Source organism: Bacteroides helcogenes P 36-108, assembly GCF_000186225.1.
Taxonomy (GTDB): Bacteria; Bacteroidota; Bacteroidia; order Bacteroidales; family Bacteroidaceae; genus Bacteroides; species Bacteroides helcogenes.
The window spans coordinates 807,399-1,038,084 of the sequence record NC_014933.1 but is presented as its reverse complement, the minus strand read 5'-3'; the positions used below and the strand labels follow the sequence as shown (position 1 = coordinate 1,038,084).

The following is a 230,686-nucleotide window of genomic DNA, read 5'->3' as shown; positions in this document are numbered from 1 at the left end:
TTCTTGCCGGCCTCTGTTTTGCCAGTGACGACGAATGCAGTTGCTGCACCGAACTGCAACGAAAAGAGGCCGCCTTGCTGGGAGCCCAGTTCATCAGCTATCTGCCCGAAATGCGCCGCATACTTGCCACAGATGTGGAAGCTGCCTATAACGGTGATCCCGCCGCCCATTCGTTCGGTGAAGTGATCAGTTGCTACCCCGCCATCCGAGCCATCAGCAACTACCGCATCGCCCATGAACTGCTGACATTGGGCGTTCCCCTTATTCCACGCATCATCACCGAAATGGCACATAGTGAAACGGGCATAGACATCCATCCGGGCGCACAAATCGGCAGCCACTTCACCATCGACCACGGCACGGGCGTGGTAATCGGCGAAACCTGCATTATCGGCAATCACGTCAAACTATACCAGGGAGTCACCCTCGGAGCCAAAAGCTTCCCGTTGGATGAAGCCGGAAAGCCCATCAAAGGCATTCCCCGCCATCCGATTCTGGAAGACAATGTCATCGTTTACTCCAATGCCACCATCCTCGGAAGAATCATTATAGGAAAGGACGCAACGGTGGGAGGCAATATCTGGGTAACCGAAGATGTACCGGCAGGAGCAAGGATAGTACAGACAAAGGCGAAGAAATGATTAAAACAATTATATAAATTACAGATAAATAGATGAGCGAACAATCTTTTGAAATGATTGCCAAAACCTTCCAAGGACTGGAAGAAGTGCTGGCGAAAGAACTTACTTCACTGGGAGCCAACGACATTGAAATCGGCCGTCGCATGGTGTCTTTCAGTGGCGACAAAGAAATGATGTACAAAGCAAACTTCTGCCTGCGTACAGCCATTCGCATCCTGAAACCAATCAAGCACTTCACCGCCAAGGACGCTGACGAAGTTTACGAACAGATCAAAGCCATACATTGGGAAGACTACCTTGACACCGACCGTACCTTTGCCGTAGAACCGACAATCTTCAGCGAGGAGTTCCGCCACTCAAAGTTCGTGGCATACAAAGTGAAAGACGCCATTGTGGACTACTTCCGGGAAAAGACAGGAAATCGCCCCGGTGTACGTGTAAACAAGCCGGACGTACTGCTGAACATCCATATCGCCGAAACCAAATGTACGCTCTCTCTCGACTCCAGCGGAGAATCCCTGCACCGTCGCGGTTATCGCCAAGAAGCCGTAGAAGCCCCTCTGAACGAAGTGCTGGCCGCCGGAATGATACTGATGACCGGCTGGAACGGCGAATGTGACCTGATAGACCCGATGTGCGGTTCAGGAACCATTCCCATCGAAGCTGCCCTGATAGCACGCAACATCGCTCCGGGTATTTTCCGCAAAGAATTTGCTTTCGAGAAGTGGAACGACTTCGACCAGAATTTGTTCGATACCATCTACAACGACGACAGCCAAGAGCGCGAGTTTACCCATAAGATATATGGCTACGACAATAGCCCGAAGGCCAACGAGATAGCCACACACAACATAAAAGCTGCGGGCGTGAGCAAAGACATAGTGCTGAAACTGCAACCTTTCCAGCAGTTCGAGCAGCCCGCGGAAAAATCCGTCATCATCACTAATCCACCCTATGGAGAACGTATCTCTACAAACGATTTGTTAGGACTGTACTCCATGATAGGCGAACGGCTGAAACATGCCTTTGCCGGAAACAACGCATGGATTCTGTCCTACCGTGAAGAATGCTTCGACCAGATAGGTCTGAAACCCACTCGGAAGATACCTTTGTTTAACGGCGCGCTGGATTGTGAATTCCGCCAGTACGAAATCTTTGACGGGAAATACAAAGAATTCCGTGAAGGCGGCGAGGGGCTGAGCAAGGAACTTAAACTGGCATCGGGAGAAAGAAGGGAAATCAAATCTACCCCAAGAGAAAGGCGCGAATTCCGACCGAGGGAAAGACGCGAGTTCAGAGACGGAGAGAAGCGTGAGTTTAACGGAGAGAGACGCAGGTTTGATGGAGAACATACACCAAGAAACTTCAGAGACGGAGAAAGACGTGAGTTCAAGCCGCGTGAAAGACGCGAATACAAAGATGGGGAAAACCATGAATTCAAGCCGCGCGGAAGAAAAGATTTCGGTGAAACCCGCACACCAAGATCGGGAGAGTCTTATCCGGAACGGAAAAAACGGGAAGAAAGAGAGAAAGCCTGATAGATAAAAGTGCTCAGTTCGATGATAAAGACAATGAATACGAAGATCATGAATAAAGGCATACTGGCATTGCTGATTGCAATGCCAGCCCTATTTGCAACAAATGTTATGGCGCAAAAAACAAATGCCGGCATACAAGCATTGAAGAAGCCGACTTTAGAAGACCTGATTCCCGGAGGAGAAACCTACCGCTATGCCGAAAACCTGTATGGCCTGCAATGGTGGGGAGACGTGTGCATCAAACCGGACATTGATGAGCTGAAAGCCATCGATCCCAAGACGGGAAAAGAAACGGTGCTCATCACACGCAAAGCGGTAAACCAAGCCCTGAAAGCTGCCGGAATAAAAGAAATCGCCCATCTATACAACGTGCAATTGCCTTGGCCGGAGAAGACCGAAATACTACTTCCCAGGTCCCAGCGTTATGCCATATATAACTGGAAGACGGGACAACTCACCGGACGAGACGACCTGCCCAAAGAACCTGCCGAAAACTTTGACTATGACACGGCCAGCCGAAACCTTGCCTACACCGTGCGCGGCAATCTCTACGTCAACGGACGGCGCATCACCGACGAACCGGAAGGTATCGTCTGCGGACAAAGCGTGCATCGCAATGAGTTCGGCATCAGCAAAGGAACCTTTTGGAGTCCCGAAGGACATTTACTCGCATTCTACCGGATGGACGAAAGCATGGTGACACAATATCCGCTGGTGGACATCACCGCACGCACAGGCGAAGTGAATCTCATCCGCTATCCCATGGCGGGGATGACCAGCCACAAAGTATATGTAGGGATCTATAACCCTCAAAGCGGAAAAACCGTTTATCTGAATACGGGTGACCCTACCGACCGCTACTTCACCAATATCTCGTGGGCGCCTGACGGCAAAAGCCTTTATCTGACAGAACTGAACCGGGACCAGAACCACGCCAAACTCTGCCAATACAATGCCGAAAACGGAGAATTGACAGGCGAGATTTATGAGGAAAACCATCCTAAGTATGTGGAGCCTCAGAGCCCCATCATCTTCCTGCCTTGGGATGACACGAAGTTCATCTGCCAAAGCCAGCGTGACGGATATAACCACCTGTACTTGGCAGACATCAAAAATGGGATGAAACAACTGACACAAGGCGACTGGCTGGTACAAGAGGTGCTCGGCTTCAATGAAAAGAAGAAAGAAATTATCATCGCGGCCACCAAAGAGTCACCGCTGCAAAGCAATATATATAAGGTAAGTATAAACAGTGGAAAGATTACCCCCCTGGACAACGGTAAAGGCGTGCATCACGCCATCCTTTCCGCATCGGGCAACTACCTGATTGACAACCATACCGCCCCGGACGTTCCCCGCAACATCAGCCTCGTCAATGTACAGAACGGGAAAAGCTTCAACCTGTTGACTGCAAAGAACCCATACGAAGGTTTCACGATGCCCGACATAGAGACCGGCACTCTCAAAGCCGCCGACGGAAAGACCGACTTGCACTACCGCATCATCAGACCCGCCGATTTCGATCCCCGGAAAAAATATCCCGCCATAGTCTATGTATATGGTGGTCCGCACGCCCAACTGGTAACAAACGGATGGATGAACGGTGCACGCGGATGGGACATCTACATGGCAAACAAAGGTTACATTATGTTCACCCTTGACAACCGTGGAAGCAGCAACCGCGGTCTGGAATTCGAGAACGCCACCTTCCGCCGCCTTGGCATTGAGGAAGGCAAAGATCAGGTGAAAGGTGTGGAATATCTGAAGAGCCTGCCTTATGTGGATGCCGACCGCATCGGCGTACACGGCTGGAGCTTCGGAGGGCACATGACCACTGCACTGATGCTTCGCTACCCGGAGATTTTCAAAGCAGGTGTTGCCGGAGGCCCTGTCATCGACTGGAGCTATTACGAAATCATGTACGGCGAACGCTACATGGATACCCCGCAAAGCAATCCGGAAGGGTATGAGATGTGCAACCTGAAAAAGCTTGCCGGCAACCTGAAAGGCCATCTGCTCATCATACACGATGACCACGATGACACCTGCGTCCCGCAACACACCCTTTCGTTCATGAAAGCCTGTGTGGATGCCCGCACTTATCCCGACTTGTTCATCTATCCCACTCATAAGCACAACGTGATGGGGCGCGACCGTGTACACCTGTACGAGAAGATAACGAGATATTTTGAAGACTATCTTGCCCCTCGCTCCATTGAAGTAGAAGGGAAAAGTAAATAATTCCAGAATAAAAAGAAGAATCATGAAAGTATTACTATTAGGCTCAGGCGGCCGCGAGCATGCTCTGGCATGGAAGATTGCCCAAAGTCCCAAAATCGAGAAGTTATACATCGCCCCAGGCAATGCCGGAACAAGCGCGGCAGGCGAGAATGTGAATATAAAAGCTACCGACTTCCCTGCACTCAAGGCCTTCGCTCTCGAAAATAAAGTCGATATGATAGTGGTAGGGCCCGAAGACCCACTGGTACAGGGCATCTTCGATAAATTCAAGGAAGATGATTCCACCCGCCATATAGCCATCATAGGCCCCACCGCCAAAGGCGCGCAATTGGAAGGCAGCAAAGAATTCGCAAAAGAGTTCATGCAACGCCACAACATACCCACCGCCCGCTATAAAAGCGTCACGGCACAAACTCTTGACGAAGGTCTGGCTTTCCTCGAAACCCTCGAAGCACCGTATGTGCTGAAAGCCGACGGACTGTGCGCCGGTAAGGGCGTATTGATTCTGCCCAGTCTGGAAGAAGCCCGAAAGGAACTGAAGGAAATGCTTGGAGGCATGTTCGGCAATGCCAGCGCCACAGTTGTCATCGAAGAATTCCTTAGTGGAATAGAATGCTCCGTATTCGTGCTTTCGGACAGCCGTCATTATAAAATCCTCCCCGTCGCCAAGGACTACAAACGTATCGGCGAAGGTGACAGAGGTCTTAATACCGGCGGCATGGGAAGCGTCACCCCCGTACCCTTTGCCAACGACGAATTCATGGAAAAGGTACGTACACGCATCATCGAGCCTACCATCAACGGACTGCTTGAGGAGAATATCCTTTACAAAGGATTCATCTTCCTCGGCCTGATCAACGTGAAAGGCGAGCCGATGGTGATAGAGTACAACGTGCGCATGGGCGATCCCGAAACCGAAAGCGTCATGCTGCGTATCAAGAGTGACATCGTAGAACTCTTTGAAGGTGTACATCAGGTAAATCTCGACACCAAAACTCTGGAGCTCGATCCCCGCACCGCAGCCTGCGTCATGCTGGTAAGCGGCGGCTACCCCGAAGCTTACGAGAAAGGCAAGGTAATGACCGGCTTCGGACAAGCCGCCTGCACAGACAGCATCCTGTTTCATGCAGGCACGGCCATGAAGGACGGTGACATCGTGACCAACGGCGGGCGGGTCATCGCTGTCTGTTCTTATGGCGACACCAAGGAAGAAGCCCTTGCCAAAAGCTACACTGTGGCAGACATGATAGACTTCGACAAGAAATATTTCCGACGCGACATCGGGTTCGACCTGTAATTTTCCATGTTACGTACCAAACGATTCCAGAACCGGATTACGGCGGGCCACCTCACACTGCCCGCCGCCATCCTGATTTCAGTGGCCTGCTGGATACTGACGGCCATCCTGCTGCCCGAAATGGAGGTGAAGAGGGACAACTCCCCCCTTTGGGAAGTGTTTGGCAACTTTTCCGTTCCCGCCTGGGCTTGCCGTTTCCTCAGTTTCATCTTATACAGCATCATCGGCTACTTCCTGATAGAACTGAACAACGCATTCGGGCTCATCCGCATGAGGGCATCCGTACAGACAGCCATCTATTTCCTGTTGGTATCCATTTGCCCCGGCATACATATACTGTATGCCGGTGATTTGGCAGCCGCCGCAGTTTTAGTTGCCCTGTTCTTCCTTTTCAAGAGTTACCAGCAGGCGCGTCCCGCAAGCTACCTTTTCCATGCGTTCGTATTCATCGGTGTGGGCAGCCTGCTGTTCCCGCAACTCATACTTTTCGTACCTGTGTTCTGGATGGGCGCCTACAATTTCCAGTCTCTGCAACTCAAAAGTTTTTTTGCCTCCCTGACGGGCTGGAGCGTGCCCTTCTGGTTTCTGTTGGGGCACGCCTACTGGCACGGACAGATGGACCTGTTCTACCGTCCCTTCCGGGAACTGGCGGCTTTCACGCCAGTCCGGTTCGATTTCCAGCCGTGGGAACTGGCAAGCATCGGATACCTGCTCGTCCTGTTCATCGTCAGTTCCACACATTGCCTTGTAGCCGGCTACGAAGACAAGATACGCACCCGCAGCTACCTGCATTTCCTCATATTCCTTAACCTCTGCATCTTCATATATATCGGTCTGCAACCGTCACCGGGCATCCATCTGCTCTCGTTCCTGCTGATCGGAGTAAGTATTTTAGCAGGACACTTCTTCGCACTGACAAGCAGCCGCAGTTCCAATGCCTTCTTCATCTGCGCACTTGCAGGATTGTTCATCTTATTCGGATTTAATATATGGACGCTTTTATAGATACACTCACCGGGCTGCTCATAGACTGGGGTTACCTCGGACTATTCATCTCCGCCCTGTTAGCGGGAAGCATCCTGCCTTTCAGCTCCGAACTGGTCATGGTGGCATTGGTCAAGGTAGGGCTGAGTCCCGCACTCTGCGTACTTGCCGCCACACTGGGCAATACCATAGGAGGAATGACCTGTTACTATATGGGACGCCTCGGAAAGACAGACTGGATAGAGAAATACTTCAAGGTAAAGAAGGAAAAGACAGACAAGATGCAACGCTTCCTGCAAGGGAGGGGATCACTGATGGCGTTTTTCGCCTTTCTGCCCTTCGTAGGAGAAGCCATTGCCATTGCACTGGGCTTTATGAGGAGTAACGTTTATCTGACCACAGCATCCATGTTTGCGGGAAAGCTGATGCGCTACGTTGCCATGCTGCTAGCGCTGCAGGGAGCGCTGACCGTGATAAACGGCTGACAAGCCGGGAATATTCCTGACAAAAAGGAGGAAAAAGGCAAAGCGGCATCCCCCGGTTGCTGCATATATAGATGCACCGACCGGCATATATAGATGCAGCACGCTCGATATATAGATGCAGCACGGCGAAACTATATACGCAGCAAACGTCTGATATACAGGGAATAGACAAAAAGTAAAAAAGTAAGACTCAAAAGATGAAACGGATCATAGAACAAACCGAAGACGGAAGCGCAACCCTGTTTGTGCCCGAACTGAACGAGCATTATCATTCGGTAAAGGGAGCACTTACAGAATCCCGGCATATCTTTATCGACATGGGGCTGAAAGCCTCATCTGCCACCCGGCCGCATATTCTTGAAATAGGTTTCGGAACCGGACTGAACGCACTGCTCACCCTCGAAGCGGCAGAAGCGGAAAGACGGCACATATACTACACCGGCATCGAACTCTACCCTCTTGCCTGGGAAGAAGTGGAGATACTGCGATACAGCGGCAACCCGCTGTTCAAAGCCCTGCATGAAGCTCCCTGGGAGGAGGATGCTGACATCACGCCCCACTTCACCCTGCACAAGATGCAGGCAGACGCAAGAGAGTTGAAAGTTGAAAGAGGAGAGTTGAAGGTTGCCATGCAGCAAGACAGTGCAGTCAACTTTCAAGTATCGACTGTCAACTCTCAACTGTCAACTCTCAACTTTCCCCCCTCCTTTGATGTTATTTATTTCGATGCCTTTGCCCCCGAAAAGCAGCCCGAAATGTGGGACGAACAGATTTTCCGCGCCCTGTACGCAAGCATGAACCGGAACGGAGTGCTGACCACATACTGCGCCAAAGGCTCTGTACGCCGGATGCTGCAAGCCGTAGGCTTCAAGGTGGAACGGCTGCCCGGTCCTCCCGGCGGAAAGCGGGAAATACTGCGCGCCTCAAAAACGGGAAGCTGAAAAAATGCGGAAGACATTAATCATAAAAATTTAAACAAAGCAACCAATGAGAAAGATATACCTACTGTTCCTTACGTCCATCCTGCTGATATCCTGCAAACAAGGAAACAACCATGCCGGAAAGGATGATGCCAAGCCCGTCATCACCGTCACCATCGAGCCTTTGCGATACTTTACCGAAGCCATCGCAGGAGACTGCTTCGAGGTAGTCAGCATGGTTCCCAAAGGAACCAGCCCCGAAACCTACGATCCCACTCCCAAGCAACTCATGGATCTGTCCAGAAGCAAGGCTTATTTCCGCATCGGCTACATCGGATTCGAGCAAAGCTGGGCCGGCCGCCTGGCAGACAACGCGCCGCATCTGCAATTCTTCGACACTTCCCAAGGCATCGAACTCATCTACGACAGCACCCATCACCATCATGGAACGAATATGGAAAAAACAGCCAACTCCGACGGGCATGCCCATCCCCAAGGCGTGGAACCACATGTATGGAACTCTGCCGTCAATGCCCAAATCATTGCAACAAATATACTGAATGCCCTTTGCACCATCGACAAAGCCAATAAAGACGCTTATACGAAACGCTACAACGCCCTCCGCCGGGAGATAGCGCAGACAGACAGCCTCATCCGGCAGACACTTTCCACCTCCGGAGCCGACCATGCCTTCATGATCTATCATCCGGCACTCTCGTACTTTGCCCGCGACTACGGCTTGCACCAGATTCCCATCGAGGCCGGCGGAAAAGAGCCCTCACCCGCACACCTGAAAAACCTGATAAATATCTGCGAAAAAGAAAAAGTACATGTCATCTTCGTGCAACCGGAGTTCGACCGCCGTAACGCCGAAATCATCGCCCGGCAAACCGGAACAGAAATCACGGACATCAATCCCCTCTCTTACGACTGGAAAACGGAGATGCTGAAAACGGCACGAAGCCTGAACGGGAAGGAGTGACAAAAACTTTTTCTACAACCTCAAACGCCATTTTATATCACATAAACATCTATCCCGCATCTTCAAGCAGATTCAGCCATCTTTGCCTTTTGTCCGCACTACATATATACATTACTTTTGCCTAAATCTTTAAACAATGTATATATGAAACAGTTCTTTTCATGCACCGCAGCTATCAAGCTCAGTGCAACGTTCTTTGGGATGGCAGCATTCAGCCTCTGCACTCTGTCAGCCTGCAGCAGTGACGACGAAGGCACAGACACGCCCGAAATTGTATCGGAAACCATACCGGCAGCAGGATGGCAGGGTACGGCCGAAAACGGAGTCTGCACCTATCTCGCTTCCAACTCAAGCGACGAGGACTACAAGGCTTACTATGCCTTCTCCTTCAAAGAAGGTATTTGCGAAGAAGCCGTGTACAACGTTGTGTTCGACGATGAAGCATCAGCCTCTTATATTTGCAATGCCTTGAAAGACGGCAGTTGGGCCGATGGAAGTGACGACGACACATACTCCATGGGCAGCACTACCGCCCGCCGCACCGCCGCCCGTGTGGGTCACAGCATAAGCCGTGCACTGCTGAAAAGCATCCCCGCACCGACCCGGTCCGCTTCGCTGCTCGGCATAGACTGCTCTCAGAAAGGGAAAATAGTCTTCATCAAAATAGAGCAACTGAAAGGGAAAACAAACACGGATGTGCAGTATGCCATGAAAGTATGGAGTATGGACACCACCTCCATGCCCGACAAATGCCTGTTCGGAACCTACGAAGGCAGCAAAGGCAATGCTTCCGGCAAGTACAGTTGCAACAACATCTATGGCCTGAACGCCACCAAGTACGAGGTCAGCGTCACCTTCAACTCAAGCAATAACCTGAAAACTTACACCACCACCCTGACGCTGCCCAACGAAGACTGGGCCGCACTGCTGCAAGAATCCCTGCAAGAAGATGCCGACGACTATATGGAGCTGCTCGGCGTGGCTCCGACAGTGAGCCGCCAAGGAAATGTCATAACCGTTGATGCCGTGGTAATAAACACCGTAAGCTATGATGAGACATTGCAGTTCATCATTGCACAGGACTATCTGCTCAATACCCCATATCTTGCAAGCATATTTGGTTAACAAGAAGAATTCCAACGGAAGATTAAGATAATTGCAAGATTATCCCTTATATTTGTAACTCCATTCCGGTGCTGTATCTGCGCGGAATGGAGTTACTGTTTTTTAGACGAATTACTCATGCAACATTCCATCATCGAGATAAAGAACCTCTCTGCCGGATATGATAACCTCACCGTCCTGCATGACGTAAACCTGACGGTTTACGAGCATGACTTCCTCGGCATCATCGGCCCCAACGGCGGAGGAAAAACTACTCTGATAAAGTGTATTCTCGGCTTGCTGAAGCCAGCCGGAGGTGAAATAATCTTCCATCCCCGCCGAAGAACAGACATTGATAACGACTCATCGCCAACAGCCAACCGACAGTTGACAATGGGTTACCTGCCACAATACAATAGCATAGACCGCAAATTCCCCATCACGGTCGAAGAAACCATCCTTTCCGGATTGAGCAGCAAGAAGCCGCTTGCCTCCCGCTTTACCTCCGCACATCACGAAAAGGCGCGTACCGTCATTGCCCGCATGGGATTGGAAGGCATGGAAGAACGCGCCATCGGCGCTTTGAGTGGCGGGCAGTTGCAACGCGCCCTTTTGGGACGCGCCATCATTTCCGATCCGGAAGTCATCATTCTCGACGAACCCAGCACCTACATTGACAAGCGCTTTGAAGCCCGATTGTACGAACTGCTGGCAGAGATCAACAAAGATTGCGCCATCATCCTTGTCAGCCATGACATCGGCACGGTGCTGCAACAAGTAAAGTCCATCGCCTGCGTCAATGAGACGCTGGATTATCATCCCGATACAGGAGTGACGGAAGAATGGCTGGAACGGAACTTCCAGTGCCCGATAGAGTTATTGGGACACGGAACGATACCTCACAGAATACTGGGGGAACATCACCACGACAAGCATTGATGGCAAGGAATGTGTGCGGAACTAAAACGAACACTTTGAAAAGTTACAGACTGCAACAGATAAACATGAAAAGAGCCGTATCAACTCTACTTTTTGAGTAATGATACGGCTCTTTTTATTACCGATGAAGGATGCCGGGTTTCAGATTAAGAGAAAGAAAACTCCTCCTCCTCCGTTACTTTGAATTAAGATACAGACTGATATTCTTTATATCCTTCTGCAACGAGGTGCTGTTTATACGCTCATGAGCAAACGGCTGCAGCAGCTTGCGGATAGCACGCTCATGCTTGGTGTCCGCCTTCAATACTTGTATCTTCTCGAACATCTGTATGCCCTCAATCAGTTTCTCAAAACGGGCTGAAGACTCATTCTTCGGATAAACCAGATACGTGTCACCTGCTGCCCAAGCACTGAAACGGCTATCTTGGCCGGGAGATTCCACCCAACTGTTGTATGCCCAACGCAAATATCCGTCCAGTCCACGTTCGGCTGCCACCAGCCCCAAAGCAGATGCTTCGACAGGCTGCGAAAAGGTAAACGTATTCGGATAGACTTCGGTGCAGCAAGTATAGAAGGTAGTAATCTTTCCCTTCTCCCTGCGTCCTTCCACCACTCCGTCCGGATACTTGTCATTGTAGCCTATGCAGTAATCAAACAGTTCGCCATTCCATTCTTCATGGTAGTTACCCGCAAGGGAGATCTTATACATCGGATCGGCTTTGCGAATCACCCGCAAAGCGGCTTCCATACTTTCTTTGGGACGTTCGTCCATCGCTATTATGGTCTGTTCAAACCATCCCTTCTCCTTCAGATGGGAAGCGAATGCCTTCAGCTTGGCTACCCAATACCCGTCAAACTCCTGATCGGACACCTCCATCTTGCGGTCAACCATCCGGTTGGTAGCCTGATCATAATAACGGAAAGTCAGCTTCCATGGAATCACCGAATAGCAATAGATATAAGGACGGACACCGCAGGAACGCATGAATTCCACCCAACGGTCAAACACCGTATAATCGTATATCCACGTGCCGTCCGCACGCTTGATCTCGGTAATCATATTCTCAAAATAGTCATAGGTCTGTCCGTTCCAAGGCTTATGCGTAATGGAAGCGGTGATGCCGCGCTGACCGGCTTTGGCCAAACGCTCCATCAAAGGCCGCATTGCCTCGAAATGCTCCTTGCTCCAAAGCGGCACACCGGCCATACGTGCCACGGCAAAAGGATTCTGCCATAGGTCAAGATGGAACTTCTGTTCGCCCGGCAGGGGCAATGTACGGTCAATCACGCGAATAGAATAAGGAAGAATGCGACATACCGTATCTCCATATTTCACAGTGACACTTCCCTTATAAAGACCGGGAGCCGCATCATGCGGAACATCAAATGTTATCCAAACAGGCTGAACAGTCTTGGCTTCGTAACGCATGGAGCGTATCGGCTCTATACGGTCGGCAACCAGAGAGGAGTCAAACTGCGTCTTGTCCGGACGATAGCCGCATCCCCCTTTTCCATCTTTATTCAATTCGTCGGTCATCACATACCGCATGAAGCCGGTAGTGCTTTCATCCACCCAACGGGCATTCTCCGGTTGTTCGATGGTGAAACTGACTTCACCTTCCCTGTCGGACGACCAAATCAGAGCCTTGGCATGCAATCGCTCTCCGCGCCAGGCCACAAACTGCTGCCGGCCGGGGCAATCGACTGTAAATGGATACTCCGACCTGTCCGCCAGATAATCGGTGGTTGCCCAAGACACCCGTAAGGGCGGCTCTCCTGCCACGGCTTCCATACAGAAAGACAGGAAAAGGAATACAAAAAAAGAAGAATAATTTCTCATAGGATATCATGTATTTAATTAATAAGTGGTTTCAATCTGAAACAATCAATATCTGGCGTCCAGCAGTAAGGACTGCCCATACGGACTGTATTATTTCCCGCCTTCAGCCGCACCCTTACCGTGACAGAAGCCATCTTCTCTCCTTTCGTTCCGGGCAGTTCTTCAGGCAAGAGAGCCTTTTCACCATTGACTTTGATCTCCAGTTTACGGTTGTTTGCCGGCACATAGCATACCGTCATTTCGTAGATGCCGCCCTGCTTGCTGTACACATTGTTCCATTCGGCATAATTTTCATCGCTTCCTCCCACAAAAGAAACCTTCATACCACCGGAGGCTTCCCCCATCGGAGCGTATAAAACCGCTTTCGAGGACTTTCCCAAATCGTTGAAACACGGCAGATAAGCCCATTCAGCCTCATACAAGGATGGCTCTATGCGTTCTTCGGCTTCCATACGCAATATCAACACGCTATGAGGCGGCAGCAGATGTTCCAGCACATCCCGCACCACAGGAAGCGACTTCTGCCTCACCAAATCACGAACCTTCACTTTCCCTTTCAGTTCGAGCGTCTCCATTGGCACGGAAAAGCGGCAGGCACTGTCCGACGGATTGTACAACGCCACTGCCCGTACCTTTCCACGCATCTGTTCAATATCTTTGGCTAATACATAGCCTGCATTGTCATGCTGCACAACGCAGGCTTGCAACCCAAGCGGATCTTGGTTCAAAGCTATAAGCTCCTTATTCTTCAGCAGGCGCAGCGAAGCTTCCGGAATCGTAGTCAGATCACATCCTATCAGCAACGGAGAACTCATCATGCACCACATCCCGAAATGAACCTCTTCTTCTTCCGGCTTCAGCCCCCTGCCTATCTCCAGCATATCCATATCATTATAATGCCCGCCGCCGGCATAGGCAGAAAGGTACAGGTTTTTGCCGATGATGTATTTCACAGAATTCCATTCCGGGCGGATGTCCGGACTGATACGCCAGGAACGGGCTATCTTCGCGGCCCATGTACCCGGAAACGCCCAACGACAGATATTGACGGAAACATGGCTTCCTGCAACTTTTTCAATGGCACGGCAAACTTCCGAATACCGCTTTTCTTCTTCCAGATCCAATTCCTGCCCGGCTCCACAATAGTCTATTTTGATAAAGTCAAATCCCCATTCATTGAAATAAAGATCGGCATCCTGATGCTCATGCCCGTACAATCCGGCGCCTATGCCATTTGCGTCATTGTCCCAGATGGAGCCGCATGTATTGCTTCCGGCATCCGAATAAATGCCGGCTTTCAGACCTAAAGAATGGATGCGGTCCACCACCCCTTTCAGTCCATCCGGAAAGCGGTCGGGGTGAGCGTGCATGGTTCCTTTCCTGTCACGCCGGCCGAAAAAGCCGTCGTCAACATTGACGTAAGTATAACCTGCATCTTTCAAACCTTTCCTAACCATAGCTTCGGCTTGCCTGACAATCAATGTATCACTGATGTTCACCCTATAAGTGTTCCACGAGCTCCACCCCATCACGGGAGGCTCCACGGGAGTAATGTTTCCGGCAGATACGACAGAAAACAGACCGGAGAATAATGTATATAAAAGTATGTTTTTCATGGGTTTCTTCATCTCTTGATCACTGAATTATTGAGGTATAATAAAGAACGTGAGCAAAATTAGCCTTTTTTTATACATGTTCATAGAATCTTGACCCGGAAAAATCTGCCAAATATGGAAAATCACTTATCTTTACGCCATATATTACTTCACTCGCAAATACGTAAATCAAATTATGGCAATAGGAAAAACGGCAAAGGATTAAAAAAGATAAACAGGAAAGGGCAAGGCTCCGAAGAATATGCTTTTATCAACGGAATTGTTTTAGATGAAGATAACAAAGTTATGACAAAGACAATCTGATCCGTTATGACATGTCCATATATTACAAGGAAGGAGAAAGCTATGACGGTAAAGCTCATCATGCCATCATATCGAAACAAGACGGAAGCATCTCCCAAGAGATTCATATTCCTTACGATGTGGTAAAAGCACCGTTCGTACAGAAAGGAGAAGCGATTGCCGTAGCTACAGTACGCCCGATAATTCCATACCAAGAAAAATGGTTGCTTGTAGAAACTTCTTCCGACACAGTGTACAGCTATACACCCGGAGAAAACAAGCTATGCCCGTTTCTCGTGAAAAAGCCCTCTGTCGATCCGGAAAGACTCCTTACCATGGGAGTTGTCACTGAGCGCTATTATTTTATGCAGACCATAGGGAAAGTATTTAATTTTGAAAAAGGAAGAGGATTTCCAACCGTAGATCTGATGTACGACAAGCAGGAAGACGCTGTATATAAAGCCGCCGTACTGAACGAGGAGTCCAATCCGGTGATCATGTTGATGAAACGCAAGAAGTAACAGGTTCTATCGAAACTGCCAATCGTCCGCGCTTTTCCCTTCAAAAAATAAATCCGAATGCACGAAATCATTCATCTCAGCTTTGTCATTTTGACACTTTGCATTTTCTGCTGCACGAGAATCCCGTATTTCCAGCCCATTGCTCTCACGGAAAGAAATACGAGAGCAAAAACGCATAAGATGCAGTTTATGAGATATATGCAAGAATACATACTCCGCTAATAAATCAAAATGGAACTTTCTGGGACCTTGAAACAAGGAAAAAGGAATATTCAAAGAATCTTTTACTAAAACTTTCCCGGACTTTTAGTAAAAATCCGGGAAGGTTTTAGTAAAAAAAGCAAGGTGTTTCCCGTAAATACCACACTTATTTCTGCATAAAACAATAAAAAAGAGGCTATATATGCAACAAATATCGCATATACATAGGACAATTATTCATAATATATTCCAGAACCGGTTTTTCAATGTACAGCACATGATACAAAAACAAACAAATACCGTTCTTTTTGACAGGACAATCAGGATTAATGCAACATTTACAGAATACACATTCCCTTAACCTATCCTAATAATCAGCCTTATTGTCATTCATTTAGGATTGAATTCATTATATTTGCGCCCACGATTGAAAATATAACAAATAACGAATTTCATCCGAATGAAACAGTACAGAACCGTAAACAACCTCGTGGGTTGGATTACTTTCCTCATTGCGGCAACGGTTTACTGCATGACCATCGAGCCGACTGCAAGTTTTTGGGACTGCCCGGAGTTCATCACTACCGGCTATAAGCTGGAAGTAGGACACCCGCCCGGCGCACCGTTTTTCATGTTAGTGGCCAACCTTTTCTCACAATTTGCCTCTGATGCCACCACCGTAGCCAAAATGGTGAACTATATGAGCGCACTGATGAGTGGCGCCTGCATCTTGTTTCTATTCTGGAGCATCACCCACTTGGTGCGTAAACTGGTAGTGACAGACGAAAACAACATAACCCGCGGACAACTGATCACCATCATGGGTAGCGGTCTGGTGGGAGCACTTGCCTATACATTCAGCGATACATTCTGGTTCAGTGCCGTGGAAGGTGAAGTTTACGCTTTTTCTTCCCTGTTCACCGCCATCGTATTCTGGCTGATACTGAAGTGGGAGGACGTGGCCGACGAACCACACAGCGACCGTTGGCTGATTCTCATCGCCTACCTGACAGGACTTTCCATCGGCGTGCATTTGTTGAACTTACTCTGCCTGCCCGCCATCGTACTGGTATATTATTACAAACGCGTACCCCATGCCACAGCCAAAGGTTCACTTCTGGCTCTGCTCGCATCAATGGTGCTGGTGGCCGCCGTACTTTACGGCATCGTACCGGGCATTGTGAAAGTGGGCGGATGGTTTGAACTGCTCTTTGTCAACTCATTGGGGATGTCCTTCAACAGCGGTGTTATCGTCTATATCATACTGTTAGCTGCATGCCTCATCTGGGGTATATACGAAAGCTACACGGAAAATAGCAAGACACGTATGGCGCTTTCGTTCATACTGACCATAGCCATGCTGGGAATCCCATTCTACGGGCACGGCAAGAGTGCGGTTGCCATCGGCATTATCGTCATAGCCTTGCTGTGGTTCTATCTCAGCCCCAAAATGCAGGCACGGATAAACGAGAAGTTCCGCATATCGGCACGCGCGCTGAACACGTCGCTGCTCTGTACCATGATGATTGTCATCGGATATTCCTCATACGCACTGATCGTGATACGTTCCACCGCCAATACACCGATGGACCAGAATTCACCGGAGGACATCTTCACTCTGGGTGAATACTTAGGACGTGAACAATACGGCACACGCCCCTTGTTCTACGGACCCGCTTTCACCTCACAGGTAGCCCTTGACGTAAAAGACGGTTACTGCGAACCGCGCATCTCCTACAACGGAACCAAGTTCATCCGCAAGGAAAAAGCGACTCCCGACGAAAAGGACAGCTATGTTGAGATTCCCGGACGCATCGAATACGAATATGCGCAGAACATGCTCTTCCCACGCATGTACAGTAGCGCACACACCGGTGAATACCACGCTTGGCAAGACATCAAGGGATATGATGTACCCTATGACAAATGCGGTGAAATGGTGATGGTAAACATGCCTACACAGTGGGAAAACATCAAATTCTTCTTCTCTTACCAACTCAACTGGATGTACTGGCGCTACTTCATGTGGAACTTTGCCGGACGACAGAATGACTTGCAGGGAAGCGGGGAAATAGAACACGGCAACTGGATTACAGGCATCTCGTTCATCGACAACCTGTTGCTTGGCAACCAAAGCCTGCTGCCTCAGGAACTGAAAGCAAACAAAGGACACAACGTATTCTACTGCCTGCCGTTGTTGCTCGGCATCATTGGCTTGCTGTGGCAGGCCTACCGTGGGCCAAAGGGCATACAGCAATTCTGGGTGGTGTTCTTCCTGTTCTTCATGACCGGCATCGCCATCGTGCTCTACCTGAACCAGACTCCGAGCCAGCCCCGCGAGCGCGACTACGCATACGCAGGCTCATTCTACGCCTTTGCCATCTGGATAGGCATGGGCGTGGCAGGCATCGTGCGCCTGCTCCGTCACTACGCCAAGCTGAAAGAACTTCCGGCAGCAGTCGCAGTTTCGGCAGCCTGCCTTCTGGTTCCCATCCAAATGGCAAGTCAGACCTGGGACGACCACGACCGTAGCGGACGCTACATGACGCGCGACTTCGGACAGAACTACCTGATGTCCTTGCAGGAAAGCGGAAACCCGATTATATATACCAACGGTGACAATGACACTTTCCCCTTATGGTACAATCAGGAAACGGAAGGCTGCCGAACCGATGCACGCACCTGCAACCTCTCGTACCTGCAGACCGACTGGTACATTGATCAGATGAAGCGTCCCGCCTATGACAGCCCGTCACTACCCATCACCTGGGAGCGCATGGAATACGTGGAAGGAACCAATGAATACATCCCCATCCGTCCGGATTACAAGAAAAGTATCGACGCCCTTTATGCGGAAGCCGAAAAACAGGCTTTGAACGGAAATCCGGAAGCTCTGGTCAACGTGAAAAAAGAATTCGGTGACAACCCGTACGAGCTCAAAAATATCTTGAAATACTGGGTACGCAACAAAAACCAGGATTTGAAGGTTATCCCTACCGACAGTATTGTCATCAAAGTGGACAAGGAAGCCGTGCGCCGCAGCGGTATGATGATTCCGGGAGACAGCATCCCCGAATATATGAGTATCAAGCTCCGTACCAAAACCAACCGGGGTGACTACGCACCCAAACGTGCCCTCTACAAAAGCGAGCTGATGATGCTCGAAATGCTGAGTGAAGCCAATTGGGAACGTCCTATCTACATCGCAGTCAGCGTGGGACAGGATAACCAGCTCGGCATGGACAACCACTTCATACAGGAAGGTCTTGCCTACCGTTTCACTCCGTTCGACACCAACAAGACGGGTGTGACCATAGACTCGGAAAAGATGTACGACAATTTGATGAACAAGTTCAAGTATGGCGGTATTGACAAACCGGGCATCTACATTGATGAGAATGCCATGCGCATGTGCCACTCACACCGCCGCATCTTCTCGCAACTTATACAGCAGTTGATGCGTGAAGGCAAGAGAGACAAGGCCAAAGCCGCCTTGGACTATGCAGAAAAGATGATTCCTGCTTTCAATGTACCTTACGATTGGCAAAACGGATCAGCCCAGATGGCAGAAGCTTATTACCAATTGGGCGAAACAGCCAAAGCGGACGGAATAATGAGAGTTCTTGCCGACAAGGCTGTGGAATACACCACTTATTACCTGAGCTTGGACAACGGACGCTTTGCCATCTCAACCCGTGAGTTCGAGTGGCATTGGGCTGTGCTCGACGCAGAAGTAAAGGTAATGAAGAAGTACAAATCCAAACTTGCCGGGATTTATGAACCTAAAGTAGAGGAACTGTACAACATGTACGTTGACCGAATGAAACAGTAGCCGCCGGAGAGCTACCGATTGTTTAATAAAAACATCCCCTCCCGGAGAGTGTGTCAAAACTCCGAATGACAGAGAGCCTTTGCTTTTCGACACACTCTCCGGAGGTTTTCTAACAATATGCTTATAGAACAACCTCCCAAGTTTTTTCGCAAACTGTATCCCGGTGCAATCTGGAGGATGAACCCCGATGAAAAAGCCGTTTATCTGACTTTTGACGACGGTCCCATTCCCGAAGTAACTCCCTGGGTACTCGACTTACTGGACAAACACTGCATCAAAGCCACCTTCTTCATGGTAGGAGACAATATACGAAAGCACCCTGAAGAGTTCAGGCTGGTGGTAGAACGGGGACACCGCATCGGCAACCATACATTCAACCACATCCGGGGATTTGAATATACTGCTAAAAGCTACTTAGAAAATACGGAACAAGCGCGTATCTTTATGGAAATGGGCGGAGACATTAACTGTAATGTGGAAAAGGTTTTATACCCGCTATTGTTTCGCCCGCCCCACGGACATATGTTTGCCGGACAATACCTGAAACTGAAAAGCCATTATAAGATAGTGATGTGGGACTTGGTTACCCGTGATTACAGCAAGAAACTGCGCGGACCGCAAGTACTTGCCAATGTCATGAGATATGCACGCAACGGTTCTATCATCACTTTCCACGACTCTTTGAAATCATGGTGCAACGGAAACCTGCAATATGCTCTACCACGCGCTATTGACTTTCTGAAGGAAGAAGGCTACGAGTTCAAACTGCTGTAAAATCTTATCTCCCAATCCATTTCCGAAAGACGGATGAGAAAAGAGAGCCTCCTTGATAGAAATAAAAAAAGCAGAACGGCTTCAGCCACATAATAAGTAGGCCTAAAGTCGTTCTGCTTATATATAATAAACAACTCATTTTACTTGACAGTCACCGTCAACGGACTGCGTACCTTCCTGGCAAAATCTGCCATATAACGATTCCAGCCATCAGCGGTCTTGATATCTGCCTTACTCCAGGCAAATCCCCAGTAATATATGTAGTCGGAACCCGGTTCATAATCGCTTACAGCCAATACATGTCCGTCTGCATTGTTGCGTTGTTTCTTTTCTGTTTCCGAAAAGAGAACGGTCTTGATCTCTTTTACCGCAACCGGAAAGGCAGCACCCATAAAAATCTTGCCGTTATCCGGTCCGGTAGTAGGATCCACATAAGTCATGTAGCCATTGGCGGCATCAGCCACCACAGCACCATCGGGCTCGTGCAAGACGATACCGGTAACAACCGGAAAAGTCTCTTTCAGGTTAGTGAAAGAAACGGCGGTCTTATTCAAATGAGAACCTACGTCCAATGTAATGATGCGTGTTTCTACTACTGTAGTGTCACCTTTTACGCTCAACGGATTGAATACCAGTTTCACGGTGAAACGTAGCGGACCGTTATCCAAAATTTCCTGAGTCTTATAGCACCAGGGATAAACAATCGTATCGTTCACCATCAAAGCAGCCACACCAGCACCCAAAGTAGGTCCTACGGCATAGCAGTCCATACCGTAACCATGGTCTATATGATAGGAAACATGCGCATCCTTGTCCAGCTCTTTTGCATACATTGATTCCAAAACTGGTTCTGTGGTGTTATATTTCGTAAACAAGTCATAACCAAACCCACGTTCTCCCCTTGCCTGCAATGCAGGCCCGTAAGCACGGAACGCGACCAGGTCATTTTCCCAAGCCATGTCATCCATACGCTCAGGATAACTCTTACCACAAGACTTCACCTCAACCTCTCCGGGAATGCCGGGCTGAATGGTATAAACGGCAACAGCATTAGCACCCACGGCAGCCGGAAAAATCAGTTTCTCATCATAAGTAATCTGATAGGGAACTTGCCTGCCCTCACCATCCAGCACTATAACCTGTGCTGTGTCAGCCAGATTCAGACGGTTGGATATCTCAGCCATGGATAACTCCAACATTTCACCAGAGCGTTCCATACCCAACGGATTGGTCACCGTTACGGTCACTGTTTTGCTTTCGCCACAGGCAAAGCAAAACAGAACCGTCATACATAATAAAAGAAGCTTTTTCATTTAGGTTGCTTTCCTATATAAGCCAAGATACCACCATCTACATAAAGAATATGTCCGTTCACCGCATTAGAAGCCTCAGAAGCCAAGAATACTGCCGGCCCCGTAAGTTCCTGCGGATCCAGCCAACGGCCGGCCGGTGTCTTGGCGCAGATAAACGAATCAAACGGATGACGGCTGCCATCGGCTTGTTTTTCGCGCAACGGTGCGGTCTGCGGAGTGGCAATATACCCCGGACCGATGCCATTACACTGAATGTTGTATTCACCATATTCAGAGCAGATGTTGCGGGTCAGCATCTTCAAACCTCCCTTGGCAGCAGCATAAGCCGATACAGTTTCACGTCCCAACTCGGACATCATAGAGCAGATGTTGATGATTTTGCCATGTCCTTTCTTCATCATTGCGGGCAGAACAGCCTTGGATACAATGAACGGAGCATTAAGGTCAATATCAATGACGCGGCGGAAATCGGCAGCCTCCATTTCATGCATAGGAACACGGCGGATGATTCCGGCATTGTTTACAAGGATATCAATAGACCCCACTTCTTTTTCAATGGTAGCTACTAAAGCCTGAACAGCAGGTTCGTCTGTTACGTCACATACGTAACCGTGTGCTTTAATTCCCTTTTCAGCATAAGACTTCAGACCTTTATCAACCAGTTCCTGATTGATGTCGTTAAAACAAACAGTAGCGCCTTGCTCTGCAAAAGCAGAAGCGATTGCGAAACCAATGCCATAAGAAGCGCCTGTAACAAGGGCCACTTTACCTTCCAAAGAAAAATTCAAATACGGATTCATAATATTACTTATTTTAATTAGAAAAATTATTGTATTTACGTTTATACCATTATAAAAATACGGTTGGGAAACCTTCTTCTACCATAACTTCTTACATCTTCGGAATAGGGAGGATAGCAAAATTATAGTTCGTCTTCATGATAACAATGCATCTTATTAATTACGAATTCAAGTATTAAAAGCGCACCGTTTGCGCACACGATGCAAATGTAGCAAAAGAAAACGGAGTAACCGTGCAAATTCGTGTCAATTATATAACATTATTGTTCAAAACAAGTCAACTTTCACTAAAGAACAAATCCCTCAAATTCTATGTCAAGGCTGATAATATCCCTGCATATTCATTTCAAGGGCAGAAAAATAATTGTATTTCCCCTCCTCGACAGGATAATCCCAGCATCCCAACTGATGATAGATCTCTCCGCCAAAACCATGCTTGAACTTATACAAGCCATACATCGGGTGAGACGGCTCCGCACAAGGAGAAATGCCGAACATGTCATATTCGCTGCAATCATTATCCTTCGCTATTTGCATCGCCTTCCATTGCAGGGCATAAGTAGGCATCATGTTGCGCAGTCTTGACGATGAAGCACCATAAAGATAAGTGGCACGATGGGCAGACAGTACCAAGAACATGGCTGCCAATGGAATATTATCAAAATAAGCAATCAACAGCTTTACGTTCAGTGCCTTATCCTGGCATTCCATCTTGGAAGCAAAAACCGAACGGAAATAACTGATATCGTTCAGATGCAATCCGTTTCGGAAAGCAGTCTCAGTATAGAGGTCATACCAGACATTCAATCCTTCCATACCGGTGGATCTCACTTCCACTCCTTTTTTAAGAGAAAGCTTGATGTTATATCTTGTTTTGGGCTTCATCATACCTAAAATGCATTCTTCGTCCCTACTCAAGTCCAGCACAATCGTATTGGCCGGAAGGATGTTAGTATTCGCTTTCCGCAAGTTCCGGTTGCAAGTTCCATAGTTCAGCTTAATTTCCTGAAACTCTTTTTGGGGAAGGCCGATCCAGTTTCCATCTGCATCAAAATCTTCATCCCTACACCAATGTGACTTCCAGTTCAAATCATAACGCAAAGCAATGCAATGTTTGGGAAGATAAGATTTCAAGGATTCGGACAATTCTTCCAAAAACTCTCCCTGATTTTCTTCCGACGGTTCTATTTCAGGACCGTAAGGAAGATAGGCTATGTAATCCTCTTTGTTGAGATACTGGAAAAACATGATAAAGTCTGCATTCGTATGTGAAAATCCACCTACATTAGAATAGATTTCACTATTGCGGACAGAAAATTCAAAGGCACTGGAGTTCATTCCCAAACGTTCTTTCACCTTAGACCAAAAAGAGGTTTGCTGAACGATGGGAGTGCTATAAGCATCCTGAACATCCTTAGGTTCTATTTTCAGATTCATGGAAATTGTAAATATAAAACTGCAAAGGTAGGCAATAAAAGTATAAAAGGAAGTTTTATCTGTGTTATCTTTTCTACAGATACGGGTAGGATACAGCAAAAAGCCCACTAAAATTTGCGATTTTAGTGGGCTTTTGACTTATATAAGCCGTTGGAATGTTGGACTACCAGGACTCGAACCTGGTCAAACAGAACCAAAACCTGTTGTGCTACCATTACACCATAGTCCAAACTTATGTGCTTTCTGTTAAAAAGCGGTGCAAAGATAGAAGTATGCCCCGAAATATCCAAATATTTCGGGGCATTTTTTCATTTTCACCGTTAAATCGGTTCTTATTTGGCAATAACCAAGTAATAATTCTTCTTTCCACGTTGTACCAGGAGGTACTTCTCATCCAAAAGGTCAGCAGAGGTAATCACCCGGTCAAAAGCTTCCAGTTTCTCTTTGTTTAAAGAAACACCGCCACCTTGTACCAACTTGCGCATCTCACCTTTCGAAGCAAAAACCGCTGCATCTTCCACAAACAAATCAACGGCTTTCACTCCGGCAGACAGCGCTTCGCGAGAAACTTCAAATTGAGGAACTCCTTCGAACACGGCCAGGAGCGTATCCTCATCCAGCTTTCTCAACGCCTCGGAAGTTGCATTTCCAAACAAAATACCGGAAGCGTCAACTGCGGCATTATAATCTTCTTCGGAGTGCACCATAATAGTCACTTCCTTGGCCAAACGCTTTTGCAAAACTCGCAAATGCGGCGCAGCCTCATGTTCTGAAATCAGAGCTTCAATCTCTTCTTTGCTCAATGCGGTGAATATCTTAATATAACGCGCCGCGTCTGCATCACTCACATTCAACCAGAATTGATAGAACTTATAAGGAGAGGTATAACGGGGATCCAACCAAATGTTTCCGGACTCAGTTTTACCAAATTTACCGCCATCAGCCTTCGTTATCAGCGGACTGGTCAATGCAAACACCTCACCGCCATTGGTACGGCGAATCAATTCAGCTCCTGTGGTGATATTGCCCCATTGGTCAGAACCACCCATCTGCAACCTGCAACCTTTGGTTTCATACAGATGCAGAAAGTCATAGCCTTGCAGTAACTGATAGGTGAATTCCGTAAAAGACAATCCGTCACGCGCCTCGCCGTTCAGCCGTTTCTTCACAGAATCCTTTGCCATCATATAGTTCACAGTGATATGCTTACCTACTTCCCGGGCAAAATCAAGGAAGGAAAAATTCTTCATCCAATCATAATTATTCACCAGTTCGGCACGGTTTGGAGCATCTGACTCAAAGTCAAGAAATTTAGCGAGCTGTTTCTTCATTCCCTCCATATTGTGGTGCAAAATTTCCTCTGTAAGCAGATTGCGTTCAGCCGACTTACCCGAAGGATCACCAATCATACCTGTAGCACCACCGATCAACGCCAACGGTTTGTGTCCGCAACGCTGGAAATGACGTAAAATCATCACACTGCAAAGGTGTCCGATGTGCAAAGAGTCCGCCGTAGGGTCAAAACCAATGTATGCGGTTACCTGTTCTTTAGCCAGAAGTTCTTCCGTACCCGGCATCATATCGTGGAGCATGCCACGCCATCTTAATTCTTCTACAAAATTCATCGAATGATTAATTATTATTATTTAAACGATTATATTTCCACAATTGGACAGCTATGTTTCCACAACTGCGCAAAAATACGACTCTTTGCCCGAAGAAACAAACTCTTATCGTTTAAAAAAGACTCTGCTGATATTTCCCTTTATTGTTTCCTTCAGTTCATCCGAAGAAACTCCACGTATCGCGGCAGCCCGTTCATACAGTTCTTCTACCGGAACCATACTTTCGTCTGTTTCAATAAACAAGCGATCGGAAGGAACTCTGCGGAGGGTATCTTCCCTATATTTCTCACCAAACGAAAGATAAAAGCCGTGCCGAAGATACTCAGCCGCCAAAGGCTCCTTGCCACGAAAGCCATGAATAATCCACGGATTCGAAGGATAGAGTTCACGTTTTATCCTCAGCAGTTCCTCCACGGCTTTCACCAAATGAATAATCAAAGGTTTACCCACCTCCATTGCCAAACAAGCCTGAAGACGAAATATTTCCGTCTGCACAGACATAGGGGCATCTGCCAGTTTATCCAGTCCGGCTTCACCCATAGCAAGCACTTGAGGATGGCAAAGCAACCGGGAGAGGTTATCCATCACTCCGTCTTTAATATCAGATGAAGCAACACGCCACGGATGAATTCCTACCGAATACCAACCACCTTCCTGCGGAACAAACGCCTCCGGACAGCAGTTCACGATTGCCTCTCCGGAAAGCTGAGGCAAACGGTGCGTATGTATGTCAACAGGAAGTTTCATGGAACAGGATCATAACCGGAACCTCCCCAGGGATGGCAGCGCAAAATACGCCTTATGGCCAAACAAAGCCCCTTGAAAGGTCCATGTTTCTTAATGGCTTCCACTGCATACTGCGAGCATGTAGGAGTAAAACGGCACGAAGGCCCCAGCATAGGTGAAATGCACTTCTGGTAAAAATAAACGGGAAGCAGCAGCAGATATGAGAACAGCCGTTTCATAGATTCTCGGCAATACGGGCCAAAGCGGTCTTTATTCTTTCTTCGACAAGAGATGATGCTACCAACTGGTCTGAGAGGTAAATAAAAGCAATTGCCAGACGGCACTGCTTTTCTTCCAGTACATGTAGCAGTTCGTGTTTGTTCATGCGATAGGCTTCACGTATCTGGCGTTTCACGCGATTGCGTTTCACAGCACGCTTAAAACGCCGCTTCGAGACACTGATAAGAATGGAAGCAGGTGCTTCCATTTCCTCGACCGGCAAATACACCACACGTAACGGAAAGACCGAAAACGAACGTGAACCGCCCGAAAACATCTTCTCTATTACTTTCTTCTTATCAAGCCTCTCGGACTTGTGCAAAGTATTTGCCATAATCTAATATTTTTTGAGACTCATCCCAGTACCGACAAAACACAAATTACACAAATCACGCGATAAACATATAGAAAAGAAAAGACCGCATGATTTATGTAATTGCACTTAGAAACAGCAAGAATCCAGTCTCACTTTCCTTTATTATTCTCCTTGATAAACATATCAAGTGCAGCCGTCATAGAAGGAGCTTGTACGCTGGGAGCCTCCAAATCCAAACGAAGTCCGGCATCGCGGACAGCCTGTGCGGTCGTAGAGCCGAATGTTCCGATTTTTATCTCTTTTTGCTCAAAATCCGGAAAATTCTTCTTTAAAGAAGAGACCCCCGCAGGGCTGAAGAATATCAGCATATCATAATCAAACTTCTCATCCGTACCGAAGTCATTGCTGACAGTCCGATACATGACAACCTCAGTATGCTGAACCTTACTTTTGTCCAGCAGGCTTTTTATCTCATCCGTATGCACATCAGACATAGGAACCAGGTATTTCTCAGTCTTATGCTTTACGATGGAAGGCAATAAGTCATCAAACTTCCCGGTGCTTCCGAAGAAAATCTTACGCTTGCGGTATTGCACGTATTTTTGAATGTACAAGGCAATGGCTTCCGACACGCAGAAATACTTCATGGTTTCAGGTATCGTCACACGCAGTTCTGTACAAAGATGGAAAAAGTGGTCAATAGCATGACGCGATGTGAAAACAACAGCCGTATAATCCAATATGGATACCTTCTGTTGTCTGAATTCTTTCGATGAAAGACTCTCCACTTTGATGAACGGGCGAAAATCTATTTTCACACCATACTTTTCGGCGATGTCGTAGTAAGGAGATTTCTCTGATGCCGGTTTCGGCTGCGACACAAGTACTTTCTTAATTTTCAACGTCCTAAAATTTTATTATCAAAAAATCATTTAGTTGAGTCATTCCCTGATATAATGCAAAACAAGGGATGATTTCAAGGGCACAAAAGTACAAAATTAAAAGCAAACTGCCATATAAATCGTCACAAAAAAGCTTTAGCCACTTATAGAACATCAAAATTTTAGCAAAGAAGGCTAAAACCAGTCCGATTATCACTGTCAGATTCAAGCTTAAATCAAAATAGACAATGAACAACACGAATGGGAAAAGGGCAAATCCAAGATAATAAAGCAATGTAGAATATGATTCCAGCCAAAGCGACGTTGTACTTTCGTCAAAAAAAATCCAACCCAGAAAGGAATAAACCATCCACTTCAGGAACAGATAAAGAAGACATATTGCTATATAAATACTCAACAGAAGGAAAGGGGGAACATGGCGTACCAGCTCGGGCTGCGTATCACTGAAATAGCTAAAGGCAGCAACTCCGGCAAGCACACACGTCTGTAAAATCAGCAACAGCAAGTAGCGCATGTCAGTAGCGGTGGAAGTAGCGAATATGCTGGTGCGCTCACGGTGCAGAAGAAAGTCCTTCACCAGTTGCAGCAAGAACTTACGGCTGCGGGACAAGACATAGGATGACAAGAAGAAACAACACAGAAGGATGATGGTAACGCCATCGTCCATTCTCGGAGAATAAGGGATGGGGATTCCTTCGACCCCTGCTGCCGTCCAAGCTGTCAACAGGCTTATCATATAGCAGCAAACTTACGGATGGAAACATCCCACAGAGGAGTGGTGCGTACCAGTCGGACAGCCTCTTGTGCCGTTTGAGCCACCTGCCAAATATCACCGTGCTGCCGACGCATGAAGTTTTCGTCCATTGCCCTCCGGAACATATCAAGCAATGGATCGAAATAACCTTTGACATTCAGCACGACCACAGGATTCAGGTAGAGCCCCAATTGCTTCCAAGTGATGACTTCAAGCAACTCTTCCAAAGTACCGCAGCCACCGGGCAAGGCTATAACGGCATCGCTCAAGTCGGCCATCAACCGCTTGCGCTCATGCATGCTTTCCACCACACGGAGGTCGGTCAGCCCCGTGTGATGCCAACCCTGCTCCACCATAAAACGCGGTATCACCCCTGTCACTTCCCCTCCCACATCCAGCGCCGCATCGGCTACGGCAGACATCAAGCCCATGTTGCCCGCCCCGTTAACCAAGCGGATGTGTTCTTGTCCCAGCAGAGTGCCCAACTCATGGGCGACATCAAAATACACCGGATCTATCTTCGTGCTCGACGCACTGTAAACGCATACAGAACTTATCTTATTCATCATCTTATCCATTGAAGTACCACATTTTAATACGACCGCAAAGATACGAAGTTTCCCGCAACCAATTCCAAAACATTCCTTGAAAACCATACGGACGAGACATTATTTGTATTTGCACAATGCACAAAGAACCGAAAAGTTGTTTATTTTACCCATAACACATAAAATATCTCACCATATGTTATACTTATTACAAATGTAATCAGTAACTTTGCAGCATCAAACAAAACTATATTTCATAAATAAGATGAAAAGCAAACTTGTATTTTCTGCATTACTGGCCCTCGCATCGCTAAGCGGATGTATGAAACAGGAAATCTATCAAGGCTCCAAGGAAGAAACCAAAGAATACAATGACTTTGATTTCTCCACCGTAGCCCAGCCCACCTCACTCAACGTGAGCTACCTCAACACCGGCGTACAAACCAATGTGTATTTCGAGCTCTATGACGAGATGCCCGTCACCGTAGGCGAGTACAGCTACTCTAAACGGGACGACGTCACCCCGCTTTTCTCTGCCTATACAGATGACAAAGGCATCTATACAGGAACGGTAGAGCTTCCTTCTTATTTAAAGAAAGTCTATATCTATTCACCCGCCTTCTATGCACAGACACTGATAGAGGCAGAAGTGACCGGCAGCAGCATCAAAGCCACAGATGCTACCACAGTGACAACCCGAACCGTAGCCAGCACCAACGCAGACTTTCACAGCTATATGGACAACGGATGGAATCCCCAATGGGGCAGCAGAGCCAGTGCCTACAATGATGGTAATTGGAAAACGTGGTTGGGCGGCTATAACAGTAAAAAGAACGGAGAGGTACAATATAAATATACCGGCGCGGAAATGACTATTACCGACAATTCGCTCTACTCCATACACAGTGCGGTAATCAACGTAAGCCAGAATTGCCCCGAAAAATTCCGCAGCTCCAAAGACATGCTTGTCAGCGAAGACGCAGAAGCCGCCGTCACCTTCCTGGGACAAAACACTTGCTGGAACTGTTCTTTGGGATATTACTATTACACCGACGGAAACGCTCCCAAATCTTTGAATGACGTGAATGTCATTATGTTATTCCCCAATACACAAGACGGACACTGGAGCAACGACCTCAAAGCTTCCGCCCCAAAAGCCGGAATTGACAGGGGAACGGCCGTACAATTAATGTACTACCCCCACAAAGACAGTAAGGACGGAGCCACCACCGTATTCCCCGCAGGAACAAGAATCGGTTTCGTACTTGCCACCAACGCATGGAGTAACCGTACATCCACTTTCACGGGAAACAAAAAATACCGTGCCGCCACCACTCCGGGGCTGAGTGTAAACGACCAAGGAAAATCTTACGAAACTCCGCGTACCGCCATTTTTAAAACAGGCGGCTACACCCTGGTATCTTTTGAAGATTACACCACCGACCAAAACTTCAGCGATGTAGTAATCACCATGAAATCCAATCCCGTACAAGCAATCACCGACATCCCGGAAGTAGATAATACGCACACCACCACCAGCGAATATCAAGGCATTTACGCCTTTGAAGACCTTTGGCCAAGCCAGGGAGACTATGACATGAACGACGTGATGGTGAGCTACACCTATGGCAAGGAAATAGACCAGCTCAACCTTGTCTATAAGGAGGTGTTCACTTTCAAGACCTTCCAGAACAGAGCCGCCTATGACAACGGAGTGGGCGTGCGCCTGCTCAACGGCGGCACACCTGCCAATATCAAATACGAAATGCGCAAGAAAGGTGAGACTGAATTCACCGAAACCACATCCATCCTATACGAAGAAAGCGAAAAGATTTTCCTCCTGACAGATAACGTGAAGGCATATCCCAATACAGAATACAGAGTCACCCTCACATATAATACGCCAATACACACCGACAACGTTTCTAAAGCGAATGTATTCATCTATCGCAACGAAACAAGCGGAAAACGCTGGGAGATGCATCTGCCGCAAGAAGCGCCTACAAGTAAAGTCAACATGGACTACTTCAGCATAAGTGACGACTGCTCCGCACCAAGCAAAAACATCTACTATGTGCGCAAAGGCAACTATCCGTTTGCCATCTTCCTTGCCGGAGCCACGGAAGCGGATCTGGCCAAGTTACTGGACACCCGGAACGAAACGACCCACATTGACGTTCTATATGACGGATACAACGACTGGGTAAAGAGCAATGGAACCAATAACACCGATTGGTACAAAAAGTAACCGCCCCTTCAGCAATCCACATACACAACTTCATTAATAATTCTTCGAGCCGGATATAATCCGGCTCGGCTGCTTAAGCACTGCCATGTTTACCGACTAAGGCAGCGCTTAGGCATCTTTATTGTTTTTCCTGCCTAAGACTAACGGTTTTACATAGCAAGATTAATTCTTTCCATCATGGTGTTCTTTCCTTTCCACCGTGGTGGAAAGGAAAGAACACCATGACGGAAAGAAAGGTACACCACGGTGGAAAGAATTAATGCCAGGCATTGTCCTCCTTAATCCTTGCGAGGAAAAAGTATAAATCAAGCGATGCAACAGTTTAGCCGCTACTACATTCTTATAGCCTGCCACTGTTTATCAATTAGAGCAGCCGAACAAAAAAAGCTGCCCTTCACGACACCGGAAAAGTCCGGGCGGAAGAGCAGCCTTCTACAATAAATAGCCGTAAAGCTATGCTGATTGCCTTGTAAGATACGGATTCATTGCATCCGGACTTTTACAGGCCGAACGCAGCTTTCACCTTGTCCACATAGTCCAGCTTCTCCCAAGTGAAAAGCTCTACTTCAATATCCTTATCGCCTTCGTAACGCGAATGGAAATGTTTGGTGACAATCTGCGGCTCACGTCCCATGTGGCCATAAGCGGCAGTATCCTGATAAATGGGATTACGCAATTTCAAGCGGTCTTCGATAGCCTTCGGGCGGAGATCGAACAGCGCGTCAATCTTCTTCGCAATCTCACCGTCACTCATCTTCACATGGCTGCGGCCGTAAGTATCGACAAAGATATTGATGGGGCGTGCCACGCCGATGGCATAACTTACCTGCACCAGCATCTCGTCTGCCACGCCGGCAGCCACCAGATTCTTGGCAATGTGGCGGGCAGCGTAAGCAGCGCTGCGATCCACCTTCGAGGGGTCTTTGCCGGAGAAAGCACCACCGCCATGAGCACCCTTTCCGCCGTAGGTATCTACTATAATCTTGCGGCCGGTCAGCCCGGTATCTCCGTGAGGACCGCCAATCACGAACTTTCCCGTGGGGTTCACGTGATATTTGATATCGCTGTTGAACAAAGCCAATACCTTCTCCGCATGAATGGAGGCAATGACACGAGGCATCAGAATCTCAATTACATCTTTGCGAATCTTGGCAAGCATCTCTTCATCGGCCTTCAGTTGGGCAGCCTCACTGTCATCGGCAGGCCGGATAAAGTCATCGTGCTGAGTGGAAACAACTATGGTATCAATACGTACGGGCGTGCCGTTATCGTCATATTCAATAGTCACCTGGCTCTTGGCATCAGGACGGAGGTATGTCATCACCTCACCCTCGCGGCGGATGTCGGCCAGAACTTGCAGAATGCGGTGTGCCAAGTCCAATGAAAGAGGCATATAGTTTTCCGTCTCATTGGTGGCGTAACCAAACATCATTCCCTGGTCGCCGGCGCCTTGTTCCATAGGATCTTGTCGCTCTACACCACGGTTGATGTCGGGGCTTTGTTCGTGAATGGCACTCAACACGCCACACGAATTGCTCTCGAACATATACTCGCCTTTGGTATAGCCGATCTTCTTGATTACTTCGCGCGCAATAAGTTGGAGGTCAACGTACGCTTTGGTTTTCACTTCTCCAGCCAGCACCACCTGTCCGGTGGTAACCAGAGTTTCGCAAGCTACTTTCGAACTGGGGTCGTAAGCCAACAGTTTGTCAAGCACAGCGTCCGATATTTGATCGGCCACTTTGTCGGGGTGTCCTTCAGACACCGATTCGGATGTGAATAAATATCCCATAACTTTGAAATTATGAATTATGAATTATAAATTATGAAAATCTATGCGGAAAAGGGAATGAGTAGGGATTTGCAAGGAAGGAAGAAAGCGTTCCGTATCGCTTTGCGCATCGGCAACCGTCGCCCGGCTGCATGTGTTTTAGCATTTTTTTCCGTGGTTGCAAGCTACTCAAATCTCTCCACCTGTTGTTTTCGGGCGCAAAGTTAGCCGTTTTTCCAATATATGATTATATTTGCAAATAGTATTAACATTATATAGCTAAACATGAACCGCCTCGCCGCCTATTTTCATCAGAGAGACTGGAAGCAAATAGCTGCCTACTCCGTCTCATTCTTGCTTTTCGGCATGCTGCTTGACTTTCTTCTGGGCTTGAATGACACTTTCAGCATCCGGAAAATAACCGCCGGAATAATCGGCAGTTTTCTCTTCGGGCTGCTGGTCGCACCGGGAAAAAAGAAATAAGCCTCAGCGGAACTCCAGTGTCCTGAATTTCCGAGTCGTCGCGACAATTCGCCGCAGAGGGATTGATAATATTGAATCTGAATGGTCTGCATACACATTTCTTATCTTAATTCTACACATCGTCATGAAAAAACTGATCTTACTATGCCTGCTTCTGTTAGCATCCACCCTGGGCCGAAGCCAGGAAAAGAATGAATTCACCGTACTGCAATGGAACATCTGGCAAGAAGGGACAAAAGTGCCCGGAGGATATGATGCCATTGTAAATGAGATCGTACGCCTGAAGCCGGATTTCGTGACTTTCAGCGAAGTAAGGAATTACAGAAATACCCGTTTCTGCGACCGCATCGTGCAGTCATTGAAGTCAAAAGGAGAAAACTATTATTCCTTTTACAGCTACGACACCGGGCTGCTGAGCCGCCATCCCATCACCGACTCCCTAACGGTTTTTCCCGAAAAAGATGACCACGGAAGCATTTACAAGATGACAAGCCATATCAACGGCCATAAAATAGCTGTCTATACCGCGCATCTGGACTATCTGAACGATGCCTACTATAATGTACGGGGTTACGACGGCTCTACCTGGAAAGAAATTCCTGTTCCGCAAACCGTGCGCGAAGTGCTTGAAGTAAACGACGCCTCACTACGCGACGATGCCATCCGCAAATTCATAGATGCCGCCCGCAAGGATATTGAAGAGGGCACTGTCGTCATTCTGGGAGGAGACTTCAACGAACCTTCCCATCTGGACTGGACGCGCGAAACGAAAGATCTCTACGACCATAACGGGCTGATTGTTCCCTGGACCGTGTCTCTGCTGCTGGACAACAACGGCTTCATAGACACCTACCGCGAATTGCACCCTGACGTGTCGGCTTATCCCGGCTTTACCTTCCCCGCAGACAATCCGCTTGCCAAGGTAGAGAATCTGACCTGGGCTCCAAAGTCTGACGAGCGCGACCGCATAGACTACATATTCTTCTATCCACATCCCGCCATCCGGCTGAAAGATGCCGCAATCTTCGGTCCTCAAGGCAGCATTGTCAAAAGTCAACGTGTAACGGAGAAGACCAAAGACAAATTCGTGTTGCCGGCGGGTGTCTGGCCTACCGATCACAAAGGGCTGTTAGTGACGTTCAAGATAAAACCTTTTTCAGCAACTCACGCATCGTCTCTTTAAATATCGGATGTATAATATCCGGTGCAATCTCCGCCAAAGGCTCCATAACAAAAAGTCGCTCCTGCATCAACGGATGGGGAAGTTTCAGTTCAGAGGTGTTTAATGATACAGGTGTGCCGTCATCGGCAAAACAAAGCAAGAAGTCAATGTCTATCACCCTGTCACCATATACTCCATCCACGGATTTATGGAGCCTCCCCATCTCACGCTCTATCTCTTGTGTGATTTTCAGCACCTCCAAAGGAAGATGCGCCGTCTCCACGCTAAGGGCTGCATTAAGAAAGGTATTCTCTGAAGTAAATCCCCACGGAGCCGTAGCATAAAAAGCGGAAAGGGAAACAATTTTCCCTATCCGCTTTTCTATTTCCTGAACGGCAATACGCAGATTCCGATCCTTATCACCGAGGTTAGTACCAAGACTGAAATAAATGTTCATTTATCTGTCTGTAATCAGCATGGCATCTCCATACGTACCAAAGCGGTACTCTTCTTTCAATGCTATATCATAGGCATTCATCACCTGATCATAACCGCCAAAAGCAGCAACAATCATCAGCAAGGTGGAAAGTGGCATGTGGAAATTGGACACCATGGCATTGGCTACCGTGAAATCGTATGGAGGGAAAATAAATTTATTTGTCCAGCCCACATATTCCTTCAAGTGACCGTCCGTACTGACTGTGCTCTCAATGGCACGTATCACGGTAGTACCTACGGCACAAACCTGACGATTGAAATCTTTCGCACGGTTCACAACCTTTACGGCTTCTGCAGATACAGTCATCTGCTCAGAGTCCGTCTTATGTTTGGTAAGATCTTCCACATCGATGTCACGGAAGTTACCCAATCCGGCATGCAAAGTGACGTATGCAAAATCTATACCTTTGATTTCCATACGCTTCATCAACTCACGGCTGAAGTGAAGACTGGCAGTGGGAGCCGTAACGGCTCCTTCGTTGCGGGCAAAGATGGACTGGAACCGTTCAGCATCTTCCGCCTCTACAGGACGGTTGATAATGCCATGAGGCAACGGTGTCTCACCCAGTGCATAAAGCGCTTTCTTAAATTCGTCATGCGGCCCGTCATAAAGGAAACGGAGCGTACGTCCACGCGATGTGGTATTATCTATTACCTCAGCCACCATAGAGTCATCATCACCAAAATAGAGCTTGTTGCCGATACGGATTTTACGGGCAGGATCCACCAATACGTCCCACAAACGAAGTTCTTCATTCAACTCACGCAACAAGAATACCTCGATACGAGCACCGGTCTTCTCCTTGTTTCCATAAAGCCGGGCCGGGAATACCTTGGTGTCATTAAAGATAAACACATCCTTATCATCGAAATAATCCAGTATGTCCTTGAACATACGGTGTTCGATTTCGCCTGTCTTTCTGTGAAGCACCATCAGGCGCGACTCGTCTCTGTACTTCGTAGGATGCAAAGCTATCTTCTCTTCGGGAAGCTTGAATTTAAATTGCGACAGTTTCATAATTTTAATGTGCTAATGTGCCTGTGCGCCAATATACTGATGCAGATACCACACAAGGCCACGTGTTAATAATCAATCTTCTTCTGTTTCTATCTCTTGCGCATCTATCCACTCCTTGAAAAGGAGAGGATCAAGGCAATCTTCTATACGGACATTGCCGACACGGGTACGTTCCAGAGCTGTGAGATGAGCTCCACTGTTCAAAGCTTCGCCAATATCACGCGCCAAAGCACGGATATAAGTGCCTTTGCTGCAAACCACACGGATCTTAATGTCCGGCAGGCTGCACTCCAACAGTTCTATTTCGTCAATAACCAGCAACTTGGCTTTCAGCTCCACCTCTTCTCCTTTACGGGCAAGATCGTAGGCACGCTTACCATTCACCATACATGCTGAAAAAGCCGGAGGAATCTGTTGTATCTCACCGATAAATTTCTTCAGAGCTTCTTCCACCATCTCGCGGGTGATATGTTCCGTGGGATAGGTAGCATCTACTTCATGCTCCAAATCATAAGAAGGAGTGGTGGCGCCCAACCGAATTGTGGCGACATATTCCTTGGTATGATATTGAAACTCCTCAATGCGCTTGGTGGCCCTGCCGGTACATACAATCATCACTCCCGTGGCAAGAGGATCGAGCGTACCCGCATGACCCACTTTCAGTTTCTTCACTCCCATCCGCCGGCAGATGTGATAACGTGCGTGTCCCACCACTTTAAACGATGTCCAGCCCAGCGGTTTATTGAAGTATAGCACTTCTCCTTGTTTGAAATTCTTCATCACATTATTTCCAACGTGTGACCTGTCAGCAGCAGAATCAGAATTAATCCGCCGACGATAATACGATACCAACCGAATGCCTTAAAGCCATATTTGGTAACAAAACCGATAAAGAACTTAATGGCAAGCAGAGCCACTATAAATGCCACTATATTACCAATGATTAATGCAGGCATATTGTTCACGATAATCTCCATACCACCGTCCGTAAAGAGTTTCAACACCTTAAAAGCCGTAGCGGCAAACATCGTGGGCACGGCAAGGAAGAAAGAAAATTCAGCCGCCTGCCTGCGGGTGAGCTTCTGAGCCATGCCACCCACAATAGTGGCCATGGAGCGCGATACACCCGGTATCATAGCGATGCACTGAAAGAGACCTATGTTGAAAGCCCGCTTCTCCGTCAATACTGTATCATCACTGCCTTTATTGAATATCTTGTCGCAAAACAGCATGAACACACCGCCTATCACCAACATTACAGCTACCACGGCTACGCTTTCCAGCAACTCGTCTATCTTATCGTTGAACAAAAGGCCCAACACGGCTGCCGGAACAAAAGCCACCAACAGTTTCCAGTAGAAGTCGAACTTTTGCAGAAAACGTTTCAGCCAGATACCTAACTTTGCAAAAAACGTCTTTCCGACAGTTGCCTCAGCATCGAATACTTTGATAGGATTCAGGTGGAAAAAGCGTTTCCAATACAACCAGACCACCGAAAGGATAGCTCCAAACTGGATGATTACCGTAAAAGCCTTCACGAATTCCGTACTCTCCACTCCCAGAAGGTTTTGAGTGATAATCATGTGTCCGGTAGAAGAAACCGGCAAGAACTCTGTCAATCCTTCAACTATCGCAATGATGATCACCTCTAATGTACTTAAATCTCCCATGATCAGCCCTCAACCTTCTTCTCCGTTCTCGGCTTGCGCAGTACAGCGTATATCATAAACACAAAGCCCAACAGGCAGACTACCGGTGCTACCTTGATACGTCTCACACTGAAGATATCCGGCTCAAAGTTTGTCGGGGTGGATGCCGGACCGGTCATCAAAAGAAAGCCAATGATCACCACCGCCATGCCAACGGCAAGCAAGATGAAATTGGTCTTGTCAAAAGCGAATTTCTGTTTACTCATTTCGTTTTAATTATGAGTTATAAATTATCATGTCAGTTATCATATATAATACAATGTACCCGCCTTCATCTTCAAGTATTTGTTAATGGAAAACAAGGCACACAACCAAGTGATGAGCACTCCAAATGCAAGAACGGAGGCAGATACCAGCAACATGACATTGGGAGTGATGACGCGTATCAGATCCGGTTCATAAGAAACAAGCCAGTAAGCTCCACCCCACAATATACTGTCGGCCACCACGGCTGACAACACGCCTATCCAAAAGTTACGTCGCAAGAACGGACGCCGGATAAAGCTCCAGCTTGCCCCCACTAACTTCATGGTATGAATAAGGAAACGTTTGGAATAAATAGCAAGGCGGATCGTATTGTTTATCAATGCAAAAGAAATAAATGTCAGTATCACCGCCAATCCCAAAAGCATCAGGCTGATGTTTCGGATATTGTCATTGACGGCATCTATCAAATCCTTCTGATAAAGTACTTCCTGAATATTGGTATTTCTCTTGATCAGCTTTTCTATCTTGGCGATGCTGTCCGAATTGGCATAATCGGAATGCAGTTTGATCTCGATGGACGCAGTGAAAGGATTATAACCCAAAAACTCCTGTGGGTCTGTTCCCATTGCTTCGGTCTGTTCGCGGAGAGCTTGTTTTTTGGAAATATATTCCGTCTCCTTCACAAAAACTTCCTTATCCAGCTTCTTCCGGAGTTTCAATATTTCACTCTCGCTCATGTCATCGCTGACAAGAATGGAAAAGTTGATATTCTCCTTTACATATATAGAAAGATTATGGGCGCCCAACACAAAGAACACGACCAGTCCCAGCAACAGCAACACCAATGTCGTGCTGATGCCGGACGTAATGAATTGCATGTCAAAACAAGATACTGAATTATGTTTACCTTTCACCTTCATCTCGTTATTTTCTTCCTGAATACATATATCATGGAGCTGCTTCGCTCTTTCTTTACCAAGGAACTGAACCATGCCAGCGTACCGACCAGCATACCACGCAAGAAAGTGCAGGAATGCCTCATGTGCTTCTCCGTCAGCATAGACACATAAAAAGCATCAAAGGGCATAGGATGCCGTTCTGCCATGATAAAGCCATGCTTGGAACCGAATTGCTGAATAGTGCCCGGCGTGAAATGCCACAAGTGACGGGGCACATCGTATGCAGCCCAATACGCGCCGTATTTCCGTGCGTCGAACGAGGAACAATTTGGCACTGCAATAATCAACACCCCCTTGTCGGTCAGCAGGGAATTCAAAGTTTCCCAGGTTTCATTCAGATGTTCCAGATGTTCCATAACGTGCCACAAAGTAATCACATCGAAACTGCCGGGAGCAAAATCCTTCAAAACTGTATCGGGCTTCACATCCAAGCTGAAATGTTCCTTTGCGAAGGCACGCGCCTGTACATTCTTTTCCACTGCCTCTACCTGCCAGCCTCGACGCACCATAACATCTGCAAAATAGCCGGTTCCCGTACCCACATCCAGCAAACGGCCCTCCTTGCGATGCGCCTCACGAATGACCAAACGCGCTTTACGTCCCAACATATAACTTCGCACCCAGTGGTAAACGGAATTCATCGCACCTCTCCTGGTATCGGAGTGTGATATATAATCGGGAGTTTCATAATAGCGTCCTATCTCAGCTTCCACAGGGAAGTCTTGTGTGAAAAGAAATCCGCAATCCCCACAACGGCACAAGTGGAACATTTCGCCGGAAGCATAATGGTCAACACAAGTCAGGGCACGCTTAAGATGCGTTCCCCCGCATAGCGGACAAGCTTTTATAGTGAGTTTATTCATCGAATGTTCTGCCAAAAAGGAAATGCAGCCCCGAATAAACAAGGCACACCTATCCCAAATTTGGTGCAAAATAACAAATAAAAAGTGATTCACAAGGCTTCTGTTAAGGAGATTTAAGAATAGAATATGTTATGACACAAACATTTGCCAAACCGTTCGCTATTGAACGGGCAAGTGTTCGGAAACGGACAGCTCAAAGAAAACGAATGGCTCTGATTATAAGCAATTTAGTTTCTTGGCATAGCAATTGATTATAAATTATCGGAAGTGCCCGAAAAAAGTCAATCTTCAGATGCAACTTCTTTCGCCGACACAACGTCTAAATATAAAATAAGAACAGTAACAATTTAAAAATAAAGATTATGAAAACTACAAATTTATTCAAAGCAGTTGCATTCGTAGCAATGATTATCGTAAGTATTATGAATTCAGAAGTAAAAGCACAGGGCAATAAATTCATTACCAATGAAGAAGTAAAAAATGAAATGGTAGTTGCCAAAACTATTTTCAAGCAAGACGGCATTCAACTTTATCGCCATATGCGCTATGAGTTTACTTATGACGACCAAAAACGTCTTGTCAGCAAAGAGGCTTACAAATGGAATGGTGCAAAAGAACAATGGGAACCTTACTTTAAAATGAGTTATGAATACGGCAATGCCGAAATCATAATGTCCTACGCACGTTGGGATGAATCACGCAAGGCTTTTGACAAAGACATGAAAAAGAGCATTTATGAACTGAATAATGAGAATATGCCGATAGCTTGCCTGTAAAGCACCAAGCTTTCTACCTATAAGCTGATTGACAAGAAAGGAAACATTCATGATTTGGACTGGCGTCATGCCGATAATATGAACCGTTTCAAGCAGCAAGTGGAACAGCTCAGTAAGTGAAAGCGAAAATAAATATGGTTTATCCTGAACCAAAACAAATGTCTCAAGATATTTAGAGAATATTGCATATAAGTTGGCATACGTTGACTGTACATTAAACGTTTAGTTACGCATAATAAACTAACTATCAATAATATGTACAACTTTAAACATCAATTTATTAACTTTTTAATTCCGGAAACGGGTGTCTTATGAAAAAGAATCTTGCTTTATTGGTTTTCTCGTTTGTTGCTTTATCGGTTGCGGCTCAGAATAACCTGCCTGTACTGAAGGCAAAGAATAACCCTGTCATATCTTCTGAGGATGGTGTGGAACGGCCGTGGTTTATATCACCGGATGTTCGTCCGGATGTGATGAAGACGAGTGCTAAGAATATTGTTTTCCGCAGCTCTACCGATACGTTGTCATTTAAGTTGGAAGAGGGCAAAGCCTTTGATTTCATTGTTTTGACGAACGAAAACGATTCGGCCTTCACGCGGGTCGAATGGGTTTCGGACAATCCTTTGCAAAATCCGCCAAAGAGATTGCTCGGACTTTCGGCCACAGGAAAGATGTCGCGCGAACAGGCTGTGTTCGATATTGACGCATTGGTTTACAATCTTAGTGAGATTCATCCTGATATGTATGCGCAGTGTGGCATGGGTGAATTTATGCATGCGGTGGCTGAGGTGAAATCCGCATTGCCGGACTCTTTGTCCAAGCTCGAACTCTATGAACATTCCGCGCCGCTGGTGTCGATGCTTGGCGACGGGCACACGATCATGAGATTCCCGTTCAATGATGTTTTCACTTCTGAACTGAAACGCGAACCTTTTCTGTTGAGTATTAATGATAACGATTCAACAGTGTCGGTGCGTAAAAGTGCTTGCCCTGCACTTCCCGATTCTGTGCAGCTTAAAAGCATCAATGGAATTGAGGTGCGTGACATGGTGGCGTGGATGATGAATTATGCAAGTGGAGAACGGCCTTTCTTTAAATTGAGTAGGGTGAACGACCTTTTTCCTGCACTCTTTCAGATGCGCTATGCTGCCGAAAGCTATGATGTGGAATTCATAGCCGATGGAAAGATTAAACAAGCAACAGTTCCTGCAATGACATTTTCCGAGCTGAAAGCAGCTTACAGCTCCTCGAATAAACCGGGTCCAAAGAAATCCGACCTCCCTTACTTCTATGAGATTCCCGATGGAAAAAAGTATGCCATTCTGACTTTTAATGCCTGCGCCGATGAAAAACGAATGGCTGTTTTTGCGGATTCTATGGTTACTGAACTCAATCAGCGCAAAATCAAACACCTTATCATCGATGTTCGTTATAATGGAGGTGGGAACTCAATGGTGGGAGAGGAATTGCTCAAGCGTATTTCCAACGTGCCTTTCAATCAGTTTGGACGCTCATATTGTCGCGTGACACCTACGGTGCAACGCTTGATGAATCAAAAAGCAGATGCCGGCATCTATTGTTTTGCTGAGCCAACTAAAATGATACAGCCCCTTGATGCCGAACACCGCTTTCAGGGCAAAACGATCATGCTCATCAGTCATAAAACATTCTCTTCTGCGGCGGATTTCTCTTGGACATTCAAGTATTTCAATATGGGAGTCGTGGTTGGAGAGGAAACCGGGGGAATGAGTGTCTGTTTCGGTGATTACTTGAACTATCGCCTTCCGGTTTCAGGCCTTTTCACAAGTATCTCTTACAAACGCTTCTGGCAATATGGGGCTGACGAAAAGGATATTCACGGAACTGTGCCTGATTACATTGTGCCTCAAGCTGAAGCACTTGAGTTTGCTAAAAGACTGACTAAAAAGAGAAAATAATTTCTGTAAGGTTTCATTCGGAGCATGATTTTGCAATTGATATAATTTACTGAAGTATTTCGATATGTTCAGTTGGCACGATACCTCAGCCCAAATCAATGTATGGTTTGATGAGAAAGATTACATGAAACAGTCTGATTACAAGAGTAGCACTGTCATCTCGCAGGCTTTACGAATGAGAATGCCAAAACAAATAAAGGGGATGAATGTGTCAAAACTCCTCTTTTATCAAAATCACCCTCGCTACAAATTGAACTGCACTCCTAAAGTTTTGTGTCCAACTTTTGGGGTGCAGTTCAATTTGTAGCGAGGGTGATTTTGATAAAAGAGGAGTTTTGACACATTTACATCTGTATTTTTTCCACGTGTCCGCGATTGCCTATCTCAAATCAGACACTTCTTCTCCTTTCAGTGTCGCCGAACTGGATTCCGTAACTCTGACAGTGACAAAATCACCTATACGGTGCGTACCACGATCAAAGACCACTACGCGATTCTGCTCCGTGCGACCGAACAGTTGGTTACGGCTACGCTTACTGACACCCTCTACCAACACTTCATACATGCGTCCCACGCAACGGGCGTTAGCCTCTGCAGACAGACGGTTCTGAAGGGCAATGATTTCATTCAAACGGCGAATCTTCACTTCTTCGGGAACATCATCCGGCAAATGCTTGGATGCGTATGTGCCCGGACGCTCGGAATATTTGAACATAAAAGCGGCATCATACCCGCATTCTTCCATCAGTGACAGAGAAAGCTGATGATCTTCTTCCGTCTCCGAGTGGAATCCGGAAAAGATGTCTGTGGAAAGTCCGCAATCGGGAATAATCCGGCGGATAGCAGCAACGCGCTCCAAATACCATTCACGGGTATATCGACGGTTCATCAGCTTCAGAATACGGCTGCTTCCACTCTGCACCGGCAAATGGATATGCTTACATACATTAGGCATATCAGCTATGACCTGCAAAGTTTCATCACTCATGTCCTTGGGATGTGAAGTAGTAAATCGAATACGGACACCTTGCGCAGCTTCAGCTACCATACGCAGCAGTATCGGGAATGTGACCACTCCGCCATCCGGTTTTTCAAAGCGGTAGGAGTTGACATTCTGTCCCAAAAGAGTGACTTCCTTATATCCCTTGGCAACCAAGTCGGCTACTTCATTCAGAATACTCTCCACATCACGGCTACGCTCTCTACCACGAGTATAGGGAACGATACAATAAGTGCAAAAATTATTGCAACCACGCATGATGGACACAAAGCCGGAAATATGGTTTCCACAGATACGCGAGGGAATGACGTCACGATAAGTCTCCGTAGTCGAAAGTTCCACATTCATCGCCTTTTCACCTGCTTCTACCGATGCTATCAGTTCGGGCAACGTCAGATAAGCATCCGGGCCTACCACAAGATCAACGTGATGATTCGTAATTAAATCATCCTTTACACGTTCGGCCATACAGCCCAACACACCGACGATAAGATGGCGTTTTTTCTTCTTAAGCGAGTGAAAAAACTCAAGACGATTCAAAATCTTCTGCTCTGCGTTATCACGGATGGAGCAGGTATTCATAAATACCGCATCCGCCTCTTCCAGCGTTTCAGCCACAGAATAGCCTGCCATCTGCATGACTGAAGCAATTACTTCACTATCTGCCACATTCATCTGGCAGCCGTAGGTTTCGATGAACAACTTCTTGTTGTCATCAGCAGTCGCAGATTTAAAGTCTGCTTCCGTTACTTTCTCCATATTTTATTTCTTTATTATATAGGGTAAATTGTCCGCAAAGATACGCCTTCCCTGCCAATTAAGTAATGAAATGAAAGAAAAATAGCATCTCAAGCTGTTAGTCCGAGAATTATGCACTAATTAATGTTAATAAAACAAACATTTTTCAAGTATTGAGTTGGCATTGTTGAAATAAATTTCCACATTTGTGAAATGAAAGAAACATTAGATTTTTTCATAGTTAAGGTTTAGGTTAAAAAATTAAGGGGAGCTGTGAAGCTGCCCTTTTTTAATGTCTAATTCTTGGCGACAATCGGATTAATTATTTACCTTTGCCCCAAAGCAGAAGATAATCAGCGCCTAATCGGTACAAAAAATAAGCACGTTCATTTTGTTCTGTTTTCGGTTTGCATTATCTTTGGGCGAAAAACAAAAAAGATATGGAAGACGCTTTTAAATTTCTATTAGTTGCGGCTGTAATAGTTATCGGACTTATCAGGCAGTTTAAAAAAGAAGCTAAGAAAAATGCCGAAAGCAAGCCTTTTATGCTACCTGATACAGATATGGAAGACGACGTATTCACTCCTTCCTCTGAGCAGGGAAGCACCTACGGAGGCTATATACCCGAAGGCCCTCAAATGACGGAACAAACCACCGAAAAAGCATTCACCCCTTCCGTAAAATCCAAATCAAGAAAGACCTCCGGTTCCTCATATATTCCCATCCAAGAAAAAGATTGTCTCACGGCATCCGACACGCCCGAATCCGATGAAACCTCCGAATACGGCATTCATTCGGCAGAAGAAGCAAAGCGAGCCATCATTTGGTCAGAAATACTTCAAAGGAAATATTAACCAAATTAAAAGTCGGGAATCACAAAAGTTGATATCTGAAAATTAGATGTTTAATCTTAGCGGATCTTTACACGCAAAAAATAACTATACATTATGGCATTCAATTACATTTCGGCAGCAGAAGCTGCAAGCCTGATTAAACATGGCTACAACATCGGTCTAAGTGGATTTACTCCCGCAGGAACAGCCAAAGCCGTTACACATGCATTGGCAGAAATAGCAGAAGCTGAGCACGCCAAAGGAAACCCTTTCCAAGTGGGCATCTTCACAGGTGCTTCTACGGGTGATGCCTGCGACGGCATACTTTCACGTGTCAAAGCCATCCGATACCGCGCTCCATACACCACCAACGCCGACTTCCGCAAGGCGGTGAACAATGGTGAGATTGCCTACAACGACATTCACCTTTCGCAGATGGCCCAGGAAGTGCGTTACGGCTTCATGGGAAAAGTAAACGTTGCCATTATCGAGGCATGCGAAGTGACCGAAGACGGTAAAATCTATCTGACAGCAGCCGGCGGCATCGCTCCTACCGTATGTCGCCTCGCCGACCAAATCATCGTAGAACTGAACGCTGCCCACAGCAAGAATGCCATGGGATTGCACGACGTTTACGAGCCTCTGGACCCTCCCTACCGCCGCGAGATACCCATCTACAAGCCGAGTGACCGCATCGGGAAGCCCTACATTCAAGTTGACCCGAAGAAGATTGCAGGTGTCGTAGAAACCAACTGGCCGGATGAAGCACGTTCTTTTGCTGATGCAGACCCTCTGACCGATAAAATAGGACAGAACGTGGCCGACTTCTTAGCTGCCGACATGAAGCGCGGCATCATTCCTCCCACCTTCCTCCCGCTGCAATCGGGTGTGGGCAACATTGCCAACGCTGTATTGGGCGCATTAGGACGTGACAAGACCATCCCTCCGTTTGAAATGTACACAGAGGTTATCCAGAACTCCGTCATCGGACTGATCCGTGAAGGCCGTGTGAAATTCGGCAGCGCCTGCTCACTGACCGTGACGAACGACTGTCTGGAAGGCATCTACAACGACATGGACTTCTTCCGCGATAAGTTGGTATTGCGCCCGTCGGAAATATCCAACAGCCCGGAAGTGGTACGCCGTCTCGGTGTAATCTCCATCAACACAGCCATCGAAGCCGACCTCTACGGAAACGTGAACTCCACCCACATCGGCGGTACGAAGATGATGAACGGTATCGGCGGAAGCGGTGACTTCACACGCAACGCTTATATCTCCATCTTCACTTGTCCGTCCGTTGCCAAAGAGGGCAAGATCAGCGCCATTGTTCCGATGGTGTCTCATCACGACCATACGGAACACGACGTCAACATCATCATTACCGAACAGGGTGTTGCCGATCTCCGTGGAAAGAGCCCGAAAGAACGCGCGCAGGCCATCATCGAAAACTGCGCCCATCCCGACTACAAGAATATCCTTTGGGATTACCTGAAACTGACCGACGGCAAGGCACAGACTCCACAGGCTGTCCGCGCCGCATTGGGTATGCATGCCGAACTCGCCAAAAGCGGGGACATGAAGAACGTGGACTGGGCACTGTACAAATAGAAACCTTTTCGTGACCGGGAAACAGAGGTCCGGAAGATACTTGCGATGCATCTATATATCCGACGTATGGGATATATAGATGCATCGTGTCGTAAGTACGCCACCTGAATGACAGATACTCTCAAAGTATAAACTAATTATGCACATTTACTTATTCACTGATCAGTAGGAAAAAGGTATAAAAAAGAATGATTATCCGCAATGATAACTCTTAATGATGATTATTTACAAAGCAGGGCTGCTCTGGAATCACTTCCCAAGCAGCCCTTTTTCTTCATCTGAATGATGATGAAGACACAGAGAGAGTATGATGAGGTTTAGTCTTGACCTCCTCCAAGTGCCTGATAGAGATTAATCAGGCTTTGCAGCTCCGTGAAGCGGTTGGACGCCTGTGAGAGCTGCGCACTGAGCAAGCTCTGCCGGGCGGTGAGCACTTCCAGATAGGTGGTAGTGCCATGCTCCATCAACAGGGAGGTGCTGCGCAAGGCCGACTGCAAGGAAGACACCTGTTTCTCCAACAAGGCACTCTTTGCGCGGCTGGTCTGGCAAGCGGTGATAGCGTCGTTCACCTCGCTGCCGGCATTGAGCACGGCTTGCTGAAAGGCAAGTGAGGCCTCTTCCTGCCGGGCTTTGGCTATACGGTACTGCGCCACCACCTGCCCGCGGGCAAAGAGGGGCTGCGTCAGCGAACCTACTGCCGAAGCAAGGAACTTGCCGGGATTGACAATCATGCTTCCGGCGGCATTGGTCCACCCCGCACTGCCACTCAAAGTAATGGAGGGATAAAAGGCCGAACGGGCTGCATTGGTTCCATAGAAAGCGGCTTCCAACGTCCGTTCCGCACTGCGCACATCGGGGCGGGCGGAAAGCAACGATACGGGCACTCCTACGGAATACTCGGAAGACAGACGGCTGTCGGCCAGCGCACCGCGCTCGTAGTGGCGGGGAGTATCGGCCAGCAGCAAGGCAAGCGAGTTCTCCGTCTGGTTGATTTGCTCCTTCAGCGTGAGGACGGAAGCCTGCACGGAATAGAGCGTACCTTCCATCTGCGACACGCCCGCCTCGTTGTATTGTCCCGCCTGCATCAAGGCGCGGGCGGCACGCACCGTCTCCTCCCAGGCCTGTGCGGTCTGTTCGGTCAGGGCAAGCTGTTCGTCCAGCATCAATAAGGTATAATAGGTATTGGCAATGCCGGCAATGAGCTGTGTGCGCACGGCTTGGCGATAGTCCTCGCTTTGGGCAAGGAGTGCCTTAGACTGTTTCCGGGCGTTGCGCAAGCCTCCGAAGAGGTCGAGCTGCCATGAAGCGGTGACGGGCAGGGAATAGGTTTGCGAAGCCTTGCCGCCGTCAAAGCTGCTCACAGTGCCTTGCGGCGCAAGGGCAAACGAAGGCAGGAAGGCCAGCCGGGCAGAGAGCAAGGTGGCTTGTGCCTCTTCCACACGAAGCTGTGCGGAGAGGTAGTCGGTATTGGTCTGCAAACCTTGCTCGATGAGCCGTTGCAGGCAGGGGTCTGTAAAGAGTTCCTGCCAGGGGATGCCGCCTAAGCTGAGGGTATCGGCGGCTTGCACCTCCGTCGTATCCTCTCCGTAGAGGCCGTCGGACACCTCGGTAGCGGGTTTGTATTTGGTGTACACGCCGCAGCTACTGAGCAGCAAACCGGCGGCGGACAATATGATGATATGTTTCTTCATTGTTCCAATCTGTTTTTATTCCGTTTCCTCTGCACAAGCTGTCTGCTTGTGCAGAGGAAATTATTTGTTTCATTAGGGGAAAGTTTTTTGTTCCAAAGCTTGGCACTTTTTGTTCCAAAGCTTGAAACCATCAGTTTCTCGCTGAGAAACCATCAGTTCCAAGCCTTGGCACTCAATCTTTCGCCCGTTCTGCCTCACTCTTTTCCTTTTCGAGCAGCACTTGCGCATCGGCTTCTTCGTGCATGGGCTTGCGTATCTTCTCTTGCAGGAACTCGAAGGCGATGTAGAACACCGGCACTACGAACAGCAATGCCAGAGTACCTACCGCCATACCGCCCACTACGCCTGTGCCCAGTGACGAGTTGCCGTTGGCTCCCGCACCGCTGGAGAACATCAAGGGGAGCATACCGAATATCATCGTCAGCACCGTCATCAGGATGGGGCGCAGACGGGCTTGTGCAGCGGCGTAGGCACTCTCTATGATGCCCATACCCTTGCGGCGGCGCTCCACGGCAAACTCCGTAATCAGGATGGCCGTCTTTGCCAGCAAGCCGATAAGCATGATGACACCCGTTTGCAGGTAGATGTTATTCTCCAGCCCGAAGAGCTTGGCGAAGAGGAACGACCCCATCAGTCCGAACGGTACGGAGAAGATGACGGCAAACGGGATGAGGAAGCTCTCGTAAAGGCAAGCCAAGATGAGGAAGATGAGCACGATGCAGATGCCATAGATGAGCACCGTCTGCATACCGCCGCTGCTTGCTTCCTCACGCGCCATGCCGCCGTATTCGTAGCCGTAGCCCGAAGGCAATGCCTGTGCGGAGACTTCTTCGATGGCCTTCTGCACCTCACCGCTGGAATATCCGGGGGCGGGGTTCACGTTCACGGTGATGGAGCTGTAGAGGTTGAAGCGGTTGGCCGTCTCCGGGCCGAGCACCTTCTTCAAGGTGACGAACTGGCTGACGGGAGCCATCTCCGAACCGTTGCGCACAAACATATTGTCGAGCGCATGTTGGTCGAGGCGGAATTCCGGGGAAGCCTGCATCATCACCCGATATACCTTGCCATACTTATTGTAGTTGGAGATGTAGCCACCGCCGCAATAGCTGCCCAATACATCGAGCACCGTGGCAGGCGAAATGCCCGCACGCTTGCACTTGGCGGCATCCACATCCACCGAAAGCTGCGGGAAGTTCATGGCGTAGGACGTATAGGCCATAGCCACCTCAGGGCGTTGGTTCAGCGCGCCGAGGAACTGCATGGTGTTCTGGTAGAAGACGGACATCTCACCGCCCGTCTTGTCCTGCATGTTCAGCTCGATGGCGTTACCCATGCCGTAGCCGGGAATCATACCCATCTGGAAGCAGAATATCTGTGCCTCCTTGATGCCCTGGAACTGGGCGTTGAGCCGTCCCATCACCGCGTTGGCAGAGTGTTCCTTGCCCTTACGCTCGCTCCAGTCCTTGAGTCGTATCATCAGGATACCGTAAGAAGTGCCTTGTCCGGACAGCATACCGTAACCACTCACCTTGGAGTAGTGGTCCACCTCCGGCGTGTTCTTCACCAAAGCCTCGGCCTTGGCCATCACTTTGGCGGTCTCCTCAAGCGTACTGCCCGGTGCGGTGCTCACGTTGGCCATGATGAAGCCCTGGTCTTCCTGCGGCACAAGTCCCGTCTTGGTGGTGGCCATGAGCCATACCAACAGCACGGTGGCAATGCCCAGTGAAGTCCACGTCATCCAGCGGTGGTGGATGGCGAACATCACACCTTTCTTATATTTGCCCAACAGGGCGTTGTACGAAGCATTGTAGGCAGCCCGCACCCGTCCGTTGATGCTCTTGGCGCTCTTGGTTCCGTCGGAGGGGCGCATCATGATGGCGCACAAGGCGGGGCAGAGTGTCAAGGCCGAAATCATGGAGATACCTACCGCCGTGGCCATTGTCACACCAAACTGGGTGTAGAAGATGCCCGACGTGCCGCCCATGAACGTCACGGGGATAAACACCGCCATGAACACACAGGTACAAGAGACGATGGCCATCGTCACATCGCCCATCGCATCCTTGGTAGCCTGATAGGACGAGGTGTAGCCCGCATCGAACTTGGCCTGCACAGCCTCCACCACCACAATGGCATCGTCCACCACCGTACCGATGGCAAGCACCAAGGCAAACAGGGTAAGGATGTTGATGCTGAAGCCTGCCGCCATCATGCACGCAAAGGTTCCTATCAGTGAAACCACGATGGAGATGGAGGGGATAATCGTACTCTTCAAGTCCTGCAGGAAGAAGTACACCACGAGGATGACGAGGATGATGGCTATAATCAGCGTTTCCACCACATTGTGGATAGAAGCGAAAAGGAAGTCGTTGGAACTCATCAGGGTGATGAACTTCGTGCCTTTGGGCAAGTCCTTGCTCAAGTCGTTCAGCAAGGCCGTGATGTCACTGTTCACCGCCGTGGCATTGGCTCCCGCCACCTGGAAGGCCAGGAAGGTGACACCCGGATGGCCGTCTGTCTCGCCATGAAAGCTATAAGACAAAGAGCCCAACTCCACGTCCGCCACATCCTTGAGGCGAAGCACAGAACCGTCGGCCTGCGCACGGATTACGGTGTTCTGAAACTCCTCCGTGCTCTTCAACCGTCCGCGATACTTCATGGTGAACTGGAAGACGTTCTTCGAGTCGGCGCCCAGCGAACCGGTAGGCGACTCTATGTTCTGCTCGCCCAACACGGAAGTCACGTCCGAGGGTATCAGTCCGTATTGTGCCATGCGCTCAGGCTTCAGCCAGATACGCATACTGTACGTGTCGCCCATCGCCATCACGTCGCCCACACCATCTATACGCTTCACGGCGGGCACGATGTTGATGTCAAGGTAGTTGGCCAGGAAACGCTCGTCGTATGTACCATCGGTGCTCACTAATGTGTTTACCTGCAAGAAGCTGGTCTGGCGCTTCTGCGTAGTGACACCGATTCTGGTCACTTCGGCAGGCAGCAGGCCTTGCGCTTTGGACACACGGTTCTGCACGTTCACGGCCGCCATGTCGGGGTCGGTTCCCTGCTTGAAGTAAACGTTTATGGTAGCCGTTCCGGCATTGGTGGCGGTGGAGGTGATGTACATCATGTTCTCCACGCCGTTGATGCTCTCTTCCAAGGGCATGATGACACTGTTCATCACCGCCTCGGCATCAGCACCGGTATAGGAAGCACTGACCTGCACCGTGGGCGGCGCAATGTCGGGGTACTGCTCCACCGGGAGTGTGAGCAGCGAGATGAGCCCGACAATCAATATCAGCAGCGAGATGGAGATAGCCATCACCGGCCGCTTAATGAATATATTTCCTTTCATATTGTTTCTGCTAATGTTTCATTTAAAAAGACGTCATTTCACCGGAGTTCCTTCACGCACCAGTCCGGCGCCTTCGGATACAATCTCGTCGCCCGGTTTCAAGCCGTCCAACACCACGTATTCGCGGCCGTCGCTCACGGGAGCCACGGTGATGAGCGTAGAAGCGGCCTTGCCGTCCACTACCTTATATACCACCGTCTTGTCCTGAAGCTGCACCGTGGCGCCTTGCGGAATGACAACGCACTGCTTATAGGTACTCGGCATCACCACGCTGCCCGACGCGCCGCTATGCAGCAGTCTGGACTCGTTGGGGAACACGGCACGTGCCGACACCGTACCCGTCTGACGGTCTATCACGCCACTGATGGACTCTATCTTGCCCGGCTGCTCGTACATGCTGCCGTCATTCAGTTGGAGCTGCACGGCAGGCATGGCCTTCAGCGCCTCGTCCATAGAACCATGCTCGCGGGTGAGGGCTAAGAGTTGATTCTCCGTCATGGAGAAGTAAACGTACATATCACGGTTGTCGCTCACGGTGGTGAGGGGTTGCTGTATGTTAGCGCTCACCAATGCACCCACCCGATAAGGCAAAGCACCTACCACACCGTCGGCAGGACTCTTCACTTCGGTATAAGAGAGGTTGTTGCGCGCATTCACCTCCTGTGCCTCAGCTTGGGAGAGCTGTGCTTTGGCGGCGAGGTAAGAGTTCTCCGCCGTCTGCAAGGTGTATTGCGACACCACCTTCTGGGCATATAGTTCCTTGTTGCTGTTGAATGCCAACTGTGCCGACGAGAGCGAAGCACGTGCCGCCTCCACATTGGCAAGCGCCGTCTTCAGGGCCGCCTTATAGGGCACTTGGTCGATAATGAACAACAACTGTCCCTGCTTCACCTTCTGCCCCTCTGCCACGCAGAGACGCTGTATAGTGCCCGACACCTGCGGATAGATGTCGATGTCCTGCCGTCCGCGTATGGTGGCGGAGTAGGAAGAAGTAATCTCTTTGTCCGACGCAGCCACCGTCATGGTAGCATACGAAGGCTTCATCTGGGCATCCGGCGCCTGCTTGCACGATGCCAACCACATGGTACTGCCAATGAGCATCATCAGCCGTATCCCTTTTCCATTTACCTTAATCATATTCTCTATTGATTTAAAAAAATATATGTTCTTTATTCCTTGTTCCTTATTTCTCATCTTAGGCTTCTTGCCTCTCCTCTCTTCCCATTGAAGCAAAACTTCCATACTACTGCTAAAAACGTCGGCAAAGTTAGAGGAATAGAATAACCCGCCCGTTATACATACGCCCGCACTTATGTTCCATTTTCCCTCTTTTGTCTTTTTTAAGAAGCCAAAAATCCACAAATAGGCAACACAGAACACAATATATTACGAATAGAACATTTGATATATCCGATTATTACTGAACTTTGCGCCGTCAAACAAAAAAAGGAAAAAGGAATATGGAAAATAGACCAACCATAAACATCGACTTTGAAGACTTCAAAGCCTACCAAAACGAGATAGAATATATGGACGAGAATGTCTTCTTCACCGAGAAGCGCGATCTGCCCATCCTCTGCAATCAAGACACAAGAAGAATAACGTTCCTCCTTATAGTAGCGTGCATCGACGGGTGCATACAGCTTGCCATCAACGGAAAGCAATACCAGATTCAACCGCACGAAGCCCTTGTATGCCTGCCCAACATGGCGATAAACCAAGTAATGTTCAGCCCCGGCACGCACATCTGCATGATAGGTTTTTCCAGCAACTTCCTTGGCAATGTGCTGAAGCATGAAAAGGGAATGGACAATATGTTCCTCTATCTCAGCAAGAACCCTGTCCACCGCAACAAATGCAACGAGAAGCCACCCCTTGCACAGTATTATGAGCAACTGATTATGGGCAAAATTCAGGAAAAGGATTCCTACTTCAAGAAAGATGCGTTGAAGTACCTCTTCTCCGCCCTCCTTTGTGAAATCATATCGAAAATCTACGAGGAAGCCAACAAGGAAGGAGAACAAACTTCCACCGGCATAGGACGCGGCAACATCCTGTGCCGGCAGTTCATGCTGGAACTGTCGAAAGACAACGGCCGCCACCGCACAGTGAGTTATTATGCCAACCTGCTGTGCTACTCACCCAAGTACGTGTCCGCCGTAGTCAAAGAAACAAGCGGACGCACGGCCATGGATTGGATAAACGAGTATGCCATCGGGCAGATAAAGCAACGGCTCAAACACTCGGACAAGTCCGTCAAGGAGATTGCGGACGAATTCAACTTCTCCAACCAGTCTTTCTTCGGCAAGTATGTGAAGGCACATTTGGGAATGTCGCCCGCACAATACAGAAGGGAACCGGAGAAATAATGAGGGAACAGGCTCAATACAAGGATGAGATTACCGCCTCGCAAACCGCATCCTGAAACGCTCGTGCCTCCCTGCCCGAAAGAGCATTCTGGTTCATGATGGCAAAAGCTATCTCATGCCCGTTATCAGCACGAAGATAGCCTGCAAGACAGTTAATGGCAGTGAATGAACCAGTTTTAGCATGAACATTCTTATAAGAACGCGTACCACGCTGCATCCGATTCTTCAGTGTACCATCTATGCCACCAACGGGCAGTGCTTTATACAGTTTCCGAAAGACATCGGTACGGGAATAAGCATGCCTGAGGAAAGCGACAAGCAAATCGGGAGAAATATAGTTATAATTGGAAAGACCGCAACCATCGGCCAAGTTAAAGCGGTCAGGGTTATAACCTAACTTCTTTATCAGCATACGAACGGCAGAAAGACCGTCTTCGGCAGTGATGTGCTTTTTTCCGGTACTTTGAGCACCAAGGCGACAGAGGGTTGCTTCCGCATTCAAGTTATCACTTTCCTTCATAATCTCGTTCACAACATCTTGCATGGAAGTTTCGTAACAGACCATCTGTACAGAAACGCTATCCTTCTGAAACTCACCGAATGCATAATCAGAAGTACAGCGGATGCCCCGTGCTTGCAAGCGATCCATAAAGGTACGCATAAAGAAATTCTCCGACGAGAAAATATTGACTGTGCCTGCACGACGTCCGTCTACATTGCCCGTGACAATGATATTATTACCATTCGTCAACCAGTCCCGTGATACTTTGAAGCGTCCGGCGGAAGGGGTACGTGTTTGGGTATTATTCGTCAGTGTATAATAGGTAGAGGCGGGAGTACATTTCAAATTTGCCGTTTCTCCACGTTCACCAGGGGAAGCGGTGACCGTTAAAACGCCTTTATTCAGCATCAACGGAGAAAGATAGGGTTGATAAGAAGCAGGGGTATCATCCCATAGCCAACCACTTCCCCAATAAAGGGAGTCCTTCATGGAAACATCTCCATACACTTTGCCTTGTATTACCGAGAAAGGGAAACGGCTCACTGCATTCACCAATGAATCCAGCGCTTCATCGTTGAATTCAGGGTCATAACCACCGATAACGTATATATCTCCTTTCAGAGTATCGCCTTTAATCACTCCTTTATACCACACCTCCGTACGAAATGGCTCATCAGCTTGTGGCTGAGATAATGCAGTAATAGTGGTCAGTAGCTTCATAGTAGAAGCAGGACGAGACAGCTTGTCTGATTGGTAACCATACAAAGGTTTTCCATCCGTCAAGTCGAAAACAGAGATAGCAACGTTGGAGCCTTGGGGAAGTTTATACTTTATCAGCGTATCGATACGCGAAGAAAGAGAGTCCGGTTGCATCGCAATGTCTTGTGCGGATAAAGGCAAAAGACAAATAGACCAAAACAAATATGTTAAAAACCTTTTCATTATTTCTTATTCAAATGATTCTTCATCCATATTCTCCTTCAGCTTTGCCACCGGCTTCTCAAAATGAGCGCCACACTTCTTGCAAACATATTCCCAATGCTCAGTGCCCGGAGGTGTAGCAGTCAACATAGAAAGTATGGCAGCCATGATAGCCCGTATCCGATGTTGTTTTCTTAATACGAATTTGATATCCGAAGCTCCACAGCAAGGGCAGTATTTCAATTGTTCGGGAATCATCTGGTTGCGTTCCAGCAGATCGAGTGCTCTGCCGTAATCATCTTCGTATACCAGTACGTCTACTCCTGTAATATCGCTGGAATATCCACGCATGACAGTGGACATATTTTCATTATGAAGCAAGGAGGCGATGCCTTCATTCTCTAATGCTCCTTGAATGATATGTGCCTGAGCAGCGTCAGGACAAGTAATCAACCTAACTGTTTTCATTCTTGGTTATCAAGTATTGTAATCCTGTTATAACACCTCTTTGAATATCTCCCCCACCGTAGGATGCGGAAATACGATCTTCTTCCACTCTCCCGCCGTCAGTTTCAGTTCAATGGCCATACCTGCTAAGGTGATGATTTCAGAAGCAGGATTACCCAGGACATGAGCACCCAATACTGTATCATCTTCGGCCAACAATACTTTGCAGACACCGTTTACACCTTCGTTTTCGGCTACAAAGCGACCGGAATAGGCCATCGGAAGCTGAACGGCACGATAGGCTATGTTTTTCTTTTGAAGAGACTCTTCCGTCTCACCCACACCGGCTATTTCGGGATTGGTATATACAACACCGGGGATGGCACGATAACTCATAGCATCGTTCTTTCCGAGGATGGTATGCACCGCTACTTCGGCTTCACGAACGGCGGTATGTGCCAATAGAGAGAATCCGGTAAGGTCGCCACAAGCATATACTCCCTCCTCGGAAGTCTGCATTTGCTCGCTGACGATGATGTTTCCTCGCTCCGTCTTAGCCAAGTTGAGGTTTTCGAGGCCAAAGCCTTTCGACACAGGACGACGTCCTACACTCATCAGAAGTTTGTCGGCTACCACAGAACCGGAACCGTCAGCGTTTTCGTAATTCACCTGCACCAGCAGATTGCCGTCTTCCGAAGAAGTCCCGGCCAATGAAACAACTTTGGTACTCAGCATAAATTTAATTCCTCTCTTTGCGTACTCAGCACGAAGCATGGCGGAGAGTTCCTTGTCCATACCACCAAGTATTTCATCGAGCATCTCGATTACCGTTACCTGCACACCGAGGCTATTGAAGAAAGAAGCAAACTCCATGCCGATAACGCCACCACCGATGATGGCAAGCGAAGCGGGAAGTTCTTTATTATCCAACGCGTCGCGATGCGTCCAATAAGGCACTGTATCTACTCCGGAAATAGGAGGAACGAAGGTTTCCGAACCCGTACAAAGTAGCAGGTTCTCGCATTCGTAGGTTTCTTCACCGCATTGCACGTGATTCTTGTCGATTATAGTTGCCGCACCGGTTACGATATTTACGCCATGAGCAGTCAGTTTGCCTTTTACACCGAGCACCAGTTTGCGCACAACCTTCTGTTTACGGGCAATGATCTTAGGCAGATCGAACGAAACTTCGGGTACGTTCACCGCATATTTGGAGGCATGACGTGCTCCGTCGTAAGTCTTAGCCGAATACAATAAAGTCTTAGTAGGAATACAGCCTTCGTTCAGACATACTCCACCAAGACTTTGTTTCTCGAAAAGTACAACACTCAGACCGGCTTTGCCGGCAACTTCGGCAGCAGTATATCCCGCAGGACCTCCACCGATAATGGCAACTTGGTATTTCATGGTTTTTCCACATTATAGATTCAAGTCCGAAAGATAATACTTCTATCTCAAAAAAGCTCTCTCTACTCCTTTCTTTTTGCAAAAAAGGCTATAAAGTGCATACCATATCCATGAAAAAGGCATAACATTAACTTTTTGACGAAATAAATAAGTTCACATTCTATTCTTTCAGAAGTTTTTCTGATAGTGTCAATAAAATTCCACACCTTTATCGCCAACAATAAAAGGGCGCTGCATTTTTTCCATAAAGTTCTTTCCCCTAATAAGAAATAAGCCTTTTCTATCTATTTCCCCAAAATTTATGGTAACCGAATCTTTGGGAAGAGCTTCTGAAATCTTTATCCAATCATTATTCCAATAATATAATTTATATACAGAATTCTCTAATTTTATTTTCCTTTTTACATCATAAAGACCAATATTAATTATCTGTATTGGCTCTTCTTTTATCGTAATATAGCATACCTCTCCAAATCCATTCAGAATAAAAGGATTAGAAGTTGCTACTAATTTCCCATTTTTTTCGTTAAATGGGAAATAGAGAAGCCCACAAGTTATCTGAGAGAAAACTGTTTCTCCATTATGCACAGTTGATTGAGCTATAATGTTAAAATGCCCTCTATTAAATGTCGCCAAATACGTAGCTGGAACTTTTATATCAGTAACATGAAAGTATTGCGATGTTACATTTTCAAGAGTTGGACTCGTTAGGAGTTTATTCCATTGCCTTTGAGGAATATTCATTTGATTATATTCATAATTAACTCGTTGTACCAAAGGTGCTATCCATTTTTTTCTCTCAGGTCTTCTTTCATAAGGGGAAAAATAAGTAAACCGCCCTTTAGAATCAATAAAACTATTGTAAGCATGCCCTCCATTCACTTTTCCATGATAAGGTATAATATCCAAATTAAGTGGAATACCAATAGACCTCATGACCTGTACCGCATTCAAAGCTAAATCAGTACAAGTACCTCCTCCATAATGTTCAATAACATCAACAGACATATTCCCAGAATAACACGACATTTCATGAATATATTTTTTATTGGATAATTTATTTATCCAAAATACAACATCTTCCATTTGCACTTTATGTGCAGCTAAAGAATCTGCTAACTGCCTGTATTGTTTAAAGTACTTACTCCGCCATCTATCCAATGGTTCCTGCCCTATACGATAGGGAAGAACTTTTCTGCAAAATTCAGAAAACGATAACTGCGCGCACCAAGGATACCTTTTGCGAGCCTCAAATGCCAAATCTATATTTTCAATCAAATAATCTGCTGTGATACACTGCACATCAGGTAATGTTTTTTTCTGAACAAAATGTCCTCTCCTTAAATAAGCTTCAAATAGAGACATATCTTTAAATGATAACGTATCTAAAGAAACTTGTCTTTGAAGCGAATCTATAAAAAAGTATTCAATACTACTTTTTTCCATCATATTTTCTATCAAAAATTTAGCAGCCTCCAATTTCAAGCTACTATCTTGATAGTGAATTAAAACTTTTTCTAACTCTAAAGCATTTTCTCCTGCACATTTGAGAACACAATTTATGCGACTATTATTACAATTAGAAAAGAAAAAAAGAAAAAGGAGAAGAAAAATAACATTCATAACATTTCACTAAAAAAGGTAAATACCAATCACATTTGAAGGTGAGCATAAATCAATCTTATATTTCTAACGAAACGCTCTCTTTGATATGCCAATTAAAAATATTTTCTCTCTATCACCTTTAAATACCTTTTCAAATATAGTGGGATTTCTTTCAATGGAATAAATAAATCTTGTACAACTAAATCATGATTCAATAAGCAGAAATAAGGCATATTTTCTGCCTCCAAAATTTTATTTTTATCAGTTCCTTCTTTGACAAAGTACATTGGATAAGATATCTTATGATTCTTTTTGAAAGATAGAAAAGCTCTTTTATTTTCATAACTTCCTATTATTAAAAATCGATCTTTAGGTATATCATTACTCAATTTTATCAATTCCTCAAAGATTGAACTTATGCATGATGAACAGTGGAGATAAGAAAACCTAAATACTAATTTATAATCATCATTAAATAGTTCTGATAATTTCTGTTGACTATCATCTTCATTGACGACTTCAACATCGAATAACTTTGTTTCATTATAGGTATAATGCAACATTATGTTATCAAACAGTAAATCACGTTCCATGCCTACCATTTCAATAACACCTTTATTGCTATCCAGAATACCTTTCAATTTATAATAATTAATTTCTGATACAACAATAACTACGACGATTGCTATATAGACAAGGTATTTACTAATTTTAGCATACATAGATTTCACTTATTCTTTCATGAATATTTTAACAACAACAGGGTTAGAATCTTCTGCTAATTCTTTTATACTCTGCGACAAAGATGGATTTGAAGACTTTCTCTCAATAAGTTGAGAAGGCTCCGCAGTACCATAAATAATGTTTCCTTTAGAATATCGAGGCGAAAAAACAGCTATGCTATCAATATCATTGACGATAGGAAAACCATTCTTTGATGAACATTCTTTATATACTCCCGATTTCGGATAGTAAAATCCATAATAAAGAAATTTATTCATTCGCATAAAAAGTACATTTACCTCATCACAAGCAAAATAAGTAATCAAATGAGGAAACATATCCTCTACAAAAGATTTACTGGCATCATCTGCAGACAACCGTTCTGACTTGGAACGGTCTATATAAGCATTCCTGTTTTTTACATAATGCTCTGCATATTGCAAAACCATCTTTTTCCCAATGCCAGATGATGTAATGTTGTAAATCGTGTCATTCAAGGGAAGATAGAGGTGATTGTTACATAAATTATTTAAAGTTGAAAGATAAGCTCGACAAGATATATCAGAATCAAAAAAAAGAGCAGACTTCACCTTATTTTTTTTCATATCAAGAAAAATAAGGCTTGGATATTGATGATTGGAATATAAACTACGATTAGGAGTATAGTCACAACAAAAAGCCAACTTATCTTCACCAAGACAACAAATTGAATAAGCAGAATATTCAAATGGACAAGAATCTAAAAACGCTCCATTCTCCGCAAATTTCAAAACCTTCTTTGCAGAACTATCCCAAATATAAATCCAATTATGATAGCAGACAACATCCTCAATCACGGTATATTCTCCCTTCCCCATTCCTGCTTCTCCAATTTTTCTCAAGAAACGCCCATCCTTATCATATAGATAAACGGAAGATGATATTTCTTTATCCACTATCAAGAAATTACCATTATCCGTTACTAATATTTTATCAACAGTTCCTATTAAACAGTCTGCATTCGTTTCCAATATGACATAATTTATGGAGTCAGCTACCTCGGAAAGATTCAGTTTATTTTCCTTATTAGCCAATGGAAGCTGAACCGTCATATAATCATTTTCCACATGATTAGGATGCTGAGTACATGCACCTACTATAAATAAGGTAGACATCAAGCAAAATATCGATCTCACCATAATCATCCATTCAGAGTCCAAGCGATACAACCCCTTTACAATCTGTCTGTTCTGCCGGATTACAGCACACACGATTCATAGACTTACATTTTTTGTGTGTTCCTCCATTCCAACAATTGCTGCTACCTAAATATGAATTAGGAACCCATGTAGCAACTCCTCCACATCCTAATGATTCTTCATCTCCCAGAACTTCTATATTAGCTAAATTCGTATCAAAAAACGGTACGCTTTCTTGTGTTTTGGCAATATTATAACCCGCAAAAGAAACACATACGATTAGCAAGGTGATTTTTAGTGTATTTTTCATAAAAGTAAAATTTAATATTTTATATAACAAATATAGAGATAAAATATGACACCCTTACTTCTCGACATAATATATTGACTATATTTAACTCTTTCTATGCCTATAATGCTGATTAAATCCTAATCAGCATTGCTTTGAGAGTTCTTCTTGGGGATATTGTTCTATTACAAGGAACATAGTGATTTGTGTGGCGAGTGAAAAAGGATTTCTGCTTCAGAAAGAATCCGAAATCAATGAACAAGATGAGACAATCACCGTGATATGCAAGCCTCCACCTCCTCCCTGCTCAACGTGGGCGGCTGCCCCTCGGAGAGCTTGCGGCAAACAAGCCGGCCTGCCTTCAATGCTTCTTTTTCCGTAGCAAAAGGCATGCCTCCGCCCACTGCCGGCATATAAGGCTGAAGAATCAGCGTATCACGCCCATGAAGCACCACATATCCGTATCCACCCTGCACCCGCATACCCTCACAGTGCAGCACCGGACGGCGAAGTGTGAAAAAAAGGCATGCCGTCACTACGGACAGCACGCCAATCATAATAAACAAACGCTTATAAAACACTTTAGTTTTCATTTCCATATTTAATTCGCATCCTCTTGTTCATCAGGCAGAAGCTCGTAAACATCATCAAAGTAGCTGGAACTGCTCTGTCCCGTCAGTACAAAGCCACGCTCCCCGTTGGAGAAGGAAACGGCAGCCTCACGCGAGGAAGCGCCCGAAGGATAATTATGCACATTGGTAAGCGGAGTGAAATCGTCGTCGGAATCACCATACCACAAGTCGGCAGCCGGATCGTACATCCAGTAGTTGCTGCTCAGCGTGCCGCTGCGACTTCCGGTGGCCACATAGCCCTTGCCGTTGATGACGAAAGACACGGCCCCCGAACGTGTGATGGCATAGTCATCGTCATAGTCGTTGTCCGAGTCGGTATTTGCAATGTCGCGCAACTGCGTCCAAGTGCTTCCGTCGAACTTCCAAAAATCCACCAAGTCGATACTGTTGTTCTTTCCGCAACAGATATATGCCACATTATTGATGACAAAGGCTGTGGCATAATACCTTTTCTCACCTGCATATCCGCTTACAGCCGTCCATTGCGACCCTTCGGCGGCATCCGGATCAAAGCGGTAGAAGTCCATCTTATAAGCGCTCTCGTTGCCGGTAGCGTCATTGTTGCGCCCCGTGCCCACATAACCATGACCGTTGATGGTGAAAGCCAATGCACCGTCGCGCACACCACCCTTGAAGTTATCCTTCTGTGTCCAGGCATCCGCGGCAGGATCATACTCCCACGTGTCCGCCACACAATAAGACGATCCTCCGTCCTTCACAGAACCGGTAGTGATATAGCCCTTGCCGTTTACGGCAAAGCCTACACCGCCCTTGCGCCCCACGGTAGGCATGTCTGCACACTGCGTCCAAGTGTTGGCGCTCATGTCATATTCCCAAAGGTCATTCAGATAATTCTTGTTGGCTCCATAAAATCCGCAACACAGATAGCCCTTGTCACCGATGGTAAAGCTGGAAGCGTAACCGCGGTATATGCCATTGTAGCTCGCCTTCTTCATCCATTGTCCCTGCGTGTATTCGTCGTCCTCCGTGCAACTGCCGGCCAGGCACAAGGCAACCAGCAGAGCCATCCCTAATAATAGTCTATTCATCTTTTCTTCAGAACTTGTTTTAGATTACTAATTTTTAGCCGCAAAAGTAAACCGCCCGAACCACACCTACAAAAATAACCGACGAACGGCTTGAATTTCCCGTTAAACGGCTTTACCGATAAAAACGGGCAGACTGCCGATTTTAATAGGAAGATAACGAAGTTTCATCTTCCTTTGCGCCCGAATTAAAAAAAAGAAAAGACGATGAAGAAGAAGTTATTATACGGCTTGTTTATGCTCTCCGCCATCTTCTGCTCCTGTCAGGACGAAAATTCGGCGCTCGGACAGAGCTTGGTGGAAAGTTCCTTCTACAATATATATGTAGATACCTGTTCGGTGGACATCAGCACCATTCTGCTGGACTCCATATCCACCAGGGGCGACAGCATCTGTCAGTTGGGACACATCAAGGACAGTTCGTGGGGCGAAGTGACCGCCGCCTACTATGCCGAATATTCCACCAACAGCTTCACCCCCAACGAAGACTACACCTATACCCTCGACTCGCTTGTGCTGCGGATGACACCCTCCGGACACTTTTGGGGAGACACCCTGACGCAGCAGCGCATCTCAGTGTATAAACTGAAGTACCCCATCATACTGGACGATGATGAAGGGCTTTACAGCACAACCAAGCGGCAACTGGAAGACACTCCTCTCTTCAGCTTTACGTTCACTCCCCGCCCCGGCCGGAAAAAGGAAGTGACCATACGCCTGTCCGACTCATGGGGACAGGAACTGCTGAATGACCTTGTGGCACAAGACGAATACTTTGACAGCCAGGACAAGTTCAAGAAGAAATTCCCCGGACTCGCCTTTGTACCCGAAACCGACGGGCAATGCATCACCGGATTCATGGTGAACGATTCTGCCATGAGCCTCAACCTCTATTACAAGGAAGTGGCGGAACAGCGCACCGAACAAGTATTGACCTTCAGCGTCAACACCAACTATGCTTACACAGGCATCACCCACGACCGCACCGACACTCCCCTCGCATCCATAGAAAGCGGGATAGAAAACCTCGTCCACTCCACCGCCACAGGTAACCTTGCCTATATGCAGGGAATGACGGGATTCTACAACCAACTGGAATTTCCCTTTCTGAACGACCTGAAAAGCAAAGGCGAAATAGTCTCCATAGAGAGCGCCACGCTATACCTCTATCCTAAGTTCAAAAGCTACGACAACAATCAGCTTCCCAATGATATACGCCTATACATCACCAACGAAAACAACGTGCTGGAAGACTACGTATATGGCAGCGACGGAGTGACGGTGCAGACCGGAAACCTGACCAAAGACGAGATGTATGGCAAAGAGACCTACTACTCCTTCGACCTCACCGAATTTGCCCGCAACAATTTCGGCACATGGGGAACCAAACGGCAGAAGCTGCTGATGAGCCTCAGCGACGAGGAGAGTACCAACACCTTCAAGCAAGTGATTTTTGCCAACGATCCCACCCAGGAAAGACAATGCCGATTAGATGTAAGATTTAAAATATACAACGAGAAATGAGACACTTCCATTCTATGCCCAAGCTACCGCGCAACTTCTCTGTGGCGATTCTTTCTGCGGCAGCCTTCTCCGCAGCTTCCCTGCCTGTAACTGCCCAAAATGCCACCAGCCTGCCCACTTCCATGTACGGCGTGGGCGAACTCTCCCCCGGAGACGGCGGACGCTATGCCGGCATGGGCAATGTGGGCATCGCCCTGAATCGCATCGGATTTCAGAATACGCTTAATCCGGCAGCCATCACCCGTATGGACAGTACCTGCTTCATATTCGACGTAGGCGCATCTGCCTCCTATGCCCGCTATTCTTTCCTGAGCGAACACAGCACCGCCTTCACCGGAAATCCCAACCGCATCAGCATGGGGTTCCGTGTCCTGCCGCGCTGGTATGCCGTCATAGGGGCAGCACCATACAGCAGCGTGGGCTACGTCATCCAGACCGAGGAAGAAGTAGAGGGCATACCCGGCAACTATACTTATTCGCTGTTTGAGGGAACAGGCGGACTATACCGCTGCTACCTCACCAACGCTTTTGTCCTCAACAGGCATCTGTCCGTCGGAGTGAACTTAGGCATGATTACAGGAACCGTGACACAAAGTGAAACGCAAGAAAACGCCGTGGTGGAATATGAATCCTTCAAAAGAGCTTTCTACGCCGACTTCGGATTGCATTACGAATTCAGCGCCGGAAAGCGGAAGTGGACAGCAGGAGCCGTATTTGCCCCCTCGTTCAAGATTCATCACGATAATACACTTACTTACAGCAACTCCTCCACCAGCGAAAGCGTTGACAAGAATTACCACAGCCGCACGCAATACCTGCCCATGCACCTTGGCGCCGGACTCAGCATGAACACGCAGCGCTGGATACTGACCGCTGACTACAATTATCTGGACTGGAGCCGCAATTCTTCCTCATACACTTCCATGAAGTATGAAAACCAGCACAAAGTGAACCTCGGCGGAAGCTACATCACCAGCCCGCGCCTTCCCCGATCCACGGAACTGATGGGAGGGATAGGTTTCGGAAACTCATATATCAACCTGAAAGGAGGAAAGATGCAATACATGGAAGCCAGCATAGGCGCAAGCTTCCCCATACGCTATTCGTATCTTTCACTGGGCGCCACATGGCGGAAACAAATAAATTCGCAGAGCAACCTGATGCAAGAAAGCCGGTTCAGCCTAAATCTGAATCTAACATTCGGAGAAAGGCTGTCGAGAATGAAACTGAAATGACACTATGACAGGAGGCGGTGCGGTCACAGCACCGCCAGCCTCGACACGTAATGCTTCACCCTTTCACGGTAAGCATCTCCGATAGGCACATCTTTTTTCTCTATCATCACCGAACTGCGACTGATGGCATTGATGCAATCCTTACGGACTATGAAAGAACGGTGTACACGGATAAATTCGTCGGAAGGAAGTTTCTCCTCCATATACTTCATGCTGCATAAGCTCAGAATAGGCTTGGTAACCCCTTTGCAAAACACTTTGACGTAATCTCCCAATCCCTCTATGTAATTGATCTGCTCCAGTTCAAGCCTCATGATGCAACTTTCGGCCCTCACGTAAACCACTCTCTGCGGCTCTTGTCTCTCCGGAAAAGCCCGGCATTGCCCTGTTGCCGAAGCGCCGGGCTCTTGCAGGGCAAACCAGCGTGCCGCTTTGCTGACGGCTTGAAAGAAGGTGGAGAAGTTGGCTTCGCCTGTCAGATAATCCAGAGCATCCAGACGGAAACACTCGGCGGCATGGCACTCCGTACCTGCAATGAACACCACACGGGTGGGCGAAGAAAGCAGCCTGCAAAAATCCATTCCGGTAATCCCGCCTTCTTCTACCGGATATATGCCGACAAAATAAATCTCCACTTTCTCCTCATAATAACCTTTCAGCGCTTCAAGAGGATCACCGAATTTTCCGCGCAAGGTGAGGAAAGGCACTTTACCTATGTATTCTTCTATCTGTCCGGCTACCGCCGCATCCGCATGCAAAATGGCACAATTCAAGTTCATCGTCATTCCTTTGTTTTACAAGATAGACGAAGCCCTTCCCAAAAAACTGCAAAAGAGGGAAGGGCTATTAATATTTCTTAATAATTCCGCATCAAGACTGTTCCTTTTCCCCTTTTCGCCCCTACCTGCTCCGTACCTTCTCCCTGTCTATAGAGAGGGAGAATACAAGGAGCGGATAAGGAGAAGGTAAGGAGTAGGTACGGAGCTGGTACGGAGAAGATAGGGAGAAAGTAAGGAGAAGGAAGAATTGTTCTTTTTGTCGGATTCACAAGACCTATTGCCGACAACGCTCTTGCAACAGCCGCACAAATTCGTCTTCCTTCACCGGGAGCACCACCTCACATTTACCCTCACCATACCTTATGAGCAAATAGCGCATTACGGCAAAACGGCCGAAGCGCATGGATGAGGCACACTCCACACCCGTGACATCTTTCAGCAGTATCTCCCTGCCACGCATGAAGCGGCCGAAAAACAAGAGCAGCCTCCCGTCCGGGGTAACGGTATAGGTGGTATGAATCAACTTCTCGATGCTGACTACCAGCAAGAGCATGAACACGACAGCCATCAAGATATGCTTTTCCCAAAGGGAATAGGCTGTGATGGTTCCTGCCAGACAGATAAACAAATATTGTCCGGCAGCAATACGGGCATGGAAAATTCTATTCATTTTGTCAGGTTTTTGCTGCTAAGGTAGGTATTTTTATGAATTAATACCTGCCGGAAGCACAAGGAATGTACTTATTTTGTAGTTTTGCAACGATTAACACCATATATCTTATGATAAGAAAGTTCGATTTCCTCGTTATCGGCTCCGGACTTGCCGGTATGAGCTTTGCGCTGAAAGTGGCGCATAAAGGGACAGTGGCCCTCATCTGCAAGGCAGGGCTCGAAGAAGCCAATACTTATTTTGCGCAAGGCGGCATCGCTTCGGTCACCAATCTGGCGGTAGATAACTTTGAAAAGCATATTGAAGACACCATGATTGCGGGTGATTGGATCAGTGACCGTGAGGCAGTGGAGAAAGTAGTGCGCAACGCTCCCCAGCAGATTGGCGAACTGGTGAAATGGGGAGTAAACTTCGACAAGAAAGACAACGGGGAATTTGACTTGCACAAGGAAGGCGGCCATTCCGAATTCCGCATCCTGCACCACAAGGACAATACCGGCGCAGAGATACAGATCAGCCTTATCGAAGCCGTGAAGCAGCATCCCAACATCACCGTACTTACCAACCACTATGCGGTGGAAATCATCACGCAGCACCACTTGGGCATTATCGTGACACGCTACACACCCGGCATCAAATGCTATGGCGCATACGTGCTGAACGAAGATACCGGTGAAGTGGACACATTCCTCTCCAAAGCCACCATCATGGCTACGGGTGGCTGTGAGGCCGTTTACCGCCACACCACCAATCCGCTTGTGGCCACGGGTGACGGCATTGCCATGGTGTATCGTGCCAAAGGCGCCGTAAAGGACATGGAGTTCATACAGTTTCACCCCACCGCCCTCTATCATCCGGGCGACCGTCCCGCTTTCCTCATCACCGAGGCCATGCGAGGATATGGCGGCGTGCTCCGCACGAAGGACGGAAAAGAATTCATGCAGAAATACGACTCCCGCCTCTCGCTTGCCCCGCGTGACATCGTGGCACGCGCCATCGACAACGAGATGAAGCAACGCGGTGAAGACCATGTCTTTCTGGACGTGACGCACAAAGACGCGGAGGAAACCAAGAAGCACTTCCCCAACATATATAAGAAATGCCTCAGCATAGGCATTGACATCACGAAAGAGTATATTCCGGTAGCACCTGCCGCCCACTACCTTTGCGGCGGCATCAAGGTGGATTTGGACGGACAATCCAGCATCCGGCGCCTGTATGCCATCGGTGAATGTTCGTGCACAGGGCTGCACGGCGGCAACCGACTGGCCTCCAATTCACTGATTGAAGCCGTGGTCTATGCCGACGCCGCCGCCAAACATGCCTTGAGCGTATTGGAGCGTTACGATTTCAACGAGGATATTCCCGAATGGAACGATGAAGGCACAATTTCCAACGAAGAACGTGTATTAATCACTCAAAGCATGAAGGAAGTGAACCAGATCATGGAAGCCTACGTGGGCATTGTGCGCAGCAATACTCGCCTGACACGTGCCTGGAACCGTCTGGATATCCTTTATGAAGAGACAGAGAAGTTATTTAAAAGCAGTAAAGCCACCCGCGAACTGTGCGAACTGCGCAACATGATCAACGTGGGATATCTGATCACCCGCCAAGCCATGGAACGCAAGGAAAGCCGCGGACTGCACTACACAATAGATTATCCGCACGCCGGAAAATAGAGATACCGTCCCCGTAAAGCAATACCCGCCCTCATGGCAGGTATTGCTTTATTTTTTCGTCCAGCAGGTCTTCTTTCAGCAGCCCCATGTTCCGGCGCATCCGTGAACGGAGCACATTCACACTGCTGCGGTTGATGCCCAGCACCAGAGCTATCTCATCCGTGCTCTGTCCCATACATACAAGCATGGCAAACAATTCTTCGTTGCGTGTCAGCCGAGGGTATTCATTCCTCAGTTTCGGCAAGAAAAAAGGATGCAATATGGCAAAAGATTGCCTGAATACGTTTTCGTCTTCTTTGTTCAGCAGATTGCTTGTGGTAAGCTGACGAACGGATTGCAGATTCAGTTCCGCCTCTAACCTTACAGTCTTATCCGTCAGCCATCTGTTTCGTTCTTCAAGTTCTTGCTGCCGCAAAAGAAGTGACCGTATTTCCTGCCTATTCTGCTTTATCTGCAAGAGGGCCTGGCGTCTCCTGATTGCCACATACAGCATATAAAACGCCAACATCAGTATAGCACCGCCAATGGCACAAAGGTTTTCTAATTGAATTTCTTTTAACATTTTATCGTATTTTCATTCCTTTTCCATTCTCTGTATCCCGCTTCTTTTTTCGATAACCACAAAGCACCCACATACAATATAGACCTCAAAAAAAGACAATATACAAATCCGTTTAATCCTTTTTTTTCACCTTTTGGAATGCTTTTTCTACTTATAGCTGCTGCTTATACCCTCTTAACATATACTACAATAATTTTTCATTCCTTTGTATGTCTCTATGAATAAATAAATTAATTATTGTATATTGTTTTGTATATCACAAATATGCACGAATATATCAATATTTCTGCAACTTTGCAAACACAATAATCAACTAATAGAACTACAAATCTCTTATTTCTTTATTGCATGCAGAGGAAAAAGTGAATATTAATCACTCAAAATACGAACCAATACTACTAATAAATAGTTATGACAAAGAGAAAAGTCAAAGAAGCCGGGCTTCTGATATGCCTGCTTCTTATCGCTATGGGAACAAAGGCACAGGATGTGTCAATCAAAACCAATCTGATTTATGATTTTGGTACACTGACCCCCGACTTGGGAATCGAAGTGGGACTTGCAAAGAAATGGTCATTCGACGGTCTGGTAGCCTATGCCCCTTTCAGCTACGACGGCAACAAGACAAAGAAGCATCTGCTAATCCAGCCGGGTGTCCGCTATTGGCTATGCACACGCGGCAGCGGCTCTTTCTTCGGACTGCACGGACACTGGGGAGCCTTCAACGAAGGCGGCTACAAGCTTCCGTTCGGCCTGTTCTCCTCCATACAAGACAACCGCTACGAGGGCAAGCTATGGGGAGGAGGCATCAGTTACGGTTATCAATACCCCCTGAGCAGGCATTGGGCACTCGAAGGCGAGATAGGCGCAGGCTTCAACCATGCCTGGTATGACATCTACCAATGCCCCACCTGCGGTGACAAAATAGGCGAAGGCAAAAAGAACTTCTTCAGCCCCACGAAAGCGGTAGTCAATATCATTTATCAGTTCTAATTCAATCACAGCAATGAAAATATACCAATTAAGGCTGATGGCCGCAACATGTTCTCTGGCGATAGGCCTGAGTGCCGAAGCACTGGCCCAAAACAGCAATCTGAAGAAATTTGAGATAACTTCATCCGACATCTACCGTCGCGGTGACAACTTGGTGGTATCCACAGGCATCGACCTTACAGACGTGAAGATGGAAGCCGAGCGCACCATGATAATCTATCCCACCATAGAGGATGGCGAAAACCGCAAGGTGATGCCCGAAGTCATAGTGAACGGACGGAACAAACACATCTTGTACCAGCGCAATCCCAACAAGACAGCTTATACCGAAGTGCGCCGCAAGAACGGCACGGTGCAGAGCGTGAGCTACAAGCAGGAAATAGCTTATCAGCCGTGGATGCAGAATGCGCAAATGGTGCTCTACGTGGATATATGCGGCTGCGGAGGCAATCCGGAAGAGAACACTGCCGTATCTGTGGCAAACATGGGCAACCTGCCCCTGAACAATGCTGCCGACTGGCTGCCCACAGTGGCCTACATCGTGCCTAATGCCGAGGCTGTGAAGAACCGTGCGGAAAGCGGAAAGGCTTTTCTGGACTTCCCCGTAAACAAGACCAACATCTTGCCCGACTATCGCAACAACCCGCGCGAGCTACAGTCCATCAAAGAAACCATAGATAAGGTGAAGAACGATGCCAACGTGAAGATTACCCACATCGACATCCACGGATATGCCTCGCCCGAAGGCACTTACGCCAACAACGAACGTCTTGCCAAGGGACGGGCGGAAGCGCTGAAGCTATATGTGCTGAAGCAGTATGACTTTGCCGAAGACATCTTCAGTGTAACATCGACTCCCGAAGACACAGAAGGCATGAGGAACTTCATCGCCACATCCACCGCCGACGAGAAGGAAGAAGCCCTGCAACTGATGGACAACGGAAAGGATGCCGACAGCCAAGAAGCCCTGTTGCGCAAACTGAACAGCGGAAAGCTGTTCCGCACGTTGGTGGACAGTTGTTTTCCGGCTCTGCGCCGTTCGGAATACGAGGTTGCCTACGAAGTGAAACCCTTCAGCGTGGCAGAGGCAAAAGAGGTGCTGAAGAACCGCCCGCAGCAACTCAGCCTGCAAGAGTTCTACGCCATAGCCCAGACCTACGAACCGGGCAGCGACGAATATAACGAAACCTTCGAGACAGCCGTGCGCATGTTCCCCGACGATGCCGCAGCCAACCTGAACGCCGCATCCACAGCCCTACGCAAACGAGACCTGAAGGCGGCGGCCAAATACCTGTCACGCAGCGACGCCAATGCCCCCGAAACTCAAAACAACCGCGCCGTGCTGCACTATCTGGAAGGAAAGATTCAGGATGCCAAAGGAGAGTTTGAGGCAGCCGCAAACCGCGGTTCCGAGGCGGCAGCAAAGAACTTAAAAGAAATTACTATCTCGCTAAATAATCAATAAACAAATCTTATGAAATTGAAGAATTTTGCATTCGCCATTATCGCAATGGCGATGGGAGCTTGTTCCAATGAGGACGAAACTCTGACAAACAACGGTATCGCAGAAGGAGGAGATGCCTTTATCTCTCTGAGCATCGCACTGCCCGACGCAACCAACACAAAAGCCATGGACCCCGGCACAGAGGGTGAAGAAGAAGGTACAACCGACGAGAATACAGTGAAAAGCATTCTTGTATTGCTATATGACAACAGCGGTACTCTAAAAGATTCCAAAGAATTCCCCATAGCCGAACTGACATACAGCGGTGACGTTTATACTACCAAGAAATGGCAGGTAAAAACAGGTGAATATAAGGCCGTTGCCATCGTAAACCCGTTGGCCGCCTATACAGCAACCGGCAATACTATAACAGCAACACTGACCACACTGAACGCCGTTCGCTACGAATCAGCGTCCGGCTTGAAAGACAACGGCTTCATTATGACCAATGCGCTGACAACATCCTCTCCCGCCACGCCCGCCAACAATGGCGACTTCTATGCCGACGGCAGTGTGTATGTCAACGTGAACGGCACATCAATGAATCCTACCGAGCTGACCATCAACGTTGAGCGTAGTTTAGCCAAGGTCATGATTACTACTCCCGCCACAGACATGAGCGTAACAGCCGATGCAAATGCGGCAATAGAATTCATCGCCTTTAAGGAAGTGACCCTCAACAAGTCTTATTTCCCCATCAAGAAGCTGACGGCAAACGGTATCAATACAACCAATGATTACATTGTTGACCCTAACTTCGACAACAACACGCCGAACAATGCAGCCGCCAACTTTAGCAATCTTGACATCCGCAATGGCTACAAGGCTTTCAGTAATGGCACTTTCTACTGTTTGGAGAATACCATGACAGCAGCCCAACAACAATTGGGAAACTCAACCGCCATCTACTTCAAAGCAAGATACTATGCTGACAAGAATGATAAAACAGCAAAGCACTTGTACAAGTATCTGGGCAAGGTATATGACAGCTTCACTGCTTTACGGAGTGCAGGCGTCAATTTGACCGGCATCACCGAAAAGACCTATGTAAAAGGAAGCGCCAACTCCAACTACAGCTATACTGAAGCTCAGACTTTGGCAGAAAAAGGCGTGACGGTATATAACGGCGGTATCTGCTACTATCCCTACAAGATAAGACACGTCAAGAGTTCTGCAAACAACGACATCATGGAGTTCGCCGTAGTGCGCAACAATGTCTATAAGTTGAGCATCAACTCCGTAGCCGGCATTGGCAAGGGTACTTACGAAGACATCACCGCTCCCAAAGATCAAGAAGGGACAGACTCCAGCACAGACCCTAAAGATCCGGACAAGAACACTACCATCGACCCCGACCAACCAATTGACCCGGCTGATCCCAATTTCCCCACTGACCCCAGCGACCCGACTACTCCGGGCTATGACCCTGCGAATCCGGGTAAACCGGGCGTTACTCCCAGCACCGATGCCAACACAGAGATGGATGATACCGACCCTGTTCTGAACGTATCTGTAAGGATATTGAAGTGGACTATCCGCAAGGATGCAATTGATATGTAATTTTGTAAATACTGAGATATGAATTTCTTAAAACGGAAACAATTTACTTGGCTGCTACTGGTGGCTGTGTGTCTATTCACATCCTGTTCTACAGTCTTTGATGACCGGGATGGCTGTCCTGTAGGATGCCATATCCGTTTTAAATATGACTATAACATGAAGTGGGCAGATGCCTTTGCCAACGAAGTGAACCGGGTGACGCTCTACGTATTCGACAGCGACAATCACTATGTGACCTCGCTCACCGAAGAAGGAGCCGCCCTGAAGACCTCTGACTACTACATGTCCCTGCAAGTGAAGCCGGGAAAATATACATTGGTTGCCTACGGAGGACTCGACGGTGAGTCCTTCAAGGCCACCGACCTGCAAACGGGCAAGTCCACACCTGCCGACCTGCAAGTGGCAATGACCGGCAGCAGAGAAACCTCTGCAACGGAACTGCACCCGCTGTGGCACGGCCTCAGCCGTTCGTTCACCGTCACCGGAGGGTATCAGGAGCACCTCATCTCACTGGTGAAAGACACCAACACCCTGAAAGTAATGCTTCAGCAAGTGGAAGGCGGAGAAATGGACGCAAGCAAGTTCACCATGACGATAGAAGACGACAACACCGCATTCGCATGGGACAACTCACTCATCACCCAAGGAAGCAACACTGTGTATAATCCTTACCTCACGGGCAACTATGCAGTGACAGATGCCACGGGAACCGGAAACATCGCTTACGGACAGTTCAGCCTCTCACGCCTGATGGCAGACAGCAAAGCCCGGCTGAAGATAGTGAACAACGAGTCGCTGACCACTGTCATTGACATCCCTCTTGTGGACTATCTGCTCTATACCGGCATGGAAGGCAAACCCATCTCCGCACAAGAGTATCTGGACCGTCAGGACGAATATTCGTTCATCTTCTTCCTCGATCCCGACTATCGTTGGATCAAGGTACAAATCATCATCAACGGATGGACCATCCGCATGGATGACATGGACTATCAATAAACCAAACTAAAGAAAAAAGTATATATGCGTAAGCTGAATACTATCACATCTCTTTTCTTCCTGCTGTGCGCAGCCCTCACAGGCTGCACGCAGCAGGAGGAAAATCCTTCTATACAAAACACCGACTTGGTGAATGTAGCCATCCACTTGGGAAGCAGCACCACCCGAAGCTATACAGACACCGAGGGAACCGTAAAGAAACTCCGTGTACTGGTGTTCAACAAAAAGACGGACAACACCTATGAGTTCGAGAAACAGAAAATGTGGACTGACTTCACAAACGAGAACAATGACGAGAACACCATCCAAATAAGCAGCGGAGCCAAACGCTTCTACTTCTTTGCCAACGACGATATGGCAGACTTCCGGCTCCACTCCACCGGGGCAGCCTACAACTTTGACGACGGAGCCACAGCAACCTATACCGAAGATGAGTTGAAAGACATCGTCATTCATCAATTTGAATATAAGGGAACCCTAACATATACGGCAGCAGACTTATTGCCCATGACTGCCATGACAGAGCAGAGCATCAACCGGATGAACGGGCAATATGTTTACACCACACTGACAATAGCTGTGGCGCAAGTAACGCTGAAGATGAAGCTGAATGCACCACTGACTACCGGGGCTACACTGAAATTGGTCTATGCCCGTATCGGTAACAATCCCACCAATGAATATTTCTTCCCGCAATACGAACCGAAAACCGGCAGCGAAACAACCGGAAAGGTGAAGCTCCCCTCTTACGATGCTTCCGACTATAATAATTCAGCGGTATATACCCCTGCCGACTATGTGGACATCACAACCGCCGAACAGGAAATCGCCAATTTCTACGTACACGAAAATCCGTATGGAAAAGGAGGAACACAAGATGGAAGCACACTGGATGACCACACCACCGGCTATCAAGGTTCCTCCAGCAAACTCAACCTATTTTACGAATATACCATGGGTACTGACCACTTCCAAAAGGGAGTATTGAAAGACCTTCCCTACTTGGTGCGAAATGGAAAATTGGAAATTACGGCTACTGTAACACCGCCAAGCAACACATCCGAAACTTACAGTATCATCGTACAAGTGGAAACCCAATGGATCCAAAAGACAGAAGATGTACCCACATTTGAATAAAGACATTTATGTGAAACTCCATACAGACAATGATGAAAACTAAAATAACGATCCGTATTCTTTGCATGTTTTTTGCCACCCTCTGCCTTGCCTCATGTCAAAGAGAGCTTCTTGACAGCCTTGACGGTGGCAGCATGACCCAAATAAGCATCCGCGTGCCCAACATGACTGAAATCACCTCTACACGCTCACTCAGCGCCACACAGGAAAACAGCATTTACAGCCTTTACTTCTTTATCGTAGAGGGAGATGGAACCATCAGTTCCAAGAAATACGTGAAGCTACCCTCCGCGCAAACATCATACAGCGGTACTTTGGATAATTCTGTCATGACCAGCCAAAGTGTCTATGTAGTGGCAAATGCCGAGTTCAGCGAAAACACATTCAACGCCTCTGATTTGAAGAATCAGATGGACGATGTAACCACTCTTACACAGCTAAAAGATATCTATGCCTCGTACGCTGACGGTGAAGAAAACTATAGCCGCCCACAGGGACACTTGCTGATGAGTGGATATCTGAAAAATCCCAGCAATACCAACAACACAGTCATCCTGAACCATGTGGATGCCAAAGTCATATTCAGCATCACTCTGGCAGACAATACTCCCACAGGTGCGGAGTTCACTCCTACCTCCTATCAGATTTTCAATCTGCCCAAGAAGTCTTACCTGATAAACCGGGAACAAAATGCCACTATCGCAGATAACCTCATAAACACGCTTGAGCCTTATGCCACTCCATGGGATGCAGTCAGTTGCACCGATGGGAATGATTACTTCAACTCCGTGGAAGACGAATACTTCAACAAGTCGTGGGATAGCAACAAAAAGCTGACTTCCACCTTTGAGTTCTACATACTGGAGAACCGCAAGACGGCACTCAAGACTACAGGAATCACTTACCCTGACAACTACGCACAGCGTGACAAGAAAGCAGATGGAAACGGAGCTTTTGAATATGCTCATCCCTACTCCACTTATGTAGTGATAAAGGGTATCTATAAGTTGAGTAACTTTGAGTTGGAACAAGCATTGAAAGATGGTACAAACACTGCTCACAACGGCATGGTGTCCCGCTATGCCAATGTGGAATACATTGTACATTTAGGCGACTTTGGAAACTCCGCCACACCGGGCAACACCGATAACTTCTTTACCGAACGCAATTGTAGTTACACTTACAACGTGACGGTGAAGAATGCAAAGAACATTGCCGTAGAAGCAGTGAAGAATGAAGAAAGCCAACCCAGCGCAGAAGGCGTGGTGAAAGACACCTATCTTGCCTTTGGAGATATGGACGCACACTTTGGAAACATGCTGATAAATATAGAGATACCCCAAGAGGAGGATTTCTATACCAGTCCATCCAAATGTATGCTTGCCTCCACTCCCTATACAGACGGCGCACCGGACTACTCGTGGATACAGTTTGCCGTAAACCCTGTGGCAACCCCCACCACCATGCAGACCTATGCCGAAGCAAAAGGAAAAATGATTGCGGGAGCCAAGTTGGTGGACTTCATCTACATGCTGAAAAACAATCCTACGGAACGGGCGAAATACGAAACAGGTGGAAAAATATATTTCACAGCCTTCATCGATGAGAACTATCCGCAAGACAGACTGCGTGATGCTTATTATAATGACTTCTTTATGGCTGGATACGGCCCTACGGACAAGTCTGTATGCACAGGTATGCAATACAACGGTCAACCCGTGGACAGCAGCGACCCCAACATCAGTTGGAAGAAATACATCGATATGTCCAACCGCGAACTGCGCCTGTTTAACCTGCCCTATGACAGCAACGACGGAAACAGCCATTACAGCATCTCGCAGGTGATGATTACACAGAAGTCCATTCAGACGTACTATGACGTAAACAAAACCACTTCGGCATTGGGAGTGGAACACTTGGATGAAACAGGGATATTGGCACGTGGAACTACCGGTCAAGGGAGCTCTACCGATGGATGGACGAATACATACAATGACCTGAATGGCACTACACACCATGCCGTTGCAAGTCAATGGAACAGCTTTTTAAATCAGACTACTCTAAATAGCAACGTGAAACAACTCACAATAAGTACTGCTGCCGGACACTATGCCGCATTGCAGCGCAACCGCGACCTGAATGCCAACGGAACAATCGAACAGAATGAAATCCGCTGGTATCGCCCCGCAAAGAGTCAACTCATCTCTATGTCCCTCTCCGGACAAGCACTGCGCTCTCCCATTTATAGAGGAGATATGACTCCGACGTCAAATGACCCCGGAAGTAATCCATCAAGCGCAGATTATCGTAATGGCAAGAAAATCCACCACTCTTCGAGTACCAATAACATAATGACATGGACTGAAGAAATAGCGTCAAGCGGTGGAAACTCTGAAGCTACATATAACCCTTGTGTACGCACATTGGGAAGTGAGTATAACACTGTGCCACAAACCTATTATACTTTCGATAAGAGCAGTCGCACTGTTGTTTTCGACTACTACAAGACAAGTGTTCTGCGCACCCCCATTGCCAACGGTGAATTGATTCCTATGACCGAATGGGACACCAGTGACCGTCTGCCACTCTACGGGCTCAAAGTGGCCCAAGCCAATGCAACAGGAGATGTAACAATGAAAGGCTTGGATAATAGCACATCGCCATGTAGCACTTACTCTGAAACAGGCACAAGCTATGATGCCGCCGGAAAATGGCGCGTACCTAATCTGCTGGAGCTTGCCATTATAGAAATGATAATCGGTGACGGGCTCAATCAGACAGCATCAACAAATACTCCTATCATGTGCTGCACTAAATTCAGTTGGGCATATACGGACATGACAACGGGATTGGTTTATTCAAATCCCACAGATGTACCCAACAAATCTTTTTATGCCGGAAACGACCACCACTTCCTCTACTACAATAGTAGCAATATCGGATTGAGCCATAGCAATTATGAAAGCAATACGATTGATTCTGATAATGGTCAGAACCACTACTCTCTAAGAGTCCGCTGCGTGCGCGACATTCAGAAAGGCGAACAATAACAACAATAACTTCTTAATCAGTTTCGTATTCAGTAAAAGCTCTTGTCCTGCAAGTCTTGCAGGCAAGAGCTTTTGTCGTTTATCCCTGCATCAGAAACAAGCATCCGCAAGAGAATATCGCACTGAGTTTGCTGAAACCGGATTTCAGTATAACGATTTATTTTGGCCGGATTGATGAAGAAAAGCACAATGTATTTGGGAAATACAATACAAATAGAGATCTCTCCTACTCTTTCTTCCGGTAATACTTCACCCAGTCAATCTCCATCTGCACCGGCAGGTCATCCGGATTGACTTTCCCTACCCAATTGCCTCCAAGCTGCATATCAAGCAAGAGATAGAAAGGTTCGTCAACAAACGGATACTGGCCTTCGGACTGTGCCTTGGGTATGCGCGGATAGGTAAACGTGTGGCGGTCATTGATAAAGAAAGCAAGACTGTCCGCACTAATCTCTACGGCATACACATTATAGGCATTGCGCTTAATGATGCCCGTGGAATAATGCGCAGGATGGGTATCTTTCTTAAGAACATAAGTATAGTGGCTATGCACCGTCTGATAAGCGATACTGTCGAAGTTGAGGTGCTCCATGATGTCTATCTCTCCTCCATTGGGCCACTTGGCTTTATCGGGAAGCATCCAGAAAGCGGGCCAGCAACCGCCTGCTTCACCTAATTTTGCCCGGATCTCGACACGCCCCGGACCGAAAGTAACTTTATGCTTGGTATAGACTCCCCCGGTGAGGTAAGGGGCGGTGTCATTGGGCAGATGTCGGTTACGAATACCCTTCAAAACAAGTTTGCCTTTACGCATGTCAAAACAGGAGTCATCCATCGACATATAGTTGCACCAGTCGGCATTCCCTCTGGGAATTCTGCTCCACCTGCTACTGTCGAGCTGCCTGCCGCTAAAAGTTTCTTTCCATACAAGTGAGCCTTTATGGGTTGTTCCACAGCCATAAAGCACCACAACCAATACAAAGAAAACAATAGATTGACAGTTTCTTTTCATATATCCTTAAATTCTTAGTTAAACAAAAGAAGTTAGTGTGACAAAGATAGGGATTAATGGTATGTTTGTATGGTTAACTCTCGTTAAAGTTCTGTTTTTAAAGAGTTAGTTATCAGCAATCGTAACGTGGAGGTAACTAACGAAGCCGGAAGTACCTTCTTGCGTAAGGTGGAGAATGGGCCTAACTTTGCCACCATAAACAATGATAATAAGAGTAATAATCCTAAAAACAAAAGTAATTATGAAGAACTATCAGAAAGTAAGCGTTGCTCCCGAAGCACGCGTTGAATTGCACGATTCATTAGGACTGACCGGCGCAGAAGTATCCATCAACAATCTCCCGGCAGGCACAGGAGTACCTTTTATCCATGCCCACAAGCTGAACGAAGAAATTTACGCCGTATTATCGGGACGCGGTACAATGGTGATAGACGGTGAGACAGTGGAACTGCAAGCCGGTGATTGGCTCCGCTTGGCTCCTGCGGCGAAACGTCAGTTGTCTGCCGCTGCGGACAGTGCGATAAGCTTCATCTGCATTCAGGTGAAAGCCGGTTCGCTGGAAGGATTCACGATGACGGATGGCATAGTAATGGAGTGATAAGATACATCATCCGGCAAAGCAATACGAAAAAAAGTTCCACCCTTTTTCATTAAGAGTGGAACTTTTATTTTATAGTGGATAAAAGAGGTAACATCCGTGAATAACCTCCTTTTCCGGCATGGCAATATCTTAATAGTTTTCTTTCTTCACCTCGAAGTAAGCTTGCGGATGGAGACAAGCCGGACAAACCTGGGGAGCTTCCTTGCCTGTATAGATGAATCCGCAGTTACGGCATTGCCATACCACTTCACCTTCTTTGGCAAATACGCTGGCCGTCTCAATATTCTTTACGAAAGCACGATAGCGTTCTTCATGTCCCTTTTCGGCGATGGCAATGTTGCGATACATGGCAGCGATAGCCTGGAAACCTTCCTGTTCGGCCACATCTGCAAAGTGAGGATAATCCAATGACCATTCTTCGTGCTCGCCTTCGGCCGCAGCCTGAAGATTCTCAAGCGTAGTGCCTATGATACCGGCAGGATAAGTAGCGGTGATTTCCACCGGACCGCCTTCGAGACACTTGAACATACGCTTTGCATGTTCTTTTTCCTGATCGGCCGTTTCGGTGAAGATAGCGGCAATTTGTTCATAACCTTCTTTCTTGGCTACGCTTGCAAAGTAAGTGTAACGCATACGAGCTTGTGATTCACCAGCGAATGAAGTCAGCAGATTCTTTTCTGTCTGAGTTCCCTTGATACTTTTAGCCATAATTCTTTTTTTATCAGTTAATATAATTACGTATAAGACGATACTGTCTGTCTTGTTCCTTATTTGATATGACAAAATTACGAATTAAGTTCGACATAAGTGTAATCCTTTCCATCGGATTTATCTATCGCCCGATAAGAATTATCTATCAGCACCTCCGGACGTAAGTCCAAAAAGAACTTCTTAATATATTTTAATGCTGTGCAGCCATCAAGTATAACAAAAAACGATAAATTTGTGTTCAATACATCCATTAAAAAAAACGCCATGAAAAAGCTCATTAGAATTTTGATACTGTTGTCCGTACTATTACCTGTTCTCAGTTCGTGCTTTGCAGAACGTTCTGTGACCGTGAGACAAGCCCAAAATAACAAAGACTATACTGTTCACTATCTCTTTGAGCATAACGGATGTAAAGTGTACCGCTTTTATGATACATGGTCTTCCAGCTATGTGTATTTCACAACACAAGGCGATGTTACCAGCATCCGCGACGACTCCACACACCAAAGAACCGCCACATATAGTGTACTGAACGACACGATCAAAGTAAAAAAGGCAGAATAATTGCAACTGTTTGCTTTATTTTACGTAATTTTGCAGTCTCTTTCAATAAGACAAATAACAATAGGTAAAATAAAGATTTTCAGATTGCAAATGAAAGCGTTCGAATTCAAACCGAAGCTGTACACAGCTCTTAAAAATTACTCGAAAGAATTATTCATGGCTGACCTGATGGCCGGTATCATTGTAGGTATCGTGGCTCTCCCGCTTGCCATAGCGTTTGGTATCGCCTCCGGAGTTTCACCGGAGAAAGGTATCATCACAGCCATTATAGCCGGCTTCATCATCTCCGTGTTAGGAGGAAGCAAGGTACAGATCGGAGGTCCTACCGGCGCATTCATCGTTATCATCTATGGCATTATCCAGCAATATGGAGAATCGGGATTGATTGTGGCCACATTGATGGCAGGCGTTATCCTTATCCTCTTAGGAATATTCAAGCTTGGAGCCGTCATCAAGTTCATACCCTATCCCATCATAGTGGGATTCACAAGTGGTATTGCCGTCACCATCTTTACCACACAGATTGCAGATGTATTCGGGCTGACTTTCGGTGATGAGAAAGTGCCGGGTGACTTTATCGGCAAGTGGATGGTCTATTTCCGCCACTTCGACACAGTGAACTGGTGGAATACAATCGTCAGTATTGTCAGCATCTTCATCATTGCCATCACTCCCCGCTTCTCTAAAAAGATACCCGGATCACTGATAGCCATCATAACAGTTACCGTAGCCGTCTGGCTGATGAAAACATACGGCGGCATCGATTGTATCGACACCATCGGCGACCGCTTCAGCATCAAGGCCGAACTGCCGGATGCCGTGGTTCCCACACTGAACTGGGAAGCCATCAAGAACCTGTTTCCCGTAGCTGTCACCATTGCCGTACTGGGAGCCATCGAATCTCTGTTGTCGGCCACCGTGGCCGATGGCGTGATAGGTGACAAGCACGATTCAAACGCTGAACTGATAGCTCAGGGTGTGGCAAACATGGCAACTCCCTTGTTCGGCGGCATCCCGGCCACAGGAGCCATTGCACGCACCATGGCCAATATTAATAATGGCGGAAAATCGCCCGTGGCAGGTATCATACATGCCGTAGTGCTGTTACTGATACTACTGTTCCTCATGCCTCTGGCACAATACATCCCAATGGGGTGTCTGGCCGGTGTATTGGTCATCGTATCTTATAACATGAGTGGCTGGCGCACCTTCAAAGGGCTGATGAAAAATCCGAAATCAGACGTATCGGTATTGTTGATTACCTTCTTCCTGACAGTGATCTTCGACCTGACCATAGCCATCGAAGTAGGTTTGGTGATTGCCTGTGTACTCTTTATGCGCCGTGTGATGGAAACCACTGAAATATCGGTCATAAAAGATGAGATAGACCCGAATGCAGAGTCGGACATCAACAGCCACGAAGAACATCTGACAATTCCTGAAGGTGTGGAAGTATATGAAATCAACGGTCCTTACTTCTTCGGTATCGCCACCAAGTTTGAGGAAACCATGTCGCAGATGGGCGACCGTCCCAAAGTACGTGTCATCCGTATGCGAAAAGTACCTTTCATCGACTCTACGGGCATCCACAACCTTACTACTCTCTGCCAAATGTCACAGAAGGAGAAAATTACCATTGTGCTCTCCGGTGTCAATGAAAAAGTGCATAAAGTATTGGAGAAATCGGGATTCTACGAATTGCTGGGAGAGGAAAATATCTGCCCCAACATCAATGTGGCATTGGAACGGGCTAAGGAATTGCTGTAAAACAGAAAGATAGTCTTAGAAAGAAATATTAAAAAGCATTTAAACAATGTTTGAACAATGACTAAAAGACGAAAAAAACAATCCTTCAAAGGGGTAATCTGTTTAATAGCATTGATATGCATTGCCTGTCTGAGCTATGAACCCATAGCCAAAGCTCTGCACATCAAAGCTCCCGTCACAGCAAAAGGAGTGACCGAAGAATATCCTCCGGAGTGGGCTTCACTGAAAGGTCATTCCCCAAAAAGCATCCTGCTTCCCGCTCCGCTAAAGAACGTTTCCGAACAGATATTGTACCGCGAAAGCTACACTGCATCTTATAACAAGGACTTGAAACTGCCCAACTGGGTGGCATGGATGCTGACTCCTGAAAAGTTGGTAGAACGTGAAAGCCGCAGCGACAAGTTCCTGCCTGACCCTGAGCTGCCGGAAAATGAGGCTGTAACCACCGACGACTATAAAGGTGCGGGAATGGACCGCGGCCACATGTGTCCTGCCGGTGACAGCCGCTGGCACTGGAAAGCCATGCAAGAGAGTTTTTACATGACAAACATCTGCCCGCAAGACCACAATCTGAACCGGGGAGACTGGAAAGAGCTGGAAGAGTCTTGCCGCTACTGGGCACAGAAAGAGGGGAGAATATACATTGTCTGCGGACCTATTCTTTACGACCGGAAACACCGCACGATAGGCAGACACCATAAAATCACTGTTCCCGAAGCATTCTTCAAAGTAATACTTTGCATCACAAGCAATCCACCCAAAGCCATCGGCTTTATTTATAAAAACACATCGGGCAATCATCCTTTGGACAGCTACGTCAATAGTGTGGATGAAGTAGAACGCATTACGGGCATCGACTTCTTCCCCACTTTGCCAGACAATATTGAGAAGAAAATAGAAGCTACGTATGATTTAAATCTGTGGAAATAATCCGAAATCAAGCCTTTTAAAATGCTTCTTCTAAGTACTCTTAATATATACCTTAATTTAAAAACTCATGAAAAACCTTTCAAGCCATTTTTTATTATGTACCATTATCCTATTATCAACTACACAACAGCCTCTCTACGCTCAACAAACGTATGTCCGACCCATTGAAAAAGACTTTGCCGATACCATCAACATCGAGTTCTTCAGGAACATCCCTATTGTGCCTGTTACGATAAATGGCAAGCAGCTACGTTTTATGTTCGACACAGGAGCTTCTTTCTCCAACATCGATTTCAAACTGTTTCCGGAAGACGTACCGATAGTCCGACGAGACAGTCTTACGGATACAAACAATGTGAAACAAGAAATAAAATTTATTGAGCTTTGTGGTTTATCTATTGGAAAGACTCATTTTCCTTGCTATCAAGCTTTTCTCTATTTGTTTGACGAAAGCCCGATGTTCAGATGTGCGCAAGTGGACGGAATGATTGGAGGAGACCTCTTGCAAAAGCTTGCTGTGAAGATTGACAAGGAAAAGAAACAATTGATTTTGACTGACCGCAAGAAATGGTTTAAGACGAAAAAGAAGAAAGAAACTTCCATAGACATGATGTGGAACAGACCATTCATCAAACTGTCTATCGGAGAAATTACAGAAGAAACTGTTTTATTCGACACCGGAGCAAGTGAACTTTATTATCTTTGCAATGAAGTGTTACAACAATTACAAGCATTTGATTCTGAATTGTGGCAAGGAGAAGTCATCAAAGAGGTTCAAGGGTCTAATATATTCGGTGCATACGGATTTGCTAAAATAAACAATATCTTCTTGGTGAAGTTACAGAAATGGAAATTGGACAATGTTCTTTTTAAAAATATATTTACCACCACAAAACATAACAACCACTCAATCATAGGATCGGAATTACTAAATTACGGGCAAGTCATCTTGGACTATCGTCACAAAAAATTCACTTTTCTTCCTTACAACGATGACGATACTATCAACATTGATAATGATAAAGAAGAAGAATTCTGTATCGGTATTGATGAAGAAGGACATCTTATCATCAGCCTGATATATGAAAATTCAGACTTCTACCATCAGGGCATGCGCAGAGGTGACCGTGTCATAGCCGCCAACGGACAAGAGCTGAACGACGACCTTTGCGCTCTGATGAGAATTCCTAATGACGAAATAAAAGAAATGAAATTGATGGATAAAGATAGGGGTATAAAGACCATAAAATTTCCTATACAAGAATCTAACCATCAGTAGGATACACTCACCGGTATCCCCGCTTCCTTTATCAGTCCGGCAATGCGATCCAGTTCTTCACGAGTAGCCTTCTGCAAGTCGTGATCGGGCGTTTCACGATCAATGGTATAAATCATCACCTGCCGAGGAGCTATCTCCTTGACGGCTTCCAGCCAAGGAAGAACAAATTTATCGGATGTATTATCCATATCCTTCCCTTTATAACCTCCTTTTAGGAACATAGTCTGGATGATACAGTTTCCCCCGAAAGCCTTCATGCCCTCGATGATTTCACGGACGCGATAGCGCCTTGTAGGACGATCGAGATCACGAATATAAGCTTCGTCCACAGTATCGAGTTTCAGTATATTATTATCTATTCTGTTCAGGGCCTCGAAAACGGCTGGCTTATGAATAAAGGTGGAATTGCTAAGTACACTGACCTTTGCCTGCGGAAAATATTTGTCACGCAAGGCAAGTGTATCTTCTATTATCTCAGGAAAATGAGGATGGGCAGTAGGCTCCCCATTACCGGCAAAGGTCAACACATCGGGTGCGGGACCGTTCTGTTGCATATCCTGCAAGCGCACTTCGAGGGCAGCACGCACTTCCTCGCGCGTGGGACGTGCCTGTCGGGGACGGAAATCTTCATTGAAACCACACTCGCAGTAAATGCAGTTGAAAGTACATACTTTACCGTCGGCAGGCATAAGATTAATTCCCAAAGATACTCCCAAACGGCGGGAATGGATGGGACCGAAGATGGGAGAAGGATAAATGACTGTCATATTCATGAAGATTTGAGGATTATACATTATTCGTACAAGTAACAACTTGCAGGGGCAAAGTTAACTAAAACTTAATACGCAACTGCATCTGTAAGTCTGTTTTCTTGTTTCCATGTATCAAGTCGTTGCCCGAACCTATTTCTTCTCTGTCCTGATAAACGGTTTGTCCCAGCTTGACAAGCATCATCAAATCCTTGTTCAAATCATAGCGCACATGGGCGGAATAACGAATACCACGACCATAGAAAGAAGGAGTGTGAAAAGTATAGAGTAACCCCTTTTCCGAAGCATAGATACGTGAATCATAATCGTCTGTATGGAAATAAGTACCTTGTACAGACACAGTTAAAGGCATTTTGGAAAAAGTATAAGCAATGGATTGAGTGCATTGCCATCCTTGCTGCCCCTCAAACTGATGTCCCTTTCCATCTTTCTGCCGAAAGTAATTATAATCCATTGTGGTACGGAAAAGAAAAGCTTCTGGTGTATAATTCAAACGATAACGAAAATAATGATGATAAATGGGCAATGTTACCTTTCCACTCGTTTCCGTCACATCCCTCTCTTTCTGCTTGTAGCGATAATTAAAATATATAGACAAGTTCTTGCGAGGAGAATAAACCGCCTGAAACATACCATCCACTCCCTGCGAAGATTTGCTGATGCGATATTTCCACCATGGAAAAGAGAACAAGTCCAATGAAGCAAAAAAACGCCAATATGATAATGGAGCAGCTTCCATTGCCAGATACCAGCCGTTTTCATTTTGTGGTGTACTGCCCTCACCAAATGCCCTCCCAAACATAGACCAATAATCATAGGAATAATAACGATGAACAATCATCAGTTGATAATCTGTGAACAATTTGTATTTCAACTGATTAATTAGTGCATAACCTTTTGTACCCACAGCCGCCTCCCCTACCCATACAAAGCGTCCGAAACGATATTTATAATCCACACCCACATTATGGAAACGGCTTCCATGCAAGTTATACTTGGCATATTTATTCAAAGAAGGTTCATAAGGATAATTGAAAAAGTAATGGATACCAGTGACCCCTACCCTCAATTTACCTCGCTCGTAAGTAAAATTTCCACCTACAAGCTGCATGGAAAAAGCATCGGTTTTCTCTGCCTCCTTTTGTGTACGGTGCAATCCTGTCTTATAAATAGAAGTGATTTCTCCGTCTTTCGTCACTCCGTCCATGGAACGGTGGGAATAGAAGGCAGAAAATTCCAGTGAAGGAAGCAGTTCAACGGTAGCCGCGACTCCACGGAAATAATTATATTCGTCAGTGGAACTATGCTTACGAATACCGCTACCTCTATGTTCGGCAGTAAAGAGAGAAAATGATTTTCCCAAGCGGAAATCAGTACCCAACACCAGTCCCTGTCCGAAGTTCAGGCGATAATTGCCTAAAGCAAGTATCTTCAGCCTACCCATATTCCGGAAAAAGAGGTACGGGGAGTAATAATCATATCCTTTCCGGTCGTGCAAAGCAAACATCGGCTCTCCTGCATCTTTTTCCGCCGTAATCCCCGCATGCAAATAATCACCATAATGAAAACTGTATCGCAATGAATGATAGAGCGAAGGACCAAGATAATTCTTCTCATATCCTTTGCGGGTATAGAAAGGTACATCCAGACGGGTAAGCACCTCATGCCTGCCATACTTCAAGATACTTTTCAAGGCGGGATATCTCCTACTCTCTTCTATCGCCTGTACACGGACAAAAGGCAGCAGCAGGTCGATGGTACGCTTATCCATCTCCTTCACTTGTTGCAATTCGTAAATGGTCTGCATTTGCCCATGAATATATACATAAGCGAGAATATTTTCTATCTGAAGATCGGTAAGGAAAGGAAATTGTTCCAATTGTTGTTTGGTTGCCGCATTGATATTTACAGGTTCCTGTAAATGCCGGGATAGTTCTTCCAACTCATCTTCCCAGTCATATTCTTCTTCACTCTCCGTAGAGAGTTGTTCCAGAGCCTCTTCTAAAAGAGATATGGCCGTATTTTGAGCTTCAAGTATAGAAGTCGTCAGCAACATACTTACAAAGACTCCTATCTTGATGAGTTTCATTGATAAAAGGTCATTTTAGGATTTAAGGGCAGCGAAGTTACCTTAAATAAGTTAATCTGACAAGGAAAAATCACCGGAATGCAACAACATTCCGCAGAATCATGTACTTTTGCAGCATGAACGCAAGGCTTAACATAGTAATACTCATTATATTTCTACTTTCCGGAAACATAGTGTGCCGTGCCCAGCAGCAATCCAAGCAACCCGGCACACAAAAGAATATTTATTTAGTTCCCATGTGCGTTTACGAAGGAGATACTATCCCCTACTATGCTTTGCCCACTGTTTATATATTCAAGCCACTCAAGTTCAAGAACAAACGGGAAATGGCAAAATACACCAAGCTCATCCGTGATGTGAAGAAAGTGCTGCCACTGTCCAAAGAAATAAACCGTGCCGTCATCGAAACCTATGAGTATATGATGACCCTGCCGGGCGAAAAGGCCCGACAACGCCACATCAAAGCTGTGGAAAAAGGACTGAAAGAACAATACACCCCACAATTGAAGAAGCTCTCCTTCGCCCAAGGAAAACTACTGATCAAATTGGTGGACCGTCAGACCAATTCTACCGGATATGAACTTGTAAAAGCCTTTATGGGGCCTTTCAAAGCAGGTTTTTATCAAACCTTCGCCGCACTGTTCGGAGCCAGCCTGAAGAAACAGTACAATCCTATGGGAGATGATATGCTGACGGAACGGGTAATACTGATGGTGGAAAGCGGTCAGTTGTAATATCAACTTCATTGACATATTTAATCATTTTCTTTCCCGGTATTTAAATATTAATCCTTATTTTTGTCAATCACGAATAGAAATAACATCATGAAGCATACTCTAAAGTTACTTATCTTCATTTGTCTTTGCCTCCATTCTTCCGTGTATGCGCAACACGAAATGACAAAAGATGAGATATTGATTATAAGCTCTTATAATTATGAAAGCAGGTATGCTTTCAACCATATTACATCCTTTGTAAATGCATATCTGCGACTGAACGGAAAATACTCGCCCGTAGTAGAATCTCTTGCTTGCCAAGCTTTGGACGACAGATACAGATGGAAGAATGCCATGAATACAATACTTGACAAACATCCTAACGCCAAGTTTATCATTCTTCTCGGACCGGAAGCCTGGGCATGCTACTTATCGATGACAGATGAGAAATACAGAAAAATTCCCATTGGATGCCTCATGGGACAACGGTATGGAGCCACATTTACAGGTGATGAAATTCCCTGTTTGCAAGTAGAGGATGATGATTACAAAGGAGTTGTCGATTTTCGTAAGATGATGAATCGGTTCAATGTCAAGTTTCTCCGCTATTATGAATATGACATTGATTCAGATTACAGGCTGATACGCCATCTTTTTCCAAAGATAAGAAACATAGCTGTCATCAGCGACAATACTTACCTCGGCCTGAGCGAAATGAGAATCGTAAAAAAAACCTTGGAAAATAACTATCCCGACATGACTCCTATCTATATAGACGGAAGCCAGATGAGCCTGGAAGAAGCTTTGCAAGCCATGAAAAATCTACCCGAAAACACAGCAGCCATCCTGTGTATATGGAGATTTGACAAAAAGAATGTAATCTACATGAACAATTCCGAATATCTTTTCAAGAAAGCCAACAGCAAAGTTCCTGTATTCAGCCTTACAGGAACAGGTATAGGTTATTGGAGTATCGGAGGTTCCATTCCGCAATACTATGAAAATATAGGAGAAAGCCTTGCCGAATATATATACCAATTCTTGGATAAGGCCGAAAAAAACATACCCAAAAATGCGCTTTGCTTCCCAAATGAATACTGCTTTGACATGCAAAAAGTAAAAGAATTCGGACTTTCAGAGGAAATGTTGCCCGAAGAAAGCAAATATGTCAACGATACAACAGAATGGGAAAGAGCGTTTGAAACCTATAAATGGTACTTACTGCTAATATTTCTGGTCATTATATTGCTCACTATCGGATTCATCGTCTCTATTCGTTATTCCTGGCACATACGTCTGTTGAAAAACAATCTGATAGAAGATAAGAAACGTCTCCAGCAGTCCGAACATGAACTGCGTCTGGCAAAGGAAAAGGCAGAAGAAGGAAATCGACTGAAATCTGCTTTCATATCGAACATGAGTCACGAAATACGCACTCCTTTAAATTCCATAGTAGGATTTGCAACCATTCTGGAAGAAGAAACAAGAGGGAATGAGAATTTAAAAGAATACGTAAACATCATTTCTTACAATTCAGACTTATTATTGAAACTGATTAATGACATTCTTGATCTTTCACGACTGGAATCAGGACGGCAGAATTTCAACTTCCAGATATTAGACCTGGTTCCTCATTGTGCAAATATCGTAGCCGGATTTCAAACCAACATTGCCAAAGGGATAAAACTGGGCTTCAAACATTCCACACCTACAATCATTGCCGAAACCGATACTACAAGACTGCAACAAGTCCTCATCAACTTGATAGGTAACGCAGTCAAATTTACCCAAAAAGGCTCCATCATATTGGAGGTAAAGCCGAACAACGTGTCCCAAGAATGGATATTTTCCGTTACTGATACCGGATGCGGAATTCCACCCGAAAAACAGAAAGTCGTATTTGAACGCTTCAACAAACTGGATGAATACGCCCAAGGAACCGGTCTGGGACTTTCAATCTGTCAAATTACCATAGAAAATTTAGGAGGCAGAATATGGATAGATCCTGAATATACCAAAGGAGCACGTTTCATGTTCACACTACCTTATAAACATGAAACGACAGATATAAACAAACCATGATTCTATTAATAATATAGCTGTTGATAACTATGTTACTAACAGAATAAATATATCATTAAAACACTGATAACAAATTATTTACTCTGTTGATAACAGAATAAATAATTGTTTATTTCTCTCTTATTCCGGTTGGAGTTCTCCCTCCATAGGAAGTTCTTTCCAACCCTCACCAAAAGCATCATAAGCATCGGTGACTACTACAAAAGCTTTCGGATCAACTTCTCTGATCTTCTGTTTGATGCCCACCACTTCCTTATAGCTCACCACAAGAAACAACATTTCCTTGTCTTCCTTTGTATAAAGACCGCTACTCTTAATGCACGTTGCAGTACGATCCAAATCCTTAATGATATAATCATGCAGGGCAGTGAGCCTCATATCACTGATAACAAACAGCAATTTATCATTCTTCTCCCCGTTGATCACATAAGCCAATACCCTTGAAGTAACAAAAATAGCAATAAGTGAATAAAAAGACAAGTGCCATGAAGGTTGGGTGGCATCATCCGGATTCCCAATACCAAAGCCGATAACCAACAATCCAAATCCCACCACAATGCCATCTACCAACAATATTGCCTTTGAAAAACGTATGTGACAATACTTCTGCAATATCATCGCAACAATATCCGTACCTCCCGTAGTAGCCCGGCTACGTACCACAATGCCACAACCAATGCCTATAACCACAGCACCGATTATGGAAGTCAACATCAGATGATCTGTCATATTCATGCAGCCTCCCAACAACTGTGCAGGATCTAACTGATGAAGCGCTTCCTTAGAAGGGTAGGAGAGGATAGAAAGCATGTTCATGGCAAGAGGAGTGAAAAGTGCAGCAACAATAGTGCGCGCACCAAGTTTTGCTCCAAGCACCAACACTGATATTATAAGCAGGGGAACGTCGAACATATAACCGAATGTACCTACCTGAACGGAAGGAAACAGATTATGAAGCACAATACTGGCTCCATATACCCCGCCCGGAACCAAGTTGTAGGGATTGATAAAATAAACGAAACCTGCTGCCAAAATGGTACAACCCACAAAAATGCCTATCCACGAAGATATTGTCTTTCTCATATTATATTAACTCAGATTTATATAAATATGCAACAAAAATACAAATAATCATCCTAAATAAACGAATAACCAATACTCTTTTCTTTCCACATATTGTTAATATTATGTTAGAAAGCTTGTTAATACCAATATAATAAACAATATAACATACTTATTTACAGTAAAATAAGTATATTCATATCTATATTAACCATCAGTTAATTATCTTTCTAAGAAAAGTCATATAATCGTTTATCAACAAGTTTGTCAGTCCCTTAGCTTCTTAAACAAATCCCAGATTACAATACCCGCCGTAACAGATACATTCAAAGAATGCTTAGTGCCGTATTGAGGTATCTCAATACATCCATGGGAATGATCAATGACTTCCTGCCGCACACCTTTTACTTCATTTCCCATCACCACAGCATACTTTTTCTCCTTGTCCAACGCCAATTCATCCAGCATAATACTTCCCTCGGCCTGCTCTACAGAATAGACCACATAACCCTCTTTTTTGAGGTTATCAACAGCTTCAACAGAGTTTTCAACATACTTCCAATCTACGGTAAATTCAGCTCCAAGCGCCGTCTTATGCATCTCAGGATGAGGTGGAGTAGCCGTAATACCGCACAAATAAATACATTCTATGCGAAAAGCGTCCGAAGTGCGAAACACGGAACCTATGTTATGAAGGCTGCGGATATTATCCAATACAACCACCAAAGGCAACTTTTCAGCTTCTTTAAATTCTTCTACACTGATACGATTTAGCTCCGTTATCTTCAGTTTACGCATAATACTTCTCAATATAATTGTTATTTAATCAATTGCAAAACAATGCGACAAGGAATCATACCCGTCAAATGAAACAATAACCATTATTTCGCCACAAAGATACTCCTTTCCGTTTATATCCCGGTTAATAACCGTTGAAAACGTGTCAATAGGTAAGGGAAACATTTTCAAAAATAATACTTGCATTATTCATTGAAACATATATTACAGCCCTACTACAAACAAAACAAATAAGTTACCATAAACTTTCAAGGAGCATATAAACACATTTTTCAGTAGTCTTTCAGCAACAAATCCCTCTAAAGTTATTAACTTTGCAGTTTATCAACAAGATGTTAATGAACAAGAAGAACAGGGAAGTAAAAGACTTATTATCAATGATTATTTCTCAATACCGAAAGTTGATAACAAATTAATAATGTATTGCCTTGAACTAACAACTTAATAGACAAGAAAAATTGTATTTACTTGTTCACACTATTAACAGGCTATCATTACTATCAAAAGATTTTTAAAGAAAGAAGAGAAATAAAAAATATAATTATGAATAATCTTATAGAAGCTATCAGACAACTGAAAAAGGAGAAGAATGCAGTAATATTGGGACACTACTATCAGAAAGGCGAGATACAGGACATAGCCGATTTCGTAGGAGACAGTCTGGCACTGGCACAGTGGGCAGCTAAGACAGAGGCTGAGATTATTGTAATGTGCGGCGTTCACTTCATGGGCGAAACGGCAAAAATACTTTGTCCGGACAAGAAAGTGCTTGTTCCCGATATGGAGGCAGGTTGTTCGTTGGCGGACAGTTGTCCGGCTGATAAGTTCGGTCAGTTTGTCAAAGAGCATCCCGGATATACGGTGATATCATACGTCAACACGACAGCGGCCGTCAAGGCGGTGACCGATGTTGTAGTAACTTCCACCAATGCCCGGCAGATTGTGGAAAGCTTCCCCAAAGATGAGAAAATAATATTCGGACCGGACAGGAATTTGGGTAATTATATCAACTCCGTCACCGGAAGGCAGATGTTATTATGGGACGGTGCGTGCCATGTACACGAACAATTCTCGGTTGAAAAGATTGTTGAAATAAAACGTCAATATCCTGATGCCATTGTATTGGCACATCCCGAATGCAAAAGTGCGGTTTTGAAGTTGGCCGATGTAGTAGGATCTACAGCGGCATTGTTGAAGTATGCAGTTACTCATCCTGAAAAGAGTTATATCGTAGCCACTGAATCGGGCATCTTGCACGAAATGCAGAAAAAGTGCCCGCAGACAACATTTATTCCGGCTCCTCCCAACGATAGCACTTGTGCCTGCAACGAATGCAGTTTCATGCGCCTCAATACGCTTGAGAAGCTTTATAACTGCCTGAAGAATGAATTCCCTGAAATTGTTGTAAGTACTGAAGTGTCCGAAAAGGCAGTGCGGCCGATTAAGAAGATGCTGGAAATATCTGCAAAGTTGGGATTATGATGGATCTGTTTGGCTATGAATGGGGTAGAGCAAGTTGTGCTATTTCATCAGAAATTTGCACAACTTGTTAGTTGCCACTGCCCGATGGCTTATTTTATTCTTCAGTTCATTTCCCATCTCCGCAAAAGTCTGTGTGTAACCTTCAGGGACAAATATGGGATCATAGCCGAAGCCGGAAGTGCCTTTTCTGTTTTTAACTATTTCACCTTTAACGGTTCCTTCAAACAAATGTTCCTTTCCGTCAACAATCAGGGCAAAAACAGTACGGAATTGTGCTTTTCGGTTTTCTATCCCTTCCATATCGTGCAACAGTTTCTTCATGTTTGCTTCCGAATTGTGTGTGTCACCTGCATAGCGTGCCGAATATACTCCGGGAGCACCTTCCAATGCTTCGACTTCCAATCCGGTATCGTCTGCAAAGCAGTCGGAATGATAATTTTCAAAGATAAACCGGGCTTTTATTAAAGCATTTCCTTCGAGAGTATCGGCTGTTTCGGGGATATCGGCCTTACAATTTATATCTTTCATGCTGAGGAGTTCTATTTTATCTCCAAGTATTGCCGAAACCTCTTCCAGTTTATGAGTGTTGTTAGTAGCAAATACAATTTTCTTTTTCATATTCATTTTACTTTTAATCTGTCGAATCCTTCTCCATACACGCCGATGACGGAACTTTGGGAGATAAAGGCATTTGGATCTATATCTTTCACCATTCTGAATATTTCGATAGATTGACGCTTGTAAGCCAGCACTACCAGTACTTTTACGTTACGTTTGCTGTACCAGCCTATTCCGTCAAGTACGGTCACTCCGCGGTGAGTTTCCTTGGTTATCCGGTCGGCAATCTTCTCATATTCTTTGGAGAAGATAAAGAACTGTACGGATTGACGTGCACTGTTGACTATATAATCTAATACAAAACCGATTACAAAAAGAGTCACGAAACCGAATATAACTCTTCGCCAGTCATGGAATATGAAGTAGCAAGAACTGATGATAATCACGTCACAGGCCATCACCATGCGTCCCAATGTGACATCATGGTATTTATTGATGATGGCAGCTATAATATCAGTGCCTCCTGTGCTGCCGTTGCAGTTGAATACCACTCCCAAGCCAAGACCACACATTACTGCGCCTATCAGACAGGCCATGAAGTCTTGTCCCGGACCTAAAATCTGTGGTGGTGTTCCGTTGGGGCCGTTTACTATCAACTGGAAGAACCATAGCAGAAAAGTCAGCATGAAGATGGCATAGGTAGTCTTGATGCTGAACTTCGGTCCCAGAATTTTGATGGCGAAGGTCATCAATACAGCATTGATTATAAAATAGGAATACTGGATAGGGAAGCCGGTGGCATAGTAGATTATGGCGCCGATACCCGTAGTTCCTCCTGTTGTAATCTGGTAGGGAAGGAGAAAAGTTGCCCATCCAAGAGAGTAACTGATAAGTCCGAGAGTGATGAAGATATAATCTTTCAATTCTCTCATTACTTCCGATTTGGTTGGTTTTGTAATTTGCATATTTGTTATTTTACAACAATGTTTACAATTTTCTTCGGTACAACGATGACTTTAGCCACCGCTTTACCTTCCATCCATTTGGCAGAGCGTTCGTCGGCCAATACAGTGGTTTGTATTGTGTCTGATGCCGCGTCTGCCGGAAATTCCATATTAAAGCGTGCTTTTCCGTTGAAGGAAATAGTGTAGTTGACGCTGCTTTCCACCAAATATTCTTCGTTGCAGGCAGGCCAGTGTGAGTCACATACACTGCCTTGGTTTCCAAGCATTTCCCACAATTCTTCGCATACGTGGGGAGCAAAAGGAGCCAGCACTATGATGAATTGGTTCAGTATCTCTTTCTTGCTGCATTTCAGTCCTGACAGTTCGTTTACACAAATCATGAAAGCACTGATGCTGGTGTTGTAAGAGAATGTTTCAATGTCCCCCGTCACCTTCTTGATAAGTTTGTGCAGTGATTTCAGTTCTTCTTTGGTAGCCGGTTCATCTGTTACGAGACAGTTATCATTGCGGTCGTAGAACAGGTTCCAGAACTTTTTGATGAAACGGTGTACACCGTCTATGCCGTTTGTATCCCAGGGCTTTGACTGCTCCACCGGACCGAGAAACATTTCGTACATACGGAGTGTGTCCGCACCATATTTCTCGACGATCATGTCAGGATTTACAACGTTGAACATGGATTTGCTCATCTTTTCCACAGCCCAGCCGCATACGTACTTGCCGTCTTCAAGGACGAATTCCGCTGTTTTGTATTCCGGACGCCAAGCCTTGAAGGCTTCAGTGTCCAGAATATCGTTTGATACAATGTTTACGTCCACATGGAGTGGGGTAGTGTCATATTGGTCTTTCAGGTTAAGTGAAACGAAGGTGTTGGTGTCCTTGATTCGGTAAACAAAGTTGCTTCGTCCCTGAATCATACCTTGGTTCACTAATTTTCTGAATGGTTCTTCTACCGTGGAAACACCGAGGTCGTGCAGGAATTTGTTCCAGAAACGTGAATAGATCAGGTGTCCGGTGGCATGTTCGGTTCCGCCGACATAGAGATCTACATTCCGCCAATATTCATCAACCTTTTTGTCCACCAAAGCAGTGTGGTTGTTCGGGTCCATATAGCGCAGATAGTAAGCACTCGATCCTGCAAAGCCAGGCATTGTATTGAGTTCCAACGGGAAGATGGTAATATTGTCTATCTTTCTGTTATCAACAACACATCTGTTCGCTGTGTCCCAAGCCCATTTCAAGGCATGTCCCAATGGAGGTTCACCTGTTTCGGTAGGCAGAAATTTAGCTACTTCGGGTAATTCCAAAGGCAGGCTGCTCTCATCTATCATGTAAGGCATGTTGTCTTTGTAGTAAACCGGAAATGGTTCACCCCAGTAACGTTGGCGGGAGAATATAGCGTCACGCAGGCGGAAGTTCACTTTTACGCGACCCAAGTTGTGTTCTTTCACATATACCTTGGTGGCAGCTATGGCTTCCTTGATAGTCAGTCCGTTCAGTGAAAGGTCACAATAGGGTTTAACGCCTTTGCGTGGAGAATTGCATACGATGCCTTCTTTGGCATCAAAACTTTCTTCGCTTACATCACATCCTTCTACCAAAGGACGTATTTCCAAGCCGAAGTGTTTGGCAAAGGCGTAGTCACGGCTGTCGTGTGCAGGTACGGCCATGATGGCTCCTGTTCCATATCCGGCCAATACGTAGTCACTGATCCAGATGGGCACTGCTTCTCCGGTGAAAGGGTTGATGGCATAGCTTCCTGAAAATACTCCGGTAACACTTCGGTCGGCAATGCGTTCACGTTCCGTACGTTTCTTAGTGCGTTCCAGATAAGCATCCACATCTGCTTTTTGTGTGTCAGTTGTCAACTGAAGTACTAATTCGCTTTCGGGAGCCAACACCATGAACGTTACGCCAAACATGGTATCTGCTCGGGTGGTGAAGATGGTAAATTCCCGGTCACTGTCCTTTACTTTGAACTGCACTTCAGCACCTTCGCTGCGGCCTATCCAGTTTTTTTGAGTCTCTTTCAGAGATTCGGTCCAGTCTATGGTATCAAGCCCGTCAAGCAAACGTTGTGCATAGGCAGATACACGCAGACACCACTGCCTCATCTTTTTCTGGATCACGGGGAAACCGCCGCGTTCACTTACTCCGTCCACCACTTCGTCATTGGCAAGTACGGTTCCTAATTGCGGACACCAGTTTACCATTGTCTCACCCAAATAGGCTATGCGGTAGTTCATTAGAATTTCCTGTTGTTGCTTTTCGCCCATGGCCTTCCATTCTTCGGCAGTGAAACAGAGTTCTTCACTGCAAGCCACGTCCAGTCCTTCTGTCCCTTTTTGTGCAAAGTGTTCCGTCAGAAGGCTGATGGGTTTTGCCGATGCACATGTATTGCAATAAAAGCTGTTGAACATTTTCTGGAAAGCCCATTGTGTCCAGTGATAATATTCCGGGTCACAGGTTCGTATTTCACGGTTCCAATCGAAAGAGAAACCTATCTTGTCCAATTGTTCGCGGTAGCGGTTGATATTGGCTTTGGTGGTAACTTCAGGATGCTGTCCCGTCTGGATGGCGTATTGCTCTGCCGGAAGTCCGTAAGCATCGTATCCCATAGGATTCAGTACATTGAAACCTTGCAGGCGCTTGTATCGGGCGTAAATGTCCGAAGCGATGTAACCCAACGGGTGACCTACGTGCAAGCCCGCACCACTGGGGTAGGGGAACATGTTCAGCACATAGTATTTCTGTTTCGTTTCGTCTTCCGTCACTTGGTAAGTTTTGTTCTCCACCCACCGCTTCTGCCATTTCTTTTCAATCTCCCTGAAATTGTATTCCATAATGGTATTTGTTAGTATATTGTTGAAAACTTTGTTGATTCAATAGTTAAAACCGGTTAGTATCCGGTTTATAAACGGTGCAAAGTTAACTGTTTATTTTCAGATTTGTGTTGTGACTGACTAAAAAACATGCTTATCTTTGTCACCCAAAATAAGAATGGAATGAAGAATCATATTTGGCACATCATCGCTGTCCTCACAGTAGGCATTTGGGGACTGACGTTCATTTCTACAAAAGTGCTGATAGAAAGTGGACTTTCGCCGCAAGAAATCTTTCTGATCCGTTTCCTTGTGGCATATGTAGGGATTTGGTTCATTTCTCCGCACAAGTTCTTTGCCGATAATTGGAAAGATGAGTTCTGGTTGTTGGCAGGTGGCATTACGGGAGGTTCATTCTATTTCCTTACAGAAAATACGGCAATAGGGATTACGTTGGTAAGCAACGTGTCGTTCATTGTTTGTACGGCTCCGCTACTCACTACGATTCTTGCCTTGATGATTTACAAAAAGGAGAAAGCCACACGTTGGTTGGTGGCAGGTTCGCTGATAGCTTTGCTGGGTGTGGCTTTGGTGGTATATAATGGAAATTTTGTATTAAGAATTTCTCCGCTTGGTGATTTGCTGTCTTTGTCCGCTGCTTTGATGTGGGCTTTTTACAGTCTGATAATCAAGAAAATTACCGATCGTTATTCTACGGTGTTTATCACCCGTAAAGTGTTTTTTTATGGGGTATTGACGATCCTTCCGTTCTTTGTCATTCATCCGTGGCAGTTCGATGTAGAGAGGTTGCTTCGGCCTGCTATACTGTTTAATCTTCTTTTTCTGGGCGTGTTGGCTTCACTTATATGCTTTGTAGTGTGGAATATGGTATTGAAGCGTCTGGGCACGATAAAGGCTTCCAATTACATCTATCTTAATCCGGTTTTCACATTGGCAGGTTCTGTCCTGTTACTTGGCGAACATCTCACGCCTGTGGCATTGTCAGGAGCCGTACTTATATTGGGAGGAGTATATTTGGCGGGGAAAAAGTAATTTGTATCTTTGTGCAATGCATTAAGAAAGAGGAGGTATGCCTATGATGCGAAAGATAAACTGTTCTTCTCTCGAACTTCGTTTCTATTTGTTTTTGCTCTTGTTTTTAAACGTACAAGTACTTTTTGCGCAGGAAGACAGTACGCGCTTTGTATATGACACGCTGCTGATAAAGCCGGTGGTCGGAGAGCCTCGTATTTATCAGAGAGATGCTTCTTTCGGAATGCTTTTTCCCTTTTCTGCCGGAAATACATTTTCTTCTGCCTTTCAATCAATGGAAGGATCTGTATTCAGAATTGAACAAAATTCTCTCTGTATGCCCTATCAAATCGACCTTTCTCCGCATTTCCGGGGAGATTACGGTACGGATGGTACAATCATGCAATTTCGTCGAGGAGCTTTGCTTGGTTCGGGCGGACAGAGTAGTATTACGGGTATCGGGCATTTTAATGAAGCTTTGCTGTTCTATCAGCAAGCAATCGGACAGAATCTGAAGTTTCAGATCGGTATGGATGCCATGAAGATAAATATGTCTCACATCACCGGGCAGGCATTTACTGCATCGGGTGCGTTGGCGTACCGGGTTTCCGCTGGAATGGCTTTCAGATTTTTCGGTTCGTATGCCATTGGAAATACTTATGGAATAAACACGCACAGCTATGGAGCCACCATGCTGTTCGATGTTTCCAAGCATTTTAATATGGAAGTTGGTGTGCAGCGTTACTATAACTCTATGCGGGGGCGTTGGGAAACGGTTCCGGTGGTCATTCCTGCCTATGACTTCGACAAATTCAAGTTAGTGATGGATGTGGGAGGAATACTTTTCGAGATTCTTCGTAACGTGGTTTTCAAGGACAAAGGAGGCGGAACGATAGCTCCGACACGCTCTCCGACACTGATGAAATAAGATGAATTATGTTTATGTGGTAGATAAATCTGCTTGTGATATTTTCAATGCCGGGTCTTTTTCTCTCTGTCTTTCAGGATAGCCGCCATGTTCTCCTCTGCCCAGCCCAACAGATGGTCTATGCAGGGCAGCAGCGACAAACCGCGTGGCGTAAGGTTGTACTCCACCCGTGGAGGTACTTCGGCATATACTTTCCGGCAGACAAATCCATCTTCTTCCAATGTGCGCAGAGTGGTGGTCAGCATCTTCTGCGAAATGTCCGGTATCTGGCGTTGAAGGGCATTGAAGCGCATCACGGCAGACTGCTGCAAGGTATAGAGCACCAGAAGAGACCATTTGTCACTGATGCGTGCCAGCACATTGCGGATAGGGCAATCGGGAAAAACCTTTTCTTGGGTAATTATTCTCTCCATAATAATTTGATATACAATATTAGGCTACAAAAGTAACCAACATGCCTTAGATGAGCAAGCATTCTCTGAGGTATGTATATTAAAAGAGCTTATCTCCGACACCGGGGAATGCTGCTTCCGACACCGAGGAACCTCACCTTTCCCGGTGTCGGAGAAAATCCTGCTTCAGAACACTTTTTCTTGCTAATCCATCTCAACTGTACATTGTGAATATTAATTTTAGACTATGAAATATTTTTTAACCTTTCATCTATTAATCTTTTGATAATCAGTTGTTGCTTTTCTTTTATATATACAAATACGTTCTGAAAATATTTATCTTGTATAAAAGTGAGAAAATCATTATTTTTATTGTTATACCTTTGCTTCGTGATCACAAAATAAAAACAAGTTCTTATAGACTGACGAGCTTATAGGAATATGAAACACGGACTTTATTTTATTAATTTTAAAAACTAAAACATTATGACAGTATTATTTCGCAAACACTATCGTTTAAGCAATTTATCAGACAAGACTTCTGTAAAAAGGGTATATCCTACTATCACTTATAAGTACAGCAATCCGGCTAAACTAAAGGAAGTATCGAAAGATATAAGTACTATATCTGGTGTGACTGAAGGAATTTGTTACAGTGTGTTGAAAGATTTTCGTTCCTATCTGAAGAAGACATTGCTGGCTGGGCGCATTGTCAATATTGACGGATTGGGGTATTTCTTTTTAGCAGCCCAGAGTAAGGGTACAGATACAGCGGAAAAGTTTACCAGCAATGACATTACGGCGTTGCGCATTTGCTTCCGTGCAAATAGTGATATTCGCATTGTTACATCAGGTGCTACACGTTCGGACGGACTTGTTCTGAAAGATGTGGATCGCATTAACAGTACCGAAGACATTTCTGATGAAGGAGGAAATGCAGGTGGCAGTTCTGGTGCTGACGAAAATGAGAATCCTTTGGGTTAACAGTCCGAAGTGTATATTGGCTAAGAGCCTCTTTTCTGTACAATATGTAGGAGGGAGGCTCTTATTTTGTTATGCGGTGTTATTTCCATACAGAACTGTCTCTGCCCGAACCGATTTCGAAATGGCATTTCACAATACCCAAATCTATCTTGGACATCACGGCAAGCCCGGCCTTTGCATGCACTTTGCCGCTATCTTCCAATATAAGCCTGAAGGCTTGTTGGTTCATGGCCGTAGGAGCCATAAGCGCTGCTTCAACTCCTTTCCTGAACCATTCGGGCATATCTCCCTTGCAGCGGCTGACGGCTTCTACGGACTTACTTTTTCGGGCAATCCCCTGGTTGGAGCCATATCCCAATGCAATGGCCAGATAAATCTTTTCACCGTCTTGCAGGGAGTATGTGCCTTTCACTTTGCTGTAAGTCAGTCCTACCCAACAACTGTTCAAGCCCAAAGTCTGGGCTTTGAGAACTATGCGTTCGCCATAATATCCGCAAGCTTCGTCCTTGTGTTTTCCACCGATAAGTAGCAGGTAGTTCCGTACGCCGGAAAACTTGCCGTATTTTGCCAGGCGGCAACTGAAAGCTTGCGGTTCTTCCGTAACCAGTTGGATGGATAATCCTCCTTCTTTGTTGCATGCGGCAATTTCTTCTAAAAGAGCCGTTTTGGTTTGGGCATCTATCGGCTTGTCCGTGTATGAACGGACAGAATGGCGCTGGCGGATTGTTTCGATATTCATTGTATGTTTCTTTTATTAAGTCACAAAAATAGCGTATTTCTTTCAATAGTCAATACCTAAGTGATATCAAACTCATCCGGTTTATGGTAATAATGGGGTGAGTTCATCTATTTTAGCATCAAAATTGTGCTATAAACAATGCGAAAGCCAATTAAATAGTTACATTTGCGATTCATTAAAACATATTCTTTTTGAATATGTACCAAACATTTGTGATATAGCATGAAGCAGAAACTACTTTTGTCATTTGTCGTGGCTTTACTTTTACTCTCCGGTGTTTCGCCATTGCGGGCATTTGATTTGAAACACTCGCGCGACAGTTTGGAGGCTCTGTTGCAGAAAGTCCCGGAAGATAATGGCCGCCGCCGTCTCGAACTCTTGAACCACCTCTGCGATATTGATTTGTCATTGGGAGACACCACTTATATTTATCCTTGCTGGCAGGCGGCTGTCCGCATGCACGATGTCAACAGTATGGACGACCTGCTGATTCCCCTCGCGATGAGGGCGATGCGAAGAGGACAGGCGGACTCCGTCAAGGTGTGGCAGGAACGGTGCAGGCAATGCTTCGACGGGCCGTTGAGCGATTGCAACTTGGAGTATCTGCAAATGATGCAGGACTTGCAAGACTGGGAGAACCATGACAAACTGTCCCAACGCATAATCAAAGAGCAGATCAGGCTGGATGCCGGACAAAAGCCCTATCAAGCCATGCGCATCCTTTATACTCTTGGCATTCTCTCCAGTTTCGAGAAGTCGGGCAATGCCAAGACTATGCTGAAACCTTGTGTGGAATATATGGACGAGGCACTTGCCATAAGCCGTAGGCAGCCATTCCGTGAAGCGGCGCACTTTACCCGGCAAATCCTGTTGGGGCTGAGCAGCGAGAGCTTGGAATATGCCCGGCAATATCTGTTATTTGTGAAGCGATTCCTCGAAGAGCCCGATATGCGTGAACGTCCGTTCTACTCTCGCCGTGCGCTTATCATGGCATACGAGCGACTCATTCAGAAAGGAAAGGATTTGTCGCGCCAGGAGCTGGACGGATATTACGGAGAAGTATGCAGCCTGATGGAGAAATATCCCAATGATACACCCGTGCCGTTCGATTTCTATCGTGCGCGTGTGCAGTATTATTACCATGATGCCATTGGCGCGCAGGAAGAGGCATTGGCGTGGTGTGATTCTCTGATTGCGATTGCTCCTCGTTGCCATGTCGCCCCTTACGTTTATTATGGGAATAAGATGCGTCTGCTGGCCGCTCTTCACCGATGGGAGGATGCTTATCATTTTTCCAATTTCTATATGCAGGCCAAGGATTCCGTGCAGAATGCCAATAGCGAGAAGAAACTTTCCGAACTGCAGACGCAGTATGATGTGGATACCCTTCGCCGCAAGGAAGAGGCACGCCGCAACCAGTTGATTCTTGCTTCCATTTGCGGAGTGTTTTTGTTGATGGCTCTTGCCGTGTATATTGTTTATTCCCGCCGCCTTTCTGCCAAGAACAGTGTTTTGCTGGAACAGCTCAAGCAATACGCCCTGCAACTGAAAGCGGAACAGGAAAAGCAGTCCGCCCGGCCGGATAAAAAACCGGAAATCTCTGACAGTAGTCCGGATACTTCGGACAGCCCGGAAGCTTCGGAAAATAATGGTGCTGTGTCGGCTTCTTCCTTGAAACTCTTTGCGCGTATCGACAACTTGATGCGTCAGGAAAAGCTATATCTCAGGTCAGACCTCAGCCGTGCCGACTTGCTGGAACGTTTCGGCATGAATAAGAATAATTTGGCAACGGTTGTTATGGCCGGTTCCGGTATGAATCTGTCGGACTATATCAATGAATTCCGTTTGCGTGACGCTTTGTTTATAATGGAAGAATTTCCAGATGTGGCATTGACGCAGATAGCCGATCAGACAGGGTTCGGCACTTATTCTTCATTTTACCGTGTATTCAATAAGCGGTTTGGAGTGACTCCCAAAGAATACAAGAAATATATCAGTTAAGGCAGATTCTGTTCTGCGCCACAGGTTACACCGACTCACACAGGTTTTATAGTTAAAATTCTGTGTGAGTCGGTGCTTTTTCTTTTCCTCTCAAAAAAAAGCCGCATAAGGGTCTTAAATGTTGCCTGATAGGGGTGACAAATGTCCCATAACCGCTATTTATGACCGATTGCAATAATTCTGTGACTGTTTGCAATCTCTTTTGCCGGGCATCCATCTACTTTTGTCGGCATGAAACGCTATAATATATTTGAGCTAAAGGAAACTCGGATTGAAAGACACCCCTTAACTTTCTGGGTGATGGTGATCAGAGATTTGTCTTTGGAGAAGTATCGTGTAGAATGCTGTATGCATCTACATACGGTATTGAAACGTATATCGGCGTATGATACCTTGTTGTATGTGCGTGCTTTTGCCGACATGCACATTGCGATAGGGCACAAACTGTTCCTTGAGAGCTTGTCTATGCATTCGATGGAACGTTGGATACGGTGTGAGAATCCCGATGAAGAGGATTTGAGTACGGAAATGGAGAAATATAGTATTAACCAAATAAACAAAGAACAATGAATGTAATTAGAAAAATGGCTGTTGCCTTAGTGGTGTTTTCAGCTACGTGCAGCGCCAAGCTGTCGGCACAAGAGTTTGTTAACTTTCAGTCCACCGAGACGGGTATCTGTGTCACTGTGCCCAGCGACATGAACCTCGTGAAGCACGATGAAACCATTCTACACCTGCAATCAGATTTAGTTTCACTGAGCATACATCCCATGCTGACCGAAGGCCTGACCGCCGAAGCGATGACAGAAGGAATGAAGAAGACAGCCGCCGCTGCCGGGTTCGACCTCGGCAAGATGACAGCCGACCAATTTGACCACAAGACACTGGAGATGGTTATTTATAGCGGAAAGAACGAAGACGGCGTGGTTTTCGGAGTGGGCGTCATTCAGCCCAAGGAGAATGACAAGGTAGCTTTCCTCATGACACTGACCTATGCGGACGGTGCAGGCGACATAGCAGCCGGAACTATTATCAACAGCTTGGAATTCAATCCGGATGTCATTGAATAATACAGCCGCCATCGAGGCGACACTGGCCGAAATGGAGCAACGTCGCCGGGCTTCCATTTTCCCCGCCATCTGGCAGGGAGCGGCCATCGGCGTGGGGCTTGGACTGCTTGTAGGTCTCTTTGTGGGGGCGATGGTCATCTGTATGGTCATCTGCGTGCCTTGCGGCATCTGGGCTATGTTCTACTACAAACGCTCGCTGCTGAGCGCCATCTATAAGTCAGAGATAATGCCCCGCCTGGTGGCCACGTTAGGCGAAGGAGTCACCTATTCGCCCGAAGGGGGAATAGGTATCGAGTCTTTCCGCAACTGCCACCTCTTCGATGTGCACAGCTCCGATCGCTGCTCGTCCGAAGACTGTGTCTCCGGTAGGATTGGGAAGACCGCCTTCGTTTTCAGTGAGGCATCCTACTCGTATGTTACGAAGGACTCGGACGACGAGGACCAGATACACACCGAATTCTCGGGGATAGGATACCAAGCCGACTTCAACAAGCATTTCAAGGGAATCACGCTGCTCTGCAGCAAGCGTCCGGGACATCTGTCTAAAAGCGAATACCCGGAAGTGAAGTTGGAAAGCCCCGCTTTCGGGAAACTGTTCTCTGTGTATTCCACCGACGAAGTGGAGGCGCGCTACATCTTGTCGCCCGCCTTGCAGGAACGCTTTGTGAAGCTGACGGAGAGCATCCGCCAAAGCAGTGGAGAGGACAAGGTGAAGATTGCCTTCTACGACAGTTGGATTCTGATACTGATTCAAAGCAGCAAGAACCGCTTTGAGGCCAAAATCCTCAGTCCTCTCAAGCTGGAACGCGTGCAGCAGGACTTGGAGGTGCTGCAGGGATTGGGCAGAATCGTGGAGGAGCTGAACCTGAACACCCGCATCTGGAGCAAACAGTAATGACTGACTCAATTCTTGCGAATGGCGAAAATTGAATAACCTTGAAAAAAAGAAGATTATGATTGCAACTATTATTATCGCGGCAGTACTTGTCATTTATCTCATTGCTGCCTACAATGGTCTGGTGCGCCGCCGCAACCATGCCGACAACGCCTTTGCCACCATCGACGTGATGCTGAAGAAGCGCTATGACCTCATCCCCAACCTGGTGCAGACCGTGAAGCAGTATGCCGAGCACGAAGCGGGCGTACTCTCCGAGGTGGTGAAGCTGCGCAACCGCGCCTACAGCGAACTCACCACGGACGAAAAGGTGAAGATGGACTACGACATACGCAGCGTACAACGTTCGTTCAACGTGATGGTGGAGCAATACCCCGACCTCAAGGCTTCGGCCAACTTCCTGCATCTGCAGGGATCGCTCAACGAGACCGAGGAACAGCTTGCCGCCGCACGCCGCACTTACAACGCCTCCGTCACGGACTACAACAACTCCGTGCAGACTTTCCCCTCCAACCTCATGGCCTCCGCCGCCGGTTTCAAGACACGCCTGCTGCTGGAAACGCCTGCCGAGGAACGGGCGAATGTGAATGTGAAAGACTTGTTCAAATAACCCTTGACACGGAAATGTTATGAGTAGAAAATCTATCAGACAAAGAACGCTCTTCATCGCCCTGCTGATATTGTGTGCCTCCGCCTCCACGGCCTTGGCGCAAGAGCAGGCGCAGCCGGAAGAGCGGGTGCTCCCCGCACAGACTACCGTGTGGGAAGCCTACGGGCTCTCCTTCAACTTGCCCCAGGCCATGCGCGAGACGTTGAGTACAGATACGCACTGGAAGCTGCAAGCCTCGGACATGGATCTTGACGTGGTGGTGCTGGACCGCTACACCTACACCGACGAGGAGTTGGGGAAGGAAGTGGTGGAATGCGTCCTGCGCGGCGGCATGAACTTGGCGGAAGCCCGAATCATCAAGTTTGAGAACGGAGCGCTGCAAGGAGGCGGAATCATAGGGAAGAACGAATACGACTCTGATGTCATCGCCTTGTGCGTGGAGAATATAGACACGGCCTACGCATTCCTCATCCTGATACAGAACGCAGACGGGCAGGAAGCGAAGGGGAAAACCGTGCTCGACTCCATCAAACTGCATCCCCCCGGAAACTTAATAGTAAGATAATAAAGACAGGAGACTTACAAATGAAAACGAATACAATCAGAAAAGGACTGCTGCTGCTCTTCCTGCTGCTGGCTCATTGTGGCGGCGGACTGATGGCGCAGACCTTCTACGAGGTGCAATACACCGACAAGCAGGGCTACGACAATTACGGGCTCATGCTCTATACCGACGAAGAGAACTGCACCCTCTACCTGCGCCGCCACACCACGGATGGCAACGATTTCACTTTCCGCCAGTTGGCCTACGTGTCCGAGAGCAACGACAAGGACGAGGAGGACTACTTAGTGATGGCGTGCGAGGAGGACAACACCCCCATCTTCATCTGGCTGTGGGACAAGGAAGAGAGCGAAGAGCAACAGCTTGTGCCCTACGTCACCTTGGACGAGGACGAAGAGCCGGAAGACTGGCTGCGTGCCAAGAGCTTTGTGGAAGCGGGCTTGCAGGCATTGGCTCCCGAATATCTGGAGCAGTTCATCGACCCGGCGAGCGACCTCTTCAAGCAGATAATCGAGGCGCGCAACGAGGCTATGGAGGGCGAAAAGACGGCCGACACCGAAAGGCAGGCTGCCATTGCCAATTTGGGCGACGGTACGGGCATCCACAACTACATCTTAGCAGCAGCGAATGAAGCAGAGATACAGGAAGCGGAGAAACAGAACCCGCAGACGGGCAATGCAGGGGCGGCAGCCTCCGGCAACAAGCAAAGCGGACAGACGAATGGAGACGTGAAGCAGTCTGCCGCTGGAAGTACCTGCAACGTCAGCGACCGCCCCATGATGCACCTCTTCATCGTGGCCAACACCGAAGTGGCGGACATCGGCCAGGCCTGCCGCGTGGACTACAACAACATCCGCAACGAGATGAAAGGCATTGCCCAGTCCATTGGCATCCGTGTCAAGGAATACGACGTGACGGGCGCGGGCTACTCCAAGGAAGGCCTGCAACAGCAGATATCCTCCCTGCGTCCCTCCGCCAACGACATTGTGGTCTTCCTCTACACGGGACACGGCTTCCGCTTCGACGACCAGAAAGACCCTTATCCCATGATGGCGCTCACTAACAACGACTACCAGCCGTTGGAGGGAAACTACGTGGCTCTGAGTGACGTTTACAACGCCATCTGCAAGAAAGGCGCCCGCCTCAACATCGTGCTGAGCGACTGCTGCAACTCCAAGTTGGGCGAACGCCGTCCGTTAGAGGGCAACACGCTCTTCAGCCGCGGCAACAACAACTTCTCGCGCAAGCGTCTGACGGAACTGTTCTTCAACGCCAAAGGTTCGTTGCTGAGCACTGCCGCCAGCCCCGGCGAGTATTCTTGGTGTGATGCCGCCGGAGGCATGTTCACGCTGAGCTTCATCCAGTCCCTGCGCCGCGAAATCAGCGCCATGAGCACGGGTGCGGTCAGTTGGCAGTCCGTGGTGGACAACACGCTGAAGAACGCCCTGCAACGAAGCAGCAACAATGCCGAGGCGCAGAACGGGCTGAAGAAGGTGGCAGTATCTTTTTGAAGGAGTTGTCTTTTTTAAAGGAGTTATCTTTTTTAAAGGAGTTAGAAGGAGTTAGAGGGAGTTATCGCCCGCAAGCGGGCTGAGGAGTTAGAGGCCGATAGTCTTGGTATCAGTTGATAGATGATAGTTAATAGGTAATAAATCATAAGACTATCGGCTTAACTCCTTAACTCCTTAACTTCTTCACTCCTTAACTCCTTCACTCCTTAACTCCTGAAAACAGGAATTTGCGAAACTTGAACTGAGTAATACCACATTTAATAAAATAACAAAATGAGAACAATGAAACATTTTTCTGTAATGGCACTGTTAGCCACCGCCGCCCTATGCGGCTGCACGGACGAGGCGACAACGCCGGAGAACCCTAACTTCCCGCAAGACGGAGTGATGCGCTTCGCTACTTCGGTGAACGATGTACAAACCCGCTCGGGGTATGACAGCGACAACATCACCACGAGAGACCTCTCCCTGTGGGTCACCCCGACTGTGAGCCCCAAAGCGGACTACACCCGCAAGAGCATCATTCTGCACCACACCACCGATGGCGGCTGGGGAACTTATAGCTACCTAAGTGATGTCGGTTCCTATACCCCCACCACCTTGTTGTGGCAGGACAAGACCACTCCGGTGGAAGTAGTGGCAAGCAACTTTGGAGGAAGCTCTCTGGGGGAATATGACTTACAGACGGGAGCCTACATATCGGTAACATCCGTCCAATATTGGGACAGTCACATGACAAATTCCGACTTCCTTTACTTCCGCGGCATCGTGAACCCCACCCTCACCACGGACGAGAAGGCGAGCGACGGCAGCATTACCACCTACGCCTTGAGCAACGGCAAAGTCCGCCTGCCCCTGCGCCACATCAACTCCAAGCTGAACATCACGCTGACCTTAGGCACGGAGTTCAACGCCTCTGCCGATGGCTTGGGAATGGGCACGGACAATCCCCTCACGGATGTAAAGGTGAACAACGTATATTGCGACCGTCAGTTCAACATGGTTACCGGAACATTCGGAGAGTTCAAGGATTATGAAGATAAAGAGGTTACCCCCGGCAGCATCACCCTCACCAGCGGTAACTCCTCCTCCCTCGGCACTTGGGACAAAGCCGCCACTGCCACCGACAAAGCTGTGGCCACCTACGAGTGCATCCTCATCCCGCAGGAGGCCACATTCAGCGTCTCCTTCACCCTGGGCGGCAAGGCGTACAAGTGGACTTCCGCCAATGCCGTCACCTTCGACAGCGGCAAAGCCTACACCTTGGCTCTCACCGTGGGCAAGGATGCGGCAATTGTGAGCGGCATCAGCGCCAAGGCATGGGAAACCGGTACGCCGGGAAACAATGGAAACCTTGAAACCGAATAAATAGGAAACAGAAACCTCTGACGCTCCCAGCCCTTAGAAAGCCGGAAGCAAGACTCGCTCTTTGACGTATTGGAAGGAATAATTGGGGAGAAGCGCACTCGATAGTATCTTAACCTGCTTAATTCATTGTAGGAGTTAAAGGAGTTATCACTTCGTTAGAAGTAAAGGAGTTAAGCCGATAGTCCTTTTTACCGATGTCAATAGTATTGGCTTTAACTCCTAAGCCAACTTGTTGGCTGATAACTTCTTTAACTTCTCTAACTTCTGCATGTGAATTATGCAGGTTAAAAATAGGGTGCACTCTTGCCGCTTGATTATTAATTCAGTATTTTGTGCTGTAATTGATAATCAGAATTAAGAAAGGAGAACAATATGAGTACAGTAGAACTGAGAGCCGATGTCTTTGAACGTCTCAATGTCCTGATGCACAACGCCAACGACGAAGCTTTGATGCAATTAAGCAGTTACCTGCAACGCTTGCAGAAGAAGCTGAAAGGCGAAGAGGCGAAAGAAGACCTCCGTCCCTACACGATGGAGGAGCTGAATGCACGCATTGACGAGGCAATGGCCGAAGAAGGAGGAACACCCAGTGCAGAAGTCTTTACCGAAATGGAACGCAAATTCCCGGAATTGCGCCAACCGTATTCAGAACAGAAAATCAGTGAACGCGTTGCCCGCTTGGGCGTTGACCTCGGCTTGCCTGCCGACTTCGACGAGAAAGAAGAGTACCGCAAACATCTGGAAGAGAAATACGGCGCAGTCTAAGCCTTTCACACCTACCTCCCCCCCTCCATAAAACAAGAATTATTCCGCCCCGCCCCCTGCCACTATCTTGCGCAGGGAAGCGGGGCGGAGTGTTTCCCATTCCTTCCACATACACATACGTCAAAGAACGAGGCTCAATTGAGTTAAGAAGTTAAGAAGTAAAGAAGTCAAAGGAGTTAAGAAGTAAAGGAGTTAAGCCGATAGCATTGAAACCAGTTTCCTGTAATCACAAGCAGGAGTATTCACAAGCAGAACTATCAGCCTTTAACTCCCTGAACGGAGCGAAGCGGAGTGATAACTTCCTCTAACTCCCTTTAACTCCTTGAACGGAGAGATAACTCCCACAATAAAATAACATAGAAAAAAAAAATAAGACGTATGAAAATTACAAAGCATAACATAAAGAACAGCATCGCCTCCCTGCTACGGAGCACGGGCGTGCTGATGATAGCCGTCGGCATGTTGACCATCGCCACCGGCACACTCACCTCGTGCTCCGAGAGCGAACTCGCCGCAGCCCCCGGCAACGAGGCATGGCAGAACGACCCGACAGCCATGAAAGTGAACGCTACCGTGGGTAGCGGCATCTTTAGCCGCAGCAACCCATTAGGAGCTGACGAAGCCACACAAAAGGCGTTCAACAACGGAGACCAAATCTCGATAGCAGCCGGAACACAGGGCGCAGTAACTTACACGCTCAATAATGGCACATGGACTCCCGAAACAGGTAAATACTTGAAATGGGAGACAAATTCAGATCCCATGGAGATCACCGCTTACTATCCCGTGGCTGAGGGTGCATCGGCACAAGCCTTTACCCTGCCTGCCGACCAAGAAGATGATACAAAAATCGTTGCAGCCGACTATATGACCTACGGGGGAAACCAAAGCAAGCCCACAACCGGTGGTGAGCTGACCATGGAGATGGAGCGCAAGATGGCACGTGTGATTGTGAAAATTGCAGGGTTCAACGATCAATATGACGGTACAGTGCCTACCGTAAACAATGTAAGAATCAAATCGGGAGCGGCAAGCTATGCAGCAGGTGCGGCAGAAGGAGATGCTACAGAAGTAACTCCTTTTGTTCAGAACCTCAATGCAGAAGCCGCACAAGTAGGAACTACCTACACCGCCCTTGTGATACCTACCGATAAAAAAGCCGATGAACAATTCATCACGATGACTGTGGCTGGCACGCCGTTGACTGTGAAAGATATTCCGGCAATGGAAGCAGGCAAGAGCTACACCTACAATCTGACGATTGGTAAGGATGCTCTGACTGTAGGCGAAGTGACTGTAACCAATTGGATTACCGAAACCATTGAAGGCGGAGAAGCCAAGCAGGTTTGTATCAGCTATAATTCAACGAGCAAGGTATTAGAAATCGCAACAGCCTCCGGATTGAATCTGTTCAGATGTATGATGAGCTACACTCCCACAGAAGCGGAACTCAGTGCCGCAAATCTCACTAAGGCGCAATATGATGCCATGAAAACTTCAGCCGCAGCCAGCAACTATAACGCTGTGCTCACAAGCGACATCGATTTGAGTGAGTATGATTCCTGGAAATCTATAAATCCGGGATCTTATGCACCATATAAAGGTGTGTTCGACGGACAGGGACACAGTATTTCAGGATTCAAAAGTGATTATAATACGGACACCAGCAAGAGTTACATCGGCCTCTTCGGTTATGCCGATGCTGCCACTTTCCGTAATCTGACCATCGTTGCACCTACGATGGTGACATTCGAACGGGGTGGTGCTCTGGTGGGCACAGCTAAAGCGTGCACCATTTCTAACTGCACGGCTACGGATGTCAACATCACAGGAAGTCAAAATACCGGTTCCCTGATTGGAGTGATGGAGGGCAATGGCCTTGTAGAAAACTGTTACAGTTCGGGAAAGATAACGGGTGTTGCCCAGCAAAGTGCAGTATTGGGCGGTTTGATAGGTACTGCGACAGGCATCGTTCAGCGTTGTGGCTCCACCGTTGAAATCTCCGCTCCGGAGATGCAGCAGATTGGAGGCCTTGCGGGGCAAGCCTATGCATGCAAGTTGGTTGCCTGCTATGCCAAAGGCAACGTTGAGGGGAAAATGATGGTCGGCGGATTAGTCGGCTCCATGTCCGATGCGGTCAATATTACGGGATGCTATGTCACGGGAAACATTAAGGGAAACAGCTATATAGGTGCGCTTACCGGCAGTTATTACGGCAGTACTGCCAATGTAACGGGATTCTATTACGGTGGTGCTTCCGATGCTATTGATCTTGTAGGACGGGTTTATTCATCCGGCTCCGTGATGAAGATTAAATATTGCGCAAGCAAAAGTCGTGGAGGTCTTTTCGGTAGTAATCCCAACATCGTGGATGAAAAAGACGTGTCTCTTTTCATCGGCAATCAGTTCAAGACCACCCTCACCTTTGCCGAAATCCGTGCCGTTGTTGCATCGGCCGAAGCCCAGAGTGTTTGGGGTGGCGTGGAACCGGATGCCGCTTACGTGGATGTGTCCAACGTCCATTACAATCTTAGCGGTAACGATAGCAATGACAGCTTTTGGCTTGAAGGCACGGATGATTCATTGAAATTCAGGTGGGAGTAATAACCTGCCTTGCCCGGTGAACGAAGTGTCCGGTGCGAAAACATCGGACACTCCGGATAGGGACGCTGAAAAGGCAGTGTCGAGTCGGCGACTTGACACTCCCGAGTCGGCGACTCGAGAACGCCTTTCCGGCAACGCTTCCAAATCGTCTGATTATCAATGATTTGTAAAATGACGAAAGATTGATAATAATATATTACAATAACTCTAAAACAACAATTGACATTATGCCTTTTTGGAAAAAAATGTTCAATAGCAATCAGAAGGTTTACTACCCCCGCGCGATAGTGCAGGGCAAACCTGTGGAAACGGAGACCATCGCCCGCGACTTGGCGAAAATCTCCACAGTAAGCAACTCCGACGTGCAGGCCGTGCTGGGCGACATTGCAGGTGTGATGAACACCCGCATGGCGCAGGGCAAGAGCGTGCACATCAAAGGCCTCGGCTACTTCCGCTACGTGCTGGACACGAAGGGCGTGAAGAAGCTCGAAGACTTTGACTTCGGCAAGCAGACGCAGGCCGTACGCATCGAGTTCGTGCCCGAGCGCACCAAGCTCTCCAACGGCACCTACACCCGTGCCCTGGTGGACAGCGACGAGCTGGAGTGGATTGAGCTTTCGCCCGACACTGCCGACCAAGACCCCGCAGGAGGCGACTTCACCGATGGTCCCAACCCCGACGATAATCCCCTGGGATAATCTCGTCTCCCTTTCATTTTGAGGGAGTTAGAAGGAGTTAGAAGGAGTTATCGCCCTTCGGGCTTAGGAGTTAAAAGCCGATAGCCCTGTTGATGAGCTATACTATCGGCCTCTAACTTCCTTTAACTTCCTCTAACTCCTGCTATAAGTCATTCGTTCCCCACCGCGCACAAGCAGCGCAGTGGGGAACGTTTTGTTTTCAGTCGTTTCCAGTATAAATTCCCGCCCGGGTGTACGATGCGAAAACATCGGGCACTCCGGGCGGGAATCCCTTTCCGAAAATATCTTCAGACAGACTGACTATCACTTTATTCTGTTATCTCTATCAGATTTCCTTCCACGCCTGCAATGCAGCTTTCATAATATCCGTCGCCTGTGGTGCGCGGGCCGCTTAGTACCTCATAACCTGCTTCGGCAAGTGCTTTTGTCAGTGCATCCACCTGTTCCTTTCCACCTACACTGAAAGCCAGGTGTATATATCCTGCCTGATAGGCGAGCTTCTCGGTGAGTGCCGTCACTTCCGGACGGTTCATCAGTTCCAAGCGGCTGCCGTCGGCAAAGGTTAAGAAGTAGCTGCGCAGTCCGGTATGTGGATTGTGATACATCGGATTGCTCTGTGCGGAGAAGAAGCGGATGAAGAACTCCTTCGCCGCTTCCAAATTGTGCACGTACATGGCCGTGTGATCTATTCTTATCATCTTTTTCCTTTTTTGATTAATACATGTTGCTTCAGCCACTCGCGCACCGGTTCGTCATACATCTTCAGGCAGGCGTAGGCAACGGCGATAGAGAGGACAAAGATACCTGCGGCTACGAATACGTGCATTTCTGTCGGTGCGTCGGGATGGTTTCGTGCCCAGGCTATCTGCATATATATCAGTGGAAAGTGCGTGATGTATAGCGGGTAGGATAGCTCGCCGAAGAACTTGCAGAGAGCTACGGAGCGTTTGCCCGTCACGTTGCTGCCTGCCCCCATAACCACTATCAGTGGAAACAGGACGAGTACGCTTGCTGCTTCGTAAGCACCGTTCATCCATTGGCTTGCTTCGCCTCCGATGCGAGGTGTCACGAGGATGACGGTTATTAACAGAGAGCACCAGTAAAATCCTCTTTTTACTTTTATCAACTTACCTATGCGAGACAGTAATAAGCCCGCAAAGAATGGGTAAAGCAGTCGGGAAATGCCTATATAGAGTTGGTCGGGCGTAAGACTCCATCCGCCGATAAGCGTGTGGGCGGCTTCTCCCCGTGTGGAAAGCAGACCGAAGGTGTCTATGTTGAATGTAATGTCCAGTGTGAGGCAGGCGGCAAGTCCGACGAATATGCCAAGTGCCAACTTGGAGAAGCGACGGATGAAGAGGGCGTAAAGGATGTTGGCAAGGTATTCCCACATCAGTGACCAGGCGGGACCGTTCAAGCTGTTGGTTTCGCCCCAGCCGCGAATGTCCCATGAAGTGGGGGTGGGAAACATCAGGCAGCCTAAGAATGCCATCAGTAATACTTTCCACCACAGTGTCTCTATGACTATCGGAAAAGCGGAACAAGCGCTGAAATAGAACAGCGAGGCGCCTATAAGCGTACCCATGATCACCATTGGGTGCAAACGCACCAGGCGGCGCTTGAAGAAGTCCCAAGTTGTCATCCGATCCCAACGGTCATCGTATGCATAGCCGATGACGAAGCCGGAGAGGACGAAAAAGAAATCTACTGCCAGATAACCGTGGTTCAATATTTGCGACATCGGTCCTGCAGAGTAGGTTTCGAAAAGATGAAAAGCCACTACGATGATTGCGGCCACTCCGCGAAGCCCGTCCAATATTTCGTAACGCGGCTTGGATGCTAAGTAAGTTGTTGTCTTCATTAAAATATGTTTGATATTATCAGTTTTGATTCGTGTACAAAGTTATGCTGCAATTGCATGGCACATTTCTATTATTGTATCTTAGAATTGTCTTATATTTGCATATTTGCTTCTTGATAGGAATTATTTTATTCAAAATAGAAATATAGTATAATGTCTCAGTCCGATAAACATTCTTTTTTCTTCAACAGTGTTCATTTGACTCCTGAAGAGCAGATAGGGCAGCACGAACAGTCCACGTGGGAATTGTCTTATATCCTCGTCGGTTCCGGTGTGAGGCTGATAGGCGGTACAAAGGAGCCTTTTCAGAGTGGGGAAGTGGTCTTGATACCGCCCGGAATTCCGCATTGCTGGTGTTTTGGCAATAATGTCACTGATACAAGAGGACGCATTGCCAATATCACAGTAACCTTTGGAACTGATTTTCTGGATAATTGTGCCACCGTTTTTCCCGAATTGTGCGGGCATATTGAGGAGTTGAAAAAGAAATCGGACGCCGTGAAATTCGGCAAGGGGAAAGCCGCAGTCATTGCCGGTATTCTTGAAAATATGCGTGACTTGGACGACTCCGGACGCGTTGCGCCGATGATAAACCTGCTCCTGTTGCTTGCCGGTAATGGAATGGAGAGTGTGGTGGGGAGGCATCAGAAGATAGACAAGGAGAAGAACCGTCTGAACCAGATACAAGTTTATGTTGTCTGCAATGTTAAGCGTGATATTACACTGGACGACGTGGCACGCCATGTGGGAATGAACCGGGCTTCGTTCTGTGTGTTCTTTAAAAAAGTTACCGGAAAGACTTTTGTCACTTATCTCAATGAATACCGGGTAGAGATGGCTTGTAGGCTTTTGAAGCTAAAGAAAATGTCTGTTTCTGAAATATGTTATCAGGTGGGTTTCAACAATGTTCCTTATTTTAATAGGGTGTTCAAGCGGTTGAAAGGCATTTCACCGGGTGAATATGCGGTTTCTTCTTGATGGAATGTGGTGTGTATGGGCAAAAAAAAGGAGTACCGCTGTACTCCAACCTTTGTTAACCTTAAATCTAATACTATGAAAAACACAGTGCAAAGGTACGTCTTTTTCGCTAATTTCCAAATAAAGCAAATAATAAAGCGTGTTTAATAACATGTTTTAGTAAAACTGTCGTCTTTGTTAAGGCTTGCTAAGTATTTAAAGGCTCTCCACATCTGTTTTCTAAAAAAGAATTATCTTTGTCTCAATTAAGTTCCTGAGTTATCTTGACCTGATATGTCTGTGGCATCTTGGCTTTTAAACTTAAAAATTAAAGATCTGTTATGAACGAAGATATTGTCCTGACCCCTATGATGAAGCAGTTTCTTGACTTGAAGGCAAAACATCCTGATGCCGTCATGCTGTTTCGTTGTGGTGACTTTTATGAAACGTATTCTACCGATGCGATCGTGGCTTCGGAAATCTTAGGCATTACTCTGACAAAGCGTGCCAACGGTAAAGGAAAAACCGTGGAGATGGCCGGTTTCCCGCATCATGCACTTGATACCTATCTGCCCAAGTTGATACGTGCCGGCAAGCGTGTAGCCATTTGTGACCAGTTGGAAGACCCTAAACTGACAAAAAAACTTGTGAAGCGTGGTATTACGGAATTAGTAACTCCGGGTGTATCCATCAATGATAATGTGCTCAATTACCGGGAGAATAACTTCCTTGCCGCCGTGCATTTTGGTAAGGGTACTTGCGGGGTGGCTTTTCTGGATATATCTACGGGAGAATTCCTCACTGCAGAAGGTCCCTTTGACTATGTGGACAAGCTACTGAATAATTTTGCTCCCAAGGAAGTGCTCTTTGAGCGTGGTAAGCGTCTGATGTTTGAAGGGAACTTCGGAAATAAATTCTTTACTTTTGAATTGGATGACTGGGTATTTACAGAAACTACTGCCCGTGAAAAGCTGTTGAAACACTTCGAGGTGAAGAACCTCAAAGGTTTCGGTGTGGAGCACTTAAAGAACGGTATCATTGCTTCAGGTGCGATTCTGCAGTATCTCATCATGACACAGCACACGCAGATAGGACATATCACTTCGCTGGCGCGCATTGAAGAAGATAAGTATGTCCGTCTGGATAAGTTTACGGTACGCAGCCTGGAATTGATGGGCAGTATGAATGATGGTGGAAGTAGTCTTCTGAATGTTATCGACAAGACTATCAGTCCGATGGGAGCCCGTTTGTTGAAGCGTTGGCTGGTATTTCCGTTGAAGGATGTGCAGCCGATTAATGAACGCTTGAATGTGGTAGAGTATTTCTTCCGTCAACCTGATTTCAAGGAGCTTATTGAAGAACAGTTACATCTGATAGGTGATTTGGAGCGCATCATCTCCAAAGTGGCGGTAGGGCGTGTTTCTCCCCGTGAGGTGGTGGCCTTGAAAGTGGCTTTGCAAGCTATCGAACCCATCAAGGAGGCTTGCGTGCAGGCCGATAATGCCAGCCTGAATCATATCGGTGAGCAACTGAACATCTGCCGATCCATTCGTGACCGTATTGATAAAGAGATTGACAACGACCCGCCGTTGCTGATCAACAAAGGCGGAGTTATCAAATCCGGAGTAAGTGCTGAGTTGGACGAGTTGCGCCGGATAGCTTATTCGGGTAAGGATTATCTTTTGCAGGTACAGCAGCGTGAGAGCGAGCTTACAGGCATTCCCAGCCTGAAGATCGGTTATAATAATGTTTTCGGTTATTATATCGAAGTGCGCAATGTGCATAAGGAAAAAGTGCCTCAGGAATGGATTCGCAAGCAAACTTTGGTCAATGCAGAGAGATATATCACACAGGAATTGAAAGAGTATGAGGAAAAAATTCTTGGTGCGGAAGATAAGATACTGGTACTGGAGACACAGCTTTATACCGAACTTGTGCAAGCTTTAAGTGAGTTTATCCCTGCCATACAGATTGACGCCAATCAGATAGCCCGTTTGGACTGCTTGCTTTCCTTTGCCACGGCGGCACGCGAGAATAATTATATCCGTCCTGTAATCTCCGATGATGAGGTGCTGGAAATACATCAGGGACGCCATCCGGTCATCGAAAAGCAACTTCCGATAGGCGAGAAGTATATAGCCAACGACGTGATGCTGGATAGCACCACACAGCAGATCATCATCATCACGGGTCCAAATATGGCCGGTAAGTCCGCCTTGCTGCGCCAGACGGCATTGATTACTCTGCTGGCACAGATCGGCAGTTTTGTACCGGCAGAGAGTGCCCACATTGGATTGGTGGATAAGATTTTCACCCGTGTGGGAGCCAGTGATAATATTTCTGTCGGTGAGTCAACGTTCATGGTGGAAATGAATGAAGCCGCGGACATTCTGAATAATCTTTCTCCACGCAGTCTGGTGCTTTTTGACGAATTGGGACGCGGCACTTCCACGTATGACGGTATTTCCATCGCTTGGGCCATTGTCGAGCATATTCACGAACATCCCAAGGCAAAGGCACGTACACTCTTTGCCACGCACTATCACGAGCTCAATGAGATGGAGAAAAGCTTCAAGCGCATTAAAAACTATAACGTGTCGGTGAAGGAAGTCGATAACAAGGTCATCTTCCTCCGCAAATTGGAGCGTGGAGGTAGTGAGCATTCCTTCGGTATTCATGTGGCGAAGTTGGCCGGTATGCCCAAAAGCATTGTGAAGCGTGCCGACGAGATACTGCATCAGCTTGAAGCGGAGAATCGCCAGACGGGTATGGTCAGTGGCAAGACTATCACCGAAGGAGCTTCTTCGGCAGGCGGCATGCAGCTCAGCTTCTTTCAGCTCGACGACCCGGTGCTCTGCCAGATACGCGACGAGATACTGAATCTGGATGTAAACAACCTCACTCCGCTTGAAGCGTTGAACAAGCTGAATGACATCAAAAGAATCGTGAAGGGGAAGTAACAATCTGAAAAGCTATTACAATTGGGTTCTTTCTTAACTTGCCTCGTATAGTGAATGTAGCTCAGTCGTATACTGAACCACATTCACTATACGACTGAATTGCTTTCAGCATACGACTGAAACGTCCTTGCTTGAAACCGCTGATTATCAGCGATTCGCAATCGTGTCTTTCCTTGTGTATAAATTCATACAAGCTGCGTGGCATTTTCTCCTCTCTGCCTGTATCGCAGCATCATTTGCTTCCTTTCAATATACCTGTGTCCGTATCTTCGTTCTGTATGCGCTTGGCGGCTGCCTTGCGTTTGCGGCCGAAGTCCATGCCGTAGGTCAGCTTCACCAACAGCATACGCGAAGTCTCGTTAACGTAGCGGTAACTGGTGTTTCCGGCCCGGAGGTTCCAGTTCTCACTGCCTACGCGGTAGTTGTTCATGAAAGGATTGTTCATGGCAAGGCACAGGCTGAAACGCTTCTTGAAGTAGGTCAGGGCGATGTCGTGCAGGTCTTCGCCCAGGGTCAGCGTTTCACCGTAGAGGGTGGGGCGATGGGTGCGCAGGTTGAAGGTGAGGGCCACGCATTTGTAGGCGGCTTGGGCGTTGACCACGGCGTAGAGGTTGGTGTGCGTGTGGTGGTAGTGGGCGGCGCGACTGTCGAAGTAATCCATGCCCACGGCGGCCCGCAGCGTAATCATGCCGTGCATCAACTGGTAGCGGAATTCGTATTCGGCGTTCCACTTCTGCCAGTTGTCTTGGTTGGCCATTTCGCGTACAAAGAGGTTCTGCTCTTGTCGTGTTTGTTCCATGATGGGGTGGTGGCGGTAGTCGTAGCCCAGGTTGAGGGCGGTGTTCCAGTCGGTGCGGTGGTAGTCCAGAGTCAGCCGGTTGCGGTATTCGGTGGAGGGGGTGAGCAGGGCGTTGCCACGGCGCAGTTGGTAGTAGTCCAGTTGTTGCTCCACGCAGCTCAGCTCGGACAGGGTGGGGGCTATGCTCTCCACGCTGCCCCGGTAGCGCAGGGTGAAGCGGTCCGAAGGGGTGAATCCGACGCGAAGAATGGGGCGCAGCAGCAGGCGGTGGTAGGACTGTCCTTGCTGGCTGGCTTGCAAATAAGTGCCGCCCATGCCTGCGGACAGGTTCCACTTCTCCGTCCGGCGGTTCCATTCGGTGTAGAGGTAGAGTTCGGAGTTGTGCAGGCGGTTCTCCGTGTTCCCAGTGCCGAAGTAGCGGTTGTTGGCGTAGCCGGCGGTGTACTTCAGACCGACGCTCCACTTGTCGGTGGCGGTGGTGGGCTTCTCGTAGAGGGCTTCGGCGATGAGGGCGTACTTCCGGCCGTCCACGTTGTTGCTGAGGTGGCTCAAGGCGACATCCTTCTGGCTTATCAGATAGTCCAGGCGACTGTCCGTGTCGGTGTAGCTGCCGGTGAGGTCGAGGATGAGCGTCTGCTGCCGGGGCAGGTTGTGCTGATAGTAGAGGTCGAGGGCGGTGGTGGCGGAGTGGTCGCGGCTGTGGTCGAATAGCATCAGGGGGTCGGCGGAGAGTTCGGAGTTGTAGAGGCGGCTGTCCAGTTCGGTCTTGGGCGTGTTGAGGTACTTGCCGCGCAGGGCCACGTTCAGCATCCGGCTGTCCGTCTTCAGGTAGTTGTAGTTCAGTGTAATCCAGTGATGGTTGTAGTGCAGGCGGCCGGGGATGCCTTCTTCCTGTTGCAGCACGTGGCGGTTGTCATCAAAGCGGTATTCCTCGCGGTTCTCGTTGTAGAACTCCTTGAAGGCGGCATGCAGCATGTAGTAGTTCACACTCCACTCCGATGCTTTGTAGTTGTATTTGCCCGATGCGCTGTTCACGCCATATACCGTGTTCACGGCTTCCATCAGGTCGGTCATGAATCCACCTCCCTGCTGACTCTGCTTCAGCTTGTAGTTGATGACGACGGCGGCATCCTTGAAGCGTGCGCCGGGGTTGTCGTTGTGCTCCACGCGTGCCACTTCGTCGGGCTTCAGGGCCAGGATGTCCTTCAGTTCCACGGGGCGCCCGTTGATGCAGAAGACGGGCGTGCCGCCACCCGATACCTCTACGGTGTTGAAGAGGCTGTTCACTTGCAGTCCGTTGAGCTGCATCTTCTCCAACAATCCTAATGCGTTGGACGACATTTCTTTCTGTTGTGCGGTGGGGAAGTAGATGCTGCGGTCGCCGCGATGGATGCAGGGCGAGGCCTGCACTACGACTTCTTTGGTTTCTACGTCAATCAGCAGACTGTCCGAATGATAGGTTTCTGTTATTTTCTGTGCGTGGGTGGCAGCAATGGCTGCTGCTAATGCGAGGACGATAAGTACGATTCTTTTGTTCATATCACTTTGCTTGTTAGTTTTTCGTTTGAAATCTGTGGGCAAAGCTATGACGGAATCCCGGCAGGGACAAAAAAGTGGGACAGACGGTGGCTGAAAGTGATGCTTGGTGGCGGTTTGGGACGAATGGAGGGATGGATGGCAGGAGATAAGGGAGTGAGGAGTTAAAGGGAGTGAGGAGTTAAAGGGAGTTAAGGAGTTAAGCCGATACTTTGCAGATGGTTTACAAGACTATCGGCCTTTAACTCCCTGAGAGAGCGGAGCGAACGGTAACTCCCTTTAACTCCCTCTAACTCCTATTGCAAAGTATCGGCTTAACTCCTTAACTTCTTTAACTCCTTAACTCCTCACTCCCTTAACTTCTGTTATGAATTAAGCCGGTTAAATCCGAATGCTCTGATAGACGGCAGCAGCATATTGGCGTGATACGGGCACTTGTTCCTGTATGGAATCCAGTGTCAGCCGGTAGCCCTGTCCGTTGCCCGACACATGCTCCACGTGGGCAATGTTTACGATGTAGGCGCGGTGGCAGCGCATGATGCCTTGCCTTCCGCTGAGCTGCTCTTCCACTTGCTTCAGGGTGCAGCGCACGGCCTTGCGCACCGCTTTCCCGTCGGACAGGTAGTGCACGAGGGCATAGTTGCCGTCGGACTCCACAAAGAGCAGTTGGGCGGACGATTGCAGTTCCACCGTCTCCCGGCTGCTTCCCTCCAGGCGCAGGGGGCTGACGGAGGTATCGGAATGTCCGGCGGACGTGCCGGAGGTATCGCAATATGCGGCGGCTTCTGTTGCACCGAACGTATCGGGCGAGTTGGCGGCGGTTGTAATGCCGGACGTATCAGGAGATGGGGCTGTTCCTGTTGAGCGGGGTGCATCAGAGGAACTTCCTTGCGATAGCCCTGACGGTGCTTGCGGAGTGTCTCTTTTCTCCTCTGCCAACTGTTTTTGTGCCAATATCCGGTTCAGCTCTATGACTTCCTGCAGGCGGATGGCGAGTTGGCGGCTACGCTCCATGTAGTAGCCGAAGAGGGTGAGGAAGAAGGAGATGGTGAGTGTGTATCCGCTGTTTATCCAGAAAGCTTTCAGCGTGAAGCGCCCGTCGGGGTAGAACCATCCTTGCCGGATGTCTCCGGCGTATGCCCATGCGGAATAGCAACAGATGAAAGCTCCCATGATGGGACAGATGAGCAGCCCTACGATAATGCTGCGCTTGACATCCCATTCGTCCCGTCGCGGCATACGCAGTACGTAGATGGTCTGTAGGTTGGCAAGCTGATAGGCCACGGCAGCCAGTACGGCATATCCCAGAATGATGGGGTATTTGTGGTGTTCCACCCGGTCTATCCCGAAGGGTTGCAGCAGCGCCATGATAATGGCACAAGCCACTCCGGTATAGAGCATGTAGAATAGGTCGCCGTGCTTCTTGTGTGCGCGGTCAGAGCTGTCTCCTGTTTCCATAAGGCATTTGGGCTATTTCTTCTTTCCGTAGAAGCACATGAAATACACACCGATGATAATGAACGGTACGCTGAGCCATTGCCCCATATTCAGCGTCATGCCATCTTCAAAGTTCACTTGGTTCTCTTTCAGGAATTCTATGAAGAAGCGGAAGATGAATATTTCTGTCAGGCAGAGCCCGAAGAAGAAGCCGCGATGATAGGGTGACGAGGCATTTATCTGCTGGATGGACGACTTGCTTTTAGTGGTGCTGAAGTCGGTTGCCAGTTTTGTCTCTTGTTTTCTCAATCCTCGCTTGTAGAGGTACATCATTCCGAGGAAAAAGGTGAAATAGGCGATTGCCTCGTAAAGTTGTGCCGGATGGCGGGGCAGCATGTCCACGCGCTCGAAGACGAAAGCCCAGGGCACGTTGGTGGGCATGCCGATGATTTCGGAGTTCATCAGGTTGGCCAGTCGTATGCAACAGGCGGTGATGGGGGTGGCTACGGCTATCATGTCCAGCACGTCCATGTAGTGCATCTTCGTCTTGCGGCAGTAGAGCCAAAGGGCTATAATCAGGCCAAGTGTGCCGCCGTGGCTGGCGAGGCCGGTATATCCGGTCATTTTCCAGTTTCCGTCGGGCAAGAGTTTGATGGGGAGTATCATTTCCACAAAGTGATTCTGATAGTATGCCCAGTCGTAGAAAATGCAGTGCCCCAGCCGTGCCCCTATCAATATACCGAAAAAACAGTAGAAGAAAAGCGGCTCGAACTTGTCGTCACCTATTTTCTTGTCACGGTATTGGCGTTGCACGATGAAGTAGGCAAGGGCAAGGCCTACAATCCACAGTAGGGCATAATAGCGAATGGAGAATCCGAATAGCTTGAACAGTTCGGGGTCCGGACTCCAGTTGATGGTGAGTAGTGATAGCATAATTGTTGAGATATTAAGTTTCTGGATGGATTTATGATTTTCTTGAGGTTAAGAGTTTTATAGGTGGTTCTGCTGCAGGCGCTCTTCCAGAATGCCGGTCCAGTCTTCATCGGGCGCCACGTGTAGCCCCTGTATGCCCAGAGCTTTGGCGGCATTGATATTCTTCAGACTGTCGTCCAAAAAGAGGGTTTCTTCTGCCTTCATACGATCTGCCTCCAGTGCTTTCAGGAAGATGTCTGCGTTGGGCTTGTAGGCCTTCATTTCGTAGCTGCAAAACAAGGTATGGAAGTACTCGGTGATGGGCTTGCCATCGGTGCTGAATTGGTTGCTACGGGTAAAGTCCATGATGAAAGGATTGGTGTTACTTAGCAGGCAGATGTGGTAGTCCTTCTTTAGTTCCAACAGGCAGTGCAGGCGTTCCACAGGCACATCGCGGATAAATCCCAACCAGCAGTGCCGGGCTTCTTCCCAGCTTATTTCTTTTCTGCCCGTGGCTTTCGCCATCTTCCGGCAGAATTCTGTAGCAGAGATTGCCCCGGTTTCCACGTCCAGAAAGAAGTCCTTCTGCCCGTAGTTGCCCATGTAGCAGTCGGTATCTATTCCCATTTGGCGAAAACGCCGGTAGGCTTCTTCCGAGTTCTGACGGAACACCACTCCGCCCATGTCAAACAGTATGTTTTTTATCATCTTGCGCTTCTCCTTATTGTTATTTGTTTCCCGGTTTGCTTCATGTAGAAGCAAAGACCGGGTTTACTTGGAGACAAAGGTAGGAATTTTTCTTGTTTGGATGCTCACTTGGATGCTCTATTTGAAGCCTATCTTGTTGCGGGGCTTTTCTGTCTGCTTCTTTTGCATCTGCATTTCGGCAAGCGTTTGATTGATGAGTTCCAGTTGCATTCGGGTATCTTCATTGATGTCGTTCTGGTCGGTGAAGACTTCTTCAATATAGATTTTTAGTTCCTTTACTTCTTGTTCTATATTACTGATGCAGTCGGTCGGTGGAGTGGCTATCAGTTGGCGGACGGCAACGAAAGCACGCATGATGGCGATGTTGACTTCGATGGCGATGTCGCTGTTCAGAACGGAGGAGAGCATGGCGACACCTTGTTCGGTGAAGGCGAAGGGCATATATTTGGGGTGCTGACCACGGCCTCCATTCTTTAAGGACGAAATTTTCGTCCTTAAAGAAATATACTCTTCTTGAGTAAGCTCGAACATAAAATCAGATGGAAATCGTTTCATATTCCGTCTTACACTTGCTTTTAACCGCTTGGTTTCCATTCCATACATCTCTGCCAAGTCGAAGTCGAGCATCACTCTTTGTCCTCTTATCTCGTATATCTTTTGCTGTACAATTGTTGTCAGTTCCATGATTGATTTTATAGGCTTATTATTTGAACTTCTCCGCCACCATCCTGTATGTCGGGATGTCTATCCCTTGTTCCTCGGCGGCGGCAATCATGTCGAACAGCAGTCCTTGCACTTCGCTCTGATGCCCTTTTGCCAAGTCTTTCTGCATGGAAGCGGTGCTTTCGGGGTCGAGCTTGTCTATTACTTTGAGGTTGTACTCTATGATGTCTTCCTTAAATCGGATGCCTAACTTCTGCCCCAAAGCGGCACTTTCACGCGACAGTCCGATAAAGGTGTTGCGCACCTTGCCCGGCTTCTGCACCTCGCCCATCGGCACGTCATAATAGGCTCCGGTAATAGCCATGGCCGATATGAACGACCACTTGACAAACGTGTCCCGGTTGATGTCGTCGGAGATTTCGGCCTTGATGCCGCTTTCCTGCAAATCGCGCTGCACGGCTTCCATTGTTTCACGGGAAACAATTGTTCCACGGTGTGCCCCGAAGACGAGGCGGAATATATTGCCCATCTGTGTGATTTCCCCCCGTCCGGAGACGAAGCCCACGATGTAGATGCAGCCGTCGAGCACCGTTACGCCGGGTACAAGCCGTTGGATGCGGGGGCCTGTGCCGTAAACATTCAGAATAGGGATGACTACCGTATGCTCGTGAGAAGCGCGTTTGATGAGTTCCGTGATGGAGTCCACCGAATAGCCTTTGACGCAGACGAAGATGACGTCTGCCTTATATTTAGTTGACAAGGATTCAGTTGGCGAGTTGACGAGGGAGATACTTATTTCTTTGTCAATTAATTCAGTGTATTCTTCTGCCGTATAAGCGGGCATCTTCAGCGTATGCTCACCCTTCAGGTCACTGTGTAGCAACAATCCGTGCTCACGGATGGCGGCAAGGTGTTCGCCGCGTGCAATGCAAGTAGCGTCTTTTCCCGCAAGTGCGAGGAATGCGGCGATGCTTCCGCCTACGCCGCCTGTGCCTGCTATCAAGTATTTCATATCTTCTTATGGTTTATTGGATGTAGTTTTCTTTCTCCATATAGTAAAGCCCTTCGCCACGGTCGCCGTTCTCCAAGTCTTCCAGCTCTACCTTGAAGATGCGGTAGGGGCGGGCGCTTTCTTTCTTGGGCAGGTTTACGGTCAGCAGGTATGCGTTGCCATATTCGCTTGCGTCGAAGTATTCCTTTATCTCCTGCTTCATCAGGAGGGGGACTTCTTCTCCGTCTATCCAGACAGTGGCTTTCAGCTTGTTGATGGGAGGAGCCAGTAAGCTGGCTTGTGCTTGTTCGCCGATGGCTGATTGCTCGATACCGTTTAGGCCTTCGCCGCGTATGGCCTGTTTTTCACTCTCTTTCTGCCATTGCAGGAAGCGCGTCAGGCTCATGGGGCGCACATATATCTGATAGGCGGGGGTGGCTCCCGGTATGCGGAAGGCGCGCAGCCCGTAGGCTTCCATGCGGTGGTAGCGGATGTTGAGGGTGGTGTCACGGTCGGCCATGAAGTCCCATGCCCAGAACTCAAGCCGCATGTCTGCTTCGGAAGACACGTGGAGGGCGGGAGAGTTGGGGTAAGTGCTCATGCGGATGCAGGCCATGCTTTGGTATTTCCCTTTCGGGATGCGGGCGGTGTAGTTGCCGTCTTTGTCGGTCAGCACTTCCTTTACGGTATCAAAGGAAGGATTTTTCCACTCCACGGTGGCGCTGTCTATCGGCTGTCCGTTGTAATCTGTCACCCGTCCGCGGATGGTCACGGAGTCTTGCTGCTGTGCGTAAGCGACGGTGCTGCATAACAAAAGCAAAAGGGAGATAATCTGTTTCATCATTGTATTGTCATTAGTCATTGTTCTTGCTTTCGGGAGATTTCAGGAGATTTCAGGAGTTAAGGAGTTTAGGAGATTTCAGGAGTTAAGGAGTGAAGAAGTGAAGGAGTTAAGCCGATAGTCTTGTGATTTATTACCTATCAACTATCACCTATTAACTATTAACTGATACCAAAACTATCGGCCTTTAACTCCCTGAGAGAACGAAGTGAACGATAACTCCTTCTAACTCCCTTTAACTCCTAAAAGTGAAACTTGAGGTCTTTATACATTGAACCGGAAGTGCATGATGTCTCCGTCCTGCACCACGTATTCCTTGCCTTCCACGCCAAGCTTTCCGGCCTCGCGCACGGCTGCCTCGCTGCCATACTTCACATAGTCGTCGTACTTGATGACCTCCGCGCGGATAAATCCCTTTTCAAAGTCCGTATGGATAACTCCGGCACATTGCGGGGCTTTCCAACCTTTGTGATAAGTCCATGCCTTGACTTCCATTTCTCCGGCGGTGATGAAGGTCTCCAAGTTCAGCAGGGTGTAGATGGCTTTAATCAAACGGTTGCAGCCGCTTTCCTTCAGACCGAGGTCTTCGAGGAACATCTGTTTCTCCTCGTATGTCTCCAATTCGGCGATGTCGGCCTCGGTCTGTGCGGAGATGATGATGAGTTCGGCCTCTTCGCCCTTGATGGCTTCGCGCACTTGCTCCACGTACTGGTTGCCTGCGGCGGCAGAGGTATCATCTACATTGCAGACGTACAGCACGGGCTTGGTGGTGAGCAGGAACATCTGCTTGGCGCACTGCTCCTCGTCATCGTTCTGCGGGATGACGGTGCGGGCGCTCTGTCCTTGCTCCAGCGCATCCTTGTAGCGGAGCAGGAGTTCGTACTCTATCTTTGCCATCTTGTCGCCACCCACTTTGGCCACCTTTTCTACGCGCTTGATGCGGTTCTCCACCGTATCAAGGTCTTTGAGTTGCAGTTCGGTGTCGATGATTTCCTTGTCGCGCACGGGGTTCACGGAGCCGTCCACATGCACGATGTTGCCGTTGTCAAAGCAGCGCAGCACGTGGATGATGGCGTCACACTCGCGGATGTTGCCTAAGAATTGGTTACCCAGTCCCTCGCCCTTGCTGGCGCCTTTCACCAGTCCGGCAATATCGACAATGTCGCACACGGCGGGTACGATGCGTCCCGGATGTACCAGTTCGGCGAGCTTCGTCAGTCGTTCGTCGGGCACGGACACTTGCCCCATCTGGGCGTCGATTGTACAAAACGGGAAATTTGCCGCTTGTGCCTTTGCGCTGCTCAAGCAGTTGAAAAGAGTGGATTTCCCAACGTTGGGAAGTCCTACGATACCAGCTTTTAATGCCATAATGTTATCTTGTTTTTTTAGTTATTGTTCAGTTAATTGACTGCAAAGATAATGCTTACTGAGCAAACTTGCTATCTTTGCACCACTAATCTACAGAATGGAAAGATATGGAAGAACCGAAGACAGAACTTATTATGTTAGGTACGGGCAATGCCACCGTTGCCCGTTGCTATAACACCTGCTTTGCGCTGCGCACGGCAAAGTCGCTGCTGCTTGTGGATGCGGGCGGTGGAAACGGCATCTTGAACCAATTGGAAAAGGCGGATGTGGCGCTGGACGAGATACACCACTTATTCATTACCCATGCCCACACCGACCACATCCTGGGTGCGGTGTGGGTGGTGCGCATGATAGCCCAGCGCATCAATGCCGGCAAGTATGCGGGAAAGCTCCGTGTGTACGGACATGACAAAGCGTTGCAGGTGCTCGACTGGATATGCCGCATGACGCTCCCCGGCAAGATTGTGGCACGGCTGGGCAAGGACATCGAGCTGCATGAGCTGAACGACGGGGACACTTTTGAAGTGGGCGACCTGCATTTGCAGTGTTTCGACATCGCTTCCACCAAGGAGAAGCAATACGGCTTCCGTGCCCTGCTGCCCGACGGTAGTTCGCTGGTTTGCCTGGGAGACGAGCCTTACAACGAACTGAACCGGCGCTATGCGGAAGATGCCGACTGGATGCTGTGCGAAGCCTTCTGCCTCTATAAAGACCGGGAGCTGTTCAAGCCTTACGAGAAGCACCACAGCACGGCAATGGATGCCGGACGGCTGGCACAGCAACTGCGTGTGAAGAACCTTGTGCTTTATCATACCGAAGACAAGACTTTAGCCACCCGCAAGCAGCAATATACCGAAGAAGCCTCCGCCGGATTTGCGGGTAAGGTTTATGTGCCCGATGACTTGGAGAAGATAATGCTTTCTGCCCCTGCCCTCTACTTGTAGAACGCCTTTCTTTCTTCCTCCGAAACGAGTCTTGATACAATGGCTGCCGATGCCTTAATGATTCCGGCCGGATAGCCGCACAGTCCCAGCACTTTGATGGCATTTCCTTCTTTCACTATGCCGGGCTTCAATCTGTAATCAAAGCTCAGATTGTGGTTGCCCACCGTTTCGCAGAAATGGTAAAGTTCATAATCTCCCTTCAGCAGCTCTGCCAAGCGCAGGTCGTGGGTGGAGGCGAATATCAGGTTGCCCCTTGAAGCGAGTTCGGTGAAGACCGAGGCGTTGATGGCAATGCGTTCCACTCCATTTGTACCTTTAAACAACTCGTCGAAAAGAAGCAGGCAACGTCCGTTCACGCCTTTGTCCAGCGCTTGTTTCACACGTTCGGCTTCTTCAAAGAAATAACTTTTACCTTCGGCCAGGTCGTCTTCGGTATGGATGACGGAATAGAGGCGCATGTTGCAGTTTGTCTCAAAGCAACGGGCAAAGCAAGTGTTCAACGCCTTTGCCGCCAGCAGATTGATGCCGATGGTGCGGATGAAGCTCGTTTTGCCCGACATGTTGGAACCCGTTATCAGGATGGACTTATCAGCCAGAGTAAGGTCATTAGGGATGCAATTCTCAATCAGGGGGTGATAGACCCCTTCCGCATGCAGTTTGCCCTCCGGGAAAGAAGCGGGACGACACCAATACGGCAAACGCTCGCGGAGCAAGGAGACGGAGCAGAGCACATCGAGCAGCCCTACAAAACGGAACACTTTTTCGATGTCCTGTTTCTTGTCTTTGATGGTGATAAAGGAATAGACCGTATTGAGGGCGGCAAGCAGGAAGAAGATGTTCAGTGCTTCCGTCAGCAGATATACGAGCATGGCCGTTTCACTCTCCATTCCGATGCCATAGCGGAACAGACCCAATTTCCGTTGCAATGCAGCGAGGCTCGTCGGCAGACGTTTCATTTCCACACCTCCCACCTCGGAAAAGACGGGCTCTTTCACCAACTTGTCACAAATCTTCAACAACTTATGGAGTTGTGGAACTGAAAAGAAGTAATCCATCAGCTTGTTTTTCTCCTTGAAGTGCAGGTAGGCGTTCCCTATATAAGCTGCCAGCAATAGCAGGAAAGGGACGGGGGAGTAGGGAAAGAGGAATATGCCTGCAAGACAGCACAACGGCAACCAGCGGCAACTTTGCAACAAAAGCAAGTAACGGCGTGAATACCGGTGTCCGTCTTCGGCCAGAATGCCGGGTATGGAGTAAGCATCCTGATGGTTCAGCGGTTGGATGGCCTGTACCAGTTTGCTGCGTAAAGCAGTATCTGCAGACAAGGTTCCAATCAGGTTCTCATGCCGTGCCACTTCGGAAATTCCATCGGTGCAAAGCGCATGATAAAGGTATTGGCGGCCTATGCAAGAGGATGTTTCATCCAGCGCTTCAAACACCTCGTCCATATTCAAATCCCGGCAGGTATAAGGAGAGAGTGCTTCCTCTCCTTGTCGGGCTGTTCTATATTCGTGATAACTCGTCTTGTCATTGCTAACCATATCAACCTTCTTCTTTGTATGTTGTTGCAAACATACGGAAAAAAGGAGATCCCCTGCAATTCTTATTTGCTTTTCTTATTTTTTGCCATAAGTCACCGGATCTTTGTGGAATCCTTCCGGAGCATTAGTGAACTTAGCGCCATCTCTCTGTTCCCAAGTGCGCATTCTCAAGTTCTGTAACCAATCCTTGTTTTCCAATACTTCATTAGGAATCTCTCCGGTAATGTGATTGTTCAACATAGACACTATAGGATAATCATGTTTGCAATATTCAAAAGGAAACTCAGTAAAATCATTGTGGTCTAACCATAGATTACATATTCGGATGTTGCTTGGTATTTTACCACTGAGATTATTTCCAATTAAATTACACTTCATACGCGCTTTTTCTAACCGGTTAATCTCATTGGGAATCTCGCCGGACAACTTGTTGTTAGATAATTCTACTGTAATAAGTTCAGGGGCAAGAAAGAGATCATTGGGGATATTGCCCGATACAGAGGTGTACTGTATGTTTATTTCCTGTAGTTTCTTCAGGTTTGACATTCCTTCCGGGATGTTTCCGCTAATGCCTTCTCCTCTGATATAGAATGTCTCAAGAGAATCAAGTTTGCTTAATGCGGCAGATATGTAGCCCTTTGCTTCGGGTTTACCTTGAGGATTCAGTTTGACATTCGTCACTCTATATTCATTCTTCTTTTTGTCCAGTGCCACGGTCACCCCGGTCCAGGTTCGATAGTCTGTTAGGTCCCATGAATCATCCCAGTGTTTCCCATCGGAGGCCTTATACAGTTCTGTGATAGCTAAGCTATCAATAGAGTTGATGGTCGGTGCATGCCATAATACTGACGGTTTGGAGTTATAGTCATCACAGCTATAGAATAACATTCCTATTGCCAACAGTGATAAGATAATTAGATGCTTTTTCATGATTAAATATTATTTAGTAGGTTAATTTCTATCTTTTTTCTCATAGAAACGTCTGATTTGGAAGACTGATTTATTTTATATGGTTAAATCTTTGTAGCTGATTCATTGGAATATTTTTCAATGCTTCACAAAGTCTTGGATCCCATTCTATTTTAGGAATGAAAGTACGAGTTGAAAGTGTTGTGTCTATCTTTCCTTCAAATTCTGTTACTAAATATAGGTTCATCTTTAGGAAAATATTTTCAGAATTAAAGCACTTGTTTTCATGACATTCTACCTCAGGTACATATACTGTCGGTATGGGACCACCGTACTTTCCGTATATAGCCATAGTAGAATATAGAGTATAATTATCCATCTTCTCATCATATATGGATCCATCTTTTAAGTATTCTCCGTATATTAAGTCGGAAGTAGTAAAACTATTGCCACCGAATCCATTGTATTTTCTACCTAAATTTCCAAATGTATAAAACGTTGGTATCTGAGGCGCATTGACTTCGTGATTCCAATATCGCACTAAATCTATATTAACCCATTGAGACTTTATGTGCGGTACTAATTCTGGATTTATTATTAAGTTATAATCAAATTTAGATATACCTCTCAATTTATAAGTGTACTCTTTAAATGTTGCATCTTGAGGGTCTGGGATGTAATCAGCACGTGGGTCTAAATAAATTATAGGTTGTTCTGTAATATTCCATGTCCCCACTTCGCCTACATAGTCCTTGTTAAAGTTTGCCCTTACAGATTTTGCAGGACTATTGGAGTTGAAAGTTAAACTTCCATTTACAGTTAAATTCCCTTTAGTAGTAAATTCTATATCCTTTGTAGAGGTGGTCTGCCTGTTGAATGAGGCAGTGAGCTTACTAAATATTTTGTTGACACCATATTTAATTAAACCGCCAGCTATTGAAGAAATTAATCCACGCGTGTCCGTCTTTTTAAAGATACTGTCTTCTATATATTCCTCTGCTACTTTGCCAAACATCGAAGATAGGTTTGATGTCAATCCTGATAATGGATTATTGGAACTGTGTGTCAATATTGTCCCATTAGAATAGTTATAGCTATCACCGAAAAGGTTTACATTAGTGGTATTCATACAATGGCTGAGTATTTCCATTTTCAGTTCAGATGTGACATTAGGACAATATGCTAATTGCATTTGGAATCCATTCCATCCAACTGAGATTGACTTAGTATTTGATGATACAGCATTACTACATCCCCAATTCTTTATCCGACTAACGTTTTGCGGAATAGAAATTTCTCCTAAATGATTCATCCACTCTTTTTCTTGGTTGAATGATACCTCCCATGCTCCATTATTGTTGGCAAATAGATTATTTGTTTGATAATAAAATACTTTCAACATACCTGTACGCTGGTTGTACAAAACCATATATCTTAAAGGTTCATCAACCATTTCTATTGTATGGAAGAGGAATTTCCATCCATCTTCTTTTTTTATATCATAAGCAAAATCATAAGGTAGATTAGCATCTGTATATCCATTCTTAATCCAGGGAAGTTTTATTCTCTCATTTAAGACTGGGACATATTCCATATTTTCCCAATCTGTCTCGAATGAATTGCTACGGGTTAATGCTTTGAAGAATTTAGAAGACGGATATACAATGCCGTCACAATTCTCCATTTGCTGTTTCTCCGGTGCTTCTATTTCATTATGACAACTCGTTAAACAAATTGCCAATAATCCTAATAATACCTTGTAGTTCATGGTTTTTTATTTAAGTTAGACAAATAAAAATATTTTCGATAAAAGCACTTTCGCAATCTTTCTTATTTGAGCGCTACAATATATGCATAAATAGTGTAGTAAGCAAATGAAACTAAATAATTCTAAGCATGTTTTATATGGCACAAAGAAAGTCGGGATAACATGTTGGGATTATCCATCGTAACTGTCATTTCGGGGACTCTTTTAATACCTGGTTTGCCCAATGCCTGAATGATGGTGCGGTTTATGTGCCCCGTGCCGGATGCAGGCTGAAAAGATGCGGGATGTTAATGGTAAAAGTATGAAGTATGGCTTATGAATTTTCTGATTGTCCGGCACAATCTCTGTTCGCAGTGCGCGAACGGATAAACGCGGCTTGCGGATGCATATCCGCAGTGTGCGGACAAGTATCCGTGAACTGCGTACAGACCTTTATCTGCTTTCTTCTGTATATATTCTATGGAATATCTGTTTTAGCTTCTCTGTATCCGCAATAATTTTCTGCAATTCTTTCAGTCGTTCAGCATTCTTCCCGTCGGGGAACCAGAGTTTCAGATATCCTCCGGGGGCATACTTCTCCATGAGATGTTTATAGAAACGCTGGTAGTGCCACTCCTCGTCGGCAGTAGGATTTTGTTTCAGTCCGTATTGCACGGTGCGGCGCAGGGTGATGTCAGTGTCTATTATCCGGTCGGCTTCGGCCACGATGCGCCCGTAGATGCTGCGCGGCTCGTGGTCGGTGGAGGCACGGTGATCTTCTACGGCTTCCTTCATAAGCAGAAGTTCTTCCTCTGTGAACCATTGGTGCAGGTTGCTGTCTGCCATCAGTATTTCTCCCGAAAGGATGTGATGCGTGGCACGTTCGCGGCAAAGCCCCGTATCATGATAGGCGGCGATGGCATATACTAAACGTTCGTCCGCTTCGGGATGCCGGCGGGCCAGGGCGAGGCTTTCTTCAATCACGGTGTGCACGTGCGAGAGGTTATGGGCTTTGTCAAATTCTTTGTAGCGGGGAATAATCTCGGTTTCTATGTAAATAAGGAGCGTTTCGGGTATCATGATTGTTCTTTTATGGAGGCAAAGATATATCTTTATTTTTTCAGGTTCTATCCTGTTCCTTCTTTTTTTTACTACTTTTGCGCAACAGCATCCCTGTGGAGCGTTGTATTGTATCGGAATGTCTTGAAGGAGGAAGTCTCTGATAAGCAATAAAACTTCAAGAGGCGGAATGCATCACGTATTCCGCCTCTCGAAGTTTTTAAAGAAAAAGTTGTTGTTATTGTTAGATTGTAAATTGATTCTTTAAGAGAAAAATGCACCGAAGCAGATTACATGCTGGGATTATCCATCGTAACTGTCATTTCGGGAACCAATACGTATTCTCCTTTTTTGTTGCTCCACTTGTAATAGGTAGTGGTAACCGATTTGCCTTGATAAGCATAGCGGATGCACATATCGTTGTGCCATATACCTCTGTCCGCATCCCATTTCATAGCTTCGCTTTCTGTCATGCGTTTCTGGTCGTCATATTTATAATTATACTTCATATAGTTGGCAAGAGTATTACCGTCCATTTTATATACGGTTTGTCCTACCATCACCCCATTCACTTCTTCTGAATTGTAAATGAGATTGCTTTTGTTGTCAGCATATGTACTTAATCCGCAAACTAAGAGGAGTGCTGAAACAATCATTGTTTTTAAAGATACTTTTGTTTTCATGATTATATTCTTTTTGGTTATTGATTTGCTATTTGCTGTCATAATGCTCTTAAATCCGCTGCAAAGGTATGCATTTAATTGACATAAAATCTTATATGGAATTAAAATATATCAAAATGTCATATTATGGAGTTAGGGAATGTTTTCATTTTGGCAAGATAGATGAACAAAAAAATATCCGGCAGAGAACTTGCCGGATATTCTGGTGAGCAAACTGTATTTTAAAAGTTTACTTCTGTTGCTTTCTGATTGTAAGTTAAATAACGTTATTGCTTGGATTAATGTGCTTCCAACCAGTTCTTTCCCCATCCACAATCGGCTTTCAGGGGTACGTGCATGCTATATGCATGCTCCATCTCTTCGATTACAATTTTTTGTACAATCTCCTTTTCCGAAGCCGGAACACTGAAATTCAGCTCATCGTGGACCTGTAAAATCATCTTTGCTTTCAGATTGTTACTTACGAAGCGGCGGTGGATATGTGCCATGGCTACTTTTATGATGTCGGCGGCACTTCCCTGTATAGGTGCGTTGATGGCATTGCGTTCGGCATAGCCACGTACCACAGCGTTGCGCGAGTTGATATCCGGCAAGAAGCGCTTGCGGTGGAAGATGGTTTCCACATAGCCGTTTTCACGGGCTATCCGGATGCTTCTGTCCATATATTCCTTGACTTGCGGATAGGTTTCAAAGTATCCGTCAATCAGTTCTTTGGCTTCCTGACGGGAAACATTCATGCGTTCTGCCAAGCCGAATACAGAAATCCCGTATATAATGCCGAAGTTGGCGGTTTTCGCTTTGCGCCGCATGTCGGCTGTCACGTCGCTGATGTCTGTCTTATATATCTTGGCGGCGGTGGCGGCATGGATGTCGTATCCGCTACGAAAGGCATCTATCATGTTCCGGTCTTCGCTGAGGTGTGCCATGATGCGCAGTTCGATCTGCGAATAGTCGGCGGAGAAGAATTCACAGCCGTCATCCGGAATGAAAGCTTTGCGTATTTCCTTGCCATCTTCATCACGGATGGGAATATTCTGCAGGTTGGGATTGCTGGAACTGAGTCGTCCCGTAGCGGTGACTGCTTGGTTGAATGAGGTGTGGATATGTCCTGTGCGTGGGTTGATCAGTTGTGGAAGGGAGTCGATGTAGGTACTCAACAATTTCTTCAGCCCACGGTATTCCAGTATCTTCCCGATTATCCCGTGTTTGCCACGCAAACTCTCAAGCACCTCTTCGGAAGTGACGTACTGTCCGGTCTTGGTTTTCTTGGCTTTTTCTACAATTCTCAGTTTGTCAAAAAGTATTTCACCGACTTGTTTGGGTGAAGCGATATTGAAGGTTTCATCTGCCAATGCATAGATTTCTTTTTCTATTTCCTGCAGGCGAATCGTGAAGTGTTCTGATGATTGTTTAAGGGCTTCCGTATCAAGGCGTACTCCATTGGACTCTATATTGACAAGCACTGGGACAAGGGGCATCTCTATTTCATGGAACAAATGTTCGCCTCCTTGTTCCTTCAGTTCTTTTTCGAGAATGTTTTTCAGTTTCAGAGTGACATCTGCGTCTTCGCAGGCATAACGGTAAACTTCTTCGGGCGAAAGGTCACGCATGTTTTTCTGGTTTTTTCCCCGCGGACCTATAAGCTCATCAATGTGGATGGTTTGGTAATGGAGATAGATTTCCGCCAGGTAGTCCATATTGTGACGAAGTTCGGGCTGAAGTACGTAATGAGCAAGCATTGTGTCGAAAAGAGGTCCTTTTACTTGTATTTCGTAATTTTGGAGAACAATCATGTCATATTTGATATTTTGCCCGACTTTCAGTGATTTCTCATTTTCGTAGAGTGGACGAAGCTCATTTACTATTTTTAAGGCTTCTTCACGAATGGGAGGAACAGGTACATAATATGCCTGGTTTTCGGCATCACTGAAGCTCATACCCACTAATTCTGCCTCCATTGGTTCTGTTCCGGTGGTTTCCGTGTCTATTGATAAAATTTCGGATGTAATTAACTTTTGAATAAAATCCTTTCTTTTTTTCTCTGTATCAATAAGTTGATAGTCTGTATCCAGCAATTCTAAACGCGTCAGATTTGAATTTTTAGAGCTGTCTGCCCCGTCGTCCGCAAAATTTGCAAACAAATTGCCTTGAACCGGACCGCTTTTTTCATCAGCATTGGTTTTCGGTTGTGCTGCAAACAAAGTTCCGGCATATAGGTCGGGGCTGGCAGATGGAGTTGAGGAGGAGGGTAGGGGAGAATTCCCTTTTTTCAATACCCGATCCAGAAGTGTGCGAAATTCCAATTCCTCAAAAATCTTGCGTAGCTCGTCTTCATTTGCTTCTTCACGAACAAGCGCTTTCATATCGAGTGTGATGGGTACATCGACTTTGATGGTTGCAAGAAATTTAGAAAAGGTTATCATTTCCCGGTTGTTCTCTACTTTTATTTTAAGAGCGCCTTTCAGTCGGTCAGTGTGTTCCAGTAAGTTTTCAATACTTCCGAATTCGGCTATCAGTTTTTGTGCGGTTTTCTCTCCTACACCCGGGCAGCCGGGAATGTTGTCGGAAGCATCTCCCATCAGTCCTAACATGTCGATGACTTGTGCCGTGGACCGGATATCGAATTTTGCTTTTACTTCTTCCACGCCCATCACTTCAAAACCGCCGGTATGTTTGGGACGGTACATAAATACATTATCGGCTACCAGTTGACCGTAATCCTTGTCGGGTGTCATCATATAAGTGGTGATACCACGTTTTCCTGCTTCGGTGGCAAGAGTGCCTATTACGTCGTCGGCCTCATAGCCGGGTACTTCCAGGATGGGGATGCGGTAAGCGCGTATGATGTCCTTTATGATGGGTACGGACAGGCGGATGGCTTCAGGGGTTTCCTCTCGTTGTGCCTTGTATTGTTCATATGCTTCATGGCGGAATGTGGGTCCGGAAGGATCGAAGGCAACGCCGATGTGTGAAGGATTCTCTTTTTTGAGCACTTCTTCAAGTGTATTGACGAATCCCAGGATGGCTGAAGTATTGAATCCTTTGGAATTGATTCTCGGGTTTTTGATGAACGCATAATAGGCCCGATATATCAGCGCATAGGCATCGAGCAGAAAGAGTTTATCGGTTGAATTCATAGATTTATCCTTTTTTTCATGGTAAAAGTACAAAAAAATACCGTATTAACCGTTTTATTACTATTTTTGTAGGCAAATAGCGATGCATGGATAACTCATCACTTATAAAAACTCCGATTTCTGTGGAATTGGAGGACTTCAAAAAACTATTTGATAGTTCCCTTTCCAGTTCCAATCTTTTGTTGAATAGTGTTATTGCGCATATCCGGCAAAAGAATGGGAAGATGATGCGCCCTATGTTGGTGCTTCTGGCAGCAAAACTTTATGGTGAAATCTGCCCTGCAACCCTTCACGCGGCAGTTGCATTGGAACTGTTGCACAATGCCAGCCTTGTACACGATGATGTGGTGGATGAAAGTACCGAACGGAGAGGGCAGCTCTCTGTAAATGCTATCTTCAATAATAAGGTGGCGGTATTGTCCGGTGATTATCTTTTGGCGACGGCCTTAGTGCAGGTGGGGCTGACGCGTAACCATGCTATTATAGATATCGTTTCCTGTCTGGGGCAGGATTTGGCAGAAGGGGAGCTTCTTCAACTGTCCAATGTCAGCAATCTCCAGTTTTCTGAAGATATTTATTTTGATGTCATACGTAAGAAGACTGCTGTCTTGTTTGCGGCTTGCACCAAAGCCGGTGCTCTTTCGGTGGGGGCTGACGGCGAAAGGGCTGAATTTGCCCGTTTGTTTGGTGAGTACATCGGTCTTTGCTTCCAGATAAAAGATGATATATTCGATTATTTTGAAAGCAGGGAGATAGGCAAGCCTACCGGCAATGATATGCTGGAAGGGAAGTTGACGCTTCCGGTGCTCTATGCACTTAACTCTACGGGAGATGAAACAGCCGGTGAGATTGCCGTCAAAGTAAAGAATGGAGATGCCACGGCCGATGAAATAGCCTTTCTGATTGAATTTACAAAGCGGCATGGGGGCATTGAATATGCTTCGCAAATGATGTATGCTTATAGGGAAAAGGCGTTACTGCTTTTGGCTTCCATGCCTGATACAGATGTAAGAACTGCTCTTGCTGCTTATTTGGATTATGTAGTGGAACGGGAAAAATAACCGGCTAAAAAAATATGGTTCTCAAGAATAAAGCCTGATAAGAACGATCTCTTGTCAGGCTTCTTTTTTGTTTGTTGCAATATTGCTTTTAGAAGAATTTCATTTCTTTTCCCTTAATTTCTGAAAGCAGCAAGTTGGCAAGGCGGCTGGTTCCTAAGCGGAACAGTTCATTGTTCAGCCATTCTTCACCAAGCACCTCTTTGACGATGGTATAATATATCAGTGCATCGTTTACGCAATTAATGCCTCCGGCAGGTTTGAATCCCACTTTATTGCCTGTCAGTGTATGGTATTCTTTTATCGCCTGGCACATCACATAAGCAGCTTCCGGAGTGGCAGCGGGTTGTTGTTTTCCTGTAGAAGTCTTGATAAAATCAGCGCCCGAATACATGGATAGGATAGAGGCTTTTTTGATGTTAGAGGCACTTTTCAAGGCTCCTGTTTCAAGAATTACTTTCAGATGGTGCTCTTTGCAGGTTTCTTTGAGTTCCTGTATCTCTTCACACATTGTCTCATAGTCTCCTGCCAGGAATTTACCTATTGAGATGACAATGTCAATTTCGTCCGCACCTTCCATGATTGCCATGGCTGTTTCAGCCACCTTTACCTCAATAAAGGTCTGTGAGGATGGGAAACCTGCCGATACGCAGGCTATGTTTACATCCTCCACTTCCAGCGTGTCTTTCACGATTTCGGCAAAGTTGGGATATACACAGATGGCCGCCACGTTCTTCAAGTCGGGGAACTCTTCATCGAATTGGTTTACCTTTTGTGTAAACTTCATTACGCTTTCATCATTGTCCGTACTGCTCAGTGTAGTGAGGTCAATGCAATTGAACAAGAATTTCTTTACGTCGGGCGTATTGTTGGCAGAAACTTTTTCTGCGATGATTTTAGCTACTTGTGCTGCGATATCGGCATCGTCCAACTGGGTGTTGTACTTTGCCAAGGCAGCATCATACTTGCTTTGGGTAGGTTCATTTTTCTCCATAATCTTTCAATTTCGGGTTGTTGATATGTCTTGTCCGGTCCCGTTTGGTTTTCTTCTCCAGATTGCGCGTGAAAGCCTCGGTCACGTTGACTCCGGTCTGGTTGGCAATGCAGAGAAGTACCCACAGAACGTCTGCAATTTCATCATCGAGATTGTCTTTTTCTCCTTCTTTGAAGGATTGGTCACCATATTTGCGTGACATGATACGAGCCAGTTCTCCTACTTCCTCAGTAAGAACTGCCATGTTGGTGAGCTCGCTGAAATAGCGTACTCCGTATTCCTTGATCCAGGAATCCACTTTTTTCTGCGCTTCTTCTAACGTCATCATTCCTTGTTTTTTGTATCCATGCAGATGGTCACAGGACCATCGTTTAGTAATTCTACTTTCATGTCGGCCCCAAACTCTCCAGTGCTTATTTCTTTGCCCGATGCGTTGCTTAATTCTTTGCAGAAGAGTTCGTACAACGGAACTGATATTTCCGGTTTTGCAGCTCTTATGTAAGAGGGGCGGTTACCTTTCTTAGTGGAGGCATGCAGGGTAAATTGGCTGATAACCAGTATTTCACCATCTACTTCAAGAATGGATTTGTTCATTACTCCGTTTTCATCATCGAAAACACGGAGATTGACAATCTTCTTGCACAGCCAGTCTATGTCTTCCTTTCCGTCGGTTTCTTCGATTCCTACCAATATCATAAAGCCTTTTCCGATAGCTGCTTTACAGGTTCCGTTGATGGTTACGGAGGCGTGTCCGGTACGCTGTATAACTACTCTCATGCTGTTCGTTTTCTTTTTAATGGACAAAGTTACAAATAAATTTGGTTCATCCGAAAAATGGAGTGATAAAGTACAGCAAAAAGATACCGCTGAAGTACCTGACTGAGATGCTCTAAGATCTGATCGGATAATGTTATGTACCCTGTTCCATCATCTTAAATTTCGGGTGAGCCATAAATTCATTGTCTTGCGGGATTGATTTGTCCGGTATTGGTCTCTGCAAAATAGCTCCGGATGATATTGGCTTTTGCTTCTCCTGTAATGGAGGTTAATTCTTCGAACGATGCTTCTTTTATGCGTTTTACGCTCTTGAATTCTTTGAGCAGTGCGGCTTTGGTTTTCTCTCCTATACCTTTTATTTCGTCCAAAGCAGAGGCTGTTTGCCGTTTGCTGCGCTTGTCGCGATGGAAGGCGATGGCAAATCGGTGCACTTCATCCTGTATCTGCGCCAGCAACCTGAAAAGAGGGGTGTTTTGTTTCAGTCCGATGGTTTGTGGCGGAAAGCCGTATAATAGTTCTGAGGTGCGATGTTTGCCGTCCTTGGCAAGACCGGCGATGGGGATGTTTAGGCAGAGTTCGTCAATGACCTCTTTTACGGCGCTCATCTGCCCCTTTCCTCCATCGGTGATAAGAAGATCGGGCAGGGGTGTTTTTTCTTCCACAGCACGCTGATAACGCCGCTTTACAACCTCTTTCATGGACGCATAATCATCCGGCCCTTCTACTGTCTTGATATTATACTTCCGATAATCTTTCTTGGACGGCTTTCCTTTGATGAATACGACACAGGCAGCTACTGCATCCGAACCTTGGATGTTCGAGTTGTCAAAGCATTCTATCTGCATCGGAAGGCGCTCAAGGTGCAGTTCCTGTTGGATTTCTTTTAGAAGGCGCACGGCTCTTTGTTCTGGATTCAGTTTTTCCGCTTGTTTCAGGCGGTCGGCTTTGTATTGTTTCACATTCAGGATGGAAAGCTCCAGCAGTTTCTTTTTATCTCCTCGTTGCGGTATGGTGAATACTACGTCTTTCAACTCCATATCAATCTCAAACGGTACGATGATTTCGCGGGAAAGGCTTTTGTACCTTTCGCGCATCTCGATAATACCTAATGAAAGCAGTTCTTCTTTACTTTCGTTCAGTCTTTTTTTGTACTCGAAGGTGAATGCCTGGTTGATGGCTCCGTTTGTGATATGCAGATAATTGATGAAGGCAGACTTTTCGTCGTTGTCTTCTTCGATGGAGAATACATCGATGTTGTGCAGTACATTGCTTACCACTTCTGATTTGCAACGGTAATTTTCTATGAGCAGATATCTTTCTTTGACTTTTTGTGCTTCTTCATATTTCATGTCGGCAGCAAGATCCTGCATTTGCTGGAAAAGCATCCTTTCTATATCCTGAGTATTCCCTTTGAGAATTTCTTTGATTTCAGCGATGTTTTTCAGATAGTCTTCCTGGGTCTGTTTGCCTATACAGGGGCCTGCACAGTTCTTGATGTGGTATTCCAGACATACATTGAACTTTCCTGCCCGTATATTTTCCGGGGAAAGGTTCAGGGTGCAGGTGCGCAAGGGATATAGATGCTTGATGAGGTCCAATACGGCATACATGGAAGGAATATGGCTGTAAGGGCCGTAATATGACGAGCCGTTACGGATTATTTTCCGGGTTTTGAAGACGCGTGGAAAATATTCGTTCTGCACACAGATGGAAGGATAGGTCTTGTCGTCTTTCAGCAAAACGTTGTACCGGGGTTTGTATTTCTTGATAAGGTTGTTTTCAAGCAATAGGGCGTCTTCCTCTGAATTGACCACAATGTAGCGTATGTCGGCTATCTTGCTTACCAATACTCTGGTTTTGCCCGGCTCATGTTCCCGGTTGAAGTAGGAGGAAACCCTGCGTTTCAGATTTTTTGCTTTGCCTACGTATATGATGACTCCCTCGGCATTCAGATATTGATAAATGCCGGGGTTTTCGGGCAGGTTGGAAACGATCCCTTTCAGATAATCATTGGTCTTGAGTTCTTCCATAAGAAAGTGAAGCGAGTGTTTATAGCGACAACACGGATTCCACTTCGACGTTTTTGCTGAATACATCTTTTCCGTGGAGATCTTTTAGCTCGATGATGAAGTTGACATAAACCTTTTTGGGACTCATCTGCTCCACCAGCTTGCAGGCGGCTTTCATAGTGCCTCCTGTTGCCAAAAGGTCATCGTGCAATAAAATGACGTCATTTTCGTTGATCGCATCTTTGTGCATCTGCACAGTGTCTTTGCCATATTCTTTATCGTAGCTTTCTTCTATTGTTTCGGCAGGCAGTTTCCCCGGCTTGCGGATTGGAATAAAGCCGGCTCCTAATCTGGTCGCAAGAATGGGGCCCATAATAAATCCTCTGGATTCTATGCCTACTACTTTGGTTATGCCTTTGTCCTTATACATTTCGTATAATGTGTCTGACAGTTCTTGCAATGCAGCCGGATCTTTAAATAAAGTAGTTACATCGTAAAACAGGATTCCCGGTATGGGAAAGTCGGGGATTTCCCGAATGCTCTTGATGAGTGTTTCTTTGCTCATAATCAGTTTATTTAATATATTTATTGAATTGTTTGTTTCACGTGGAACTTTGCCTCTTATCGCCCGCAAAGTACCAATAACACGTTGACGTCACTCGGAGATATTCCCGGAATACGGCTTGCTTGGGCTATTGTTTCCGGATCTATCTTTGTCAGCTTTTGTCTGGCTTCTGTAGAAAGAGATTGGATTGAATTATAGTCAAACTTTCCTTTTATCTTTATGCTTTCCAGTCTTGCCAGTTTGTCCGCAATGATTCGTTCGCGTCCTATATATCCTTCGTACTTTATGAGAATCTCCGCAGCTTCGATGATTTCTTCTTTTCTGTCGTTTACTTTATCCAATTCACGCTTGAGGGCACTGACGTGTACAGCCATATTATCAATTGTAATTTGTGGACGGTTTATCAAATCTATCAGTTTGCATCCTTGCCGAAGGGGAGTAGTGCCAAGCTGTTCCAGTATCGGATTGATTAATGTTGGTTTCATCGAATAATCACGTGCAAAGTTTATAATGTGACTGACGGCCTCACGCTTCTGTCTTAGTAACTCATAGCGATCTTCCTTGACAAGTCCCAATTTCCATGCCTTTTCGGTAAGTCGCATATCTGCGTCATCCATACGGAGAAGGATGCGATACTCGGCACGTGAAGTAAACATACGATAAGGCTCATCCACTCCTTTAGTTACCAAATCGTCGATTAAAACACCGATATATGCTTCATCGCGTGCCAGGGTAAACGGCTCTCCGCCATGACAGTTGATGTGCGCATTGATGCCGGCAATGATACCTTGTCCGGCAGCTTCTTCGTAGCCGGTGGTTCCGTTTACTTGTCCGGCAAAGAACAGATTTTTGATTTTCTTCGTTTCCAGCGTATGTTTCAACTGGGTGGGGTCAAAGTAGTCGTACTCTATGGCATAGCCGGGACGGTAGATGATCAGATCTTTGAATGCCGGTATCTTTTTCAATGCTGCAATCTGTATGTCCATCGGAAGTGAGGAGGAAAAGCCGTTCAGATAAAGTTCTTGTGTGGTTTCACCTTCCGGTTCCAGAAATAGTTGATGTTGCGGCTTGTCGGGGAAAGTCACGATTTTGGTTTCTATGCTTGGGCAATAGCGTGGTCCTATGCTTTGAATTTGTCCGTTGAAAAGGGGAGAATCCGGCAATCCTTCCCGCAAGATGTGATGTGTCTCTTCGTTGGTGAAGCAGGTCCAGCAGGGAAGCTGTTTCAGATGGCGGACTCCGGTATTCATGAAAGAGAATTTATGGAAGTCATTTTCGCCGTCCTGAATGTCCATCAGCTCGTAATGCACACTTCGTCCGTCAATCCGTACAGGCGTGCCTGTTTTCATACGTCCGTAAGTGATGCCGTGCTTTGCAATGGATTCAGTCAGTTCATATGATGCGGGTTCGGCCATGCGTCCGCCGGGAAGCATGGTGCGACCTACGTGCATCAGCCCGTTGAGGAAAGTTCCTGCGGTAAGCACAATGCATTTAGCATGGAAGGTAACTCCCCAGAAGGTGACCAGCCCTACAACTTCTCCGTTTTCAACGAGAATTTCACGTACGGTATCTTGCCAGATATGCAGGTTCGGCGTGTTTTCCAATATTTCTCGCCAAGCCCAGATAAACTTATTGCGGTCGCATTGTGCACGCGGGCTCCACATGGCAGGACCCTTGGAACGGTTCAATATGCGAAACTGGATGGCAGTCCGGTCTGTTACCAGTCCCATATAGCCCCCCAATGCATCTATTTCGCGTACTATTTGCCCTTTGGCGATGCCTCCTACTGCGGGATTGCAACTCATCTGCCCGATCTTGTTCATATCCATTGTGATGAGACAAGTCTTTGAACCCATGTTTGCGGCAGCGGCAGCAGCTTCACATCCAGCGTGTCCGGCTCCGATTACAATAACGTCATATTTAAAATCCATTCGTTCAGTGTAGTTTTAAAACCGCACAAAGTTACGAAAAAGTTGCGGTTCTTCATGCTCAGTTCATCGAATGCATCTATATTTCAACTTTTATTATATGGATGATTCTTTAATTTTTTATACTCTTTAGTCTGAAATCATTCTCTGCATTCTATGATGTATATCTTTAAGCTTCTGCAATAACATGCATTTCAACCAGAGAACAACAATTCTGAAAGCAGTATCTTGAAGTGGTATTGCTTTTATTTAACGACGGGAATATCTGCCTAAAAGAGAGCAAAACATTGCCTTAAAACTGTTCTTGCCATATATAAGATGTCTCTTTGTATAAGGCGTTGCTCCGCAACAGTGAGTTCTATTAATTAGCAGTGGTATTTCAATCTTTCTCTTCTTGAGAGGAGAACCCGAAGGGGAAGGTGGTAGGTGAAGCAAGTACTTTTTGTTTGATTGTGTGGAAATTGAGGAGAAAAGATTGTAGATGAGAGGTAGGAAAAGTAAAAAACAACCTACATTTGCCTATGCTTTTTTATATAATTAATGTCCTGATAGTAAATATATTATAAAAATTTAGTAAGGCGTACTCGAAACATATAAACAATGAAATCCGGTAATCATTGCCAATAAGCAACATTTCATCTCTGTATAAGCCTTTATAACTACTTTCCAATAAAAAAATGCTAAGAAGAAAGTATATACGTTCTATTTATTGGTTCAATATTTCTATTAAATTTTTTCGGATCGGCCTATCTTTGCTTCAGTTGAAACTAATAATATGATAGTACCATGAGACGAATTTTCCTCTTATCGTCATTCTTGACGTTGTTTGTAATCGGTAGCTCGGCACAATGGAAGCCGGTAGGTGATAAAATCAAAACAGAATGGGCATCCCGGATAGACGTGATCAATGTACTTCCCGAGTACCCCCGGCCTATCATGGAACGGAGTGATTGGAAGAACTTGAACGGATTATGGAACTATGCTATTATCGATAAAGGAAAACGCATTCCGCCCCGGTTTGATGGGGAGATTTTAGTTCCTTTTGCTGTGGAGTCCTCTTTGTCGGGAGTAGGAAAGCGTGTGAACGAAAACCAGGAACTGGTTTATCAACGGACTTTTGAGGTTCCTTCAGCCTGGAAAGGGAAACAGGTCTTGTTGCATTTCGGGGCTGTGGACTGGAAAACCGACGTTTGGGTGAATGGAGTCAAAGTGGGTAGCCATACTGGCGGGTTCACTCCGTTTTCTTTTGACATAACGGAGGCCTTATCGGTTAAAGGAACTAATAATCTGGTTGTAAAAGTCTGGGATCCTACAGATAAAGGACCTCAGCCGCGAGGCAAGCAAATCAGCAAACCACATGGCATCTGGTATACGCCTGTAAGTGGTATCTGGCAAACAGTATGGCTGGAACCTGTGGCGGGCAAGCATATCGAACATCTGCGCATTACACCCGATATTGACAATAACCTGTTGATTGTGAAGGCTGAGCTTAGTACGGACGCGCTTTCTGGTCTTGTCGAGGTAGGTGTTTATGACGGTGACCACTTGGTGGCTATCGGAAAAAGTGTGAATGCAGAAGCTGTGGAAATAGCCATGCCGGAAGACTCTAAACTATGGAGTCCTGAATCCCCTTTCCTTTATACGCTGAAAGTAGTTTTGAAAAATGACGGTAAGGTGGTGGACAAAGTGGATAGTTACGCGGCTATGCGTAAGTATTCTACTCGCCGTGACACAGATGGAATTGTACGTTTGGAACTGAATAATAAGCCGTTGTTTCAGTTCGGTCCGCTGGATCAGGGATGGTGGCCTGACGGACTGTACACTGCCCCTACGGATGAGGCTTTACTGTATGATGTGCAAAAGACGAAAGAGTTCGGTTTTAATATGATTCGCAAGCATATAAAGGTAGAGCCGGCACGTTGGTATATGCATTGCGACAGACTTGGAATCATTGTATGGCAAGACATGCCGAGTGGCGACCATAGCCCCGAATGGCAGAGCCGCAAATACTTTGACGGCATTGAGATGAAGCGTTCTGCCGAGTCTGAGGCTTATTACCGCAAGGAATGGAAAGAAATAATGGACTGTCTTTATTCTTATCCCTGCATTGGCACATGGGTTCCATTCAATGAGGCTTGGGGGCAGTTCAAGACCTCGGAGATAGCCGAATGGACCAAGCAGCATGATCCGACACGTCTGGTGAATCCAGCAAGTGGAGGCAATCACTATACTTGTGGTGACATGCTTGACCTTCATAACTATCCGGAGCCGGAAATGTACCTGTATGATGCCCAGCGTGTGACGGTCTTGGGCGAATATGGCGGCATCGGCCTTGTGCTGAAAGAACACCTTTGGGAGCCAAACCGCAATTGGGGATATATTCAGTTCAATTCGTCCAAAGAGGCGACGGATGAGTATGTGAAGTATGCCGATATGCTGTACAAGTTGATAGACAAGGGTTTATCGGCGGCTGTCTATACACAGACCACGGACGTGGAAGTGGAAGTGAACGGCTTGATGACCTACGACCGCAAAGTCATAAAATTGGATAAGCAGCGTGTTAAAGATGTGAATACGCGCATCTGTAATGCATTGAAATAGCTATTTTAGTCCACAACTGTATAACAAGGCAAGGCTTATGAAACGGACGATGCTGAAGTTTTTTTTCTGTCTGTGCATCCTGCCGGTATTGCCGGTCTGTGCGCAGAATACTGTTCACTACTATTTCAGAACGATGGATGTCCGGAACGGACTGTCTCAGAACACTGTATATCAGATTCTGCAAGACAGGAAAGGCTTTATGTGGTTCGGCACGAAAGACGGACTGAACCGTTATGACGGCTTGTCTTTTCGTGTGTATAAGAAGGAGAATTCCGGTTTGGGTAAGAACTTTATAACGGCGCTTTATGAAGACCACGAAGGGAATATCTGGATAGGAACCGATGGAGGTATCTTTATCTATAATCCGGTATTGGATTCTTTTACTGCTTTCAATTTGGTAAGTGACCAGGGAACAGTGATTCGTGATTTCGTGACCATGATCGGAAGCGACGAACACTACAATATCTGGATGTCGGTAGAGAATCAGGGATTGTTCTGCTACGAATACGATAAAAAAAAGTTACGCAACTATCTTCATGATTCGGGACTGCCCAATGTCACCCGTTTCTGGATGAATGGGGACACTTGTTGGCTGGCTCTGTATGCCGATAACCTTTATTGTGCCAAGGCTGACTTCGAGGCTCCCTTGCAACCTTTCAAGGATGTGGACGGGAACGAAGTATTTAAAGGAGATATTATCAACTGGCAAGTCAACGGACCGCACAATTGTGTTTATGTAGCCTCGCTCAACGGACTGACCGAAATAAACTTTACCACGGGTAAGACACGCAGGCTTTTAGATACCTATTGTCGCTCCTTGCAGTTTCGATCGGACGATGAATTGTGGGCAGGTACGGAGTTGGGGTTGTATATATACAATCTGACGAGTGGCAAAGTGACTCATCTGACGGTTCCCGGACAGGATGACTCCTATGCCTTGTCGGATAATGCCATTTATTCGCTTTGCTGTGACAAGGAGAATGGTGTATGGATAGGTTCGTACTTTGGCGGCGTGAACTATTACCCGTATCAGTGGACTTATTTTGAGAAATTCTATCCGAGAGATGATCTCAGGCAGTTTGGCCGCAGGGTGCGCGAGATATGCCAGAGCAATGACGGCACACTGTGGATAGGCACAGAGGATAAAGGCTTGTTTAATTTTGACCCGGCAAGCGGGAAGCTGGAACCGTTCGAACATTCTGCCATCTACAAGAATGTGCATGGCCTTTGTCTGGATGGAGACGATTTGTGGGTGGGTACTTTCTCCGGCGGACTAAACCGGGTAAATCTGCGTACCAAGCAAGTGAAGCATTATTCTAAAGGCGAAGCCGACAATTCGATGATGGCCAATGATGTTTTTACGATTTGCCGAACCACTACGGGCGATGTATGGATAGGTACTACCTCTGGCTTGTTGAAGTACAATCGTTCTTCTGATGACTTTACCCGTATTCCGCAGTTGAGGAATATGTTTACTTACAATATCCTGGAAGATTTCAATGGCAATCTGTGGTTTGCGACTTTCTCCAATGGCGTGTTTTGCTATAATGTCCGCACCCGGCAATGGAAAAACTACCTTTCCGATGAACATGACCCTACTTCTCTTTCCTACAATAAGGTAATCAGTATCTATGAAGATAGCAAGAAGCGGTTATGGTTTATGACGCTCGGTGAAGGCTTTTGCCGCTATAATCCGGAGGCGGATAACTTTACCCGTTATGATATGCTAAAAGGTTTTCCAAGCAATACTGTCTATAAAATGGTAGAAGATAAGAAGGGGAATCTGTGGATTACGACGAACCATGGACTTGTCTGCTTCAATCCGGATACGGGAAGCAAGCATGTCTATACCACTGCTAACGGGCTGTTGAGCAATCAATTCAATTTTCAGTCGGGATATTGTGACAGCCGGGGGCGCATTTATTTGGGCAGTATCAACGGCTTTATCATCTTCGACCCGGAGACTTTTGTCGAGAACACTTTTCTCCCTCCGGTAGCTATTACCGATTTTTATTTATTCAATAAGCCGCTGACAGTGAGTAGTCCTGATTCCCCATTGAAAAAAAGCATCACTTATTCGGATGAAATAGAGCTGGATGCCGACCAGAATTCTTTCTCTCTTCAGGTTGCAGCTTTGAGCTATCAGGCTCCCGAAATGAATCGGTTGGAATATAAACTGGAAGATTTTGATCGCGAATGGTATGGAGTAGGGAAGAATTCCATCATCAACTACTCTAATCTGCCATACGGAAGTTATAAATTGCGTATTAGAGGTTCCAACAGTGACGGGAAGTGGAACGAAGAAGAGCGCGTGCTTTTTATACGCATCCATCCTCCTTTTTATCTGTCTGCATCTGCTTATGCTGTTTATATAGTGTTGGCTTTGTGCTCGCTGCTTGCTTTTGTTCTCTATTTCAGAAAGAGAACCCAACGGAAGCACCAGCAGACCATCGAGAAGTTTGAACGGGAGAAGGAACGAGAACTTTATACGGCCAAGATAGACTTCTTTACGAATGTGGCGCATGAAATACGTACGCCACTTACACTGATAAAGAGCCCACTTGAGAATGTCCTGACGTCCAAGTCTGTTTCTGAAGAGATTAGAGATGATCTTGAGATCATGGATTTGAATACAAACCGTCTGCTCGATTTGGTTAACCAGTTGCTTGATTTCCGGAAAACGGAAACACAAGGATTCCAACTGAACTTTGTGGAGTGTGATGTGGTGGATATACTGCATAAAACGTACAAGCGCTTTAGGCCTTTGGCGCGGCAGAAAGAGTTGGAACTGACTATCGATTCTCCCGAAAGCCTGTATGCTTCGGTGGATAGGGAAGGTTTGACCAAGATTATCAGCAATCTGTTGACCAACGCTATTAAATATTCCGATACATACATCCGCATCAAGTTGTTTGCCGAAGGGGAGAGACTGTTCTTTTCGGTATGTAATGACGGAATTGTGGTTCCGGCGGAACTGCGCGAGGAGATATTCAAACCGTTTATCCAATACAAAGCCGGTATGTTGAGCTCCGTACCGGGTACGGGCATCGGACTGGCGCTGGCGCGTTCGCTTGCCGAACTCCATGAAGGGACTTTGTGTATGGAGAATTCTATGAGGAATAACTGCTTCGTATTGTCGATTCCGGTGAAGCATGTACAAACGGTGGCTATCGGACAGAAAAAGCCGATGGTGGCTGAAGAATCTGCTGAAAAGAGGGAGGTGGAAGCTGTTATAAATCAATGCCGTTACACTCTCCTGGTGGTGGAGGATAGTCTGGAAATGCAGGCGTTTGTTGTCAAGCAACTATCGTCGGAGTATCAGGTGCTGACAGCCATGAATGGGGTTGAGGCTATGAATATTTTGGAGGAACATACGGTAAACCTTATTATTTCGGATATTATGATGCCCGAAATGGACGGATTAGAATTGTGTGAACGTCTGAAATCGGAACTTGACTATAGCCATATCCCTATCATATTGCTGACGGCAAAGACCACTCTTCAAGCAAAAATAGAAGGTATGAAGTTGGGTGCGGATGTTTATATCGAGAAACCGTTCTCGGTAGAGTATTTAAGGGTATGTGTTTCTAATTTATTGAGCAATAGAGAGAAGTTGCGTGTTTCTTTTGCCCATTCTCCTTTTGTGCAGACCCATAGCATAGCAATGACGAAGGCGGATGAGGCTTTCCTCAAAATGCTGAATGAAGTAGTGCTTGAGAACCTACAGAATCCGGACTTCTGCCTGGATGATATGGCAGGTTTGCTGAATATGAGCCGTTCCAGCTTGAACCGGAAGATAAAAGGAGTATTGGATATGACGCCGAACGATTACATCCGTCTGGAGCGTTTGAAGAAGGCTGCATTATTGCTGAAAGAAGGAGAATACAAAGTAAATGAGGTTTGTTACATGACAGGATTTAATACTCCCTCTTATTTTACTAAATGTTTTCAGAAGCAATTTGGTATTTTGCCTAAGGATTTTGTGAAATAATATACTGATTGAATCATGAAAATAGAACAATCGTGTCAAACGCTTCTTAAGCATGTTTCAGAGGTGTTTTTTGAATATATAATTGTATAGATTGAAGCGATATTGCTATCTGTTTTGGCTTTATGCAGATATATTTGCATTCGAAAAGGTTAACCGATTTATCGTTTCAAAATCTAATTCTATAAAAAATGATCAAGAAAATCTTATTCTTATTCTTTGTTGTATTTGCAGCTACCGCTTATTCACAGGATGTGATTATCACCGGTACGGTAACAGATACGAATCATGAGCCTCTAACAGGTGTGAATGTAGTAGTGAAAGGTTCTACTACGGGTGCTATTACCGATCTCAACGGTAGTTTCTCTGTGAACGGAAAGAAAGGAAGTACGCTCGTTTTTTCCTATATTGGTATGCTTACCCATGAGGTTGTTTTTAAAGGATCTGCCTTGCATGTCATAATGCAGGATGATGCAAAAGCGTTGGAAGAGGTGGTGGTCATCGGTTATCAGACTGTGAAAAAATCAGACTTGACCGGTGCAGTTGCTGTGGTAGATACGAAGGAAATGAAGAAAAGCGCTGCCGGAACGTTGGTCAGCCAGATGCAAGGTTTGGCGACTGGCGTCAATGTACGTAGTACGGGTAGGGCCGGTGAAGATGCTTCCATTCAGATTCGTGGTGTCGGTTCTTTGAGCAACAATTCTCCGTTGTGGGTGGTTGATGGTATGATTACTGATCCGGGAGTTGATTTTAATCCTGCGGATGTAGAGTCTATCCAGGTTTTGAAAGATGCTTCTGCTGCTGCCATTTACGGATCGCGCGCTGCTAACGGTGTGATTATCGTTACTACCAAAAAAGGGGCAAAAGGTCCTATGAAAGTAAATGTTAGCGTGAAGGAAACATTGGAATGGAGTCCGAAATATGATTTGATGAATGCGGCAGAATACATAAAGTATAATGATATTGCTTACAATGAAGCCATTAAGGATGGTATTGCCAGTGTAACAACTACTCAGAAACATTCAGAGTATGATACCAACTGGCAGGATGCTATTCTGAAAACAGCTTTGGTGCAAGATTACAATGTATCGCTCTCCGGTGGTGGTGACTCGGGTAGCTACTTCTTGTCAGCCGGTTATTATAACAACGATGGCGTTTCATACGGAAATACTTTCGACCGTTACAGTTTTCGTGTTAATACACAAGGAAAGAAGGGCTGGTTCTCTTTCGGTGAGAATCTGGCTTATTCACTCACGAACACTGACCCGAACCAGACAAATACTTACAATGACTTCTTGCGTATGATGCCTACCATTCCTATTTACGATGAAAATAATCCGGGTGGATATGGCTATGGTGATGCTGCCAAATACAATACTTTCGGCGTGAACCCAATTGCACGCGAAAATTTGGAATATCGTCATTACCGTCAGAATCGTTTGAATGGTTCTTTATGGTTGGAGGTGAAACCATTCAGCTTCCTTTCTTATAAACTCAATGGCGGTATCGACCTCTATTTCTACGAGAATTCTTGGTTCCGTGGTGAAGGTAACTGGACTCAAAATCAGGAACATCGTGATCCGGAAGGACAAAAGGCGCGTGATAACACGTACAATATGTTGATAGAGCATACATTGAATTTCAACAAAGATTTTGGTAAGCACCACGTGGACGCTGTAGTAGGTACTACTTATCAGCACCATGAATGGGAAGGACTTTGGGCTTCTCGTCTGAACTTCCCGATGATGGGTGACGGGGATTACTTCACCGTATTGAATGCTGGGCAAAGCAACCAGCAGAATACGAATAGCATTAGTGAAAATGCGATGATTTCTTATTTGGGACGTGTAAATTATATCTATGACGATAAATACTATCTGACCGGAACTTTTCGTCGTGACGGTACTTCCCGTTTATCTAAGGAAAACCGTTGGGGTAACTTCCCTTCCGTATCTGCTGCTTGGAGAATATCAAATGAAGAATTCTTTGATGTACCTTGGATTAGTGATTTGAAGATCAGAGGTAACTGGGGGCGTTTGGGTAATGCTTCCATTGGTGATTGGGATTACATCGGAACGATCAATCAAAGTATTGTAACAGTATTTGGCGGAACTATTGTTCCGGGTTCTACTCAAGTGAAGTTGGTAAATACAGGGCTTATTTGGGAAACTAAAGAAACTGTGAATGTAGGTTTTGATGCCAGCTTCCTTAATCAACGTTTGTCTGTCAGCGCCGAATATTATAATTCAAAAACAAAAGATGTGCTGACTGAGATGCCGATTGCTATTTCTGCAGGCAATCAGGGAGGTTCACCTAAAGCAAATGCGGCCAGTTTGCGTAACCGGGGATTTGAAATGAGTATTGGATGGAAGGATCAATTCTCGGATTTTAAGTATGGTGCATTACTGAATGTGACTACGTTGAGTAATAAAGTTTTGGATTTGGGATATGGAAAGCCTTTTATTGATTCAGGTCAGGCCAGAACAGAAAAAGGCAGATCGTTATCAGAGTTCTTCTTGTATAAGACTGACGGTATTTTCAAAACACAAGAACAGATTGATAATTATGTAACTTCTGAAGGCAAGCCTATCTTAATCAATGGAAAACGTCCGCAGTTAGGTGATGTGAAATATATTGATAAAGATGATAATGGACAGATTACTGCTGATGATCGTCAGTATTGTGGCAGTCCGTGGGCTAAGGTGCAATTATCACTCGTTTTGAATGCAGAATGGAGAAATTTTGATTTCAGCATGATGTGGAACGGACAGTTTGGCAATAAGATTTATAATGTTGCTCAATGGCAAGGTCGATTGTTCTCAGATAATTCTAACTACATTCGTTTTAAGAAAGGTGAAGAACCCTATCAGGTAAATCCAAACTCCAATACACCGCGTATCATCTATGGTGACCAACGTAACTCTATGGATGCAGACCGCTTCTTGGAAAACGGTTCTTACTTCCGTATGAAAAATATCTCTATCGGATATAATTTCAAACAAAAGTGGTTGACTAATCTGGGCATAGAAAAGTTACGTTTGTACGCTACCGGTAGCAATTTGATTACGATAACCGGATATTCCGGTCTTGATCCTGACTTTGTGAATACGAATATCTGGAATAGTGGAACAGATAGCTTTGCGTATCCAAATACCCGTTCTGTGATGTTTGGTTTGGATTTGACCTTTTAACTTATAAATCAAGTATAATAATTATGAAAAAGATATATAGATTAATGCTTGTCGGTACTATGGTTTTATTTTCCGGATGTAGTGCAAGTTTACTGGATATTGATAACCCCAATGAGGCAACAAATACCACATTTTGGAACAAGGAGGAAGATGCTGAGGCTGGTGTAAATGCTTGTTATAGTTTCCTCTATAAAGAGGGAACCTGGATGCGTTGGCTTTCTTTCCGTTATGACTTGACTTCGGACGAAGGATGGAGTTCTTCTCCTTGGATTGAATTAGGTGACTGGACGCGTTTCCTTTATACGAATTACAATTTTTATGAAGGGAATAAAGTACACTGGGAACATTTCTATGTCGGCATTTTCCGTTGCAATCAGGTCTTGACTAATGTGCCTAAAATTGAGATGGACGAAACAACCAAGAATCAAGTATTAGGACAAGCCTCTTTCCTGCGTGCCTTGTGGTACTTCCAGGTAAACTTGTTGTGGGATAAGGGTACGCTGGTTTTAGAACCTGAAGATGCAGGTTATATTCCGACGGATGCTTCTGAACAGGAAATCTGGGATCAGATAGAGAAAGACCTCACTTTTGCTGCTGCCAATTTGCCGGAATCCTGGGATGCTGCCAATTTGGGACGTGCTACGAAAGGTGCGGCCAAAGCATTGCTTGGCAAGGCTTATATGCAGCAACACAAGTATGATAAGGCAAAAGAACAACTGCAATGGTTGATTGACAAGGAAGGTACTTTGTATGGACTTATTGCCAACCGTGAAGACAACTTCACCGATTTGGATGAGAACAACAAAGAAGGTGTCTTTGAAATACAGTTCGATGATCAGAACAAAGGTGGAACAGGTAATGATGCCAGCATGGCATTTGGTTTCCAACGTACACAGTTCTATGCTCCCGGTGGTGACCATGGTACAGGTTGGGGTGACGGAAAAGCACGTCGTTGGTTGGTAGATGAGTTCTTGAAAGAGAAAAGAGCAGATGGTAAAAACGACTTGCGTTTATACAATAGTATTCTCTATAAACACTTTGGTGATGATTTTCCCGATCAATCTAAAAAATATTATGCCAATGCGGATGCTTCGCAGTGGTTCGACGAATGGGGACAAGATTCGGAGGATTGCTACATCCGTAAGTACAATACTTCTTACTATCGTGAACGTGAAGACTATTTTGCACGTAACAACTACCGCATCATGCGTTATGCCGACATCTTGATGAATTATGCGGAGTGTCTGGCTGAAACAAATGCTCCTGTTGCCGATGCTGCCGTTTATGTGGACAAAGTAAGAGAGCGCGCAGGTCTGTCCAAGTTGAAAGACAGTCAGTGGAAAGATTGCCTGAGCTCAAAGGATGCCTTCCTCAAGCGCCTCCAAATGGAGCGTACTTTGGAACTTTGTTTCGAGGGCTGGCGCTGGGCTGACTTGAAGCGTTGGGGCTTGCTTGATTCCCAAGCAGGAATAGATGAGCTGAAAGCCCGTGACAAGGATTTCAATAATTTTGTAGTCGGGAAACACAGACGTATGCCTATTCCAACGGATGAGGTTGAAATAAGTAAGGTGAATGATATTCCGCAGCTTACTCAGAATCCTAACTATTAATAACTAAAGAAGGCTATGTTTGGAAGTGCTTTCTTATTGAGGATGCTTCCGACATGGCTTTTCTTTTCTTACTATACCTTATGCTTGTCTGTCGGCGAAGTATTTACAAACGGGGATTTTTATGTTTCCGATGATTTGGTTCATTGGAGTAAGCCGGTTTATGTTGTAACTATGGATAACGACTGGACAAAAGGAACCAATAAAGAATATGTTATGAAGAATCATTTTATTTGTATGAGTCTGTTTTCGTTGATCGCACTGACTTCTTGCCAGTCGTGTTCTTCGGAATACAAGAATATTGACGAGATTGTCGTCGAGGGAGTTGAAACACCGGTACTTCTCGGCGATCCATTTATTATGTTGCACAAGGGTACTTATTATGCATACGGCACTAATGCTGAAGATGGCATCGAGGTTTATACTTCCGATGATTTGCAGACCTGGAAATATAAAACCATGGCATTGCATAAAAAGGATGTTTGGGCAGACCGTTGGTTCTGGGCCCCAGAGGTTTATGAAGTCAATGGAAAGTTTTATATGTATTATTCGGCTGACGAGCATATTTGTGTGGCAACAGCCGACTCGCCTGAAGGCCCTTTTGTACAAACGAATAAAGCACCTATGATTGCCGACGAAAAATGTATTGACAACTCTCTGTTTATTGATGATGACGGTACACCTTATCTCTTTTTCGACCGTTTCAACGACGGACTGAATATCTGGGTAGCCGAACTCGAAGAAGACCTCATAACCATTAAAACAGAGACCATGCATCCTTGCATCCATGTATCACAAGCTTGGGAGGAAGTATGGCCGCGTGTCAATGAAGGCCCTTTCGTTATAAAGCGTAACGGAGTCTATTATATGACCTATTCTGCCAATAGTTATGAAAGTCCTTTCTATGGCATAGGCTGTGCCACAGCTACCGACTTAATGGGCACTTGGACCAAATACGACGAGAATCCTTTGTTACAGAAACCCGGAGATCTGGTTGGAGTGGGGCATAGTGCCACGTTTACAGACAAAGCCGGCAAACTTCGTCTTGTATTCCATGCCCATAAAGACAAGCACACGATCCATCCGCGGGCTATGTATATCGGCGATGTGTCTTTCGAAAAGGTAGATGGTGTGGATCGTATGAGAATCAGCAAGGAATATATGACTCCTAAAGTAGTAAAATAAAGAAATGAAAATACGTTTATGAAAAAGTTATTAGTCCTATCAGTATTGTGCTCTTTGGTAGCTTGTTCCTCATCGACATTAGCCAAAGAAGACAATAAGGAAGAACAAACGAAGAATGTATACCGGAATCCGGTTATTAATTACAGTCTGCCCGATCCTTCCATTATTAAGGGAGAGGATGGATATTTTTATCTGTATGCCACCGAGGATATCCGTAATCTGCCGATTCATCGTTCCAAGAATCTGGTGGATTGGGAATATGTGAGTACGGCCTTTACCGAACGTACCCGTCCCAACTTTGAAGAAAAAGGTGGTTTGTGGGCGCCGGATATCAACAAGATAGGGGATAAATATGTGCTCTATTACTCTATGTCCGTATGGGGAGGCGAATGGACTTGCGGTATCGGCTGTGCTACTGCCGACAAGCCCGAAGGACCTTTTACCGATCATGGAAAGATGTTCCGTAGCAATGAAATCGATGTGCAGAACTCTATTGATCCTTTCTATATGGAAGACGGAGGGAAGAAATACCTTTTTTGGGGCAGTTTCCGGGGTATTTATGGCATTGAACTATCGGATGACGGACTCTCACTCAAAGAAGGCGCTACGCCTCAGCAAGTGGCAGGAACAGCATACGAAGGCACTTATATCCATAAGAAAGGCGGCTATTACTATTTCTTTGCTTCCATAGGTAGCTGTTGTGAGGGCTTGAACAGTACTTATACTACAGTCGTAGGCCGTTCTGAGAGTCTTTTCGGACCATACGTTGACAAGAATGGCGGACGTATGCTCGACAATAAACACGAAGTCCTGATCCATAAGAATAATGCTTTTGTAGGCACTGGTCATAATTCTGAGATTGTGGAGGACAATGCCGGCAACGATTGGTTCTTTTACCATGCCGTGAGCACAAAGAATCCCGAAGGGCGTGTATTGATGATGGACAAGATTGACTGGAAGGACGGCTGGCCCTCAGTAGAGGGAGCTTCTCCTTCCACAGAGTCCGAAAAACCTGTATTCTAACAACATAAAACAGATATGACTATGAGACTAAAAAGATTGTTTTTGGGGATAATGCTTCTTGCAGGCATTACAAATGTAGGGGCTGTGAATGATGTCCCGGAGGATGTGTCGGCTTCCGTTTCCTTGAAGATTCCGGGAAACGATGCCCGTAACTATCCGCTTACTATTAAGAAGCGGGCCGATGGCATCTATACTTGTCAGGCTGCTGATAAACTGCCGCTAAGTATCACCCGTCAAGTGGTAGAGAAAGACGGGAATCAGCGCATCACAGTGACCCTTAAAGCCCAGGAAAATGTTTACTTCAATTATGGAGAACAGGTAAAGACAGGCTACCGCCATGATGACTGCCAGTTCTATATGCCCGGCTTTTGGTATCGTCGCAACTTGCGCTCACCTAAAGAAGCCCCTTCATTTCATACTTCGGATAGTTGGCTGATACGTGAAGACCGTCTGAGCACTCCGCTCACGGCTGTATTCAGTCCGGCAAACGGCAAGTCGATGTCCGTTATCCGCATTGATAAATTTGATAAAGAAGCATTGACTACGCATAAAGAGGGAGAAGTAATCCTTTCCGGAGAGACTTCCATCGGCTATACCGGTTTTGAGAATGCTGATGGAATAACGGTACTCTCTTATGGTTTTCCCTACAAGGAAGCTCCTAAGACGTACATCCGCAAGCTTACACTGGCTCCTGCTGTTGAGGCTTATCAATTGCTTCGCAAAGGTGATAGTATTTCCCTTACCTGGGAATTGTCAGAAAGAGCTGCCGCCGACTTCTCGGACTGTGTGCAGCGCACTTGGGAGTATTGCTACGATACCAATCGTCCACAGAAAGTAGATACTCCTTATACGGTGGATCGTATGAAAGAAGTCATGAGCAACTTCTTTGTAGAAAGTTATGTAGGCAATACACCTACCCATTATTATTCGGGTGTTGAACTTGAAACCGCCACTTGTGCCAGTACCGATGTTGCTGAAGTAGGTTTTGTAGGACGTACTCTGCTCAATGCATTTAATGCTTTGGAATATGGAGCGCAAAAGAATCGTACAGACTTAGTGACGAATGCCAATAGCATCTTCGATACTTATCTTCAGAATGGTTTCTCTCCGGCAGGTTTCTTTAATGAAGTGGTTCATTATAATCGTGACTTTAAAGAGCCGATTCATAGCATCCGCCGTCAATCGGAAGGTGTATATGCAGTACTGAATTACTTGAACTACGAAAAGCAGCAGGGGCGCAAGCATCCTGAATGGGAGAAACGGATGAAGAGTATGCTCGATGCCTTCCTGCGTTTGCAGAACCCCGACGGAAGTTTCCCCCGCAAGTTCAAAGACGACTTCTCTATCGTGGATGCAAGCGGTGGTAGCACTCCTTCGGCTACGTTGCCTTTGGTAATGGCATCCAAGTATTTCAAAGACAAACGCTACCTGGCAAGTGCCAAGCGTACCGCCGATTATCTGGAAAAGGAACTGATATCCAAGTCTGATTATTTCTCGTCTACGCTTGATGCCAACTGCGAGGATAAAGAAGCTTCACTGTATGCCGCTACTGCTACTTACTATCTGGCTTTGGCCACCAAAGGAGCAGAACGTGCACGCTATGCCGATTTGTCTAAGAAAGCCGCCTATTTTGCCTTATCATGGTACTATACCTGGGATGTTCCTTTTGCCGAAGGGCAAATGTTGGGCGATATCGGTTTGAAAACCCGTGGTTGGGGCAATGTATCGGTAGAAAATAATCATATCGACGTGTTTATCTTCGAATTTGCCGACGTTCTGCACTGGCTTGCCAAACAGTATGACGAGCCTCGCTTCTCCGACTTCTCCGAAGTAATATCTACTTCTATGCGCCAACTTCTACCTTACGAAGAGCACATGTGTGGTGTTGCCAAAGTAGGTTATTACCCCGAAGTAGTGCAACACACCAATTGGGACTACGGCAAAAACGGAAAAGGTTATTATAACAACATCTTTGCTCCGGGGTGGACGGTAGCTTCCCTTTGGGAACTCTTCACACCGGGTCGTGCCGAGCGATACTTGGGAGCATCCAAATGATACAAAAATTTAAAGAATATGAACTACAGATTAGTGACTTTATTAGTCGGGTGGGTGCTATTGGCATCAGCCTGCACAAGCAAGCAGAATGTGGAAACAACTGCTTCGGGCTTAGCCCCTGCTAACTTCCAAACAGAGGTTGATGGCAAGCAAACAAACTTGTTTGTACTGAAAAACAAAAACGGCATGGAAGTTTGTATCACAAACTTCGGCGGACGTATCGTATCAGTGATAGTACCCGATAAGAATGGTGTGATGAAAGATGTGGTATTAGGTTTCGACTCTATCCGGGATTACATCAAATATCCTTCCGATTTCGGCGCATCCATCGGTCGTTATGCTAACCGTATCAATCAAGGCAGGATTACGCTCGACGGTATAGAATACCAGTTGCCTCAAAATAACTATGGTCATTGCCTGCATGGTGGTCCCCGTGGCTTTCAGTATCAGGTCTTTGATGCACGTCCTCTTAGCGATCAAGCTTTGGAGTTGACTTATCTTTCCAAAGACGGTGAAGAAGGTTTCCCGGGCAATCTGACTTGTAAAGTAACCTTTACCCTGACCGATGACAATGCCATCGACATCCGCTACAGTGCCGAAACAGACCGCACTACCGTAGTCAACATGACTAATCATTCTTACTTCAACCTCGATGGCAATCCTTCGGGAACTAACTCAGACTACCTGCTTACCATTGATGCCGACTCTTATACCCCTGTGGACAGCACTTTCATGACTACCGGTGAAATAGCTTCCGTAGAAGGTACTGATATGGATTTCCGTCAGCCCGTTGCTGTAGGAGCCCGTATCAATAATGACTTTGTGCAGTTGAAGTACGGTAAGGGATATGACCACAACTGGGTGCTTAATACCCGTGGCGACGATTCCCGTCCATGTGCTACGCTCGAATCTCCCCTTACAGGCATTGTTCTCGATGTTTACACTAACGAACCTGGTATTCAGATTTATGCCGGTAACTTCCTCGACGGTACGCTTACCGGAAAGAAAGGGATCGTGTACAATCACCGTGCTTCTGTATGTCTCGAAACTCAGAAGTATCCCGATACCCCCAATAAACCGGAGTGGCCGTCAGCGTTGCTAAAACCGGGAGAGAAGTATGATAGTCATTGTATCTATAAATTCTCGGTGAAGAAATAAGAGTAGAGTTGATTGAATACTACGCCTTTACAGCCTCATTGCCAATGCCTTATTCTCTGCCTCTTCCATGATTTCCCGTTCTCCCGGCCCTTTGTCATTGATGCCGCATAGGTGAAGAATACCGTGGATGATTACACGGTATAACTCCCGTTCATAATCATTGCCGGCAAATTGCTCCGCATTGGTGCGCACAGTGTCAAGGCTGATAAAAAGGTCTCCGCTGAGGCGATTCCCTTCACAATAATCGAAGGTAATGATATCCGTGTAGTAATCGTGTTGCAGATATTGGCGGTTCACTTCAAGAATCTTCTCGTCCGAGCAGAAGATATAGGCGATTTCACCGGTTTTTTTCCCGTAGGAGGCGGCAACGGCTTTGATCCATTCCGTCGTTTCACGTTTTTTGATGGCGGGCATTTCCACGCCCTCTGTCTGATAACTGATCATATTATTATTTCTTTATTTCTTTCACTGAAGAGGCTATAAGTTTGGCTTAAAAGAAAAACATATAGCTGATAATGATCGCCGCTATGATGCCGGAGAAATCGGCAATCAATCCACAGGTCACGGCATTGCGCGTTTTGGTGATGCCTACGCTGCCGAAATATACGGCAAGTATATAGAACGTGGTATCGGACGCACCGCGCGCCACACAACTCATCCGTCCCACAAAAGAATCTGCTCCATATTGTTTCATGGTGTCTATCATCAGTCCGTTGGCCCCGCTGCCGCTTAACGATTTCATCAAGGCAGTGGGCAAGGCTCCTACGAAGCCGGTGTCTAATCCGAACAGCCCTGCCACGTGTCCGATGCCGCCCACCAATATGTCCATTGCTCCGGAAGTGCGGAATACTGCGATTCCGACAAGGAAAGCCACCAAATAGGGGATGATGCGTATGGCTGTGGAGAAACCTTCCTTGGCGCCTTCTATGAAGGCGTCATACACATTGATTTTCTTCCATAGTCCCCAAAGGATGAACAGCAGTATGATGGAGAATAGCAGTATGTTGGCTACTAAGGTGGAATATACTCCCATTTCATCGCGGCTTATCCGGCTGAACAGGTAAATGAGTGCGGCAAAGAAAAGGCTGACGCAGCCAATCAGGATGAGAATGGGCTTGTTCAGCAGGTTGATGCGTTGCGCCATGCTGACGGCGGTGACTCCGACAAGCGTTGAGACGGCCGTAGTTATCAGTGTCGGGATGAAGATATCCGTGGGTTGCGCAGCACCCATCTGTGAACGGTACATCATGATGCTGACGGGGATAAGTATCAATCCCGAAGTATTCAGCACCAGAAACATTACCATCGGATTGGTGGCTGTATCTTTCTTCGGATTGAGCTCCTGAAGTTCCTTCATGGCTTTCAGTCCCATCGGAGTAGCGGCATTATCCAGTCCTAACATATTGGCCGACAGGTTCATGAAGATGGAACCCATTGCCGGATGTCCCTTGGGTATTTCTGGAAAGAGGCGGCAGAATACCGGGCTCAGCCACCGCGAAAGTGCATTGATCATGCCGCTGTTCTCGCCGATCTTCATCACGCCCAACCAGAGGGCGAGTATTCCCGTCAGGCCTAAGGAGATCTCGAACGCTGCCTTTGAAGAGTCGAAGGTGGAGTTGACAAGTTGCGTGAATATCTCCGTGTCTCCCGCGAAGATGAGCCGGCAGAGAGCCACGATGAAGGCTATTACGAAGAATGCTACCCAGATGTAATTTAAAACCATGTATTCTTGATGTTTTGTTTCTTGCGGATTAATATTGGCTTTCGTTGGCAAGGTTCCATGCGTTGAGGAAAGACGCCTTGGTGATTTCTACAACCTTTTCCCAGTTCAGGCGGTCGGCGTGGTCCGACGGCTGGTGATAATCGGGATGTCCGTCGGTGTGATACCAGATGACAGGGATGTCGTGCATGGCGAAAGAAGCGTTGTCGCTTCCGCCCACGGGGCGGTCCCAGGCGCGGTAGTCGGGTTGCAACCGTAATTTATATCGCATGATGTCCTGCTTCAGCCAATCACCGAAGGCGGGGTGGGAGGCGGTATAGAAATAGACCACATGCTGCGGTTGTTCGGGCTTGTTGTTGCGCCCTATCATGTCGAAGTTGAGATACCCTTTTATCCGATCCACGGCGGGGAAGTTCTGTACGAAGTGCTTTGAGCCGAGCAAGCCTTTTTCTTCTCCGTCCCAAAAGGCGAAGATGACATTTCTCAACGGTCTTTTTCCGGTAGCCGTGAAGGCGCGTGCTATCTGCAACACGGCAGAGACGCCTGAAGCGTTGTCGTCCGCACCATTGTATATCCGGTCGTTTGCCAGCGTTTCATCTATGCCCAGATGGTCGAAGTGGGCGCCTACGATGACATACTCGTCGGCACGTTCGCCGGGGATGAATCCTAACACGTTGCTCATCGGGAGCGAACGGTAAGTGCCTTGCTTCAGGGCAGCGATGGAGTCGGGGTGCACCTGCCAGCGTCCCCGCTGTTGCCTCTCCTTGCTGCATGCCTCGAAGGGCTGGTAGTAGCCGTCCTTGTCCAACGGGGCTATTCCCGCTTCCTTGAGGCACGACACTATGTAGCGGGCAGCTACCCGCGAACCGTGCATACCCGCCTCGCGTCCTTGCAGTTCGTCGTCGGCCAGAAATTCCACGACGGCTTGGGCCGAAGCGCGGTTGATACTTTGCAATCCCTTCTCGCGGGGAGACTGGGCGTGCAGGGACAGGGCAAGAGACATGAAGCAGAGTGCTCCTAAAAAAGCTTTATGCATAGCGTATGGTTTTAAAGATTTGGAATAACGGTTGCAAAATTAGAGATAACTTTTCATAGTTCCGATAGATTTGTCGTATTTTTGTCCGCCTGCATCAAGGCACAAGTATGTGTAAATCAAGCTGTGAATAATGACAAAGGAAAGAGGAAAAGCCGGGGAGGAGATGCATAATACCCCGATTTCAACGGAAGAAACGGCCGAGGCAATCGCCGTCATCCGGTGTGAGCTGGAAGCGTATATCGATCCGGTAAAAAGAGAATATCTTCCCCGTTTTTTCAAGACAGGGAAGGGGCAGTATGGCGAAGGCGACAGATTTTTGGGCGTAGTGGTTCCGAATACCCGTCTGGTGGCAAAGCGGCATAAGGACAAGCCTTTCGAGGTAATGGCCGGATTGCTGCAGAGCGAGTGGCACGAGTGCCGTCTTTGTGCCTTGCTAATGTTGGTGGAACGCTTCAGGAAGTGTGACGAGACGGAACGGAAAGCCATCTTCGAGTTCTATCTGGCACAGACCGGCCGTATCAATAACTGGGACTTGGTGGATCTGTCTGCCCCCGGCATCGTGGGCGAATACTTGAAGGATAAGCCGCGCGACGTGCTCTATCGCCTGGCGGATAGCCCGTTGCTGTGGGACAAGCGTATTGCCGTGGTGTCCACCTATACATTTATTAAAAACAACGATTTCATCGATATTATCCGCCTTTCGGAGCATCTTTTGTACACAAGTGTACACATAGATGCACACTCTGCACATATTCCTGCACACTCCGTTCGACCCCTTCACGACCTGATGCAGAAGGCCATCGGATGGATGCTTCGCGAGATGGGCAAGCGTGACAAGGATCTGCTGGTGCAGTTTCTGGAGAAACATGGCAAAGAGATGCCGCGCACGGCCTTGCGATATGCCATCGAGAAGTTTCCCGAAGAAGAACGGCGCGAATTCATGAAGCGGTAAGTGGCAGGCAAATACTATTGGCTGTGCTTTCGTCGTAAACGCTGTAGAAACTTAGGTAAGCAACCATTTCATCTCCGGTCCAGTCTTTGGGAAGTTCAAGTACCGATTTGCTGTCAGAGCGTCTGAAAGCCGTAGTGTTGTAAATGGCAAGGTTCTTCTCCTTGTTATACACTAACAGGAGGGCAACGTCAGAGTCCGTTGCATTTCCCTGTCCGCTATTATTCTCCCAAGTGAAAAGTACATTGTCGGCCTCCAGTATTGCAGTGGCTTTGAATGCTTGCATCAAGCTGCCGTGTGATACAAGTACCTTGTTGTAATCAAGTTCCGGCCCTTGTCCATTATCTATAATCGCATTTTTCATGATGTAGGACATGGCGGCGTTGAATGCAGTTTGGTTCGTGGTAAGTTCTCTATAGCCAATTCGCACAAAAGGGGTGATGGTGCGAAGAAAGTCCATGGCTATTGTAAACTTGCCCCGTTGACGTTGTTGTTCTTTGGTGCGCGGATTGGTCATGTGTGTGGGGCGGGAGCGCATATAAGGCACTCCTTTCCAGTTGCATCCTACAAGATTTCCTATTTTCCCGGTGAATTCGCCGAGAGTTCCTTTCTGAATTTTTCCCATGTTCGTTTAGCTTTAGTCGTTAATAGTTTGTTGTTTGTGAAAGTGTGGTGGAGGCTTTCTGTTCCTTTGTTTACTTTATAGTGCAGAGAATGTTTTCTACACTTGTTCTACAAAGGTATGAATAATATTTATCTTTTAGGCCTGCGCTCTGAAGGTTTGTCTTCAATTTCTTCTTTGAGCGTTTGATAGGGGTTTGATTTCCATTCCGCTTCTTAGATATTGCAGGGCAAAGAGGGAACTGAACCGCACCTTCTCCTAACCTATAAGGAAGGAGTATGTAAGGAGAAGGTAGGGAGAAGGTAAGGAGTAGGTAGGGAGTAGGTAAGGAACAGGTAAGGTAAAATGTTTTAGATTATAATCTCTGAACACTGTTTCTTCTTGTATATAAGAACACTTTCTTTGTCTGTTAAATATTACTGTTCAACGGAAAATAGACACTATATGGTGAAAATTGGATATTGAAAATATTTAAACTTATTTTGGATATCAAATAATCCTTCTTAACTTTGTCACAATCTCAGCTAGCCAGTGGGTTAGAGGGAGATTTTTATTATTTTAATAAGAAAAGACGTTTACGAACGTTATCTTCTGACTTCAAATCTCGCAAGTTTGATTCTGGAAGAAGATACGGCAACGAAAGCGTCCACATGGGGTGTTTTATTCAAACATTGCGTTTGACGTGGTGTTCTGTATATACGTCTCGGCGTGGGCTGGCTGAGTTGCTTATCCTTCCAGATGGGCAATGCGAGAGCCTGAAGTCGGGATAAGCGAAGTACAGACTCCCACGTCTTTTTTGTATACTGCCGAATCAGGGGAAGTTCTATAGGCGTTAATCTACATGATAATGCTTAAAAGAGAAAAGTTTAGTAGTGGGTTGGTTGTACATATTTCTGCTAAGATTGTATCATTGTTTTGCTTACTGTTATTTTTAGGGTGTAGTAAGAGTGATGATAATGAGGTGGTGACTCCAGATATTGCTTTAAATAAAAGTGAACTCACTTTGGAAAAAGGTAAGACAGAACGATTGATTGCTTCCTTTACGCCGACTGAAACACTAAATAAAGGACATGTGTGGAGTTCGAGTGCACCTGGTATTGCAATGGTGGATGAGTCAGGAATGGTAACGGCTGTGGAGTCTGGTGAGGCTGTTGTCACTGCCACTGCACTAGTGGGTAAGAAGAAAGCAACTTGCAAGGTGACGGTGGTTGCTAAGGTAGTTAATGTGACAGGAGTATCAATAAAGCCTACGGAGGCAACTATGGTTGCCGGGGATGAACTTACACTTGAAGCAACCGTGGTGCCGGAGAATGCAACTAACAAATCTGTGATATGGAGTTCTGGTGATGGTAAGATAGCGACCGTAGATGCTGCTACCGGTAAGGTGACCGCTGTTTCAGAAGGTAAAGTCTCCATTAAAGCCACTACAAAAGATGGTGATAAAGCGGCATCTTGCCAGATTACGGTAGTGAATAAAGGAGTGGAGATTTCGAAGCCGGAAGTGTCTGACGTTACTTCTATTTCGGCTGTTGTGTCAGGAACTGTTAAGGCACTGGGAGTTAAATTGGGAGAAGTCGGCATTTGCTATTCTACTGCTCAATCGCCAACGGTAAATGATAAAAAGATAGCTTTGTCCGGCGAGAGCCTCTCTTATGCAATGACCAAGTTGGAAGCAAGTACTACTTATTTTGTTCGCATATATGCTATATTGGATGGTGCTGCCAAGTATGGAGATCAGACTACGTTTACTACTGAAGCTGCTGCAGAAATCTCTGCCCCTCAAATATCTTCTATTACTTCAAATGCCGCTTATATAAGTGCTACAATTAAAACTTTCGGCATGCAGACTGAGGAAGTGGGCATCTGTTATTCTACATCAGCAATGCCGACAATTGATAATACGAAAGTGATTATTTCGGGTAGTACTATCGGATATACATTGAATGAATTGAAGCCTGAGACTACTTATTATGTTCGGATATTCGCGAAAATTAATGGAAAGTATTACTATGGAGAACAAGACGATTTTAAAACGATGGGAATCCTAAAGACACATTTCGAAACTACGGACATCTATGCAGATAAGATTTTACTTAAGTCTGCAGCTCCGAGCGGAGTAAGCAAAATTGATATTTGTTATGGTACCTCTCCTAATCCCAGTATTACAGACAATGTAACAACTGCAACTGAGGTAGGTGGAAAATTGTATTTGACTTTGTCCGGGTTAAAAGGTGCAACCACTTATTATATAAGAGCATATTCTCTGAAAAATTCAAGTGTGGAATATTATGGTGATGAGGTGTCGGTACAAACCCTTGGCAATGAATTCAAGATAACCAATAAATATACCAGGTATTCAACGACGGAAGAAACATATCCTGTACATATGACACTTTATACTCTTTTTTTCGACATGACTTATGAAATAATACCTAAAGGTACTTATAAAGTAGATATGACTGGTGGAGGGTATTTGGCGAAGACGGCTGATTACGTTTCATCAATGTATATTGAAAATGGGAGTGGAAAATTCTATTTTAAGAAAGATGGTGGAAAACTGGAATATTCGGGAGCTAATACTTATATCTATTTTTCCAGTGAGACGGATATTCGATTTACCAATATTGATAATAATATTTGCTATCATTATATAATGCGAGCAAGTGATTGGTATGTTCTTTAATAATTTGATATAAAACAAAATATGGGAATTTCACGTCGGGAATTTTTCAAAGAAGCCCTCAAGCGAACTATTCCATTCTTAGGGCTTATTACTGTTCTCCCCATACTGGATAGTTGTGGAAAGGATGATGAACCTCTTGGCTGTAACAATAGTTGTACTGGAACTGCACAAAGCGGCTGTGGCTCATCTTGTAGCAGCAGTTGTGTAGGAACAGCACAAGGTGGTTGTGGAGATGGATGTAAGAATACGTGTAAAGATGGTTGTAATACAGGATGTAATGATACAGCCAAGTCCTCTTCCTGTTCTGACTGCAGTACAAATTGCACTAATGGTTGTAAGGATAACTGTGGTAATAATTGCAAGGACTCTGCAACTTCGTCTTCTTGTTCTGGTTGCGGTAACAGTTGTAACCGGGGATGTGCGCAGAATTGTGACGCGACTTGCAGGACGGGCTGTAGCGTCTCATGTCGTATTACTTGTGACAGAACTTGCCAAGGGCAATGTGTCAACACTTGCTTAGGAAGATGCGAACAGTATTGTTTACATTCATGTACCCATATTTGTATGCAAATGAATGACTGAAATAAATATGATTCGAATTAAAACAAATGATGTATGGAAAGGTGGAATGGCTAAATCCATCACTTTTATCGTCACCAAAGATTGCCAACTTGCCTGCAAATATTGCTATCTCGTAGGAAAGAACTCAAATGAGCGAATGCCTTGGGAAGTAGCCAAGCAGGCTGTTGACTATATTCTCAATCATGAGAATGACTTTGCGGAGGAGTCGGTAGTATGGGATTTTATTGGTGGAGAACCTTTTTTAGAGATAGATCTGATAGACAGAATTTGTGATTATATCAAGATGGAACAGTTTAAGAAGCACCATCATTGGTTTAATTCTTATCGTTTCAGCTTCTCTACCAATGGCATCAACTACCATGAAGAAAAAGTCCAGCGGTTTATAGACAAGAATAAGAACCATCTCAGCATTGGCATTACCATTGATGGAACAGAACTGAAGCATGATATCAATCGGGTGTATAAGGCAAGCGGGAAAGGATCATATCAAGATGTAGTGCGTAATATTCCTTTATGGTTGTCGCAATTTCCTGATGCAAGTACGAAAGTCACCATCAGCAGTGCCGATATACCTTATATAAAAGAAAGTGTTCTTCATCTTTATGCGTTAGGAATCCATCAGGTGAATATAAACTGTGTGTTCGAGGACGTTTGGAAAACAGGAGATGATGCCTTGTTTGAAGAACAGTTGCTGCTGTTGGCGGACACTATCATTGATGAAGGTTATTACCAGGACTACGCCTGTTCTTTTTTCAGTGAACATCTCGGTGTTCCGTTAGATTGCAAATTACAGAATCAGAACTGGTGCGGCGCAGGAATGATGCTTGCCGTAGATGCAAACGGAAACTTCTATCCTTGTACTCGTTTTGCACAATACTCTCTGCGTAACAAGAAAGCTTGGATTATTGGAAATATTCATGATGGTATTGATAAGAATAAGCTACGCCCTTTTCTTATGTTGGATCGCTGTACCCAGAGTACACAGGAGTGCATTGATTGTGAAGTGGCGAGTGGTTGTGCGTGGTGTCAGGGCGAGAATTATGATGCAGCCGATACGCCAACTATTTATCAGCGTTCTACCGCTATCTGCAAGATGCATAAAGCACGAGTACGAGCCAATAACTACTATTGGAGTAAACTTCGTTATAGGCAAGAAGCAGACGAAAAATATAATACCAATAAAATGACGTTATGCTGAAATATTTAGTTGTTCTATTGGACGATACCGCTGTCTCTTATTGCCATTATGACAATCCGAAGACTGAATGTAAACGAATCAGTTTATCGGATCTTGAAGCCGCCATTCTTTGGGCGATGAAGGAGAACTTGATGCTCCAGTTCGTCTATCCTGCTTATGAATTGCCGCAAGAATACACAACTGCCATTGAAACAATGTTTCATTGCAAAATTATGCCTGCGGTTTGTAGCAAGGAAGCAGATATTGTTGTGATGGATTGTTGGGAGGATTTAATGACCTGCCGTTTGAATAAAGATAGAGTTTATGTGTTGAGAACGGGAAAGAAAGATTTCTTTGATTGTCATGACAAAATAGAGGGAGTGTTGACTCAGGTTGCTCGTTTGAACGTTATATTGACAGATGTAGAAACCTTTACAGAGACAGATTTTGATATTTATAAATCAGCATTGGAGACATTTATCCCATCGCTGAGTGATTTATGTCAAAAAGGGGCAATGCCTCAACTGAATCTGTTGACTGACCGCATGATGCTTGATGCCATGAACAATTGTAATGCCGGATGGGAAAGTGTGACATTAGCACCGGATGGGAATTTCTATACATGTCCTGCATTTTATTTGTCGGGTAATGGTTATCCCATCGGTAGCCTTGACAAAGGGCTTTCCATAAAAAATCCTCAATTGTATCGTCTGGAATATGCACCTCTTTGTCGGCATTGCGATGCTTATCAATGCAAACGTTGCATTTGGTTGAACAGTAAAATGACGTTAGAAGTAAATACCCCTTCGCATGAACAGTGTGTGACTGCACATCTGGAACGGAATGTATCGCGTGATTTATTGCAGGAGATACGCCGATTTAAAGATTGCTTTTCAAATAAGGAGATAAAGGAACTAAGTTATTTAGACCCATTTGATATACGAAAAGATTTAAAATGAAATAAGTTATGAAAAAATTAGTTGGAACCGTTACGGAAGAAGAGAAAATAGAGATTCAAACTCTTTTTGAACGCCGCAATGGCTTGAATGAATTGGCAAAGATTGTGACAATAGATAATGAAGCTTTGTATGAGAAACTGGTAAAAGACTTGGGAGAGACTGGACGAAAATTTCAGAATTGGTGGGATTGTATGGCAAACCAATATCAATGGGAAAAGTCAGAAAATGGTAGTTGGGAAATAAATTTCAGTACGAACGAAATATATTTAGTTTATGAGAATTGATTTACATTGAGTATAGAATTCTATCCTTTTAATAACAAAAAACCGTATGGAAGCATTTCCATGCGGTTTCTTTTTGTGGAAGGTTGCATGAAAAAGTCTTTAAATGAGGGCTATCTCAAAATAATTTCTTTATTTTGCAGTAAACAAAAAGCTTTGGAATATGAAGTCGTTGTATATCAAAAACTATAAGAACCTAAGAGAGCTGTCGCTTGATTCACTCGCCCGGGTCAACCTGATAGTGGGGCGCAACAATGTGGGGAAATCTACGTTGCTGGAAGCTGTTTCCATTTATTTGGCAAACGGGAATGACGAGTGGCTGAAAACGATTTTGGATTTCAGGGGAGAAATGGTGAATGTGGATTTCACTAAAGGAGAAGTGGATTCAGCTAAGGTCTTGTTGGAACATTATAGTTCTTTGTTTGTTGGGCGTAAGATGGACTTTACGGATTCTACGGCTATCTCCATTGGTGAGCAGCATGATAAGGTGAACATCAGGCTTGTACATATAGCCGAGGAACAGAGAGAATTGCAGACCAAACGTTGGACTTATAATGATGCAGATATCGAATCAAATAATCATTCATTTCAGTATATAGGTGACGGCTTGGAAGTGTTCTCCGGTTCTGGTTCTCCTGTGATAATACCTTTCTTTCAGCGTAGCGTTTTGGGTAATGTGAAGGATAAAATACCATTTGAATATGTATTGGCAGGGGATTTTTATCTTCGAAGAAGTGTTTTGCTTTTCGACCGTATATCCTTGTCCGACAGAGAAGAATATGTTTTGGAAGCTTTGCGTATTATAGAACCCGGAATTGACCGGCTGAACTTCTTGAATGAAAATGAATATTCCAATCGGCGTGTTCCTTTTGTTACTTTAAAGGGTACGGGTGAACGTGTCCGTCTGAGTTCGATGGGTGATGGTATCAACAGAATTCTTGCAATAATTCTTGCCTTGGTCAATTGCAAGGACGGTGTTTTCTTATTGGATGAATTTGAAACGGGACTTCACTATACAGTACAGAACCGGTTGTGGGAAATTATCTTCATGCTTTCTCAAAAAATGAATATTCAAGTGTTTGTCTCTTCGCATAGCCGGGATTGTATAGACAGTTTCATTGCTGTAAATAAAGAAAAACAAGGGCAGATTATCCGTCTGGATAATAGAAACGGAGATATTGTTGCCGTAAACTATAATGATGAGAAGGCAATGGGATTCATAGCACAAAATGATGTTGAAATACGATAGAGATATGAGTAAGCTAAAAGAGAGTTTCTCTTATTATTTGTTTGTTGAGGGGAAAAATGATCTTCATGTTATTTCTTCTTTATGTGGCTGTCACCATGTGAACCAGAATTTCAATATTAAACCCTGTGAAAGCGTAGAAAATGTTGTCGGATTATTCAGGCTTGCGCTTACCAATCCCTTAGCTTATCAGCGTATAGGAATTGTGCTTGATGCTGATGTGGATATAGAGAAACGGTGGAAACAATTGGTGGATGTATTGAAGGGAAGTGGCAAATATGATTGTGACGGTTTGGAGCTGTCTCCCGATGGCTTGATATTGCATCCGGTGAATGACTATGATGCGATTGTAGGCATCTGGATTATGCCTGACAACACTTTGAAAGGGATGTTGGAGGACTTTGCCTTAAATATGATTCCGGCAGGAGATTCTTTGTTTCTGAAATCTGAAGCGATATTGTCCGAATTGGAATCGACGGGAATCCAACGTTATAAACAAGTTCATCGCTCTAAAGCTAAAATACATACATTCTTGGCATGGCAAGATGAACCCGGGAAACCTATAGGGCAGGCTATTACTGCTCACATTTTGAATCCGGATGCTGAACAGGCAAAGATTTTTGTAGATTGGCTGAATAAGTTATATAATTAATGCGAATCAGCAGTTGAACTCCGATTCTTGTTTTAAAAAATTAGATAAATTGATAAATAAATGCGATGGCAATTTTACCCATCGTATGTACGAGAAGTTCAGATGTTGATCTGACTTTCATCGCTTTTTGAATATTTGTTTTCTCATTCAGCCCGTTGAAAAATGATTCGATGGGTTGTCTGGCCTTTGATACCCTACGGAGGGCTAAAGCATGGAGTTTGATACTGAAGTAATACATGTTCTTTGTAGAGCAGTAACCTTTCCGGTTTTGTTCTTCTTGTTAAATAAATTATGATGTGCTGCAAATATACACATTATGAGTTTACTCCTTGCTGTTTTTTTCTCTTTTGTTTCCCCTTTTATTCGGAGTTGTGAAAAATATTGTCATATTGTTCAAAATAGAGAACCGGAGGCAAGCGGGGCATGTTTCCGGCTTTTGCATCTCTTTAATCTATACATTATGTGTTAAGAGAGATTTTAGTTGAAATGTTTTGTCACGGTTTTCCGTGACAAGCAAAGAAAAGTAACAATGTTTTCATGAAAAATATTGCGTAATGTTATTTATAATCAGTATTATTGTAGGGTGATATATATTTTATAGTCGTCTTGTTTCTGTAATAAATAAGTATAAACATTGTATATTCGTATGAAAAAATCAGACTTTAGAACCGGCCTTGCGGCCGTTCTTCTTCTGGCGTGCTGCTTCCTGGCTTCTCCCGGTGTCCGGGCACAGACGGTGATTCGGAAATCGGACAAGACACGCCCCGCATGGTTGACGGACAAAACGCCTAAAACCACCAATTCAACCTTTCATTATCAGTTGGCGGAAGCTGAAAGCGAAACCTTGGAAGGCGCCCGTCAAGAGTGTCTGACAGTTCTTTCGCGCTACATCGGGCAGTCTTGGAAAATCAGCGGTGAGGCGGAAACCGACATTCGTACGGAAGACCGCAACGGGCAGATAAATACAGCTTCCGTTTACAATTTCCACTATAAGATAAAGGATGAGGAAATCAACGTGACCTCCACCAAGTACGACGAATATTGGGAGTACATCTACTATACTATCCCGGTGGCAGCCGATACCATTGCTACGTATTGTTCGGGGTGGCTGATACGCCCGTCCCGCAGTTCGACCGTCTGCGTTTCACGCGTAAATATGGTGCGCGGGGCATGATGCGCTCGCTTATTGTGCCCGGTTGGGGACAAATGTACAAGGGTAGCACCGTGAAGGGGCTTTGCATTCTGGGTGGAGAAGTGGCGCTTGCTGCCGGCATCATTGTTTCCGATAACCTGCGCAGCTCCTACGTCAAGAAAATGCACGAGCAGCCCAAGCACCAGCAAACTTACAACACGAGGGCGGACAATTGGGAGAACGTGCGTAATGCCTGCATAGGCGGTGCGGCGGTACTTTATGTCTATAACTCCGGCATCCGGCAGCACAGGGCAAGGCAAAAACAGTGCGGTGGTGCTCACCCTGAGCCGCGAGAAGATTACTAAAGACGAGACCACGAACCTGCTTGTGGAAGCCGACGGAGCGTCCGTTCCGCTTGAAGTCAACGTGCTGTTCGGCGACAAGGAAGAAGGCGGCGAAGGGGGCGGCGAAGGCGGTTCCGACAAGAAAGGCTCTTGCAAGGAGATTACCTCTTGCGATTCCGAGGTGAAGATAGAATTTCTGTCCTGCCTGAAGAATGTCGATACCGTTGAGTTCCAGTTTACGATGACCAATAATCGGGAGGACTGGCGAGTGTGGTTCAATCGCGACAAGTCCGGTTCGTTGGATGATAAAGGCAACAGCTATTCCGGATCCTACACGAAGGTTTATGTAGGAGATTCCAATACTTTCGTTACGGGTGGCAGTTCCGTCTCTTTCTTGAAAGGCGCGAAAGTGAAATGCCGTGTCGTGATTCCCGGTATCAAGGATGAAGCCGTCTATCTGCAACGCTGGGAATGGATTATCAGCAGTTCGGAACCTTGGAATCCGCAGACCAAGAAGGTTATGTTTGCGGAAGTGAAGTGGTGAGAGGATGAATGTGTAACCTTAAATAATATACAAGTATGAATGCTTTAGGAAAAAGAATGATGTGTTTTTGCTCGGCACTGTGTGTGCTGTTGATGTTTGCCGGTTGTTCCTCTAAGAAGCAAGGCGAGAGCGCGGCGGGGTCCGACAGCATCGCCGTGCAGGAACAGGATATTCCCGAACCCTTGCAAGGACGCTGGGAAATGTCTGCGATTAAAGACCCCTCGTTCAGAGGGCAGATGGAAGAAGTGGACGGCATAGTTTATTGTATGGAACTGAACCTTTCCGAACGGACTTTTACAGCGGACAATGATTTGCCGAGTGGAAATGGAAAGAGTTATGGTTGGATGGACTTCTCCAATATTTCCCGTATCTATCATTATGATATAGATTCGGTGCGTTATCTGGGACATAATTCTTATAGAGTGGTGTCGGCGGGAGGTTGGGAAGATTTGTCGATAGACACGCTTGTCTATTATCCCGAAACAAAGGCTGTCTATATCAAGAATATGGACTATACTTTTCATCTGATACCGGATGACAAGCCTTTTAATGGCGAATGGGAATACACCGATAAGAATGGTGAGGACTTTTCTACTCTATATTATAAATTGAGCCTGTATAAGAAAATTAAAGCACCTCAGGACAATGAATTTATGGGACAGGAATGTTATGGGTATGGCATTTATAGCAGCGTGGATGATGCTTATTATGTCATCGATTCTATCATTGAAATAAATAAGGATTATGCAAAAGTGCAACGGCGTTTTGCCGATTATCCGGAAGAGGCTCCCCTTGAAATGACATTGAAATTCAACCGTGATGATGGTTCTTTGACTATTGACGGAGAAGTCAGAGTACCTGCCAAACAATGAAAATAGAATATTAATCAACAATAAAACAATTATGAGACATTTTACTTATTTGGGAATGAAATTGCTTTTGGCAATCGTCCTGTTGGCTTCTTGCTCCTCCGGTTATGATAGTGACGTGGATTACTCATTGATGCCCGTAAAGCAGGGTGATAAGTGGGGATTTATCAATGCGAAAGGAGAATATATGATTAATCCTCAGTTTGACAATGTATCCTGCTTTGCAGATGGACTGGCGAAAGTGCGGGCTGACGGAAAAGCCGGATTTATAGATAAATCGGGCAAATATGTGATAAGTCCTCAGTACAGTGGCGCAACGGATTTCTATGAAGACAGGGCTTGGGTGGTGAAACCTATGGGAGCACCGGAATTGATAGACACGAAAGGACGTTCCCTCTTTACGTTGAAGCAGGCACGGTACGTCTATAACTATTCCGAAGGATTGGCAATTGTGGAAGATGACAATGAGAGAGGTTGGGTAATCGATAAAGACGGAAAGAAGGTTTTTGAGTTGCCCGAAGGTATGTCTTTTGAGACAAATTTCGTAGATGGGCTGGCTGCTGTGCGAAATAAGGATTGGAAATACGGATATGTGAACAAGAAAGGGAAAAACGTGATAAACTGCCAGTTTGATGCAGCCTCTTTCTTTTTGAATGGAAAGGCGATTGTTAAGTCGGGCGATATGTACGGAGTTATCGATAAGTCCGGCAAGTATGTGATTAATCCCCAATTTGCGGAAATGAAAGCAGACGGTGACCGGTATGTAATAAAAATGGGGGATTCGTATGGCTGGTGTGACGGAAAAGGTAAGATTATTATCAATCCACAGTTTCAAGGGGCTTATCCGTTCTATCATTCGGATTTGGCGGTTGTTGTCATGGGAAAGAAGGGCGGTTATGTCAATACATCGGGAAAGATAGAAATCAATCCTCAGTTTGAAGGAGTTGTTGCATTTGTGGAAAAGGCAGCTTGGGTGTGGACAAACGATAAGTGGGGACTGATAGACAAGAAAGGCAAGTTTGTGGCAAATCCTCAATTTGACGGGATTCATCCTATACACTCGAAGCTCACGGCACTTTCTACGAAATGGTTTCAGACGGATGGTGGGGACAGACTGCGGTGGATAAACCGACTGCCAAGATAGACTATATGACTTTGCATCTGCAAGTAAAGGAGAAAAAGAATACCCGTCCCTTGTATGATGCTTTGATAAGCTCATTGGGAGGAAATGACGGGAAGCGTGCTTCAGGGCAACGCATAAAGATATCAGCAGGTCCCGGTTACATCACAATCTATGCAAGTGACGATAGCCTTCCACGGGTAGATACGGGCTGGAGTGAATATTGAGAATAAAAGAAAGGACATTCGTTATGAGATATATTATTTGTACGTGGGTATTTCTGCTATGTACTGTGGCGGCAGTGGCGCAAAGCGCCTACGATGAAAGAACCGGCATGAGCCTGTTCAATAAAAGTTCCTATTCGGAGGCTTTGCCCTATTTGCAGCGTGCCGCAAAGTCAGGCAGCCTTGAAGCCGTGGTTGCCTTGGGACAGATGTATGGCGAAGGTTGGGGAGTAGCGAAGGATGAGAAAATTATGATGAACATGTATAATAAGGCTATCCAAAAGAATCATGCCCCAGGATTGGTCTGCTTGGGTCTTTATTATTTCAATGTAAAAGCAAATCTGGAGGAAGCATGTCGTCTATGGACAAAGGCTGTTTCGCTTCGTAGCGGTCATGCCTGTGCTTTGCTTGCATCTTGTTACTATAGTGGGCGTGGAGTTGCTTCGCCAGACACAGATAAAGCTTTTGAATACTATGACAAGGCTGTATCATTTGGATATAACGATGCCTATAACTACATGGGAATAGCATATTTTCAACGAAAAGATTGGGGAAAAGCTTATCGGGCATTAGCAATGGCTTCAGAAAAGGACTGTTTGAACAATGACGGAAAGATGTGTCTTGCCATTCTTTACTATAAGGGAAATGGAACTGGAAAAGATTTACAGAAGTCTTTGAAGCTGCTCCAACAATTGAAAAAAGGTGGTTATACAGCAGCGAACGAAATCTATACAGAGGTAGATGCAGCGGCAAACGTGGAGGTTGCACCTCGCTTCCCTGGTGGAGATAGTGCTATGAAGGCATTTATCAAGAAAAATTTGAATGCTTCGTTGGGTGACCGTTTCGGGGTACATGGCAGTGTCAATGTTTCTTTCTATGTAGATGAAAATGGCAATATTGATTATATTGAATCTACACACCTACATTCCAATCTTGATACGGAAGCCCGCCGGGTGGTTAAAATAATGCCACGCTGGATACCGGGAACTAAAGGAGGCTCGCCTGCCACGTTGAAAACCTGGGTGTCTATATCCTTTTAATACTAAATAGAAAAATGAAGAAAATATTATTGACAGTTATATGTACTTTATGCGCAATGGTGGTGGTTGCGCAGAATGATTATGATACCGAAACAGGTATTCGTCTTTATAAAAATGAGAATTATCAGGCGGCGCTGCCTTACTTTCAGCGAGCTGCAAAGAATGGAAGTTTGGCTGCTTTGGATTTCCTGGGCTATATGTATGAGCGTGGAAAAGGAGTAGAAAAGAACTACGCCATTGCCTTGAACCTTTATAAAAAGGGAGAGGCACGCAATTATGCCCCTTGTCTGACGAATATCGGACGACTCTATCGAGAGGGACATGGCGTAACCCAAAATCTGAATACAGCTTACACCTATTTTATGAAGGCAGCCGAACAGAATAATAGCGATGGGGAATATTGGGTTTATAATGCAAAACAACTTGGGGAAGGCACTGAAAAGGATTTGTCCGGAGCCTTGGCTTATGCGGAAAGAGCTGCCAATCATGGAGAAAAATGGTTATATACCAACATTGGAGATATGTATTATGACGGCGTAGGAACAGATATAAATAAGAAGAAAGCATACGAATGGTACGCTAAAGGGGATGGGAAATATGATAATCCGACCAAGCTGCGGGTGGCGGAGATACTTTATTCGGGTGCAGTGGTAGTGAGTGGTTCGCCCATGCAGCAATCTCTTGCCATTTTGGAAAAACTTGTGGCGGCAGGATATGAAGATGCCCGTTCTCTGCACAATATAGTGAAGGCTGAGTATGAAAAACAGGTGGAGGCCGGCAATAAGGTAACTCCACCCAGAATGACGGATGCGGTTAAAACTTATCTCAGCAATTATCGGAGACCCGGAGCACCTGCAATAGAAAGTGCCGGGCATGGGGAGATACGGATAACTTTTACCGTAACATCAAGTGGAAGCATTTCCAATGCTGTTTATAAGAAACGCGTATTGGTATCAATGGATGAGGCGGCCATGCGAATGATTAATGGTATGCCAAACTGGATTCCGGGAACAAAGGGCGGACATAATACGAATATGAAGGTTACTTTGGGAATTTCCTGGTATCCATCGAAAGAGATAAGAATGCTGTCTTACTCATCAAATTAAAAGCGGAAGAAGATTCTGAAAAATATCCCTTACTTTGGTGATATATTGGTTACTGCTAATCATGTTAGCTGCGTGCGGAAGAATGTGAAAACAAGTGACACAGTTTTTTTACGCTTCCTCGCAAGATTGATTTTTATAATATAATAGTTCTTTTCAACAAGGCTGTGTATGGGATTATCTTTCATATACAGCCTTTTTGTTATTCCTTATGCCGCTTATCTCGAAATTAATTCGTTATTTTGCAAGAAATAGTAACTAACAAAAACAGGTGCTATAAATGGAACAGGAAGATTTCGACATACGCAACCAACAACAACTTTCCAGCAAGGAGCGCGACTTTGAAAATGCCCTCCGCCCTTTGAATTTTGAGGACTTCAGCGGGCAGGATAAGGTAGTGGACAACTTGCGTATTTTTGTGAAAGCTGCCCGCCTGAGAGGTGAGGCACTGGATCATGTACTGCTTCATGGTCCTCCGGGATTGGGAAAGACGACACTCTCCAATATAATAGCTAATGAGCTTGGGGTAGGATTTAAGATAACCTCAGGTCCTGTACTTGATAAACCGGGAGATTTGGCGGGAGTGCTCACCAGTCTTGAACCGAACGATGTACTGTTTATAGATGAAATACATCGTCTTTCTCCGATAGTGGAAGAGTATCTGTACTCGGCTATGGAGGATTACCGTATCGACATCATGATAGACAAAGGACCCTCTGCACGAAGCATACAAATAGATTTAAGCCCTTTCACACTTGTGGGCGCTACTACCCGTAGTGGCTTGCTGACGGCTCCGTTGCGGGCACGTTTCGGTATCAATATGCATCTGGAATATTATGACGATGAAGTATTGAGTGGTATTATCCGTCGTTCGTCCGGTATTCTCGATGTGCCTTGCTCGACGAGGGCGGCGGCTGAGATTGCTTCACGTAGTCGTGGTACGCCTCGTATTGCTAATGCTTTGCTGCGTCGAGTGCGTGACTTCGCCCAAGTAAAAGGTTCGGGAAGCATTGATACAGAGATCGCTAATTATGCACTCGAAGCCTTGAATATAGATAAATATGGTCTGGACGAGATAGACAATAAGATACTCTGTACTATCATTGATAAGTTTAAAGGCGGTCCGGTAGGTTTAACTACCATTGCTACTGCTTTGGGCGAAGATGCCGGTACTATCGAAGAAGTATATGAACCGTTCCTGATAAAAGAAGGTTTCATGAAACGTACTCCCCGAGGTCGTGAAGTGACGGAGTTGGCTTACAAACATTTGGGACGAAGTCTGTACAGTAGCCAGAAAACGTTGTTCAGCGATTAACATTTAATGTAGAGCTATTAGGATGGAGAGATAAATGAAATATCGGGTAAAGAATAGAAATAATAAATAACGTGGCTGGATTAAAAACTTTGGCAAAAGAAACTGCCATCTATGGAGCAAGTAGTATTATAGGACGTTTCCTTAATTATCTGCTGGTTCCTGTATATACCATGGCCTTATCTGCTGAATCGGGCGGGTATGGAGTGGTGACGAATATTTATGCATGGGTGGCACTGGTGATGGTGTTGCTCACTTGTGGTATGGAAACCGGATTCTTCCGTTTTGCCAATAAGAGTGAAGAAGATCCGATGAGGGTATATTCTACTACATTACTCAGTATCAGTATCGGCGCTCTTAGCTTCCTTGCATTGGGTTTGATTTTTCTTGACCCGATTGCCGGTTGGCTGGAATATGGAGAACATCCCTGGTACGTAGGAATGATGATGGTGGTGGTAGCGATGGATGCTATCCAAAGTATTCCTTTTGCCTATTTGCGCTATAAGAAGCGTCCGATTAAGTTCGCCGCATTGAAATTGCTGTTTATCTTCCTGAATATAGCACTGAATCTGGTTTATTATGTTTGGCTAAAAGGGAATGATGTAGGTTATGCTTTCCTATTTAACTTGATATGCACATCGGTAATAATGCTTTGCATGATACCTGAATTCCGCGGCTTTGCATACGTTTTGGACAAGAAGCTGCTGAAACGGATGCTCAGCTATAGCCTTCCTTTATTGGTACTTGGCGTAGCAGGCATCTTGAATCAGGTAGCGGACAAGATTATTTTCCCGTTTGTTTATCCTGATGAGGCGGAAGCTACCGTACAGCTTGGCATTTATGGAGCGGCAAGTAAGATTGCCATGGTGATGGCGATGTTTACACAAGCATTTCGTTTTGCATACGAACCTTTTGTGTTTGGCAAGAGCCGGGAGAAGGATAATAAAGAAATGTATGCGCAGGCAATGAAGTTCTTCATTATCTTTACCTTGTTGGCATATCTTGCCGTGATGTTCTATATGGATATTTTGCGCTATATCATCGGACGTGACTATTGGCCCGGTCTTCGGGTTGTGCCGATTGTGATGGCTGCGGAAATCTTTATGGGTATTTACTTCAACCTCTCTTTTTGGTACAAACTGATAGACGAAACACGTTGGGGAGCTTATTTCTCATTGATAGGCTGCACGATACTTGTATTGATAAATGTATTGCTGATTCCTAAGTACAGCTATATGGCATGTGCCTGGGCCGGTTTTTGCGGCTATGGGGTAGCTATGTTGTTGTCCTACTTTGTTGGTCAGAAGAAATACCCGATCAAGTATGATTTAAAGGCAATTGGTAGCTATATATTATTGGCGGCAGTGCTTTGTGTGGCTGCCAAATATATCCCGATTGAGAATATTTATTTACGTATGTCCTTCCGTACTGTATTATTGCTGATGTTTATTGCCTATATTGTGAAGTGCGATATGCCGCTTAAACAAATACCAATCATCAATCGTTTTATCAAAAAATAGATTATACATGGAGACACCTAACCCGAAAGAAAGAAACACATTTGCTATTAAGAACTTTTTAAAGGAATACCTTGACTTGCGCAAGGATAAAGACAACGAACTCGCAACGGTGGAATCTATTCGTAAAGGAGTTGAGTTCAAGGGGGCTAACCTATGGATTCTGATATTCGCCATATTTATGGCATCGTTGGGCTTGAATGTCAACTCAACCGCTGTAATTATCGGCGCCATGCTTATCTCTCCTTTGATGGGTCCTATTATGGGTGTGGGACTTTCTGTAGGTTTGAATGACTTTGAGCTGATGAAGCGTTCACTGAAAAGTTTCTTGATAACGACCCTTTTCAGTGTGACAACTGCTACTGTTTTCTTTCTCGTAAGTCCCGTTGCCGAAGGGCAGTCGGAATTGCTGGCACGTACATCGCCTACGATTTATGATGTGCTTATCGCCCTGATGGGTGGTCTGGCAGGTGTCACGGCTCTTTCTACCAAAGAGAAAGGGAATGTGATTCCCGGTGTTGCCATTGCCACGGCTTTGATGCCTCCGCTTTGTACGGCTGGTTACGGACTGGCTACGGGTAACCTGATTTATTTCCTCGGTGCATTCTATCTTTATTTCATCAATTCGGTGTTTATCAGTCTTGCCACATTTGTGGGAGTGCGCGTGATGCACTTTCGGCGTAAGGAGTTTGTCGATAAGAACCGGGAAAAGAAAGTCCGTAAATACATTATCTTGATAGCGGTTCTGACGATGTGTCCGGCGGTCTATCTTACGGTGGGCATTGTGCAGGATTCTCTGTTTGAGGCTTCTGCCAATCGTTTCATCAGCGAGCAGCTCTCTTTTGGAGATACGCAGGTTCTCGATAAGAAGATTCATCATAGCGGCAAGGAGCATGAGATCCGTGTGGTTCTGATAGGACAGGAAGTTCCCGAAGCTTCCATTGCCATTGCACGTAGCAAGTTGAAGGATTATAAGCTGGACAATACCAGGCTGATTGTGCTTCAGGGCATGAACAACGAAGCAGTGGATATATCTTCTATCCGCGCTATGGTGATGGAAGACTTCTACAAGAACAGTGAGCAGAGACTGTTGGAACAGAAGCAAAAGATTTCGGCTCTGGAAAGCAGTCTGGAAAGGTATAAATCTTTCGATGAATTGGGCAAAACAATTGTTCCGGAACTGAAAGTGCTCTATCCTTCGGTAAAGACCGTTTCCATTTCGCATGCCATTGAATTGGCTGTTGATTCGGTACAGGCGGATACCGTTACGCTTGCCGTACTGAAGTTCGGAAAACACCCCGATTCACGTGAGAAAGAAAAGATTGCCGAATGGCTCAAGGCGCGTACAGGCTCCAAGAAATTGAGACTGATTGCTGAATAAAAAATACTGGAATGAAACTGAAATTTGCGATTATAGCCGCCTGTTGCCTTTTCACACTGGCAGGGCAGGCAGACGAGGGAATGTGGATGCTGGGTAACCTGAACAGGAAGACGCGTGAATCAATGAAGGAATTGGGCTTGCAGATGCCTGCGGCTGAACTGTACAGCCCCAAACGTCCTTCTTTGAAAGATGCCGTCGTCAGTTTCGGTGGCTTTTGTTCCGGAGTCGTAGTGTCGGAAGACGGGCTGGTATTCACCAATCATCATTGTGGTTTCAGCAGCATACAGCAGCATTCTACCGTGGAGCATGACTACCTGAAGGATGGCTTTGTGGCACGCAGTAAAAGTGAAGAATTGCCGAATCCTGAACTTTATGTACGTTTTCTGCTGAAGCAGGAAGACGTGACAAGGCGTGTGCTCGGCGCCGTTGCCCCGGACATGGATGAAGCGGTGCGCTCTGCTGTCGTGGACTCTATGATGTTGCTTGTCGGTGAAGAGGTGTCAAGCAAAGACTCCACTTTGGTGGGAGTGGTGGATGCTTACTATGGAGGCAATGAGTTCTGGTTGTCCGTTTATCGAGACTATAATGACGTTCGTCTGGTGTTTGCCCCGCCTTCCTCGGTGGGCAAGTTCGGCTGGGATACGGATAATTGGGAATGGCCCCGGCATACAGGCGATTTCAGCGTTTTCCGCATCTATGCCGACAGTAGTAACCGCCCTGCCGATTATTCTCCTGATAATGTGCCTTATCATCCCGAATATGTAGCCCCGATATCACTGGATGGTTACCGTGAAGGTTCTTTTTGCATGACTTTGGGTTATCCGGGAAGCACAGACCGTTATCTGTCTTCTTTCGGTATCGAAGAGATGGTGCAGAATACCAATCAGGCACAGATCGACGTGCGTGGCGTGAAGCAGGCCATCTGGAAACGCGAAATGGACAAACGCGACAGCGTCCGTATCAAATATGCTTCTAAGTACGATGAAAGTTCCAATTATTGGAAGAATAGCATCGGGGTGAACCGGGCTGTGCGGAAGCTTCATGTACTCGACAAGAAGCGGGCGATGGAACAGGAGCTCCGCCGTTGGATCAGGCAGACGCCCGGAGAACAGGAGCAACTGCTTCATCTCTTTTCCGATTTGGAGCTGAATTACAAGAACCGTCGGGAAACCAATCGCGCGCAAGCTTATTTCGTTGAGGCTTTTTTGAATGGCCCCGAACTGATACAGCAGGCATTGTCTCTGCTGAATTTCGACTTTGAAGGTGAAGAAAAGACTGTGATAGCCGGTCTGAAAGCCATTGTAGAGAAATATGCTAACCTCGACCTTGATATGGACAAGGAAGTATTCACGGCTCTGTTGAAGGAATATCGCTCTAAAGTGGATGCCACTTATCTTCCTGCACCTTATCAGGCCATTGATACTTTGTACGGCGGTAACTGCCGTGCCTATGTGGACAGCCTCTATGCCCATTCCGAATTAACTACTCCCCGTGGATTGAAACGTTTTCTGGAGCAGGACAGCACTTATCATATTTACGATGATCCAGCCATTACTTTAGGTATCGACCTGATAACGAAACTGTTTGAGATGAACATGCAGGTGCAGCAGGCATCCGGTGAAATCCAGCGGAACGAACGTCTGCTGAACGCTGCGGTGCGCAGGATGTATGCTTCCCGCAATTTCTATCCCGATGCCAATTCCACCATGCGCCTTAGCTTTGGCACAGTGTGCGGCTATGCTCCGTTTGACGGGGTGGAATATGCTTACTATACAACCGCAAAAGGTGTTTTAGAGAAAGTGAGAGCCCATGTGGGTGATGTTGACTTTGAGGTACAGCCGGAAATCCGGTCTTTACTTTCTTCCGGTGATTTTGGCAGATATGCCGATGAAAAGGGTGAAATGAAGGTTTGTTTCATATCGGACAACGATATTACGGGCGGCAATTCGGGCAGTGCCATGTTCAATGCCCGAGGCGAGTTGCTTGGGCTTGCTTTCGACGGTAATTGGGAAGCTATGAGCAGCGACATCCTTTATGAACCGAAGATGCAGCGCACCATCGGAGTGGATGTGCGCTACATGCTGTTCATGATTGAGAAATACGGAAAGGCGGAAAACTTGATCAAAGAGCTCCTCTTACCCGGTCGTCGAATGCAGAAAGCGCAGCTTTAGCGCCTTCGCCCATCGCAATGATAATCTGTTTATAAGGCACGTTTGACACGTCCCCTGCGGCATATACACCCGGTAGGGTGGTACGGCAGAAGGCATCTGTCTTGATTTCGCCTATCGGAGTTGTATCCAGTGCGTCGCGAAAAGGCGCGCTGTTGGCAGCCAGACCTATTTGTACAAAGATACCGTCCAAAGAATAATCACGTTCTTCATCTGTAAGGCGGTTTTTTATGCGGATGGCTGTTACTTTATCTCCGTTGCCCGTCACTTTCATGGTTTGCGAGGAAGTGAATATTTCTACGTTCGGCAGACTTTGGGCTTTTTCCTGCAATATCCGGTCAGCCTTCAGCGTGTCGGCAAACTCGAAGACGGTTACCTTCTTACAAATGCCTGCCAGGTCGATGGCCGCCTCGATGCCTGAGTTCCCTCCCCCGATGACGGCTACCTCCTTGCCTTGATAGAACGGCCCGTCGCAATGCGGGCAAAAGGCTACACCGCGTCCGATGTACTCTGCCTCACCTTCTACATTGAGCCGCCGCCAACTGGCGCCTGTGGCGATGATTACTGCCGGGGCGATGAATGTTTCTCCTCCTCCGGCAAATATTTTCTTCTCTTTGCCTTGCAGTTCGGCTTTCTCTATGCTGCGGTCTTCAAAGATCTGTATCGGATAATGCCCTATGTGACTCCTGAGTGCATCGGCAAGTTGTGCGCCCGTGGTTTGGGGAATGGAGATAAGGTTCTCTATGCCTACGGTTTCCTTTACTTGTCCGCCGATCCGTCCGGCAACGACAGCCACGCGTAATCCCTTACGGGCAGAATAAATGGCTGCGGAGGCTCCTGCAGGGCCGCCACCAAGAACCAGTACGTCAAATTCCCGGTGAATTGGGCTGTTTTCCGCATCCGGCAGGCTGCCGAAGCTTTTTTCCAACTTCTGTAGAAGCTCGCCTAATGAACCGCGTCCCACATGAAACTGCTTGCCGTTGGCATAGACGGATGGTACGGCTTGTATTTTCAGGTCGTCCGCTTCTTTCTGGAAGATGGCCCCGTCTGTCATTTCATGCGTAATCTGCGGATTCAATAACGCCATGATGTTTAGAGCTTGCACTATGTCGGGGCAGTTGGTGCAGGTCAGCGACACGTAGGTTTGCAGACGGACGGGGCCTTTCAGTGCCCTGATGCGGCGGCTGATGGTTTCGTCCGGCAGATTTTTACCCTTTCCATCGGCATTGAGCACGGCGAGCAGCAGAGAGGTGAACTCGTGTCCGGTGGGGATGCCACGGAATGTTATTCCGGTTTTCCTGCCTTCCTTCAGCAGCGCGAACTCCAGTTTGGGCTCGTCGGTTTCGGTCGTCCGGCAGGACAGTTTGTCGGAACAGCTTGCCACATCGTTCAGGAACTCAAGGAGCTCCCCGGCCTGTTCGTGCTTGGGATGGTAGGTGATGTGGAAGATATAGCGGGCTTCCAATTGCTGGAATACGCTCCGCACTTGGTCTGAAATACTTGTTTCTAACATGATTGATGGGGATTGTTGTTGGGGGGGGATAGGATACGGTTGTTTGTCCGGAGTGGCATTGATGCTTCCATGTTTGGGAACCGTTGGTTTCAAGCTTTGGAACCATCGGTTTCAAGCTTTGACACCATCGGTTTCTGGCCATGAAACCAACGGTGTCAAACTATGAAACTAAGTTGGCACTGCTTAGAGGTCAAATCTTGCCTACAAGGTCGATGCTTGGCTTCAGCGTATCTGCGCCTTTTTTCCATTTGGCAGGGCAGACTTCGCCGTCATGGGTTGCCACGAATTGGGCAGCTTCCACTTTGCGGAGCAGTTCATCCGCATTGCGTCCGATACTGTTGTCCTGTATTTCGGCGATCTTGATTTTACCTTCGGGATTCACTACGAACGTGCCGCGATAGGCCATTCCGTCTTCTTCAATCATCACGCCGAAGCCACGGCTCAGCACCCCCGTCGGGTCTGCCAGCATCGGGTACTTGATTTTGCGGATACTCTCGGAAGCGTCGTGCCATGCTTTGTGTACGAAGTGCGAGTCTGTACTCACAGAATATACTTCCACGCCCATGGCTTGGAATTGCTCATATTTCTCGGCGATGTCCACCAGTTCGGTGGGGCATACAAAAGTAAAGTCTGCCGGATAGAAGAAGAAGATGGCCCATTTGCCTTTTACGTCTTCGCTTGATACAGTCTTGAAGTTTCCGTTCTGGAAAGCCTGAACTTTGAATTCAGGGAGTTGAGAGTTGATAATCGGTTCCATAATTTTACTTTTTATTAGGTTTAGTATTTTGTTTTACCGATGCAAAAATATAGCATTTTTTTCCAGTATAACAAAAAATCCGATTGAAAAGCTTTATGAACCGATAGATAAAATCTATATGGCTATCTGGGTTGCCTTTAGAGAAAGCATTTCTCCGGGCACTGCGCATCGTATCTCTTTGCTTAGTGCTTCGAGCAGAGTATAGCGGATGAAATCCTTGTTGGTCAGCATGACAATCTGCCGTGTGGGACAGGGAATGGCGAAGGGGCGTACCAGTTCCCTTTGGGCGTCGCCCAATTGCAGAACCGCCAGTTCGGGGATAAAGGTGATGCCTTTACCGCTTTCCACCATGCGCATAAAAGTCTCCATGCTGCCCAGATGGTAGGCAAGCTGGCTGGCACGTGCCGCCTTCAGTTGGCAAAAACGTACCAACTGGTCACGGAAGCAATGTCCTTCGTCCAATAGCCAAAGCTGTTCGCCTGTCAGGTCGGAGGTGCGGATTACTTCATTGTTGAAGAGAGGGTTTTCACGCGCCACATAAGCAAAGAATTGTTCGTAGAATAGGGGAGTCTGCCGGAATTCCTCCATTCCTGCCAGACTTGCAACGATGCCTGTGTCTATTTCTCCGGTTTGCAATGCCTTTTTGATGTCGTTTGTCTTCATCTCTACTACCCTGATGTCAAGTTCGGGATATTTCTTCATCAGTTCCGGAAAGAAACGAGGAAGAAGGTATGGGGCTATGGTGGGAAGTATGCCCAGCTTGAAGGTTCCGGTGAGTGAATGCTTTTTTTCTTCTATGATACTTTTTATGCGGTTTGTCTGAACCAATATATTCTGCGCTTGTTCTATGATATGAATGCCGATGGGAGTGGGGCATACGGGTTGTTGGCTGCGGTCGAATATTCTGATATCCAGTTCTTCTTCCAGTTTCTGTATCATGGCGCTCAGGGTAGGTTGGGTCACACGGCAGTATTCGGCTGCCCTGGCAAAATGCCGGAACTGATTGACGGCAAGGATGTATTCTAATTGTTGTAGAGTCATGATGAACAGCTCATTTGAAGGTTATATATAGAATTCGTCTATGCAAAGATAGAAATTATCTGTTTGACGCGCATTGCTTTCTCCCTTATCTTTGCAACACAAAACAAAAGAAATGGAATTTATAAACCTTTTAAAACAATAGAATTATGAAAACTTTAGATTATCTGAATTTGAACGAGAACAAGGCAGCCGGCGTAGTAACTGCATTGAGCCAATTGTTGGCTGATTTCCAAGTACATTATACCAACCTCCGTGGTTTTCACTGGAATATCAAGGGACACGGCTTCTTCGTGCTGCACGAGAAGTTCGAGAGCATGTACGACGATGCCGCCGCCAAGGTGGATGAGATTGCAGAACGCATTCTGACGTTGGGCGGTGTGCCTACCAACAAGTTCAGCGAATACCTCAAGGTGGCCAACGTGAAAGAAGTGTCCGATGTGACTTGCGGCAGCGAAGCCGTTGACCATATCCTCGACACGTACAAGCACTTCATTGCTGAAGAACGCAAGCTCATCGAACTGGCGGACGAGGCTGGCGACGTAGTGACTGCCGACCTGCTTACCGGTTATCTCAAGGAACAAGAAAAGATGGTGTGGATGCTTGTGGCTTTCAGTACCAAGACTTGCGCAAAATAGAGAACAGACACTCAGACATAATCCTTTGATATATAAACAGAGAGCCGTTCAGGATTGCGCTAACGCATCCGGAACGGCTCTCTTTCTGTGAATGTAACTTTATCCCGCTAAAGGAGAATCTTGCAAGCGAGGAGGCTCTGTTTGTGAGCAGCCGGCTGCTTTATTTCTTCTTTGTCCGTTTGGCCCAGCCTTCCTCACTGAAATCGGGTTCGGCATCCTTGAAGCCTTCTTTGTCTTGGAAGAACTGCTTCCAGTCGTCCTTCTTGCCGCGTTGCTTGGTGTAGCCGCGTTCTTCGCGGCTGGGTTTCTTCTTCTCGGAAGGGGTGGATGCAGGCTTGTCATCCTTGTAGCCGCGCTTCTTGTCGCCATATTCTTTCTTGCTTCCGTATTCTTTTCTGCCATCGCCCTCTCTTTTTCCATAGGCTCCCCTGCGGCTGCTTCCTTCGCTGTCGTTCCGGCGTTTGCCTCCGTGGGCTGTGTTGCCGCTTTCTTCACCGGCAATCTCCACAGATACCTTGCGGCCGTTCCAGTTGGCGCGGTTCAAGGCTTTCACCACATTGCCGGCTTCTTTTTCCTCTACCTCGAAGAAAGAGAATTTAGGCATCAGGTCGATGCGTCCCAATTCGATGCGTCCGCGGGTGTTCTTGTTCAGCAAGCCGATAAGCTCATTGGGGAAGAAATTGTCCATCTTGCCGAGATTGATGAATAGGCGTTTGTAGCCCGGTTCTGCCTGACGGTTGCTGCTGCCACGTTCGCCACGCTCTCTGCCCCTTGCGTTGCGCTCGCCGCGCTCGCTGCCTGTGGCGGTTTCTATATCTTCGCGGTTGCGGTAGTAATCCAGGAACTTGTTGAACTCGTGAGAAACCATGCGTTTGATGAGGTCTTCCTTGCTCAGCCAGTCCAGTTTGCGGTAGATGTCGGGCATGAAGGTTTCTATCTCCTCATCGTTCACCTTTACTTTCTCCAGGTCATCAATCACTTTCAGTAATTGCTTCTCGCAGATTTGGTTGGCGGTGGGCATTTCACCTTGCTCGAACTTCTTACCGATGATGCGTTCTATATCACGCATCTTTCCTTTTTCTCGCAGGTTGATGATGGCGATAGATGTACCCGTTTTCCCGGCACGTCCCGTACGTCCGCTGCGGTGGGTGTAGCTCTCTGTGTCATCGGGCAGCCCGTAGTTGATGACATGTGTCAGGTCATCCACGTCCAGACCGCGTGCGGCAACGTCCGTAGCCACTAATAGTTGCAGGTTGCGGATGCGGAATTTCTGCATCACGGCGTCACGTTGCGCTTGGCTCAGTTCGCCGTGCAGCGAGTCGGCGTTGTATCCCTCCTGCATCAGTTTGTCGGCTATTTCCTGCGTCTCCTTACGGGTGCGGCAGAATATGATGCCGTATATCTGCGGGTAGTAGTCCACAATACGCTTCAGTGCGGCATATTTATCTTTGGCATGTACGCAGAACACCACATGCTTCACATTGTTGGTGCTTTCGTTCTTGCGTCCTATGGTGATTTCTTTGGCGTCGTGCAGGTAATTCTTTGAGATGCGTGCTATTTCCGGGCTCATGGTGGCGGAAAATAGCAGTGTGTTGCGTTCTTGCGGTACATCGGCCAGGATGGCGTTGATGCTGTCGGTGAAGCCCATGTTCAACATTTCATCCGCTTCGTCCATCACCACGTTTTGGATGGTAGAAAGGGAGACGGTTTTGCGTTCCATAAGGTCGAGCAGCCGTCCCGGAGTGGCTACTATGATGTGTACGCCTTGCTTCAAGGCACGTATCTGGCTTTCGATGGAGGAGCCTCCATATACGGGTAGCACCCGTAATCCGTTGATGTATTTGGAGTAGTCGTTCAGGTCGCCCGCTATCTGCAAGCAAAGCTCGCGGGTGGGGCAGAGGATGAGGGATTGTGGAATTCGTTTGCTTACGTTAATCTGCTGAATAAGCGGCAGACCGAATGCTGCGGTCTTTCCGGTTCCTGTCTGTGCAAGGGCTACTACGTCATTGTTTTCTCCTAAAAGATAAGGAATCACTTCCTCTTGTACCGGCATAGGGCATGCGTAGCCCATTTCTTCAATGGCACGGCGTATCTCCGCCGACACACCGAGCTCTTCAAATGTCTTCATTAAATCTTTGTATATCTTTATATTTCGGGCACAAAGATAGTGATAAATTAGTGATTAGTCATTAGTAATTAGTGATTTGTTTGTGATTGATGTGTAAATATTAGCTGACCATTGTCTGCTAATCATTCAGTAGAATGTTTTGTAATCTCTTTATTTCCTCCTTGCTCAGTCCGATGCCTTTTTGCAGATAAGTTTCCATGTCTCCGTATTTCCGTTCGGCTTCGTCCTTGGCTGCATTCAGAAAATCTTCCTTTGCCGAGAACACGGTGGTGATGGCCTCCTGTGAACGTGCCGGAAGTTGGTAGGCATATTGTGAAGCGGCGGGAATATTGAAGTAATCGTTGCTGAGGCGGTAATCTTCCATGATGATGTCTTCATTTACGCCGAGGGCGGTAAGTATCAGTGCCGATACAATGCCTGTGCGCCCTTTGCCCGATGAGCAATGGATGGCAATGGGGTAGTTGCTTTTGTCCAGCAGGACTTCGAAAATCAGGCGATATTCTTTGGTATAATTATTTATGAGGTCACGGTTCATTTGCTCTACCATCCGATAGACGGTGTCACTTTTTATTTTTTGCTCCTGAATGCCTTTCAATATATTTTCCATGCCGCCTGTGGCGATAGGAATGTGGATGATTTTGAATTCATTCTGCAAGGGATGCTGCTTGGGAACTTCAGAATTGGCGCGCAGGTCTATGATTGTCTTGATGCCGATGTTTTTGAGCTCCTTACGCGAGCAATCGGGCAAGCTGTCTATTTCGGCCGAACGATAGAGCATCCCCCACCGCATTTCTTTCTTCGTGGTATAGGACGGATAGCCGCCCAAGTCACGGAAATTCTGTATGCCGAGGATATTGACATTGCGTGTGGCTATTTTCACCCGGTATTTATTGCCGAATACAAGTGTATAGTAGTATCGTTGTGTAGGATCGGTAGTGATGACTGTCATTTTCTGGTCAGAGATGTTAGCCATCGCGACGGGGTTGTCTTCAGGAATATTGTTCGGATTTGTGGATGCATATGCTTTCACGTTCCCTTTGATAAGCGGAGCTATTTCCCACTTAACAATGCTGTTTCCTACATTATTTTCCTCACATACAACCGAGATGCGGGGAGCAGTGCCACTGCATGAAGGAAGCAGTGCCACCAAAGCGAGCAAGTTAAACAGATTCTTGTACATAGTGTGTAAACTCTCTAAAGTCTTTAGTCACAAATATATGTAATTTCGGTACAGAGAATGCTTGCGATGCCGAGGTTTTATATTTCTTTTTCTAACATTAATTTTTCTGCAAACTCATTTGATATAGAGTTGCTGAAGCTTTTGCATGTTTCCGCCGCAAATTTCATGCCGCATCGGATGATTTTATCCCATGTCCCTTCGTCCATGTTGTCCAGATCCTCGTAGCGGACATCGTACTTCAGCAGACCGTAGATAATGCCGGCGTTGAAGTTGTCTCCCGCGCCGATGGTACTGACGGCTTCTACCGGAGGAATGGCATACTCTTTCTTTATTGTGTTGGTGCGGAGCGAAATCTCTTCGGCGCCTGCGGTGCACAGGAAATTGGGGCAGTAGAACTGGATTTTGTTCTTGTAGATGCGGTCGGCTTCGCGCATACTATACATGTAGAAGAAATCCTCCTGCGAGCCGCGCACTATGTTTGCGTATTCCAGATTCTCGATGATGGTAGGAGCTAACTTGATGGCTTCTTCCTTGTGTGAAGAACGGAAATTGGGATCATAGTAAACGATGGCCCTCTTTTCACGGGCCTGGTCAAGCAGTTCCGTAACTTTGTCGCGCAACACCGGATTCAGCGCATAGTAAGAGCCTATCACTACGATGTCGTCTTCTTCCAGCTTCGGATAAACAATGTCCAGCCTCTGTTTGGGATAGTCTTTATAGAAGATATATTCCGCATCGCTCCGATCGTTGAGGAAAGCCAGTGATATAGGGGATTTCCCATCGGGAAACACATTGACGTGATCGGTGGGAATATGATTGTCGCGCATGAACTGCAGGATAATATTGCCCACATGATCGTTACCCGTTTCGCTGATGAAGCAGATGGGAACACCGGCCCGCCCCAATGAGACGATGCCGTTGAATACCGAGCCGCCGGGAACGGCCGCTGTGGGCTGGTCATTGCGGAAAATGATGTCCAATATAGTTTCCCCGATGCCGATTACTTTACGCATAGCGATCTTGATTTTTCTCCGAGGTAGCCGCCGTGATGGCGTTTGGAATAGTCTTCGATTGTAAATCCTGTCTCCTTCATGGTTTGTACCACTAATATGTCACCGATGACTGTCATTACAGTAGTCGAAGTCGTGGGAGTCATGCCCAAGGTACACACCTCTTTGGGGCTGCCGGTGCTGAGGCATACGTCAGATTCATGTGCCAGCGGGCTGTCGGGATTTCCGGTGATTACAATGAATTTCAGATTCGGATTCAAGTTATGTGCCAACTGCGTCAGTTCCACAATTTCGCGAGTTTTGCCTGAGTTGGAAATAAGCAGCAGCAAGTCGTTTTCCTGCAATATGCCCAAGTCTCCATGCTGTGCTTCGCTGGGGTGAAGGAATACAGAGGGAATGCCTGTCGAGCAAAAAGTCGTAGCGATGTTCATGGCTATTTGTCCTGCCTTCCCCATGCCGGAAGTCACTAATTTCCCTCTTTTACGATGCACTTGTTCTACGATAAGTTCCACTGCCTTTTCGTAAACGTCCGTCACAGGAATGTTCAGTACGGCCTGTGCTTCTTTCTGTAAGAGCTCTTGAATGGATGCAATCATTATAATTAATATGATATATGTGATTAGTGATTGCAAATATCTGCAATTTTCTATAAATGACAATAAGTTTTGCGGTAATTAAGCTAAATATACCTCGTTTCATTGCGGAGTTATATCAAAAATTGAGAGATCCCCACTTCAGCATCCATTCTGAACGGAGTAAATTAAAAGTTCCTGAGCACCGTCCTCATTAAAAACGGCAGGCTTGCTTTGCACTGACTTCAGTTTGCACTATCTTTGTACCCTCAAATCGTTTGAAAGGTCATAATGAAGAAATTAATAAAAGAAGCGTCCCCGGCTTACAATCAATATACACTGCCCAACGGCTTGCGTATCATCCACGAACCGTCACCCTCCAAAGTAGCTTATTGCGGCTTTGCCGTAGATGCAGGCACGCGCGATGAACTCGAAAATGAGCAAGGCATGGCACATTTCGTGGAGCACCTCATCTTTAAGGGGACGCGCAAGCGCAAGGCATGGCACATCCTGAACCGCATGGAGAATGTGGGAGGCGACCTGAACGCTTACACCAACAAGGAAGAAACCGTGATTTATTCCGCTTTCCTCACCGAACACTTCGGGCGTGCTTTCGAGTTGTTGACGGACATTGTGTTTCATTCCACCTTTCCCGCGCGCGAGATTGAGAAAGAAACGGAGGTCATCATCGATGAAATCCAATCTTACGAAGACAATCCTTCCGAACTGATATTTGATGATTTTGAGGACCTGATCTTCCGTGGACATCCGTTGGGGCGCAATATCCTGGGTAATCCCGAACAACTGAAAAGCTTCCGCAGCGAGGATGCCGCTTCGTTTACTTCCCGCTTCTATCGCCCAGCCAACATGGTTTTCTTTGTATTGGGCAATCTGGACTTCAGGCAAGTGGTGCGTTGGGCGGAAAAGTTATTGTCGGATATTCCTGCCGTCACGGTTGATAAACGCCGTACTCCGCCTCCCCTCTATGTTCCGAAGAATCTCATTGTGCCTAAAGATACCCATCAAGTGCACGTCATGATTGGCGGCCGGGGTTACAATGCATATGACGACAAGCGCACGGCGCTCTATCTGCTGAACAACGTTTTGGGAGGCCCCGGAATGAACAGCCGTCTGAACGTCTCCCTTCGCGAACGCCGTGGATTGGTATATAATGTAGAATCCAATCTCACCGCTTATACCGATACGGGCACTTTCTGTATCTATTTCGGTTGTGACCCGGAGGATGCCGACCTCTGTACACGGTTGGTCTATAAAGAATTGAAGCGCATGCGCGATGTCAAGATGACTTCATCACAGCTTGACGCCGCCCGTAAACAATTGATCGGGCAAATCGGCGTGGCTTCGGACAATAATGAGAACAATGCTTTGGGGATGGGAAAGACTTTCCTTCACTATAATAAATATGAAACCTCCGAGGCTGTGTACCACCGTATCGGACATCTTACTCCGGAGATACTGCTTGAGGTGGCCAATGAGATGTTTGCAGAAGATTACCTTTCTACTCTGATTTATAAGTAGCCGGTTTGTTCCGCATGCTGAATTCGCAGCCACAATATTGCTGGTTATAGAAGCCATGCTCTTTAAGAAGTTCGTTCCGTCGGTCTTGAAGCCCGCCCTTGCGCCAGTTCTGTTCCCAGAATACAGTGCCGGGATAGAGATATGCCGCACGTCTGCCGGCTTCATTAATCTGCTCCAGATTTTTCCATCGGGAGGAGGCAAGGGTAGTGGTAAACACCGAAAAACCATGTTCGGATGCATAACGGGCGGTTTCTGTCAGCCGCAGGATAAAGCACTTCAGGCAGCGGCCGCCGCGTTCCGGCTCATCTTCCAGACCACGCACAATGTTGCGCCAAAGCTCATGGTCATAGTCGGCATCAACGAAGTCAAGCCCCAAATGCTGAACATAACGGACGGCTTCTGCCTTTCGGATTTCATATTCTTCCTGCGGGTATATGTTGGGATTGCAGTAGAATACGGTTGGCCGTATGCCGTTCTCCAGCATACATTCGATGATAGCCGAAGAGCAAGGTGCGCAGCAGGAATGCAGGAGGACTTTATCTTCGCCGTTGGGTGTTGTTATCAGTGGCATAATAGATCATTGTAAATTCTTTATAATCGGTTACCTTTGCAAAGGTAATGTAAAAAGCAGCGCAAAAATGTAGCTTCTTGTATAAATATTATTCAAGCCACACTATTTATGGTAATACATTTGCCTGACCAACGCAGGTTGGAATGGCTGAAAAGGAATAAGTCGTAATTTAAAAATCCGAGAATTTGACCAATTTTCTCTGCCTCCTGATAACTCCCTATCCCCTCCTTATTTCCTCCCTATATTTCTGCTCTCTATAGACACGGAGAAAACAGAGAGTAGGTATGGAGAAAAAGAGGAATAGGACAGAGGGTATAGAGAATTTCTTGCTATATTTGTTGCCATGAAAGGAAAACTGCTGTTTTTTTGTCTTTTCATCGTTGCAATAGCGCAGAATGTGCTTGCTTCGGCTGATACTTTGTCCGTGGCTGCGTTGATGAACACTTTGGATGAGGCTGTCAATGCTCACAAGGATTACGTAGCCGTGCGCGAATCCCGTATTGCCGGACTCAGGAGACAACTGGCTGATGCGGACACGGCAAGCACTGATTTTTTTCGATGGAATGGGGAAATGTATAAGGAATACAAGGCTTATGTCTGCGATTCTGCCATCCATTATCTCAATGTCAATCTGAATTGGGCGGAATGTCGGGGGGATAGGGAAGCCGCCTGCGAAACCCGCCTGGAACTTGCTTACCTGATGGCGTCCGCCGGAATGTACGAGGAGGCGACCGATCTGTTGGCTCGTATAGGTAGGGCCTCGCTGTCTGCCCGCCTGTTGCCCGATTATTACAACTGCCTTTACAAGCTCTACAATGAATTGAGCTTCTATACGCTGGACAATACTTTCAAGAAGCGTTACAGAGCATTGGCGGCATGCTATGACGATTCGCTGATGCAGGTTCTTCCACCTACTGCCACCCTCTGTCTGGAACGGAAAGAAATGCATAAAGCGATGGCGGGCAATATGGATGAGGCTTTCAGCATCAATGATACGCGCCTTGCAGGTGCAGTGCCCAACACGCCTCAATACGCTTTGGTCACCTATCAGCGCTCACTGCTTTATCGCCGGGCAGGTAATCGGGGAGAAGAAAAACGCTTTCTGGCATTGTCCGCATTGACCGATATTCGCTTGAGCATAACAGACCATGCCTCGCTCTGGATGCTTGCACAACTGCTTTATGAAGAGGGAGATATAGAGCGTGCCTACCGTTATATCCGCTTTTCGTGGGACGAAACCAACCGTTACAACGCCCGTAGCCGCAGTCTTCAGACAGCGGGCATCCTTTCGTTGATAGACCTTACTTATCAGGCCATGCGCGAAAGGCAGAACGACCGTCTCAGGCTGTATATCTGGTGCATCAGCGCTTTGACCTTGCTGTTGGTTGCTGCAATGGCCTTTATATACCGCCAGATGAAACGCCTTTCAGTTGCCCGTAATCATCTGGAACGGGCAAACGAGCAGCTACATATCTCCAACCATATCAAGGAAGAGTATATAGGCCGCTTCATGAACCTATGCTCCGTTTACATTAATCGTTTGGATGCTTATCGCCGCATGGTGAACAAGAAGGTGTCTGCCGGGCAGACGGAAGAAGTCCTGAAGATGGTACGTTCCCGTGAAGTGCTTGATGCCGGACTGAAGGATCTATACGAGAACTTCGACAGTGCCTTTCTGCGCCTTTTCCCCGATTTCATCGAGAAATTCAATGAACTACTGCACCCTGAGGACCGTATTGTCCTTCGCAAAGGCGAGTTGTTGAATACCGAACTTCGTATCTTTGCCCTTATCCGTTTGGGCATAGATGACAGTTCGCAGATTGCAGAGTTCCTTCGTTATTCGGTAAATACTATTTATAATTACCGTGCCAAGGTCAAAAATAAGGCTTGTGTTTCGCGTGAAGACTTTGAAACACGTTTGATGATGATACGCTGACAATACGTCAATTGTGCTTCCCGTATCCACTTTTTAGCATCTCCAATTGTGTTTTATCTTATTGCTTTTTAGTATATTAACTGTGCTAATGGCATTGTGCCTTCCACCTATTCATGATTCGTCGGTACGGGACGTTCTAATCTTTCCTAACTTTGGAAAAGTTTAAGTAACCATTAAAGACGATGCCATGAATTTGAAGTTCTCTTTTTTAGTAGGATGTTGTCTGTCTGTCGCGGCAGTTGCCTGCGGCGGTAATCCTGCTCCTGCAGGCGAAGCGCCTGTCAGCCCTGAAGCTCCCGAAGGCGGAGTGACGGCAATCATTACCACTGCCGACCGTACACAAAGTTTTAAAAAGACCACTTTGAAGCTTTCAACCGGGCCTAAATTTGCACCTGTGATTGTATTGAATCCGGCTGTGTGCTATCAGTCGATGGATGGTTTCGGTGCAGCCATTACGGGTTCCACCTGCTACAACCTGATGAAGATGACCCCCACCGACCGCACTGCTTTTCTTACCGGGACTTTCTCTGATAAAGAGGGGCTGGGTTTCAGCTACATCCGTATTTCAATAGGATGTTCGGACTTCTCTTTGAGCGAATATACCTGCTGTGACAAGCCGGGTATCGAAAACTTTTCTTTGCAAAGTGAGGAGACTGACTACGTGATTCCTGTTTTGAAAGAGATTCTGGCCATCAGCCCTGACATTAAAATCTTAGGTTCTCCCTGGACTTGCCCCAAATGGATGAAGGTGAACAATCTGGAGGAAAAGAAACCCTTTGACTCTTGGACAAGCGGGCAGTTGAATCCCGACTGCTACCGTGACTATGCCGCATACTTTGTAAAGTGGGTACAGGCCTTTGATAATGAAGGTATCAGGATTTACTCCGTCACACCACAGAATGAACCGTTGAACAGGGGTAATTCTGCATCTCTGTTCATGGGGTGGAAGGAAGAACAGGCGTTTGTGAGGGAAGCGCTTGGCCCGGCTTTCAAAGCTGCCGGACTGAATACGAAGATATATGCCTTTGACCACAACTACAACTACGACAATCTGCCCGGGCAGGACGACTATCCCGTGAAGATGTATGACGATGAGACGGCTGCCGCTTTTCTGACCGGTGCAGCCTACCATAATTATGGGGGCAACCGTGAGGAGCTGAACGATATCCGCCGTCAACGTCCCGACAAGGAGTTGATTTTCACAGAAACCTCCATCGGAATGTGGAACGACGGGCGCAACCTGACGAAACGCTTGATGGAAGATATGCGTGAAGTAGCTTTGGGAACGGTAAATAACTGGTGCAGAGCCGTCATGGTGTGGAATTTGATGCTTGATACCGAACGAGGCCCTTGGCGTGAGGGCGGTTGCAAAACCTGCTACGGTGCGGTGGATATAGACCCTTCAGACTATAAGACCATTACCTGTAACTCGCATTATTACGTTATCGGACATCTGTCATCGGTTGTCAAACCAGGAGCCCGACGTATAGAGAGCACCGGTCCGTCAACTACGGGTCTGATGTATTCCGCCTTCCAGAATCCTGATGGAACGATGGCTTTTGTGCTGCTGAATGAAAATGAAAGTGCGGCCCGCATAAGCCTGACAGCCGATGGAAAGCACTACATAAACTGTGAATTACCCGGAAAATCCGTGGCTTCCTATCGTTGGAAGAAATAGCGAAGAAGAAATAACATTAACAACAAAAACGATATTTACCATGAAACATCTATTTGCAACAAGTATCTCCATTGCCCTGCTGACCCTGGGTATGCTGGGATGTAGTGAGGGAAAGGCAGAAGCACAGGCCAAGTCCGATGCGTTTGTCACGATTCAGGGACAAGACCTGATAAAACCCGACGGTTCGAAGCTTTTTATTCAAGGCACAAACTTGGGGAACTGGCTGAATCCGGAAGGATATATGTTCAAGTTCAACAAGACTAATTCGGGACGCTTTATTAATGAAATGTTCTGTCAGTTGGTGGGGCCGGACTTTACCGCCGAGTTCTGGAAGGCTTTCAAGGACAACTATGTGACTCGTGAGGACATCCGCTTCATCAAGAACCGGGGAGCCAACACCATCCGTCTGCCTTTCCATTACAAGCTCTTTACAGACGAAGACTATATGGGGCTGACCGCCGCCCAGGATGGATTTGCCCGTGTGGACAGTTTGGTGGAATGGTGTCGCGAGTCCGATCTTTATCTCATTTTGGACATGCACGATGCTCCCGGCGGGCAGACAGGCGACAACATCGACGACAGTTACGGTTATCCGTGGCTGTTTGATAGCGCCGCCAGCCAGCAGCTATATTGCGACATTTGGCGTCGGATAGCCGATCGCTACAAGAGTGAGCCGGTGATCCTCGGTTATGAACTGTTCAATGAACCTATCGCTCCCTATTTCGAGAATATGGAAGAACTCAACGGAAAGTTGGAAGCTGTGTATAAGAAAGGTGTGGCGGCCATCCGTGAGGTGGACAAGAATCACATCATCCTTCTGGGTGGGGCGCAATGGAACGGTAACTTCAAGCCCTTCAAGGACTCCAAGTTCGACAGCAACATCATGTACACTTGTCATCGCTACGGTGGCGAGCCGACAAAGGCTGCTATTCAGGAGATCATCAACTTCCGCGACAGTGTGAATCTGCCGATGTACATGGGCGAGATAGGCCATAATACGGACGAGTGGCAGGCTGCTTTCTGCCGGACAATGCATGAGAACAATATCGGTTATACCTTCTGGCCGTACAAGAAGATGGATGGCTCCAGCTTTGTGGGCATCACTCCGCCGGAGAATTGGGCCAATATCGTTTACTTCTCCGAGGCTCCGCGCTCCACGTACAAAGAAATACGCGAGGCACGTCCCGATCAGGCCATGGCACGCAAGGCGATGACGGATTTCATTGAAGCTTGCCGACTGAAGAATTGTGTGGTGCAGGAGGGGTATATCCGGTCGCTTGGGATGAAGGAGTAGGGCGATGCCACGGCTCTGACCGCACTCTCATTGCGCTTCCCTTCTGTCGTGGGTTGCACTTACGGTTTGTCTGCCTTTTTCCGGGCAGGTGGACAATGATGACATTACGAGAATAACATTACAAATCAATAGAAATCTAAAAATAAAGAGAAAAAATGAAGAAAGTATTATTCAGCTTGGCTCTGGCTGTCACCCTGCCTCTCTCTGCGCAGCAGAAGCCCGTCTATCTGGACGCCTCCAAGCCTATTGAAGAGCGAGTGGAAGACGCGCTGAACCGACTCACCGTGAAAGAGAAAGTGGCGATGCTGCATGCACAGTCCAAGTTCAGCAGCGCGGGTGTTCCCCGTCTGGGCATTCCGGAATTCTGGATGACCGACGGTCCTCACGGCATTCGTCCCGAAGTGCTTTGGGACGAATGGGATCAGGCCGGATGGACCAATGACTCCTGCGTGGCCTACCCTGCGCTGACCTGTCTGGCCGCCACATGGAATCCTGAAATGTCCATGCTCTACGGAAAGAGCATAGGCGAGGAAGCCCGTTATCGCAACAAGACTGTCCTTCTGGGACCCGGTGTCAACATTTACCGCACGCCACTTAACGGGCGCAACTTCGAGTATATGGGTGAAGACCCTTATCTGGCAGGCTGCATGGTGGTTCCCTACATACAAGGCGTGCAACAGAACGGGGTTGCCGCTTGTGTAAAACACTTTGCGCTGAACAACCATGAGGTGAACCGCCACACTACGAACGTGATTGTGGATGACCGCGCCCTCTACGAAATCTATCTGCCTGCCTTCAAGGCTGCCGTGCAGCAAGGCAGGGCGTGGGCTATCATGGGCTCGTACAACCTCTACAAAAACCAACATGTCTGTCATAACCGCTATCTGCTGAACGACATCCTGAAGGGTGAATGGGGTTTTGACGGAGTGGTCGTTTCCGACTGGGGCGGCGTGCACGACACCGATCAATCCATCACCAACGGCCTTGATATGGAATTCGGCAGTTGGACCAACGGACTCTCCAGCGGCGCCAGCAATGCCTACGATAATTATTACTTGGCCATGCCCTATCTGCAACGCATCCGGGAGGGTAAGGCAGGTACAAAAGAGTTGGACGACAAGGTACGCCGTATCCTTCGCCTGGCATTTCGCACCACAATGGATGTGAACCGTCCTTTTGGTTCCCTGCTTTCTTCTGAACATTACGAGGCGGCCCGCCGCATCGGAGAAGAAGGCATAGTGCTGTTGCAGAACAAGAACTCCGTGCTTCCGATAAATTTAGACCGGGCGAAGAAGATTGCCGTAGTGGGCGAGAATGCGGTCAAGATGATGACCGTGGGCGGAGGTTCCTCCTCTCTGAAGGTGCAGCGCGAACTCTCTCCGCTGGACGGCATCAAGGCACGTGTAGGCGATAAGGCTGAAGTGGTTTATGCACGTGGCTATGTGGGTGACGCGACGGGTGAATATAACGGCGTGGTGACTGGCCAGAACCTGAAGGATGACCGCACTCCCGAAGAACTGATAGCGGATGCCGTGAAGGTGGCTCAGGATGCCGACTACGTGATATTTATCGGCGGCCTGAATAAGAGTACCGGACAAGACTGCGAGGATTCCGACCGTGAAGGGCTCGGCCTGTCCTATGGTCAGGATGCCGTCATATCCGCCTTGGCAAAGGTCAACAAGAATTTGATAGTAGTCAATATCTCCGGCAATGCGGTTGCCATGCCTTGGGTGAATGAGGTTCCGGCCATCGTGCAGGACTGGTATCTGGGGTCTGAAGCCGGCAGTGCACTTGCAGCCATCCTGGTGGGCGATGTGAATCCCAGCGGCAAGCTTCCGTTTACTTTCCCCGTGAAGTTGGCAGACGTTCCGGCCCATATTTTGGGCGAATATACCAGTAAGCGGAGTAATGATGTGATAGACATCAAATACAACGAAGGCATTTTCGTAGGTTATCGCTGGACCGACAAGCAGAAGAAGGTGAAACCTTTATTCCCATTCGGTCATGGCCTGAGTTATACCACCTTTGAGTACGGAAAGCCCACCGCCGATAGCAAGACGATGCAGGCCGACGGAACTCTGACTGTAAAGGTTACTGTCAGGAACACCGGAGCTTGCGAAGGTCAGGAAGTCGTCCAGATGTACATCAGCGACAAGAAGTCCTCTCTGCCCCGTCCCGTCAAGGAGCTGAAAGGCTTCCGGAAGATAAAGCTGGCTCCGGGTGAGGCAAAGGAAGTTATCTTCACCATAGACAAGGAAGCTCTCAGTTTCTTTGATGATGCCAAGCATGCCTGGGTGGCCGAACCCGGCAAGTTTGAAGCCGTCATAGCCGCTTCGGCGACCGACATCAAGGGAGTGATTCCTTTTGAATTGAGATAAAATATTGTGTCGGACTGTAGAATCTGTTGCTTCTTTATAAAATAACCTCTCCGCCTGCTTGTTGTTTTTTCGGAATTTATTAGCTTTGTACCATAGTATTCATTAAATAAAAGAATAAAATGAAGAAGTATTTAGCGGAAATGGTCGGGACAATGGTTCTCGTCCTTATGGGCTGCGGCACGGCAGTCAGTTTATCATGTACCTCTGCCGATCCTAATTTGGCGGCTACTGTAATCGGTACGGCATTGGCTTTTGGTTTGTCGGTTGTTGCCATGGCTTATGCCATCGGCGGAATTTCCGGTTGCCATATCAACCCTGCCATTACCCTCGGTTGCTTCTTGTCCGGTCGTATGAACGGCAGGGATGCGGGGATGTATATGCTCTTTCAGGTTATCGGAGCTATCATCGGTTCTGCCATTCTTTGGGTATTGACATCCAACTCCGGTCTTGTCGGCACAGGAGCCAATGCTTGTCAGGAAGGAGTATCTGTATTGGGTGGTTTGCTTGCCGAGATCTTCTTTACCTTTGTTTTCGTGCTTGTAGTTCTCGGCACTACAGATTCCAAGAAGGGTGCGGGAAGCTTCGCAGGATTGGCCATCGGTCTGTCACTTGTCTTGGTGCACCTTGTCTGCATCCGTTATACTGGTACGTCGGTTAATCCGGCTCGCAGCATTGGCCCGGCTCTGTTTCAGGGTGGCGAAGCATTGAGTCAATTGTGGATATTCATCGTTGGCCCGTTTGTGGGTGCTGTTCTTAGTGCACTTGTGTGGAAGGTGATCGGTGCAAAAGAAGGAAAATAAGCGTCTTGAGAGATAGCCTTTTGACAAAAGGCGTCGGTGATACGAATAAAAAGGAAACCCTCCATCCGTTGTTTGATAGCTTCGGGTGGAGGGTTTCTTTGTCCTTTTTATTTAATTACATTGTTATATATCCGTGATTTTCCGTAAGTTTGCACCGATTTCACTAAAAGATATATGATACTATGAACATCAAATGCCTTATCGGAATGATAAGTATGGGATTGTCGCTTTCTTGCACGGAACTGAAGGATGCGCAAAATACTGACGATAGCTATCCCGCCATCTTTCCCGACTATACTTTTACGGCTGTGCCCTGCAATATAGCTCCTCTGAACTTTGAGGTGGAGAATGCGGAGAATGTACGTGCTGACTTCAGTTCTGAGAACACGCACCTGCTGACTGTTACAGGTAAACGTGAAATCTGTATTCCGGAAGATAAGTGGCATGCGATGTTGGAGAAACTGAAAGACAAAGACCTGCAAGTCGCGGTATCCGTGTGGAACGCTTCCCATCCCAAAGGAGTGAAATACAAGCCTTTCACCATCCGTATTGCCTCCGATGCCATTGATGGATGGATCGCTTACCGCTTGATAGAGCCGGGATATGAGGGCTGGAATGCAATGGGCATTTATCAACGCAACCTGACTTCCTTTGAAGAAAAGGAAATCATGACCAACCGTGCGGACAAAGGGAGTTGTCTGAATTGCCATTCATTTGCAGCCTATTCCCCCGATAGGATGATGCTCCACGTGAGAGGGAAAAACGGCGGCACTGCATTGTGGATGAATGGAAAGCTGAGTAAAGTGGCATTGAACCAAATCGGCCCCAAGAAGAACGGCTCTTATCCTATGTGGCATCCGGCGGGGAGGTATATCGCTTTCTCATCCAATGAAACCAAGCAATCTTTTTATAGTGAAGGGGAGAAGCAGATAGAAGTGTACGACCTGCAATCTGATCTCATCATTTATGATACGCAGACCGGAAAGGTGCTTTCCGATTCTCGGTTTATGGAATCGTCGCATTGGGAAACCTTTCCTGCATGGTCGATGGACGGAAAGTGGTTGTACTATTGCTCGGCGCTTGCCAGACAGATACCTGCCGGACTGAAGCAACTGAAATACAGTCTTTGTCGAGTTGGCTTTGACGGGGCTACCGGAATGCTGGGCGAACGGATTGATACATTGTACAATGCGGAACGTGGGGGAGGAAGTGCCTCCTATCCGCGTATTTCGCCTGACGGGCAATATCTGTTATATACGAAAGCTGCTTTTGGAACTTTCCCCATCCATCATCAGGAGAGTGACCTGAAAATGCTAAGATTGATGGACGGCACTGAAATGGATACTGCGATACTGAATAGCGGTGAAGCTGACAGCTATCATGCCTGGTCTTCCAACAGCCGTTGGATATTGTTCAGCAGTCGCAGGATAGACGGTCGCTATACCCGTATTTTCATCGCTTGGATGGATGCACAAGGAAAGTTGCATAAACCTTTCCTGCTTCCCCAACGCAGCCCTGAACATAATGTGTTACGAATGAAGTCTTATAATATTCCTGAATTCATAAAAGGGGAGGTGTGTTTGCCGAAAGGTGAAATGAACTCTTCATTCTTTCCTAAAGACTAACTGTACCTATGAAGAAAATTCTTTTATTCCATTTGTTGTTGGCATGTCCTGTCGTATTTGTGGTTTGGTATGTCGTTTTTCCCAATACTATTTGGTTTATGGAAGGTAACGCCTTCTTTTCCACTGCGCCGGACTTTACTGCGCTGCAACTTTCATTGCCTGCCGATTGGATGAAATACGCGGGTGTCTATTTGCTTCAGTTTTTCTATTTCAGGATGGGAGGAGCGCTGATACAGACTTTGTTTGTGGCAATTGTGCTATTATCATCAGACTGTGTATTGGCATGCCTTTTACGTAACAAGCGATTGCTGTGGCTCTCATTCATTCCGGTGGTCTGGTTCATTAGCGGTCAATTTGCTGACATGACCTTAGTGCGCTCCATAGGATGGTGTACGGTCTTGGTAACCTTGGCTGTTCTTGTGTGGTTATTCACTTTGAAGCGTGGAAAGTGGAATCCAAGTGAACGTGGTTTTCTCTGTTCTCCCTTCTTCTCATACCTTGTACCCTGCTTGTTGTTGGCAGGCGGTATCTTTTATCAGGTCACGGATAAGGAGCAAAAGGAGGCGGAGGAGATTTTCCGTATTGACCATTGGGCCGATGATAAGAATTGGAATGCTATATTGCAGGAGGTAACTCCGGAAGTGGCGCGTCAATCTCAGTTAAAGCTACGTTGGGCTTTGCTGGCGCTTTCTGAGACAGGACGGTTGGCAGAAAAGGTATTTGCTTATGGGGTATCGGATCCTTCCTGTTTCTATTACGAGCGTCAGGACCAGCAATTCTACCATTGTTTCAACATGCAGTTTTATGATGCTTTGGGTTTGGATAACGAGGTCATTCATCATGCCTTTCAGGCGGGGATAGAGGCGCCCAACGGGATGAATTTCCGTTCAATGAGGCGGATAATGGCGGCCAATAGGCGCTTGGGGAATGACCGGATACTTGCCAAATACACAAGTGTGATAAGTCGCTCAAGTTGCTACAATCGGTGGAAAGAGCCAATCAGTGAGCCAACTGCCGACAGAGCAGACGGCGATCAGAATATTTGTTCTTTCTTTATAGGCGCCCGTCCTTTCCTGTCGGATATGGCTCGTCTGATGGATTGCCATCTCGATAGCCGGAAAGTCAGGGATTATCTGCTTTGCGGCCTTTTGATTTCAAAGGATATCGAAAAGTTCTATCAGGTGTTCGGCATGATATATCAGCCTTCACAGGGGCAACTTCCTCGCTACTATGAGGAAGCGTTGGTTGTAGCGGCTACGAAATATCCGGACGTACTTCAGTACTATGCCGTCAGTAGAGAGAAAGTAACAGAATTTAAAGCCTTTCAGACTTTACTGAACGGCAGCATGGCGGATAAGCGGATGCTGGAGGTGAAATACAGAGATTCCTTTTGGTTTTGGCTCTATTGCATGCAGAAAGTGTAGGAGTAATGCAATGAATGCAAACTCTTAGCTTCTTTGACAGTTAAACATGGGTACTTAGTTAAATAGTGACTTTGCAATACCCATTTCTAATCCTCTCAACTCGGCCAGTCCGCGCAGGCGGCCGATGCAGGAATATCCGGGATTGGTTTTCTTCTTCAGGTCGTCCACCATCTGGTGTCCGTGGTCGGGACGCATCGGGATGGAGACGGAACGGCGCTGTTGCAGTTCGAGGAAAGCTTTCATCACGTGGTACATATCTACATCTCCTTCCAGGTGGTTGGCTTCGTAGAAGTTCCCTTCGGCATCACGCTGGGTGCTGCGCAGGTGTACAAAGTTGATGCGATCACCGAATTGCTGCATGATGGCGGCACAGTCGTTGGCACTGCTCACGCCGAGGGAGCCTGTGCAGAGGCAGAGACCGTTGCTTTTGTTGGGAACGGCATCTATCAGCGCTTGGAAGTCGGCGGCACAGCTCATGATGCGCGGCAAGCCGAGAATGGAGCAGGGAGGGTCATCGGGGTGGATTACCAATTCTACTCCGGCTTCGTCGGCCACTGGGCATATTTCCTGCAGGAAATATATCAGGTTGGTGCGCAGACGTTGGGGAGTGATGTCCTTGTAGCGGTCCAGCTCTTGCTGGAACTGTTCAAGAGTGAAGCTTTCTTCCGATCCGGGAAGACCTGCGATCATGTTGCGCACGAGCCTTTGCTTGTCCTCTTCCGTCATTTGCTCGAAGCGGGCACGGGCTTTGGCCTTTTCTTCGCTTGTATAGTCCGCTTCGGCTCCGGGGCGCTTTAGCAGGAAGAGGTCGAAGGCGACGAAGGCGGCACGTTCGAAGCGCAGGGCGCGGCTGCCGTCGGGCAGTTCGTAGGCAAGGTCGGTACGCGTCCAGTCCAGCACGGGCATGAAGTTGTAGGTCACGATGTTCACGCCACACTTACCGAGATTACGCAAACTTTCTTTGTAGTTGTCGATATACTTTTGGAAGTCTCCCGTCTGAGTCTTGATATGCTCGTGCACAGGCACGCTTTCTACTACCGACCAGCGCAGTCCTACGGCTTCAATCATTTCTTTGCGTTTCATGATTTCCTCTACCGTCCACACTTCACCGTTGGGGATGTGGTGCAGGGCATTCACGATGCCGGTGGCTCCGGCCTGTCTGATATCCCAAAGGCTGACCGGATCATTGGGACCGTACCAGCGCCAGGTTTGTTCACATAATATCATATAATATATAGAATTTGGATTTCATTAGTGATGGACTTAGAGGGCGAAGGCGTTGAAACCGCCGTCCACTATGGCTACCGTTCCTGTCACGAAACAGGATGCGTCACTGATAAGGTATTGAATAGTTCCGCAAACTTCCTCGGCACGGCCCATACGGCCGAAAGGAGTCTGGCGGATGACATCTTTTCCGCGTTCGGTGTAGCTGCCGTCGGGATTGGTGAGCAGGCTCCGGTTCTGCTCGGTGAGGAAGAAGCCGGGAGCGATGGCATTGATACGGATTCCTTCACCGAATTTCTTTGCCACTTCCGTAGCCATGAAGGCGGTGAAGTTGCTGATGCCGGCCTTGGCGGCAGCATAGCCTGCCACGCGTGTCAGAGGGCGGAAGGCTGCCATGCTTGAGAAATTGACGATGGCTCCCCGCTTTTGTTCTGCCATCGGTTTGAGGAATACCTGTGTGGGTAATACAGTGCCCGTGAGGTTCAGTTCCAATACACGCTGGAATTCTTCCATCTTCAAGTCGAAGATATTTCCGTCCGGGGCGATGGAAGCTCCGGGCATGTTTCCGCCTGCGGCATTCAGCAAGGCGTCTATGTGTCCGTATGCTTTCAGAATGTCATCGAGGTTCTGTTCAAGGACTTCGCGGTTCAGCACGTCGGTGGTGAGGAACAAGGCTTCTCCGCCTTTCTGCCTGATGTCTGCCGCGAGTGTATTTCCCACTTCCGCCTTGCGGCCGAGAATGACGACTTTGGCGCCTTCTTCTGCCAGATGGCTTGCGATGGTACGTCCCAGGATTCCGGTTCCGCCGGTGATGACTACTACTTTGTCTTTGACGTCGAATAAGTTCTTCATACTATCTGTATATTAAGTTCATTCATGTTCTCTGTGCACAAAATTAAGTATAAATATTTTTATAAGTGCATGTTTGGCATGGAATATTGTTTCAAATGTTCTGTTCACTGTCCGTTGAGAGTGATGAAGGCCGTTTTTAATACCTTTCCTTTATCGCACGCGCTGACAATGACCGGTGCGGAGCTTTTTTTCACGCAGATGCAGGCCCGACCGTTGGCGGCTTGTATGCGGCGTGAACCTTGGGCTGTTCCCTGGTTTTGCAATAGCGCATGAAGGTCTGTACAGCCGAATTCTATGACATCCTTTGCATCGAGGCAGCGTACACCGTCCCGGTCAAGCACTTCGGCTTGCACAAGGAAGTGGCTGCCGGATGCATCCGGTGAGACACTTAGGTGTAATTGCGCCGGCATTCCCCAAGGATGGGTCTGATATTCTTGCCGTATCTTGTCGTTCAGGCGGAGTTTGCCATTGTACCCCACAGCTTCAATCAGGTTGTCCCCTTCTTGCAGCACGGCGTTCCAGTGTAGGCCTGCGGCGGGAAAGTTCCGGCTGTCCCGCTTCTTCTTTCCTACGGATTTGCCGTTGACGAATAGTTCCACTTCGGGGCAGTTGGAATAGACGAGTATTTCTTTCGCTTCTCCCGGTTTGCCCCAGCGCACGGGCCAGGTATGTCCGTAGATGTGCAACATCGGTGTCTTTGCCCAGTAGCTTTGGAAGACGTAGTAACTCTCTTTCGGAGTGCCGTCTCGCTGCACCACGCCTTTTTGGTTGACGTAGGGGATGGGGTTTTCGGGCCGCAACGGGGTAGAGAAGTCCTTGAATGTCCAGAAGGCACTGCCCGTGAGCCACGGCATCTGTTCCTGCTCTTTCAAGTGCCAGTCGAAGAGGCGGATGATGTAGCTCTCGCTCCAGTCTCCGTTACGGTCGGCGGCTTCGATGCTGTCCAACGGGGCATAACCTTGTCCCTTTCCTGCTGCTCCGTTCTCCGTGTGGCGTCCGGCATGGCTGTCACCTCCCCATTCGGCATGGATAAAGCGGGGAGTGGCATCGAAGCCCGCCTTTTCCATCGCTGCATAGTCGCGGAAGCGGCGGCCGTACCAGCCTGCCCAGATGGTGGGAGAATATATGTCCACAATGTCTTTGCAAAAGTCACAGCGGCGGATTACGGTGCAGCGTGACGGGTCAATCCGATGAGAAAGGTCGTGCAGTTCTTTCATGAAGGCGCGTATGCTGTCTTGGCTGAACGTTTCAAAGTCCCCCGGCCAGTCATTCTCATTGCCCATGCCCCAGAGGATGACGGAAGGGTGGTTGCGGTGCTGATGAATCATATTGGTGAGCATGCGGCGTGCCTGTGCCTTATAGACTTCACTGCCCAGCCCGCCGCGACACCAGGGAATTTCTTCCCATACAAGGATGCCCAGTTCATCGCAAAGGCGGAGTATGATGCTGCTCTGCTGATAGTGCCCCAGGCGGATGAAGTTGGCGCCCATCTCCTTGATTTGCTGCATTTCCGTGCGCATCATCTCCTCGGTGAGTGCGGCGCCCACTCCGGCGTGGTCTTCATGGCGGTGAGTGCCGCGCAGCAACAGGCGGTGACCGTTCAGATAGAACGGCCCTTTCTCCTCGAAGCGGAAGTGGCGGAAGGCGAAACGCTCGGTGGTGCGTAGTGTATCCGTGCCGCAGGTCAACTCAAGGAGGCAGGTGTAGAGGGCGGGTGTGCTTGGCGACCAAAGCACCGGGCGTTTCAGGCGGACGTCCGCTATGTGCAGGCAGGTGCTGTTTTTTCCATCAGAGGCAGGGGGCTCATAAGGCATAGGTGTACGGGTGGTTGCGGGGAAGTTCTGAAGCTGCCCGTCTGTGGCATATATTTCCTTGCCGTCCGGGGCAAAGATATGTACGGAGAGGCTGACGGGGATGCGCTCCAAGCCGTTGAAGCGGATGTCCAGTGAGATGTCGCCTTCTTTGCCCTGTTCGTCCGTGCGGGCATCTATGCCGATGTTCTCGATGTGGATGTCGGGCACATATATTAGGTTGACATAGCGGTAGAGTCCGCCGTAGAGGTTGAAGTCCGACATGTCCGAGGGGAGCATTTCCGTGTCCCGGCTGTTGTCGCAACGGATGGCGATGGGAATCTGCCCTTTGAAGCGCTTCATCAGTACGGCATCTGAACGGAATTGTGTTACGGCCTCCGTGATGTCCGCTTTCCATTCGTCATATCCTCCCGTGTGGGAGGCTACGAGAGTGGTATAGACATATACGTCTGTCTTTTGCCCTGCACCCTCAAACTCCAGATAGACGCGTCCGCCGGAGTAAGGATTGTCTATGGGGAGGGAGGTGCGATACCAGCCCGCACCTTGATAATAGTTCACGTCCGGCTCCACGGCATCTTCGGCATTGAAGCAGTGGGGCAGGGTGACGGCAGTCCATAGCGGTACGGCTTCGGGCTTTCCTGCTCCGGGCACGGGGCGCATCACTTCCCAGATGCTGCCCATGTCCTGACGGATGAATTCCCAGCCGTTGGTGAGCCGTTGCCTGCGGTCGGAGGGGACGAGGGCATATATATGGCACAAGGATATGCTTGTCAATAGCAGAGTGAATAGTATTCTGATGGCTTTCATAAGGGCGTATGCTTTATCTGTTGTCCAACACGGCTTTTCTTGCCAACGCTTCTAAGTAGAAGTAGTCGGCGTAGTTCAGCGGCACATCCACCTCGCTGCCTCCGGGGAAGTGCCCCGTGGAGTGCAGCAGCAGGAAACCGTAGTGAGTGCCAGCTTCGGCTTGATAATGCTTGTTCAGGCTGCTCACAATCTTGTCGGCTATGGTGCGGTATTGCTTGCCCTTTTCGGGAGCCACATAGTTGCAAAGCTCGTACAGACCGGAAGCTATGAGGGCGGCGGCGGAAGCGTCACGCGGCACGTCGGCGTTCACCTTCTCCGGGGTGCAGCCGTTCACGGCGGGCATCTTCATGTCCCAGTAGGGGATGAAGTCGGCGGGCATGTTCTTCAGGTTCAGGAAGAAGTCGGCCACGCCTTCGCTCTGCTTCAGGTAGGCGGGGTCGTGGGTGAAGCGGTAGCACATAGCGAAGCCGTATAGCGCCCAGCCCTGTCCGCGACTCCAGAAGGAATCGTCGGCATAGCCCTGATGGGTCTGTTTCAGACGGACGGCGCCCGTTTCGGGGTTGTAGTCCACCACGTGATAGGAGGAATAGTCGGGGCGGAAGTGGTTCTTCATGGTGGTGTTGGCATGTTGCACGGCTACGTTCCAGAATACGGAGTCACCGGTCAGTTGTGTGGCGCGGAACAGCATCTCCAAGTTCATCATGTTGTCAATGATAACGGGATAGTTCCATTTGTCACGGTTGTGGTCCCATGAACGGATGCTCCTCACCTTCGGGCTGTAACGGGTAATCAGCGTGCGGGCGCTTTGCAACACCACATCTTTGTAAGAACGTTCTCCGGTCAATTCGTAAGCCTTGCCGAAGCTGTCGTACATCATAAAGCCCAGGTCGTGTGTGCCCTTGTGCCATTTGGCTTCCTCAATGGGCCACGTCCAACTGATGGCAGACCGACGCCAGAAGTCGTCATGTGTGTAAGCATACATCTGCCACAGCGAGCCGGGGAAGAATCCCGAACACCAGTCGTGGGGATGGATCATAGCAAGCGAACCGTCCTTGTTGATGCTGCGCGGCTCCACGCGGCGGCGGGCGGCGTTGGGTTCCTCTTTCCGTGCCTTGTCGGCGCACTGCATGGCAAATTCTAATTGTCCGGCGGCAAAGGCATAGGCGTTATCCACCTCGGTGGGCTGCACGTACAGCAGGTTGAAGATATCGCGCAAGTTCAGTATGCGGTGTGCATTATAAAGGTTCAGATAGTGCTTTTCTCGTACAGCCTGTTCTTCGTTTTTCTCATTCCCTACGTACATTGCCGTGCGGTAGAGGTCTTTGCAGAAATTCTGCTGTGCGCCTTCCCAGCCGCTTATCTGCTGGTAAGGCCATTCGTTGAGGCTCTTACCCACGTAGGAGGCAAGGAAATCCATTGCTTTGTAGAAGTTGCGTCCGTCTGCAGAGGTGGCGTTGTCAATGGATATATTCAGCTTCTTGGCCATCAGCAGGATGTCGATGAAGTGAGTCAGGTTGTACTGCGAGTAGTGGAAGGCGAGCGTGCGTTTCAGTTCGTGCGGCTGCTTTCCGTCCGGCTCTATCTGAGTGAAGATGCGCTTGGCAGGCAGGGCGCTGATGATTTCCTGAGCTAACTTCCTGTTACCGTTGTAGAGGGAGAAAGCTATGATCTGGGCATCGTAGGCCACGCTGTGGTTGTTGGCTCCGGCGGCTTCCTCCTTGCCTTGTTCGCTGGTCAGCATCCATGTGGTCAGTTTGGCAAACCAGGCTTTCAGCAGCTTGCTGTCCTTCGGGGTGAAGGCTTTGGATTGCTCTAACAGTGCCACGCCGTCCAGCATCTCCACGAAGGAGTAGCTGTCTATCAGGCCGTAGCAGCGGCCTTTGTTTCCGTATTGTCCCGGTATCACTTGGGCATAGTCCAGATTGGGATTCATGCGTGTATCTTTGTTTAGGAACCATACGCGTATCAGTTCTGTGGCTTTCTGTGCATAGCGTTCATCGCCGGTGAAGTACCAGGCCAGGGAAAGGGTGGTGATACGTTCGGCAGTTGCACCGAGGCGGTTGCGGTCCAGCTTGTTTATTTCAGGATTGGAGAGGCCGTCACGGGTGATGTAGGGCAGGCCATCGGGCTTCGTGGGGTCGGGCCAGGTGTATCGTGCCTGACTCATGTAGTCGTGCTTGTCTCCGCTTGCAGGGACTTTCTCTTTCTGCATCACGGAGAGGGGCTGAGCGTCCAGCATCTTGTCTGCTTGTGCCTTCAGGTCTTGACAGGCAGTGGCGTAATAAGGCCGATCGATGGATTGCTTTACTTGTTTCAGATGACTTGCGTCCCATACGGACTGCCCCCACATCGGCATGGCGACCAGCAGTAGGGCGGCAAGCAATTGCACAGTTTTTCTTTTCATGGTGTTATTGTTATGGATTAATAGATTCTTCTCAGCTTGATGCCATTCAGGAAGCAGGTTCCACTGTTAGCTTGGAAGCGTATTTCGAGGCGGTCGGTATCGTTGCTTACAATGTACTTTCTTCGCAGGGCATTGAAGTGGCCACTTTCCCGGCAGGGAGACAGGTTCGCTTCGATGGACTTGCCGTTGGCGGAGATGCCGAAGGAGTTTCCGTTACTTGCGGTTTCTCCGTTGCCGCGTCCCAGGAGGTAGGCGGTGGTGTCGTTCTTGCGGAAGATGTCCGTAAAAAGCAACTCCACTTCATACGTGCCTTGCGGAACATCGAAACGGTAGCCTTCAATGCCTTGTCGTGCGGTCTGGAAAAGCGGGCCGTCGGTAGTATTCCTGATTTCCGTCTGTGTACCTTGTTCTTTGCCGCCGATGTAGCCCCAGCCGCCTTCGGTGTAAGGTTGGTCGGGCAGCCACGCCAGTTGGCTTTCGTCGGAAGTGAAGAAACAGTTGCTGCCTACGTTTACGGCAAGTTCGAGGGAAGAAGTTGCCGGGGCGGACATCGCTTCTTTCAGGTTGGCGGGTATAGCTTTGAAGCTGACTTTCAGCGCATCGTACACCGTGGAAGGGCGCATCCGGTTTGCCTGCATCGGCATGCCGTTGCCCGGCGTGGGGATGCCTTGCGCTTGCAGCATTTGTTCTCCGTCGGTGAAGGGAACATCGAAAACGGCAGTGTAGTTCTCCACCTGCTTTTTTCCTAAAGACAATCCATTGATGAACAATTCCACTTCCGGCAAATTGGTGTAAATCTTGACAGGCTGGATAACTCTTTCTTCACCCTTCATTCTTCGTCCTTCATTTTCCACGATTCCTGTCCGGTGCGTCCAGTCGCGGCTGGCAATGTGCAGCACGGGGATGTCTTTGCGCCAAGCGGCCTTGTAGTAGTAATACACATCCTTCGGCGTGCGGTCGGAGCAGACCAGTCCCTTGTTGTTGATGCGGGGCATGGACTCATCCCTCAGTGCGGAGGAGAAGTCGATGAAATTCCAGTGTGTGCCGCCGCATACGTAGGGTGTATTTTCCAGTACGGGCAGGTAGTGCTCCAGGTATTTCTGCTGGTATTCGATGCTGAAGTCAAAGGCGCGGGGAGTGAGCGAATGTAGTCTCCGGTCGGAACCTGCGCCGTATTCGCTGACAATCATCGGATGGGTGGGGTAGTTGTGGTGCTGTTCTTCGAGGAATTTTTCAAATCCCGTGAGGTCACCGCCATACCAGCCTTGGTAGAGGTTCCAGCCCACAATGTCGGTGATGCTGCCCAGTCCCGTTTTATTATAATCGTCGCTGCCATGGAAGGCCATGGTGCTGATACGGGCGGGGTCTTCCTCTTTCAGTGCCTTCTCCAGCCGGCGGGCAAGGGCGAGAGTACGTTCCAGTACGGGCTTCAGTTCGGCTTCTGTCTTGTAGCGGCGCTGGGTCACGAGCAGAATCTCGTTCATATATCCCCAAGTGATGATGCTGGGGTGGTTGTAGTGCTGGCGAATCATTTCGCGCAGGTTGCGTTCGCAGTTGTCGCCGTAACCCGGAGTGTCGGGCACGATGTCAATGACGGGGATTTCTTCCCAAGCCAGCATACCTATCTTGTCGCACATTTCTAAAAGAGCGTCATCCTGCGGATAGTGCGAGATGCGGATGAAGTTGGCGCCCATCTCTTTCATCAGGTGGAAGTCGCGGCGGTGCATCTCGTCCGTCAGGGCCACACCGATGGGCTTTTGGTCCTGATGGCGGCAGATGCCGCGTAGCTTGTAGGGCTTCCCATTGAGGAAGAAACCCTCGTTGCCGTCGAAGTGGAACCATCGGAAGCCGGTGTAATGCTCGCTTTTGTCCAGTACGGCTTTCGTCTTGCGGTTGCGCAGAATGGTTTCCACCCGATAGAGACTGGGCGTTTCGGGTGTCCAAAGCTGAGGGTGAAGTACGGGGGCTGTTTCGGTGCTGAAAGCGTAAGTCTCATCCGGTTTCAGTTGTATGGATTGTTTCTGTGTTTGCAGGAGGCTTCCGTCCGGTTGATAGACGGAGTGCACCAGTTCCAGTGCGGCTTTTTCGGCAGCGTCGTTCTTCACTTCGCCCCGTATGGATAGGATGGCTTTCTCTTCGGACACTTGCGGAATGCTGATGAAGATGCCGTCCGAGCCATGATTGGTCAGGTTGAAGTGCTGCCGGGGTACGGCAGTCAACCACACGTCCCGGTAGATGCCGCCGAAGAAAGTGAAGTCTCCGGAGATGGGAGCGATGTCTTGGCGGGCGTTGTCCACACGGATGGCTATGACGTTGTTGCCTCCAGATAGGAACGGAGTGAGATCGAGTGTGCAGGCGGTATATCCTCCGGCATGTTCACCGGCATTCTTTCCGTTGACGAAGATGGTTGTCGCTTTACTGGCGGCTTCCATTCTCAGGAAGATCCGCTTTCCCGTCCAGCCTTCGGGCAGGGTGAGTGTCCGGCGATACCATCCTGTACCCCGGTAGTAATCTTTCTCCGTATAGGCATCGGTGTTCCAAGTGTGGGGCAGGTGTATGTTGTTCCATTGGCTGTCGTTGAAAGCGCTGTCCGCAGCAGCGGCGCATTCGCCTTTCAGGAATTTCCAGCCGTCGTTGAGGGTGAATGACTCGCGCTGTGCATGGGCAGGCGATGCAAAAGCCAGAAGGAGTGCGGTGGCTGCACACCACATTGTTGTTCTGTGCCCGTAGTAGGTATGTATCAGCTTCTTCATGGTAAAAGGTAGTGAAATGATTAATGCAAGCAGATAAACAAGAGTGACGGAAGCACAGACCGTGATTCCGGCTCCGCCACTCTGAATCTAAATACAATCTTTTAAACTTTAAAAAAGCATGAAGGCTATTTGATGGTTACTGTCACGTAATAGTTCTCGCTGAAAGCACGCACTTCGTATTCATTCGTTTTCACGATGGTGGTGCTGCTTACATCTGTAGCGTCAATCGTCTTTGCAGGGTCAAAAGTCAATACTCGGAGTTTCCCTTTTGTTCCATTCAAGGCTTTTATATAGACGTTCTGGCTTCCCTTCAGCGCATTTGCCCACGTCATGCTGTAACTGCCGTTGGCATCGGGGATCAATGCCGTGCCGTTGGCATCCACTACCTGATAGTCGGTTCCGCATACCAACTGAGGTTCTGTATTATCTTTGTTTTGAGGAACCGCAGAGGTGTAATAACTCACTACCGGACTGTACGGACGATTGTAGGCGCTGAAGAAGTAGGTAGGAACCTCTACCGTTTCTCCTTGTTTCACATTGTATTGCAACTCGTTGCCGCCGGGATATTTCACGTTGCCCAGTCCGTAGTAATAGATGTGTTCCATTTCCGGATTGTTGTTGCTCCAGTCATCGTCACCGCAACTGCTGAATAAGCCGCAGGCAGCGACCATTGCCAAAAGTATCGTTAACTTTTTCATATTCTTTCTTGTTATATTATACTATTAATTCTTTGCGTTTCCCCAATGAGGGTTCTGTTTCACTTGTCCTCCGGAAGTGCTGATTTCGTAGGTAGGAACCGGATAGAGGTAATCCCTTTCCGGGTCGAAGCTGCGTGAACCGCTTTCTTCAATCACGAAGATGTTGCTTTGGTCGTACAACTTTTCTCCTTTATATTTTCCTTCGGCATCGGTCAGGCGCCCGCCTAATTCTTTCTCTTTCACGGGAGTCTCGTCGGCATTGTAGAGCAGGCCGAGGACGGCTTTGGGCAGTACCTTCTCGGCGGTCTTCCAACGGATGATGTCATCGTAGTGCAAACCTTCGTCGATGAATTCCACCATGCGTTCGCGACGGATCTCATCGAGCATGTTCAGCCCGTTGGCCTGTGCGAAGACGTTGGTCAGCGCTACGTTGAAGCCGGCACGGCGGCGTATGGTATTGACGGTTTCATCCAGCTTCTGGTCGCTGATGTTTCCATTGTATTCATAGAGGGCTTCCGCATACGAGATCAGGATTTCCGCATAACGGATGATCATCTTGTCCAGTGTCTCCTTGCCGTTGGTGGACCATTCGCTCATGATGAAACCTTTCTTGATGGGATATCCGTAGCCGTGTGCCTGGTCATCGGTCTTGAACGGCGTATAAACACCTTTGTACGCACCAGCTTCACCGGCGGCATACAGAGTCATGGCGAGGCGCGGGTCACGGTTGCCGGTGATGTCACTGTACTTCACTTCCGGACGTACTGTCAAAGAAGATTTCTCACGAGGCAGCCCGTCGGAATAAAGGAAGTTGTCCACCATGCTGCGGGTTACGGCGGCGGTGTTCTCCAGTCCGCGTGAATTGTTGTGTGTGATGATGCCCGCATCGTTCGGGCCGTAAATCTTGACGAATACACTTTCCTTGTTCTTCTCTCCTTCACCGGCAAAGAGGAACAGATCTTTGAAGTCGGGATAGAGCGAGTGCTTCTTCTCTGTATAGATCATGGATTCGGCAGCGTCGATGGCTTTCTTCAGGTGGGCTTTGTAGTCGCCGCCGGGTGTCTGGTGGTATTTCTTGTGTGTACCTTCATACAATCCGATGCGCACTATCATGCCGAGGGCTGCAGATTGGGAAACGCGTCCCCAATCGGTTCCGGATAACTTGTCTATTGAGGGCAGATGATTTACGGCAAACTCAAGGTCGGTGTAGCATTGTTGGATGACTTCTTCACGTGGGTCGCGCGCACGTTTTATTTCCGGATCGCCGGTGGTGTCGAATACTTTGAGAATCAAAGGCACATCGCCATATTTCTTCACTAAGTCAAAATAGTGGTAGGCACGGAAGAAACGTGCTTCGGCTGTCCAGCGGTCTTTGGCACCTTGCGTGAGGGGAGCAGTTTCACCCTTAATGATAATGTTGTTGCACACACCGATGCGGTTGTAAGGGTATGTCCAGTCGTTGGACGTGCCGGGCACACTGCGGTTGCCGCTGGATACTCCGTCCTGATTGGGGCCGACTAATTCATCCGAGCGTTTGTCGTGTGAGAAGCCAGGCAAGTCGATATACAGTCTGTTGCAGGCGCCGCGCAGATCGGTTTCCGATTTCCAGAAGTTGGTGTCCGACAATTTGGTTTCAGGCTCTACGTCCAGCGAGCAGCCGGTAAAGAGTAGAGCAACAGTGAATAAAGCAACTATTTTTTTCATGATAATCATTGGAGTTTAGAATGTTACGTTTAAACCGACTGTCCAGGTACGGAAGAACGGGTAAATGTTTCTGTCGGCCTTGTTGCCGATTTCCGGATCGAATACGGAAAGCATGTTGCTGTGCTCCCAGATGTCTTCTCCGGTGGCATAAATTCTCACGCGTTCCACGTATTTCTTGAGAACCGGAAGCGTGTAGCCTACGGTCACGTTTTTCAGGCGGATATAAGCACCGTTTTGTACCCATCTGTCCGAAGTCTTGAAGTTGAAGTCGTTGCCCTTGTATTGGTAGAGGCGTGGCCAGAAAGCGTCTTGGTTGTCCTCTGTCCAGTAATCGCGGTGGATGGTCCACGGCATCATATAGTCCTGATAGAGAGGAGCAACGGCAGAAGGATCGAGAACGACCTTGCGTTTTCCCACTCCCTGGAACATGATGGAGATGTCGAAGCCTTTCCATTGTGCGGCGAGGTTGATGCCGTACAGATAGCGCGGGTTGGAATTACCGAGGCATACCAGATCGCCCGGATCTTCGGGAGTGGCGCCACCTACGCCGATTTCGTGGTCAGGATTGCCCTGTGCCACGTATTTCACGTCACCGCCTGCCACTTTGCCATCGTTGAAGGATTTATAGCCCGGATGGTCTTCCTTATACTTCAGGTATTCTTCGCGGCTTTTCCAGAAACCGTCGGTCTTGTAACCCCAAATGGTATTGAGCGCATAACCTTGCAGCAATTCGATAGAGCCGGCATAAAGGTTGCTGGCGCCGTCATATTCCACCAGTTTGTTGTCACTGTCGGAGATATTGATATTGACTTGATAGCTCACCTCCTTGATCTTGTCTTTCCAACCGATGTTGAAGTCCCATCCCCAAGTTTTCAGTTTGCCGATGTTCATCTTGGGTACGTTGATGCCTATCTGGTGAGGCAATTGGAGGGAAGAAAGCATGTCGTTGTTGTATTTCCAGTAATACTCAAAACTTCCCGTCAGGCGGTTGTTGAGGAGGCCGAAGTCAAAGCCGATGTTGCTTGTTTCAATCGTTTCCCAAGTTTTGTCTTTGGATGCCAAGTCTGCCTGGTAGAACCATTTTTCACCCATATAGGTGGCAGGTATGTCTTTTTGGCTGTTGTTGATCAATGGAATATAATCGTAGAGTCCGAGGATGGCGCCGTTGCCGAGTTGTCCCCAAGAGGCGCGCAGTTTCAACTGGCTTATCCAGTCCACCTTGAACCAGCTTTCTTCGCTGATGCGCCAAGCTGCCGAAACAGACGGGAACGCCTTCCAACGCTTGTCGGGTGTCAGGCGGGAACTTCCGTCATAGCGTACATTGGCCTCCAGCAGATAGCGTTCCTTGAAGTTGTAGTTGATGCGCCCAAAGTAGGACATCATTTTCCACGGTTCGATGTTGTCGCCTATCTTCGTGTTGGTGTTTACGGAAGAATCATAGTAGTTGAACGAGAAGAAGTCGTTGGAGTTCATATTACTGGCAGTGGCATCCATCTCGTCTTTGCGGTATCTTTCGTAAGAAGTACCGGCAAGTATGTTGAAATTGTGCGTGTTGTCCTGCAGGCTGAATGCATAGTTGGCAGTAGCTTCCACCAAATCATGATAATCGGAGTTCTTCTTTTTATAGAGGGAGTTGGGTGTGCCGAAGCTGTTACGGATGCTTTTTCCCAGACGGTCTTTCCAGTACAGGGTGCGTGCCACACTGTTCTCCATATAGTAACCTGCCTTGCGTGAAGCGCTCAGGTTGATGCGGAGCCCTTTTACGATATCTTTGATGGTCAGGTTTGCTTTGCCGGTGAAGGCTTCGTACTTGGTAGTCTTGCTGCCTCCGTTCTTCATGACATCGATAGCGTTTACCTGTAAGTCGCCGTTGTAGATATTGCCGCTTTCATCTCCTTCGGGATTATAGATAGATTGGCGTCCGCGTGCGGAATAGAGCAGGTAAAACAATCCGGTGGAACCATAAGACGGTTGTTCCACTTCGGTGGACTGGTATTGTACGTTCAGACCTAAATCCACATATTTGTTTACGGAAGTGTTGACTTTGGCAAGCAGGTTATAGCGGTCGTTGCTGTCTGTTCCGTATTTTAGCAGTCCATTTTTGGTATAATAGTTGGCAGACATCATGTAGTTCATGTTTTTGCTGCCGCCACTGATGGATATGGAGTGACTCTGCTGCGCCGTACTTTTCTTGGTTCCTTCGGCTACCCAGTTGGTTGCTTCAAAGAGATCCCAACGGCCGTTGGACAACGGTCGTGAATTGAAGTTCGGGTTTCCTACCCAAGATGCTTTTTCGGCAGTCCATTCCGTCTTGCCTGTGGTGGGGATGCGGCTTTGGTCTATAAAAGCCTGTTCTTCCCATGCCGTAAGACGTTCGGGCATATTTCCCGGAGTATTGATGGCGTAGTAGCCGTTGTAGGTGATGCGAGGCTTGCCTTCTGCCCCGTTCTTGGTGGTGACCAATACCACTCCGGCTGCGGCGCGTGCACCGTAGATGGCACAAGAGGCGGCATCCTTCAATACGGAAATGGATTCGATGTCATTGGGATTGACCAATGCCAAATCGCCTTCTATGCCGTCAATCAATATCAGGGTAGCGGTTTCGTTGACAGAAGAAGCACCACGAATCTGCATGCCTGATGTTTCGCTACCCGGCTGTCCGCTTTTGCGGGTGATGCTGACACCCGGCAGTTCGCCTTGCAAAGCAGCAAGAGCATTGCTGGATGGTTTGGCGGCAATCTTGTCACCTTCTATGGCCGATACGGAACCCGAAAGGTTTACTTTCTTCTGTACGCCGTAGCCCACAACTACCACTTCCTGCAACGCCTTGGAGTCTTCGGCCAGCCTGATGACGCCTTTCACGTCAGAGGCTTTCATCTCTACCGTCTTGTATCCTATATAGGAGAATACGATCGTAGATCCGGAAGTTACTTGCAATGTAAAGTTTCCGTCGATGTCTGTGATGATGCCGTTGGTCGTACCCTTTTCCTGAATAGATACGCCGATAAGCGATTCTTGGGTTCCGGCATCTACCACTTGTCCTTTTATGGAGACGCTGTTTTGGGCGAGTGCCCCTAAATTAGAGAGGAAAAGCATGCAGCAGACAGGTAATAGTAGCCGCATCAGTTTCCAAGAATAAATCTTTCTTCTCATAATACATAGATTTAAATATTAATAATTGTGCGTTTAAGCGAAAGCGAAATTAATGATCATATCGGTCGGATATGTATAAATCGTTACTTCAAAGATTTCTCAATGCTGTATTCCGATTACATCAGAAAAAGGAGATTTGGTGATAATAATAGCTGATTATGAGGTGATTCTTATTAAAAAGCATTACATCAGGCAATACTGTTACAGAAAGTCATTATCTTTGCTGTCATAAATCTTAAATGTGGTTGCTATGAAGCGAGAACACTTTTTCTTTTCTCTCCTTTTGTTTTTGTTGGCAAGTGTCTCGGCAAATGCCGGCTGGCAATATCCCGTTACGAACTATACCCGGCATGTTTATCAGGCAGGAACCCAAAACTGGATGCTGACACAGCATGACAACGGATGGATTTACATAGCAAACAACAAAGGTCTGCTGGAGTTTGATGGCACAAACTGGCACACTTATTCCGTGCGCAATGCCAAGTTACGGGCAGTAAAGAAAGGTGATGACGGAAGAATTTATGTCGGTGGAATCAGTCAATTCGGTTATTTTGAACCTGATAAACTGGGCGGATTGCATTATCAGGAGTTGTCCGACAGCCTGCTGACTCATCTCAATATCGGTGTAGTCAGAAACATTCTGGTGGACGGAGCACATGTCTATTTCCAGGCAGACCGTTACATCTATTATCCGGGAGACGGGAAGACTGAATATGTCGATTACAAAAACCAGATTTCCGCTTCCGCGCTTTTCAACCACAAGCTGTATGTTGCTTCGGAAGAGGGGCTGTTTGTACTGAACGGCAAGAACTTTATCCCGGTAGCAGGAACGGAGCAGACCCGTAAGCTCAAGATTGTAGCCATGCTTCCTTATAAGAATAATCTTTTGCTGCTGACGCGCAGTGACGGAATCTTCATGTACGATGGGCTCAACTTGCGGAAATACATTACTCCCATTGAAGATTTTCTTTTGCAGAAGCAGATGTATGGTGCACATGTCCGTGGCTCCCTGCTGGCATTGGGCTCCGTGCAGGACGGAGTATGCCTGCTGGACCTGGAGACAGGAAAGGCGAAGCGGATTTCCACTGACTATGGATTGCAGAATAAAACGGTGCACGGGCTGCTGTTCGATGCGGATGGTAATCTCTGGCTGGCATTGGACAACGGCATCGACTATGTGCATCTCAACTCCCGCCTCTCATCCCTTCATGGAGGCAGTTCGCAGATAGGTTCCGGATATGCTTCCTGCTACTATCGGGAATCCCTTTATTTGGGAACCAATCAGGGTGTCTATCGCACGGCACTCCACGATATTCCGGGGGAGAAAGATGTCCCGATGGAGTTTGTCAGAGGGACGGAAGGGCAGATATGGTCGTTTCTGTCCTACGACGACAGGCTGTTCTGTGCTTCGGATGACGGCGTTTTCTTGATCGGTGACGGCGGCTGCACGGAGAAGGTGGGCGATATCAAAGGTGTGCGTAGCCTTGTGCCCCTACCCAACCGCACTGATGTATTGATAGCCGGCACGTATGGAGTGAACCGGGGGCTTTACTTGCTGATGAAACAACAGAACCGTTGGGTGGTGGCAGCGAAGATAGAGAACTGTGACATTTCTTGCAAAAGTCTGTTGGCAGAGAGTTCCACGCTGCTGTGGGTCACAAACAAGGGGAGGGGCGTTTTCCGACTGTTTCTTTCGGACGATCTGCGCCGGGTGAGGCAGGAAAAGAAATACAACAATTTTCCCATTGACTATGATGCCCATCTCTCGTGGATTGGCAATGAAATAACGGTTGCTTCCCATTACGGGCTGTGGCGGTTCGATCGGGCGAAGGACAGCTTGGTGGAATATCATGAAATGGAGCGTCTGCTCGATGGGAGAGTGGCATATACCTATATATCCGAGGATGCCGGACACAACATCTGGTATGCGGCAGGAGGTATTCTTAAATTGCTGCGTTATGAGATGGACAAGAAGGCGTATCCACGCCGGCCTGAGTGCTTTCTGAAAGGAGCGCTGGTCGAGAACTTCGAGAGTGTGTCAGTGGTGGACGGCAGTGCCTTCATCAGTACGGAAGACGGGTTTTCCAAGCTGGAATTGTCTCCTGTCTCTGCCGAAAGGGATCATTTGTATCTGCAAATTCGCCGCGTATATCTCACGGGGCGTCGGGACTCGCTGATATACGGGCGCAGTTACCGTTACCGTGATGAGAAGGTAGTTATTCCCTACGCATACAATTCACTTCGTATAGAATATAGCGTGAGCGATTATGGTTCATCCCAACCCACTCTTTTCTCCTACTGCCTGAATCGTGATGGTGAAGAAGGCCATTGGAGCGAATACAGTGAAAATTATACGAAGGAGTTCACTGCCCTGCACGAAGGAAAATACACTTTTAGCGTAAGGTTGATGACAGACAGTATTGACAAGCCGTTGGTCACTTCCTTTACTTTTGAGATTCTTCCGCCGTGGTATCGTACTTGGTGGAGCTATCTGGCCTATGCCGTGGCGGCAACTCTCCTGCTGTACTATGTTTACCGGCGCATCATGGACAGCCGCAAACATCTGCTGATGCAGAAAGAGCTGGAACTTTACCGTCAGAAACAGAAATTCAAGAAAGAGAGTGAACTGAAAGACCAGACGATTGACTCCTTGAAAGAGGAGAATTTGCAGTCCGAGTTGCGGCACAAGTCGGAAGAACTGGTACAGACCACCCTGAACATCGTGCGGAAGAACGAGATGCTTCTGGATCTCAAAAAAGGTGTGGACAGCATTTCCCATTCTCTCAACGAGAACGATCCGGCATCGCTCCGCCGTCGGATAGTGCGATTGCAGGGACAGATTGCGACGAACATCGAACATGATGATGATTTGCAAGCGTTTCAAGCCACCTTCGACTCCGTACATCATGATTTCTTCAGGCATCTGGAAGAAGCCTATCCCACACTAAATAATAAGGAGAAACTGCTTTGCGCCTACATTCAGATGAACCTGCTCACCAAAGAAATCGCTCCGCTGCTGAATATTTCCGTGCGTGGCGTGGAGATCAGCCGCTACCGCCTACGCAAGAAGTTGGGTCTGGAGGAGAGAGATAGTTTGGCGGAATTCCTGCGACGGTTCTCCAAATAACTGCTTGTGATGCTATACTTCCCATGCTTTTCCGGTGGCAATATAGCTGCCTCTCTCCTTTTTGTCCGACACCGGGGGACGGGGCATTCAACACCGGGGAACGATGTGTCCGACACCGAGGAACGGGGCGTTCAACACCGGGGAACATTTCCGTACTCCTTATCTGTAAGTCTGCCCCACCGGACAGAAAAATAAGATGGCAGGAAACATCCCGCTTCCTGCCATCCCAAACAACCTTAAAACCTAATAAAACCAATATTCATCAATTTATGAAAGAAAATATTTATCTTTCGGCTGCCTCGTTTGCCTTGATGGGCCATCCCGGATTCTGGTAAATGGGGGAGGTGCTTACTGTTTCACCGTCGGAGGCGGTAATCAGGAAGTGGCTTAGGGCGATGGGAGACAGGTAGTGTGCCTGGCAGAAGAACAGGCCGTTGTAATACAGTCCGCCTTTGGACACTTGGTAGGGGCGCAGGTAGGTGCTCAGCTCCGGTGAGGAGATGGTGTTCTCCTTATCCCCTTTGCCATATACCAGCAGCTTGTCGAACTGCGTGCCCAATTCCGGCTTGTTAGGATTTACCAAAGCGGAGAAGGCCGTCTTGTAGTCTTCGATGATGGGTCCCCACAGCTTGAAGCCTTCTATCTGGAAGCCGTTCAGTTGGTCCATGGCACGCCAGCGCAGGAGGTCGTCATAGCGGTAGCCTTCGCCGATAAATTCGTCGCGGCGTTCGCGGCGGATGTTGAACAGCGTTGCGTCCGTCAGCAATGTGCCTTTAGAGTAAGCTCCCCAGTCGTAGAGGGCTTCCTTGGCCATATCGGTGGCGGCGATGGTCTTGTTGTAGTCTTCGTCCACGCCTGCACGTTTGCGGATGGCACGCCAGTACTTGTCGGCATTGGCATCCAGCGTATGGTTCTTCTCGTAATAAGCTTCGATGTAGGTGATGTAAGCTTCCGCTGCGCGGAACATGACGGCTGCGGTCTGGTCTTTGTTCAAGTCCTGGTCCAGCAGGTCGTGGGAGTAGCCTTTGCCTATCAGATAACCCGTAGCGGTGGAATACTTCACCTGATCGGTATAGATTTCCGGGGTCTTGGAGAACTTTTCGGGAGAAGGGCTGTTGATAAAGGTCTTCACTTCACCCGGAGCTTTCATGAAGAGACGCCAGCGGTCGTCACGGTCAATTTTCGTATCACCAATGTAGTCATCCCCCTTGTAGCCACTGCCTGCGGCATAGACGGGCAGGCCGTTCTTCATCAGGAAGGACTGCTCCATCTGGTGCGTGTAGCC

186 protein-coding genes and 1 tRNA gene (2 of these 187 only partly in view) are annotated in these 230,686 nt (G+C 47.0%); 96 read left to right on the top strand and 91 right to left on the bottom strand.

Annotated features, from left to right (window positions below; all coding sequences use genetic code 11):
* The 10 genes from BACHE_RS03965 to BACHE_RS03920 form a co-directional block, all read left to right on the top strand.
* Positions 1 to 641 carry the 3' portion of a serine O-acetyltransferase gene (locus BACHE_RS03965; protein ID WP_013546420.1) on the top strand. The gene continues 259 nt to the left of window position 1, outside the view, so the window shows 641 of its 900 coding nt (coding positions 260–900); its start codon lies off the left edge, out of view; its stop codon occupies positions 639 to 641.
* A gap of 32 nt (positions 642 to 673) precedes the next feature.
* Positions 674 to 2,179 (top strand): THUMP domain-containing class I SAM-dependent RNA methyltransferase, encoded by a 1,506-nt coding sequence (locus BACHE_RS03960; protein WP_013546419.1) that lies wholly within the window; start codon positions 674 to 676, stop codon positions 2,177 to 2,179.
* Positions 2,180 to 2,212: 33 nt separating this feature from the next.
* Positions 2,213 to 4,420 carry a S9 family peptidase gene (locus tag BACHE_RS03955; protein WP_041579632.1) on the top strand — a complete coding sequence of 736 codons (2,208 nt, stop codon included), beginning with the start codon at positions 2,213 to 2,215 and terminating at the stop codon, positions 4,418 to 4,420.
* A 22-nt stretch (positions 4,421 to 4,442) separates the two neighbouring features.
* Positions 4,443 to 5,717, top strand: coding sequence for a phosphoribosylamine--glycine ligase (purD, locus tag BACHE_RS03950; RefSeq protein WP_013546417.1), 1,275 nt, complete (start codon positions 4,443 to 4,445; stop codon positions 5,715 to 5,717).
* Between the two features lie 6 nt (positions 5,718 to 5,723).
* A complete protein-coding gene (locus BACHE_RS03945) occupies positions 5,724 to 6,722 on the top strand; it encodes a hypothetical protein (RefSeq protein ID WP_013546416.1) in 999 nt (332 codons plus the stop codon).
* Positions 6,707 to 7,186 (top strand): YqaA family protein, encoded by a 480-nt coding sequence (locus BACHE_RS03940; RefSeq protein WP_013546415.1) that lies wholly within the window; start codon positions 6,707 to 6,709, stop codon positions 7,184 to 7,186. Before BACHE_RS03945 ends, BACHE_RS03940 begins: the two co-directional genes overlap by 16 nt.
* Positions 7,187 to 7,383: 197 nt before the next feature.
* Positions 7,384 to 8,127 (top strand): tRNA (5-methylaminomethyl-2-thiouridine)(34)-methyltransferase MnmC2, encoded by a 744-nt coding sequence (gene mnmC2, locus BACHE_RS03935; protein WP_013546414.1) that lies wholly within the window; start codon positions 7,384 to 7,386, stop codon positions 8,125 to 8,127.
* A 46-nt stretch (positions 8,128 to 8,173) separates the two neighbouring features.
* On the top strand, positions 8,174 to 9,088 hold the full coding sequence (locus BACHE_RS03930) for a metal ABC transporter solute-binding protein, Zn/Mn family (protein WP_013546413.1): 915 nt from the start codon (positions 8,174 to 8,176) through the stop codon (positions 9,086 to 9,088).
* Positions 9,089 to 9,232: 144 nt separating this feature from the next.
* Complete coding sequence (locus BACHE_RS03925; protein WP_013546412.1) at positions 9,233 to 10,213, top strand: hypothetical protein; 981 nt, start codon at positions 9,233 to 9,235, stop codon at positions 10,211 to 10,213.
* Between the two features lie 117 nt (positions 10,214 to 10,330).
* The gene (locus BACHE_RS03920; RefSeq protein ID WP_013546411.1) at positions 10,331 to 11,131 is read left to right on the top strand and encodes a metal ABC transporter ATP-binding protein; all 801 of its coding nucleotides are present in this window, start codon (positions 10,331 to 10,333) and stop codon (positions 11,129 to 11,131) included.
* A gap of 175 nt (positions 11,132 to 11,306) precedes the next feature.
* On the opposite strand, the gene BACHE_RS03915 is transcribed toward BACHE_RS03920, so the two are convergent.
* Together BACHE_RS03915 and BACHE_RS03910 are read right to left on the bottom strand one after the other, a co-directional pair.
* Positions 11,307 to 12,971: a DUF4091 domain-containing protein gene (locus BACHE_RS03915; RefSeq protein WP_013546410.1), complete on the bottom strand. Its 1,665-nt coding sequence runs from the start codon at positions 12,969 to 12,971 to the stop codon at positions 11,307 to 11,309.
* Between the two features lie 14 nt (positions 12,972 to 12,985).
* Positions 12,986 to 14,587, bottom strand: a complete 1,602-nt coding sequence (locus BACHE_RS03910; RefSeq protein WP_041579631.1) for an alpha-galactosidase D — start codon at positions 14,585 to 14,587, stop codon at positions 12,986 to 12,988.
* A 114-nt stretch (positions 14,588 to 14,701) separates the two neighbouring features.
* Between BACHE_RS03910 and BACHE_RS17915 the strand changes: the two genes are divergently transcribed.
* The 4 genes from BACHE_RS17915 to BACHE_RS03890 all read left to right on the top strand — a co-directional run bounded on the left by BACHE_RS17915 (position 14,702) and on the right by BACHE_RS03890 (position 20,197).
* Entirely contained in the window at positions 14,702 to 14,890 is a 189-nt protein-coding gene (locus tag BACHE_RS17915) for a 6-bladed beta-propeller (RefSeq protein ID WP_049778908.1), read from the top strand.
* A gap of 11 nt (positions 14,891 to 14,901) precedes the next feature.
* Complete coding sequence (locus BACHE_RS03905) at positions 14,902 to 15,390, top strand: hypothetical protein (protein ID WP_049778907.1); 489 nt, start codon at positions 14,902 to 14,904, stop codon at positions 15,388 to 15,390.
* Positions 15,391 to 16,051: 661 nt separating this feature from the next.
* Positions 16,052 to 19,423 carry a DUF2723 domain-containing protein gene (locus BACHE_RS03895; RefSeq protein WP_013546406.1) on the top strand — a complete coding sequence of 1,124 codons (3,372 nt, stop codon included), beginning with the start codon at positions 16,052 to 16,054 and terminating at the stop codon, positions 19,421 to 19,423.
* 117 nt (positions 19,424 to 19,540) lie between these two features.
* Complete coding sequence (locus BACHE_RS03890; RefSeq protein WP_013546405.1) at positions 19,541 to 20,197, top strand: polysaccharide deacetylase family protein; 657 nt, start codon at positions 19,541 to 19,543, stop codon at positions 20,195 to 20,197.
* Between the two features lie 140 nt (positions 20,198 to 20,337).
* Here the strand turns inward: BACHE_RS03890 and BACHE_RS03885 are convergent, their stop codons facing one another.
* From BACHE_RS03885 to BACHE_RS03835, 11 genes are all read right to left on the bottom strand, one after another.
* Positions 20,338 to 21,510, bottom strand: coding sequence for a DUF4861 domain-containing protein (locus BACHE_RS03885; RefSeq protein WP_013546404.1), 1,173 nt, complete (start codon positions 21,508 to 21,510; stop codon positions 20,338 to 20,340).
* Positions 21,507 to 22,310, bottom strand: coding sequence for a gluconate 5-dehydrogenase (locus BACHE_RS03880; RefSeq protein WP_013546403.1), 804 nt, complete (start codon positions 22,308 to 22,310; stop codon positions 21,507 to 21,509). The genes BACHE_RS03885 and BACHE_RS03880 overlap by 4 nt, the downstream gene beginning before the upstream one ends.
* Positions 22,311 to 22,625: 315 nt before the next feature.
* Complete coding sequence (locus BACHE_RS03875) at positions 22,626 to 23,747, bottom strand: lipid II:glycine glycyltransferase FemX (RefSeq protein ID WP_013546402.1); 1,122 nt, start codon at positions 23,745 to 23,747, stop codon at positions 22,626 to 22,628.
* Positions 23,748 to 23,905: 158 nt separating this feature from the next.
* Positions 23,906 to 23,976 (bottom strand) — tRNA-Gln (locus BACHE_RS03870).
* 103 nt (positions 23,977 to 24,079) lie between these two features.
* Positions 24,080 to 25,372: a tyrosine--tRNA ligase gene (tyrS, locus tag BACHE_RS03865; protein ID WP_013546401.1), complete on the bottom strand. Its 1,293-nt coding sequence runs from the start codon at positions 25,370 to 25,372 to the stop codon at positions 24,080 to 24,082.
* A gap of 105 nt (positions 25,373 to 25,477) precedes the next feature.
* Positions 25,478 to 26,119, bottom strand: coding sequence for a TatD family hydrolase (locus tag BACHE_RS03860; protein WP_013546400.1), 642 nt, complete (start codon positions 26,117 to 26,119; stop codon positions 25,478 to 25,480).
* Positions 26,116 to 26,337, bottom strand: coding sequence for a membrane protein insertion efficiency factor YidD (yidD, locus tag BACHE_RS03855; protein ID WP_013546399.1), 222 nt, complete (start codon positions 26,335 to 26,337; stop codon positions 26,116 to 26,118). Before yidD ends, BACHE_RS03860 begins: the two co-directional genes overlap by 4 nt.
* Entirely contained in the window at positions 26,334 to 26,711 is a 378-nt protein-coding gene (rnpA, locus tag BACHE_RS03850) for a ribonuclease P protein component (RefSeq protein WP_013546398.1), read from the bottom strand. The genes yidD and rnpA overlap by 4 nt, the downstream gene beginning before the upstream one ends.
* A 131-nt stretch (positions 26,712 to 26,842) precedes the next feature.
* Positions 26,843 to 27,595, bottom strand: coding sequence for a uroporphyrinogen-III synthase (locus BACHE_RS03845; RefSeq protein WP_013546397.1), 753 nt, complete (start codon positions 27,593 to 27,595; stop codon positions 26,843 to 26,845).
* Between the two features lie 4 nt (positions 27,596 to 27,599).
* The gene (locus BACHE_RS03840; RefSeq protein WP_013546396.1) at positions 27,600 to 28,331 is read right to left on the bottom strand and encodes a DUF4271 domain-containing protein; all 732 of its coding nucleotides are present in this window, start codon (positions 28,329 to 28,331) and stop codon (positions 27,600 to 27,602) included.
* Complete coding sequence (locus tag BACHE_RS03835) at positions 28,328 to 28,915, bottom strand: LOG family protein (protein WP_041579628.1); 588 nt, start codon at positions 28,913 to 28,915, stop codon at positions 28,328 to 28,330. The genes BACHE_RS03840 and BACHE_RS03835 overlap by 4 nt, the downstream gene beginning before the upstream one ends.
* Positions 28,916 to 29,162: 247 nt before the next feature.
* Between BACHE_RS03835 and BACHE_RS03830 the strand changes: the two genes are divergently transcribed.
* Positions 29,163 to 31,145, top strand: a complete 1,983-nt coding sequence (locus BACHE_RS03830) for an LruC domain-containing protein (RefSeq protein ID WP_013546394.1) — start codon at positions 29,163 to 29,165, stop codon at positions 31,143 to 31,145.
* Positions 31,146 to 31,644: 499 nt separating this feature from the next.
* Here BACHE_RS03830 and metK read toward each other — a convergent pair whose 3' ends face one another.
* Complete coding sequence (gene metK, locus BACHE_RS03825) at positions 31,645 to 32,937, bottom strand: methionine adenosyltransferase (RefSeq protein WP_013546393.1); 1,293 nt, start codon at positions 32,935 to 32,937, stop codon at positions 31,645 to 31,647.
* A 264-nt stretch (positions 32,938 to 33,201) separates the two neighbouring features.
* Between metK and BACHE_RS03820 the strand changes: the two genes are divergently transcribed.
* Together BACHE_RS03820 and BACHE_RS03815 are read left to right on the top strand one after the other, a co-directional pair.
* Positions 33,202 to 33,399 (top strand): hypothetical protein, encoded by a 198-nt coding sequence (locus BACHE_RS03820; RefSeq protein ID WP_013546391.1) that lies wholly within the window; start codon positions 33,202 to 33,204, stop codon positions 33,397 to 33,399.
* A 124-nt stretch (positions 33,400 to 33,523) separates the two neighbouring features.
* Positions 33,524 to 34,582, top strand: a complete 1,059-nt coding sequence (locus BACHE_RS03815) for an endonuclease/exonuclease/phosphatase family protein (RefSeq protein ID WP_013546390.1) — start codon at positions 33,524 to 33,526, stop codon at positions 34,580 to 34,582.
* On the opposite strand, the gene folK is transcribed toward BACHE_RS03815, so the two are convergent.
* The 7 genes from folK to BACHE_RS03780 all read right to left on the bottom strand — a co-directional run bounded on the left by folK (position 34,539) and on the right by BACHE_RS03780 (position 39,815).
* Entirely contained in the window at positions 34,539 to 35,018 is a 480-nt protein-coding gene (folK, locus tag BACHE_RS03810; protein ID WP_013546389.1) for a 2-amino-4-hydroxy-6-hydroxymethyldihydropteridine diphosphokinase, read from the bottom strand. The genes BACHE_RS03815 and folK overlap by 44 nt on opposite strands.
* Positions 35,019 to 36,077 carry a tRNA preQ1(34) S-adenosylmethionine ribosyltransferase-isomerase QueA gene (gene queA / locus BACHE_RS03805; protein WP_013546388.1) on the bottom strand — a complete coding sequence of 353 codons (1,059 nt, stop codon included), beginning with the start codon at positions 36,075 to 36,077 and terminating at the stop codon, positions 35,019 to 35,021.
* A 72-nt stretch (positions 36,078 to 36,149) separates the two neighbouring features.
* The gene (gene truB / locus BACHE_RS03800) at positions 36,150 to 36,857 is read right to left on the bottom strand and encodes a tRNA pseudouridine(55) synthase TruB (protein ID WP_013546387.1); all 708 of its coding nucleotides are present in this window, start codon (positions 36,855 to 36,857) and stop codon (positions 36,150 to 36,152) included.
* Positions 36,857 to 37,747 carry an undecaprenyl-diphosphate phosphatase gene (locus tag BACHE_RS03795; RefSeq protein ID WP_013546386.1) on the bottom strand — a complete coding sequence of 297 codons (891 nt, stop codon included), beginning with the start codon at positions 37,745 to 37,747 and terminating at the stop codon, positions 36,857 to 36,859. Before BACHE_RS03795 ends, truB begins: the two co-directional genes overlap by 1 nt.
* 2 nt (positions 37,748 to 37,749) lie before the next feature.
* On the bottom strand, positions 37,750 to 37,992 hold the full coding sequence (locus tag BACHE_RS03790) for a DUF3098 domain-containing protein (RefSeq protein WP_013546385.1): 243 nt from the start codon (positions 37,990 to 37,992) through the stop codon (positions 37,750 to 37,752).
* Between the two features lie 39 nt (positions 37,993 to 38,031).
* Entirely contained in the window at positions 38,032 to 38,913 is an 882-nt protein-coding gene (locus BACHE_RS03785) for a cell division protein FtsX (RefSeq protein ID WP_013546384.1), read from the bottom strand.
* Entirely contained in the window at positions 38,910 to 39,815 is a 906-nt protein-coding gene (locus BACHE_RS03780; protein ID WP_013546383.1) for a class I SAM-dependent methyltransferase, read from the bottom strand. Before BACHE_RS03780 ends, BACHE_RS03785 begins: the two co-directional genes overlap by 4 nt.
* 362 nt (positions 39,816 to 40,177) lie before the next feature.
* On the opposite strand from BACHE_RS03780, the gene BACHE_RS03775 reads away from it, so the two are divergent.
* Positions 40,178 to 40,591: a DUF3836 domain-containing protein gene (locus BACHE_RS03775; RefSeq protein WP_013546382.1), complete on the top strand. Its 414-nt coding sequence runs from the start codon at positions 40,178 to 40,180 to the stop codon at positions 40,589 to 40,591.
* Positions 40,592 to 40,902: 311 nt separating this feature from the next.
* A complete protein-coding gene (locus BACHE_RS03770) occupies positions 40,903 to 42,528 on the top strand; it encodes a S41 family peptidase (RefSeq protein ID WP_013546381.1) in 1,626 nt (541 codons plus the stop codon).
* A gap of 379 nt (positions 42,529 to 42,907) precedes the next feature.
* Here BACHE_RS03770 and miaB read toward each other — a convergent pair whose 3' ends face one another.
* On the bottom strand, positions 42,908 to 44,287 hold the full coding sequence (miaB, locus tag BACHE_RS03765) for a tRNA (N6-isopentenyl adenosine(37)-C2)-methylthiotransferase MiaB (RefSeq protein WP_013546380.1): 1,380 nt from the start codon (positions 44,285 to 44,287) through the stop codon (positions 42,908 to 42,910).
* A 419-nt stretch (positions 44,288 to 44,706) separates the two neighbouring features.
* On the opposite strand from miaB, the gene BACHE_RS03760 reads away from it, so the two are divergent.
* Positions 44,707 to 45,120 carry a hypothetical protein gene (locus BACHE_RS03760; protein WP_013546379.1) on the top strand — a complete coding sequence of 138 codons (414 nt, stop codon included), beginning with the start codon at positions 44,707 to 44,709 and terminating at the stop codon, positions 45,118 to 45,120.
* A 93-nt stretch (positions 45,121 to 45,213) separates the two neighbouring features.
* A complete protein-coding gene (locus BACHE_RS03755) occupies positions 45,214 to 46,710 on the top strand; it encodes a butyryl-CoA:acetate CoA transferase (RefSeq protein ID WP_013546378.1) in 1,497 nt (498 codons plus the stop codon).
* Positions 46,711 to 47,027: 317 nt separating this feature from the next.
* Here BACHE_RS03755 and BACHE_RS03750 read toward each other — a convergent pair whose 3' ends face one another.
* The 3 genes from BACHE_RS03750 to BACHE_RS03740 all read right to left on the bottom strand — a co-directional run bounded on the left by BACHE_RS03750 (position 47,028) and on the right by BACHE_RS03740 (position 52,890).
* Positions 47,028 to 48,401 (bottom strand): efflux transporter outer membrane subunit, encoded by a 1,374-nt coding sequence (locus BACHE_RS03750; RefSeq protein WP_013546377.1) that lies wholly within the window; start codon positions 48,399 to 48,401, stop codon positions 47,028 to 47,030.
* A 172-nt stretch (positions 48,402 to 48,573) separates the two neighbouring features.
* The gene (locus BACHE_RS03745; RefSeq protein WP_013546376.1) at positions 48,574 to 51,753 is read right to left on the bottom strand and encodes an efflux RND transporter permease subunit; all 3,180 of its coding nucleotides are present in this window, start codon (positions 51,751 to 51,753) and stop codon (positions 48,574 to 48,576) included.
* Positions 51,754 to 51,786: 33 nt separating this feature from the next.
* On the bottom strand, positions 51,787 to 52,890 hold the full coding sequence (locus tag BACHE_RS03740; protein WP_013546375.1) for an efflux RND transporter periplasmic adaptor subunit: 1,104 nt from the start codon (positions 52,888 to 52,890) through the stop codon (positions 51,787 to 51,789).
* 323 nt (positions 52,891 to 53,213) lie between these two features.
* Here BACHE_RS03740 and BACHE_RS03735 point away from each other — a divergent pair, with 323 nt between their 5' ends.
* Positions 53,214 to 54,122, top strand: a complete 909-nt coding sequence (locus BACHE_RS03735) for a helix-turn-helix domain-containing protein (RefSeq protein WP_013546374.1) — start codon at positions 53,214 to 53,216, stop codon at positions 54,120 to 54,122.
* A 13-nt stretch (positions 54,123 to 54,135) separates the two neighbouring features.
* Here BACHE_RS03735 and dacB read toward each other — a convergent pair whose 3' ends face one another.
* From dacB to BACHE_RS03695, 9 genes are all read right to left on the bottom strand, one after another.
* Positions 54,136 to 55,566, bottom strand: coding sequence for a D-alanyl-D-alanine carboxypeptidase/D-alanyl-D-alanine endopeptidase (dacB, locus tag BACHE_RS03730; RefSeq protein WP_013546373.1), 1,431 nt, complete (start codon positions 55,564 to 55,566; stop codon positions 54,136 to 54,138).
* 6 nt (positions 55,567 to 55,572) lie between these two features.
* Entirely contained in the window at positions 55,573 to 56,013 is a 441-nt protein-coding gene (locus tag BACHE_RS03725; protein WP_013546372.1) for a putative signal transducing protein, read from the bottom strand.
* Positions 56,014 to 56,040: 27 nt separating this feature from the next.
* A complete protein-coding gene (gene lpdA, locus BACHE_RS03720; RefSeq protein WP_013546371.1) occupies positions 56,041 to 57,399 on the bottom strand; it encodes a dihydrolipoyl dehydrogenase in 1,359 nt (452 codons plus the stop codon).
* A gap of 189 nt (positions 57,400 to 57,588) precedes the next feature.
* A complete protein-coding gene (locus BACHE_RS03715; protein WP_013546370.1) occupies positions 57,589 to 59,022 on the bottom strand; it encodes a hypothetical protein in 1,434 nt (477 codons plus the stop codon).
* Between the two features lie 95 nt (positions 59,023 to 59,117).
* Positions 59,118 to 59,726: a hypothetical protein gene (locus BACHE_RS03710; RefSeq protein ID WP_013546369.1), complete on the bottom strand. Its 609-nt coding sequence runs from the start codon at positions 59,724 to 59,726 to the stop codon at positions 59,118 to 59,120.
* Between the two features lie 9 nt (positions 59,727 to 59,735).
* Positions 59,736 to 60,881 carry a 6-bladed beta-propeller gene (locus tag BACHE_RS03705; RefSeq protein ID WP_187289290.1) on the bottom strand — a complete coding sequence of 382 codons (1,146 nt, stop codon included), beginning with the start codon at positions 60,879 to 60,881 and terminating at the stop codon, positions 59,736 to 59,738.
* A 34-nt stretch (positions 60,882 to 60,915) separates the two neighbouring features.
* Positions 60,916 to 61,215: an NVEALA domain-containing protein gene (locus tag BACHE_RS16835; RefSeq protein ID WP_013546367.1), complete on the bottom strand. Its 300-nt coding sequence runs from the start codon at positions 61,213 to 61,215 to the stop codon at positions 60,916 to 60,918.
* Positions 61,216 to 61,466: 251 nt separating this feature from the next.
* Positions 61,467 to 61,793, bottom strand: a complete 327-nt coding sequence (locus tag BACHE_RS03700; RefSeq protein WP_245530913.1) for a DUF4907 domain-containing protein — start codon at positions 61,791 to 61,793, stop codon at positions 61,467 to 61,469.
* Between the two features lie 2 nt (positions 61,794 to 61,795).
* On the bottom strand, positions 61,796 to 62,875 hold the full coding sequence (locus tag BACHE_RS03695; protein ID WP_013546365.1) for a Kelch repeat-containing protein: 1,080 nt from the start codon (positions 62,873 to 62,875) through the stop codon (positions 61,796 to 61,798).
* A gap of 204 nt (positions 62,876 to 63,079) precedes the next feature.
* Between BACHE_RS03695 and BACHE_RS03690 the strand changes: the two genes are divergently transcribed.
* Entirely contained in the window at positions 63,080 to 64,396 is a 1,317-nt protein-coding gene (locus tag BACHE_RS03690; RefSeq protein WP_013546364.1) for a DUF4270 family protein, read from the top strand.
* Positions 64,397 to 64,410: 14 nt separating this feature from the next.
* Entirely contained in the window at positions 64,411 to 65,631 is a 1,221-nt protein-coding gene (gene bamG, locus BACHE_RS03685; RefSeq protein ID WP_041579172.1) for a BamG family beta-barrel-assembly machinery protein, read from the top strand.
* A gap of 23 nt (positions 65,632 to 65,654) precedes the next feature.
* Here the strand turns inward: bamG and BACHE_RS03680 are convergent, their stop codons facing one another.
* The gene (locus BACHE_RS03680) at positions 65,655 to 66,410 is read right to left on the bottom strand and encodes a LytR/AlgR family response regulator transcription factor (RefSeq protein ID WP_013546362.1); all 756 of its coding nucleotides are present in this window, start codon (positions 66,408 to 66,410) and stop codon (positions 65,655 to 65,657) included.
* Positions 66,411 to 66,684: 274 nt separating this feature from the next.
* Complete coding sequence (locus tag BACHE_RS03675) at positions 66,685 to 67,080, bottom strand: PH domain-containing protein (protein ID WP_013546361.1); 396 nt, start codon at positions 67,078 to 67,080, stop codon at positions 66,685 to 66,687.
* A 110-nt stretch (positions 67,081 to 67,190) separates the two neighbouring features.
* Here BACHE_RS03675 and nadB point away from each other — a divergent pair, with 110 nt between their 5' ends.
* Positions 67,191 to 68,762: an L-aspartate oxidase gene (nadB, locus tag BACHE_RS03670; RefSeq protein ID WP_013546360.1), complete on the top strand. Its 1,572-nt coding sequence runs from the start codon at positions 67,191 to 67,193 to the stop codon at positions 68,760 to 68,762.
* A 31-nt stretch (positions 68,763 to 68,793) separates the two neighbouring features.
* On the opposite strand, the gene BACHE_RS03665 is transcribed toward nadB, so the two are convergent.
* On the bottom strand, positions 68,794 to 69,324 hold the full coding sequence (locus BACHE_RS03665; RefSeq protein ID WP_041579170.1) for a helix-turn-helix transcriptional regulator: 531 nt from the start codon (positions 69,322 to 69,324) through the stop codon (positions 68,794 to 68,796).
* 411 nt (positions 69,325 to 69,735) lie between these two features.
* On the opposite strand from BACHE_RS03665, the gene BACHE_RS03660 reads away from it, so the two are divergent.
* From BACHE_RS03660 to BACHE_RS03635, 6 genes are read left to right on the top strand one after another with little or no spacing between them, the layout of a single operon-like run.
* Positions 69,736 to 70,317 carry a DUF3575 domain-containing protein gene (locus BACHE_RS03660; RefSeq protein WP_013546359.1) on the top strand — a complete coding sequence of 194 codons (582 nt, stop codon included), beginning with the start codon at positions 69,736 to 69,738 and terminating at the stop codon, positions 70,315 to 70,317.
* A gap of 13 nt (positions 70,318 to 70,330) precedes the next feature.
* The gene (locus BACHE_RS03655; RefSeq protein WP_013546358.1) at positions 70,331 to 71,782 is read left to right on the top strand and encodes a DUF3868 domain-containing protein; all 1,452 of its coding nucleotides are present in this window, start codon (positions 70,331 to 70,333) and stop codon (positions 71,780 to 71,782) included.
* A gap of 9 nt (positions 71,783 to 71,791) precedes the next feature.
* The gene (locus BACHE_RS03650) at positions 71,792 to 73,381 is read left to right on the top strand and encodes an Mfa1 family fimbria major subunit (protein ID WP_013546357.1); all 1,590 of its coding nucleotides are present in this window, start codon (positions 71,792 to 71,794) and stop codon (positions 73,379 to 73,381) included.
* Between the two features lie 18 nt (positions 73,382 to 73,399).
* Complete coding sequence (locus tag BACHE_RS03645) at positions 73,400 to 74,380, top strand: FimB/Mfa2 family fimbrial subunit (protein ID WP_013546356.1); 981 nt, start codon at positions 73,400 to 73,402, stop codon at positions 74,378 to 74,380.
* Between the two features lie 24 nt (positions 74,381 to 74,404).
* On the top strand, positions 74,405 to 75,517 hold the full coding sequence (locus BACHE_RS03640; protein WP_013546355.1) for a fimbrial protein: 1,113 nt from the start codon (positions 74,405 to 74,407) through the stop codon (positions 75,515 to 75,517).
* A gap of 29 nt (positions 75,518 to 75,546) precedes the next feature.
* Complete coding sequence (locus BACHE_RS03635; protein ID WP_013546354.1) at positions 75,547 to 78,567, top strand: DUF4906 domain-containing protein; 3,021 nt, start codon at positions 75,547 to 75,549, stop codon at positions 78,565 to 78,567.
* Positions 78,568 to 78,793: 226 nt separating this feature from the next.
* On the opposite strand, the gene BACHE_RS03630 is transcribed toward BACHE_RS03635, so the two are convergent.
* A complete protein-coding gene (locus BACHE_RS03630) occupies positions 78,794 to 79,579 on the bottom strand; it encodes a glycoside hydrolase family 16 protein (protein WP_013546353.1) in 786 nt (261 codons plus the stop codon).
* 241 nt (positions 79,580 to 79,820) lie between these two features.
* On the opposite strand from BACHE_RS03630, the gene BACHE_RS03625 reads away from it, so the two are divergent.
* Positions 79,821 to 80,177, top strand: a complete 357-nt coding sequence (locus BACHE_RS03625) for a cupin domain-containing protein (protein ID WP_013546352.1) — start codon at positions 79,821 to 79,823, stop codon at positions 80,175 to 80,177.
* A gap of 132 nt (positions 80,178 to 80,309) precedes the next feature.
* Here BACHE_RS03625 and rbr read toward each other — a convergent pair whose 3' ends face one another.
* Positions 80,310 to 80,888, bottom strand: a complete 579-nt coding sequence (gene rbr / locus BACHE_RS03620; RefSeq protein WP_013546351.1) for a rubrerythrin — start codon at positions 80,886 to 80,888, stop codon at positions 80,310 to 80,312.
* 267 nt (positions 80,889 to 81,155) lie between these two features.
* On the opposite strand from rbr, the gene BACHE_RS03610 reads away from it, so the two are divergent.
* The 4 genes from BACHE_RS03610 (at position 81,156) to BACHE_RS03595 (ending at position 85,431) form a co-directional block, all read left to right on the top strand.
* Positions 81,156 to 81,455 (top strand): DUF4884 domain-containing protein, encoded by a 300-nt coding sequence (locus BACHE_RS03610; protein WP_013546350.1) that lies wholly within the window; start codon positions 81,156 to 81,158, stop codon positions 81,453 to 81,455.
* Positions 81,456 to 81,545: 90 nt separating this feature from the next.
* Entirely contained in the window at positions 81,546 to 83,222 is a 1,677-nt protein-coding gene (locus tag BACHE_RS03605) for a SulP family inorganic anion transporter (protein ID WP_013546349.1), read from the top strand.
* 57 nt (positions 83,223 to 83,279) lie between these two features.
* Positions 83,280 to 84,152 carry a DNA/RNA non-specific endonuclease gene (locus BACHE_RS03600; RefSeq protein ID WP_013546348.1) on the top strand — a complete coding sequence of 291 codons (873 nt, stop codon included), beginning with the start codon at positions 83,280 to 83,282 and terminating at the stop codon, positions 84,150 to 84,152.
* A gap of 67 nt (positions 84,153 to 84,219) precedes the next feature.
* On the top strand, positions 84,220 to 85,431 hold the full coding sequence (locus BACHE_RS03595) for an aspartyl protease family protein (RefSeq protein WP_013546347.1): 1,212 nt from the start codon (positions 84,220 to 84,222) through the stop codon (positions 85,429 to 85,431).
* On the opposite strand, the gene BACHE_RS03590 is transcribed toward BACHE_RS03595, so the two are convergent.
* On the bottom strand, positions 85,425 to 86,198 hold the full coding sequence (locus BACHE_RS03590; protein WP_041579623.1) for a radical SAM protein: 774 nt from the start codon (positions 86,196 to 86,198) through the stop codon (positions 85,425 to 85,427). The genes BACHE_RS03595 and BACHE_RS03590 overlap by 7 nt on opposite strands.
* Positions 86,199 to 86,262: 64 nt before the next feature.
* Complete coding sequence (locus BACHE_RS03585; protein WP_013546345.1) at positions 86,263 to 88,290, bottom strand: helix-hairpin-helix domain-containing protein; 2,028 nt, start codon at positions 88,288 to 88,290, stop codon at positions 86,263 to 86,265.
* 116 nt (positions 88,291 to 88,406) lie between these two features.
* Here BACHE_RS03585 and BACHE_RS03580 point away from each other — a divergent pair, with 116 nt between their 5' ends.
* Together BACHE_RS03580 and BACHE_RS03575 are read left to right on the top strand one after the other, a co-directional pair.
* Complete coding sequence (locus BACHE_RS03580; protein ID WP_041579622.1) at positions 88,407 to 89,024, top strand: DUF4294 domain-containing protein; 618 nt, start codon at positions 88,407 to 88,409, stop codon at positions 89,022 to 89,024.
* A gap of 90 nt (positions 89,025 to 89,114) precedes the next feature.
* Positions 89,115 to 91,088, top strand: coding sequence for a sensor histidine kinase (locus tag BACHE_RS03575; protein ID WP_013546343.1), 1,974 nt, complete (start codon positions 89,115 to 89,117; stop codon positions 91,086 to 91,088).
* A 120-nt stretch (positions 91,089 to 91,208) separates the two neighbouring features.
* Here BACHE_RS03575 and BACHE_RS03570 read toward each other — a convergent pair whose 3' ends face one another.
* Complete coding sequence (locus tag BACHE_RS03570) at positions 91,209 to 92,171, bottom strand: YitT family protein (RefSeq protein ID WP_013546342.1); 963 nt, start codon at positions 92,169 to 92,171, stop codon at positions 91,209 to 91,211.
* 246 nt (positions 92,172 to 92,417) lie between these two features.
* Entirely contained in the window at positions 92,418 to 92,948 is a 531-nt protein-coding gene (locus BACHE_RS03565) for an RNA methyltransferase (protein WP_041579165.1), read from the bottom strand.
* A gap of 543 nt (positions 92,949 to 93,491) precedes the next feature.
* Between BACHE_RS03565 and nadA the strand changes: the two genes are divergently transcribed.
* Positions 93,492 to 94,430, top strand: a complete 939-nt coding sequence (gene nadA, locus BACHE_RS03560) for a quinolinate synthase NadA (RefSeq protein ID WP_013546340.1) — start codon at positions 93,492 to 93,494, stop codon at positions 94,428 to 94,430.
* Positions 94,431 to 94,469: 39 nt separating this feature from the next.
* On the opposite strand, the gene BACHE_RS03555 is transcribed toward nadA, so the two are convergent.
* The 3 genes from BACHE_RS03555 to leuS are packed head-to-tail and all read right to left on the bottom strand — an operon-like array spanning position 94,470 to position 98,796.
* Positions 94,470 to 95,048, bottom strand: coding sequence for a non-canonical purine NTP diphosphatase (locus tag BACHE_RS03555; protein WP_013546339.1), 579 nt, complete (start codon positions 95,046 to 95,048; stop codon positions 94,470 to 94,472).
* 2 nt (positions 95,049 to 95,050) lie between these two features.
* Positions 95,051 to 95,953, bottom strand: coding sequence for a YitT family protein (locus BACHE_RS03550; RefSeq protein ID WP_013546338.1), 903 nt, complete (start codon positions 95,951 to 95,953; stop codon positions 95,051 to 95,053).
* A 5-nt stretch (positions 95,954 to 95,958) separates the two neighbouring features.
* Complete coding sequence (gene leuS / locus BACHE_RS03545) at positions 95,959 to 98,796, bottom strand: leucine--tRNA ligase (protein WP_013546337.1); 2,838 nt, start codon at positions 98,794 to 98,796, stop codon at positions 95,959 to 95,961.
* Between the two features lie 129 nt (positions 98,797 to 98,925).
* Between leuS and BACHE_RS03540 the strand changes: the two genes are divergently transcribed.
* Together BACHE_RS03540 and BACHE_RS03535 are read left to right on the top strand one after the other, a co-directional pair.
* Positions 98,926 to 99,828, top strand: a complete 903-nt coding sequence (locus tag BACHE_RS03540; protein ID WP_013546336.1) for a DMT family transporter — start codon at positions 98,926 to 98,928, stop codon at positions 99,826 to 99,828.
* Positions 99,829 to 99,871: 43 nt separating this feature from the next.
* Positions 99,872 to 100,735 (top strand): hypothetical protein, encoded by an 864-nt coding sequence (locus tag BACHE_RS03535; protein WP_041579619.1) that lies wholly within the window; start codon positions 99,872 to 99,874, stop codon positions 100,733 to 100,735.
* A gap of 44 nt (positions 100,736 to 100,779) precedes the next feature.
* On the opposite strand, the gene BACHE_RS03530 is transcribed toward BACHE_RS03535, so the two are convergent.
* Complete coding sequence (locus tag BACHE_RS03530) at positions 100,780 to 101,148, bottom strand: winged helix-turn-helix transcriptional regulator (protein ID WP_013546334.1); 369 nt, start codon at positions 101,146 to 101,148, stop codon at positions 100,780 to 100,782.
* A gap of 465 nt (positions 101,149 to 101,613) precedes the next feature.
* Here BACHE_RS03530 and BACHE_RS03525 point away from each other — a divergent pair, with 465 nt between their 5' ends.
* A complete protein-coding gene (locus BACHE_RS03525; protein WP_013546333.1) occupies positions 101,614 to 102,111 on the top strand; it encodes an HU family DNA-binding protein in 498 nt (165 codons plus the stop codon).
* A 79-nt stretch (positions 102,112 to 102,190) separates the two neighbouring features.
* Here BACHE_RS03525 and BACHE_RS03520 read toward each other — a convergent pair whose 3' ends face one another.
* Positions 102,191 to 102,850: a nitroreductase family protein gene (locus tag BACHE_RS03520; protein ID WP_013546332.1), complete on the bottom strand. Its 660-nt coding sequence runs from the start codon at positions 102,848 to 102,850 to the stop codon at positions 102,191 to 102,193.
* 222 nt (positions 102,851 to 103,072) lie between these two features.
* On the opposite strand from BACHE_RS03520, the gene BACHE_RS03515 reads away from it, so the two are divergent.
* The 11 genes from BACHE_RS03515 to BACHE_RS03465 all read left to right on the top strand — a co-directional run bounded on the left by BACHE_RS03515 (position 103,073) and on the right by BACHE_RS03465 (position 114,934).
* Positions 103,073 to 104,851: a helix-turn-helix domain-containing protein gene (locus tag BACHE_RS03515; RefSeq protein WP_013546331.1), complete on the top strand. Its 1,779-nt coding sequence runs from the start codon at positions 103,073 to 103,075 to the stop codon at positions 104,849 to 104,851.
* A 231-nt stretch (positions 104,852 to 105,082) separates the two neighbouring features.
* A complete protein-coding gene (locus tag BACHE_RS03510) occupies positions 105,083 to 105,421 on the top strand; it encodes a hypothetical protein (protein WP_187289289.1) in 339 nt (112 codons plus the stop codon).
* Positions 105,418 to 105,921, top strand: coding sequence for a hypothetical protein (locus BACHE_RS03505; RefSeq protein ID WP_013546329.1), 504 nt, complete (start codon positions 105,418 to 105,420; stop codon positions 105,919 to 105,921). The genes BACHE_RS03510 and BACHE_RS03505 overlap by 4 nt, the downstream gene beginning before the upstream one ends.
* Positions 105,908 to 106,816, top strand: coding sequence for a DUF3137 domain-containing protein (locus BACHE_RS03500; RefSeq protein WP_013546328.1), 909 nt, complete (start codon positions 105,908 to 105,910; stop codon positions 106,814 to 106,816). The genes BACHE_RS03505 and BACHE_RS03500 overlap by 14 nt, the downstream gene beginning before the upstream one ends.
* Before the next feature lie 58 nt (positions 106,817 to 106,874).
* Positions 106,875 to 107,426, top strand: coding sequence for a LemA family protein (locus tag BACHE_RS03495; protein WP_013546327.1), 552 nt, complete (start codon positions 106,875 to 106,877; stop codon positions 107,424 to 107,426).
* A 19-nt stretch (positions 107,427 to 107,445) separates the two neighbouring features.
* Positions 107,446 to 107,991 carry a hypothetical protein gene (locus BACHE_RS17715; protein WP_013546326.1) on the top strand — a complete coding sequence of 182 codons (546 nt, stop codon included), beginning with the start codon at positions 107,446 to 107,448 and terminating at the stop codon, positions 107,989 to 107,991.
* Positions 107,992 to 108,011: 20 nt separating this feature from the next.
* Complete coding sequence (locus tag BACHE_RS17950; RefSeq protein WP_013546325.1) at positions 108,012 to 109,499, top strand: caspase family protein; 1,488 nt, start codon at positions 108,012 to 108,014, stop codon at positions 109,497 to 109,499.
* Positions 109,500 to 109,772: 273 nt separating this feature from the next.
* Positions 109,773 to 110,867, top strand: coding sequence for a fimbrillin family protein (locus BACHE_RS03480; protein ID WP_013546324.1), 1,095 nt, complete (start codon positions 109,773 to 109,775; stop codon positions 110,865 to 110,867).
* A 372-nt stretch (positions 110,868 to 111,239) separates the two neighbouring features.
* Positions 111,240 to 111,632, top strand: coding sequence for a hypothetical protein (locus BACHE_RS16590; protein ID WP_013546323.1), 393 nt, complete (start codon positions 111,240 to 111,242; stop codon positions 111,630 to 111,632).
* Positions 111,633 to 112,010: 378 nt separating this feature from the next.
* Positions 112,011 to 114,236 carry a fimbrillin family protein gene (locus BACHE_RS03470; protein WP_013546322.1) on the top strand — a complete coding sequence of 742 codons (2,226 nt, stop codon included), beginning with the start codon at positions 112,011 to 112,013 and terminating at the stop codon, positions 114,234 to 114,236.
* A gap of 227 nt (positions 114,237 to 114,463) precedes the next feature.
* Positions 114,464 to 114,934, top strand: a complete 471-nt coding sequence (locus BACHE_RS03465; protein WP_013546321.1) for an HU family DNA-binding protein — start codon at positions 114,464 to 114,466, stop codon at positions 114,932 to 114,934.
* A gap of 308 nt (positions 114,935 to 115,242) precedes the next feature.
* Here the strand turns inward: BACHE_RS03465 and BACHE_RS03460 are convergent, their stop codons facing one another.
* A complete protein-coding gene (locus tag BACHE_RS03460) occupies positions 115,243 to 115,632 on the bottom strand; it encodes a VOC family protein (protein WP_013546320.1) in 390 nt (129 codons plus the stop codon).
* On the bottom strand, positions 115,629 to 116,795 hold the full coding sequence (locus BACHE_RS03455; protein WP_013546319.1) for an acyltransferase family protein: 1,167 nt from the start codon (positions 116,793 to 116,795) through the stop codon (positions 115,629 to 115,631). Before BACHE_RS03455 ends, BACHE_RS03460 begins: the two co-directional genes overlap by 4 nt.
* 153 nt (positions 116,796 to 116,948) lie before the next feature.
* Between BACHE_RS03455 and BACHE_RS03450 the strand changes: the two genes are divergently transcribed.
* Both BACHE_RS03450 and mutS read left to right on the top strand, forming a co-directional pair.
* Positions 116,949 to 117,773: an AraC family transcriptional regulator gene (locus BACHE_RS03450; RefSeq protein WP_013546318.1), complete on the top strand. Its 825-nt coding sequence runs from the start codon at positions 116,949 to 116,951 to the stop codon at positions 117,771 to 117,773.
* A gap of 320 nt (positions 117,774 to 118,093) precedes the next feature.
* Entirely contained in the window at positions 118,094 to 120,712 is a 2,619-nt protein-coding gene (gene mutS, locus BACHE_RS03445) for a DNA mismatch repair protein MutS (RefSeq protein WP_013546317.1), read from the top strand.
* A gap of 232 nt (positions 120,713 to 120,944) precedes the next feature.
* Here the strand turns inward: mutS and BACHE_RS03440 are convergent, their stop codons facing one another.
* Positions 120,945 to 123,050, bottom strand: a complete 2,106-nt coding sequence (locus BACHE_RS03440) for a porin family protein (RefSeq protein WP_013546316.1) — start codon at positions 123,048 to 123,050, stop codon at positions 120,945 to 120,947.
* Positions 123,051 to 123,056: 6 nt separating this feature from the next.
* Between BACHE_RS03440 and BACHE_RS17520 the strand changes: the two genes are divergently transcribed.
* Positions 123,057 to 123,215: a hypothetical protein gene (locus BACHE_RS17520; RefSeq protein WP_187289288.1), complete on the top strand. Its 159-nt coding sequence runs from the start codon at positions 123,057 to 123,059 to the stop codon at positions 123,213 to 123,215.
* A gap of 213 nt (positions 123,216 to 123,428) precedes the next feature.
* On the opposite strand, the gene BACHE_RS16585 is transcribed toward BACHE_RS17520, so the two are convergent.
* The 7 genes from BACHE_RS16585 to ychF form a co-directional block, all read right to left on the bottom strand.
* Positions 123,429 to 124,505: a LytR/AlgR family response regulator transcription factor gene (locus tag BACHE_RS16585; RefSeq protein ID WP_013546315.1), complete on the bottom strand. Its 1,077-nt coding sequence runs from the start codon at positions 124,503 to 124,505 to the stop codon at positions 123,429 to 123,431.
* 12 nt (positions 124,506 to 124,517) lie between these two features.
* The gene (lgt, locus tag BACHE_RS03430; RefSeq protein ID WP_013546314.1) at positions 124,518 to 125,417 is read right to left on the bottom strand and encodes a prolipoprotein diacylglyceryl transferase; all 900 of its coding nucleotides are present in this window, start codon (positions 125,415 to 125,417) and stop codon (positions 124,518 to 124,520) included.
* A 57-nt stretch (positions 125,418 to 125,474) separates the two neighbouring features.
* Positions 125,475 to 126,104, bottom strand: coding sequence for an HAD family hydrolase (locus BACHE_RS03425; RefSeq protein WP_013546313.1), 630 nt, complete (start codon positions 126,102 to 126,104; stop codon positions 125,475 to 125,477).
* Positions 126,105 to 126,221: 117 nt separating this feature from the next.
* Entirely contained in the window at positions 126,222 to 126,788 is a 567-nt protein-coding gene (locus BACHE_RS03420; protein WP_013546312.1) for an ORF6N domain-containing protein, read from the bottom strand.
* Between the two features lie 19 nt (positions 126,789 to 126,807).
* A complete protein-coding gene (locus BACHE_RS03415) occupies positions 126,808 to 127,779 on the bottom strand; it encodes a ketopantoate reductase family protein (protein ID WP_013546311.1) in 972 nt (323 codons plus the stop codon).
* Between the two features lie 13 nt (positions 127,780 to 127,792).
* Positions 127,793 to 128,599 (bottom strand): carboxypeptidase-like regulatory domain-containing protein, encoded by an 807-nt coding sequence (locus tag BACHE_RS03410; RefSeq protein ID WP_013546310.1) that lies wholly within the window; start codon positions 128,597 to 128,599, stop codon positions 127,793 to 127,795.
* A gap of 264 nt (positions 128,600 to 128,863) precedes the next feature.
* The gene (gene ychF, locus BACHE_RS03405; RefSeq protein ID WP_013546309.1) at positions 128,864 to 129,967 is read right to left on the bottom strand and encodes a redox-regulated ATPase YchF; all 1,104 of its coding nucleotides are present in this window, start codon (positions 129,965 to 129,967) and stop codon (positions 128,864 to 128,866) included.
* A gap of 107 nt (positions 129,968 to 130,074) precedes the next feature.
* Between ychF and BACHE_RS03400 the strand changes: the two genes are divergently transcribed.
* Positions 130,075 to 130,911 carry an MBL fold metallo-hydrolase gene (locus BACHE_RS03400; protein ID WP_013546308.1) on the top strand — a complete coding sequence of 279 codons (837 nt, stop codon included), beginning with the start codon at positions 130,075 to 130,077 and terminating at the stop codon, positions 130,909 to 130,911.
* On the opposite strand, the gene BACHE_RS03395 is transcribed toward BACHE_RS03400, so the two are convergent.
* The 6 genes from BACHE_RS03395 to polA form a co-directional block, all read right to left on the bottom strand.
* Positions 130,902 to 132,452 (bottom strand): MutS-related protein, encoded by a 1,551-nt coding sequence (locus BACHE_RS03395; RefSeq protein WP_013546307.1) that lies wholly within the window; start codon positions 132,450 to 132,452, stop codon positions 130,902 to 130,904. The two genes, BACHE_RS03400 and BACHE_RS03395, sit on opposite strands and share 10 nt — an antisense overlap.
* Before the next feature lie 75 nt (positions 132,453 to 132,527).
* The gene (locus tag BACHE_RS03390; RefSeq protein ID WP_013546306.1) at positions 132,528 to 133,382 is read right to left on the bottom strand and encodes a hypothetical protein; all 855 of its coding nucleotides are present in this window, start codon (positions 133,380 to 133,382) and stop codon (positions 132,528 to 132,530) included.
* A 70-nt stretch (positions 133,383 to 133,452) separates the two neighbouring features.
* The gene (locus BACHE_RS03385) at positions 133,453 to 135,129 is read right to left on the bottom strand and encodes a hypothetical protein (RefSeq protein ID WP_013546305.1); all 1,677 of its coding nucleotides are present in this window, start codon (positions 135,127 to 135,129) and stop codon (positions 133,453 to 133,455) included.
* 432 nt (positions 135,130 to 135,561) lie between these two features.
* The gene (locus BACHE_RS03380; RefSeq protein ID WP_013546304.1) at positions 135,562 to 136,188 is read right to left on the bottom strand and encodes an HD domain-containing protein; all 627 of its coding nucleotides are present in this window, start codon (positions 136,186 to 136,188) and stop codon (positions 135,562 to 135,564) included.
* 269 nt (positions 136,189 to 136,457) lie between these two features.
* Positions 136,458 to 136,850 carry a DUF3836 domain-containing protein gene (locus tag BACHE_RS03375; RefSeq protein ID WP_013546303.1) on the bottom strand — a complete coding sequence of 131 codons (393 nt, stop codon included), beginning with the start codon at positions 136,848 to 136,850 and terminating at the stop codon, positions 136,458 to 136,460.
* Positions 136,851 to 137,128: 278 nt separating this feature from the next.
* On the bottom strand, positions 137,129 to 139,987 hold the full coding sequence (polA, locus tag BACHE_RS03370) for a DNA polymerase I (RefSeq protein WP_013546301.1): 2,859 nt from the start codon (positions 139,985 to 139,987) through the stop codon (positions 137,129 to 137,131).
* 86 nt (positions 139,988 to 140,073) lie between these two features.
* On the opposite strand from polA, the gene BACHE_RS03365 reads away from it, so the two are divergent.
* Positions 140,074 to 141,048, top strand: coding sequence for a polyprenyl synthetase family protein (locus BACHE_RS03365; protein ID WP_041579160.1), 975 nt, complete (start codon positions 140,074 to 140,076; stop codon positions 141,046 to 141,048).
* 88 nt (positions 141,049 to 141,136) lie between these two features.
* Here BACHE_RS03365 and deoC read toward each other — a convergent pair whose 3' ends face one another.
* From deoC to mnmG, 6 genes are all read right to left on the bottom strand, one after another.
* A complete protein-coding gene (gene deoC, locus BACHE_RS03360) occupies positions 141,137 to 142,039 on the bottom strand; it encodes a deoxyribose-phosphate aldolase (RefSeq protein WP_013546299.1) in 903 nt (300 codons plus the stop codon).
* Positions 142,026 to 142,364, bottom strand: coding sequence for a nucleotide pyrophosphohydrolase (locus BACHE_RS03355; RefSeq protein ID WP_041579159.1), 339 nt, complete (start codon positions 142,362 to 142,364; stop codon positions 142,026 to 142,028). The genes deoC and BACHE_RS03355 overlap by 14 nt, the downstream gene beginning before the upstream one ends.
* The gene (gene dtd, locus BACHE_RS03350) at positions 142,364 to 142,816 is read right to left on the bottom strand and encodes a D-aminoacyl-tRNA deacylase (RefSeq protein ID WP_013546297.1); all 453 of its coding nucleotides are present in this window, start codon (positions 142,814 to 142,816) and stop codon (positions 142,364 to 142,366) included. The genes BACHE_RS03355 and dtd overlap by 1 nt, the downstream gene beginning before the upstream one ends.
* A 179-nt stretch (positions 142,817 to 142,995) precedes the next feature.
* Positions 142,996 to 144,846, bottom strand: a complete 1,851-nt coding sequence (gene uvrC, locus BACHE_RS03345; RefSeq protein ID WP_013546296.1) for an excinuclease ABC subunit UvrC — start codon at positions 144,844 to 144,846, stop codon at positions 142,996 to 142,998.
* Between the two features lie 19 nt (positions 144,847 to 144,865).
* Positions 144,866 to 145,390, bottom strand: a complete 525-nt coding sequence (locus tag BACHE_RS03340) for an adenine phosphoribosyltransferase (protein ID WP_013546295.1) — start codon at positions 145,388 to 145,390, stop codon at positions 144,866 to 144,868.
* A gap of 56 nt (positions 145,391 to 145,446) precedes the next feature.
* Positions 145,447 to 147,321 carry a tRNA uridine-5-carboxymethylaminomethyl(34) synthesis enzyme MnmG gene (mnmG, locus tag BACHE_RS03335; RefSeq protein ID WP_013546294.1) on the bottom strand — a complete coding sequence of 625 codons (1,875 nt, stop codon included), beginning with the start codon at positions 147,319 to 147,321 and terminating at the stop codon, positions 145,447 to 145,449.
* Between the two features lie 783 nt (positions 147,322 to 148,104).
* On the opposite strand from mnmG, the gene BACHE_RS03330 reads away from it, so the two are divergent.
* From BACHE_RS03330 to BACHE_RS03295, 8 genes are all read left to right on the top strand, one after another.
* Entirely contained in the window at positions 148,105 to 149,919 is a 1,815-nt protein-coding gene (locus BACHE_RS03330) for a glycoside hydrolase family 2 protein (RefSeq protein WP_013546293.1), read from the top strand.
* A gap of 37 nt (positions 149,920 to 149,956) precedes the next feature.
* Positions 149,957 to 153,910 carry a hybrid sensor histidine kinase/response regulator transcription factor gene (locus tag BACHE_RS03325; protein WP_013546292.1) on the top strand — a complete coding sequence of 1,318 codons (3,954 nt, stop codon included), beginning with the start codon at positions 149,957 to 149,959 and terminating at the stop codon, positions 153,908 to 153,910.
* Positions 153,911 to 154,098: 188 nt separating this feature from the next.
* Positions 154,099 to 157,098, top strand: a complete 3,000-nt coding sequence (locus BACHE_RS03320) for a SusC/RagA family TonB-linked outer membrane protein (RefSeq protein ID WP_013546291.1) — start codon at positions 154,099 to 154,101, stop codon at positions 157,096 to 157,098.
* Positions 157,099 to 157,121: 23 nt separating this feature from the next.
* Complete coding sequence (locus tag BACHE_RS03315; RefSeq protein WP_013546290.1) at positions 157,122 to 158,708, top strand: RagB/SusD family nutrient uptake outer membrane protein; 1,587 nt, start codon at positions 157,122 to 157,124, stop codon at positions 158,706 to 158,708.
* Between the two features lie 213 nt (positions 158,709 to 158,921).
* A complete protein-coding gene (locus BACHE_RS03310) occupies positions 158,922 to 159,890 on the top strand; it encodes a glycoside hydrolase family 43 protein (RefSeq protein WP_041579608.1) in 969 nt (322 codons plus the stop codon).
* Positions 159,891 to 159,908: 18 nt separating this feature from the next.
* A complete protein-coding gene (locus tag BACHE_RS03305; RefSeq protein WP_013546288.1) occupies positions 159,909 to 160,913 on the top strand; it encodes a family 43 glycosylhydrolase in 1,005 nt (334 codons plus the stop codon).
* Positions 160,914 to 160,934: 21 nt separating this feature from the next.
* Positions 160,935 to 162,968, top strand: coding sequence for a hypothetical protein (locus BACHE_RS03300; protein ID WP_013546287.1), 2,034 nt, complete (start codon positions 160,935 to 160,937; stop codon positions 162,966 to 162,968).
* A gap of 18 nt (positions 162,969 to 162,986) precedes the next feature.
* Positions 162,987 to 164,126 carry an aldose epimerase family protein gene (locus BACHE_RS03295; RefSeq protein ID WP_013546286.1) on the top strand — a complete coding sequence of 380 codons (1,140 nt, stop codon included), beginning with the start codon at positions 162,987 to 162,989 and terminating at the stop codon, positions 164,124 to 164,126.
* A 27-nt stretch (positions 164,127 to 164,153) separates the two neighbouring features.
* Here BACHE_RS03295 and ybeY read toward each other — a convergent pair whose 3' ends face one another.
* The 3 genes from ybeY to BACHE_RS03280 are packed head-to-tail and all read right to left on the bottom strand — an operon-like array spanning position 164,154 to position 166,882.
* On the bottom strand, positions 164,154 to 164,570 hold the full coding sequence (ybeY, locus tag BACHE_RS03290) for an rRNA maturation RNase YbeY (protein ID WP_013546285.1): 417 nt from the start codon (positions 164,568 to 164,570) through the stop codon (positions 164,154 to 164,156).
* 46 nt (positions 164,571 to 164,616) lie between these two features.
* Positions 164,617 to 165,849, bottom strand: a complete 1,233-nt coding sequence (locus BACHE_RS03285) for a nucleoside recognition domain-containing protein (protein ID WP_013546284.1) — start codon at positions 165,847 to 165,849, stop codon at positions 164,617 to 164,619.
* A gap of 28 nt (positions 165,850 to 165,877) precedes the next feature.
* Positions 165,878 to 166,882, bottom strand: a complete 1,005-nt coding sequence (locus BACHE_RS03280; protein WP_013546283.1) for a M28 family metallopeptidase — start codon at positions 166,880 to 166,882, stop codon at positions 165,878 to 165,880.
* Positions 166,883 to 167,012: 130 nt separating this feature from the next.
* Between BACHE_RS03280 and BACHE_RS03275 the strand changes: the two genes are divergently transcribed.
* Complete coding sequence (locus BACHE_RS03275; protein ID WP_013546282.1) at positions 167,013 to 167,834, top strand: DNA alkylation repair protein; 822 nt, start codon at positions 167,013 to 167,015, stop codon at positions 167,832 to 167,834.
* Here BACHE_RS03275 and BACHE_RS03270 read toward each other — a convergent pair.
* Complete coding sequence (locus BACHE_RS03270; RefSeq protein ID WP_013546281.1) at positions 167,821 to 168,456, bottom strand: DUF6266 family protein; 636 nt, start codon at positions 168,454 to 168,456, stop codon at positions 167,821 to 167,823. The two genes, BACHE_RS03275 and BACHE_RS03270, sit on opposite strands and share 14 nt — an antisense overlap.
* Before the next feature lie 844 nt (positions 168,457 to 169,300).
* On the opposite strand from BACHE_RS03270, the gene BACHE_RS03265 reads away from it, so the two are divergent.
* The 19 genes from BACHE_RS03265 to BACHE_RS03170 all read left to right on the top strand — a co-directional run bounded on the left by BACHE_RS03265 (position 169,301) and on the right by BACHE_RS03170 (position 188,790).
* A complete protein-coding gene (locus BACHE_RS03265; protein ID WP_013546280.1) occupies positions 169,301 to 171,136 on the top strand; it encodes an Ig-like domain-containing protein in 1,836 nt (611 codons plus the stop codon).
* Between the two features lie 21 nt (positions 171,137 to 171,157).
* Positions 171,158 to 171,718, top strand: a complete 561-nt coding sequence (locus BACHE_RS18045; protein WP_013546279.1) for a hypothetical protein — start codon at positions 171,158 to 171,160, stop codon at positions 171,716 to 171,718.
* A gap of 7 nt (positions 171,719 to 171,725) precedes the next feature.
* Complete coding sequence (locus BACHE_RS03255) at positions 171,726 to 172,916, top strand: radical SAM peptide maturase, CXXX-repeat target family (protein ID WP_041579604.1); 1,191 nt, start codon at positions 171,726 to 171,728, stop codon at positions 172,914 to 172,916.
* Entirely contained in the window at positions 172,910 to 173,854 is a 945-nt protein-coding gene (locus BACHE_RS03250) for a CXXX repeat peptide maturase (RefSeq protein ID WP_013546277.1), read from the top strand. Before BACHE_RS03255 ends, BACHE_RS03250 begins: the two co-directional genes overlap by 7 nt.
* A gap of 8 nt (positions 173,855 to 173,862) precedes the next feature.
* A complete protein-coding gene (locus BACHE_RS03245; protein WP_013546276.1) occupies positions 173,863 to 174,138 on the top strand; it encodes a CXXX repeat peptide modification system protein in 276 nt (91 codons plus the stop codon).
* A 160-nt stretch (positions 174,139 to 174,298) separates the two neighbouring features.
* Positions 174,299 to 175,384, top strand: coding sequence for an AAA family ATPase (locus tag BACHE_RS03240; RefSeq protein WP_013546275.1), 1,086 nt, complete (start codon positions 174,299 to 174,301; stop codon positions 175,382 to 175,384).
* Between the two features lie 4 nt (positions 175,385 to 175,388).
* Entirely contained in the window at positions 175,389 to 176,033 is a 645-nt protein-coding gene (locus tag BACHE_RS03235) for a DUF3226 domain-containing protein (protein WP_013546274.1), read from the top strand.
* A 646-nt stretch (positions 176,034 to 176,679) separates the two neighbouring features.
* Positions 176,680 to 177,207: a hypothetical protein gene (locus tag BACHE_RS03225; protein WP_041579155.1), complete on the top strand. Its 528-nt coding sequence runs from the start codon at positions 176,680 to 176,682 to the stop codon at positions 177,205 to 177,207.
* A complete protein-coding gene (locus BACHE_RS03220; RefSeq protein WP_041579154.1) occupies positions 177,204 to 177,530 on the top strand; it encodes a DUF5683 domain-containing protein in 327 nt (108 codons plus the stop codon). Before BACHE_RS03225 ends, BACHE_RS03220 begins: the two co-directional genes overlap by 4 nt.
* Positions 177,445 to 178,053, top strand: a complete 609-nt coding sequence (locus tag BACHE_RS03215; protein ID WP_187289287.1) for a hypothetical protein — start codon at positions 177,445 to 177,447, stop codon at positions 178,051 to 178,053. The genes BACHE_RS03220 and BACHE_RS03215 overlap by 86 nt, the downstream gene beginning before the upstream one ends.
* 35 nt (positions 178,054 to 178,088) lie before the next feature.
* Positions 178,089 to 178,925: a hypothetical protein gene (locus BACHE_RS03210; RefSeq protein WP_013546272.1), complete on the top strand. Its 837-nt coding sequence runs from the start codon at positions 178,089 to 178,091 to the stop codon at positions 178,923 to 178,925.
* 31 nt (positions 178,926 to 178,956) lie between these two features.
* Entirely contained in the window at positions 178,957 to 180,066 is a 1,110-nt protein-coding gene (locus BACHE_RS03205; RefSeq protein WP_013546271.1) for a WG repeat-containing protein, read from the top strand.
* Complete coding sequence (locus tag BACHE_RS03200) at positions 180,042 to 180,269, top strand: hypothetical protein (RefSeq protein ID WP_187289286.1); 228 nt, start codon at positions 180,042 to 180,044, stop codon at positions 180,267 to 180,269. The genes BACHE_RS03205 and BACHE_RS03200 overlap by 25 nt, the downstream gene beginning before the upstream one ends.
* Positions 180,270 to 180,292: 23 nt before the next feature.
* Entirely contained in the window at positions 180,293 to 181,306 is a 1,014-nt protein-coding gene (locus tag BACHE_RS03195; RefSeq protein WP_013546269.1) for an energy transducer TonB, read from the top strand.
* Between the two features lie 14 nt (positions 181,307 to 181,320).
* The gene (locus tag BACHE_RS03190) at positions 181,321 to 182,412 is read left to right on the top strand and encodes an SEL1-like repeat protein (RefSeq protein ID WP_013546268.1); all 1,092 of its coding nucleotides are present in this window, start codon (positions 181,321 to 181,323) and stop codon (positions 182,410 to 182,412) included.
* A gap of 277 nt (positions 182,413 to 182,689) precedes the next feature.
* Entirely contained in the window at positions 182,690 to 183,724 is a 1,035-nt protein-coding gene (ruvB, locus tag BACHE_RS03185) for a Holliday junction branch migration DNA helicase RuvB (RefSeq protein WP_013546266.1), read from the top strand.
* A gap of 71 nt (positions 183,725 to 183,795) precedes the next feature.
* Positions 183,796 to 185,241 (top strand): lipopolysaccharide biosynthesis protein, encoded by a 1,446-nt coding sequence (locus BACHE_RS03180; RefSeq protein WP_013546265.1) that lies wholly within the window; start codon positions 183,796 to 183,798, stop codon positions 185,239 to 185,241.
* Between the two features lie 7 nt (positions 185,242 to 185,248).
* The gene (locus BACHE_RS03175) at positions 185,249 to 186,619 is read left to right on the top strand and encodes a TIGR00341 family protein (protein WP_013546264.1); all 1,371 of its coding nucleotides are present in this window, start codon (positions 185,249 to 185,251) and stop codon (positions 186,617 to 186,619) included.
* A gap of 11 nt (positions 186,620 to 186,630) precedes the next feature.
* Positions 186,631 to 188,790 carry a S46 family peptidase gene (locus BACHE_RS03170; RefSeq protein ID WP_013546263.1) on the top strand — a complete coding sequence of 720 codons (2,160 nt, stop codon included), beginning with the start codon at positions 186,631 to 186,633 and terminating at the stop codon, positions 188,788 to 188,790.
* Here BACHE_RS03170 and ahpF read toward each other — a convergent pair.
* The 3 genes from ahpF to BACHE_RS03155 all read right to left on the bottom strand — a co-directional run bounded on the left by ahpF (position 188,741) and on the right by BACHE_RS03155 (position 192,098).
* Positions 188,741 to 190,300, bottom strand: coding sequence for an alkyl hydroperoxide reductase subunit F (gene ahpF, locus BACHE_RS03165; protein ID WP_013546262.1), 1,560 nt, complete (start codon positions 190,298 to 190,300; stop codon positions 188,741 to 188,743). The two genes, BACHE_RS03170 and ahpF, sit on opposite strands and share 50 nt — an antisense overlap.
* Positions 190,301 to 190,490: 190 nt before the next feature.
* Positions 190,491 to 191,057: an alkyl hydroperoxide reductase subunit C gene (ahpC, locus tag BACHE_RS03160; RefSeq protein ID WP_013546261.1), complete on the bottom strand. Its 567-nt coding sequence runs from the start codon at positions 191,055 to 191,057 to the stop codon at positions 190,491 to 190,493.
* A gap of 114 nt (positions 191,058 to 191,171) precedes the next feature.
* Positions 191,172 to 192,098 carry a hydrogen peroxide-inducible genes activator gene (locus tag BACHE_RS03155; protein WP_013546260.1) on the bottom strand — a complete coding sequence of 309 codons (927 nt, stop codon included), beginning with the start codon at positions 192,096 to 192,098 and terminating at the stop codon, positions 191,172 to 191,174.
* A 146-nt stretch (positions 192,099 to 192,244) separates the two neighbouring features.
* On the opposite strand from BACHE_RS03155, the gene BACHE_RS03150 reads away from it, so the two are divergent.
* Positions 192,245 to 192,733, top strand: a complete 489-nt coding sequence (locus tag BACHE_RS03150; RefSeq protein WP_013546259.1) for a Dps family protein — start codon at positions 192,245 to 192,247, stop codon at positions 192,731 to 192,733.
* Between the two features lie 160 nt (positions 192,734 to 192,893).
* Here BACHE_RS03150 and BACHE_RS03145 read toward each other — a convergent pair whose 3' ends face one another.
* The 4 genes from BACHE_RS03145 to BACHE_RS03130 form a co-directional block, all read right to left on the bottom strand.
* Positions 192,894 to 194,861, bottom strand: a complete 1,968-nt coding sequence (locus tag BACHE_RS03145) for a DEAD/DEAH box helicase (RefSeq protein ID WP_013546258.1) — start codon at positions 194,859 to 194,861, stop codon at positions 192,894 to 192,896.
* A gap of 118 nt (positions 194,862 to 194,979) precedes the next feature.
* Positions 194,980 to 196,041, bottom strand: a complete 1,062-nt coding sequence (locus BACHE_RS03140) for a tyrosine-protein phosphatase (RefSeq protein ID WP_013546257.1) — start codon at positions 196,039 to 196,041, stop codon at positions 194,980 to 194,982.
* A gap of 77 nt (positions 196,042 to 196,118) precedes the next feature.
* Positions 196,119 to 197,054, bottom strand: coding sequence for a carbohydrate kinase family protein (locus BACHE_RS03135; protein ID WP_013546256.1), 936 nt, complete (start codon positions 197,052 to 197,054; stop codon positions 196,119 to 196,121).
* Positions 197,042 to 197,647: an SIS domain-containing protein gene (locus BACHE_RS03130; RefSeq protein ID WP_013546255.1), complete on the bottom strand. Its 606-nt coding sequence runs from the start codon at positions 197,645 to 197,647 to the stop codon at positions 197,042 to 197,044. Before BACHE_RS03130 ends, BACHE_RS03135 begins: the two co-directional genes overlap by 13 nt.
* A gap of 267 nt (positions 197,648 to 197,914) precedes the next feature.
* Here BACHE_RS03130 and BACHE_RS03125 point away from each other — a divergent pair, with 267 nt between their 5' ends.
* Positions 197,915 to 199,162 carry a M16 family metallopeptidase gene (locus BACHE_RS03125; protein WP_013546254.1) on the top strand — a complete coding sequence of 416 codons (1,248 nt, stop codon included), beginning with the start codon at positions 197,915 to 197,917 and terminating at the stop codon, positions 199,160 to 199,162.
* Here the strand turns inward: BACHE_RS03125 and BACHE_RS03120 are convergent.
* Positions 199,143 to 199,733, bottom strand: a complete 591-nt coding sequence (locus tag BACHE_RS03120; protein ID WP_013546253.1) for an epoxyqueuosine reductase QueH — start codon at positions 199,731 to 199,733, stop codon at positions 199,143 to 199,145. The genes BACHE_RS03125 and BACHE_RS03120 overlap by 20 nt on opposite strands.
* A 343-nt stretch (positions 199,734 to 200,076) precedes the next feature.
* Between BACHE_RS03120 and BACHE_RS03115 the strand changes: the two genes are divergently transcribed.
* The 7 genes from BACHE_RS03115 to BACHE_RS03085 all read left to right on the top strand — a co-directional run bounded on the left by BACHE_RS03115 (position 200,077) and on the right by BACHE_RS03085 (position 210,868).
* Positions 200,077 to 201,669, top strand: a complete 1,593-nt coding sequence (locus BACHE_RS03115) for a DUF6377 domain-containing protein (RefSeq protein WP_013546252.1) — start codon at positions 200,077 to 200,079, stop codon at positions 201,667 to 201,669.
* Positions 201,670 to 201,856: 187 nt separating this feature from the next.
* The gene (locus BACHE_RS03110; RefSeq protein WP_013546251.1) at positions 201,857 to 203,347 is read left to right on the top strand and encodes an endo-1,6-beta-glucanase; all 1,491 of its coding nucleotides are present in this window, start codon (positions 201,857 to 201,859) and stop codon (positions 203,345 to 203,347) included.
* Positions 203,348 to 203,387: 40 nt separating this feature from the next.
* Entirely contained in the window at positions 203,388 to 204,641 is a 1,254-nt protein-coding gene (locus BACHE_RS03105; protein WP_013546250.1) for a glycoside hydrolase family 5 protein, read from the top strand.
* A gap of 155 nt (positions 204,642 to 204,796) precedes the next feature.
* The gene (locus tag BACHE_RS03100; protein WP_013546249.1) at positions 204,797 to 207,019 is read left to right on the top strand and encodes a glycoside hydrolase family 3 C-terminal domain-containing protein; all 2,223 of its coding nucleotides are present in this window, start codon (positions 204,797 to 204,799) and stop codon (positions 207,017 to 207,019) included.
* Between the two features lie 119 nt (positions 207,020 to 207,138).
* Positions 207,139 to 207,819, top strand: coding sequence for an MIP family channel protein (locus BACHE_RS03095; RefSeq protein WP_013546248.1), 681 nt, complete (start codon positions 207,139 to 207,141; stop codon positions 207,817 to 207,819).
* 182 nt (positions 207,820 to 208,001) lie between these two features.
* Complete coding sequence (locus BACHE_RS03090) at positions 208,002 to 209,444, top strand: TolB family protein (RefSeq protein WP_013546247.1); 1,443 nt, start codon at positions 208,002 to 208,004, stop codon at positions 209,442 to 209,444.
* An 8-nt stretch (positions 209,445 to 209,452) separates the two neighbouring features.
* Positions 209,453 to 210,868, top strand: a complete 1,416-nt coding sequence (locus BACHE_RS03085) for a DUF6057 family protein (RefSeq protein WP_013546246.1) — start codon at positions 209,453 to 209,455, stop codon at positions 210,866 to 210,868.
* Positions 210,869 to 210,922: 54 nt separating this feature from the next.
* Here the strand turns inward: BACHE_RS03085 and uxuA are convergent, their stop codons facing one another.
* The 8 genes from uxuA to BACHE_RS03045 form a co-directional block, all read right to left on the bottom strand.
* Entirely contained in the window at positions 210,923 to 212,095 is a 1,173-nt protein-coding gene (gene uxuA, locus BACHE_RS03080) for a mannonate dehydratase (protein ID WP_013546245.1), read from the bottom strand.
* Between the two features lie 36 nt (positions 212,096 to 212,131).
* Positions 212,132 to 212,944 carry an SDR family oxidoreductase gene (locus BACHE_RS03075; protein ID WP_013546244.1) on the bottom strand — a complete coding sequence of 271 codons (813 nt, stop codon included), beginning with the start codon at positions 212,942 to 212,944 and terminating at the stop codon, positions 212,132 to 212,134.
* A gap of 104 nt (positions 212,945 to 213,048) precedes the next feature.
* Positions 213,049 to 215,562, bottom strand: a complete 2,514-nt coding sequence (locus BACHE_RS03070) for a glycoside hydrolase family 2 protein (protein WP_013546243.1) — start codon at positions 215,560 to 215,562, stop codon at positions 213,049 to 213,051.
* Between the two features lie 13 nt (positions 215,563 to 215,575).
* Positions 215,576 to 217,966: an alginate lyase family protein gene (locus BACHE_RS03065; protein WP_013546242.1), complete on the bottom strand. Its 2,391-nt coding sequence runs from the start codon at positions 217,964 to 217,966 to the stop codon at positions 215,576 to 215,578.
* Between the two features lie 17 nt (positions 217,967 to 217,983).
* A complete protein-coding gene (locus BACHE_RS03060; RefSeq protein WP_013546241.1) occupies positions 217,984 to 220,719 on the bottom strand; it encodes a glycoside hydrolase family 2 TIM barrel-domain containing protein in 2,736 nt (911 codons plus the stop codon).
* A 125-nt stretch (positions 220,720 to 220,844) separates the two neighbouring features.
* Positions 220,845 to 221,417, bottom strand: a complete 573-nt coding sequence (locus BACHE_RS03055; protein ID WP_013546240.1) for a hypothetical protein — start codon at positions 221,415 to 221,417, stop codon at positions 220,845 to 220,847.
* A 24-nt stretch (positions 221,418 to 221,441) separates the two neighbouring features.
* Positions 221,442 to 223,121 carry a RagB/SusD family nutrient uptake outer membrane protein gene (locus tag BACHE_RS03050; protein ID WP_013546239.1) on the bottom strand — a complete coding sequence of 560 codons (1,680 nt, stop codon included), beginning with the start codon at positions 223,119 to 223,121 and terminating at the stop codon, positions 221,442 to 221,444.
* Positions 223,122 to 223,136: 15 nt separating this feature from the next.
* Complete coding sequence (locus BACHE_RS03045; protein WP_013546238.1) at positions 223,137 to 226,274, bottom strand: SusC/RagA family TonB-linked outer membrane protein; 3,138 nt, start codon at positions 226,272 to 226,274, stop codon at positions 223,137 to 223,139.
* A gap of 250 nt (positions 226,275 to 226,524) precedes the next feature.
* On the opposite strand from BACHE_RS03045, the gene BACHE_RS03040 reads away from it, so the two are divergent.
* Positions 226,525 to 229,401 carry a ligand-binding sensor domain-containing protein gene (locus BACHE_RS03040; protein WP_013546237.1) on the top strand — a complete coding sequence of 959 codons (2,877 nt, stop codon included), beginning with the start codon at positions 226,525 to 226,527 and terminating at the stop codon, positions 229,399 to 229,401.
* A 283-nt stretch (positions 229,402 to 229,684) separates the two neighbouring features.
* Here BACHE_RS03040 and BACHE_RS03035 read toward each other — a convergent pair whose 3' ends face one another.
* On the bottom strand, positions 229,685 to 230,686 hold the end of the coding sequence (locus BACHE_RS03035) for a RagB/SusD family nutrient uptake outer membrane protein (protein WP_013546236.1). The gene runs 1,032 nt beyond the window's last position; only the last 1,002 of its 2,034 coding nucleotides appear in the window; its start codon lies off the right edge, out of view; the stop codon is at positions 229,685 to 229,687.

Bases quoted from the DNA above. Each gene is read 5' to 3' on its own strand.
- BACHE_RS03790 (WP_013546385.1), bottom strand. From the start codon at position 37,992: ATGAGTAAACAGAAATTCGCTTTTGACAAGACCAATTTCATCTTGCTT.
- BACHE_RS03645 (WP_013546356.1), top strand. From the start codon at position 73,400: ATGAATTTCTTAAAACGGAAACAATTTACTTGGCTGCTACTGGTGGCT.
- BACHE_RS03835 (WP_041579628.1), bottom strand. From the start codon at position 28,915: ATGAATAAGATAAGTTCTGTATGCGTTTACAGTGCGTCGAGCACGAAG.
- miaB (WP_013546380.1), bottom strand. From the start codon at position 44,287: ATGGAGAAAGTAACGGAAGCAGACTTTAAATCTGCGACTGCTGATGAC.
- BACHE_RS03250 (WP_013546277.1), top strand. From the start codon at position 172,910: ATGCTGAAATATTTAGTTGTTCTATTGGACGATACCGCTGTCTCTTAT.
- BACHE_RS03525 (WP_013546333.1), top strand. From the start codon at position 101,614: ATGACAGTATTATTTCGCAAACACTATCGTTTAAGCAATTTATCAGAC.
- BACHE_RS03910 (WP_041579631.1), bottom strand. From the start codon at position 14,587: ATGAAAAACATACTTTTATATACATTATTCTCCGGTCTGTTTTCTGTC.
- BACHE_RS03640 (WP_013546355.1), top strand. From the start codon at position 74,405: ATGCGTAAGCTGAATACTATCACATCTCTTTTCTTCCTGCTGTGCGCA.
- BACHE_RS03315 (WP_013546290.1), top strand. From the start codon at position 157,122: ATGAAAAAGATATATAGATTAATGCTTGTCGGTACTATGGTTTTATTT.
- BACHE_RS03280 (WP_013546283.1), bottom strand. From the start codon at position 166,882: ATGCATAAAGCTTTTTTAGGAGCACTCTGCTTCATGTCTCTTGCCCTG.
- BACHE_RS03540 (WP_013546336.1), top strand. From the start codon at position 98,926: ATGCTTATCTTTGTCACCCAAAATAAGAATGGAATGAAGAATCATATT.
- BACHE_RS03390 (WP_013546306.1), bottom strand. From the start codon at position 133,382: ATGAAAAAGCATCTAATTATCTTATCACTGTTGGCAATAGGAATGTTA.
- BACHE_RS03635 (WP_013546354.1), top strand. From the start codon at position 75,547: ATGATGAAAACTAAAATAACGATCCGTATTCTTTGCATGTTTTTTGCC.
- BACHE_RS17715 (WP_013546326.1), top strand. From the start codon at position 107,446: ATGAGTAGAAAATCTATCAGACAAAGAACGCTCTTCATCGCCCTGCTG.
- BACHE_RS03520 (WP_013546332.1), bottom strand. From the start codon at position 102,850: ATGAATATCGAAACAATCCGCCAGCGCCATTCTGTCCGTTCATACACG.
- BACHE_RS03610 (WP_013546350.1), top strand. From the start codon at position 81,156: ATGAAAAAGCTCATTAGAATTTTGATACTGTTGTCCGTACTATTACCT.
- BACHE_RS03755 (WP_013546378.1), top strand. From the start codon at position 45,214: ATGGCATTCAATTACATTTCGGCAGCAGAAGCTGCAAGCCTGATTAAA.
- BACHE_RS03630 (WP_013546353.1), bottom strand. From the start codon at position 79,579: ATGAAAAGAAACTGTCAATCTATTGTTTTCTTTGTATTGGTTGTGGTG.
- BACHE_RS03310 (WP_041579608.1), top strand. From the start codon at position 158,922: ATGAAGAATCATTTTATTTGTATGAGTCTGTTTTCGTTGATCGCACTG.
- BACHE_RS03770 (WP_013546381.1), top strand. From the start codon at position 40,903: ATGAAAAAGAATCTTGCTTTATTGGTTTTCTCGTTTGTTGCTTTATCG.
- ychF (WP_013546309.1), bottom strand. From the start codon at position 129,967: ATGGCATTAAAAGCTGGTATCGTAGGACTTCCCAACGTTGGGAAATCC.
- BACHE_RS03265 (WP_013546280.1), top strand. From the start codon at position 169,301: ATGCTTAAAAGAGAAAAGTTTAGTAGTGGGTTGGTTGTACATATTTCT.
- BACHE_RS03130 (WP_013546255.1), bottom strand. From the start codon at position 197,647: ATGATTGCATCCATTCAAGAGCTCTTACAGAAAGAAGCACAGGCCGTA.
- BACHE_RS03945 (WP_013546416.1), top strand. From the start codon at position 5,724: ATGTTACGTACCAAACGATTCCAGAACCGGATTACGGCGGGCCACCTC.
- BACHE_RS03175 (WP_013546264.1), top strand. From the start codon at position 185,249: ATGGAGACACCTAACCCGAAAGAAAGAAACACATTTGCTATTAAGAAC.
- BACHE_RS03690 (WP_013546364.1), top strand. From the start codon at position 63,080: ATGAAGAAGAAGTTATTATACGGCTTGTTTATGCTCTCCGCCATCTTC.
- BACHE_RS03695 (WP_013546365.1), bottom strand. From the start codon at position 62,875: ATGAATAGACTATTATTAGGGATGGCTCTGCTGGTTGCCTTGTGCCTG.
- BACHE_RS03960 (WP_013546419.1), top strand. From the start codon at position 674: ATGAGCGAACAATCTTTTGAAATGATTGCCAAAACCTTCCAAGGACTG.
- BACHE_RS16590 (WP_013546323.1), top strand. From the start codon at position 111,240: ATGAGTACAGTAGAACTGAGAGCCGATGTCTTTGAACGTCTCAATGTC.
- BACHE_RS03930 (WP_013546413.1), top strand. From the start codon at position 8,174: ATGAGAAAGATATACCTACTGTTCCTTACGTCCATCCTGCTGATATCC.
- BACHE_RS03225 (WP_041579155.1), top strand. From the start codon at position 176,680: ATGAAAAAATCAGACTTTAGAACCGGCCTTGCGGCCGTTCTTCTTCTG.
- BACHE_RS03565 (WP_041579165.1), bottom strand. From the start codon at position 92,948: ATGCGTAAACTGAAGATAACGGAGCTAAATCGTATCAGTGTAGAAGAA.
- BACHE_RS03745 (WP_013546376.1), bottom strand. From the start codon at position 51,753: ATGAAAGGAAATATATTCATTAAGCGGCCGGTGATGGCTATCTCCATC.
- BACHE_RS03155 (WP_013546260.1), bottom strand. From the start codon at position 192,098: ATGACTCTACAACAATTAGAATACATCCTTGCCGTCAATCAGTTCCGG.
- BACHE_RS17915 (WP_049778908.1), top strand. From the start codon at position 14,702: ATGGAAAATCACTTATCTTTACGCCATATATTACTTCACTCGCAAATA.
- BACHE_RS03725 (WP_013546372.1), bottom strand. From the start codon at position 56,013: ATGAAAACAGTTAGGTTGATTACTTGTCCTGACGCTGCTCAGGCACAT.
- mnmG (WP_013546294.1), bottom strand. From the start codon at position 147,321: ATGGATTTTAAATATGACGTTATTGTAATCGGAGCCGGACACGCTGGA.
- BACHE_RS03095 (WP_013546248.1), top strand. From the start codon at position 207,139: ATGAAGAAGTATTTAGCGGAAATGGTCGGGACAATGGTTCTCGTCCTT.
- BACHE_RS03325 (WP_013546292.1), top strand. From the start codon at position 149,957: ATGAAACGGACGATGCTGAAGTTTTTTTTCTGTCTGTGCATCCTGCCG.
- ahpF (WP_013546262.1), bottom strand. From the start codon at position 190,300: ATGTTAGAAACAAGTATTTCAGACCAAGTGCGGAGCGTATTCCAGCAA.
- BACHE_RS03135 (WP_013546256.1), bottom strand. From the start codon at position 197,054: ATGCGTAAAGTAATCGGCATCGGGGAAACTATATTGGACATCATTTTC.
- tyrS (WP_013546401.1), bottom strand. From the start codon at position 25,372: ATGAATTTTGTAGAAGAATTAAGATGGCGTGGCATGCTCCACGATATG.
- BACHE_RS03070 (WP_013546243.1), bottom strand. From the start codon at position 215,562: ATGAAAGCCATCAGAATACTATTCACTCTGCTATTGACAAGCATATCC.
- BACHE_RS03660 (WP_013546359.1), top strand. From the start codon at position 69,736: ATGACAAAGAGAAAAGTCAAAGAAGCCGGGCTTCTGATATGCCTGCTT.
- BACHE_RS03125 (WP_013546254.1), top strand. From the start codon at position 197,915: ATGAAGAAATTAATAAAAGAAGCGTCCCCGGCTTACAATCAATATACA.
- BACHE_RS03060 (WP_013546241.1), bottom strand. From the start codon at position 220,719: ATGAAGAAGCTGATACATACCTACTACGGGCACAGAACAACAATGTGG.
- BACHE_RS03055 (WP_013546240.1), bottom strand. From the start codon at position 221,417: ATGAAAAAGTTAACGATACTTTTGGCAATGGTCGCTGCCTGCGGCTTA.
- BACHE_RS03905 (WP_049778907.1), top strand. From the start codon at position 14,902: ATGTCCATATATTACAAGGAAGGAGAAAGCTATGACGGTAAAGCTCAT.
- BACHE_RS03495 (WP_013546327.1), top strand. From the start codon at position 106,875: ATGATTGCAACTATTATTATCGCGGCAGTACTTGTCATTTATCTCATT.
- yidD (WP_013546399.1), bottom strand. From the start codon at position 26,337: ATGAAACGGCTGTTCTCATATCTGCTGCTGCTTCCCGTTTATTTTTAC.
- BACHE_RS03535 (WP_041579619.1), top strand. From the start codon at position 99,872: ATGATGCGAAAGATAAACTGTTCTTCTCTCGAACTTCGTTTCTATTTG.
- leuS (WP_013546337.1), bottom strand. From the start codon at position 98,796: ATGGAATACAATTTCAGGGAGATTGAAAAGAAATGGCAGAAGCGGTGG.
- BACHE_RS17950 (WP_013546325.1), top strand. From the start codon at position 108,012: ATGAAAACGAATACAATCAGAAAAGGACTGCTGCTGCTCTTCCTGCTG.
- BACHE_RS03915 (WP_013546410.1), bottom strand. From the start codon at position 12,971: ATGAGAAATTATTCTTCTTTTTTTGTATTCCTTTTCCTGTCTTTCTGT.
- BACHE_RS03100 (WP_013546249.1), top strand. From the start codon at position 204,797: ATGAAGAAAGTATTATTCAGCTTGGCTCTGGCTGTCACCCTGCCTCTC.
- BACHE_RS03575 (WP_013546343.1), top strand. From the start codon at position 89,115: ATGAAGCATACTCTAAAGTTACTTATCTTCATTTGTCTTTGCCTCCAT.
- BACHE_RS03795 (WP_013546386.1), bottom strand. From the start codon at position 37,747: ATGGGAGATTTAAGTACATTAGAGGTGATCATCATTGCGATAGTTGAA.
- deoC (WP_013546299.1), bottom strand. From the start codon at position 142,039: ATGGAGAAAAATGAACCTACCCAAAGCAAGTATGATGCTGCCTTGGCA.
- BACHE_RS03400 (WP_013546308.1), top strand. From the start codon at position 130,075: ATGGAAGAACCGAAGACAGAACTTATTATGTTAGGTACGGGCAATGCC.
- polA (WP_013546301.1), bottom strand. From the start codon at position 139,987: ATGAATTCAACCGATAAACTCTTTCTGCTCGATGCCTATGCGCTGATA.
- BACHE_RS03415 (WP_013546311.1), bottom strand. From the start codon at position 127,779: ATGAAATACTTGATAGCAGGCACAGGCGGCGTAGGCGGAAGCATCGCC.
- BACHE_RS03365 (WP_041579160.1), top strand. From the start codon at position 140,074: ATGGATAACTCATCACTTATAAAAACTCCGATTTCTGTGGAATTGGAG.
- BACHE_RS03605 (WP_013546349.1), top strand. From the start codon at position 81,546: ATGAAAGCGTTCGAATTCAAACCGAAGCTGTACACAGCTCTTAAAAAT.
- BACHE_RS03515 (WP_013546331.1), top strand. From the start codon at position 103,073: ATGAAGCAGAAACTACTTTTGTCATTTGTCGTGGCTTTACTTTTACTC.
- BACHE_RS03205 (WP_013546271.1), top strand. From the start codon at position 178,957: ATGAGACATTTTACTTATTTGGGAATGAAATTGCTTTTGGCAATCGTC.
- BACHE_RS03955 (WP_041579632.1), top strand. From the start codon at position 2,213: ATGAATACGAAGATCATGAATAAAGGCATACTGGCATTGCTGATTGCA.
- BACHE_RS03410 (WP_013546310.1), bottom strand. From the start codon at position 128,599: ATGAAACAGATTATCTCCCTTTTGCTTTTGTTATGCAGCACCGTCGCT.
- uxuA (WP_013546245.1), bottom strand. From the start codon at position 212,095: ATGATATTATGTGAACAAACCTGGCGCTGGTACGGTCCCAATGATCCG.
- BACHE_RS03710 (WP_013546369.1), bottom strand. From the start codon at position 59,726: ATGTATGCTAAAATTAGTAAATACCTTGTCTATATAGCAATCGTCGTA.
- BACHE_RS03555 (WP_013546339.1), bottom strand. From the start codon at position 95,048: ATGAAAAAGAAAATTGTATTTGCTACTAACAACACTCATAAACTGGAA.
- BACHE_RS03580 (WP_041579622.1), top strand. From the start codon at position 88,407: ATGAACGCAAGGCTTAACATAGTAATACTCATTATATTTCTACTTTCC.
- BACHE_RS03480 (WP_013546324.1), top strand. From the start codon at position 109,773: ATGAGAACAATGAAACATTTTTCTGTAATGGCACTGTTAGCCACCGCC.
- BACHE_RS03305 (WP_013546288.1), top strand. From the start codon at position 159,909: ATGAAAAAGTTATTAGTCCTATCAGTATTGTGCTCTTTGGTAGCTTGT.
- BACHE_RS03215 (WP_187289287.1), top strand. From the start codon at position 177,445: ATGTCTATAACTCCGGCATCCGGCAGCACAGGGCAAGGCAAAAACAGT.
- BACHE_RS03775 (WP_013546382.1), top strand. From the start codon at position 40,178: ATGAAAACTACAAATTTATTCAAAGCAGTTGCATTCGTAGCAATGATT.
- BACHE_RS03820 (WP_013546391.1), top strand. From the start codon at position 33,202: ATGAACCGCCTCGCCGCCTATTTTCATCAGAGAGACTGGAAGCAAATA.
- BACHE_RS03700 (WP_245530913.1), bottom strand. From the start codon at position 61,793: ATGGAAATGAAAACTAAAGTGTTTTATAAGCGTTTGTTTATTATGATT.
- purD (WP_013546417.1), top strand. From the start codon at position 4,443: ATGAAAGTATTACTATTAGGCTCAGGCGGCCGCGAGCATGCTCTGGCA.
- BACHE_RS03380 (WP_013546304.1), bottom strand. From the start codon at position 136,188: ATGATACCCGAAACGCTCCTTATTTACATAGAAACCGAGATTATTCCC.
- BACHE_RS03510 (WP_187289289.1), top strand. From the start codon at position 105,083: ATGAAACGCTATAATATATTTGAGCTAAAGGAAACTCGGATTGAAAGA.
- BACHE_RS03780 (WP_013546383.1), bottom strand. From the start codon at position 39,815: ATGAATAAACTCACTATAAAAGCTTGTCCGCTATGCGGGGGAACGCAT.
- truB (WP_013546387.1), bottom strand. From the start codon at position 36,857: ATGAAGAATTTCAAACAAGGAGAAGTGCTATACTTCAATAAACCGCTG.
- BACHE_RS03090 (WP_013546247.1), top strand. From the start codon at position 208,002: ATGAACATCAAATGCCTTATCGGAATGATAAGTATGGGATTGTCGCTT.
- BACHE_RS03600 (WP_013546348.1), top strand. From the start codon at position 83,280: ATGACTAAAAGACGAAAAAAACAATCCTTCAAAGGGGTAATCTGTTTA.
- BACHE_RS03245 (WP_013546276.1), top strand. From the start codon at position 173,863: ATGAAAAAATTAGTTGGAACCGTTACGGAAGAAGAGAAAATAGAGATT.
- BACHE_RS03740 (WP_013546375.1), bottom strand. From the start codon at position 52,890: ATGATTAAGGTAAATGGAAAAGGGATACGGCTGATGATGCTCATTGGC.
- BACHE_RS03530 (WP_013546334.1), bottom strand. From the start codon at position 101,148: ATGGAGAGAATAATTACCCAAGAAAAGGTTTTTCCCGATTGCCCTATC.
- ybeY (WP_013546285.1), bottom strand. From the start codon at position 164,570: ATGATCAGTTATCAGACAGAGGGCGTGGAAATGCCCGCCATCAAAAAA.
- BACHE_RS03300 (WP_013546287.1), top strand. From the start codon at position 160,935: ATGAGACTAAAAAGATTGTTTTTGGGGATAATGCTTCTTGCAGGCATT.
- BACHE_RS03885 (WP_013546404.1), bottom strand. From the start codon at position 21,510: ATGAAAAAGCTTCTTTTATTATGTATGACGGTTCTGTTTTGCTTTGCC.
- BACHE_RS03320 (WP_013546291.1), top strand. From the start codon at position 154,099: ATGATCAAGAAAATCTTATTCTTATTCTTTGTTGTATTTGCAGCTACC.
- BACHE_RS03150 (WP_013546259.1), top strand. From the start codon at position 192,245: ATGAAAACTTTAGATTATCTGAATTTGAACGAGAACAAGGCAGCCGGC.
- BACHE_RS03860 (WP_013546400.1), bottom strand. From the start codon at position 26,119: ATGAAACTTCCTGTTGACATACATACGCACCGTTTGCCTCAGCTTTCC.
- BACHE_RS03295 (WP_013546286.1), top strand. From the start codon at position 162,987: ATGAACTACAGATTAGTGACTTTATTAGTCGGGTGGGTGCTATTGGCA.
- BACHE_RS03830 (WP_013546394.1), top strand. From the start codon at position 29,163: ATGAAAAGCAAACTTGTATTTTCTGCATTACTGGCCCTCGCATCGCTA.
- BACHE_RS03425 (WP_013546313.1), bottom strand. From the start codon at position 126,104: ATGATAAAAAACATACTGTTTGACATGGGCGGAGTGGTGTTCCGTCAG.
- BACHE_RS03840 (WP_013546396.1), bottom strand. From the start codon at position 28,331: ATGATAAGCCTGTTGACAGCTTGGACGGCAGCAGGGGTCGAAGGAATC.
- BACHE_RS03735 (WP_013546374.1), top strand. From the start codon at position 53,214: ATGGAAAATAGACCAACCATAAACATCGACTTTGAAGACTTCAAAGCC.
- BACHE_RS03890 (WP_013546405.1), top strand. From the start codon at position 19,541: ATGCTTATAGAACAACCTCCCAAGTTTTTTCGCAAACTGTATCCCGGT.
- BACHE_RS03590 (WP_041579623.1), bottom strand. From the start codon at position 86,198: ATGACAGTCATTTATCCTTCTCCCATCTTCGGTCCCATCCATTCCCGC.
- BACHE_RS03145 (WP_013546258.1), bottom strand. From the start codon at position 194,861: ATGAAGACATTTGAAGAGCTCGGTGTGTCGGCGGAGATACGCCGTGCC.
- nadA (WP_013546340.1), top strand. From the start codon at position 93,492: ATGAATAATCTTATAGAAGCTATCAGACAACTGAAAAAGGAGAAGAAT.
- BACHE_RS03450 (WP_013546318.1), top strand. From the start codon at position 116,949: ATGTCTCAGTCCGATAAACATTCTTTTTTCTTCAACAGTGTTCATTTG.
- BACHE_RS03785 (WP_013546384.1), bottom strand. From the start codon at position 38,913: ATGAAGGTGAAAGGTAAACATAATTCAGTATCTTGTTTTGACATGCAA.
- rnpA (WP_013546398.1), bottom strand. From the start codon at position 26,711: ATGGCAAATACTTTGCACAAGTCCGAGAGGCTTGATAAGAAGAAAGTA.
- BACHE_RS03570 (WP_013546342.1), bottom strand. From the start codon at position 92,171: ATGAGAAAGACAATATCTTCGTGGATAGGCATTTTTGTGGGTTGTACC.
- BACHE_RS03665 (WP_041579170.1), bottom strand. From the start codon at position 69,324: ATGTTAAAAGAAATTCAATTAGAAAACCTTTGTGCCATTGGCGGTGCT.
- lgt (WP_013546314.1), bottom strand. From the start codon at position 125,417: ATGCTATCACTACTCACCATCAACTGGAGTCCGGACCCCGAACTGTTC.
- BACHE_RS03270 (WP_013546281.1), bottom strand. From the start codon at position 168,456: ATGGGAAAAATTCAGAAAGGAACTCTCGGCGAATTCACCGGGAAAATA.
- BACHE_RS03925 (WP_013546412.1), top strand. From the start codon at position 9,233: ATGAAACAGTTCTTTTCATGCACCGCAGCTATCAAGCTCAGTGCAACG.
- BACHE_RS03375 (WP_013546303.1), bottom strand. From the start codon at position 136,850: ATGAAAACAAAAGTATCTTTAAAAACAATGATTGTTTCAGCACTCCTC.
- BACHE_RS03680 (WP_013546362.1), bottom strand. From the start codon at position 66,410: ATGAACTTGAATTGTGCCATTTTGCATGCGGATGCGGCGGTAGCCGGA.
- BACHE_RS03120 (WP_013546253.1), bottom strand. From the start codon at position 199,733: ATGCCACTGATAACAACACCCAACGGCGAAGATAAAGTCCTCCTGCAT.
- BACHE_RS03625 (WP_013546352.1), top strand. From the start codon at position 79,821: ATGAAGAACTATCAGAAAGTAAGCGTTGCTCCCGAAGCACGCGTTGAA.
- BACHE_RS03395 (WP_013546307.1), bottom strand. From the start codon at position 132,452: ATGGTTAGCAATGACAAGACGAGTTATCACGAATATAGAACAGCCCGA.
- BACHE_RS03675 (WP_013546361.1), bottom strand. From the start codon at position 67,080: ATGAATAGAATTTTCCATGCCCGTATTGCTGCCGGACAATATTTGTTT.
- BACHE_RS03500 (WP_013546328.1), top strand. From the start codon at position 105,908: ATGTCATTGAATAATACAGCCGCCATCGAGGCGACACTGGCCGAAATG.
- BACHE_RS03650 (WP_013546357.1), top strand. From the start codon at position 71,792: ATGAAATTGAAGAATTTTGCATTCGCCATTATCGCAATGGCGATGGGA.
- metK (WP_013546393.1), bottom strand. From the start codon at position 32,937: ATGGGATATTTATTCACATCCGAATCGGTGTCTGAAGGACACCCCGAC.
- BACHE_RS03815 (WP_013546390.1), top strand. From the start codon at position 33,524: ATGAAAAAACTGATCTTACTATGCCTGCTTCTGTTAGCATCCACCCTG.
- BACHE_RS03760 (WP_013546379.1), top strand. From the start codon at position 44,707: ATGGAAGACGCTTTTAAATTTCTATTAGTTGCGGCTGTAATAGTTATC.
- BACHE_RS18045 (WP_013546279.1), top strand. From the start codon at position 171,158: ATGGGAATTTCACGTCGGGAATTTTTCAAAGAAGCCCTCAAGCGAACT.
- folK (WP_013546389.1), bottom strand. From the start codon at position 35,018: ATGAACATTTATTTCAGTCTTGGTACTAACCTCGGTGATAAGGATCGG.
- BACHE_RS03355 (WP_041579159.1), bottom strand. From the start codon at position 142,364: ATGACGTTAGAAGAAGCGCAGAAAAAAGTGGATTCCTGGATCAAGGAA.
- BACHE_RS03940 (WP_013546415.1), top strand. From the start codon at position 6,707: ATGGACGCTTTTATAGATACACTCACCGGGCTGCTCATAGACTGGGGT.
- BACHE_RS03110 (WP_013546251.1), top strand. From the start codon at position 201,857: ATGAATTTGAAGTTCTCTTTTTTAGTAGGATGTTGTCTGTCTGTCGCG.
- BACHE_RS16585 (WP_013546315.1), bottom strand. From the start codon at position 124,505: ATGGAAACAGGAGACAGCTCTGACCGCGCACACAAGAAGCACGGCGAC.
- BACHE_RS03585 (WP_013546345.1), bottom strand. From the start codon at position 88,290: ATGAAACTCATCAAGATAGGAGTCTTTGTAAGTATGTTGCTGACGACT.
- BACHE_RS03075 (WP_013546244.1), bottom strand. From the start codon at position 212,944: ATGAAGAACTTATTCGACGTCAAAGACAAAGTAGTAGTCATCACCGGC.
- dacB (WP_013546373.1), bottom strand. From the start codon at position 55,566: ATGAAAAGGTTTTTAACATATTTGTTTTGGTCTATTTGTCTTTTGCCT.
- BACHE_RS03465 (WP_013546321.1), top strand. From the start codon at position 114,464: ATGCCTTTTTGGAAAAAAATGTTCAATAGCAATCAGAAGGTTTACTAC.
- BACHE_RS03705 (WP_187289290.1), bottom strand. From the start codon at position 60,881: ATGTCTACCTTATTTATAGTAGGTGCATGTACTCAGCATCCTAATCAT.
- BACHE_RS03040 (WP_013546237.1), top strand. From the start codon at position 226,525: ATGAAGCGAGAACACTTTTTCTTTTCTCTCCTTTTGTTTTTGTTGGCA.
- BACHE_RS03455 (WP_013546319.1), bottom strand. From the start codon at position 116,795: ATGAAGACAACAACTTACTTAGCATCCAAGCCGCGTTACGAAATATTG.
- lpdA (WP_013546371.1), bottom strand. From the start codon at position 57,399: ATGAAATACCAAGTTGCCATTATCGGTGGAGGTCCTGCGGGATATACT.
- ruvB (WP_013546266.1), top strand. From the start codon at position 182,690: ATGGAACAGGAAGATTTCGACATACGCAACCAACAACAACTTTCCAGC.
- BACHE_RS03195 (WP_013546269.1), top strand. From the start codon at position 180,293: ATGAGATATATTATTTGTACGTGGGTATTTCTGCTATGTACTGTGGCG.
- BACHE_RS03115 (WP_013546252.1), top strand. From the start codon at position 200,077: ATGAAAGGAAAACTGCTGTTTTTTTGTCTTTTCATCGTTGCAATAGCG.
- BACHE_RS03235 (WP_013546274.1), top strand. From the start codon at position 175,389: ATGAGTAAGCTAAAAGAGAGTTTCTCTTATTATTTGTTTGTTGAGGGG.
- BACHE_RS03440 (WP_013546316.1), bottom strand. From the start codon at position 123,050: ATGAACAAAAGAATCGTACTTATCGTCCTCGCATTAGCAGCAGCCATT.
- BACHE_RS03880 (WP_013546403.1), bottom strand. From the start codon at position 22,310: ATGAATCCGTATTTGAATTTTTCTTTGGAAGGTAAAGTGGCCCTTGTT.
- dtd (WP_013546297.1), bottom strand. From the start codon at position 142,816: ATGAGAGTAGTTATACAGCGTACCGGACACGCCTCCGTAACCATCAAC.
- BACHE_RS16835 (WP_013546367.1), bottom strand. From the start codon at position 61,215: ATGAAAAATACACTAAAAATCACCTTGCTAATCGTATGTGTTTCTTTT.
- BACHE_RS03275 (WP_013546282.1), top strand. From the start codon at position 167,013: ATGACAAAGGAAAGAGGAAAAGCCGGGGAGGAGATGCATAATACCCCG.
- BACHE_RS03105 (WP_013546250.1), top strand. From the start codon at position 203,388: ATGAAACATCTATTTGCAACAAGTATCTCCATTGCCCTGCTGACCCTG.
- BACHE_RS03085 (WP_013546246.1), top strand. From the start codon at position 209,453: ATGAAGAAAATTCTTTTATTCCATTTGTTGTTGGCATGTCCTGTCGTA.
- BACHE_RS03210 (WP_013546272.1), top strand. From the start codon at position 178,089: ATGAATGCTTTAGGAAAAAGAATGATGTGTTTTTGCTCGGCACTGTGT.
- BACHE_RS03285 (WP_013546284.1), bottom strand. From the start codon at position 165,849: ATGGTTTTAAATTACATCTGGGTAGCATTCTTCGTAATAGCCTTCATC.
- BACHE_RS03655 (WP_013546358.1), top strand. From the start codon at position 70,331: ATGAAAATATACCAATTAAGGCTGATGGCCGCAACATGTTCTCTGGCG.
- ahpC (WP_013546261.1), bottom strand. From the start codon at position 191,057: ATGGAACCGATTATCAACTCTCAACTCCCTGAATTCAAAGTTCAGGCT.
- bamG (WP_041579172.1), top strand. From the start codon at position 64,411: ATGCCCAAGCTACCGCGCAACTTCTCTGTGGCGATTCTTTCTGCGGCA.
- nadB (WP_013546360.1), top strand. From the start codon at position 67,191: ATGATAAGAAAGTTCGATTTCCTCGTTATCGGCTCCGGACTTGCCGGT.
- rbr (WP_013546351.1), bottom strand. From the start codon at position 80,888: ATGGCTAAAAGTATCAAGGGAACTCAGACAGAAAAGAATCTGCTGACT.
- BACHE_RS03470 (WP_013546322.1), top strand. From the start codon at position 112,011: ATGAAAATTACAAAGCATAACATAAAGAACAGCATCGCCTCCCTGCTA.
- BACHE_RS03220 (WP_041579154.1), top strand. From the start codon at position 177,204: ATGATGCGCTCGCTTATTGTGCCCGGTTGGGGACAAATGTACAAGGGT.
- BACHE_RS03190 (WP_013546268.1), top strand. From the start codon at position 181,321: ATGAAGAAAATATTATTGACAGTTATATGTACTTTATGCGCAATGGTG.
- BACHE_RS03385 (WP_013546305.1), bottom strand. From the start codon at position 135,129: ATGAACTACAAGGTATTATTAGGATTATTGGCAATTTGTTTAACGAGT.
- BACHE_RS03340 (WP_013546295.1), bottom strand. From the start codon at position 145,390: ATGAGCAAAGAAACACTCATCAAGAGCATTCGGGAAATCCCCGACTTT.
- BACHE_RS03460 (WP_013546320.1), bottom strand. From the start codon at position 115,632: ATGATAAGAATAGATCACACGGCCATGTACGTGCACAATTTGGAAGCG.
- BACHE_RS03750 (WP_013546377.1), bottom strand. From the start codon at position 48,401: ATGAAGAAACATATCATCATATTGTCCGCCGCCGGTTTGCTGCTCAGT.
- BACHE_RS03895 (WP_013546406.1), top strand. From the start codon at position 16,052: ATGAAACAGTACAGAACCGTAAACAACCTCGTGGGTTGGATTACTTTC.
- BACHE_RS03045 (WP_013546238.1), bottom strand. From the start codon at position 226,274: ATGAGAAGAAAGATTTATTCTTGGAAACTGATGCGGCTACTATTACCT.
- mutS (WP_013546317.1), top strand. From the start codon at position 118,094: ATGAACGAAGATATTGTCCTGACCCCTATGATGAAGCAGTTTCTTGAC.
- BACHE_RS03065 (WP_013546242.1), bottom strand. From the start codon at position 217,966: ATGAAAAGAAAAACTGTGCAATTGCTTGCCGCCCTACTGCTGGTCGCC.
- BACHE_RS03170 (WP_013546263.1), top strand. From the start codon at position 186,631: ATGAAACTGAAATTTGCGATTATAGCCGCCTGTTGCCTTTTCACACTG.
- BACHE_RS03050 (WP_013546239.1), bottom strand. From the start codon at position 223,121: ATGAAAAAAATAGTTGCTTTATTCACTGTTGCTCTACTCTTTACCGGC.
- uvrC (WP_013546296.1), bottom strand. From the start codon at position 144,846: ATGGAAGAACTCAAGACCAATGATTATCTGAAAGGGATCGTTTCCAAC.
- BACHE_RS03140 (WP_013546257.1), bottom strand. From the start codon at position 196,041: ATGTACAAGAATCTGTTTAACTTGCTCGCTTTGGTGGCACTGCTTCCT.
- BACHE_RS03550 (WP_013546338.1), bottom strand. From the start codon at position 95,953: ATGCAAATTACAAAACCAACCAAATCGGAAGTAATGAGAGAATTGAAA.
- BACHE_RS03420 (WP_013546312.1), bottom strand. From the start codon at position 126,788: ATGGAACTGACAACAATTGTACAGCAAAAGATATACGAGATAAGAGGA.
- BACHE_RS03920 (WP_013546411.1), top strand. From the start codon at position 10,331: ATGCAACATTCCATCATCGAGATAAAGAACCTCTCTGCCGGATATGAT.
- BACHE_RS03330 (WP_013546293.1), top strand. From the start codon at position 148,105: ATGAGACGAATTTTCCTCTTATCGTCATTCTTGACGTTGTTTGTAATC.
- BACHE_RS03255 (WP_041579604.1), top strand. From the start codon at position 171,726: ATGATTCGAATTAAAACAAATGATGTATGGAAAGGTGGAATGGCTAAA.
- BACHE_RS03595 (WP_013546347.1), top strand. From the start codon at position 84,220: ATGAAAAACCTTTCAAGCCATTTTTTATTATGTACCATTATCCTATTA.
- BACHE_RS03715 (WP_013546370.1), bottom strand. From the start codon at position 59,022: ATGAATGTTATTTTTCTTCTCCTTTTTCTTTTTTTCTTTTCTAATTGT.
- queA (WP_013546388.1), bottom strand. From the start codon at position 36,077: ATGAAACTGTCGCAATTTAAATTCAAGCTTCCCGAAGAGAAGATAGCT.
- BACHE_RS03240 (WP_013546275.1), top strand. From the start codon at position 174,299: ATGAAGTCGTTGTATATCAAAAACTATAAGAACCTAAGAGAGCTGTCG.
- BACHE_RS03505 (WP_013546329.1), top strand. From the start codon at position 105,418: ATGAATGTAATTAGAAAAATGGCTGTTGCCTTAGTGGTGTTTTCAGCT.
- mnmC2 (WP_013546414.1), top strand. From the start codon at position 7,384: ATGAAACGGATCATAGAACAAACCGAAGACGGAAGCGCAACCCTGTTT.
- BACHE_RS03875 (WP_013546402.1), bottom strand. From the start codon at position 23,747: ATGAATCTGAAAATAGAACCTAAGGATGTTCAGGATGCTTATAGCACT.